At 44.6% G+C, this 230,686-nt stretch carries 194 protein-coding genes, 3 tRNA genes, 6 pseudogenes and 2 riboswitches (2 of these 205 only partly in view); of the genes and pseudogenes, 92 read left to right on the top strand and 111 right to left on the bottom strand.

Annotated elements, in window-relative coordinates:
- From LP107_RS05390 to LP107_RS05360, 7 genes are all read left to right on the top strand, one after another.
- A protein-coding gene (locus tag LP107_RS05390) for an AAA family ATPase (RefSeq protein WP_264682822.1) crosses the window boundary here: on the top strand, positions 1–3,521 show its 3' portion. 580 nt of this gene lie to the left of the window's left edge; the window shows 3,521 of its 4,101 coding nt (coding positions 581–4,101); its start codon lies beyond the left edge, outside the window; it ends in the stop codon at positions 3,519–3,521.
- 358 nt (positions 3,522–3,879) lie between these two features.
- Positions 3,880–4,155, top strand: coding sequence for a hypothetical protein (locus LP107_RS05385; RefSeq protein WP_162860405.1), 276 nt, complete (start codon positions 3,880–3,882; stop codon positions 4,153–4,155).
- A gap of 89 nt (positions 4,156–4,244) precedes the next feature.
- A complete protein-coding gene (gene ppk2, locus LP107_RS05380) occupies positions 4,245–5,279 on the top strand; it encodes a polyphosphate kinase 2 (RefSeq protein WP_112742401.1) in 1,035 nt (344 codons plus the stop codon).
- Between the two features lie 122 nt (positions 5,280–5,401).
- Entirely contained in the window at positions 5,402–5,713 is a 312-nt protein-coding gene (locus LP107_RS05375) for an ATP-binding cassette domain-containing protein (protein ID WP_078273024.1), read from the top strand.
- Between the two features lie 157 nt (positions 5,714–5,870).
- The gene (locus LP107_RS05370; protein ID WP_162860406.1) at positions 5,871–6,071 is read left to right on the top strand and encodes an ATP-binding cassette domain-containing protein; all 201 of its coding nucleotides are present in this window, start codon (positions 5,871–5,873) and stop codon (positions 6,069–6,071) included.
- 3 nt (positions 6,072–6,074) lie between these two features.
- On the top strand, positions 6,075–6,821 hold the full coding sequence (locus LP107_RS05365) for an ABC transporter permease (protein WP_264675890.1): 747 nt from the start codon (positions 6,075–6,077) through the stop codon (positions 6,819–6,821).
- Between the two features lie 146 nt (positions 6,822–6,967).
- On the top strand, positions 6,968–7,849 hold the full coding sequence (locus tag LP107_RS05360) for an ATP-binding protein (protein WP_410173939.1): 882 nt from the start codon (positions 6,968–6,970) through the stop codon (positions 7,847–7,849).
- A 152-nt stretch (positions 7,850–8,001) separates the two neighbouring features.
- Here the strand turns inward: LP107_RS05360 and LP107_RS05355 are convergent, their stop codons facing one another.
- Positions 8,002–8,754: an oxygen-binding di-iron domain-containing protein gene (locus tag LP107_RS05355; protein WP_078273028.1), complete on the bottom strand. Its 753-nt coding sequence runs from the start codon at positions 8,752–8,754 to the stop codon at positions 8,002–8,004.
- A 361-nt stretch (positions 8,755–9,115) separates the two neighbouring features.
- On the opposite strand from LP107_RS05355, the gene tsaB reads away from it, so the two are divergent.
- The 7 genes from tsaB to LP107_RS05320 all read left to right on the top strand — a co-directional run bounded on the left by tsaB (position 9,116) and on the right by LP107_RS05320 (position 14,874).
- Positions 9,116–9,838 (top strand): tRNA (adenosine(37)-N6)-threonylcarbamoyltransferase complex dimerization subunit type 1 TsaB, encoded by a 723-nt coding sequence (gene tsaB / locus LP107_RS05350; RefSeq protein ID WP_264675891.1) that lies wholly within the window; start codon positions 9,116–9,118, stop codon positions 9,836–9,838.
- A gap of 222 nt (positions 9,839–10,060) precedes the next feature.
- On the top strand, positions 10,061–10,903 hold the full coding sequence (locus LP107_RS05345; protein WP_046698234.1) for an undecaprenyl-diphosphate phosphatase: 843 nt from the start codon (positions 10,061–10,063) through the stop codon (positions 10,901–10,903).
- A gap of 133 nt (positions 10,904–11,036) precedes the next feature.
- Positions 11,037–11,840, top strand: a complete 804-nt coding sequence (locus tag LP107_RS05340) for a class I SAM-dependent methyltransferase (RefSeq protein WP_162860407.1) — start codon at positions 11,037–11,039, stop codon at positions 11,838–11,840.
- 7 nt (positions 11,841–11,847) lie between these two features.
- Positions 11,848–12,096, top strand: coding sequence for a hypothetical protein (locus LP107_RS05335; protein WP_112742406.1), 249 nt, complete (start codon positions 11,848–11,850; stop codon positions 12,094–12,096).
- 220 nt (positions 12,097–12,316) lie between these two features.
- The gene (gene purD / locus LP107_RS05330; RefSeq protein WP_264675892.1) at positions 12,317–13,588 is read left to right on the top strand and encodes a phosphoribosylamine--glycine ligase; all 1,272 of its coding nucleotides are present in this window, start codon (positions 12,317–12,319) and stop codon (positions 13,586–13,588) included.
- Between the two features lie 175 nt (positions 13,589–13,763).
- On the top strand, positions 13,764–14,189 hold the full coding sequence (locus LP107_RS05325; protein ID WP_112742408.1) for a CidA/LrgA family protein: 426 nt from the start codon (positions 13,764–13,766) through the stop codon (positions 14,187–14,189).
- Positions 14,176–14,874 (top strand): LrgB family protein, encoded by a 699-nt coding sequence (locus LP107_RS05320; protein WP_112742409.1) that lies wholly within the window; start codon positions 14,176–14,178, stop codon positions 14,872–14,874. The genes LP107_RS05325 and LP107_RS05320 overlap by 14 nt, the downstream gene beginning before the upstream one ends.
- A 39-nt stretch (positions 14,875–14,913) precedes the next feature.
- Here the strand turns inward: LP107_RS05320 and LP107_RS05315 are convergent, their stop codons facing one another.
- Both LP107_RS05315 and LP107_RS05310 read right to left on the bottom strand, forming a co-directional pair.
- On the bottom strand, positions 14,914–15,342 hold the full coding sequence (locus tag LP107_RS05315; RefSeq protein ID WP_158079578.1) for a WG repeat-containing protein: 429 nt from the start codon (positions 15,340–15,342) through the stop codon (positions 14,914–14,916).
- Positions 15,330–15,551: a WG repeat-containing protein gene (locus LP107_RS05310; RefSeq protein ID WP_112742410.1), complete on the bottom strand. Its 222-nt coding sequence runs from the start codon at positions 15,549–15,551 to the stop codon at positions 15,330–15,332. Before LP107_RS05310 ends, LP107_RS05315 begins: the two co-directional genes overlap by 13 nt.
- A gap of 109 nt (positions 15,552–15,660) precedes the next feature.
- Between LP107_RS05310 and LP107_RS05305 the strand changes: the two genes are divergently transcribed.
- The 3 genes from LP107_RS05305 to cydX are packed head-to-tail and all read left to right on the top strand — an operon-like array spanning position 15,661 to position 18,549.
- Positions 15,661–17,265 (top strand): cytochrome ubiquinol oxidase subunit I, encoded by a 1,605-nt coding sequence (locus LP107_RS05305; RefSeq protein ID WP_112742411.1) that lies wholly within the window; start codon positions 15,661–15,663, stop codon positions 17,263–17,265.
- Positions 17,266–17,267: 2 nt separating this feature from the next.
- Positions 17,268–18,407 carry a cytochrome d ubiquinol oxidase subunit II gene (gene cydB, locus LP107_RS05300; protein WP_112742412.1) on the top strand — a complete coding sequence of 380 codons (1,140 nt, stop codon included), beginning with the start codon at positions 17,268–17,270 and terminating at the stop codon, positions 18,405–18,407.
- 10 nt (positions 18,408–18,417) lie between these two features.
- Complete coding sequence (gene cydX / locus LP107_RS05295) at positions 18,418–18,549, top strand: cytochrome bd-I oxidase subunit CydX (protein ID WP_078273038.1); 132 nt, start codon at positions 18,418–18,420, stop codon at positions 18,547–18,549.
- 351 nt (positions 18,550–18,900) lie between these two features.
- On the opposite strand, the gene LP107_RS05290 is transcribed toward cydX, so the two are convergent.
- The 4 genes from LP107_RS05290 to LP107_RS05275 all read right to left on the bottom strand — a co-directional run bounded on the left by LP107_RS05290 (position 18,901) and on the right by LP107_RS05275 (position 26,127).
- Complete coding sequence (locus tag LP107_RS05290) at positions 18,901–20,577, bottom strand: fructose-specific PTS transporter subunit EIIC (protein WP_112742413.1); 1,677 nt, start codon at positions 20,575–20,577, stop codon at positions 18,901–18,903.
- 397 nt (positions 20,578–20,974) lie between these two features.
- Complete coding sequence (locus LP107_RS05285; protein ID WP_244893619.1) at positions 20,975–22,051, bottom strand: 1-phosphofructokinase family hexose kinase; 1,077 nt, start codon at positions 22,049–22,051, stop codon at positions 20,975–20,977.
- On the bottom strand, positions 21,957–24,839 hold the full coding sequence (ptsP, locus tag LP107_RS05280) for a phosphoenolpyruvate--protein phosphotransferase (protein WP_264675893.1): 2,883 nt from the start codon (positions 24,837–24,839) through the stop codon (positions 21,957–21,959). The genes LP107_RS05285 and ptsP overlap by 95 nt, the downstream gene beginning before the upstream one ends.
- Before the next feature lie 514 nt (positions 24,840–25,353).
- Positions 25,354–26,127 carry a Nif3-like dinuclear metal center hexameric protein gene (locus LP107_RS05275; protein WP_112742415.1) on the bottom strand — a complete coding sequence of 258 codons (774 nt, stop codon included), beginning with the start codon at positions 26,125–26,127 and terminating at the stop codon, positions 25,354–25,356.
- Between the two features lie 388 nt (positions 26,128–26,515).
- Here LP107_RS05275 and xseA point away from each other — a divergent pair, with 388 nt between their 5' ends.
- From xseA to accC, 5 genes are all read left to right on the top strand, one after another.
- Positions 26,516–28,021, top strand: a complete 1,506-nt coding sequence (gene xseA, locus LP107_RS05270; protein ID WP_158079579.1) for an exodeoxyribonuclease VII large subunit — start codon at positions 26,516–26,518, stop codon at positions 28,019–28,021.
- A gap of 55 nt (positions 28,022–28,076) precedes the next feature.
- Positions 28,077–29,021: a DMT family transporter gene (locus tag LP107_RS05265; RefSeq protein WP_078273043.1), complete on the top strand. Its 945-nt coding sequence runs from the start codon at positions 28,077–28,079 to the stop codon at positions 29,019–29,021.
- 157 nt (positions 29,022–29,178) lie between these two features.
- On the top strand, positions 29,179–29,790 hold the full coding sequence (locus LP107_RS05260; protein WP_078273044.1) for an LOG family protein: 612 nt from the start codon (positions 29,179–29,181) through the stop codon (positions 29,788–29,790).
- An 848-nt stretch (positions 29,791–30,638) separates the two neighbouring features.
- A complete protein-coding gene (gene accB / locus LP107_RS05255) occupies positions 30,639–31,067 on the top strand; it encodes an acetyl-CoA carboxylase biotin carboxyl carrier protein (RefSeq protein ID WP_078273154.1) in 429 nt (142 codons plus the stop codon).
- Positions 31,068–31,077: 10 nt separating this feature from the next.
- On the top strand, positions 31,078–32,421 hold the full coding sequence (gene accC / locus LP107_RS05250; protein WP_078273045.1) for an acetyl-CoA carboxylase biotin carboxylase subunit: 1,344 nt from the start codon (positions 31,078–31,080) through the stop codon (positions 32,419–32,421).
- A gap of 58 nt (positions 32,422–32,479) precedes the next feature.
- Here accC and LP107_RS05245 read toward each other — a convergent pair whose 3' ends face one another.
- Entirely contained in the window at positions 32,480–33,376 is an 897-nt protein-coding gene (locus LP107_RS05245; RefSeq protein WP_078273046.1) for a LysR family transcriptional regulator, read from the bottom strand.
- A 598-nt stretch (positions 33,377–33,974) separates the two neighbouring features.
- Between LP107_RS05245 and LP107_RS05240 the strand changes: the two genes are divergently transcribed.
- From LP107_RS05240 to LP107_RS05225, 4 genes are all read left to right on the top strand, one after another.
- Positions 33,975–35,135 carry an MFS transporter gene (locus LP107_RS05240; RefSeq protein ID WP_264676336.1) on the top strand — a complete coding sequence of 387 codons (1,161 nt, stop codon included), beginning with the start codon at positions 33,975–33,977 and terminating at the stop codon, positions 35,133–35,135.
- Positions 35,136–35,321: 186 nt separating this feature from the next.
- Positions 35,322–36,107: a hypothetical protein gene (locus LP107_RS05235; RefSeq protein WP_078273047.1), complete on the top strand. Its 786-nt coding sequence runs from the start codon at positions 35,322–35,324 to the stop codon at positions 36,105–36,107.
- Complete coding sequence (locus LP107_RS05230) at positions 36,107–36,559, top strand: ATP-binding protein (protein ID WP_078273048.1); 453 nt, start codon at positions 36,107–36,109, stop codon at positions 36,557–36,559. Before LP107_RS05235 ends, LP107_RS05230 begins: the two co-directional genes overlap by 1 nt.
- Positions 36,541–37,296: a tRNA(His) guanylyltransferase Thg1 family protein gene (locus LP107_RS05225; RefSeq protein WP_078273049.1), complete on the top strand. Its 756-nt coding sequence runs from the start codon at positions 36,541–36,543 to the stop codon at positions 37,294–37,296. Before LP107_RS05230 ends, LP107_RS05225 begins: the two co-directional genes overlap by 19 nt.
- Before the next feature lie 216 nt (positions 37,297–37,512).
- Here the strand turns inward: LP107_RS05225 and LP107_RS05220 are convergent, their stop codons facing one another.
- Both LP107_RS05220 and prfB read right to left on the bottom strand, forming a co-directional pair.
- Complete coding sequence (locus LP107_RS05220; RefSeq protein ID WP_078273050.1) at positions 37,513–39,039, bottom strand: acetyl-CoA hydrolase/transferase family protein; 1,527 nt, start codon at positions 39,037–39,039, stop codon at positions 37,513–37,515.
- 164 nt (positions 39,040–39,203) lie between these two features.
- Positions 39,204–40,299, bottom strand: a protein-coding gene (gene prfB / locus LP107_RS05215; RefSeq protein ID WP_112742417.1) for a peptide chain release factor 2 whose coding sequence is annotated in 2 segments (ribosomal slippage) — positions 39,204–40,226 and positions 40,228–40,299 — 1,095 coding nt in all. Because the reading frame shifts where the segments join, the coding sequence is not laid out codon by codon here.
- Positions 40,300–40,519: 220 nt separating this feature from the next.
- Here prfB and gltS point away from each other — a divergent pair.
- Complete coding sequence (gltS, locus tag LP107_RS05210) at positions 40,520–41,782, top strand: sodium/glutamate symporter (RefSeq protein WP_078273051.1); 1,263 nt, start codon at positions 40,520–40,522, stop codon at positions 41,780–41,782.
- Between the two features lie 709 nt (positions 41,783–42,491).
- Here gltS and LP107_RS05205 read toward each other — a convergent pair.
- The 4 genes from LP107_RS05205 to LP107_RS05190 form a co-directional block, all read right to left on the bottom strand.
- Positions 42,492–44,081 (bottom strand): inorganic phosphate transporter, encoded by a 1,590-nt coding sequence (locus LP107_RS05205; RefSeq protein WP_078273052.1) that lies wholly within the window; start codon positions 44,079–44,081, stop codon positions 42,492–42,494.
- Between the two features lie 488 nt (positions 44,082–44,569).
- Positions 44,570–44,800, bottom strand: a complete 231-nt coding sequence (locus LP107_RS05200) for a hypothetical protein (protein WP_078273053.1) — start codon at positions 44,798–44,800, stop codon at positions 44,570–44,572.
- Positions 44,801–44,978: 178 nt separating this feature from the next.
- Complete coding sequence (gene mrcB, locus LP107_RS05195) at positions 44,979–47,366, bottom strand: penicillin-binding protein 1B (RefSeq protein ID WP_228157692.1); 2,388 nt, start codon at positions 47,364–47,366, stop codon at positions 44,979–44,981.
- A 336-nt stretch (positions 47,367–47,702) separates the two neighbouring features.
- Positions 47,703–48,599 carry a LysR family transcriptional regulator gene (locus tag LP107_RS05190; protein WP_078273055.1) on the bottom strand — a complete coding sequence of 299 codons (897 nt, stop codon included), beginning with the start codon at positions 48,597–48,599 and terminating at the stop codon, positions 47,703–47,705.
- A 298-nt stretch (positions 48,600–48,897) separates the two neighbouring features.
- Here LP107_RS05190 and LP107_RS05185 point away from each other — a divergent pair, with 298 nt between their 5' ends.
- The 3 genes from LP107_RS05185 to htpX all read left to right on the top strand — a co-directional run bounded on the left by LP107_RS05185 (position 48,898) and on the right by htpX (position 51,556).
- Positions 48,898–49,500 carry a nitroreductase family protein gene (locus tag LP107_RS05185; protein WP_112742418.1) on the top strand — a complete coding sequence of 201 codons (603 nt, stop codon included), beginning with the start codon at positions 48,898–48,900 and terminating at the stop codon, positions 49,498–49,500.
- Between the two features lie 132 nt (positions 49,501–49,632).
- Positions 49,633–50,484 carry a lytic transglycosylase domain-containing protein gene (locus LP107_RS05180; RefSeq protein WP_112742419.1) on the top strand — a complete coding sequence of 284 codons (852 nt, stop codon included), beginning with the start codon at positions 49,633–49,635 and terminating at the stop codon, positions 50,482–50,484.
- A gap of 163 nt (positions 50,485–50,647) precedes the next feature.
- Positions 50,648–51,556, top strand: coding sequence for a protease HtpX (gene htpX / locus LP107_RS05175; RefSeq protein WP_112742420.1), 909 nt, complete (start codon positions 50,648–50,650; stop codon positions 51,554–51,556).
- Positions 51,557–51,582: 26 nt separating this feature from the next.
- Here htpX and LP107_RS05170 read toward each other — a convergent pair whose 3' ends face one another.
- The 17 genes from LP107_RS05170 to LP107_RS05090 form a co-directional block, all read right to left on the bottom strand.
- Positions 51,583–52,839 (bottom strand): PIN domain-containing protein, encoded by a 1,257-nt coding sequence (locus LP107_RS05170; RefSeq protein ID WP_112742421.1) that lies wholly within the window; start codon positions 52,837–52,839, stop codon positions 51,583–51,585.
- 12 nt (positions 52,840–52,851) lie between these two features.
- Complete coding sequence (locus tag LP107_RS05165) at positions 52,852–53,556, bottom strand: LrgB family protein (RefSeq protein WP_078273064.1); 705 nt, start codon at positions 53,554–53,556, stop codon at positions 52,852–52,854.
- Positions 53,553–53,936, bottom strand: coding sequence for a CidA/LrgA family protein (locus tag LP107_RS05160; protein ID WP_078273065.1), 384 nt, complete (start codon positions 53,934–53,936; stop codon positions 53,553–53,555). Before LP107_RS05160 ends, LP107_RS05165 begins: the two co-directional genes overlap by 4 nt.
- 394 nt (positions 53,937–54,330) lie before the next feature.
- On the bottom strand, positions 54,331–55,371 hold the full coding sequence (gene sppA / locus LP107_RS05155) for a signal peptide peptidase SppA (protein ID WP_078273066.1): 1,041 nt from the start codon (positions 55,369–55,371) through the stop codon (positions 54,331–54,333).
- Positions 55,372–55,720: 349 nt separating this feature from the next.
- A complete protein-coding gene (locus tag LP107_RS05150) occupies positions 55,721–58,303 on the bottom strand; it encodes a ComEC/Rec2 family competence protein (protein WP_112742422.1) in 2,583 nt (860 codons plus the stop codon).
- Between the two features lie 18 nt (positions 58,304–58,321).
- Positions 58,322–59,101, bottom strand: coding sequence for a 2-C-methyl-D-erythritol 4-phosphate cytidylyltransferase (gene ispD, locus LP107_RS05145; protein ID WP_112742423.1), 780 nt, complete (start codon positions 59,099–59,101; stop codon positions 58,322–58,324).
- A complete protein-coding gene (locus LP107_RS05140; protein WP_407662297.1) occupies positions 59,101–59,508 on the bottom strand; it encodes a septum formation initiator family protein in 408 nt (135 codons plus the stop codon). Before LP107_RS05140 ends, ispD begins: the two co-directional genes overlap by 1 nt.
- Positions 59,509–59,596: 88 nt before the next feature.
- Entirely contained in the window at positions 59,597–60,910 is a 1,314-nt protein-coding gene (gene eno / locus LP107_RS05135) for a phosphopyruvate hydratase (protein ID WP_078273070.1), read from the bottom strand.
- A 70-nt stretch (positions 60,911–60,980) separates the two neighbouring features.
- A complete protein-coding gene (locus tag LP107_RS05130; protein WP_078273071.1) occupies positions 60,981–61,346 on the bottom strand; it encodes a hypothetical protein in 366 nt (121 codons plus the stop codon).
- A 31-nt stretch (positions 61,347–61,377) separates the two neighbouring features.
- Complete coding sequence (locus LP107_RS05125) at positions 61,378–61,530, bottom strand: hypothetical protein (RefSeq protein ID WP_158079580.1); 153 nt, start codon at positions 61,528–61,530, stop codon at positions 61,378–61,380.
- Between the two features lie 382 nt (positions 61,531–61,912).
- Positions 61,913–62,779, bottom strand: a complete 867-nt coding sequence (gene kdsA, locus LP107_RS05120; protein ID WP_078273073.1) for a 3-deoxy-8-phosphooctulonate synthase — start codon at positions 62,777–62,779, stop codon at positions 61,913–61,915.
- Positions 62,776–63,195, bottom strand: coding sequence for a PIN domain-containing protein (locus tag LP107_RS05115; protein WP_158079581.1), 420 nt, complete (start codon positions 63,193–63,195; stop codon positions 62,776–62,778). Before LP107_RS05115 ends, kdsA begins: the two co-directional genes overlap by 4 nt.
- Positions 63,182–63,418, bottom strand: a complete 237-nt coding sequence (locus LP107_RS05110; protein WP_029102036.1) for a hypothetical protein — start codon at positions 63,416–63,418, stop codon at positions 63,182–63,184. Before LP107_RS05110 ends, LP107_RS05115 begins: the two co-directional genes overlap by 14 nt.
- Before the next feature lie 69 nt (positions 63,419–63,487).
- On the bottom strand, positions 63,488–65,122 hold the full coding sequence (locus LP107_RS05105; RefSeq protein WP_078273156.1) for a CTP synthase: 1,635 nt from the start codon (positions 65,120–65,122) through the stop codon (positions 63,488–63,490).
- Positions 65,123–65,264: 142 nt separating this feature from the next.
- Positions 65,265–66,665: a 30S ribosomal protein S12 methylthiotransferase RimO gene (rimO, locus tag LP107_RS05100; RefSeq protein ID WP_264676337.1), complete on the bottom strand. Its 1,401-nt coding sequence runs from the start codon at positions 66,663–66,665 to the stop codon at positions 65,265–65,267.
- 452 nt (positions 66,666–67,117) lie between these two features.
- Positions 67,118–67,202, bottom strand: a tRNA-Leu gene (locus tag LP107_RS05095).
- A gap of 95 nt (positions 67,203–67,297) precedes the next feature.
- Complete coding sequence (locus tag LP107_RS05090) at positions 67,298–67,912, bottom strand: nicotinamidase (RefSeq protein ID WP_078273076.1); 615 nt, start codon at positions 67,910–67,912, stop codon at positions 67,298–67,300.
- 206 nt (positions 67,913–68,118) lie between these two features.
- Here LP107_RS05090 and LP107_RS05085 point away from each other — a divergent pair, with 206 nt between their 5' ends.
- Entirely contained in the window at positions 68,119–69,603 is a 1,485-nt protein-coding gene (locus LP107_RS05085) for an alanine/glycine:cation symporter family protein (RefSeq protein ID WP_078273157.1), read from the top strand.
- Between the two features lie 70 nt (positions 69,604–69,673).
- Here LP107_RS05085 and LP107_RS05080 read toward each other — a convergent pair whose 3' ends face one another.
- From LP107_RS05080 to nuoE, 11 genes are all read right to left on the bottom strand, one after another.
- Positions 69,674–70,474 carry a ferredoxin--NADP reductase gene (locus LP107_RS05080; protein WP_078273077.1) on the bottom strand — a complete coding sequence of 267 codons (801 nt, stop codon included), beginning with the start codon at positions 70,472–70,474 and terminating at the stop codon, positions 69,674–69,676.
- Between the two features lie 228 nt (positions 70,475–70,702).
- Entirely contained in the window at positions 70,703–72,217 is a 1,515-nt protein-coding gene (locus LP107_RS05075; RefSeq protein WP_078273078.1) for an NADH-quinone oxidoreductase subunit N, read from the bottom strand.
- On the bottom strand, positions 72,217–73,893 hold the full coding sequence (gene nuoM / locus LP107_RS05070; RefSeq protein ID WP_078273079.1) for an NADH-quinone oxidoreductase subunit M: 1,677 nt from the start codon (positions 73,891–73,893) through the stop codon (positions 72,217–72,219). The genes LP107_RS05075 and nuoM overlap by 1 nt, the downstream gene beginning before the upstream one ends.
- Before the next feature lies 1 nt (position 73,894).
- Positions 73,895–75,751, bottom strand: a complete 1,857-nt coding sequence (nuoL, locus tag LP107_RS05065) for an NADH-quinone oxidoreductase subunit L (protein ID WP_078273080.1) — start codon at positions 75,749–75,751, stop codon at positions 73,895–73,897.
- 6 nt (positions 75,752–75,757) lie between these two features.
- Positions 75,758–76,108: an NADH-quinone oxidoreductase subunit NuoK gene (nuoK, locus tag LP107_RS05060; protein ID WP_078273081.1), complete on the bottom strand. Its 351-nt coding sequence runs from the start codon at positions 76,106–76,108 to the stop codon at positions 75,758–75,760.
- Positions 76,105–76,731 carry an NADH-quinone oxidoreductase subunit J gene (nuoJ, locus tag LP107_RS05055; RefSeq protein WP_078273082.1) on the bottom strand — a complete coding sequence of 209 codons (627 nt, stop codon included), beginning with the start codon at positions 76,729–76,731 and terminating at the stop codon, positions 76,105–76,107. The genes nuoK and nuoJ overlap by 4 nt, the downstream gene beginning before the upstream one ends.
- Positions 76,728–77,276, bottom strand: coding sequence for an NADH-quinone oxidoreductase subunit NuoI (gene nuoI, locus LP107_RS05050; RefSeq protein ID WP_078273083.1), 549 nt, complete (start codon positions 77,274–77,276; stop codon positions 76,728–76,730). The genes nuoJ and nuoI overlap by 4 nt, the downstream gene beginning before the upstream one ends.
- Positions 77,277–78,305, bottom strand: coding sequence for an NADH-quinone oxidoreductase subunit NuoH (nuoH, locus tag LP107_RS05045; RefSeq protein ID WP_078273084.1), 1,029 nt, complete (start codon positions 78,303–78,305; stop codon positions 77,277–77,279). It abuts the gene before it with no gap.
- A complete protein-coding gene (gene nuoG, locus LP107_RS05040) occupies positions 78,306–81,422 on the bottom strand; it encodes an NADH-quinone oxidoreductase subunit NuoG (protein ID WP_078273085.1) in 3,117 nt (1,038 codons plus the stop codon). It lies immediately after the preceding gene.
- Position 81,423: 1 nt separating this feature from the next.
- Entirely contained in the window at positions 81,424–82,842 is a 1,419-nt protein-coding gene (gene nuoF / locus LP107_RS05035) for an NADH-quinone oxidoreductase subunit NuoF (RefSeq protein ID WP_078273086.1), read from the bottom strand.
- The gene (nuoE, locus tag LP107_RS05030; RefSeq protein WP_078273087.1) at positions 82,839–83,348 is read right to left on the bottom strand and encodes an NADH-quinone oxidoreductase subunit NuoE; all 510 of its coding nucleotides are present in this window, start codon (positions 83,346–83,348) and stop codon (positions 82,839–82,841) included. The genes nuoF and nuoE overlap by 4 nt, the downstream gene beginning before the upstream one ends.
- Before the next feature lie 170 nt (positions 83,349–83,518).
- Here nuoE and LP107_RS05025 point away from each other — a divergent pair, with 170 nt between their 5' ends.
- Positions 83,519–84,121, top strand: coding sequence for a helix-turn-helix domain-containing protein (locus LP107_RS05025; RefSeq protein WP_264675895.1), 603 nt, complete (start codon positions 83,519–83,521; stop codon positions 84,119–84,121).
- A 45-nt stretch (positions 84,122–84,166) separates the two neighbouring features.
- On the opposite strand, the gene LP107_RS05020 is transcribed toward LP107_RS05025, so the two are convergent.
- The 12 genes and pseudogenes from LP107_RS05020 to purL all read right to left on the bottom strand — a co-directional run bounded on the left by LP107_RS05020 (position 84,167) and on the right by purL (position 96,443).
- Entirely contained in the window at positions 84,167–85,462 is a 1,296-nt protein-coding gene (locus LP107_RS05020) for a S41 family peptidase (RefSeq protein WP_264675896.1), read from the bottom strand.
- 29 nt (positions 85,463–85,491) lie between these two features.
- The gene (locus LP107_RS05015; protein ID WP_264675897.1) at positions 85,492–85,707 is read right to left on the bottom strand and encodes a hypothetical protein; all 216 of its coding nucleotides are present in this window, start codon (positions 85,705–85,707) and stop codon (positions 85,492–85,494) included.
- A gap of 108 nt (positions 85,708–85,815) precedes the next feature.
- Positions 85,816–86,142, bottom strand: a complete 327-nt coding sequence (locus LP107_RS05010; protein ID WP_264675898.1) for a hypothetical protein — start codon at positions 86,140–86,142, stop codon at positions 85,816–85,818.
- An 81-nt stretch (positions 86,143–86,223) separates the two neighbouring features.
- The gene (nuoC, locus tag LP107_RS05005; RefSeq protein WP_112742426.1) at positions 86,224–87,972 is read right to left on the bottom strand and encodes an NADH-quinone oxidoreductase subunit C/D; all 1,749 of its coding nucleotides are present in this window, start codon (positions 87,970–87,972) and stop codon (positions 86,224–86,226) included.
- A gap of 73 nt (positions 87,973–88,045) precedes the next feature.
- Positions 88,046–88,965, bottom strand: a pseudogene (locus LP107_RS05000) (DMT family transporter).
- A complete protein-coding gene (locus LP107_RS04995; protein ID WP_264675899.1) occupies positions 88,958–89,269 on the bottom strand; it encodes a fatty acid desaturase in 312 nt (103 codons plus the stop codon). Before LP107_RS04995 ends, LP107_RS05000 begins: the two are co-directional and overlap by 8 nt.
- Positions 89,250–89,900 carry a fatty acid desaturase gene (locus LP107_RS04990; protein ID WP_264675900.1) on the bottom strand — a complete coding sequence of 217 codons (651 nt, stop codon included), beginning with the start codon at positions 89,898–89,900 and terminating at the stop codon, positions 89,250–89,252. Before LP107_RS04990 ends, LP107_RS04995 begins: the two co-directional genes overlap by 20 nt.
- 53 nt (positions 89,901–89,953) lie before the next feature.
- Complete coding sequence (locus LP107_RS04985) at positions 89,954–90,622, bottom strand: NADH-quinone oxidoreductase subunit B (RefSeq protein ID WP_112742427.1); 669 nt, start codon at positions 90,620–90,622, stop codon at positions 89,954–89,956.
- 77 nt (positions 90,623–90,699) lie between these two features.
- On the bottom strand, positions 90,700–91,179 hold the full coding sequence (locus tag LP107_RS04980) for a DUF2004 domain-containing protein (RefSeq protein WP_112742428.1): 480 nt from the start codon (positions 91,177–91,179) through the stop codon (positions 90,700–90,702).
- Positions 91,180–91,241: 62 nt separating this feature from the next.
- Entirely contained in the window at positions 91,242–91,643 is a 402-nt protein-coding gene (locus LP107_RS04975; protein WP_264675901.1) for a hypothetical protein, read from the bottom strand.
- 74 nt (positions 91,644–91,717) lie between these two features.
- Complete coding sequence (gene ndhC, locus LP107_RS04970; RefSeq protein ID WP_112742430.1) at positions 91,718–92,323, bottom strand: NADH-quinone oxidoreductase subunit A; 606 nt, start codon at positions 92,321–92,323, stop codon at positions 91,718–91,720.
- Between the two features lie 193 nt (positions 92,324–92,516).
- Entirely contained in the window at positions 92,517–96,443 is a 3,927-nt protein-coding gene (gene purL, locus LP107_RS04965) for a phosphoribosylformylglycinamidine synthase (protein ID WP_078273159.1), read from the bottom strand.
- 267 nt (positions 96,444–96,710) lie between these two features.
- On the opposite strand from purL, the gene LP107_RS04960 reads away from it, so the two are divergent.
- The 4 genes from LP107_RS04960 (at position 96,711) to LP107_RS04945 (ending at position 99,090) form a co-directional block, all read left to right on the top strand.
- The gene (locus LP107_RS04960) at positions 96,711–97,379 is read left to right on the top strand and encodes a FixH family protein (RefSeq protein ID WP_078273096.1); all 669 of its coding nucleotides are present in this window, start codon (positions 96,711–96,713) and stop codon (positions 97,377–97,379) included.
- Positions 97,380–97,397: 18 nt separating this feature from the next.
- Complete coding sequence (locus LP107_RS04955; RefSeq protein WP_078273097.1) at positions 97,398–98,183, top strand: TraX family protein; 786 nt, start codon at positions 97,398–97,400, stop codon at positions 98,181–98,183.
- 338 nt (positions 98,184–98,521) lie between these two features.
- Complete coding sequence (locus LP107_RS04950; protein ID WP_264675902.1) at positions 98,522–98,668, top strand: hypothetical protein; 147 nt, start codon at positions 98,522–98,524, stop codon at positions 98,666–98,668.
- Between the two features lie 23 nt (positions 98,669–98,691).
- Complete coding sequence (locus LP107_RS04945; protein ID WP_264675903.1) at positions 98,692–99,090, top strand: hypothetical protein; 399 nt, start codon at positions 98,692–98,694, stop codon at positions 99,088–99,090.
- Positions 99,091–99,149: 59 nt separating this feature from the next.
- Here LP107_RS04945 and LP107_RS04940 read toward each other — a convergent pair whose 3' ends face one another.
- Positions 99,150–100,340 carry a CNNM domain-containing protein gene (locus LP107_RS04940; protein WP_264675904.1) on the bottom strand — a complete coding sequence of 397 codons (1,191 nt, stop codon included), beginning with the start codon at positions 100,338–100,340 and terminating at the stop codon, positions 99,150–99,152.
- Positions 100,341–100,578: 238 nt separating this feature from the next.
- On the opposite strand from LP107_RS04940, the gene yajC reads away from it, so the two are divergent.
- From yajC to secF, 3 genes are all read left to right on the top strand, one after another.
- Entirely contained in the window at positions 100,579–100,896 is a 318-nt protein-coding gene (yajC, locus tag LP107_RS04935; protein ID WP_029102065.1) for a preprotein translocase subunit YajC, read from the top strand.
- Positions 100,897–101,076: 180 nt separating this feature from the next.
- Positions 101,077–102,951, top strand: a complete 1,875-nt coding sequence (secD, locus tag LP107_RS04930; protein ID WP_112742433.1) for a protein translocase subunit SecD — start codon at positions 101,077–101,079, stop codon at positions 102,949–102,951.
- 9 nt (positions 102,952–102,960) lie between these two features.
- Positions 102,961–104,088 carry a protein translocase subunit SecF gene (gene secF / locus LP107_RS04925; protein WP_112742434.1) on the top strand — a complete coding sequence of 376 codons (1,128 nt, stop codon included), beginning with the start codon at positions 102,961–102,963 and terminating at the stop codon, positions 104,086–104,088.
- Between the two features lie 117 nt (positions 104,089–104,205).
- Here the strand turns inward: secF and cysG are convergent, their stop codons facing one another.
- The 5 genes from cysG to LP107_RS04900 form a co-directional block, all read right to left on the bottom strand.
- Positions 104,206–105,579: a siroheme synthase CysG gene (gene cysG / locus LP107_RS04920; protein WP_112742435.1), complete on the bottom strand. Its 1,374-nt coding sequence runs from the start codon at positions 105,577–105,579 to the stop codon at positions 104,206–104,208.
- 146 nt (positions 105,580–105,725) lie between these two features.
- Complete coding sequence (locus tag LP107_RS04915; protein WP_078275357.1) at positions 105,726–106,637, bottom strand: IS982 family transposase; 912 nt, start codon at positions 106,635–106,637, stop codon at positions 105,726–105,728.
- A 106-nt stretch (positions 106,638–106,743) separates the two neighbouring features.
- Positions 106,744–107,400, bottom strand: a complete 657-nt coding sequence (locus LP107_RS04910; RefSeq protein WP_228157696.1) for a phosphoadenosine phosphosulfate reductase domain-containing protein — start codon at positions 107,398–107,400, stop codon at positions 106,744–106,746.
- 237 nt (positions 107,401–107,637) lie between these two features.
- The gene (locus LP107_RS04905; protein WP_162860410.1) at positions 107,638–108,165 is read right to left on the bottom strand and encodes a DUF934 domain-containing protein; all 528 of its coding nucleotides are present in this window, start codon (positions 108,163–108,165) and stop codon (positions 107,638–107,640) included.
- A 13-nt stretch (positions 108,166–108,178) separates the two neighbouring features.
- Positions 108,179–109,858 carry a nitrite/sulfite reductase gene (locus tag LP107_RS04900; RefSeq protein WP_112742437.1) on the bottom strand — a complete coding sequence of 560 codons (1,680 nt, stop codon included), beginning with the start codon at positions 109,856–109,858 and terminating at the stop codon, positions 108,179–108,181.
- 155 nt (positions 109,859–110,013) lie between these two features.
- Between LP107_RS04900 and LP107_RS04895 the strand changes: the two genes are divergently transcribed.
- The 3 genes from LP107_RS04895 (at position 110,014) to LP107_RS04885 (ending at position 110,883) form a co-directional block, all read left to right on the top strand.
- Positions 110,014–110,199, top strand: a complete 186-nt coding sequence (locus LP107_RS04895) for a hypothetical protein (RefSeq protein ID WP_112742438.1) — start codon at positions 110,014–110,016, stop codon at positions 110,197–110,199.
- Between the two features lie 98 nt (positions 110,200–110,297).
- Positions 110,298–110,534: a hypothetical protein gene (locus LP107_RS04890; protein ID WP_112742439.1), complete on the top strand. Its 237-nt coding sequence runs from the start codon at positions 110,298–110,300 to the stop codon at positions 110,532–110,534.
- A gap of 136 nt (positions 110,535–110,670) precedes the next feature.
- Positions 110,671–110,883, top strand: a complete 213-nt coding sequence (locus LP107_RS04885) for a hypothetical protein (protein ID WP_112742440.1) — start codon at positions 110,671–110,673, stop codon at positions 110,881–110,883.
- Positions 110,884–110,926: 43 nt separating this feature from the next.
- On the opposite strand, the gene brnQ is transcribed toward LP107_RS04885, so the two are convergent.
- Positions 110,927–112,219, bottom strand: coding sequence for a branched-chain amino acid transport system II carrier protein (brnQ, locus tag LP107_RS04880; protein ID WP_112742441.1), 1,293 nt, complete (start codon positions 112,217–112,219; stop codon positions 110,927–110,929).
- A gap of 188 nt (positions 112,220–112,407) precedes the next feature.
- On the opposite strand from brnQ, the gene LP107_RS04875 reads away from it, so the two are divergent.
- Positions 112,408–113,112, top strand: coding sequence for a hypothetical protein (locus tag LP107_RS04875; RefSeq protein ID WP_264675905.1), 705 nt, complete (start codon positions 112,408–112,410; stop codon positions 113,110–113,112).
- Positions 113,113–113,160: 48 nt separating this feature from the next.
- Here LP107_RS04875 and LP107_RS04870 read toward each other — a convergent pair whose 3' ends face one another.
- Entirely contained in the window at positions 113,161–114,822 is a 1,662-nt protein-coding gene (locus LP107_RS04870; protein ID WP_112742442.1) for a mechanosensitive ion channel family protein, read from the bottom strand.
- Positions 114,823–115,189: 367 nt separating this feature from the next.
- Here LP107_RS04870 and ahcY point away from each other — a divergent pair, with 367 nt between their 5' ends.
- Entirely contained in the window at positions 115,190–116,569 is a 1,380-nt protein-coding gene (gene ahcY / locus LP107_RS04865; RefSeq protein WP_112742443.1) for an adenosylhomocysteinase, read from the top strand.
- A gap of 93 nt (positions 116,570–116,662) precedes the next feature.
- A complete protein-coding gene (msrAB, locus tag LP107_RS04860) occupies positions 116,663–118,348 on the top strand; it encodes a bifunctional peptide-methionine (S)-S-oxide reductase MsrA/peptide-methionine (R)-S-oxide reductase MsrB (protein WP_078273112.1) in 1,686 nt (561 codons plus the stop codon).
- A 383-nt stretch (positions 118,349–118,731) separates the two neighbouring features.
- Here msrAB and LP107_RS04855 read toward each other — a convergent pair whose 3' ends face one another.
- Together LP107_RS04855 and ftsY are read right to left on the bottom strand one after the other, a co-directional pair.
- Complete coding sequence (locus LP107_RS04855; protein ID WP_112742445.1) at positions 118,732–119,259, bottom strand: methylated-DNA--[protein]-cysteine S-methyltransferase; 528 nt, start codon at positions 119,257–119,259, stop codon at positions 118,732–118,734.
- Positions 119,260–119,580: 321 nt separating this feature from the next.
- Positions 119,581–120,519 (bottom strand): signal recognition particle-docking protein FtsY, encoded by a 939-nt coding sequence (gene ftsY, locus LP107_RS04850; protein WP_112742446.1) that lies wholly within the window; start codon positions 120,517–120,519, stop codon positions 119,581–119,583.
- Positions 120,520–120,688: 169 nt separating this feature from the next.
- Here ftsY and LP107_RS04845 point away from each other — a divergent pair, with 169 nt between their 5' ends.
- A complete protein-coding gene (locus tag LP107_RS04845) occupies positions 120,689–121,720 on the top strand; it encodes an ABC transporter substrate-binding protein (protein ID WP_112742447.1) in 1,032 nt (343 codons plus the stop codon).
- A 45-nt stretch (positions 121,721–121,765) separates the two neighbouring features.
- Here LP107_RS04845 and LP107_RS04840 read toward each other — a convergent pair whose 3' ends face one another.
- From LP107_RS04840 to LP107_RS04830, 3 genes are all read right to left on the bottom strand, one after another.
- Positions 121,766–124,042, bottom strand: coding sequence for a primosomal protein N' (locus tag LP107_RS04840; protein WP_112742448.1), 2,277 nt, complete (start codon positions 124,040–124,042; stop codon positions 121,766–121,768).
- Between the two features lie 204 nt (positions 124,043–124,246).
- Entirely contained in the window at positions 124,247–124,627 is a 381-nt protein-coding gene (locus tag LP107_RS04835) for a Rid family detoxifying hydrolase (RefSeq protein WP_078273117.1), read from the bottom strand.
- An 89-nt stretch (positions 124,628–124,716) separates the two neighbouring features.
- Entirely contained in the window at positions 124,717–124,902 is a 186-nt protein-coding gene (locus LP107_RS04830; protein ID WP_078273118.1) for a hypothetical protein, read from the bottom strand.
- Between the two features lie 151 nt (positions 124,903–125,053).
- On the opposite strand from LP107_RS04830, the gene LP107_RS04825 reads away from it, so the two are divergent.
- Positions 125,054–125,836, top strand: coding sequence for a M48 family metallopeptidase (locus LP107_RS04825; protein WP_078273119.1), 783 nt, complete (start codon positions 125,054–125,056; stop codon positions 125,834–125,836).
- 75 nt (positions 125,837–125,911) lie between these two features.
- Here LP107_RS04825 and LP107_RS04820 read toward each other — a convergent pair whose 3' ends face one another.
- From LP107_RS04820 to gmk, 3 genes are all read right to left on the bottom strand, one after another.
- Positions 125,912–128,110 carry a RelA/SpoT family protein gene (locus tag LP107_RS04820; RefSeq protein WP_112742449.1) on the bottom strand — a complete coding sequence of 733 codons (2,199 nt, stop codon included), beginning with the start codon at positions 128,108–128,110 and terminating at the stop codon, positions 125,912–125,914.
- A gap of 449 nt (positions 128,111–128,559) precedes the next feature.
- On the bottom strand, positions 128,560–128,820 hold the full coding sequence (rpoZ, locus tag LP107_RS04815) for a DNA-directed RNA polymerase subunit omega (protein ID WP_051225765.1): 261 nt from the start codon (positions 128,818–128,820) through the stop codon (positions 128,560–128,562).
- Positions 128,821–128,906: 86 nt separating this feature from the next.
- A complete protein-coding gene (gene gmk / locus LP107_RS04810) occupies positions 128,907–129,539 on the bottom strand; it encodes a guanylate kinase (RefSeq protein ID WP_112742450.1) in 633 nt (210 codons plus the stop codon).
- Between the two features lie 114 nt (positions 129,540–129,653).
- Between gmk and ispH the strand changes: the two genes are divergently transcribed.
- Positions 129,654–130,586 carry a 4-hydroxy-3-methylbut-2-enyl diphosphate reductase gene (gene ispH / locus LP107_RS04805; protein WP_029102094.1) on the top strand — a complete coding sequence of 311 codons (933 nt, stop codon included), beginning with the start codon at positions 129,654–129,656 and terminating at the stop codon, positions 130,584–130,586.
- A gap of 149 nt (positions 130,587–130,735) precedes the next feature.
- Positions 130,736–130,906, top strand: a complete 171-nt coding sequence (locus tag LP107_RS04800) for a hypothetical protein (RefSeq protein ID WP_158079585.1) — start codon at positions 130,736–130,738, stop codon at positions 130,904–130,906.
- Between the two features lie 13 nt (positions 130,907–130,919).
- Here the strand turns inward: LP107_RS04800 and LP107_RS04795 are convergent, their stop codons facing one another.
- Positions 130,920–132,296, bottom strand: a complete 1,377-nt coding sequence (locus LP107_RS04795) for a WS/DGAT/MGAT family O-acyltransferase (RefSeq protein ID WP_078273123.1) — start codon at positions 132,294–132,296, stop codon at positions 130,920–130,922.
- Between the two features lie 447 nt (positions 132,297–132,743).
- The gene (argG, locus tag LP107_RS04790) at positions 132,744–134,078 is read right to left on the bottom strand and encodes an argininosuccinate synthase (RefSeq protein ID WP_078273124.1); all 1,335 of its coding nucleotides are present in this window, start codon (positions 134,076–134,078) and stop codon (positions 132,744–132,746) included.
- A gap of 212 nt (positions 134,079–134,290) precedes the next feature.
- Between argG and LP107_RS04785 the strand changes: the two genes are divergently transcribed.
- The 3 genes from LP107_RS04785 to LP107_RS04775 are packed head-to-tail and all read left to right on the top strand — an operon-like array spanning position 134,291 to position 136,135.
- Entirely contained in the window at positions 134,291–134,782 is a 492-nt protein-coding gene (locus LP107_RS04785; RefSeq protein ID WP_078273125.1) for a L,D-transpeptidase, read from the top strand.
- Between the two features lie 42 nt (positions 134,783–134,824).
- On the top strand, positions 134,825–135,142 hold the full coding sequence (locus LP107_RS04780; protein ID WP_078273126.1) for a hypothetical protein: 318 nt from the start codon (positions 134,825–134,827) through the stop codon (positions 135,140–135,142).
- A gap of 24 nt (positions 135,143–135,166) precedes the next feature.
- The gene (locus tag LP107_RS04775; RefSeq protein ID WP_078273127.1) at positions 135,167–136,135 is read left to right on the top strand and encodes a LysR family transcriptional regulator; all 969 of its coding nucleotides are present in this window, start codon (positions 135,167–135,169) and stop codon (positions 136,133–136,135) included.
- A gap of 202 nt (positions 136,136–136,337) precedes the next feature.
- On the opposite strand, the gene LP107_RS04770 is transcribed toward LP107_RS04775, so the two are convergent.
- The 4 genes from LP107_RS04770 to LP107_RS04755 form a co-directional block, all read right to left on the bottom strand.
- Positions 136,338–136,414, bottom strand: a tRNA-Asp gene (locus LP107_RS04770).
- Between the two features lie 39 nt (positions 136,415–136,453).
- A tRNA-Val gene (locus LP107_RS04765) sits at positions 136,454–136,529 on the bottom strand.
- A 203-nt stretch (positions 136,530–136,732) separates the two neighbouring features.
- Positions 136,733–137,449: a nucleotidyltransferase family protein gene (locus tag LP107_RS04760; protein WP_078273128.1), complete on the bottom strand. Its 717-nt coding sequence runs from the start codon at positions 137,447–137,449 to the stop codon at positions 136,733–136,735.
- A gap of 140 nt (positions 137,450–137,589) precedes the next feature.
- Complete coding sequence (locus LP107_RS04755) at positions 137,590–138,615, bottom strand: aminoglycoside phosphotransferase family protein (protein WP_112742452.1); 1,026 nt, start codon at positions 138,613–138,615, stop codon at positions 137,590–137,592.
- 452 nt (positions 138,616–139,067) lie between these two features.
- Here LP107_RS04755 and LP107_RS04750 point away from each other — a divergent pair, with 452 nt between their 5' ends.
- The 3 genes from LP107_RS04750 (at position 139,068) to LP107_RS04740 (ending at position 146,979) form a co-directional block, all read left to right on the top strand.
- Positions 139,068–142,031, top strand: coding sequence for an LPS-assembly protein LptD (locus tag LP107_RS04750; RefSeq protein ID WP_228157697.1), 2,964 nt, complete (start codon positions 139,068–139,070; stop codon positions 142,029–142,031).
- 86 nt (positions 142,032–142,117) lie between these two features.
- On the top strand, positions 142,118–143,107 hold the full coding sequence (locus LP107_RS04745) for a peptidylprolyl isomerase (RefSeq protein WP_078273130.1): 990 nt from the start codon (positions 142,118–142,120) through the stop codon (positions 143,105–143,107).
- 245 nt (positions 143,108–143,352) lie between these two features.
- On the top strand, positions 143,353–146,979 hold the full coding sequence (locus LP107_RS04740) for an autotransporter domain-containing protein (RefSeq protein WP_264682818.1): 3,627 nt from the start codon (positions 143,353–143,355) through the stop codon (positions 146,977–146,979).
- A 510-nt stretch (positions 146,980–147,489) separates the two neighbouring features.
- On the opposite strand, the gene ccoP is transcribed toward LP107_RS04740, so the two are convergent.
- The 4 genes from ccoP to ccoN are packed head-to-tail and all read right to left on the bottom strand — an operon-like array spanning position 147,490 to position 150,888.
- Positions 147,490–148,572 carry a cytochrome-c oxidase, cbb3-type subunit III gene (ccoP, locus tag LP107_RS04735; RefSeq protein ID WP_078273131.1) on the bottom strand — a complete coding sequence of 361 codons (1,083 nt, stop codon included), beginning with the start codon at positions 148,570–148,572 and terminating at the stop codon, positions 147,490–147,492.
- On the bottom strand, positions 148,569–148,748 hold the full coding sequence (locus LP107_RS04730) for a cbb3-type cytochrome oxidase subunit 3 (protein WP_078273132.1): 180 nt from the start codon (positions 148,746–148,748) through the stop codon (positions 148,569–148,571). Before LP107_RS04730 ends, ccoP begins: the two co-directional genes overlap by 4 nt.
- Positions 148,748–149,386, bottom strand: coding sequence for a cytochrome-c oxidase, cbb3-type subunit II (ccoO, locus tag LP107_RS04725; protein WP_264675907.1), 639 nt, complete (start codon positions 149,384–149,386; stop codon positions 148,748–148,750). The genes LP107_RS04730 and ccoO overlap by 1 nt, the downstream gene beginning before the upstream one ends.
- An 11-nt stretch (positions 149,387–149,397) precedes the next feature.
- Positions 149,398–150,888 (bottom strand): cytochrome-c oxidase, cbb3-type subunit I, encoded by a 1,491-nt coding sequence (gene ccoN / locus LP107_RS04720; protein WP_078273134.1) that lies wholly within the window; start codon positions 150,886–150,888, stop codon positions 149,398–149,400.
- Positions 150,889–151,503: 615 nt separating this feature from the next.
- Here ccoN and LP107_RS04715 point away from each other — a divergent pair.
- Positions 151,504–151,887 (top strand): SCP2 sterol-binding domain-containing protein, encoded by a 384-nt coding sequence (locus tag LP107_RS04715; protein ID WP_078273135.1) that lies wholly within the window; start codon positions 151,504–151,506, stop codon positions 151,885–151,887.
- Positions 151,888–151,962: 75 nt separating this feature from the next.
- Here LP107_RS04715 and LP107_RS04710 read toward each other — a convergent pair whose 3' ends face one another.
- The gene (locus tag LP107_RS04710; protein ID WP_078273136.1) at positions 151,963–152,883 is read right to left on the bottom strand and encodes an OmpA family protein; all 921 of its coding nucleotides are present in this window, start codon (positions 152,881–152,883) and stop codon (positions 151,963–151,965) included.
- A gap of 76 nt (positions 152,884–152,959) precedes the next feature.
- Entirely contained in the window at positions 152,960–160,486 is a 7,527-nt protein-coding gene (locus LP107_RS04705; RefSeq protein ID WP_078273137.1) for a YadA-like family protein, read from the bottom strand.
- 824 nt (positions 160,487–161,310) lie between these two features.
- Between LP107_RS04705 and ccoG the strand changes: the two genes are divergently transcribed.
- Positions 161,311–162,660 (top strand): cytochrome c oxidase accessory protein CcoG, encoded by a 1,350-nt coding sequence (ccoG, locus tag LP107_RS04700; protein WP_078273162.1) that lies wholly within the window; start codon positions 161,311–161,313, stop codon positions 162,658–162,660.
- A 503-nt stretch (positions 162,661–163,163) separates the two neighbouring features.
- Here ccoG and LP107_RS04695 read toward each other — a convergent pair.
- From LP107_RS04695 to fumC, 7 genes are all read right to left on the bottom strand, one after another.
- Positions 163,164–164,867, bottom strand: a complete 1,704-nt coding sequence (locus LP107_RS04695; RefSeq protein WP_112742455.1) for an amino acid ABC transporter ATP-binding/permease protein — start codon at positions 164,865–164,867, stop codon at positions 163,164–163,166.
- Positions 164,860–166,680, bottom strand: a complete 1,821-nt coding sequence (cydD, locus tag LP107_RS04690; RefSeq protein WP_112742456.1) for a thiol reductant ABC exporter subunit CydD — start codon at positions 166,678–166,680, stop codon at positions 164,860–164,862. Before cydD ends, LP107_RS04695 begins: the two co-directional genes overlap by 8 nt.
- A 104-nt stretch (positions 166,681–166,784) precedes the next feature.
- Positions 166,785–167,273, bottom strand: coding sequence for a PP2C family protein-serine/threonine phosphatase (locus tag LP107_RS04685; RefSeq protein ID WP_078273139.1), 489 nt, complete (start codon positions 167,271–167,273; stop codon positions 166,785–166,787).
- Positions 167,254–167,535, bottom strand: a complete 282-nt coding sequence (locus tag LP107_RS04680) for a hypothetical protein (protein ID WP_078273140.1) — start codon at positions 167,533–167,535, stop codon at positions 167,254–167,256. Before LP107_RS04680 ends, LP107_RS04685 begins: the two co-directional genes overlap by 20 nt.
- A gap of 54 nt (positions 167,536–167,589) precedes the next feature.
- Complete coding sequence (locus tag LP107_RS04675) at positions 167,590–169,515, bottom strand: DUF262 domain-containing protein (protein ID WP_264676338.1); 1,926 nt, start codon at positions 169,513–169,515, stop codon at positions 167,590–167,592.
- A 157-nt stretch (positions 169,516–169,672) separates the two neighbouring features.
- A complete protein-coding gene (locus LP107_RS04670) occupies positions 169,673–171,007 on the bottom strand; it encodes a DUF262 domain-containing protein (RefSeq protein WP_078273142.1) in 1,335 nt (444 codons plus the stop codon).
- A gap of 450 nt (positions 171,008–171,457) precedes the next feature.
- Positions 171,458–172,849, bottom strand: coding sequence for a class II fumarate hydratase (gene fumC, locus LP107_RS04665; RefSeq protein ID WP_078273143.1), 1,392 nt, complete (start codon positions 172,847–172,849; stop codon positions 171,458–171,460).
- Positions 172,850–172,968: 119 nt separating this feature from the next.
- Between fumC and LP107_RS04660 the strand changes: the two genes are divergently transcribed.
- Complete coding sequence (locus tag LP107_RS04660; RefSeq protein ID WP_078273144.1) at positions 172,969–173,532, top strand: 5-formyltetrahydrofolate cyclo-ligase; 564 nt, start codon at positions 172,969–172,971, stop codon at positions 173,530–173,532.
- A gap of 112 nt (positions 173,533–173,644) precedes the next feature.
- Here the strand turns inward: LP107_RS04660 and LP107_RS04655 are convergent, their stop codons facing one another.
- The 7 genes and pseudogenes from LP107_RS04655 to ppk1 all read right to left on the bottom strand — a co-directional run bounded on the left by LP107_RS04655 (position 173,645) and on the right by ppk1 (position 179,862).
- Positions 173,645–174,991: a Na+/H+ antiporter family protein gene (locus LP107_RS04655; protein ID WP_078273145.1), complete on the bottom strand. Its 1,347-nt coding sequence runs from the start codon at positions 174,989–174,991 to the stop codon at positions 173,645–173,647.
- A gap of 258 nt (positions 174,992–175,249) precedes the next feature.
- Entirely contained in the window at positions 175,250–175,576 is a 327-nt protein-coding gene (thiI, locus tag LP107_RS04650) for a thiazole biosynthesis protein (RefSeq protein ID WP_228157850.1), read from the bottom strand.
- A 42-nt stretch (positions 175,577–175,618) separates the two neighbouring features.
- Positions 175,619–176,194, bottom strand: a pseudogene (locus LP107_RS04645) (tRNA sulfurtransferase); the annotation flags it as partial.
- A gap of 117 nt (positions 176,195–176,311) precedes the next feature.
- Positions 176,312–176,704: a THUMP domain-containing protein gene (locus LP107_RS04640; protein WP_420029517.1), complete on the bottom strand. Its 393-nt coding sequence runs from the start codon at positions 176,702–176,704 to the stop codon at positions 176,312–176,314.
- Positions 176,705–176,790: 86 nt separating this feature from the next.
- The gene (locus LP107_RS04635; RefSeq protein ID WP_158079587.1) at positions 176,791–176,976 is read right to left on the bottom strand and encodes a hypothetical protein; all 186 of its coding nucleotides are present in this window, start codon (positions 176,974–176,976) and stop codon (positions 176,791–176,793) included.
- A gap of 169 nt (positions 176,977–177,145) precedes the next feature.
- A complete protein-coding gene (locus LP107_RS04630) occupies positions 177,146–177,604 on the bottom strand; it encodes a YchJ family protein (protein ID WP_078273147.1) in 459 nt (152 codons plus the stop codon).
- The gene (gene ppk1, locus LP107_RS04625) at positions 177,604–179,862 is read right to left on the bottom strand and encodes a polyphosphate kinase 1 (RefSeq protein WP_410173922.1); all 2,259 of its coding nucleotides are present in this window, start codon (positions 179,860–179,862) and stop codon (positions 177,604–177,606) included. Before ppk1 ends, LP107_RS04630 begins: the two co-directional genes overlap by 1 nt.
- A gap of 338 nt (positions 179,863–180,200) precedes the next feature.
- Here ppk1 and rplM point away from each other — a divergent pair, with 338 nt between their 5' ends.
- From rplM to LP107_RS04595, 6 genes are all read left to right on the top strand, one after another.
- A complete protein-coding gene (rplM, locus tag LP107_RS04620) occupies positions 180,201–180,632 on the top strand; it encodes a 50S ribosomal protein L13 (RefSeq protein ID WP_078273148.1) in 432 nt (143 codons plus the stop codon).
- 10 nt (positions 180,633–180,642) lie between these two features.
- Positions 180,643–181,029, top strand: coding sequence for a 30S ribosomal protein S9 (gene rpsI, locus LP107_RS04615; protein WP_112742458.1), 387 nt, complete (start codon positions 180,643–180,645; stop codon positions 181,027–181,029).
- Between the two features lie 444 nt (positions 181,030–181,473).
- A complete protein-coding gene (petA, locus tag LP107_RS04610; protein ID WP_078273149.1) occupies positions 181,474–182,058 on the top strand; it encodes a ubiquinol-cytochrome c reductase iron-sulfur subunit in 585 nt (194 codons plus the stop codon).
- A 23-nt stretch (positions 182,059–182,081) separates the two neighbouring features.
- A complete protein-coding gene (locus tag LP107_RS04605) occupies positions 182,082–183,302 on the top strand; it encodes a cytochrome b (protein WP_029102508.1) in 1,221 nt (406 codons plus the stop codon).
- Complete coding sequence (locus tag LP107_RS04600; RefSeq protein WP_078273150.1) at positions 183,302–184,021, top strand: cytochrome c1; 720 nt, start codon at positions 183,302–183,304, stop codon at positions 184,019–184,021. Before LP107_RS04605 ends, LP107_RS04600 begins: the two co-directional genes overlap by 1 nt.
- A gap of 114 nt (positions 184,022–184,135) precedes the next feature.
- Complete coding sequence (locus LP107_RS04595; protein WP_078273151.1) at positions 184,136–184,780, top strand: glutathione S-transferase N-terminal domain-containing protein; 645 nt, start codon at positions 184,136–184,138, stop codon at positions 184,778–184,780.
- A gap of 17 nt (positions 184,781–184,797) precedes the next feature.
- Here the strand turns inward: LP107_RS04595 and LP107_RS04590 are convergent.
- Positions 184,798–185,497 (bottom strand): IS1 family transposase gene (locus LP107_RS04590; protein ID WP_228157684.1). Its coding sequence is split into 2 segments (ribosomal slippage): positions 184,798–185,152 and positions 185,151–185,497, totalling 702 coding nucleotides; the frame shifts between segments, so codons are not numbered across the junction.
- A 116-nt stretch (positions 185,498–185,613) separates the two neighbouring features.
- On the opposite strand from LP107_RS04590, the gene LP107_RS04585 reads away from it, so the two are divergent.
- Complete coding sequence (locus LP107_RS04585) at positions 185,614–186,033, top strand: ClpXP protease specificity-enhancing factor SspB (RefSeq protein ID WP_078273541.1); 420 nt, start codon at positions 185,614–185,616, stop codon at positions 186,031–186,033.
- Between the two features lie 103 nt (positions 186,034–186,136).
- On the opposite strand, the gene LP107_RS04580 is transcribed toward LP107_RS04585, so the two are convergent.
- Positions 186,137–187,330: a hypothetical protein gene (locus LP107_RS04580; RefSeq protein ID WP_078273542.1), complete on the bottom strand. Its 1,194-nt coding sequence runs from the start codon at positions 187,328–187,330 to the stop codon at positions 186,137–186,139.
- Positions 187,331–187,508: 178 nt separating this feature from the next.
- Between LP107_RS04580 and metG the strand changes: the two genes are divergently transcribed.
- From metG to LP107_RS04565, 3 genes are read left to right on the top strand one after another with little or no spacing between them, the layout of a single operon-like run.
- Positions 187,509–189,578, top strand: a complete 2,070-nt coding sequence (gene metG, locus LP107_RS04575) for a methionine--tRNA ligase (protein ID WP_078273543.1) — start codon at positions 187,509–187,511, stop codon at positions 189,576–189,578.
- A gap of 48 nt (positions 189,579–189,626) precedes the next feature.
- Entirely contained in the window at positions 189,627–190,250 is a 624-nt protein-coding gene (gene dinB, locus LP107_RS04570) for a DNA polymerase IV (protein ID WP_228157698.1), read from the top strand.
- Positions 190,168–190,707: a DinB/UmuC family translesion DNA polymerase gene (locus tag LP107_RS04565; RefSeq protein WP_228157699.1), complete on the top strand. Its 540-nt coding sequence runs from the start codon at positions 190,168–190,170 to the stop codon at positions 190,705–190,707. Before dinB ends, LP107_RS04565 begins: the two co-directional genes overlap by 83 nt.
- Before the next feature lie 66 nt (positions 190,708–190,773).
- Here LP107_RS04565 and rplI read toward each other — a convergent pair whose 3' ends face one another.
- The 5 genes from rplI to LP107_RS04540 form a co-directional block, all read right to left on the bottom strand.
- Complete coding sequence (gene rplI / locus LP107_RS04560) at positions 190,774–191,253, bottom strand: 50S ribosomal protein L9 (RefSeq protein WP_062498874.1); 480 nt, start codon at positions 191,251–191,253, stop codon at positions 190,774–190,776.
- Positions 191,254–191,266: 13 nt separating this feature from the next.
- Entirely contained in the window at positions 191,267–191,494 is a 228-nt protein-coding gene (gene rpsR / locus LP107_RS04555) for a 30S ribosomal protein S18 (RefSeq protein WP_003657491.1), read from the bottom strand.
- A 15-nt stretch (positions 191,495–191,509) separates the two neighbouring features.
- The gene (gene rpsF / locus LP107_RS04550; RefSeq protein ID WP_029102499.1) at positions 191,510–191,911 is read right to left on the bottom strand and encodes a 30S ribosomal protein S6; all 402 of its coding nucleotides are present in this window, start codon (positions 191,909–191,911) and stop codon (positions 191,510–191,512) included.
- 132 nt (positions 191,912–192,043) lie between these two features.
- Positions 192,044–192,550: a hypothetical protein gene (locus LP107_RS04545; protein ID WP_112742460.1), complete on the bottom strand. Its 507-nt coding sequence runs from the start codon at positions 192,548–192,550 to the stop codon at positions 192,044–192,046.
- A gap of 90 nt (positions 192,551–192,640) precedes the next feature.
- Positions 192,641–192,961 (bottom strand): YcgL domain-containing protein, encoded by a 321-nt coding sequence (locus LP107_RS04540; protein WP_029102497.1) that lies wholly within the window; start codon positions 192,959–192,961, stop codon positions 192,641–192,643.
- A 253-nt stretch (positions 192,962–193,214) separates the two neighbouring features.
- Positions 193,215–193,354, top strand: a riboswitch (glycine riboswitch).
- Positions 193,355–193,377: 23 nt separating this feature from the next.
- Positions 193,378–193,484: riboswitch (glycine riboswitch) on the top strand.
- 119 nt (positions 193,485–193,603) lie between these two features.
- Between LP107_RS04540 and gcvT the strand changes: the two genes are divergently transcribed.
- From gcvT to sat, 8 genes are all read left to right on the top strand, one after another.
- On the top strand, positions 193,604–194,701 hold the full coding sequence (gene gcvT, locus LP107_RS04535) for a glycine cleavage system aminomethyltransferase GcvT (RefSeq protein WP_078273545.1): 1,098 nt from the start codon (positions 193,604–193,606) through the stop codon (positions 194,699–194,701).
- Between the two features lie 186 nt (positions 194,702–194,887).
- Complete coding sequence (gene gcvH, locus LP107_RS04530; protein ID WP_078273546.1) at positions 194,888–195,268, top strand: glycine cleavage system protein GcvH; 381 nt, start codon at positions 194,888–194,890, stop codon at positions 195,266–195,268.
- A 111-nt stretch (positions 195,269–195,379) separates the two neighbouring features.
- The gene (locus LP107_RS04525) at positions 195,380–196,834 is read left to right on the top strand and encodes a DUF349 domain-containing protein (protein ID WP_264675908.1); all 1,455 of its coding nucleotides are present in this window, start codon (positions 195,380–195,382) and stop codon (positions 196,832–196,834) included.
- Between the two features lie 143 nt (positions 196,835–196,977).
- Positions 196,978–199,821 carry an aminomethyl-transferring glycine dehydrogenase gene (gene gcvP / locus LP107_RS04520; protein ID WP_264675909.1) on the top strand — a complete coding sequence of 948 codons (2,844 nt, stop codon included), beginning with the start codon at positions 196,978–196,980 and terminating at the stop codon, positions 199,819–199,821.
- A 115-nt stretch (positions 199,822–199,936) separates the two neighbouring features.
- Positions 199,937–200,635, top strand: a complete 699-nt coding sequence (locus tag LP107_RS04515) for a hypothetical protein (RefSeq protein WP_078273549.1) — start codon at positions 199,937–199,939, stop codon at positions 200,633–200,635.
- A 54-nt stretch (positions 200,636–200,689) separates the two neighbouring features.
- Positions 200,690–200,929, top strand: coding sequence for a hypothetical protein (locus LP107_RS04510; RefSeq protein WP_078273550.1), 240 nt, complete (start codon positions 200,690–200,692; stop codon positions 200,927–200,929).
- A 41-nt stretch (positions 200,930–200,970) separates the two neighbouring features.
- Complete coding sequence (locus tag LP107_RS04505; RefSeq protein WP_323533754.1) at positions 200,971–201,189, top strand: pilin; 219 nt, start codon at positions 200,971–200,973, stop codon at positions 201,187–201,189.
- 157 nt (positions 201,190–201,346) lie between these two features.
- On the top strand, positions 201,347–202,540 hold the full coding sequence (gene sat, locus LP107_RS04500) for a sulfate adenylyltransferase (RefSeq protein ID WP_078273614.1): 1,194 nt from the start codon (positions 201,347–201,349) through the stop codon (positions 202,538–202,540).
- Between the two features lie 47 nt (positions 202,541–202,587).
- Here sat and LP107_RS04495 read toward each other — a convergent pair whose 3' ends face one another.
- Positions 202,588–203,424, bottom strand: a complete 837-nt coding sequence (locus tag LP107_RS04495; RefSeq protein WP_078273551.1) for a transporter substrate-binding domain-containing protein — start codon at positions 203,422–203,424, stop codon at positions 202,588–202,590.
- 278 nt (positions 203,425–203,702) lie between these two features.
- Here LP107_RS04495 and LP107_RS04490 point away from each other — a divergent pair.
- From LP107_RS04490 to LP107_RS04425, 14 genes and pseudogenes are all read left to right on the top strand, one after another.
- A pseudogene (locus LP107_RS04490) lies at positions 203,703–204,493 on the top strand (transposase family protein).
- A gap of 110 nt (positions 204,494–204,603) precedes the next feature.
- Positions 204,604–205,482: a ChaN family lipoprotein gene (locus LP107_RS04485; protein WP_078273552.1), complete on the top strand. Its 879-nt coding sequence runs from the start codon at positions 204,604–204,606 to the stop codon at positions 205,480–205,482.
- 2 nt (positions 205,483–205,484) lie between these two features.
- The gene (locus LP107_RS04480; protein ID WP_264675910.1) at positions 205,485–207,752 is read left to right on the top strand and encodes a prolyl oligopeptidase family serine peptidase; all 2,268 of its coding nucleotides are present in this window, start codon (positions 205,485–205,487) and stop codon (positions 207,750–207,752) included.
- Positions 207,753–207,856: 104 nt separating this feature from the next.
- On the top strand, positions 207,857–210,109 hold the full coding sequence (locus LP107_RS04475; protein WP_078273554.1) for a TonB-dependent receptor domain-containing protein: 2,253 nt from the start codon (positions 207,857–207,859) through the stop codon (positions 210,107–210,109).
- Positions 210,109–211,068, top strand: coding sequence for an energy transducer TonB (locus tag LP107_RS04470; RefSeq protein ID WP_078273555.1), 960 nt, complete (start codon positions 210,109–210,111; stop codon positions 211,066–211,068). Before LP107_RS04475 ends, LP107_RS04470 begins: the two co-directional genes overlap by 1 nt.
- 121 nt (positions 211,069–211,189) lie before the next feature.
- The gene (locus LP107_RS04465; protein WP_112742464.1) at positions 211,190–212,317 is read left to right on the top strand and encodes a ChuX/HutX family heme-like substrate-binding protein; all 1,128 of its coding nucleotides are present in this window, start codon (positions 211,190–211,192) and stop codon (positions 212,315–212,317) included.
- Between the two features lie 125 nt (positions 212,318–212,442).
- Positions 212,443–213,237: a heme/hemin ABC transporter substrate-binding protein gene (locus tag LP107_RS04460; protein ID WP_079325380.1), complete on the top strand. Its 795-nt coding sequence runs from the start codon at positions 212,443–212,445 to the stop codon at positions 213,235–213,237.
- A 22-nt stretch (positions 213,238–213,259) separates the two neighbouring features.
- Positions 213,260–214,270: a FecCD family ABC transporter permease gene (locus LP107_RS04455; RefSeq protein WP_112742832.1), complete on the top strand. Its 1,011-nt coding sequence runs from the start codon at positions 213,260–213,262 to the stop codon at positions 214,268–214,270.
- On the top strand, positions 214,263–215,024 hold the full coding sequence (locus tag LP107_RS04450; RefSeq protein ID WP_112742465.1) for an ABC transporter ATP-binding protein: 762 nt from the start codon (positions 214,263–214,265) through the stop codon (positions 215,022–215,024). The genes LP107_RS04455 and LP107_RS04450 overlap by 8 nt, the downstream gene beginning before the upstream one ends.
- Positions 215,025–215,154: 130 nt before the next feature.
- A pseudogene (locus tag LP107_RS04445) lies at positions 215,155–215,855 on the top strand (transposase family protein).
- Between the two features lie 324 nt (positions 215,856–216,179).
- Positions 216,180–217,241, top strand: a complete 1,062-nt coding sequence (locus LP107_RS04440; protein WP_264675911.1) for a sulfate ABC transporter substrate-binding protein — start codon at positions 216,180–216,182, stop codon at positions 217,239–217,241.
- A gap of 158 nt (positions 217,242–217,399) precedes the next feature.
- Entirely contained in the window at positions 217,400–218,296 is an 897-nt protein-coding gene (gene cysT, locus LP107_RS04435) for a sulfate ABC transporter permease subunit CysT (RefSeq protein ID WP_112742467.1), read from the top strand.
- Between the two features lie 249 nt (positions 218,297–218,545).
- Positions 218,546–219,397 carry a sulfate ABC transporter permease subunit CysW gene (gene cysW / locus LP107_RS04430; RefSeq protein ID WP_112742468.1) on the top strand — a complete coding sequence of 284 codons (852 nt, stop codon included), beginning with the start codon at positions 218,546–218,548 and terminating at the stop codon, positions 219,395–219,397.
- Positions 219,398–219,509: 112 nt separating this feature from the next.
- A pseudogene (locus LP107_RS04425) lies at positions 219,510–220,223 on the top strand (sulfate/molybdate ABC transporter ATP-binding protein); the annotation flags it as partial.
- 458 nt (positions 220,224–220,681) lie between these two features.
- Here the strand turns inward: LP107_RS04425 and adk are convergent.
- The 6 genes and pseudogenes from adk to LP107_RS04395 all read right to left on the bottom strand — a co-directional run bounded on the left by adk (position 220,682) and on the right by LP107_RS04395 (position 227,838).
- A complete protein-coding gene (gene adk, locus LP107_RS04420; protein WP_112742470.1) occupies positions 220,682–221,335 on the bottom strand; it encodes an adenylate kinase in 654 nt (217 codons plus the stop codon).
- 76 nt (positions 221,336–221,411) lie between these two features.
- Complete coding sequence (ccmI, locus tag LP107_RS04415; RefSeq protein WP_112742471.1) at positions 221,412–222,674, bottom strand: c-type cytochrome biogenesis protein CcmI; 1,263 nt, start codon at positions 222,672–222,674, stop codon at positions 221,412–221,414.
- Positions 222,671–223,237 (bottom strand): cytochrome c-type biogenesis protein, encoded by a 567-nt coding sequence (locus LP107_RS04410; protein ID WP_112742833.1) that lies wholly within the window; start codon positions 223,235–223,237, stop codon positions 222,671–222,673. Before LP107_RS04410 ends, ccmI begins: the two co-directional genes overlap by 4 nt.
- Positions 223,237–223,818, bottom strand: coding sequence for a DsbE family thiol:disulfide interchange protein (locus tag LP107_RS04405; protein WP_115369326.1), 582 nt, complete (start codon positions 223,816–223,818; stop codon positions 223,237–223,239). Before LP107_RS04405 ends, LP107_RS04410 begins: the two co-directional genes overlap by 1 nt.
- 146 nt (positions 223,819–223,964) lie before the next feature.
- A pseudogene (locus LP107_RS04400) lies at positions 223,965–225,980 on the bottom strand (heme lyase CcmF/NrfE family subunit); the annotation flags it as partial.
- A gap of 547 nt (positions 225,981–226,527) precedes the next feature.
- Positions 226,528–227,838 carry a DUF445 domain-containing protein gene (locus LP107_RS04395; RefSeq protein WP_078273569.1) on the bottom strand — a complete coding sequence of 437 codons (1,311 nt, stop codon included), beginning with the start codon at positions 227,836–227,838 and terminating at the stop codon, positions 226,528–226,530.
- A gap of 695 nt (positions 227,839–228,533) precedes the next feature.
- Here LP107_RS04395 and LP107_RS04390 point away from each other — a divergent pair.
- Positions 228,534–229,103, top strand: a complete 570-nt coding sequence (locus tag LP107_RS04390; protein ID WP_112742473.1) for a lipocalin family protein — start codon at positions 228,534–228,536, stop codon at positions 229,101–229,103.
- Between the two features lie 231 nt (positions 229,104–229,334).
- Positions 229,335–230,309 (top strand): manganese-dependent inorganic pyrophosphatase, encoded by a 975-nt coding sequence (locus tag LP107_RS04385; RefSeq protein WP_264675912.1) that lies wholly within the window; start codon positions 229,335–229,337, stop codon positions 230,307–230,309.
- Positions 230,310–230,428: 119 nt separating this feature from the next.
- On the opposite strand, the gene LP107_RS04380 is transcribed toward LP107_RS04385, so the two are convergent.
- On the bottom strand, positions 230,429–230,686 hold the 3' portion of the coding sequence (locus tag LP107_RS04380; protein WP_112742834.1) for a hypothetical protein. Its footprint extends 267 nt past the window's final position; only the last 258 of its 525 coding nucleotides appear in the window; the start codon falls outside the window, past its right edge — the gene reads right to left on this strand; it ends in the stop codon at positions 230,429–230,431.

Below are 230,686 nucleotides of genomic sequence, written 5' to 3'. Positions count from 1 at the left end.
GCCAAAAAGCCTTTGATGTACATAAGCAAAAAAAGGAAGAGCTACACCAATTAGAGCAAAAAGTAGGCGACATCGATGTCATGGATGACGAGCATTTTTCTGCCTTGGAGCGACGTATCAGCGATGATGGCGCTCGTCTTCGTGACACCCAAACTAGCCTGCAACGCCTAGATACCATCATCGGCTGGCACCAAAACCAAATCCAAGCCCAAGCTCACATCGCCAAGCACCAAGCGGACATTGTAACCGCCCAGACAGACATCCAAGCCTTTGACAAGTCGGCGATTCGCTTACGCCTTGCTAATCTGGCTCATGAGCTATCGCCCATCTACCAAGAACTCACCCGTGAGTACCACACGCTAACCCACACCCACACCGCCCTTACCGAACTCCAAAACACCCTGCCCGAGCTAATACAAGAACAGCAGAGTCGACAAGCACAAAAGGACAGTCATCATGGCACACTGACCGCCCACAAAGCCCAGTATAAACAAGCCCTGCCCCTGTTCAAACAAGTGCGAACGCTAGATAACATCATCGCTCAGGACAAATCGGCAATCGACAAAATCAGCCACGCCATCACGAACGAGCAAACGATGATAGCTAATGCCAAGCAGGCGATATCAGAACTAAACAGTCAGCAGGATAAGCACCAAGCCACACTACACGCCATCAATGACCGCCATGAACACATGGCACATTATTCCGACATCAAGCAAGATGTGGGTGTGCTGTCGGGTCATGAACGTGAGCTTAGCACTGCTTTGGCACAGCTTCGTCAGCACACCCGAAAACTGCACGCCCAAACCGATGAGCTACACCAAAAAACCCAACAAATCAATGATAAACGAGATGAACTGCGAACCCAAAAAGAGCGGTTGGCTCAAATCGAACATGACCATCAAGCCCTTATCGGACAAATCAGCGAGCTGTTACAAACATCGCTCATGTTATCTGATATTGATAATGACAAATTGGCGTATTATGGCACGCATTTTCAAGATAAGATTCATCACATCAAAGAGCTGTCGCATTTGACTTATGCCCTTAGCCAGCATGCAGAGAGCCACAGACAGTTAAATGGACAACTTCATGAACTAAGCACTCGCCTGCATGACAATGCCGAGCAAGAGCAAACCGCCCTATCTGCCATTTCTGCCCTAAACGAGCAAATCACCCAAGAGCAAAACACCCTAACTGCCCTAAAACAGCATTATGACACCCAACAACAGCTCATCGCCCTAAAAGAACATCACGCCAAACTGACCGATAATGAACCCTGTCCGCTGTGTGGTTCATTAACGCACCCGTACGCCCTTAACAACCCCTTTATCCATGATATTGATGATGGCACCAAAACCGCCATCACCCACACCACCCAAAAAATAGAAACGCATAAAGAAAACCTGCAAGCTCATAAAGAAATACTTGCCAATATCACCAGTGCAAAAGTGTATTATGGCGAGCAACAACAAACATTAACAGCACAAAAAAATGAAATCATCACAAATATAAACCGTGATTATCAAACCATCATCGCACAGGAGATAATAAAAAACGTCCATCATGAATTACCCATGGCATTAGATGACAATTCGCCCAAGATAAAAGAAGTCATTAATACATTAAATGACATCATTCATCAAACATTAGCCCATTTAACTGGTAGTTATGATAACTATCATAAATTACAGCACGCTTTTACCCAAAAAAGCCAAGAGCTAAATAACTTACGCCAAAATCTTGACATCATCACCCAAGACGGTAAAGCCCTAAAAAATCACATCGAAATCATCACAGAACAAATACAAGACACCAAATCCGCCATCGCTGATTATGAACAAAGCATTCATGAGCTTATCCATGCCATCACTGCCAAATTAGGGCGATATCAAAAAGGCATGGATATAAACATGGATAATGTTATTAATGATATTAATGATATTAATGATATTAATGATATTAATGATATTAATGATATTAATGATATTAATGATATTAATGATATTAATGATATTAATGATATTAATGATATTAATGATATTAATGATATTAATGATATTAATGATATTAATGATATTAATGATATTAATGATATTAATGATATTAATGATATTAATAATGACAGCCACACATCATTATTAGCAAATATTCATCAGCATATTGGCGAGCTAATCCAAATCAGCCAAGACCATGACAATTACCACGCCCAAAAACAGCAATTAGAATCCGAGCTAAGCCACATTCAAATTCATCTGACCAATCAAAGCAAACAATTAAATGACCATCAAGAAAAACTGCATGAATTAGAGCAAGAAAAAATATCCCTAACCCAGCACCACGACAGCCATATATCAGAGCGTGAAGCACTGTTTGGCACGGATAATGTCGATGACAAAGAAGCCATGCTACGCCAAGCGATAGATGAGAGCGAGCGGGCATTTCATGACAGCCAAAAGAGTCATCAAAAGTCCCAGCAAGCCTTATTAAGTCTAAATGAAAAAATCAGCCATCATCAAAGCCACATTGCCACGCTTGATAAGCACATTGATGAATTACAACATAAGTTTAATGAATCACTAACAGACAAAGGCTTTAAAGACACCGATGAATTTTTATCGGCATGCATGGATAATGATGAACGCTTAGCATTAGGGCAAACCGAGCAAAACTTACATTATGCCTTAAAACAAGCCCGTGATAATCTTAACTATTGGGAGCATAAACTAGATGACATCATGACTGCCAAGCCTGATGATAAAGTTTTGGCGGATATTTTAAAAGACATGGAGAAACAACATGAATCCAATACAACAAATGACAAATCGAAAAATATGACATTGGATGAATTAAAACAATATAAAGAGCAATTACAAAGCCGTCATTATGAACAGCTGACCGCCTTTGGCGAGCAAAAACAGCTATTTATGAATGCCAAGGACAACAGAGAAAAGCACGGCTCTTTGATGAATTTAATCAGTCAAAAACAGCAGGATTTGGTCGTATGGGCAAAGCTTGATGAACTCATCGGCTCCAAAGAAGGCATTAAATACCGCAACTTCGTCCAAGGACTGACCTTGGAGCTTATGCTCCATCACGCCAATGATGTCCTTAGCAAAATGGACAGTCGCTATGTCCTAACTCATGGCGATGATAAGATCAACAAAAGCCTATTAGAGATAAATGTCATCGACACCGCCCAAGGCAGTGAGATTCGTAGCACCAAAAATCTCTCAGGGGGCGAGAGTTTTATTGTGTCATTAGCACTGGCAATGGGTTTATCACAAATGAGCAGTGAGAATGTCAGTATTAACTCATTGTTTTTGGATGAAGGCTTTGGCACATTAGATGATGAGATATTGGACATTGCATTGTCGGTATTATCATCATTAAAAGATACAGGCAAGATGATAGGCATTATCTCACACGTCCAATCATTAAAAGAACGCATTCCCACCCAAATCCATGTCAAAAAAATTGCTAATGGCGAAAGCAGGTTATTAGGTTCGGGCGTGAGTTAGGTTTGGTATGATTTGGTGAATGATTTTAGTTATTATATTACCAAATAATTTATAACATTGGTGTTACCATTATGAATTTCAAGAAATTTATCTTCGCTATTTTCATACTTACATATAGCGAAATCGCCCTTTCATCTGTTTGCAAACCACCAAATATATTTTATCATTTTTTTGAATTAGGTGCTCGTCTACCTGATGACACCAGCATCAATAAAGAAAGATATGATAATTCAATTGTGTTTAATGTTTTATATAAAATACCCCGATTAGGATTGAGTTAGGTGGTAGATAAAATGGGAATATTTATACTATTTTGGGTAAGAATTTTGACAGAGAGATTTTACACAATCTGCCACCTATGTCATCTTATTTTGGCAATGGAAATGAAATATACAAATGGAGTATTGGTGAACAAAGGTTATCCGTATCTATTTTTAGTACTGGTAATTCTAATGTAATGATTAACTACCAAGGAAGTGATGAACGGGAGAAACTCGGAGATGAGTTTATGTATTCTTTATTTTTAATTTGTAAGCAGGATGAAGTCCCAAATATTAATCACTGCGTAACAATTAATGGCATAATAGATAAAATCCCTGTTAAAATCCCCACATCACCCTCTAATAGACATTAAAAATCCAAAACAAATGGGCGTATTATATTGCCAAAATATTACCGCTATGTTAATATAAAACAAATCCACATTTTTATCAAGGAGTCCGCATGGCAACCGCCCCAAAAAAGCAGTCCGCTACCAAATTTCGTGACGAATTCTCTGACACTCTCTCTCGCCTAGAAGAGTTGGTTGAACACGCCAGTGCTGATGATTTGACCCAAATTGGGGTTCGCTTGGCAGAGTACTTGCCTACCACCAATGTCGCCCATCAGTTAAGTAGTGAGCTGGGTGCAAGCAAATCCAAAGACACCGAGCTTGCCCCCAACTGGCGTGAAGGCGGTTATCCTTATAAGCATCGCATGAGCCGTAAAAACTACGAAGCTCAAAAGTACAAATTACAAATTGAACTTCTAAAACTACAACGCCACGTCAAAGAAACAGGACAAAAAATTGTCATCCTTTTTGAAGGGCGTGACGCCGCTGGTAAAGGCGGTACCATCAAACGCTTTATGGAGCACCTAAACCCCCGTGGCGCTAGGGTTGTCGCCCTAGAAAAGCCGACCGAGACCGAACGTGGACAATGGTATTTTCAGCGTTATGTGCAGACTCTACCCACCGCAGGCGAGATAGTGCTGTATGACCGTTCGTGGTACAACCGTGCTGTGGTCGAGCGTGTTATGGGCTTTTGCAGTGATGATGAATATCACATCTTTATGGAGCAGGTGCCTGCCTTTGAAAAACACCTGACCCAGTCAGGCGTTACGCTCATCAAGTTTTGGTTCTCGGTAAGCCGTGAAGAGCAAAAAGTGCGTTTCTCTCGCCGTGAGCATGACCCGCTAAAACAGTGGAAACTCTCGCCTGTGGACAAAGCGTCCCTTGACAAATGGGACGACTACACCATCGCCAAAGAAGCGATGTTCTTTGAGACCGACACGAGCGAATCGCCATGGATTGTCATCAAATCCGACTGTAAAAAACGTGCCAGACTCAACGCCATGCGTTATGTCCTAAACAAGCTGGACTATGCCGACAAAGACAACTCACAGATTGGCAACATTGACCCGCTCATCGTGGGGCGTGCAGGGGCGTTGTACGAGACTGACGAGCATAAGGATGTAAGCAAGCGACCCACCAAAAAATAAGCTCCACACCAAGCCATCTGCCCCACTTATCAGACTTATCAATCCATCAGGGGCAGGCGGTTTTTGGGTAATGCCATCGGCAAATCTCATATCATAAAATCCTACCCCAAGCACACTACACCATGCCCCTACTCACCGCCACCGCCCTATCCTACCATACCCCAGACCGTACCTTGCTTGACAACGTGTCTTTTGCCTTACATCATGGGCAAAAAGTCGCTCTGGTCGGTGGCTCTGGCTCTAGTAAATCGGTGTTATTACAAGCCTTAGCCGATTTGTTGCCTTTGGATAGTGCTATTACTGATAGGATTATGTTAAATAAAAACGGGAAACTAACATCCCTTAGTCAAATCCCCGACCCGATTATCGCTCTGCTGTTGCCTTATTTCATCAAACGCCTAGCCTATCGGACGGCACGGTGCTTGACCATCTAACCGGCCCCTTTGGTTTTAAATACCACCAAAACAAAAAATTTGATAAAGATTGGCATTTACAACAGCTTACCACGCTTGGTAAACATGACAATTTTATCGACCAATCAATCCATGAGCTGTCAGGGGGCGAACGCCAAATCGTGAGTTTTTGCGGACGTTGCAATTTAACCCAGCAATTGCCCCATTTGACGAGACCACGTCCGCCCTTGGTGATGAGACGGCACATTTGCTCATGAGACTCGTGCTAGATTGGCATGATGATACCAAAGCCTTGATTTGGGTTACGCACACGCCAAGCGAACAACAAGCGTTGGGGGCGGATTTGTGGCGTATGGATAATGGTGTGTTGGCGGTGTAAATTATGGCAATCACACTTACCCTAACCGACATCACCCTAGCCAGCACCCTACTGCTTATCACGATAGGCGTGTCGGCATACCTGCGACTTCGCTTGACAGGCACACTCATCATGGCAGGGGTGCGGACGGTCGTGCAGTTGTCCATGATTGGGCTGATTTTGGCATGGGTGTTCGCTCGGGAGAGTGCGTGGCAGGTGCTTGCGATTTTAACCATCATGACACTCATCGCAAGCCACTCGGCAAAAGGTCGGGTCAAACACCCCTACAAGGGCTTACTGTCTGATAGTATCATCTCGCTATCGGTTGCCACGGGTGTGGTTACGCTGATTGCCATGACACTCATTTTAAAGGTGTCGCCTTGGTATCGCCCCCAGTATATCATACCGATTTTGAGGCTGATTTTGGGCAATTCTTTGACCGCCATATCCTTAACAACCAACGAACTTGTGAACGCCATGCACGACAAGCAAGCCCTTATCAAATCTCGCCTATCGCTGTCGGCTACCCCCTTTGAAGCGGTGCATGAGCTTGTCAAATCGGCGGTGCTAAATGGCCCAACCCCAACCGTCAATTCCATGCTCGTGGTCGGACTGGTAAGCCTACCAGGGATGATGACAGGGCGAATACTGGCAGGGGCTGACCCTACACAGGCGGTACGCTATCAGATTGTTACCATGTTTTTTGTCTGTGGGGGGCAGTACACTGGCGTGTACGCTGTCGGCGGGGCTGGTGGTTCGGCGGTTTTTTGATGAGCGTGGGCGGTTTGTAATCACAGAACAGCTTACACAAGATTATTATTACCAAAACCACCAAGCAAGGTGGTTTTATTTTTGGGCGTTTTATGTTAAATTAAGATTTTTATCACACATCTGACATGAATCTACATAACGAACTACTGACCCTTGGCACAAGTTTTTTGCAAAAAGCCAATCAATTTTTAAGCGAACGCACCACCCAATCCATTCATCTAGACCCTGATGTTCTCGCCTATCGCTGGGTTGGCGGTCAGCGTGGCATACTCGCTCCTATTGATGTCCACCTTGGCATCACTTTGGATGATTTGCACGGCATTGATACCCAAAAAGACAAAATCATTCAAAATACCCGCCAATTTTTGGCAAACTTGCCTGCCAACCACGTTCTCATGACTGGTACTCGTGGGGCAGGCAAATCAAGCCTTGTACGTGCCTTACTTCACGCCCATCATCAAGACGGTATGCGAGTGATAGAAGTCGCCCGAGATGATTTGCAAATGCTTGATAAAATCCGCCACGCCATCAAGGCAAGCGACAGCTACTGCCGTTATATCATCTACTGTGATGATTTGGCATTTAATGGGCATGATGAAAATTACCGCACCCTAAAAAGCGTGCTGGATGGGGCGTTAGACAGCGAACAAGACCGTCTGCTCATCTATGCCACCAGTAACCGCCGTCATCTGTTGCCACAGCTCATGAAGGATAACGTCAGCATTTATAACGGTCAAACCGATGAAGTCAATCCCTATGAGACCATCGATGAGACCGTCTCGCTCTCAGACCGCTTTGGGCTGTGGATATCGTTCTCACCCATGAATCAAGAGACGTATTTGGACATCGTGGCGTATTATTTGACACGGGCGGACATGGCATTTGATGAGATGGTGCGCAGCGAAGCCCTAAAATGGGCAAGCACTCGAGGCGGTCGCTCGGGACGGGTGGCATATCAGTTTAGTCGGCACTGGATAGGGTCAAGGCTGTTAGAGCGTGGCTCTGTGGATGGTGTTACCCATAAATGATATCTTGGGTGGATGTTAAAAATGGGGTAAATAATAATGTCTGCCAAAAAACCAAAATAAAAAGGCGTATCATCACGCCTTTTTAACCCATCATATCCGAACAACCTTAGCCAACGCCATTAACTCATTGATGTCATAAGTACTCTCATCAATCAAATCATACCGCAAGATAACCCACTAATCCAATCTAAGAACTCATCAAAGATGGCACGCCCTTCTAGTCGCTTGCCATGCTGTAGCACCATCATGTCCACGGGTAGCTGGCGTACGCTGTCCGCCCACAGACGGCAGGCTTTATTACTTGCCATATAGCGTTTATGAAAACCTGACATGCTGTTGATGTGAGCTTGAAAATTCTCCACCTTGATGCCAGAATGCCCTACCAATGACGCCCCCATGTCGCCCGAGAACAGAATCTGACTGACAGGGTCATAAAACTGAATGTTACCCACCGAATGCAAAAAGTGGGCAGGGATTGCCATGATTTTAGTATTGCCCAGTGCATACACGCCACCCACATCAGGAATGCCTTCGAGTCGCTCCGACAAACCGTGGTGCAATCGCCCTTTGGTAAAGGCAGAATTATAATGGGGCAAAAACCGCTCCCACAACGTCGGGATAAGCAGTTTGGTATTTTGCAAATGGATGAGCCAACGAGGCATGGACGCCAAAATGTCAGGGTCTTGGTGCGAGCCAATGACGTACTTAATACTCTCCATGCTGGTGTATTTGGTGATTTGCAAAGTCAGTGGCGTAAAGGTCAAATCCCCACCTGGGTCAATGATTGCCGCTTCTTCGCCATCAATGATTAAAAACTGGTTCGATGGCACGCTTTCATCTTCTTCGGGCATACTAAACGCGATACATTTGTGATGACCGTCATCATACAGAACATAAGATTCCATAAAAATTTCCTAAATATTAGGGCGTGCCTACCATTGATAACATTTTTATAAAATTAAGGTAAAAATTTAACATTTTAAATCAATTTTTGCATGAAAAATGGCTAAATCTTGTTTTTCATTGCAAATACCAACGGCAGGCACGCCCTACACAAGTCAAAACGAACACCATAAAATTTTTATGGGTTTTGAACATTATACGCTGATTTGATTAAAAATACCAAAAGTTTTTATTGAATTTATTTGTCATAAAACCACCCCGTCCAACAAAAATAAATTTTCTTAATTATTACTCCATTGTAAATAATGTTATCAATAACCCCGACCGCTTTTAAGACCCTAAAATTTACAAGTATTTTGTGGTATGATAAGCGTTTTTTATTTTGCCCGCACACATTCTATGACCGCCTTATCGCCCAGCCCATCTGACATTCTTGTTGCCTTTGACACCATTTTTGAGCAATGCTCGATTGCCATTTTGCAAAACGACACCATCATCTACACCGAGACCGTGGCAGGTGGGCGTGGGCAAACGGAGATTATCTTGCCCATGCTTGACAAGGCACTGCATACGGCAGGTGTGGACATAAAAGACGTACAGGCGTGGGCGTTCAACCGTGGGCCGGGGGCATTTAGTGGTATTCGAATCAATACCGCCCTAGTCCAAGCCCTATCTGTCGCCAATGACGCACCGTGTATCGGCATATCCAGCCTACACGCCTTGGCATTTATGGCGTGTGAACAGACAAGTATGGCGGACGGCACAAGGATAACTGGCGTGATAGACGCTCGCCAAAACCAAGTCTATGCAGGGGATTTTGTGGTACAAAAAGCCTTGCCCATTGCCCAAAGCGAATATTTGCTGGATTATGACAAGCATGTAGAGACCGACATCATCGTGGGGGATGGCGTGGATTTGGTGGCAACAGATGCCAAAAAATTACGCCTAAATCCAACCGCCTGCCACATCGCACGCCTTGCCTATCCGCTATTTTTAAGGGGCGAGACGGTAATGGCAGAGAATGCCTTGCCCGTTTATCTTAGAAATAACGCTTGGAAAACATTGGCAGAGCAAGGCAAGAAATAATTAACCAATTTTAAAATGAAATATGGGGCAGTTTATTCACCCAATCATTTATATGCCAACAATCTTATTTTTTAAAATAGCATTGTTCAATAAAGACATATTTTAAAATTTAGACATGTAGGGTCAAATTACATTCGCCCAATCATTTAATACCAAAAAATTATTTAACCCCCAATCCATACCGCCAATAAATATTGGTAAATTTAAATAAAGAGTAATATTTTGGACATTTTATTATTTATCAAAGCCGTTATCATGGGCATTGTCGAAGGCATTACCGAGTTTTTGCCGATTTCTAGCACAGGCTATATGATTTTGTCGGCAGACATCATGAATTTTTGGGACAAAGACAAGCGAGATTTGTTCATTGTTTTTGTTCAGCTTGGGGCGATTTTGGCGGTCATTTATGACTATTGGGGCAGATTGTGGACGGCATTTATGGGGCTACTGACAGGCAAGGCAGACGGCATGACCAACCCCCGTGGGTTGGGTATCTCGCTCATCATCGCCACTATTTCTGTCATGGTTGTCGGCTTTACCTTAAAAGACTTTATCACAGGCATGCTCTTTCATCCGCTTGTCGTGGCGACCATGCTTATCATTGGGGCGTTACTGATTATCTATGTTGAAAAACACCCACGCCCCATTAAGGCACAAGAAGCCGAGCATATTGACTTTAAAATGGCATTAAAAATCGGACTTTGCCAATGCCTTGCCCTAATCCCTGGTACCAGTCGCTCTGGGGCGACCATCATCGGAGCGTTGTGGTTTGGGGCGTCTCGCAAGGCGGCGACCGAATTTTCATTCTTTTTGGGCATCCCTGTCATTATCGGGGCAGGACTTTTGGAGCTGATTGAGAAAAAAGACGTGCTACAAACAGGACAAGATTGGGCGATTTTGGGCGTGGGAACGGCAGTGTCTTTTGTTGTTGCTCTATTGTGCATTCGTTTGCTTGTGGCGTGGGTATCAAAACGGGATTTTATGATTTTTGCCTATTTGCGGATTATCACAGGCGTGATTGTGTTATTGGCGTATTTTGTGTTTGGTTATCAAATTCAAGGGTAAATTTTTATTAAATTTAATGTATATAAATAATATTTACTTTTAATAAAAACCAATCTAGGGAGAATCATAATTCGCCCCTACAATCCTAAAAAACATTTTTTATTTATAAAATACCCATTTAAAAGGCAACATTTTGAATATTAACATCATCGGCACCGAACAAGACAAATTGTTATTTGATACATTAGACGCTATCAATAAAACTCACAATTTGTCTTTAAAGTTATCTTTTTATGCTTTATCAAAATTAAGTGATAAATTCATCTCATTGTTTGCCAATGATAATGTCAATATCCCTTTAATTGCTCTTATCAAAAATACGCCAACTTTAATTAAAATTGACAACAATGCTATTATAAAATCATCATTAAATTGGCAAGCCCTAACCAAACGTATCGTAACCGCAGGGCGAAAGTCCGAACTGATATTACAAGCAAGCAAATTAACGTCCGACATGAGCGTGATAGACGGTACGGCAGGCTTTGGGCAGGACGGATTGATATTGGCAAGCGCAGGGGCAAATGTAATCATGATAGAACAAAATCCTATCGTGGCAATGCTACTATTATTTGAACATCAAATGATGAATGCCAATCCAAATTGGCAAAAATTATTAAGCCGAATTGCAATTTATCATGGTAATTTTTTGAATACTGATTTTATGGCGACCTTACCAAAGGTGGACATGATTTATCTTGACCCCATGTTTCCTTCCGATAGCTATTCGGCAAAGGTGGGTAAAACCATGCAAGTATTACACGATTTGGCAAATCCGCCAAGCGATGATGATGAAAAACGATTTTTGGATAGTGCCCATGCTCAATTAAAAGATAATGGCAAAATCATCATCAAACGCCCCTTATCCGCCCCCCATTTGGCAAATAAAACGCCATTGCAAAGCGTGGCAAATGATGCAATACGGTTTGATAGATATTAGGTGATTTATGAAACAAGAATATGTAGTTGTGGCATTAATATTGATTTTGGTTATGCAAAACGTGTGGTTACGCCAAGATTTTAAACGGCTCTGGCAAGCGGTAGATAAAACCAAATACGTCAATCGCTATCGTGAAATCATCGCCCAAACCAAAGACCAAACCCAAGCGATAAAACAATTACGCCAAGAATTTAATGAATTGGGATTATTGCAAGCGGTGGAGATGAGCCAACTTACCCATCAAGACAAGAGTTAGATTTTAGATGAGATATTTTCCACTTGTGGCAATTTTGGAGTTTATAAAGTATACATCCCTATATTTATGTATGATAAATTTGTAGTAATTTGAAAGCTTATGGCATGCTTTTCTTGATCGCAAGTCAAAAGAAAATTCATAAAACAGCCAAAAACTCCCAAGATTTTTTGGGTAAAATTTGCTACAATAGGGGAATTTACCCCAACCCATAAGGACTGCTATGAAAATTTTAGTTACAGGTACAGGCGGACGTGAGCACGCCTTAGCGTGGGCGTGTGCCAAAGATGACAGAGTACAGACGGTCTATGTCGCTCGTGGCAATGCAGGCACGGCAAGCGAACCCAAGCTCCAAAACGTGGATTTGGACATCACCGACCATCCTGCCGTGATTGAGTTTTGTCAGACTCACGACATTGCTTTTGTGCTTGTGGGGGCGGAAGCTCCACTGGTGGCAGGCATTGTGGACGATTTGGAGCGGGCTGGCGTGCGTGCGTGGGGCTGTTCAAAATACTGCTCACAGCTAGAAGGCTCTAAGGCATTTGCCAAAGATTTTATGAAAAAAGTCGGCATTCCCACCGCCTTTTATGAAGTCTTTACCGAGGTAGAGCTGGCAAAAGATTTTGTCCGCACTAAGGGGGCACCCATTGTCATCAAGGCGGACGGACTGGCGGCAGGTAAGGGTGTGATTGTGGCGATGAATGAGAGCGAAGCCTTTGGTGCCATTGATGACATGCTATCAGGCAATAAATTTGGGCAAGCAGGGAGCCGTGTCGTCATCGAAGAGTTTTTGGCAGGCGAAGAAGCGTCCTTTATTTGCATGATTGACGGCGATAATATTTTGCCCATGGCAACCAGTCAAGACCACAAACGCATTTTTGAAGGCGATAAAGGGGCAAATACAGGCGGTATGGGAGCGTACTCGCCTGCCCCTGTGGTAACGGCTGATGTACATGAGAAAGTGATTGAGCGTGTTATCCGCCCTGTCGTGGACGAGATGAGGGCAAATGGCACGCCTTATAAGGGCTTTTTGTACGCAGGGCTTATGATAAATGACGCAGGCGACCCTTATGTGATTGAGTTTAACTGCCGATTTGGCGATCCTGAGACTCAGCCGATTATGATGCGCTTAAAGTCGTCTTTGGTTGAGCTGATTTTGGCAGGGCTAGACGGCAATTTGCCCGCCAGTGCAGAATGGACGGACGAAGTTGCCTTGGGCATTGTCCTTGCCAGTCGTGGCTATCCAGAGAGTTCATCATCAGGCGATGTCATTACAGGTTTGCCAGATGTGCAGGACGACCTAAAAGTATTCCACGCAGGTACAAAGGCAGAGAACGGGCAAATCCTAACCAATGGCGGACGTGTGCTGTGCGTTACCGCACTTGGGGCGAGCGTGGCAGATGCCCAAGCCCGTGCGTTGGCAAGCTGTGGTACGATTGCCTTTGACGGCATACAATATCGTAGGGATATTGGCTGGCGTGCGATTGGGCGTTAGTCTTTATCTGAATATAGAGTCAAATGCGGTCGTGTTTGGCTCTATTTTTTTATAGAATGATGAACATTTTTTATAAAACCTACCCCCACACCTTGACCTAATCGTATGATGATGATTAAATAACCATTCTAGCTAAGTATATCAAGCAACACCCCAATATAAGGACATGATAACAATGAAATCCCCCTATCTCACCAAATCCCCCACTTTTTGGCTTGGTATGCTCGCCACCGTCTGCATCGTCATCGGTGTGCGTGAGCTTGCCTTGATTGCTTGCACCGCTTTGGGAATGCCAACCGCCACCAACATTGTCGGCTTGATGTCGCTTTTTGCCATACTTATGGGTGTGCGTCTTATCAAGGGCGGTTTGCCAAATTGGCTGTCATCATCGGCAAGCGTGCTACTTGTAGATAGTGGATTTGCGTTTTTGCCTGTGTCGGCAGGGGCGGGAATTTTGTTGTTTGGGCTTGGGTCGGATTTGCTTGCCGTGTCGACGGTCATCGTGCTTAGTACTGTGATACCGCTTTGGGCGTTTGCCAAATTGTCCCAAAACTGGCTAAAAAGCACGGACGATAAAGGGGAAAATCATGCCAACTCTTGATAGCACCACGATTTTTATCGCCTTTGTCGTTACGCTCATCGCCCACATCGGGGCAAAGTATGTGCTACGCTATATCAATAAATACTTTCGTGGCATACCGATGATTATCATCGCCATTGTGCTAACGCTTATCATCATTGCCGTGATTCAACTGCCTTATAATACGTATTACGCCCATGCCAAACCTGTCTTTGACCGCTTGCTTGGGTATAGCACCGTCCTGCTTGCCGTCCCCCTGGCGGGTATGGATTTTAAGGGTTTGCCTGTCAAAAAGCTGTCTATCATTGTCGTCATGGCAAGCCTTGTTGGGGCGATTGTACCGATGAGTTTGGCGTATGTGTTTAGCCTAAATATACAGACGATTTTGGGCTTTGCCACACGGTCGGTTACCACGCCTGTGGGCTTGTCGGTTGCCCAAATCATTGACGCACCGCTTGTGCTTGCCAATCTCATCATCATCGTGTCGGGGATTTTGGGGGCGGGGGTATGCCGTATTTTGTTCAAAAACATCACAGACGACAGAGCAAAAGGCTTGGCACTGGGTCTGGTTGCTCACGCCATTGGTACGGTCGAAGCATGGACAATCAGCCCCACCGCAGGGCGATACGCCGCCTTTGGGCTTGCCATCAATGGCTTGGTAACGGCGGTGTGGTTGCCAATGGCGATATTGTGGTTATTAAAATGATGATTTTGGATAAAGCAAAGCACCTGTATGGGTGCTTTTTTAATCCATACGACTGCCCGTTTTGTCGATATAAAAAGTTTCGCCGTTTAATTCAACAATGGCTTTACCCATTGTAAAATCCCAAGCATGGTTGTATTGAATGGGAATAATAGCTTTGCCTGTTTTATCTATAAAACCATATTTGCCATTTTGCTCTACACTTGCCAAACCATCTGAAAATTTCCAAGCAGAATCATATTGAATGGGGATAATTATTTCACCGTTTTTATCAATATAACCATATTTTTCATTTTGTCTTATTACTGCCAAACCGTCTGAAAAATTAGAAACAAATCCCCATTTGCCATTTTTTTCTACTCCCGCCAATCCGTCTGCAAAGTCCAAAGCGTAATCATATTGAATGGGGATAATAATTTTACCTGTCTTGTCAATATATCCCCATTTACCATTTTGCTTTACATTTGCCAAGCCGTCTGAAAAAACCAGGCATTATCATATTGAATAGGAATGACTATTTCGCCTTTTTTATCAATAAAACCCAGAATTTTTGTTGTTTGATTTGCCGAGGTCGTAGGTTTGGCGTGGTATATTTTGCCCTTTTTATTTACCTTAAAACAGACAAGGTTGGCTTGTCTGTTTTTTTGTTTGGGTTTTTGTTTAGGGTTTGATTGATGCATTTAAAATGAATGCTATTTAACCATTTATCAACAGTTTTCGCCTTGACAAAAATGAGTTTTAATCACAAAATTACGCTTTTGCAACGCAACAAAATGGCAGGAGAGCGGTATGATTACCGAGTCTTTGATGGATGTCTCACGGCTACAATTTGCCGTTACAGCATTATTCCACTTCTTATTTATTCCCCTAACGCTTGGCATGACATGGCTACTTGTCATCATGGAGTCGGTGTATGTCATCACAGGCAAAGAGATTTGGAAGGACATGACCCGATTTTGGGGCAAGCTCTTTGGCATCAACTTTGCCTTAGGCGTTACCACAGGCATTACGATGGAGTTTCAGTTTGGGACGAACTGGGCGTATTATTCGCACTATGTCGGCGATGTGTTCGGAGCCCCCCTTGCCATCGAAGGCTTGATGGCGTTTTTCTTAGAATCCACGATGGTGGGGCTGTTTTTCTTTGGCTGGGAGCGAATGAGCCGTGTGCAACATCTCATCACCACCATACTCATGGCACTGGGAACCAACCTGTCGGCTCTGTGGATTTTGATTGCCAATGGCTGGATGCAAAACCCCGTGGGAGCAGAGTTCAACTACCAAACCATGCGAATGGAGATGACCAGTTTCGCCCAAATCCTGCTAAACCCTGATGCTCAAAATAAATTTGTCCATACCGTCTCGGCAGGTTATGTGGTCGGAGCGATGTTTGTGCTGTCAGTGTCGGCTTGGTATCTGTTAAAAGGGCGTGATGTCGCCTTTGCCAAACGCAGTTTTCATGTGGCGGCCGCCTTTGGTTTTGCATCCATTTGTAGTACCATTGTGCTGGGTGATGAGTCGGGTTATTCTATCGGACTGGCTCAGCAGACCAAACTTGCCACCATGGAAGCGATGTGGGAGACCGAGCCTGCCCCTGCCAGTTTTAATCTGGTGGCACTCATCAACGAAAAAGAAGAGAAAAACGACTGGGCGATACATATCCCCTATGCCATGGGCATCATTGGCACACGCTCGCTAAATAAGGAGATACTAGGCATTCATGACATTAAGGAGATCAACGAAGAGCGAATTGTCAGCGGCATCTTTGCGGTGAGTGCCTTAGATGAGATGCGTGCGAGCATGGCAGACAGTAAGGCGGTCAATCCACGCACACTGGCACAGTTTGAACATCACAAAAACGATTTGGGCTTTGGGCTACTACTCAAAAAATACACCCATGATGTTACCCAAGCCACCCCCGACATGGTAAAATCTGCCACCAATGACACCATTCCTAGGGTAACGCCCATGTTTTGGACGTTTCGTATCATGGTGGGCTTGGGCTTTTTGATGCTCGTATTATTTTCCTTATCGCTGTTTTTCACCATTAAGGGTAATTTTATGGAGAAAAAATGGCTGTTAAAATTTGCCGTCATCATGCTCCCTGCCCCGTGGATAGCCGCCGAAGCAGGTTGGTTTGTTGCCGAATATGGTCGTCAGCCGTGGACGGTATATGGCGTGTTGCCCACGCATTTGTCAGTGTCTAACATCGCCATTAGTAACGTGATATGGTCGCTGATTGGCTTTGTGGTGTTTTATACCATTTTGTTTATCATTGAGATTTATCTCATGCAAAAATACGTCCGTCTGGGCCCTGCCAGTCTCGGCACAGGGCGGTATTTTGGCGAAAAAAGCGACAAAAACATCATCAACCCCAATGAATTTAAAGGAGTATAACCATGTTATTTGATTATGAAACCCTAAAATTCATCTGGTGGCTCATCATCGGTGTCCTACTCATTGGCTTTGCCATCATGGACGGTCATGACATGGGCGTGTGTAGCCTGTTACCCTTTGTCGGCAAAACGGACAAAGAACGGCGTGTGATCATCAACACCATTGAGGCTCATTGGGAAGGCAATCAGGTGTGGTTTATTACCGCAGGCGGGGCGATTTTTGCTGCCCTGCCCCTGCTGTACGCCACGGCATTTAGTGGCTTTTATTGGGCGTTAATGGCGGCATTGTGGGCGTTGTTTTTCCGCCCTGTGGGGTTTAAATACCGTAGCATGGTCAAGGATGAACGCTGGCGGACAGCATGGGATTGGGGGCTGTTTATTGGCTCGTTCGTCCCTGCCTTGATTTTTGGGGTGGCGTTTGGCAACTTGTTTGTGGGTGTGCCATTTGGCTTTGACAATCAGCTTGTCTCTACTTATACTGGCTCGTTTTGGGGCTTATTGTCGCCCTTTGCCCTGCTCTGCGGTCTGGTGAGTGCCTTTATGATAATAACCCAAGGCGGGGTGTATCTGGCTCATCGCACGGTCGATGACATCCAAATTCGCACCAAAAAATTAACCACCATCTCCGCCATCATCATGTCGGTGTTATTTGTACTGGCAGGCTTTTGGGTGGCAAATCTTGACGGCTATGTCATCACCAGTTCGCTGGACAAAAACGCCTTGATTGACCCCACGAGTAAGACCGTCATCACCGAGCAGGGGGCGTGGCTTGCCAACTTTAAGGCTCATGGAGCGTTGTGGTTATTTCCTGCCTTAGGCGTCATCATGCCTATCGTGGCGGTGCTTGTCATGAAAGCAGGACGCACCTTGACTGCCTTTGTGTTGTCTAGCGTGGGCGTGCTTGGGGTAATTATGACCGCAGGGGTCGCTTTATTCCCCTTTTATATGCCGTCATCGTCCGACCCCCGTTCGAGCCTAACCGTATGGGACAGCACGTCCAGTCAGCTCACGCTCATGGTGATGGTCTATGTGGTCGTCTTTATCCTGCCTGTGGTGGTCGGCTACACAAGCTGGGCGTACGCCATCATGCGGGGCAAAGTTACCAAAGCCTATATCAAAGAAAACGAACATACACTATATTAGGAGATAACTCATGTGGTATTTTGCATGGATATTGGGCTTAGGCTTTGCCGTACTGTTGGCGATTATCAGTGCTGTGTGGGTGGAGTTTGAAGACAGCCGAGAAGAGGCGTTTTATGGCAAGGATAAGGAGCGTGATGATTAGATGCGTTTTTTACTTTAACTTCAACCTTAACTTAACATGATAGTATATTGATTATTGGGTGATTGGTTGTGGATTTATAGGGGCAAATCACATTTGCCCTGTGATAAAGTCTTGATTTTTAGGCGAACAAATTGCCCCTACACGCCCAAATTTTAACACATACACTCTACAAAATAAAAAAGTGCTACGGTTTTTCGTTCGTGGTGAGCTAAGTCGAACCATGACGGAAACCGACCCGCAGGCAAGCTTGTGGCAAACGGTTTTCGTAGTAAAATTCAATTTTGTTAGCTGTATCGTCCGATTTTTCACAATCCCAATAACAAACCCTGCCAACAGACAGGGTTTTTATCATTATGCCACCGCTTTTTGTGGTTCTTTTTGGCGAATAAAGGCATACAGTATACCAGTTACCAGACTACCGACCGTAATGGCCACCAGATACATGAGTGGTTGTGAGACGAACGGTATCACAAACAGTCCGCCATGCGGTGCTTGTAGCCCGATACCAAGCCCCATAGAAATCGCCCCTGCCAATGCCCCACCAACCACAGAGGCGATAATCACACGAGCAGGGTCAGCCGCCACAAAAGGCAATGCCCCTTCTGAGATAAAGCACAGACCTAACACAAAGGACGCTTTACCAGCGTTACGCTGATTGTCATTGAACTTATTTTTGGCAATCCACGTCGCTATCGCCATACCAATAGGCGGCACCATGCCCCCTGCCATTGCCGCCGCAATCGGTGTAAACACCCCTGAGGCAATCATACCCACTGAGAACGTATAAGCTGCCTTATTCACAGGGCCACCCATGTCGGTACACATCATCGCCCCCAAAATCAGCCCCAAGATAATGGCATTGGTGTCATTCATGGTTTTTAGCCACTCGGTTAGGGCGGTCATGAGTGCCGCCACAGGCGGATTAATCGCATAGACCATGAGCAGACCAACGATGAGCGAACCCAATAACGGCAATATCAAAATCGGCTTTAAGGACGTCAAACTGGCAGGTAGTTTGATGACATCATTTAAAAACTTGACCGTATAACCTGCCAAAAAACCAGCAATAATACCGCCTAAAATCCCTGCCCCTGCGGTATTGGCAAGCATACCACCAATCAGACCCACCGCCAAACCGGGGCGGTCAGCGATAGAGTAAGCCACATAGCCGGCAAACACCGCTATCATCAAGGCGAACGCACCACCGCCACCGATGTCCATAAGTGCTTTGGGTAAGCCAAAGGCAATGCTCTCATCTTTAAAGGCTTCCACGCCAAACATAAAGGACATGGCAATGAGCAAACCACCTGCCACCACGAGTGGCAACATATGCGACACGCCTGTCATTAGGTGCTTATACAGCCCCTTTTTCTCATCGCTCTCGCCTGCCGTGCTTGCACTTTGGGTGCCGCCATAGACACTTGCTTGATGAAAGGCTTTGGTAAATTCTTGCTCGGTTTTTTTGAGTGCCAACCCTGTGGACGTGCGGTACATTTTTTTGCCACTAAATTTAGACAAATCCACGTCAATGTCCGCCGCCACAAACACCAAATCCGCCTGTGCCACTTCGTCTGCCGTAATGGCATTACCCACGCCAACCTGCCCACGAGTCTCCACCTTGATGTTCCAGCCCTGTGCTTTGGCATAGTTCTCAATCGCTTCTGCCGACATAAAGGTATGAGCTACCCCTGTCGGACAAGCGGTTACCGCCACGATGTTACGCACCGATGAATTTGCCGACTTTAAAACCGCTTGGTCGGTTTGGGTAGGCGTGAGTAGCGTATTTAAATAATCCACATCGCCAAATTTGGCTGAGTCAAGCTCATGCTGATTTAGATAAATGACCTGCTCGGTGCTGGCTCGTTCATCATCAGTGATGACCACGCTCACACCATGAGCGATGTTTTGGTCTGTGGTAAATTGTGCATCAATGCCATTTTTTTGCAAACTGGCAACCAACTGCTTAGCAATGAGCAAGCCATAAGCAGAATTATCCGCCACACTAATGGCATAAGTTTTGTTTGTCATAGGGTTTGCCTATTTTTCAATTTTTAATTTTAATTTACTTCAATCTCAACTTAAATTTACAAATTATTGATTTTTCAATGATTATTTTTCTGGTTGTAGGGGCGAGTTGCAATTCGCCCTTGATAAATCAATCGCTTATACAAAGTTGAGAACAGGGTTTTAATTTTTAAATTCAATTCAGCCCAAACTTAGGGCATGCCCGCCTTTTGTATTTGCAATGAAAAATGTGAAAAATCGCCCGTTTTTCAAGGAAAAAGTGAAGTTTGTGAGTCTTCTATCAAACAAACTTTTGCCTTCGAGCCACAAGATTTAGCCATTTTTCATGCAAAAACATTATTTTATTTCCAAAATATTTCTATATTGTAAATAGTGTTATAAAAGGCAGGCACGCCCTAGATCAAGCCAATTTTTTCACAGCAACTTGCTCAATTAAGTCAGTTAGCACGTCCTGCTCTGGCACTTTAAAGCCAATGATGGAGACCGCATGAGCCGATAAAGCAGTCGCCCTTGCCAATGCCTTGGTTGGCTCATCTTCTCGGAGCAAGCCAAAAATCATACCCGCAGTAAAGGTATCACCCGCCCCCACGGTACTTTTGACAATCATGACAGGCGGTGTCGCCCCATACATCTCACGCCCATTAGGGGTTTGACGTAACCAATGCACGCCTTTTTCGCCCATCGAGATAAAAACATGCTCAATATGGCTATGAATCTCATCAAAGAGTGCCACCTGCTCATCTAGCCCATCGGCACGTATGCCAAAGGCTTCAAACAACTCGTCGTTGTTGGGCTTGATAAGCCACAAGGGATAACGCATGGCGATTTTTAGAGCCTCGCCACTGACATCAACCGCCACTTTGCCATGGATATTTGTCAGCAGAGCAAGCAAATGGTCAAAGTCAGGCAAACCAAAACCCGTCGCCAAACTGCCAGCAATCAGCACCGCATCACAAGCAGGGGCAAGCTCTGCCACCTGATCAAAAAAGTGCAGTTTGTCCGTCTCGGTCACCACAAAGCCCTGACCATTGACATCTGTGGTACGACCGATACCATCGACCACATCGGCAAGTTTAATGTTGGTGCGAGTAATGCCTGCCACTCGCACAAAGCTGTCAGTAACCCAACCTAGATTCTCACTGTGGTTTAGGGCATCACGCTCATCAAAGAGTCGGTTAAAAATACCGTCATTATCACCACCCAAAAACCCTGTGGCAACGGCATTCACGCCCAAATCCGCCAAAATCTGAGCAGCATTTAGACCTTTGCCCGCAGCATCCATCTGACTGGATAAGGCACGATTCACCGCCCCAAGCGTTAGCACATCAAGACTGACCGTCATGTCAATGGCAGGGTTTAGGGTAATACAAAGCACTTGCATATTACACTCCCATCGCCAAAGCACGCACTTCGCCAGCGGTGCGACAGGACAGGGCTTTTTTGGCAAGGTATTGGCAATCGGCAAAGTTAAGCTCACGCACCACTGCCTTGGCAAGGGCGATATTACCTGCCGACATGGACAGCTCGTCCACACCTAGCCCCACCAATATCGGTATGGCTCGCTCATCGCCTGCCAGCTCGCCACACACGCCCACCCACTTGCCGTGAGCATGGGCGTTGGCAACGGTGTTTTGGATAAGTCTAAGTACGCTCGGGTGCAGACTGTCAGCATCCTTTGAGAGCGTAGCATGACCACGGTCAATGGCAAGGGCATACTGAGTCAAGTCGTTGGTGCCAATGCTAAAAAAGTCCACTTCACTGGCAAAAATATCCGCCATGACCGCCGCACTTGGCACTTCTATCATCATACCCACTTGGAGCTTATCATAGGGATAATCGCTCAGCACTTTATCTAGTATCGCTTTGGCATCATGCCACTCTTCTAATCTACCCACCATGGGGAACATGATACGCAAATCACGCCCCTTGGACGCTTTAATCAAGGCGATGAGCTGATTTTCCAATAAAGCAGGCTGTCTTAGGGTCAAGCGAATGCCACGCACCCCCAAAAATGGGTTGTCTTCAAACGGCATGGGCAGATATGGCAACGGTTTATCACCACCGACATCTAAGGTACGCACCACGAGCGGACGACCGTCCAAGGCATCAAACACCTGCGTGTAATCCACCACCTGAGTATCAATGTCAGGCACGCTCTGATGACTCATGAACACAAGCTCGGTACGCAGTAGCCCCACTGCTTCTGCCCCACTCTCTACCGCCATCTTGGTATCGTAGACATTACCCAAATTAACAGCAATCTCCACTTGATGACCGTCTTGGGTGATGGCAGGGTTTAGGGCAGTCTCACTGGCTAGGCGTTTACGCTCCGCCCAACTTGCTTGCTCGGCTTTGGCGACCGCCACCATTTCATCGGTTGGTGCAACCATAAACCAGCCTTGACCGCCATCTATCAGCACCTGCTCGCCATCGTTAATGTCAAGCACGCCCTTACCTGCCCCCACAATCGCAGGAATACCCAACGCTCGGGCGACGATGGCACTGTGCGAACTGGCACCACCCACCGCCGTGAGAATGCCTGCCACTCGTGCAGGGTCTAGGCATGCCACATCAGACGGTAGCAGGTCTTCTTTGATAAGCACATAAGGCTCGGCAGGCTCGGTTGCAACCGCTTGACCTGTTAGCTTGGCAAGCACTTTTTGCCCCACATCTCGCAAATCCGCTGCTCGCTCGGCAAGCAGATGATTGGCAACGCTCGCCTGCACTTTTGCCAACTGCTCAATATGAGCATGCCATGCCGCCGCTGCCGATAGCCCATCATCAATACCGTCTTTTGCCCCGTGTGTGACTTCTTCATCATCAAGCAGAGCCACATGAGCAGTAAAAATCTGAGCAATCGACGCTTTTTTGGCAGTCTGAACAATGACTTTTAGCTCATCTTTGACCGACCCAATCGCCTGTTGCAAGCTCGCCCACTCGCTCGCCTTATCACCCCCTTGGACAGGATAATCAAACCGCACTTGACGTACCACGAATGCTTCGCCATGAGCCAGTCCCGCTGACGCTGACGTGGCGTGTGTGCGTTCGCCTTTGATGATGGCGGTGTTATCGGTCAAGTCAAGCACGGCAGGTTCATGATTTTCTTTACCACTTTCTTGGCTGTTTGCTTGACTATTACTTATCGGTGTTACTTCTTCGCCCAGTCCGTCTTGCACCGCTTGGATAAGCTTGGGTAGATACTCGACCGCATCGGTATTCGGCTCGGCGATGAATGTTAGGCTCTGCCCCCGTGTCGCCCCCAGTGAGAGTAGTTTGGTTAGGCTCTTGGCGGAGACGTATACTCCATTGTCCACCGCCACTTTTAGCTCGCCTATCACTCCTTTGGCAAGCTCGGATAAGGCAGTGGCAGGGCGTGCGTGCAACCCATGAGCATTGGGCAGTACCACACTTGCCGATTGCCAATGCTCCGCCTTGTCCGCCCCCAAAAATGTCACCAACTCGGGCAGGCTGGCATGTTGTAATTTGCCACCAAACTCTGCCGACAACAGCACATCATACAACGCCAACAGCTTATCTTGATTTACCGTTTGGTTACTGGCGATGACCGCCAATACCCTCATGTCATCATGACCCAGTTTAACCACCTCTTTGGCGACCGCTAAGGCAAAGGCAGGTTCGGCAACCAGTTCATCATGCTCTAAGGTCGCACAGTAGATGGCTTCTGAGAGCTTGGTAAAACTGGGGCGAATGCCTGTGGCAATGACTAATTTACCTTGCTGTTTTAGTAGCGACACCGCTACCCCATACAGCTCATCAGCATCTTTGGCGTTGATGTCAGTTTTGATGAGATTTTCATGAATGCTAAGCGAGCGATTGCCCGTGCCATCCAAGATAGCCAATAGCTCATCGGCACTGGTGGCATGCTTGATACGCTCTTCGATGTCATCGCCCAAGGCTTTGGTTAGCTGTCTTAAAATGGACAAATGCTCATCGGATTTGGCACAAATCCCTACCAACAAATACGCTCGCTCGCCGTCATCATTCCACACCACGCCATCGGCAAAATGCACAAGTCGCACCCCTGTTTGTTGCACAAAAGAGCGTGATTCTGGCGTGCCATGCGGAATGGCAATCCCCTGCCCCAGATAGGTACTGGTCTGTGCTTCACGGGCTTGCAGTCCTGCAAGATAATCGGCAGTCGCCAGTCCGTCTTCGCTCAATATCTTGGCAAGTAGGGATAAGGCTTCGTCTTTATTGGTAGCCTGTGCATTCATACGCACGTCAGTGGCGGTAAGATTTAACATAGATTTCCTTATAAGATAAAGGATAATTTAAAATATTGTTTAGGGCGTGTTGAACATTGATAACATTATTTATTAAAATGATGAAAATTTAACGCTTTTATCAATTTTTGCATGAAAAATGGCTAAATCTTGTGGCTCGAAGTCAAAAACTTGTCTGATAGAAAACTCACAGCCTCAAGTTTTTTCCCTTGAAAAACGGGCGATTTTTCCTATTTTTCATGGCAAATACCAATATTCAACACGCCCTAATAAATTTTAAAAATTTTTACAATACAAACAAAAATCGGCTAATTTTACCATTATTTTTTAAAAAATAATACCAAAAAAGACAAGCCAAATGAGATACTTTTGCAAATGTTGTTTTTACTTTAATTCCAACTTAAAATGGTAGATAATTGATAATTATGTCATTTTTGGGTTGTAGGGACAAATCCCATTTGCCCTTGATAAATCAATCCGTTATATGGCGTTGTAAATGGGGCATTTTTTAAAAACATCATTGGCAAATATCCATTTAAACAGGATTATCAATATCCACAAAAACCACATCAAGCCCAAGCACGTCCACCAAATGCTCGCCCAACGCCTTGACACCGCCCCGCTCGGTTGCGTGATGACCCGCCCCAAAGTAATCCACGCCCAGTTCTCGTGCCAAATGCGTGGTACGCTCGGACGCTTCCCCCGAGATAAACGCCTGACAACCCATGGCATAAGCTTGGGTTATCATGTCTTGGGCGCCGCCTGTGCATAGGGCGATTTTGGTTAGGGTGCGGTTAGGGTCATCGCTGATGTGCAGGGGCATGCGTCCCAACACTTGCTCAATTTTTTTGGCAAAATCGGCAGATGTCGTGGGCGGACACGTGGCAAAATTGCCCACAGGGTGTTTTTCATGGGGGTATAACGCCCCTGTGATGGTCAAGCCAAGCTCATCGGCAAGCACTGCATTATTGCCGATGACAGGGTGAGCATCAAGGGGCAGATGATAGGCGATGAGCGAAATGTTGTGTTGGAGCAGAGTGCGAATGCGTTTGCCTTTCATGCCGATCAGTGGGGCAGGCTCGCCTTTCCAAAAATAGCCATGATGTACCAATATCGCTTGGGCGTTTAGCTCTATCGCCTTATCTATCAAGGCTTGGCAAGCGGTAACGCCGGTGATGACTTTACTAATGGGCGTATCGGCATCGACTTGCAGACCGTTGGGGCAATAGTCGTTAAATTCGCTTGCTTGTAGGTATTCATCGCAAAATTTTGCTAAGTTGGTGGGGGTAATTGGGGTGTTTTTGCTCATGGTGTGCCTTTGTGCGTTACTCATTTAAAATCATTCAAAGTTTTTGCTATGTTACGTTATTTATGGCATTTTGGCAATTTTAAATTAAAACCTGCCCCTTTGCCATCATCAGCATTCATAAATCATCAAAAATCTGTTACAATCTTAGGGCGTGCCAAACATTAATAGCATTTTTATAAATACGATAAATTTACCGTTTTAATTAGGGCATGTTGAACATTTATAACACAATTTAATATTTAGAAATATTGCAGTAATAAAATGATGTTTTTGCATGAAAAACGGGCGATTTTTCTCATTTTTCATGGCAAATACCAACATTCAACACGCTCCAGTGTTATTTTGCCCTTTTAAATGCTTTTTACCTTTTTACTTTAAAACAGCCACCATGAACCACAAAGCCATTTTGACCACCCTAGACCAAAACCTAGACAGACTAGCACAAACCCAAAACAGTACCAACATCAATGCCCTACACCAAGCCATCGCCGATGAGATGAATGGCGTATCTGATGAGCCGACATTGGCAGGGGTGCAGTTATCGCTCAGTAGCTACCTAGAAGCGGTGAAACTGGTCATCAGCGATACCTTTGACCATGAAGTGTGGATACAAGCAGAACTGCGAGCGGTCAATACCAAGGGCGGGCATTATTATTTTGAGCTTGCCGAAAAGGACGACAACGGCAACATCATCGCCAGTGCTCGGGCGACGTTGTGGCGATATCGGGCAAATGCGGTTATCGGCAAATTCACCCATGAGACAGGCAAACCGCTCTCGGCAGGACTGGCGGTGCTGATAAAAGGTTCGGCAAGTTTTCATCCGCAGTATGGGTTTAGCATTAACATAAGCGACATCGACCCCACCTACACCCTCGGGGCGTTGGCTCAGGCTTATAGCGCCATGCTAAAACGCCTACATGACGAAGGACTGACCGCCCTAAATAAAGCCCTGCCCACCCCCTTTGACATCCGTCACGTCATCGTCATCGCCCCCGAGCAGGCGGCAGGGTTGGGCGATTTTCGCGCCGAAGCGGACAGATTGGCACAGACAGGGGCGTGCCAGTTTTATTATCATCACGCCACGTTTCAGGGCAATCACGCCCCAAGCGAGATAAGAACAGCCATCACACACGCCATCGGTGAGTTTTATGCCAGCCATGCCCATCATGCCGACCTGCTCGTCATCATCCGTGGGGGCGGAGCGGTGGGCGATTTGGCGTATCTTAATGACTATGAGTTGTCGGCATTGGTTGCCGAATCGCCCATGCCTGTGTGGGTCGGTATCGGGCATGAGCGTGATAAGGTACTGCTTGATGAAGTGGCACACACTCGCTTTGACACGCCATCTAAGGTCATCTTAGCCATCGAAAACCATTTGGTCGCCATGGTCGCCCTTGCCAAAGGCGCCATGATCACCATCAGTGACATCAGTCGCACTCGCCTGCACCATGCCAAAGAGCAAAGCCATCTTGCCATGAAAAGCGTCCATCATGGGGCAAGCCAAACTCTAAAACTTGCCAAAAAAGACAGCGACTTTTTGTTAAGCACGCTAAGCAGTCATGCCAAATACCGCACCCACACACTCTCATCAACCATCAGCGACCTGCTCGCCCGTCAGCACAAAACCGCTCACGAACACATCAAGCACGCTCGCCAAACCACCGCTCACACCCTATCTCAGCACAAGGCACTACTACCCCGCTTATCCGCCTTGCGTGATAAAACTCGCCACTTACAAAGCATGATTTTGGTGCAACACCCTGCCCGCACCCTAACCAAAGGCTACGCACTCATCCATCAAGACGGGCATGTCATTGGCTCATCGAACGCCATCAAACAAGGTAAGATTGACATCGAATTTCATGACGGGCGTGTCAAGGCTGTGGTAAAATAGGCAGTTTTTGTATCGCCCGTTTGTCCACCCATCTATCCATCACTTGGTAGTGTTCATGACCCATTTACGCCAGCTGTTTTGTCAGCTATCGCCCACCGCCCAAGGCTACGTTTGTATCGTACTGACCATGCTAGTGTGGGGCAGTTTTAGCTTGCTTGCTCGCCTAAACGCCAGTTGGGGCATTTTGGCATGGGACATCATCGCCGTGCGTTTTGGCGTGTCGGCGGGGCTACTTTTGCCCATACTCATCTATCGACAAAATACGGCGTTTTTGTGGCAACCCAAAGCCGTCATCTTAGCACTGTTTGGCGGGGTCGGTTATAGCTCGCTTGTGTACAGTGCTTTTTTGCTTGCCCCTGTGGTGCATGGGGCGGTGTTTTTAAATGGCATGATACCTGTCGCCACCGCCCTACTCATGCTCCTACTGCTCAAAAAACGCCCCGACCACGACACCAAAATCGCACTCATCCTTATCATCATCACACTCACACTCATGACCGCTCTCATGCTCATCAAGGGCTTGTCCTTTGGCGTGGGCGATGTACTGTTTGTCATCTGTGCCTGCTGTTGGGCAGGTTATGGTATCATGCTAAAAGAATGGGGATTTAGCGCATGGCAAGTCATGTGTAGCACCGCCATCTGGTCGGCGATACTCTACCTGCCCATCTATGGCGTGCTACTGTATCTGGGCGTGGGCGGTTTGGGCTTTGGTGGCGTATCTTTGTCGCATGCCATCATCCAAGGGGCGTTTCATAGCGTCATGGTGATGATATTTGCCACGATGACGTATTCGCTGGCGGTGGAGCGACTTGGGGCATTTTTCGCTGGCGGACTTGCCAGTCTTGCCCCATTTATCTCAGCCTTACTTGCCGTGCCACTCTTGGGCGAACCCCTAAACAGTGTCATGGTGCTAGGACTCATCGGCATGGGGCTTGGTACAGTACAGCCATGGCGTTATGTGGGCGTGCTAAAAAATCGTTTGTTCAAATCATCTAGATAAACCATACCACCCAAGCCATCATTGATTTTTTATCAAAGTTTTGTTAAATTAGGGTATTTATTGTTTTGACAAAATGTTTTATAAATGTCATTTGAATTTTTTTGTAACAACGCCCACAAATTACCTTGATAAATAAGTAAAAATATAGCGAGTTTTTATGTCTGCCATCAAGCTAAATAACATCACCGTCTATTGTGGTTCTAACTTTGGTGAGATTCCCGATTATTATCATCACGCCCAAATCCTAGGCGAACGCCTTGCCCATCATAATATCCGCCTTATCTATGGCGGGGGCAATGTCGGACTCATGGGAACGCTTGCCGACAGCACGTTGTCGCATGGCGGGGAAGTCATTGGCGTGATTCCTACCTTTTTAAAACAAAAAGAAGTCGCCCATCTGGGACTGACCGAACTCATCGAAACCCCCGACATGGTCACTCGCAAAACCAAGCTCATCGAACTGGCGGACGGCTTTATCGCCATGGCAGGCGGTTTGGGGACGTATGAAGAGCTGTTTGAAGTGCTGTCCATCACTCAGCTTAATCTCATCTGCAAACCCATCGGTTTATTAAATGTCGCTCATTTCTTTGATCCGCTACTTGACATGCTCGCCAAGACTGCTAAGAGCGGATTTATGCCCAAAGAGAATTTACAGCTTTTGTGCATCGCCGACAACAGCGAAGAGTTACTGCACAAAATGGCAAATTTTAAATTCATTGACGCTCCTAAATGGGTCAGACCAGCGTGGCTTGATGAGATTGTTTCTTGATGTTGTGTGATACTGGCTGAATGTGGGCTGTTGATTTAAAACTGTTATTTGCAATTAAAGACATATTCTAAATTTAAACGTGTAAGAACAAATCATATTTATCCAAAAATCAAGACGTTACATAGGGCAAATTGCAATTTGACCCTACAAAACCTGTCCAAAAGCATGTGCAATGATGTATGAACACAAAACCAGCATCCCCTACAAGCCCAATCCCAATCTATAAAGAAAAATTTTAAAGGGCATTCATCAACAATCGAATCATTAAAAACGGTTAAAAACGATTAAAAATTAGGGCGTGCCTGCCTTTTGTATTTGCAATGAAAAAGGAGGAAAATCGCACGTTTTTCAAGGAAAAACAAAGGCTATGAGTTTTCTATCAGACAAGTTTTTATTATGAAAAACATCCGACCACTTAATCTGATAAATCTTAAGATTTTAACTTAATTTTAAAAATTAAGTGGTCGGATAGCCATTTTTCATGCAAAAACGATTAGTTTTTTCTAAAATATTTCCAAATTGTAAATAGTGTTATAAAGGGTGGGCACGCCCTAACCAAATCTTATCTTTATTTTGCCCAATTTACCCCATTTTGTAAAAAATTTGCCCAAAATAGCAAAAAATACTTGCAAAATATTCGTACGTATGTACACTATGCACCTGATGATAACACAAATTTTTGCGTTAGCGATTTTAACAATAACGCCGATGATTGCCACTAGGCGATTTTGAAAAAATTTGTTACAATAAACTTTTACATTTTATAAGGTGACGGCATGGGCATTCTAAAAAACACCCAAAAACCAACTTCCCAATCCACAAAAACACAGACGGCAACGAATGCTACCATTGACATCGCTCAGATTCGTGAGTTGATTGAACTCATGGAAGAAAAAGATTTGGCAAACCTAGAACTGGGCAACGATGACAGCTATGTTCATCTGACCCGTAACGTGGCGGTGCAAACCGTTGCCGTCCCCCAAGCCGTCATTTCATCAAATAGCACCCCTGCTGTCGCCCCCACACCCAAAGCCCCAAGCGGTAAGGTTGAGACATCACCCATGGTTGGGGTATTTTACTCCGCCCCTAGTCCGAACGACCCACCTTTTGTCAAAGTCGGTCAAAAAGTAGAAGCAGGCGACCAGCTTGGTATCATCGAAGCCATGAAAATCATGAACCCCCTAGAAGCCACCCAAAGCGGTATCATTGAAGAGATTTTGGTGTCTAACGCTGACGTGGTGCAGTTTGGGCAACCTGTCATTCGCTACAAAGCCTAACGGGTGAGTTATGATTAAGAAGTTATTGATTGCCAACCGTGGCGAGATTGCCCTGCGTATCGTACGTGCGTGCAAACAGCTTGGCATACAGACGGTAGGCGTGTATTCATCGGCGGACAAGGATTTGATGCACCTGCGGTTTTGTGATGAAGCGGTCTGCATTGGCGATGCCCCATCCACCCAAAGCTATCTGTCCATCCCTGCCATCTTGACCGCTGCCGAGATAACGGGGGCGGATGCCATTCACCCTGGTTATGGCTTTTTGTCCGAGAATGCCGACTTTGCCGAGCAGGTCGAAGAAGCAGGGCTGACTTTTGTAGGCCCCCACCCTGACCACATCCGCCTGATGGGTAACAAGGTCTCTGCCATCAATGCCATGAAACAAGCAGGCGTACCCACTGTCCCTGGCTCAGTCGGTGCCATCACCCTACACAATGCCGAAGAGCAAGCTCGTGCCATCGGCTTTCCACTCATCGTCAAAGCGGCAGCTGGCGGGGGCGGTCGTGGCATGCGTGTGGTCGAGCGTTTTGAAGAGCTTATCAATCAAGTCCAAGCCGCCAAAACCGAAGCCAAAAACGCCTTTGGCGATGATACGGTCTATATGGAGCGGTTTTTGAAAAACCCACGCCACGTAGAAGTCCAAGTCCTAGGCGATGGCAATGGCAACGCCCTACATCTGTTTGACCGTGACTGCTCACTCCAACGTCGCCACCAAAAGGTGCTAGAAGAAGCCCCTGCCCCTGGCATTCCTGATGACATCAAACAGCCGATTTTAGATGCGTGCGTGCGTGCGTGCGAACAAATCGGCTATCGTGGGGCGGGGACGTTTGAGTTTTTGTATGAAAATGAGCAGTTTTTCTTTATCGAGATGAATACTCGTGTGCAAGTTGAGCACCCTGTGACCGAGATGATTACGGGTATTGATATCATTGTCGAACAACTTAAAATCGCCGCAGGTTATGGTCTGTCCTATCATCAAGATGAGATTACCATTCACGGTCATGCCATGGAATGCCGTATCAATGCCGAAGACCCCAAGACCTTTATGCCCTGCCCTGGTCGCATTGACAATCTATTCGCCCCAAGCGGTTCTGGCGTGCGTTTTGACAGTCATCTGTATCAAGGGTACAGCATTCCTAGCTACTATGACTCGATGATTGGTAAGCTCATCTGCCACGCCCAAACTCGCAAACAGGTCGTACAAAAAATGCTCCATGCCCTAGATGAACTCATCATCGAAGGCATTAAGACCAATACTGCCTTGCACCGTGATGTGATATTGCAAGATGAAACCTTTACCGAAGAAGCCCAAAACATTCATTATTTGGAAAATCATTTATTAAAGAGCAACTAACTCATCACTTTTTAACAAACCAATAAAGAACCTTGGCTCTCACCAAGGTTCTTTATTATTACGCCTGATTCTCTTCACTCTGCACATCTTTAATGCCTAACATATCAAGTAAGGCATCTGTGCCTGAGGAGCGAGTTAGGTTAGGATTAATAACCAACCCCAAATGCCGTTGTAATTCGATGTTTTCTTTCAAATCAATCTTTACCAAATCTTGATTAATGAGTGTCTCAGGTAGCACCGACCAGCCCAGTCCCACAGACACGAGCATACGGATGGATTCTAACGGATTGGTACTCATGGTGGCAAAGGGGCGTAGGTTGTGCTTATTAAACTCAGCCAAGGTAATCTGACTGGTAAAAGTATTCGCCGCAGGCAAAATCGAAGGATGACGTGCCAGTTGCAAGAGACTCACGGACGACTGCTGTGCCAATGGGCTTAGTACCCCCGTGACAAAATACAGTGGGTCAGACCACAGCGTATGATACGCCAGTCGTCTGTCAAAAGTCGGGGGTAAGGTCAAAAATGCCAATGCCACATCGCCTTCTAGCACCGCCTTGTGTGCCGTCTCGCTGTCCATGAACTGCACTTCTAACTGAACAGACGGATAGGTTTGGATAAACTGCTTTAAGACAGGGGGCAAGTGGTGCAGTCCGATATGATGACTGGTGCCGATGACCAGTCGCCCCGTCGCCACTTCCTTTGAGTAAAGCAGACTGGCTTTACAGCTTTCATAGTCTTCAAGCCATTTTTTAGCGTAGGGCAGTAGCTCATGAGCCGATGCCGTGGGGATAATGCCACGCCCGATGGTGTCAAACAGTGCCGTGCCAAACTCATCTTCTAAGCTCTTAATCCGCTTGGAAACGGCAGGCTGGGTAATAAACAGTTTCTCGGCAGCACCTGAGATACTGCCAGTTTGCATGACGGTGATGAACGTGGATAAATTGGTGGTATTCATGTCGCACTCCTGCGTAAATGATTATCGTATTATGACAAAGTTGTCAGTACAATATTATACCAAATTTTTGGGGATTGGTAATAACTTTATTTACTTTTGGTTATGTTTTTTAAAAAATAAATAAGACAAAATGATTAAAATATTAGTTTAAGCGGTTTTCTAATAAATGTCTCACATCTGTCTTACTCCCATTAAATTGTGATACAATATTAGGGCGTGCCTGCCTTTGGTATTTGCAATGAAAAATGAGAAAAATCGCACGTTTTTCAAGAAAAAGTCCGCAGTTAATATTAAATCTCTTTCCAAACTAAGAATAAACCCTTATAAACACTGGGTTTAAAGTTTTTAAAAATCTATAAAAATCGGGGTTTGAAAAGAAGTCTATTGAAATATCAACAAGAATTTTGATGATAAAAAACAATCCAACCACTTAATTTTAAAAAATTAAGTTAAAATCTTAAAAATTTATACGATTAAGTGGTCGGATAGCCATTTTCCATGCAAAAATTGATTTAAAACGTTAAGCTTTCACCTTATTTTATAAAAATGTTATCAATGGTAGACACGCCCTATGTTACCTACTATCTTTGATAATGTCATGACCGCCCACAATCCCACTTTTACCCAGAAATTCACCATTGCCATGATTGGCTTTTTTGCCTTTTTACAGGTCTATTCAGTGCAGGCGATTTTGCCGGTACTCATGCAGGACTTGCAGGCAAGCGAAGTGCAAGTGGGGCTAGCGGTCGGGGCAACAGTCATGGCAATTGCCCTGATGTCGCCCTTTATGGGCATGCTCTCGGACGCCTTTGGGCGACGGCGGTTCATCATCGGCTCGCTACTCATGCTCGCCATTCCTACTTTCATGGTCGGCATGGCAAGGTCGGTGGACGGGCTGACTTTTTGGCGGTTTTTGCAGGGGCTTGCCGTCCCTGGTATCACGGTGGTACTCATTGCCTACATTGGCGAAGAGTACAGTGATAACATCGCTGGCATGATGAGCCTGTATGTAGCAGGCACGGTATTGGGTGGATTTAGCGGACGGTTCTTTGCAGGACATTTGCACGAATGGATAGGCTGGCGGTGGGGCTATGGGGTCATGGCAGTACTGACCTTGGTGGGGGCGGTGTGGGTACTAAAAAGCCTGCCCAAATCACAACATTTTAAAAAAAGCCAAAACTTCCAAGACGCCCTACGCCTGCTCCTATCCCACACCAAAAACCGCCATTTCGTGAGTGCCTGCCTACTCGGTGGCTGTGTACTGTTTAGCCTGGTGGGCTGTTTTACCTTTATCAACTTACACCTAACCGATGCCCCTTATCGACTCTTGCCGTCTCATCTGGCGAACATCTTTGCTCTGTATCTCATCGGCATGGTCATCACCCCTTTGTCTGCCAAAATCATCGCTCGCTTTGGCATGACGGACACTATCATCTTTGCCGTTATCTGCTCCATCACAGGGCTATTTATCACGTTATCCACCCCCCTACCACTCATCATCATCGGCTTGACCATCATGTCATCAGGGGTGTTCATTACGCAGTCGGCGACCATCAGCTACATCACAAGCCATGTCAAAGAAGGACGTTCGCTGGCATCAGGACTATACTACATGGGCTACTATGGTGGGGGTAGTATCGGGGCGTGGATCTGTGCCATCGCCTACGCTCATGGTGGGTGGCTCTATGCTGTACTGACCATCTTTGGCGTGCAACTGCTGGCGTTAGGCGTGGTAATGGGTCTTATGAAAAAGGCGTGATGATAAAAGGTATTTTCAATGAACAGACCTTTTAAAATGACATATAAAAAATTACATTTAATCAAAAATTAACCTACAGCACCAGATGGATTGTTATTTACCCGATTTGCACATAAATCTACCCATTTTTACCGAATTTTTGCTACAATAGTACAACTTTTTATTTCCCTTTTATTTTTAGCATTTATGAATAACACTTACGACAGTCGCACGCAGGCGGATTTTTCTGGCGAACAAGCAGGATTTGAGCAAACAGGGTTCGCCTTTGAAAACGAAAATTTATTTGACAACATCGCCACCAGCATTCAAAATATCCTAACCAACATCAAACACAGCTACACTAACACCGCAAGCGATTTGGTTGATGAGATTTATGTAACAGGCAGTCAGGAGCAGATCAATGACGCCTTAAATCAATTTGTGGTGCAAAATGTCGGCATGGTGCTAGATTTACGCCTTGAACTTTTTGATGGCTTTTTAAGGCTCTACTGCACAGCAGATGTGCTAGACATGCACCTGTCGGTGGCTTGTAATTTTAAACTCACCGAAGCTCGTCTTGACCGTCATGTTCAGCGGTTCGCCTTTGAACAAATCTCTAACACCGACATCATCACCCTGCACAGCAAATCATGGTGGAAGACCCCTGCCATCAAGTTTGCCGTGCCTGCCTATCGCACCCTACTTAGAAAAGACCCCCTGCCCTTTTTGTTGTCGCTGTCGCCCAAACTCAAAGGCAAGCCCTTTATCGAGTATAAAGGTAACGTCATCTACTTAGAAATCGGACGTTGGCTCCCCGAGAACATCAAAAATTACCTAAAAAAAGCTCAGGTCAATCACGGCGTGGTCAAAAAAGAACAGCTTATCTTAAAAGTACAGCCCAACTTTGGTGATATATTGAGCTTTGGCGACCCAAATAATCCCATCATCACCGAAAAAGACAACCCTAATAAGGCGGGCGACAAAGAAGCCTAATGGAGCTTATCATTTTTATCGGCTTGCAAGGGGCGGGCAAATCCACGTTTTATAAAGAGCGGTTTATTGATACGCATATTCGGCTAAATGGCGATATGCTAAAAACTGCTCACCGTGAAAAACGGCTGTTTGGGGCGTGCCTAGACAGCAAAACCCCCACCGTGATAGACAAAACCAATCCGACCAGAGATGTCCGAGCGGATTATATCCGTTTGGCAAAGACTCATCATTTTAAAGTCATCGCCTATTATTTTGATGTGCCGTTTGATGTAGCACTTGCCAATAATAACAGACGACACGGCAAAGCCAAAATCCCTGAAGTAGGACTAAAATCAGTTGCCAAAGTGCTTAGCCGACCTGATTTTGATGAAGGTTTTGATAAGATTTTTGTGGTAAAAAATACTGGTGGCGACTTTGAAGTACAGGAGTATGTATGCGATTTAACGAATTAGACACAAGATTACGTCAATACGAAACCTTACATGACAGCTTTGTCTTGCCAGATGTTCATATGGTCGTGCGACTAGACGGACGGGGCTTTACCAAAAAGGCAGACGATGTTTGGCAGCTCAACCGTCCTTTTGATGACACCTTTCATCACGCCATGACCAAAACCACCGAACACCTGATGAATACTGGCTTTCGTGTAGTCTATGGCTACACCCAAAGCGATGAGATTTCTCTGCTGTTGCACATCGATGACGACAGTTTTAACCGCAAAACTCGCAAAATCATCTCACTATTGGCAGGCGAAGCAAGTGGGGTATTTAGTCTTATCATGAACGCCCCAGCAAGTTTTGACGCTCGCATTTGTGAATTGCCAACTCAAAAGCTCGTGCAGGATTATTTTAGCTGGCGACAAAAAGACGCTCAGAGAAACGGCTTAAACACGCATTGTTATTGGCTACTTAGAAAACAAGGACAATCACCAAAAGCAAGTGCCGATTTTTTATTATACAAATCAGTAGGCGAAAAGCATGAACTACTATTTCAAAACGGCATTAACTTTAATGACATACCAAATTGGCAAAAGCGTGGTGTGGGGATATATTGGCAAGACGTTCAAAAAGACGGCTTTAACCCCAAAACAGGCGAGCAGACAACCGCCTTACGCAGAACCTTGGCCATTGATGATAATCTGCCCATTTATGATGAGTATCGTGAAATGATTGGGGGTATGCTCGGTTAAATTTAACCTTTAAAATATGATGTTGTTCAATAAAAAATATCATCATCAAAATACACCAACTGGCGTAATACACACCAATTTATCATTTCACCTAAAAGGTGCGTGGTACGCACCTTACAAAAAACCACATCAAGGGCAAATGCAATTTGCCGTTATAAATCCGCCCAAAAAAACACCCAAGCGACAACTTGGGTGTTTGTTTTGTCAAAGCGATGATTACTTGATACGCATATCGCCCGTTTCAACAAAACGTTGGTGCCATGATAGGGCTTCTAGCAATAGGTGCGGGGTGTGTACACCACCTGATTTTTGGCTTGCCACGAATGCACGGTCATAATAATCACGGAGCATATCACGGTAATCAGGGTGCGAGCAGTTGTCAATGATAAGTTTGGCACGCTCTTTTGGCGACTTACCACGCAAATCCGCCATGCCTTGCTCAGTTACAATAAACATCACGTCATGCTCGGTGTGGTCGTGGTGGCTTACCATTGGCACGATTGCCGAGATTGCCCCGCCTTTTGCGGTAGACGGGCTGACATAAATGCTAAAAAAGCCGTTACGGGTAAAGTCACCAGAACCGCCAATACCGTTCATCATGCGAGTACCCATGACGTGCGTTGAGTTTACGTTGCCATAAATATCCGCTTCAATCATGGAGTTCATGCCAATCACACCCAAACGGCGAATGACTTCTGGGTTGTTGCTGATTTCCATAGGACGAAGGATAATTTTGTCTTTTAAAAACTCAATGTTTTCGTTAAAGCGAGCCAGAGCATCTGGGCTAAATGACAAGGCGGTGGCGGACGCTGTTTTCATCTTTTTGGCAAGAATCAAATCAAGCATACCGTCTTGCAATACCTCGGTATAACCTGTCAAATCGTCAAATGGAGCGTCTAATAGTCCTGCCATGACTGCGTTCGCTACGTTACCCACGCCTGATTGAAGTGGCAATAGGCTCTTAGGCAAGCGACCTGCTTTAACTTCATGGTCAAGAAAATCAATGACTTGGGCGGCGATACGCTTAGAGATGTCATCGGGTTCTGCAAACTTAGAGTTACGGTCACCTGCGTTGGTAAATACAATCGCTACGATTTTGTTGGGGTCAATCGCTAGCCCTGTGGTGCCGATACGGTCAAACGCCCCTACCACAGGAATCGGCTTGCGGTGCGGTGGCAAGCCTACATCGCCATAGATGTCATGCATACCTTCTAAGCCTGCACTTAGGGCAGCGTTAATCTCAACGATGACTTTGTTGGCATTTTTAACCGCTTCTACGCCATGACCGATACCCATCGCAAAAATCAGCTCGCCATTTTCGGTAATGGCGGTCGCCTCAACGATAGCCACATCAAATTTACCATAAAAGCCTTGACGCATTTGCTGTTCAACGTGCGATAGGTGCATGTCTTGATAAGCAATCTCGCCTGCGTTAATGCCGTTACGCAGGGTTGGGTCAGACTGAAATGGTGAGCGAAAATGCAAGGCTTTGGCTTCGGCAAGCACGCCATCACACTCAGGGGCGGTGGACGCACCTGTTACCATACCTACGCTAAATTTTTCGCCTTTGGCGTGAGCGTCTTTGGCTTTGTTGGCGATGGCGGTTGGCATTGCTTTAGGATAACCTGCCCCTGTAAAGCCTGTAACAGCAAGCATCATGCCATTTTGGATAAATTGGGCAGCTTCATCAGCACTCATTACCTTTTCACGCAAAGTAGCGTGGCGAACACGGTCAATTGACATAATCATTCCTTATTGAAGTCATGGAAATTAAAAATACCCTTTTAAACAGGTGCTAAGATTTTAACACCTGTTAGGGATAAAATAAATAGTTTGTTACAATATTTAGCAGGATTTTTTGATAGGCAAAATCAATCATTACCATTTATCATAATTGATTTTAAAAATCACAATCCCGCCTTTAAACTTGCCACAATAAACTTATCCAAATCACCATTTAACACCGCTTGTGTGTTGGACGTCTCAACGCCCGTACGTAAATCCTTAATGCGTGAATCATCAAGCACATAGGAGCGGATTTGCGACCCCCAACCGATGTCAGATTTGCTGTCTTCTAAGGCTTGCTGTTTTTCCATGCGTTTTTGCATTTCAAGCTCGTAGAGTTTGGCACGAAGCATTTTCATGGCGGTATCTTTGTTGGCGTGCTGTGAACGCTCGTTTTGACACGCCACGACCACGCCTGTGGGCCCGTGCGTGATACGCACGGCAGAGTCGGTGGTATTGACGTGCTGACCGCCTGCCCCACTTGAACGATAGGTATCGATACGTAGGTCGGCAGGATTGATGTCAATCTGCACGTTGTCGTCAATCTCGGGGGAGACGAACACTGCCGAAAATGACGTATGACGACCGTTGTTGCTGTCAAAGGGAGATTTACGCACCAAACGATGAACGCCAATCTCGGTGCGAAGCCAACCAAAAGCATAATCACCCTTGACCGCAATGGTTGCCGACTTAATGCCTGCCACACCGCCTTCGGAGACTTCTAAAACTTCCGCCTTAAAGCCATGCGACTCGCACCAACGCAGATACATACGCAAGAGCATCTCCGACCAGTCTTGGGCTTCTGTCCCGCCAGAGCCTGCCTGTATGTCTAGGTAGCAGTTGTTAGCGTCCATCTCGCCGCTAAACATACGTTTAAATTCTAGGTCTTCCACGCTTTTTAGGGCATCATCAAGCTCGGCTTGCACGTCTGCCAGTAGGCTCTCATCGTCTGCTTCTACGGCAAGCTCTAACATGGCGGCAGCGTCATCTAGCTTGACGGTCAAGCCGTCCACCACGCCCACGATACCATCTAGGACGGATTTTTCTTTGCTGATTTTGGTGGCAAGCTCAGGGTCGTTCCAGATGTCGGGGTTTTCTAGTTCTAGATTAACTTCTTCTAGGCGTTCTTTTTTGCTTTCGACGTCAAAGATACCCCCAAAGCTCTTTGCCACGAGCGTGTAGGTCTTTGATTTGTTCTTGGTATGGGGCGATTTCCATGATGATTACCTTAAAAAATAAAAAGCGTATTATAACAAATTTTCTCTACAAATGCGAAAAAACAAGCACAACTAAAACACATGATTTGCTTTATTGTAACTTTTTGTTTATAATACACTATTTTCAACTGATTTTTGTAAATCATTGAAAATTATATCTTTAAAAAATTAACAATCAATTAAGCTCTTTTAGGGCATATTATTTTAAATAAGGAGTTTACATGGAACTCACCGAAATCACGCTAAACGGCTACTATACGCTGATTTTGGCGACCATTGTCCTACTGGTGGGGCAATTTTTGGTTAAAAAGATTAAATTTTTAGAAGATTTTAACATCCCTGAGCCTGTGGCAGGTGGCTTACTTGCAGCTGCCATCATTTATTTTTTAAATTTCCAATATGGCTACGTTTTTAACATCCAAAAGGAACTCCAAACCGCCTGTATGCTCATGTTTTTCTCATCCATCGGCTTGTCGGCAGATTTTCGCCGTCTAAAAGCAGGTGGGTTACCACTGATTATCTTGACAGTACTGGTTGGCTTTTTCCTACTTATACAAAATGGGGTGGGTGTGGCACTGGCATCCATGCTCGGACTTGACCCTATCATGGGTCTGGTGGCAGGTTCTATCAGTTTGATTGGTGGTCATGGCACGGCGGGTGCGTGGGGGGCAACCCTTGAAAACGACTATGGCGTAACAGGGGCGATTACCATGGGTATTGCGGCAGCGACTTATGGCTTGGTGGCAGGCGGTCTTATCGGCGGCCCTGTGGCAAAACGTCTTATCAAAAATATGGGCATACAAACTGTTAATACCGCACCAAACAACGCCAATCTTGAAAAAACAGACGGTAGTAATGATGCCAACAACACCGTGTTTGAAAAGTCTGACAGTGTCCGCCTGATTACTGCTGTGTCTGCAGTGGAGACTTTGGCTTTGTTTGCTGTGTGTTTGGTGGCTGCCGACTATATGAGCGGTGTCGCCAAAGACATCGAGTGGTTAGCTCAGCTTAAAGTTCCGACCTTTGTATGGGCATTGGCTACAGGCGTGATTTTGCGTAACGTTTTGACCAGTCTTTTTAATTTTGATATGTTTGACCGTGCCATTGATGTGTTTGGTAATGCGTCTTTGAGCCTATTTTTGGCAATGGCACTCATGTCATTAAAGCTGTGGGAACTTGCCGACTTAGCAGGTCCTTTGGTTATCATCCTAGTTGTACAGACTATTGTGATGATTTTGTTTGCCTATTTTGTGACGTTTAGAGTCATGGGCAAAAACTACGATTCGGCAGTACTGGCGGCAGGTCATTGTGGTTTTGGTATGGGTGCAACCCCCACCGCCGTGGCAAACATGCAAGCCATTACCGACCGTTATGGTGTGTCCCACAAAGCATTTTTGATTATTCCGATGGTAGGGGCGTTCTTTGTGGACTTGATGAACCTAGTGGTGCTACAAGGCTTCTTGATGTTGCCATTTATGAAATAATCGGCATAAATAAAAAGGCGTATCGTTGGGTACGCCTTTTTTGTTGGTAAATCTCTCATCAAATCCGCCAATCCACCACCTCCCACCCCCACTCTGTTGCATGAGCGGTTAAAACTTCGTCAGGGCAAACACACACCGCCTTATCAGCAAAACTCAAAAGCGGTAAATCTTTTTTGAATCTAAATAAGCGATGATTTTGTCAAAATAAACACCGTTGTTATTGGCGTATTTTATCTAGGGCATGCCTGTCATTGATGACATTTTTATAAAATAAGATGGAAATTTAACGTTTTAAATCAATTTTTGCATGAAAAATGGCTGTCCAACCACTTAATCAGGCAAATTTTAAGATTTTAACTTAATTTTTTAAAATTAAGCGGTGGGATTGTGGCTCGAAGTCAAAAACTTGTCTGATAGTCTGATAGAATGACCATCAGACTTCACTTTTTCCTTGAAAAACGTGCGATTTTTCGTGATTTTCATTGCAAATACCAAAGGTAAGCACGCCCTAATAATTTTGAAGTTTTAGACCGTATTTACAATCATCTAAGACAATATACCCACAAAAAAGAGCGATAAACACGCCCTTCTTTATGTTTTTAATAGACCTCTTGCGAAATTACAATTTTATTGAGCTTGTCAAAATTCCAGATCCAATAAAATCAGGGTTTGCAAGCCAAAATTTTGAATTTCTCAAGAATTCTAATCATCAACCAAATATCGCCGACAATGCCAAAAACGCCATGGCACTAATCGTCCCTGCTGCAGGAAGTGTGATGACCCACGCAAGCCCGATGGGTTTCATGAGTTTCCAGTTGGTGCTTTTGTTCACAAGTCCAATACCCAGCACCGCCCCAACAAGGATATGCGTACTAGACACAGGAATGCCAAGGCTTGACGCTCCCATGACGACCGCCGCCGCCGCAAGCTCGGCAGAAAAGCCCGATGCTGGGTGCATTTCGGTCAAATTCGTACCGACGGTCTGAATAACTTCTTTACCAATAAACCAAAGCCCCACGATAAGCGACACACCAAAGGTAACAAGTACAGGGGCAGGCACGGTCGCTTTGGTAGCAATGGCGTTTTCACGGATAACGTCCATAATCGCCACAAAAGGCCCGACAGCGTTGGCGATGTCGTTCGAGCCATGGCTAAACGCAAACGCACAAGCGGTAAACACCTGCATCCAGCTAAACATGATAAAGGTCGCCTTACCCAAATCCTCTTTGTGCTTGCCACGAATGGTCTTGGTATAGATAAAGGCGGTGAGCCACACCATCGCCCCAATCATGCCCATGACAAGGGCAGAATGCAAGGTGGATAGGTTTAGCCCTGTGTTTTTTAAACCCTTAAACACCACCATCGCTGTCATCACGACCGCACCCAAAGCAGCGATAAGTGGTACCCATGTTTTTAGGGCTTTTAGGGTATCAAGATTGTCTCTTTTGTTTTCTAGGGCGTATAATTCTTTGTAATAGCCCGTTTCAAGCTCATCGAGACTGTCCGTCTCTTTATAGACTTCTTGGTCTCGCAACAGGGCGGTTGTATAAGGCAATTTCTCAGAATCGCTTAATTTTTCAAAATGCTCTTTTTGGCGGGCTTTTAGGGCTTTTTTCTCTGATTTTAGGGCTTTGACCTCAAGCTCCATTTTGTCATTATATGCCAAAATGTTCTTTTTGATAAGCCCATAAATCACATAAGACAACGCCCCACCAAGTACAGGCGACAGCACCCACGATAGGGCAATCTCACCAATCTTTGACCATTTGACAGTAGATAAGGCAAGCTCAGACCCACCCAAATTCACACCAAGTACAATGCTTGACCCCACGATACCACCAATGATGGCGTGCGTGGTTGAGACAGGCAAGCCTCTTTTGGTGGCAAACAGTAGCCAAAATGCTGCTGCGATGAGTGCCGAGAGCATGAGATAAATAAACTGGTTAGGCGACACCCCCAAATCCGAGATATCCACAATGCCACTACGGATTGTATCGGTAACGGCAGCTCCAGCAAGCACCGCCCCCGACACCTCAAAAATTGCCGCAACCGCCAAGGCTTGGGTAACGGTAAGCGTCCCTGCTCCGACTGACGTACCAAAGGAGTTAGCAACATCGTTACCACCGATGTTAAACGCCATAAAAATCCCAAAAAATGATGCCACCAAGAACAGCACGACTTGCTGATGATTGGTATAATCAAGTCCCCACATCACAAAATAAATGCTCATGCCCGCAAGAAGCAACGCAAAAAAAACATTAGCAGCAAAAGGAGTATTCTGCTTTGTTGAAGTTACCATAAAATCCGCCAAGGGTTGGTTAAATTAAAAGAATATCACAATAAAAAAGCCCCACCCATTTAACTCCTTAAATGGGCAACGCCACTACTATTTAATCCAAATCGTCATGGATAGGGCGTGCCTGCCTTTTGTATTTGCCATGAAAAATGAGAAGAATCGCCCGTTTTTCAAGGAAAAAAGTGAAGTTTGATGGTCGTTCTATCAAACAAGCTTTTATTATAAAAAAATCCGACCACTTGATTTTAAAAATTAAGTTAAAATCTTAAAAATTTACACAGTTATACACAGTTAAGTGGTTCGATAGCCATTTTCATGCAAAAACAAGTAGTTTATTTCTACAATATTTTTAAATTTTAAATTGTGTTATAAAGGACAGGCACGCCCTAACATGAGTTTATCCAAAAATTGTTGCATTATAAAAGTCAAATATGACAGTTATATGACAATTTTAACACATTTCATAAGTTTTGGAAAAATGTATCAAAATGTTATGATTGTTTGCTTCTTAACAGCATTAACGTGCCTGACAACAAAACATCTCGCCTGCCCCCATCAGAAGTTCTAGCACACTTTTCAATGCGTTTGACATAGCTAATATCATTCATCAAAGACGATGCTTGTTCTTCATTAAGTACATCATCTTGCAAGCGGTTAAACGCTTGTCCATACAGTTTGTCAAGGTTGTCGGCATGACAAGCAAGCTCATCGATATGAGCCATCCACTCATGCAAGATGGTGTAGGTAGTTTTCGCGTTTCATGATAGATGCGGCATGATTGATGTGTGGCATGAACAAAAACCACGACAATCCTATTTTACAGTTTTGTCACTATTTTGCCATAAATCAATGATGGTAGTATTGATTTGATTTTGCAAATGGTTTTTAGGCGTGCTGATGTCAAAAACTCTCTTCTACCTCGCCATAGACCACCTCTTCTTCCACGACATCATGAGCCACCTCGCCATAGACCACCTCGCCATCGTCAATGACTTCATCAGCTGTCCCGCTTGGTTCATTATGATAATACTCTTCACTCAGACAAGACGTGCTTTGTTTGGGGGCATGTTCTGCCAATACTGGCACATACATGGCATGCTCGCAGGCTTCATCGGAGAGCAGTCCTGTCTCGCCATCGAGCCACAGCCACGCCACTTTATCACTCTCATCAAGACGCACAGGGGCTAAGTTAAGCCGTCTCATATAATCCGTCCAAATCGGCAACGCTCCCGACCCCCCTGTCAGTCCAATGGGCTTATTATCATCACGTCCAACCCACACCACCGAGACGTAGTTGCCACTAAACCCTGCAAACCACGCATCACGAGCGTCATTGGTCGTGCCTGTTTTACCAGCGAGTTTATAAGTACTGCCAATGTTGCCCATGCCTTTGGCGGTGCCATCTTTGACCACTTGTTGCAGACCGAAGTTTGTCACCGTCATGACCTCAGGCGGTATGCGTGCCGTCAATTTGATATTGTCATCTGTTCGCTGAATCACTTTGCCTGTCTCGCTGATGACCTGACGAATGCTATGAATGGGGGTGTGATAGCCACCACTGGCAAAGACCTGATATACACCGAGCATGTCCATGGGCGACAAATCAACCGCCCCGAGCATGACCGATGGGTAGTGAGGGACTTCACTCGCCACTCCCAACTGACGTAGCTGTTTGGCAAACACATCTACCCCAAAATCCATGCCAATATTGACCGCTGACTGGTTATAAGAATTGGCAAGGGCGGTGAGCATAGGGACATCGCCATAGCTTCTACCAGCATAGTTTTTGGGTGTCCATGATTTGCCACCAGCAGGATAGGCGATGGGTTCATCTTTGACAGGGGTTGCCCAGTGGTATTTACCCGACTGGATGGCGGTCATGTAGATGACAGGCTTTAACAGCGAGCCGACCTGTCGTTTTGAATCAATGGCACGGTTAAACCCCGTAAAGTCACTGGCACTGCCCACGATGGCAACGAGCTCACCCGTGGCAGGGTCAGCACTGACCAATGCCCCTTGTAGCTTCTTGTTTTTATTGCCTTTTTTATTTAAATGTTCACTAATGGCTTTATCTGCCGACATTTGGGCAATCGGGTCTAGCGTGGAGATGATTTTTAGCCCTGCCCCACGCAAATCGCTGTCTTTATAATACTGTCTTAGCTCACGGCTGACCGCATCAAAAAAATCAGGGAATTTGGGCTTGGCGATGGCAGGGGTTTTAACCACGCCCAGTGGTCGCTCGGTTGCTTCGTTATACTCATCTTGGCTGATTTTACCCATGATTAGCATGTTATGTAGCACGGTATTACGGCGTTCGGTCGCCCGCTCGGGGTGCTTTCTGGGATTATAATAGCTTGACCCTTTGGCAACCCCAACCAGCAAGGCATACTGGTCAAGACTTAGCTCTGATATAGGCTTGTCAAAATAAAAATGCGATGCAATGCCAAAGCCATTGACCGAACGATTGCCATTTTGCCCCAGATTAATCTCATTTAAATACGCCAGCAAAATCGCATCTTTGCTATAATGACGCTCTAACAGCAGAGCCATCAAGGCTTCATTTGCCTTGCGTTTTAGGGTGCGTTCGGAGTTTAGGTAGAAGTTTTTGATGAGCTGTTGGGTAATGGTTGAACCGCCTTGACGTTCGCCCCCTGTGATGTTGGAGAGCAACGCTCGGCTCGTGCCACGCAGTGAAATGCCATAATGCTCATAAAAACCACGGTCTTCGGTCGCAATGAGTGCATCCACCAACTGCCTCGGCATGGTATCTTTGGTCAGCAAAATGCGGTCTTCGTTATTCTCAGGATAGATACCGCCAATGTTAATCGGCTCTAAACGCACCACCCCATCTGTATTAGGATTGGTGCTTTGGATTTTGGCAACCTTGCCAGCGTTAAAGGTGATTTTTAGCACCTGTGCTGGGTCTATCTCGCCATCGCCATAATCAAACCCCCGTGTATGCACCGTGTAGGTATTGCCCGATTTCTCATAACGCCCCGTCTGATTGACATCGCCTTGGCTATATCCTAACATGTCAAGCCACGCCTTAAAATTGGCATCAGAGACCACCACGCCCCGCTCCAAATCTAGGGGGCGAGAATAGACCGTGGCAGGAATGTCCCAACGGCGATTTTCAAATTTACTGACAATCTCGCTGTTTAATTTATAGGCATACATCGCCAAAAACACAAGTCCTGCGATGATGATAACCAACAGCAAAAACCCAACAAGCATCAGCCCCTGTTCTGATTTTGGTGAGCGGTTGGGGATTTTTTTATGATTTAGCATGATAATCATTGTTAAAATGTGAAAAGTGTCATATCATAACGTTAAAATCAGGCATTTGGCAAGTGAAAAAACCATGGAAAACCGCCCAAATGTTACAGATGGCTGACAGGATATGATTAGAGCCTACCAAGCATTGATAACATTTTTATAAAAAGAAAACAAAATTTTACCCCATTCTCAACCTTGTATGAGTGATTGATTTATCAAGGGCAAATTGCAATTCGCCCCTACAACCCGAAAATAATCATTGAAAAATCAATAAGTTAATATTTTAAGTTGAGATTGAAGTAAATTTTAAAAATTTTAATCTATTTTTGCATGAAAGATGGCTAAATTCTAACCATCCAATTTTTCCACCATAAAATCAATAAACGCCCGTACTCTGGCACTCAAAAACGCCCTATCCACATACACCGCATAGAGCGTGACCGACAACAGCTCATAATCAGCAAGCAGTCGCACCAGTCGCCCATCTGCCAAATCATGCTCAACAAGCCAGCTTGGGGCATAGCCAATACCTGCCCCTGCCCGTACCAGCTCACTAATCATGGGTGTGTCATTACTGTACATGGACGGCTTGAGGTTTAGTACAAATTCCGCTTGCGTGGCGTGATGATAAATGGACACGCTGTCCATTTTGACATACGTTGGCAATATCACCCGATGACAAGCAGGGTCGTTTAGTTCATCGGGCGTGGTCGGCGTGCCATGGCGTGACAGATAATCAGGGCTTGCCACCAGATAAAAATCCATGCGTGTCAAAGGGCGAGCTATCAAAGACAGCTTGGGGTCATGAGTGATTCGCAGTGCCAAATCAAAACCATCCGCCACCAAATCCACGAACTGATTAGACAGCGAGACATTTAAAGTCACGTCAGGATAACGTGCCTGAAATTCACTCAAATAGCCTGCCATCTTGGGATTGGCAAACCATCTGGGCATGGTGATTTTTAACATGCCACGCACGCCATCGGTTGCCCCTTGGGCGGTCTCTTTAGCACTGTCTAACAGTTCCAAGGCATACAGCGACTCACGATAATACTGCTCGCCTGCATCAGTCAGATGAATGTTGCGACTGTTTCTGTGTAACAGCTTGGTGCCAAGCGTGCGTTCTAAATGAGCGACGTGCTTACTGGTCATCGCCACCGACATATCTAAGCTGTCGGCAGATTTGGTAAAACTGCCTGTCAAAACCACTTGATGAAAAACTTTGATACTGGTAAGTGTGTCCATGTTGGGGTTCTTTGTTATTGATTGCTTGATATTTTGCCATAGGTTTTGTGGGGGGGGTATGTTGAGTACACCCTTTGATGACATTACCATGCAAGGCGTGCTCAGCACGCCCCTACATCCAAACATCATTGTGTTTGTAGTAATTTTAAAGTTTATTGTGTGTGCTTAACAAAACCATTTTACCATTATAAACCTTTTCTTAATAAGAAACAAACCTTTAACAAAATGGCTATTGTTTTCTTATTATTTTAATTTATAATAAATCCCATTCTATTCATTATTAACATAAGGAATACCCATGTCTGTTCAAACCCTACAAGCCACTGCCGAACTTCGTCGTTCTATCTATGCCCTAGACAAGAATAGCCCCCTAACCAGCATACAAATCGACCAAATCGTCGAACACGCCCTACTACATACACCATCATCCTTTAACTCACAGTCCACTCGCCTTGTGGTGCTACACGGGTCTGAACACGAAAAACTGTGGGACGCCACCACCGAAATTTTGCGTGCTATCGTACCTGCCGAGAATTTTGCCCCCACCCAAGACAAATTAAACGCCTTTAAAGCAGGGGCAGGCACGGTGCTGTTTTTTGAAGATACCGACGTGGTCAAAGGCTTGCAAGAGCAGTTCCCTGCTTATGCCGACAACTTCCCCATCTGGGCAGGTCACGCTAATGCCATGGTACAGTATGCCATCTGGACAACCCTAGCTTCCGCCAATGTCGGTGCCAACTTACAGCACTACAACCCACTCATTAATGACTTCGTGGCAAGCGAATGGGACGTGCCTAGCAACTGGCAACTGGTCGCCCAAATGGTCTTTGGCGGTATCACTGCCCCTGCTGGCGAGAAAACGTTTGCCCCTGTGGCAGAACGCCTAAAAGTCTTTGGTTAATCATCAGCCATAAAACAGACAGGTTGGCATAAAAACAGAGATAAAACCAAGATAAAAAATCTTGGTTTTATTTTTAAAAAATAAAATTTATGTTATAATTAAGGCATTTACCATTTTAACAACCAAAAGACCATGACCAACATTCTTTTAAGTCGCCTACTGCCCGTCACCCTATTCTCTGCTGTTGTCACACATGCCACAGCCAACACCATCTATGTCTACGAAGATGACGATAACGGACAAAAATTTTTGACCAATGTCCAACAAAACGCCAATGGCACCAAAAAATTCACCCAAATCAGTGTTACCTATTACCCTGACACCAAATTACACTCCAATGGCAACATCCCTAGCACCTACAACCCAACGACCGCCGCCACACCCAGTCGCAGTGCCAACCGTAACGCCTACGACCACTTAATCCGTGCCGCCGCTGCTCGTCATGGCGTAGACCCTGCCCTTGTCAAAGCCATCATTCACACCGAGTCCGCTTTTAACCCGAACGCTCGCTCACCTGTGGGGGCAATGGGACTTATGCAGCTCATGCCTGGTACTGCCCGAGACATGGGCGTAAGTAACGCTTGGGACCCCGTCCAAAATATCGAAGGTGGGGTAAAATATCTTGCATGGCTACAACGCCAATTTCGCAACCGTGACCACGTCGTCGCCGCCTACAATGCGGGATTGGGCAATGTCCGCAAACATGGTGGCATTCCCCCATTTCGGGAAACCCAAAATTACGTCCGCTCGGTGAACAGCCGTTATGCCAGTCTCTATCGCCATGATACGGGTATTATCGGGGGTGGCACGCACTTGGCAATGAACCAAAACTTTACCACGCCCGCCCCGACTACCTTGCAAGTACCCAGCTCGTCAGGGGTTCAAAATGTCAGCATTACTTACACCACCCCAAATAATAACTACGCCACTCCTCAAAACCCCAGTGTTGGTAGTGGCTCAGGGCGTATTTATATCCATAAATAATGTGCTTGTAACTGGTTGATTTTAAAAAATATCTAATTTTTTGTAAAAATAATCAATCAGTTACACAACTACCATTTAAATTTTTAACGTCATGCCCCATAATAGCAGTAATGCCAATGGGGGCATTTTTATTTTGCAACTTTTATTTTAAGGAAAATTTACCGTGTTACGCATTGGTTTATTTTTACTCACCAACGTCGCCGTCATGGTCGTGGCAGGTATCGCCTTTTTTATCCTAAGTAGAGTCTTTGGATTGGGCGGTGTGCATGGACTGGGCGGACTTCAATATGCTTCGCTTGCTGTCTTATGCCTGTGCTATGGCATGATTGGCTCAATGATTTCTTTATTTTTGTCAAAATGGATGGCAAAAAAATCCACAGGTACGGTCATCATTGAACGTCCCAGTAACGCCACCGAGCAGTGGCTTGTGGATACCGTCGCCAAACAAGCCAAAGCTGTCGGTATTGGCATGCCCGAAGTGGGTATTTTTGACAATGCCCAACCCAACGCCTTTGCCACAGGTTGGAACAAAAACTCTGCCCTAGTCGCTGTTTCATCAGGACTACTACACACCATGACCGCCGATGAAGTCGAAGCGGTATTGGCTCACGAAATCGGACACGTTGCCAATGGCGACATGGTAACGCTTGCCTTAATTCAAGGTGTGGTGAACGCCTTTGTCATGTTCTTTGCCCGTATCATCGGCTCATTTGTTGACCAAGTGGTCTTTAAAAACGAAAGCGACTCCCCTGGTATCGGCTACTTTGTAACCAGTATGGTTATGGACATCTTGCTTGGCTTTTTGGCAAGTGCCATCGTCATGTGGTTCTCTCGCTTGCGTGAATACCGTGCCGACGAGATGGGGGCAAAACTTGCCAGCCGTGACAAGATGATTAGTGCCCTAAACGCCCTACGTCCTGCCGAAGCTCGCCCCGATCAAATGCCAGAGAGCATGAAAGCCTTTGCCATTTCTAGCGGTCAATCCCAAGGATTTAGCATTGCCAATCTGTTCCGCACACACCCGACATTGGATGAGCGTATCTCGGCACTGCAAAAACTACCTGCCAATTAATATTGTCACAAACACCACCTAGACCGTCAAAGTATTGACGGTCTTTTTAAAGCTAAACCACTATAAACAACGCCATCATCTTTCATAATAACCCAGCCCTGACAAATGGCTAACTGCATTAAAATTTTATCATCCTCGTTAGGAAAAACTGATTTAGCAATATCTAAATATTCTGTGTCATCAACCTGTTCACCTATTTTTTGACCCAATGTAACGAACCTCGCCAATTTATCTTTTAGTCTCATGACGCCATCTTTAACCAAAAGCGTATTTCCCATTCTGATGAAATTGTCATTCACTCTATTAATATTAATTCTCGCCCAATTCTCAATCACTTCATCATCAAAAATAATCTGATGATTTCTTTTTTCGATAACACAATAAGATTGGATTGTATTGATGATATTTTGCATGCTAAAAACATGTTCAATCATCAACTCTTCTTTTAACCATTCTGAAAATTCATTTATGGTTGCTGGCTTTTTCTTTAACAAAAACAATAAATCACAGATGATTTTCAATCTTTTCAAGGACATATCACCCAAAATATATTCCACTTTGGGTGGCAGAGCCAACTCTTTTTTGCGTAATTTTAACGTCATTTTATCTGGCTGATAATCACCAGTATCAAGAGCCGACCAATTTTTGATGTGACCTTGATTGTAGCCTATCTTGGTATGATTCACATGGACAATTTTATATTCTTGTAGCAACTCAAATATTCTGTCTACACTCTCATCTGTCAATTTTAATTTTTGATAAATGTCTTTTTTTAATGTTTTTATTTTAGCAGGGCGATTGTTATTCTCCTTAGTCCAAATATCACATAAATGCTTAATGTCATGTAGATAGATATTCTTTTTAAATTCAGTCAATTTTGGCATAAGTCCATTGTCAATATTTTTATGCATAATATATTGCTCTTTGGTGACTTGCTTAACCTTAAATGACTTTTTTTGAAGCAGTCTAGCAATATGTTCAAAATCTCTGTCACTAGACAAAATATAGAATTTTGTTTTATTAGGCTTAAATTGACCACTTAACACCCTTGCATAAAATGCCAAGCCAAAATCAGCACCATTGCTCTTTTTATTCTCTGTCATTGTAATTAAAAACAGCTTATAATTTAGCAACTTACTCAATAACTCAATATCTTGCAATGCAAAAATAGCAGGGGTTTTTGCAAAACTCACATAAACCCTATCATATTTTTGGCAAAAAGCAAAAATCTCATCCGCTTTTACAGTCACATTTTCAATATCCAATAACAAAATTTTTTTCATAAGACCCAATCATTAAAGCAACCACGGCACAATCACAGGGGCTAAAAATGCCGTTAAAATACCATTTAAAATCAGCCCCACTGTCGCATACGCCACAAACCTTGACCCCATCTGCATGACACGCACCGTACCAAGGGCGTGCGACGCTGTCCCCATGGATAACCCCCACGCCATAGGATGAGTGGATTTGACAAATAACAGCACGCCTATGCCCATCATCTGTCCCACCACACCTGCGATGAGTACGGTACTGGCGGTAATGCCCATCACCCCATCTAATTTATCGGTGACCTCGATGGCAATCGGCATGGTGACAGATTTGGGGGCGATGGCGATGGCACTTTGCTCACTGCCCCCCATCAGACGCACAAGCCACACCCCTGAGATAATACCCGTGAGCGAGCCTAGCAGTTGTGAGATGATAATAGGAAACCACTGCGAGCGGATTTTTTGCCACTGAACATAAAGCGGAATGGCAAGTGCCACAACCGCAGGCTGTAACCAAAAGGTCAGCTGACGACTCGCCTGCTCAAAGCTCGCCCACTCTATATTTAGCACTTTTAGTAAGATGATAACCACGATGGTTGTGATGAGTGTGGAGTTGATGAGCTGATTTTTAAAACGGGCTTTGATGTGCATACAGCCATGAAAGACAGCGATGAGCATAAATAGCAGAAAAAAGGGACTGTTTAACAGCTCTGACAGGTCGGTATTCATGAGCTACCCCCTTGATTTGTTCGTCCTTGATGTCTGGCTTTTTGGGCGTGCCGTAGCCACTCGTAGGATTTGCCCGTCACAATCAGTACCATCAATGTACTGATGGCAGTCGCCCCGATAAGCACCCCCAAATCCACCCGAATGATGTCCAGATACTGCGTGATGGAGATACAGGCAGGCACAACCATTAACACCAAATAGTCCAGTAAGGTCTTGGCAAGGCTCTGCACCGTCTCTAACTTAATCACGCCTGCCTGCAACGCCCCAAATAGAATAATCAGCCCAATCACGCTCGGGGGCAAGGACAATCCTGTTAGGGCGATAAAAATCTCACCCAAAAACACACACCCAAAAATAATCAAAAATGCTTTTAAAATCATGACGGTTTGTCCGACCCAAAGATACCCAAAGATGACGTATTGTACAAAACTTTATGGCATTTTGCACCGCTTAATTGTGCTTGTTATTTTATTTTGTTAAATTTGATAACAAGGCTTGATTTAATGAAAATAGGTATCGTTACACCCAACCAACTTGATATTTACCACGGGTTTGTAGGGGTGTGCTGAGCACACCCTTTGATGATATTCAGCACGCCCCTACGTCCACACATCATTGTATTTGTAGTAATTTTAAAGTTTCTTGGGTGTAACAACTTATTTTTTTAACCACCTTGTCGTAGACGTTTGAGTACAATTGGCAAGACTAAATCTAAATCAAGACAATAAAAAAGGGCAATCATGCCCTTTTTGGTTTTTTATTTTGTCTTTATCATCATTGCAATTTGCTTTGGCTGTTTTCTGCAATGCTCATTTGCACGCCCTGACCTAAACCTTTGCCGATTTGCACGCCAAGACGGTCAAAGACCTTACGCATAGGGTCTACATAGGTGTAATTTACCGAATGCTCAACGCCCAGCTCTTTTTCTAGCTTGCTAATACCGCCTGCTTTGTCGGCAAGTCCCAGTTTAAGCGACTCTTTGCCCGTCCAAAACAGACCGCTAAACACGTTGTTTTGTTCGGCATTTTTGAGCTTATCGCCACGCCCTTCTTTGACTGCATCGATGAAGTTTTGGTGCGTGGTGTCAAGCAGTTGTTGGACGTGTATCCGCTCGTCTTCGGTCATGGGGCGAGACATGGATAGGATGTCTTTGTACTGCCCCGATGTCATGGTGCGGTCTTGGACACCAATTTTTTTCATCAGCTCTTCGGTGTTGTAGCTTGACATGATGACCCCGATAGAGCCGACCAGACTTGATGGATTCACCCAAATCTCATCGGCAGAGCTGGCGATATAATACGCCCCACTCGCCCCGATGTCGCCGATGACGGCATAGAGTTTTTTGTCAGGGTTTTCTTTACGTAGCTCCATGGCGGTCTGCCAAATCTCGTCCGACTGCACGGGCGAGCCCCCAGGAGAGTTGATGGCAAGAGCGACAGCTTTAGCATTGGGATTTTCAAAGGCTTCGGTCAGTGCTGAGCTGATGTCATAAGCATTAGCATCGCTGTCACTGGCAATCACGCCATTGACTTCCACCACCGCCAAATGGGGCGAGTTCGCTTCTAGTGGCATCGTGCTACTGGCAGTGCTACACCCACGCCCCATGACGGCGATGATAAAAACGATATAGCCGAACGTGAGCAATTTAAAGAATATCCCCCAACGGCGAGCTTTTCTTTGCTCATCAAGACTTGCCATGAGTGTTTTTTCTAGCAGTCGCCACTCTTGACCGCTGTATTGGTTGGGCGGTGTTTGTGGTGCTGGGTTTGAGCGTTCGTTTAAGTTGTCTTTATTGGGATTTGGTGGCCATGCCATGATGTATTTTCCTGACTTAACTTGGGCGTGTTGAACCTTTATAACACTATTTACAATATAGACATATTTTAGAAAAACTAATCGTTTTTGCATGAAAAATGGCTAAATCTTGTTTTTCATCGTCAAAAACTTGCCTGATAGAATGACTATCAGCCTACGTTTTTTCCTTGAAAAACGGGCGATTTTTCTCATTTTTCATTGCAAATACAAAAGTTCAACACACCCTTTTAAAAATCCAAGTTAAAACCGTGCGGTCGGTTTTAGATGATTTTAAATTTTACAAGGGTTATTTTAACACAAATATTGCCAAATGCTCGCCTTAAATTTTATCAATTTGTTAAGGGCGCGTCTACTGACCACCAAGCTCTATCATCATCAGCTCAGCTCGCTCACGGTTGTCCGCTGTATCTTTGTCAGTAAAAACAAACCGTGATGGCAAAGTTTGTGCCAACACCGTCCCACTTACAGCATGGCGACTGTGTCCGAACCACACATCGGCATGCACCTGTTCATCATGGCACATACTCTCATACATGTGCCACGCATACTCATGAATTGCCCCGTTAATGACAAGCCGTGAGCCTGCCCGCTCGCTTTTTTGGTCATCACGACCATCATCGCCATAATCATGATGGATACCACCCATGATGGCAGGCATCAGCTCGCTCTCAACAATGATGGTACAGCCCCACACCCGCTCATCATCTATCATCTGCCAGCCTGTCATTGCCGATATGCTAAGCCCCTGCCCCGACCATGATCGCCCTACCCCACACGTCTGCATGGGCAAGCCCTGCACGGTGTTTGTAGGTTGCCCCGCCTGCCAATAGCGATGGATAAACACATCCTGTGCCAGCGTTGCCACCACATCACTCATGCGATGGCTTGGGGTCTGCACGATAACCCCTGTCAGATGGCGAACACTGTGCTGACGCAGTTTGTCGTGCAGAACACTCGCCACTTTATCATGTCCTACCGCCTTATCATCTTGCAAATCCGACAACACAAGCCACACCGCATCATCGCCATTATCCGCCCCTTGCTGACGGATGAGTACTTGGCTGACCTTATCATCACCATCTAACACCATCACGCTAAATGGCATTTGTCTATCTGCAAATAACACCATCATCGCCACCGCCACGAGTGGCACCAATGCAAACTTCCGCCCAATCACAGGGACGACCCACACCGCCACCCCAAGGGCAAACAGTGCCATACCCATTACGCTTGTGGTCTGATACAGCCATACATCACTTAGGCTCTGTAACCACGTCAGGAGCTGATGAAGCCATGCTAATATCAGCGATGAGACACCCCAAAGCACATCAGCAAGGCTCGGCAACACCACAAAAATCACCCCTGCCACCAAATTTATCGGCACGATGACCGCCCCAAACAGTCCCACCGCAAACAGATTGACAAATAGCCCCCACAGCGAGACTTTGCCAAAAAACAACAGCGACACAGGAAGCATGGCAACAAAGAGATAGCTTTGTAACTTTAAAAAACCAACCAGACGGTCTTTTATGGACATGATTGGCATATCAAGCTCCCGCTCACCATAACTCATGAGCAGTGCCACCGCCACAAAGGACAGCCAAAACCCCGCTTGCCACGCCATGACAGGGTCAAGCCATATCATGCCCAGCCCTACCCACATCAGCACCGCCAACGACGACAAAGGCAATGCCAAATAGCCTGCCACTGCCACCGCCAACAGCATGTACACCGTCCGCACCGCAGGCACACCAAAGCCTGTAAACAACGCATAAATCATGCTCGCCCCCACCATGACAAACAGTCGCAAGCGATGGCGGGGCAGTCGCTGATAATATGGCAAAAACCTATCGGTCAAATAACACACCCCAAAGCTCAACATCGTCGCCAACAGCACCACATGCATGCCCGAGATGGCAAGCAGATGACTGATACCGCCAAACTGGTATAAATCTTTGGTCGCACGACTGATTAATGCCCTATCGCCCGTCAGCAGGGCAAGCGTGACCGCTCGGGCTTGCTGTTTATCATCACTAAGAGCATGCCAATCTTTATAAAAATGCGTGCGTAACGCATGGCGAAATCGCTCTAAATGCCCCACCAAGCCGACCTGTGGCAGGGGTGTCGGCTCATCACGCACCGCCAATACTCGGGCATTGGCATGGATGTGGCGTGTACGAAGCCACCGCTGACTGTCAAAGCCTGACGCACTGGGGTCGGCAGTGATGGGTGTAATACGTAGGGTCATGTAAGCGGTCGTGGCAGGATGTAGTTTGGCGAGCTGATGGCGATTTGAGCCGTCCTTATTATCCTTGACATCTACCACTTGGAGTAGCACCGTCATCTGACTGGGCAAGGGCGGATGGGATTCGGGTGTGTCTGCGGTAACAGCAAATGGGTTACGGGTCTCTGTCCTTGTGTGCTCGCCCTCATCTTTGCTATCTTTATTATTCTTACCAACATCATTAAAGCCATCCAACAAGCGGTCACCGCCAAATGTCAAATCAGACAGCACTGCTTTTTGGCGATAATAGTTCCCTGTGTCATACACGCTGTCACTAATCTCATGCACCGTCACTTTGGCGGTGATGGTATAGCCATGCTCAGGGATGGCATGAGCAGTATTTGTAAACGCCTGTTCGGTACTGATGGTGCGAAGCATGAATAATAGCACCACAAAGCCGACCAGTAGCACTTGCATGGCAGCCTGCCCCACTCGGGCAAAAGCGGATTTAGGATGAAATTGATTAAATTTAAAACATAAAAAAGCACACCCCAACAAGAGCATGCTCATCATCATAAAACCCATCCCATGAGTCGTATCCATGCCAAACAGCTGACTGCTCACGGCTGTCATGTCATGGCTGGGCAAGATATCCAGCGTGGCGAGCACCATCAACGCCACACCAATAAACACAAGCCAAATCAACATCGTACCCACATCTTGGGCTTAACCCATGCCATGTTGTAACATCAGCTCAATCATCGCCAAATCATCAGAATAAGTCAGCTTCATGTTTATGCGTGAACCCTGCACCAAAGCCACCGACTGACCGAACTGCTCAAACCCACTGGCTTCGTCGGTAATCATCAGCCCATCAGCGATGACCTTATCAAGCATGGCTTGTAAGGCGTACAGTCTAAATACTTGGGGAGTCTGGGCCTGCCAAAGCTGACGACGGTCTATGGTGCGATGTATCCGACCATTGATATATTGGCAACCTGTCAAGGCAGAGCTGTTGGTATCATGAGCAAGTTTTAAGGTATCAACCACAGGCGTGGCAAGTATCGCTCCTACTGGGTTATACTTACCATCCGTCTGTTCAAGCCGTTCAAGCTCACGCACCGCACCAATCAGACGCATCAAATCATCAGCAGGCAAGCACGGTCTGGCACCATCATGGATAAGCACCCACACATCACCAACCGCTCGCCGAGCAATGTCATCCACGCCTGCCTTGACCGACAAAAAACGCTCTGCCCCACCTTCGGTCAGATAAACAGGACGGTCAAACTCAAAATCCAAAGACGACACCAGCGTATCATCTTTGGCAACCACGAGTGTCAAATCGGTGACGGCAGGGACATTTAAACACGCCACGCCATGCTCTAACACCGTTCGCCCTGCCACCATCAAATACTGCTTTGGCACATCCGCCCCAAAACGACTGCCACGCCCTGCCGAGACGATGAGTGCGTGAATCGGTAGGTTGGGACTTGTCTGTTTCATCACTCGCCCGTATCACCGCTAACGCCCGTAAAGGCATTCTCGCCCATGTCATCATCAATAAGTCCATCAACAGGCTCGGTCGCACTCACCCCATCCACGCCATAGGGAATCTCTCTATCACTCACCATGGGGGCAACGGACAACTCTACAAATGTCTCGCCTGACTTAATCAAACCCAAATCAAGGCGAGCATGCTCTTCAATGGCACCCAGCCCTGATTTTAAATCACGGACATCCATTCGTAACGTGTCATTGACCGCTTGCTGGGTGGCATTGATTTTTTGTTGTTTGGCAAGTTCATTATTTAACTCATCAAACGCATGATGACCGAACTCGCCATACCAGTATTGATACTGTAGACCTGCCAACACCACCGCCCCAAAAACAATGAGTAGCAGATAGCCCAAAAAAGCAGGCGAAAAGCTAACGCCTACTTTTTGGTTGTGTGTTTGATGGTCTGATGACAAAGCATCATCAGTTTTTTGGGTTGCCATGTCAGCCACGCAGTCCAATGAATTCAGCACGCCCACGATAGCTTGCCGTTACCATCTGCTCAATGCGTAGCAGTTGGTTGTATTTGGCGACACGGTCAGAGCGACATAGCGAGCCTGTCTTGATCTGACCAGCCGCTGTACCTACTGCTAGGTCAGCAATGGTACTATCTTCGGTCTCACCCGAACGATGACTGATGACGGTCGCATAGCCGTTTTCTTTGGCAAGATAAATGGCGTCTAGCGTCTCGGACAATGTGCCGATTTGGTTAAATTTAATCAAAATGGCGTTGGCGATGTTTTTATCAATGCCTTCACGCAGGATTTTTGGATTGGTTACAAATAGGTCATCGCCCACCAGTTGCACTTTATCGCCAAGCTGACGGGTCAAATACGCCCAGCCGTCCCAGTCGCTCTCATCCAAACCGTCTTCAATGGAGATAATCGGATATTGACGCACAAGCCCTGCCAGATAATTCGAAAAGCCTTGGCTGTCGTAAGATTTGCCCTCACCTTCTAGCACATATTGACCGTTTTTATAAAACTCACTAGACGCACAGTCAAGAGCCAAATAAATATCCTGCCCTGCTTTGTAGCCCGCTTGTTCAATGGCTTTCATGATGACGGTAATCGCCTCTTCGTTAGAACGCAGGTTCGGGGCAAAACCACCTTCATCGCCCACGGCAGTATTTAACCCTTGGGCTTTTAGCACGGATTTTAGGCTATGGAAAATCTCTGTCCCTGCACGAAGCCCCTCTGAAAAAGACGTAAAGCCCACAGGCTCAATCATAAATTCTTGAATGTCCACGGTATTATCGGCGTGAGCCCCACCGTTTAGAATGTTCATCATCGGCACAGGCATGGTTAAGCTGGTTTGCCCACGCAAGTTGGCGATGTACTGATGAAGTGGCAAATTTTTGGCAATTGCCCCTGCTTTGGCAATGGCAAGCGATACCGCAAGCGTGGCATTTGCTCCTAGATTGGCTTTGTTTTCGGTGCCGTCAAGGTCAATCAAAATCTTATCAAGCTCACTTTGGGCGGTTACGTCCTTGTCAAGCAAAGCTGAGCGGATTTGGCTGTTCACATTTGCCACCGCTTTTTTGACACCCTTACCCAAATAGCGAGATTTGTCGCCATCTCTGAGCTCCAACGCCTCACGAGAACCTGTGGACGCACCAGACGGAGCGGCGGCACGACCACACACACCATTCGCCAAAATCACGTCTGCCTCAATGGTTGGGTTACCACGAGAATCCAAAATCTCACGAGCCACGATGTCTTTGATTTCAATGGCATTATCAGTGGTTTCAGCGTACATAACAAAATCCTTTAATGGTTGGGTAAAAGTTTAGCTAGATTATAACACAAATTTTGGCTGGCATAAACTGTTATTTAAACTCGTCCGCCCGCCCCGATACCGAAAATTCACAGCCATTATTTTCCACAAAAATCAGCTGATTTGATGTGCGAATATGATACCTTTCATAACGCACACCCTGCCGATAACCATTTTGCCCTGTTTGTAAACTTGGCGAACCCATCGCCTCTGTTGCCATTAACTTTTCGCCAAAGGCTGTTTGTAAGTCATCAACACTTGGGTAATGCTCTTTTTTAAAAGTAATATTCACATTTTTAGAGACGGTACTTAAATCATCATTGCCAAGCCCACCAAAAGACACATCGCAAGAAATAGATTCAATGACTTGATGTGTCTTGATTGGAAAATTGTAGATAATACTATTACGATTCGCCACAGGTTTATGCTCTGCCCTATAAATCTCATCTTTAAGCGTTACAATGTTCAGCCGTTTTGGTTAAATTAAAAATCTCTCCACTTTCTGCCAATGATACAATTTGTTTAATCGTATCAATATTATTATTGGCATAAGTATGGCTCGCCAATATTGCCATTAAAGGAAATAAGAGAAATTTTTTCATTTTAAAAAAACCTTTTTAAAATGAAAAAATTTGACGTAAGGTGCGTAATACACATCATTTAGATTTGGGATTTTAAATGGTGTGTATTACGCACCTTACAGATTACGCTTATCCTCAAAACCCTTCAATAATTGCATTTTGATAGTTTTTAAAAAATAAAAATATCATGAAAATATAACAAATCCATACAATAATTCCAACTATAAAAGCTGATACAATTTTTAAAGTCGGTTTTTCTTTAATTATACGATAAATATCTAACAATCCACGACAATCTTTGGGTGTTAAAATATGGTATAATAGCAAAACAATTATCCAAATGAACGAAAAAACACCATAGAATAACATTTTAATCCCCAAAGATTATCTTTGCAACTTTTATTTAATGCGTATCAAGCACTTCAAACCCTTTTACCAAATCATCAATTTCTTTTAATTGACGTAAAAACGGTTCTAATTGCGACAGTCGCAACGCACAAGGACCGTCGCACTTGGCTTTATCAGGGTCAGGGTGAGCTTCTAAGAACAGCCCTGCCAGTCCTGTTGCCATACCTGCTCTTGCCAAGGTGGTGATTTGATGACGGCGACCGCCTGCACTGTCTGCTCTCGCCCCTGGCTCTTGCAGGGCGTGCGTTACATCAAAAAACACCGGCACGTTCATCGCCTTCATCGTGTCAAAGCCGAGCATATCTACCACAAGGTTGTTATACCCAAAAGACGTGCCACGCTCACACAAGATGATGTTGTCATTGCCTGCTTCTAGGCATTTGTTAATGATGTGTCGCATCTCATGCGGAGTAAGGAATTGGGCTTTTTTGATGTTAATCACCGCCCCCGTGCGAGCAATGGCACTCACAAGGTCAGTTTGACGAGAGAGAAACGCAGGGATTTGTAGCACGTCCGCCACCTTTGCCACAGGGGAGGCTTGGTAGGGTTCGTGTACGTCTGTGATGATTGGCACGCCGTATTTTTCTTTAATGTCGTTTAGCCACGTTAGCCCCGTATCTAGGCTAGGCCCTCGAAATGAATGTAGGCTTGACCGATTGGCTTTATCAAAACTTGCCTTAAATACATAGCCAATATCTAGCTTTTTGCAAATCTCAATATAGCTCTCAGCAATCTCAAATGCCAATTCTCGGCTTTCTAATACATTCATACCACCGAATAACACAAATGGCAACTCATTGGCAATCTTTATATCGCCTGATTGTGATGATAATTCAATGGTAGATTTGGCGGTTAATGTCATGGGTTTTCCTTATAAAATGGATTGATAATGGTAAGTTTGTTTTCAATGATATGATTGTGGTGCATATCTTCGGAATATAAAATGGGTGTGTTTGCGTATAGAGCAGTTGCAATAAGCAAACTGTCCCAATAAGAATATTGATAACGCTTTTTGATGTGCAAAGCATCAACCACAAAATCGCTATTTAAGTCAATAATGGTAAAATACTTTTTAAAAAATCGTATTGATGATAATAATTCATCATCTGTCATGAGTTTTTTACGAAAAACCACATTACAAAATTCATTTAATACTTGGGTGCTAATCACGGCATTAGGATTGCGTGATAATTTTTCTGCAATGGGCTGTTTGTCATCATCACCAATAGAATATAATAAAATATTACTATCCATAAAATAGTGATTATGGGCGGTCATATAATTCATCTCTATTAAACTCATAATCGGCTGGCAATTTGCCTTTCATTTTGGCAAAAAATTCATCAAATGCCAATTGCCTTTCATCAGCTTGTGGCTTATTTGGTGTTAAACTAACTGCCACATTGTCATGCTTTAATATCACCTGCTCGCCTTGTACTGCCTTTTGTAGAATTTGCACCATGTCATATTTGGCGATGTCTGTAACCATAATTTCAATCATCTTATCCCCTTTTATCTTCCCAATGAATAAACAGGGCGAAAACCGCCCCTTTTATTTTATTGTAATGCTTTATTTGCCATTTTGCAATGCAACTGCCGAATGGATAAAGGCATTAAAGAGTGGGTGTCCGCCACGGGGCGAGCTTGTAAACTCTGGATGATATTGCACCGCCACAAAGAACGGGTGATTGTCAAGCTCCACTGTCTCTACAAGATTTTGTTTGGCAGAGTAGCCCGAGATTTTTAGCCCTTGTGCTTCAAGCGGTTCAATGTAGCGGTTGTTCATCTCATAGCGATGACGATGACGCTCAAAAATGGTGCCTGCCCCATAAATCTTGGCAAGGCGAGAGTCCGCCACCAGATGAGCTTCTTGTTTGCCCAGTCGCATCGTACCACCCAAATCGCTGTCATCTGAGCGAATTTGTAACTCGCCTTTTTCATCAAACCATTCGGTAATCAGACCAATAATCGGATTGGCGGTTTTGCGGTCAAACTCGGTAGAGTTGGCTTCAAGCCCAAGCACATTGCGAGCAAATTCAATGACGGCTAACTGCATACCCAAGCAAATGCCTAAAAATGGCACGTCATTTTCACGAGCATAGCGGATTGCTTTCATCTTGCCTTGGGTGCCACGCTCGCCAAATCCCCCCGGTACTAAGATAGCATGGCAGGCTTTTAGCTCGTCCATAAGGGCATCTTGGGTTTCTAGTTTTTCAGCATCAATGTAGTGGATTTTTACACGGATTTTGTTGTGAATGCCTGCGTGCAATAGGGCTTCATTGACCGATTTATAAGCATCGGGCAACTCTACATATTTACCAACCATTGCCACGACAATCTCGCCTTGGGCGTTAAACAGTCCGTCAATGACTTTATCCCAATCGGACAAATCGGCTTCGGGCTGATTAAAGCCAAAACGCTCACACACCAAATCGTCCAAATTTTGCTCATAAAAAGTGCGTGGAATCTCATAAATACTGCGAGCATCCTTGCACACCGCCACCGCACGCTCGGAGACGTTGGTGAACATCGCAATCTTACGCTTGGTGTCATCGTCCACGTCATGCTCGGTACGGCACACCAAAATATCAGGCTGAATACCAATGGACAGTAGCTCTTTGACAGAATGCTGAGTGGGCTTGGTTTTAAGTTCGCTGGCGGAAGAGATATAAGGCAGTAGAGTCAAGTGCATGAGCATGGTATTTTCACGCCCAAGTTTTACCATAAGTTGTCGCACCGCTTCCATAAAGGGCAAGCTCTCAATATCACCCACCGTGCCACCAATCTCAATCATGGCAACGTCATAACCCTCGCCTGACGCTAGAATACGGCTTTGAATCTCGTCTGTGATGTGCGGAACGACTTGCACGGTTTTGCCAAGATAGTCGCCACGGCGTTCTTTGGCAAGCACCGTTTGATAAATACGCCCCGATGTGAAGTTATTTGCACGAGACATTTTAGAATGTCTTAAAAAACGCTCATAATAGCCCAAATCAAGGTCAGTCTCTGCCCCGTCTTCGGTAACGAACACTTCACCATGCTCAAACGGACTCATCGTACCAGGGTCCACATTGATATAAGGGTCCATTTTGGTCATGGTAACTTTAAGACCACGGGCTTCTAACACGCTTGCCAAAGAGGCAGCCGCAATACCCTTACCGAGTGAGGAAACCACGCCACCTGTTACAAAAATAAATTTAGTCATGTCAATCATCGTTTATTGGTAAAAGCGAATTTTACTAAAAATTGACAAAAAAATATAGGGGGCAAAGGCAAAATCCCAAAATTTTTGTGAAAAATACCCAAAACAAAAAAAAGACTTGATAGGTTCAAGTCTTTTTAGAGCATTACTTAAAACTGGCAAACAAATCATATTCGCTGGCTTCATCAATGGTAACGGTTAAAAATTCGCCAACTTTTACCGTCTCATCAATATTATCCACATAGACATGACCGTCAATCTCGGGGGCATCGGCATAGCTACGGCAAATGGCGATATTTTCTTCTGTATCAATTTCATCGACCAAGACCACCAACGTTTGCCCGACTTTTTCTTGCAATTTTTCTTCGCTGATTTGTTGGGCGACCGCCATAAACCGCTCGTAACGCTCTTGCTTAACAGACTCTGGCACAGGGTTTGGCAAATCATTCGCCACCGCCCCGTCAATCTCTGAATAAGTAAAACAGCCCACACGGTCGAGGCGTGCTTGTTTTAACCAGTCAAGCAAGTACTCAAAATCTTCTTCGGTCTCCCCTGGAAAACCCACCACAAAGGTAGAACGAATGACAATCTCGGGGCAAATCTCCCGCCATTTGGCAAGCCGATCCAAGGTATTTTCGCTCATGGCAGGGCGTTTCATCGCCTTTAATACACTGGGGCTTGCGTGCTGAAAGGGAATGTCAAGATATGGCAAAAGCCCACCCTTACCACCACTGGCTTTCATGCTGTCCGCCATGATTTGTACCACATTATCCACGTGCGGATAAGGGTACACATAATGCAAACGCACCCAAATGCCAAGCCTTGCTAAGGCTTGGCACATATCAAAAAACTTGGTCTTTATCGGTTCGCCTTGCCAAAACGCCATTTTATATTTTAAATCCACGCCATAAGCGGACGTGTCTTGGCTGATGATAAGTAGCTCTTTGACCCCTGCTTTTTTTAGGGCAACAGCTTCATTCATCACGCTGTCAATGGTGCGAGACACCAAGTCGCCACGCAAGGACGGAATAATACAAAAAGTACAGCGATGATTACAGCCTTCACTGATTTTGACATACGCATAATGGGCAGGGGTCAGCTTCACGCCTGCGTCATTGATAAGGTCTATTTTGGGGTCATAAGTCTTGGATTTGGCAGGTTTTGGCACATGGTGCGTTACCGCTTTGACCACTTCATCATAGGCATGAGCCCCCGTTACTGCCAGTACGGCAGGGTGCATGGTGCGAATGCGTTCGGCATCTTTACCCAAACAGCCTGTTACGATGACTTTGCCGTTTTTGGTAATCGCCTCGCCAATGGCATCAAGGCTTTCTTGGACGGCAGATTCGATAAATCCGCAGGTGTTTACCACCACCAAATCCGCCCCGTCATAATCTTTAGCGACTTGGTAGCCCTCACGAGTCAGCTCGGTAATAATCCGCTCACTGTCCACCAGTGCCTTGGGGCAACCTAAGGAGACAAACCCCACTTTGGGCGTTTTGACAATCTCACTGGATAAACCGCCACTAGGCTTAGCAATCTGCATCAGACTTGCCGACTCTTCTAGGGTGCGGTTTTGATTGTGGTTGGCTTTATGATGATAGCCAACTTCGCTAGGATTGGGATTTTGATTTTTAGGATTAAAGGTTTGAACAGTCATGGTATTTTGGCTAAGGATAAACTTGGCTGATTGGGGTTGGGTTTAGGTAGGGATGAATTTTGGGCAAATGATTTTACCTTTATCATATACACCTAATGGACTTAATATTTACCACAGGGTTTGTAGGGGCGTGTTGAACACGCCCTTGATGATGTGATGTTCATTGGACGTGCAAAGCCAGTCCCTACACCCACACATCATAAATTTGTGGCAATTTTAAAATTCTTTATAAAATATAATATAAAATCAATCATATACAGACAAATTGCCATGTACCCTATTTTAAAATTTCAAAATTTACATAGCAAAAAACCCGCCTTAACAGCAGGTTTTTAATATGGTGGGGTCGGAGAGACTCGAACTCTCACAGGTCGCCCCGCTGGAACCTAAATCCAGTGCGTCTACCAATTTCGCCACGACCCCAGATTTCATCAACTTTCGTCTTGATGTGGCGTATTATATACGACTTTTAAAATTTGGCAAGTATTTTTTGCTAAAAATTTTAAAAAGTTTATAAGTCATTGATTTAAAATATCTTTTGAATTGATAAATTTCACCCCAACGTCCGTCATGTCCGCCATTGCCTTATCCAGCGAGCCGTTAATGTCTATCGGGGCAGTGGCGTCCGTGATGACCGTGCAATCAAACCCAAACGCTACGGCATCTATCGCTGTCCACGCCACACAAAAATCGGTCGCAATGCCCACCACATACACGCTGTCTATGCCCCGCTCATGAAGATAGCCCGCCAGCCCTGTTTTGGTCGCCCTGTCGGCTTCCATAAATGCCGAATAGCTGTCTATGTGGCGATGATAGCCTTTGCGAATGATGAGTTCGGCTTTATCAGCTTGCAAATCAGCATGAAAAAAAGCGTCCGATGTGCCTTGTACACAGTGAGCATTCCATAGAACCTGCGTACCATAGGGTAGCTCTATCGTGTCAAACGGGGCTTTGCCGTCATGATTTTGGTAAAATGAAATGTGGTCGGCAGGGTGATAATCTTGGGTCAAAATCACGGTATCAAAATGAGCAATCAAGCGGTTAATCATAGGGATAATCGTATGGCTGTTTGCCACCGCCAGATTGCCACCGACAAAACCGTTTTGTACGTCCACAACCAATAGGGTTTTCATAAATACTCCTTATTCTTTAATTTGTTTGATGGTTTGCATCACATTACATCATAAAGCAAGTCTAATTTTTAACATGAATGCTTTGATAAGAAGAAACTAAAATGCCATCATAAGAACTTGTAATAATGGACAAATTTTTTTATAATACCGCATTTACCAAAGCAAGGTCAAGCCTTGCTTTTTTTGTGAACTACAATGGAGCGGTTATGATTGAGTGGTTTAACAGTCTCATCAATTGGGGCGTAAGCCTGATTTGGGGCAATGGCGATTGGTTGATAGCGGGCAATCCTTGGTATGGTCTTATTGTGTTTTTGTTGGTGGGTGGGGGTATTTATTTTACCATAGCCACTCGCTTTGCTCAGTTTCGCTATTTTGGACATCTGTGGAAACTGCTTAGGGTGTCGGGGCAGGGCGGTCGCTCGGGCGGTATCAGCTCGTACGAAGCCTTGATGACATCGCTGGCGGCACGGGTCGGCACGGGCAACCTTGCTGGGGTTGCTATCGCCATTTATTTGGGCGGTGCTGGAGCGGTGTTTTGGATGTGGGTTACGGCAATTTTGGGTATGGCGACAAGCTTTATTGAGTCCGCTCTCGCCCAAGCCTACAAAGTCCCCCACACCGACAACGTCTTTCGTGGTGGTCCTGCGTATTATATCCAAGCAGGTCTTGGACAACGCTGGCTTGCCATTATCTTTTCGGTGTGTCTACTGATTGCCTTTGGCCTTGCCTTTAATGGCGTACAAGCCAATACCATTGCCCAAGCAAGCCTACAAGCCTTCAACATTCCGCCTTGGGCAACGGGGGTGTTTTTGGTGATTTTGGTTGCTCCTGTGGTTTTTGGTGGTATGCGTTCGGTTGCCAAAGTGGCAGGTAAGATTGTGCCGATTATGGCGATTTTGTACATTTTGCTTGCACTGTTTATTATCCTTACCAACATCACGCAGTTCCCTGCCGCCATTGCCACTATCTTTAAGTCCGCCTTTGGACTTGAACAAGCCGCAGGCGGGGTGCTTGGCTATACTGTCGCGACAGCGATGATTAACGGCATCAAGCGTGGTCTGTTCTCAAACGAAGCGGGCATGGGTTCTGCTCCCAACGCTGCCGCAACTGCCCAATCTTACCCCAATCACCCTGCTGTACAAGGCTTTATGCAAATGCTTGGGGTGTTTATAGACACCATTGTCATCTGTACGGCAACGGCCGCCATTGTGATTTTGTCGGGTGTGGTAGACCCAAACTCTGAGCAGACAGGCATTCAGCTTACCCAACTTGCCCTGTCGCAATATGTGGGGCAATTTGGTGTGGTGTTTGTGGCGGTGGCGATTTTCTTTTTTTCTTTTACGTCTATCATTGCCAATTATAGCTATGGCGAGAGCAACATTGAATTTTTGTCTGGTCAAAAAAACGCCAAGTCTGCCATGATGGGGCTACGCATCGCCCTGCTTGTCATGGTCTTTGTGGGGTCTATTGCTGACCTAAAAGCGGTTTGGAACTTTGCTGACTTGACGATGGGTATCATGGCGGTCATCAACCTTATCGCCATTGTGTGGCTATCGCCTGTGGCACTGCGTGTCCTAAAGGACTATGAGCGTCAAATCAAAGCAGGTGTTGCCCTAAAAGACATCAGTTTCGACCCCAACCTGTTCCCCAAACTAAAAAATGAAGCGGACAGAACAGCGTGGAAGGATTGATAATTTTCTAGACAAACCAAAAAACAGGGTATGGATACCACCTGCCCTGTTTTATTTTATCCGTCAAATATTACCAATAATTCTCCACCGCAATATTACCCACGCCCCTGCGGTTCATCGTTAAACCTTTGTTTTTTAAACTTTCTTTGGTGTCGTCCACCATCTGCGGATTGCCACAGAGCATGACATGGGAAGTGGCAGGATTTAAGTTTAGACCGACAAAGTTTTCAAGTTCGCCACTGTCTATCAAAGCAGGAATGCGAGCATTTAGGCAGTTTTCCACTTTTTCACGAGTGATAATCGGCACAAAATGGAGTTTAGCTGGGTTGTCGGTCAGTTCGCTAAACTGCTGATTTAATTCATGAATTTTATCAAGATAGGCAAGTTCTGCTTGCGTTCTGGCACTGTACACCAGTACAATGTCGCTGTAATTTTGCCAAGTGGTCAAATCGCCAAGCATGGATAAAAATGGAGCAAGTCCCGTGCCTGTTGCCAGTAGCCACAAATCCTTTGGGGCAGGCTCTTGGTAGCGAGCAAGGGTCAAAAAGCCAAACGGCTCGGGGTTAAGATAGAGCGTATCGCCCACCGTCAAATGCTGTAATTGACTGGTAAACGCCCCGTCAGGCACAACCACCGAGAAAAACTCCAACTGCTCATCATAGGGGCTTGACGCTACCGAATAAGCCCGAAAAATGCGTTCATCGGGGGCGTTTTGGGTGTGTTTTAATTCGCTGGGATTGACCCCGAGCCGTACAAACTGCCCTGCAAGAAAACGAAATCCATCTGGGCGGGTGGTGGTAAAGCTAAACAGCGTGGGAGTAATGGGGGTTTTGGAGAGTACGGTTAGGGGGGTGGCTTTTTGGTCGGACATGATTTTTCTCTATTTTATCGTAAATCAACCCCAATCTGCACCAATTCTACATTCTAAAAAAATTTTTGTAGGGGCGTGTTGCACACGCCCATTGGGGACTGGCAGGGCGTGCAGAGCCAGACCTTACGATGGTGCATTTTGAAGTTAAACAAGTATAAATTTATCCATGCTATTGTAAACCATCGCCACAAAAAAACAAGCGCCCAAATTGAGTGCTTGTTTTTTATCTCATAGACTTAAAATTGCCATACTTGCCCACTTAAACAGCGTATTTGGCAAAATCCCCATCACAAAAATAAACACCGTGATAAGAATCAGCACAAGCCCGCCTGCTTTGACCCGCCAATTACTTGGCACATCAAAAGGCACGATGGTCATTGGGCGTTTGAACATGATAAGCAGGACTTTAAGATAATAATAAAGTCCGATGGCACTGCCCACAATCACCATAAAGGCAAGCCCAAAGCGTCCGCCTTGAGTGGCAGCGAACAGCACCTGCATTTTGGTAATAAATCCTGCGGTAAACGGAATACCCGCCATGGACAAAATCATCACCGTCAAAACTGCCGTCAAGACAGGTCTTCGCCAAAACAGTCCTTGGTAGACTGCCATACTATCCGCTTCGTCTTCTACTTCTTGGGTTGCCGTGTTGCGGTTGGTCTCGCCATACGCCCCCGTCATCAGCACAATCACCCCAAATGCCCCAACAGACGACAAGGCATAGATGAGCATATACATACTAATCACGCTGTCAGCATCTGCCGTTGTCCCTGTGGCGATAAGCGGAATCAGCACATAGCCCATGTGTGCCACAGACGAAAACGCAAGCAGGCGTTTTAGGTTAGTTTGGGTTAGGGCAAGCAAGTTCCCTGCCACAATAGACACCAACACAAGGGCAACCAGTACCACATCAACAGACGAGATGGCAGGAGTGGCACTTGTCAGCAAAAAACGCACGACAAGGGCGACAACCGCCACCTTGCCCACGCTCGCCAAAAATGCCGTAACAGGAGCAGGAGAGCCTTGATAAATATCGCCCGCCCATGAATGAAACGGTGCCAAGGACAGCTTAAAAGCAACTGCTGCCACCATCATCACCGCCCCCACCATAAACAAAGGCGACAATCCAAACCCTGCCATGAGACTCTGCCCGAGACGGACAAAGCCAAGCTCGCCTGTCGCCCCAAAAATAAACGCCATACCCATCAGAAGCGTTGCCGAAGCGGTTGCCGATAGGATAAGGTATTTTAGCCCTGATTCTAAGGACTTTTGTTTTAGGTAAGCAAAACTTAGCATACCATACATAGGCACAGACAAAAGCTCCAATGACACAAAGAAAGAAGCAAAATGATGAGCCGATGTCATCAGTACCGCCCCAAGCGTACTTGTCAAAAGTAGCAGATACAGCTCTTCTTTGTTGTTATTAAAACTTTGAAAGTAGCGATAAGACAACGTAACGCACGCCAACGCCGACACGACAACAACAAGGCTATTGAACAAGGCAAAGCCGTCCACCAAAAACAGCCCCATGACATCGCCGCGATTGATATGAGTGGGCAATTTTTCAAAAAACTGCAACAGTAGCACCACCAACGCCCCATTTAGCCCAAGGGCAGTTAAGCCAACAATCAGACTGTGCGAGCGTTTGATGGTGATGGCAAGCATCACCACAAGCACCGCCACGCCCAATATCATGGCAGGGAGCAACGGGAGCAAAGACGAAAACTCAATAGACACGTTCATTAGTTGCCCCCTTGGTTAATTTCAATGACTTGTGGCACGATTTCTGGCGAGATGGGCTTTTGATTGCCTTTTAACCCTGTAATGGCGGTATCCACATCCGAATACCTATCAGGCATTTTGGTGCTGATATAGCTCATCGCTTGCTCGGATTTGTGTAGGACAGGTTGTGGATACAGCCCAAGCCAAACAAGCCCCACCGCCAACACACCAAGCAAAGACAGCTCTCGCCCACCCAAATCACGCAAAGGCTTGGCGGTGTCGTCTTTTCCCTTATATAAGGCGTGCAAATAGGGCGTGGTGTTGTCGCCAAACAACGCCTTATGAATCAAAATAAGTGCATAAAGCCCCGCCCACACAAAACTCACGGTCAATAGCACGCTGATGACAGGATGTGCCTTGAACGACCCCATCAAAATCAAAATCTCGCCAATGAAGTTGCCCGTACCAGGGATACCCAAAAGGGCGGCACAAAAGAACATCATAAACGGAGCAAGATAGCGAAACTGACCCCACATACCACCCATGACCGTCATATCACGAGTGTGCAAGCGTTCGTACACTTGCCCTGCCACAATAAAGAGTGCCGCACTCGATAAACCGTGAGCGAGCATTTGCACCATCAAGCCCTGCAACGACACCAGCGTGCCAGCATAGATGGCAAGCACGACAAAGCCCATGTGCGACACAGACGTATAGGCGAGCAGTCGTTTGATGTCGGTCTGGGCAAACGCCAAAAACGCCCCATAAAACACCCCAATCATGCCAAGCGTGATGGCAATGGGAGTAAACTCAGCAGACGCATTTGGAAAAAGCGGAATGACAAAGCGAAGCAAACCAAACGCCGCCGTCTTAATCAAAATCCCTGCCAAATCCACCGAACCTGCGGTTGGGGCTTGGGCGTGGACATCAGGTAGCCAGCCGTGCAATGGGAAAACAGGCAATTTGACCGCAAAGCCCACAAAAAAGCACAGCATAATCAGGTATTCATATTTGCCAAGATACGTGCCAAGCAGGTCTTCATAATGAAAACTTAGCACGCCTTTTTGGGCAAAATTGATAAGCACAAGCATACTGATACCAATGAACATGATAAGACCAGACGCTTGGGTATAAATAAAAAACTTCGTGGCGGCAGCCGATTTTGGCTTGATGATATTGCCATCTTTATCACGCACATCATGCCCCCATAGAGCAATCAAAAAGTAGATGGGCAGGAGCATCATTTCCCAAAAAAAGAAAAACAAAAACAAATCAATCGCCAAAAAGACACCGATGACACCGCCCAACGACCACAACAGGTTTAGATGAAAAAATCCCACACGGTGCTTAATCTCGCCCCACGAACAGCCCACCGCCATAATACCCAAAAATGCCGTCAAGACAATCATCAGCAAAGACAAGCCGTCCATTGCCAAGGAAAATTTGATACCAAAGGCAGGTATCCAAGGCACTTCAAAGGTTGCCACCCAAGGCAGACTGCCATCGGTGCTGGCATTTAGCACCCCAAAGTCGCCCTTGGCATACAGCACGAGCGACAGCACAAAGGTCAATGTCATGCCAATAAGTGCCACCCATCTGGGCAGTCTTGCGTCCTTTTTTTCAAATAACCAACACAAAAATCCTGCAATCAACGGGATTGCAATTAGACTTGGCAAAAGCCATGTTTGCTCTATCATCTTATACCACCATCATCATTGCCAAGATTAGTACCACAGCAAGCCCCACGCCAAAGCTCACCGCATGAGAGCCTAATCGCCCTGTTTGGGTTTTTACCAACAGCTTGTTGCCAAGTTTGACCCCAAAAGGCAAGATATTCCAAAGTTTGTCCACAGGGTCGCCCTTTAAGAATTTGCAAATTGCCAAAAACGGCTTGACAAACACAAGGGCATAAAGAGCGTCAAAACCCAGTCCGTGATAGCACCAATAAGTACACGCCCCACCAAAGGCAGAATTTGTCCATTTTGTCAAAATCTTACCCTTGTCAAGCACATACAAAAAGTACGCCAACGCCAAGCCAAGTGCGGTTACGCCCACAGCGATAATCTCGGCGGTGTGCTTGCCGTCTGTAAGGGTACTACCCACGCTCGCTGGCAAGACATTTGCCAAAGGCGGATGAATCCACGCCCCAATCCCTGTCGATAGCACCAGTAGCACCACCAAAGGCAAGGCATAGCTGACACCAGACAACTTCTCGCCATGCGTTTTTTCTTGTCCAAAGAACACAAGATAAATCAAACGAAAAGTATAAACAGCCGTCAAAAACGCCCCAAACACGCCTGCCCAAAACAGACTCATGTGTCCTGTGGCATAAGTTTCCCACAAAATCGCTTCTTTTGAATAAAAGCCAACCGTTACAAAAGGCAAGGCAACCAACGCCCCACCACCAACGACAAACGACCAAAACACAAGGGGGATTTTTTTACGCAGACCACCCATCTTAAAGATATTTTGCTCATGATGAGTTGAGATAATCACCGCTCCACTGGCTAGGAATAGCAAGGCTTTAAAAAATGCGTGCGTCATCAAGTGAAAAATCGCCACTTGCCACGCCCCAACGCCCAAAGCGATGAACATATATCCAAGCTGACTCATGGTAGAGTAAGCAAGCACACGCTTAATGTCGGTCTGTGCCAACGCACAAAATCCTGCCACGAGCATAGACAACGCACCAATACCCCCCACCCAATACAAAAGCATCTGAGGGGTCAGCACAAACAACGGGTGCATACGGGCAATCAGATATACCCCTGCCGTTACCATGGTAGCCGCGTGAATCAGAGCCGAAACAGGCGTAGGACCCGCCATCGCATCGGCAAGCCAAGTGTGCAGTGGAATTTGAGCCGATTTACCAAACGCCCCACCGATAAGCATTGCCACGATAAGCATAAGCATGGGATCATTGACAGCGAACATGGTGTCGGCTTTGGCATTGATGGCGGTCATGTCAAGCGTACCAAACACCACAAACAACAAAAACAGCCCAATCGCCAAAAACACATCGCCAACACGGGTTACGGTAAATGCCTTGATAGCGGCCCGTCCATTGGCTCGGTTGTGATAATAAAAACCGATAAGTAGGTATGAGCAGATACCCACGCCTTCCCAACCCAGATAGAGTAGGAGTAAGTTATCCGCTTGTACAAGCAATAACATACTTGCCACAAATAGATTTAGATAACTAAAAAAACGGGCATATCCTGTCTCGCCTTTCATATACCAACTGGCAAACAGATGAATCAAAAAGCCCACGCCTGTGATGATGGCGGTCATGGTCAAGGACAAACCGTCCAACGCCAAGCCAAATTTTGGGGCAAAACCGCCCACCGAAAACCACGTCCACAGTGTCGTAAATACCGTCTTATCACTGCTGTTTGCCAGATAATCTATGCCCACAACTGCCGTGGTCAAGGCGGACAAACCCATGACTCCCACGCCGATTATCGTGGCAAGTTTTTCTGAAATTCTATTTCGCCCTGTGGCTAATATCAAAAAGCCAATCAAGGGGAAAATAAAGGTCAATGCTAACAAATTCATACCGCCCTACCCCTTTAATTCACTGGCATGATTGACATCAAGGCTTCTAAACCGATGATAAAACTGCAACAGTATGGCAAGCCCTATCGCTGCTTCGGCTGCCGCCAGCGTCAAGACAAAAATAAACATAATCTGCCCGTCTGCCTTGCCCCACATATTACCCCCCACCACAAAGGCAAGGGCAGCGGAGTTCATCATAATCTCTAAACTCATAAGCATAAACAGCACATTTCGTCTTGCCATGACCCCAACCAAGCCAATGACAAAGAGTATCGCCGAGACAATCAAGGCATGATGAGCAGGCACGCCAAGACTGGCAAGCTCTGCCGTTTGGGTTGCCGTTTGTAAAGAACTCATGATTTACCCCCTTGTTGTTGGCTAAATACAGGTGCATCAGGCTGGCGGTTTGGTGCATCATTGTTTGGGTCATCTTGATAATGACTCACGTTTTCATCATCTAGGGCTTTTTTACCCAAATGATACGCCGCCACCAACGCCCCAAGCAATAGAAATCCTGCCACTTCCACAAGCAAGACATATTGGGTAAATAGGCTGATGCCCACGTCCTTTACACCAATGGTGTTATCTTGTAACATAGTGCTATCCCCTGCGGTCAAAAACCCAACAAGCACGCCACCGATGATGAGCGTCATACAAAACGGGGTTGCCCACGCATTGGCAGTCAGCCACGTCTTTTCTTCTGTCGTATCCGTGCCTAAGTTTAACATCATAATGACAAACACAAATAAGACCAAAATCGCCCCAGCATAGACAATCATTTCAAGCACGCCTGCAAATGGAGCTCCGATGATAAAGAAAATCCCCGCCACCGCCAGCAGGCTCACTATCATGGATAAAATGGCATGGACGGGATTGGCGTGCGTAACCACCCTTAGGCTTGCCCAAATCGCCACCAGCGACAAGGCATAAAAGCCTACCGCATCGCCATTTGCCAAAAACGCCTTTAACACATCAATCATGGCAACAAACTCCGTACATTGACAGGCTCTGCTTCACGCTCGTGCGACCCTTTGGGCTTATCGTCTGTTGCCACGCCTGTTACTCGATAATAGTTATATTCTGGGTATTTGCCCACGCCACTAATCAGCAAATGCTCTTTTTCATAGACAAGATTTTGGCGGTTGTATTCGCCCAATTCAAAATCAGGGGTTAGCTGAATGGCGGTGGTCGGACAGGCTTCTTCGCACATACCACAAAACACGCAACGGCTAAAATTGATACGAAAAAATTCAGGATACCATCGACCGTCTTCACGCTCCGCCTTTTGTAGGCTAATACAGCCCACAGGACACGCCACCGCACATAGGTTACAGGCCACACAGCGTTCATCGCCGTCAGGGTCTCTTGTTAGTACAATTCGCCCACGAAAACGGGGCGGTACAGGTACAGGCTGTTCGGGGTACAAAATCGTGTCTCGTGGACGCAAGGCATGAGAATTTACCATCCACATAGAGCGTACAATGGTAAAAATGCCTACCGCCGTATTTTTTAAAGTTGCAAACATTTAATTCACCATCAAAATCACAAAAGCAGTCATCAAAAGGTTTAGCAAGGTTACAGGCAAACACACTTTCCAACCAAAATTCATCACTTGGTCATAGCGTGGACGCATGAGCGAGCCACGAGCCAACACAAATAAGGTCATAAAAAACAAGGTCTTAATCAAAAACCAAAACACAGGCGGAACAAAGGGTAGATCTAGGTTAAAAGGAGCAAGCCAGCCCCCAAAAAACAAGCAGGTCATCAAGGCACTAATCACCACGACATTGACATATTCACCAATAAAAAACATACCAAATTTCATGCCTGAGTATTCCACATGATAACCCTCGGCAAGCTCTTGCTCGGCTTCTGGTTGGTCAAAGGGGTGTCTGTGCGTAACCGCCACGCCTGCCACCACAAAGGTCAAAAAGCCCAAAAACTGCGGAATGACGTTCCAGACGGTTGTTTGAGCTTCTACAATCTCACGCAAATTAAACGAGCCTGCCATCGCCACCACGCCCATTAGCGACAAGCCCAAAAAAACCTCATAGCTAATCGTCTGAGCCGCCGAACGTAAACCGCCAAGCAGCGAGAACTTATTGGCACTTGCCCAACCGCCAAACATAACGGCATACACAGCAAGCCCTGCCATGGCAAAAAAGAACAAAATGCCAATGTTCCAATCCGCCGCCCCAAGCGTGGGCGATAGCGGAATAATGGCAAAACTTGCCAAAGCGGTAAACATGGCAATGGCAGGGGCGAGCGTAAACAGGCGTTTGTCGGCAAAATTGGGTGTCCAGTCTTCTTTAAAAAAGATTTTTAGCATGTCCGCCACCAGTTGTAGCGAGCCTTGCCAACCGACCCTATTTGGACCATAGCGGTCTTGCCACAGGGCAAGCATGCGCCGCTCATAGACAATCATGAGTGCTGCCGTGATGACTAGCCCCAAAAAGATAATCAAGGTCTGGGCGGTCATAAAAATAAGCGACCACCACTCAAACGACAAACCGCCAAGCCACGACGGCACATCAGGAATCACACGAATACTCATTTATGCCCCCACTTGCATTGCTAACGGTGCGTTATTAAACCCAGCTTTTGGCGTAAAGATATTTTCACGCTTGATATTAGCGAGATTTGCCACGCTTTTTTGATATTCAGGCACATAGACAGGCGTGTCGGCTTCCGCCTTTTTGACGGTTGTCGGCACACCGACCATAAACGGCACAAGCCCGTCAGGATAGCCGATACAGCCGTCCGCCACATAGTCCGCCACGTCCACAGGCAGGGTAATCTCTATCCCATGCTGGGCAAGGGTTAGCTTATCGCCTGCCTTGATAATCCAGCGCTTGGCATCATCATCGCTGATTGTCCATGTGGCAGGCTTGATTTGACTTGCCACCACAGGGCTACGGCTTGCCATGCGTGAGCTTGCAAATAGATTATGCACAGGCACAACCACCGCACGACCGTCAAAAATGCTCGTGCTTATCATGCTGTCAAGCTCGGCTTTGTCAAATACCGTCTCAACTTTTGGCAAGTCATCAAACAGACGAATGCCGACATCTCCGCCTTTTAGCCGTCCGCCCACTTTGTCTTGGAGCTTGTTCCATGCTTGGGGTGAGTTCCATCCTGCACTCCACGCAAATGGGATAAGGCTTGGGTCAGTCTTATCGCCCACATAGCCTTCCATGGAGAACGTCAAACCACTGTCTAAGTCCTTAGGTTGCATGGGTTCGTGGATAGAAATGGGCGAGCGTAACACCGTCCGCCCCGAATAACGGCGTGGCTCACGGGCGACTTTTAGCCCTGTAATGCGATAATCCGACTCAGGGGCAACGTCTTTGATTTGGGCAAGGTATGGATAATCGGTGATAAGCTCATCAATGACATCATCAAGATGATACCATGTTGGCTCATTATTGCTATTTGTCAAACTGGTGCCAATCAAGGCATTAGCGACAGCGTGTAGCCAACGCCAACTGTCTTTTAGCTCGCTGTTTGGCTCATAGTATTTTTTGTCAAAACTGGCAAAAAACCGTCCTGCTCGCCCTTCGGCAGACACCAGCGTGCCGTCGCTTTCTGCAAATGACGCACTTGATAGCACCATATCGGCTTTAGTGTGCCAGTCATAAGACTGGTGATCTAGGACGATGAGCGTTTTTTCGGTCAATTTGTCAAATTGGCTTGGGGCAAGATTAGCTAAGTCATGTTCTAGCACCACTACCGCCTCAAATTCTTTTGCCAAAATCTCCTCTATCGCCTGTCCGCCAAGCAAGTTTACGCCCACGCTGTTCGCCTCTGGCATGGCAACGTACACGCCTGTTTTGTCGGCATATAGAGTATTTATTTTTAATAAACGGGATGACAGTTCTTTTTCAAACTCATTGGGGTCTCGCTCTGTGGTGTGTGTGCCGTCCGTTTTGGCATCTTTATCAGGGTCAATGAATTGACGAGCCACTTCATCACGGATTTTGGCGTTTTGCACTTCCACAAATTCACGCTCCACATGGGCGATTTTGGCACGTTTGGCGGTCAAGGTTTGGGCAATATAGCCTGTCGCTTGTACGATTGCTTTTGATGACAAGCTGGTGCCTGTGATAACAAGTGGACGGTTCGCCATAATCAAATCATAAGCGATATGATGAGCCAAGAACTCCATTGCCATGTTCTCATCTATCACAAGATTTGGCTCTTGTTCTTTGGCAAAAATGGCGTTCTCGCTTTTGCCAATCTCATCTAGCGTATCGGCATAGCCCTTGATGATGTCGCCCACCATAAAGCCCAGTTTGGCGATGTCGTTTGGCGTGGCAACGGCAGACACTTTGGCGATGTCGGACAGCTTGGTATCCACCACGCTCGCCACATAAATGGGACTGTACGCCTCTTGCCCGATACGCTTGACAGGCTCGGCAAGCCAATGCTCGGTTTTTAGGGCGGTTGCCATTTGGCGGGCCTTGTTTTTGGACGCTTGACGCACCGACAGGGCGACACGGCTTGCCGTTTGGGTCAAATCCTCACCCAGCACAAGCACGCTATCTGCCGTCTCAATCTCTGCCAAAGACACATTATGCACATCTTTGTGGCGTAACAGCGCCACGCCCAAACCCACCACGTCTTTGACAACCGCTCGCTCGCCTGTGCTGTAATAATCGCTTCCGACCAGTTTTTTTAGGGCAAAATTACTCTCCAAACTTGCCCGAGCCGAACCAATGCCGATGACGTTTTTGCCTTTTAATAACTCCGCCACGCTATCGACCGCAAGGCTTGCACTGGTTTTGACAAATTGTCCGTTTACATTTTGCACAGGCTGGGTTGGGCGATCGCTACGATTGACATAGCCATAGCCAAAACGCCCACGGTCGCACAAAAAATAGCCGTTTACGTCATGGTTATAGCGGTTTTCAATACGTCTAAGCTCGCCATAACGCTCGCCTGCCGAGATGTTACAACCGCTTGAACAACCGTGGCAAATGCTTGGGGCGTATTGCATATCCCATTTGCGGTTGTAGCGGTCTGAGTGCGTTTTGTCGGTAAATACGCCAGTCGGACAAACTTCGGTCAAGTTACCACTAAATTCACTCTGTAACTGTCCGCTCTCTTCACGCCCAAAATAGACACGGTTATTTGACGCATACACCCCAAAATCCGTGCCACCTGCGTAATCCTTATAAAACCGCACACAGCGATAGCAAGCGATACAGCGGTTCATTTCATGATTGATAAACGCTCCTAAGTCTTGGTTGTGGTGCGTGCGTTTGGTAAAGCGGTAACGGCGTTTTCTATGTCCGCTCATGTAGGTCATGTCTTGCAAATGGCAATGACCACCCTCCTCACAAGTTGGGCAATCGTGGGGGTGGTTGGTCATCAAGTATTCCACAATGCTTTTGCGAAATGCCTTTGCCTCGGCATCGTCCACCGAAATCCAAGTATCGCTTTTTGGCGTAGGGGCAATCATACAGCTCATGACCAACTTGCCACGTCCTGCCTGATAATCCTCCTCGCTCATGTACTGCTTGACCGCACATTGACGGCACGACCCCACCGAACCCAAGGCAGGATGATAACAGAAATACGGCACGTCAATGCCAAGCGACAGACACGCCTGCAATAGGTTGTCCGAGCCGTCCACGTCATAGGTTTTACCGTCTATATGAAGGATTGCCATGTTATGCCCCTACCTTGTTGTCTTGTGGCTCTGATTTGCCCACTTTTGCCTCAAATTCATGACGGAAATAGCGTAACGCACTCATGAGTGGCTCCATCGCCCCTGGGGCATGAGCACAAAAGGTCTTGCCAAGCCATAAATCTCGTGTCAGCTCGGACAATTTGTCAATGTCGTCCGCTTGCCCTTGTCCGTTTTCCATCGCATCAAGGATTTTTACGCCCCACGGCAAGCCATCACGGCAAGGGGTACACCAACCGCATGATTCTCTTTGAAAAAACTGTTGTAAGTTTCTAGATAGGCTTACCATGTCTTGCGTTTCATCCACGACCATCATAAGACACGTCCCAAGGCGTGAACCTGCCTTCATAATCGGGTCAAAATCCATGACAAGGTCAAGGTGCTCATCGCTTGCCGTCAAAAAGTCGGTACTCGCTCCGCCAGGTAGCCACGCCTTTAAGGTTAAGCCGTCCTGCATACCGCCAGCAAGATCAATCAGCTCACGAGCGGTATAGCCAAATGGCACTTCCCACAGCCCTGCGTCCTTGACACGACCGCTACACCCCATAATCTTAGTGCCAGGGGTAGTAGATTTGCCTTTGGTGTTTGGCAAGGATAAATACCACTCCACCCCATTTAACAAAATGGCAGGCATGTTGTTTAAGGTTTCAACGTTATTGACCACCGTTGGACGACCCCACGCCCCTGATACTTGGGGAAATGGCGGTTTGGTGCGTGGGTTGGCACGGCGACCCTCCAAACAGTTGATAAGAGCCGTCTCCTCGCCACAGATGTACCGCCCTGCCCCTGTGTGAACATGCAATTCAAAGTTAAACTCCGCCCCCAAAATACCCTCGCCTAGCAAGTTATTGGCGATACATTCGTTAATGGCGTTTTGTAATCGTTCGGCGGCTAGGACATATTCGCCACGAATAAAGATATAGCCCACGCTCGCCCCAATGGCATAAGCGGTAATGAGCATACCCTCAATAAGCTGAAACGGAATCCGCTCCATAAGCAGACGGTCTTTAAACGTACCAGGTTCCATTTCATCGGCATTGCAAATCAAATACCGCACGCCACCGTCAGGCGGAGTCATAAACGTCCATTTTAGCCCTGCGTTAAAACCAGCACCGCCCCGCCCACGCACATTGGCGGTTTTAATCATTTCGCCGACTTCTTTGGGCGTTTTGGCAAGGGCATTTTTTAGCCCTTTAAAGCCGTCCAAGGCTTCATAATCTGCCAATGTCAGCACTGCATCATGATGATACAGTCGCCATGTCAAAGGGTGCGTAAGCGACGTCGGTGCTTGACCGTCCGCCAGTCCTACGCCCCAGATTGGCGTTTTTTGGCGATTTAGTTGGCTTGGGGCAAGTCCGTTTTTACGAGCATTGATTTGCTCGGCGACATTTGGTTTATTCATGCGTATTGCTCCAACAATAGACTGACCTCAGACGGCAACACAGGTCCATAAGTATCCTCATCAATCAGCACGCTCGCCCCCTTATCGCAGTTGCCAAGACAGCAAATGGGAAGCAGGGTAAAACGACCGTCTTTTGTGGTTTGCCCATAATCAATGCCAAGCTCACACTTAAAAGCGTCCGCCAATGCCTCATAGCCGTTCAGATAGCAAGCGATAGAATCACAAATCAAAATCACATGGCGACCGACTGGCATCCGATAAATGCGGTTAAAAAATGTCGCCACGCCCTCCACGTCCGCCACAGGCATGGACAGCATATGGGCTATGGCGTGGACTTGGGCATCGTCCACCCAGCCGTTACGCTTTTGGACGAGTTTTAGGGCATCAAGCACCGCCGCCCTCGGTTGTGGGTAGTGATGAATGTGATGATGAATGCCGTCAATTTCTTGGGGCGTTAAAATGGCGTGAATGTCTACTTTGGGGGTTTTGTCGGTTACTATTTTCATAAAAGACCTTTTTTATGAACAGCTTGCGAAGCTGGCTACATCTGCTAGCTAAATTCATGTATTGTAACATAAACTTACACAGTGTTGCGTTCAAATTTTACACAAAGTTACCGTGCAAAATTTTGTGTAAGTATTTAGTAAGAATTGTTCTTATTTTTCTACCGTCCACCGTGCCATATCCTTTTGCCCAAAGGGGCGGTAAAACTTGCTGCAAAAACACAACTCACATTTTAAGGGCGGGGGATATTGCCTTGTTTTGTGGGATAGCCCACTGCATACAAAATGCCAATGCTGACACACATCGCTTGATTGATGCCACTTGTGCTATCCAAAGTATGTCAGGGGCATTTTTGGTCAATCAAGTTGGCAGCCAGACCGATTGCACAATGCTGTGCTTAAATTTTTATACCGACAAACACAGTAGCTTATTGGCAAATCTGCCAGATTTTTTTATTGTAACCTTAAATGAACAAACACTGCATCCGTTGGTAAAGTTAATTAGTAATGAAGCTCAAAACCCCAATCAAATTGGCAATGCGTTTTTGGTGGATAATTTAGCCCAATCAATACTAGTATATATGTTGCATGCTTTGCCTAATGAAAAATTAGGTGGTGTATCAAAGGCATATCAGCACCCTAGGCTGTCAGAATTGATTACCCAAATTGCCATTGAGACAGGGTTTGGCTCACAAACCAATTTTAATCGTGCATTTAAAGCACATTATGGCATATCTCCAAGCACTTATCGCCTAACGCCAATATCAATGCAATAACATCAAAATAACAAAAGCCATTTAAAACAGACAAATGATACGCCACTAATGCGATGATAATGCCAACTGCACCGCATGCTGTATCACAGGGTCGTTTTTGGCGACATTGACATCGGTGGGGAGCGTAAAGTTTGGTGGATTTGCCACCAGTATATCAGGCTGTGTGCCGACAATGGCATTTATCGTGCCGTCTGGGGCAAGCCCAAGCTGTTTGGCATAGCGGACAGCAAAATGGGTGTTGGGCAAAATCGTAATCATGGGGTCAGTGCCTACGCCATCGCCACGAGTGGGCGTCCCCACCAAAGTGGCAAACTGTGTGTATTTTGCAAAAATCGCCAAAGTTTCTGCCGAACTGTACACATCGTTGTCCACCAATAGATAAATTTTACCGCCAAACCCAATGCCGTTTGGGTCCATATCCACACGCAAAGGCTGAACTTCTTGATAGGCAAATGTATCCAAAATCCGTGCCAAATCTGCCGACACAGGCAACGCCTTTGCCACCTGCGTGCGGTCAATGTCGGTCATCGTGGGGCGAGTGGCTTTGTAAGCGTCCATTTGCGTGCCTTTTTTAAAAAAGCTATACAAATCAAGCGATAAGGGGCGAGCTGTAATGGCAGGCAACAAAAACTGCGTCCAATAGCGGGTGTCGCCCCCTGTGTTGGTGCGAATATCCACAATCAAAGCAGGGTAATGCTTGATTTTTTGCAAATAACGCATCACAGCGTGGCGTTCGTCCGTATCCAGTAGGCTTACATGGGTCAGCTCACGCACCGACAAATAGCCCACCTGATTGGGCACAACATCAAACATCTGCACATTGGCAGGCACAGCAATTTGGGCATCAATTTTGGCGATTTTTTCACGGCGTGCTTGTTCTTCTTGGGCGGGCGTCATACCAATTTCGGTGGCATAGGCTTGTTGCAAGCGTTTATCACGAGTCAAATGGGTATAAATCTGCCAGCGATAATCATCATGATTGCTTTGACTATAAATGCCAATGGCGTATTGCACATCGGCTTTGGTCATCATATGGGTGTGTTCGTTGTCCAATTTGGCAAGCACATCGTTTAACAAAAAGAAAAACTCGGTGGGATTTTTTGCCTGCATAATATGGGCTTTGTGCTTGGCATAATCAGCAACAAAATCATAGCCTGTGGCGTTTTTTTGGGCTTGCAATAAGGGGTATTCTTGCTTGATTAAATCAAACACATAGTCAAAATCTTCTGCTTTTTGTACATCAAAAGGCTTGGGATTGGGTTTGGGGGCTGGGTCATAAAATACCCAAGCGGTGAGTGCCAATAATGCAATGATTAGGGGTAAGACAATGGTTTTTTTCATTTTTTAACCGTTTAATATAAAATACTGGTTTATAATAAATCACGCAGTGAACTTATTACCCCAAAACAGGCAAACAATAATAACACCACCGCCGATAGTGTCATACTTATTTTGATAAAATTATCATTGGCAATTTTGGCAAACAAATAAGCGTATAATAACAATAAGCCATAATCCAATACCACCCAAGTCAAAGTTAATATCATTGCTGAGATAAGCTTATCATCAGCGACTGCAAAAAACAAAATGTCTTTGAATTTTTATTAATATTAATCAATATTGATATTAATAAATCATTGAATTGATTTTTAAAGAATTGATTTTTTAATTTTATTTTTGTAAATACATGATTTTTATTTTGATTTTTGATGTTTAGCAATCACAAAGATAATAGCAACGACACAAAATAAAACGATGATTAAATAATGCCACATACCGCTTACTTGATACAATAAGCCACTTACCATAATACAAGCGGCAAAAATACTGATTTTTAGAGCTGTTTGATTGCCTTGTAAATGGGTCTTGGTGTTATTTGAGATAGCTTTATTGGCAAGTACAGACATCAAACCAACAACACCAATAATAACAAATAAAATCAAGCCAAATACTGTTTTGCTAAGCCCTCCATTTTCATATAAATACACAATAGCAAAAAACCAAAAAGCCAATACCGCCAATCAAATTGATCAAAAATCTACCCATAAACTCCCTTAGGTTTTTAGTGGTGCATAATCATAAAAATCACACACCATTAACTATCACCTATCACAATCCGCCATCACAATATCAATACTTGCCAAATAAATAATCGCATCTGATACCAAAGAGCCGTTAATCACAGACGGCATTTGTTGCAAGTGGGCAAAGGTTGGGGTACGGATACGAGTGCGGTAGCTCATCGTTGAGTTGTCGGACGTTACATAATAGCTGTTTAGCCCTTTTACGCCTTCTACCATACAGGCACTCTCCCCTTGTGGCATGACAGGCCCCCACGACACCGACACAAAGTGGTTGATGAGCGTTTCAATGTCTTGTAAGGTACGGTCTTTTGGCGGCGGCACGGCAAGCGGGTGTTCGGCTTTATACGCTCCGCTTGGCATATTATTTAGGCATTGCTCAATGATACGCAGTGATTGGCGAATCTCTTCAATTTTTACCAAGCAGCGGTCATAGGCATCACCGTTATAAAACACAGGAATTTCAAAATCAAAATTCTCATAGCCTAGATACGGACGAGCCTTACGCAAATCAAAATCAATGCCCGTGGCACGAAGTCCCGCCCCTGTTATACCCCACGCTAGGGCTTGTTTGGCGTTGTATTGGGCGACATTTTGCGTACGTCCTTTTAGCACGGTGTTGGTCATCGTTGCCTTATAGTATTCATCAAGGCGTTTTGGCATCCAATCCAAAAACTCACGCACCAGTCGCTCCCAACCATTTGGCAAATCGAGAGCCGTACCGCCAATTCTAAACCACGCAGGATGCATACGATAGCCTGTTACCGCTTCAATGACATCATACGCCTTTTGGCGGTCGGCAAACATATAAAACACAGGGGTCATACCGCCAGCGTCTTGGATAAACGTCCCCCAATAGAGCAAGTTATTGGTAATCCTAAAAAACTCACTCATCATAATGCGAATGACGTTGGCACGGTCAGGGGTGGTAATGCCAGCCAATTTCTCAACCGCCATGATATACGGCAACTCATTCATCACACCGCCCAGATAGTCAATTCGGTCGGTATAAGGAATGAACGAATGCCACGTTTGGCGTTCTGCCATTTTCTCCGCACCTCTATGATGATAGCCGATGTCAGGAATACAATCCACAATCTCCTCACCGTCAAGCTGTAACACCAAGCGAAACGCCCCGTGTGCGGACGGGTGGTTTGGACCGATGTTCAAAAACATAAAATCTTCGTCCCGCCCTGAGCGTTTCATTCCCCATTCTTCGGGGACGAATCGTAGATTTTCTTGTTCAAATTGCTGTTTGGCGGTGTTCAAAAAATACGGCGTAAACTCGGTCGCACGGGCGTGATATTCTTTACGCAGTGGGTGTCCTTCCCAATATTTTGGCAATAAAATCCGTGTCAGGTGCGGATGGTCGTCAAACACCACGCCAAACATATCCCACACTTCACGCTCATACCAGTTGGCGTTGGGGTAAATTTGTGTGGCGGACGGAATACGCTCGCCCTCACGCAAAGCGACTTTAATGCGAATGTCCGAGTTTCGCTCCAAACTCATCAAATGGTAAAACACGGTAAAATCAGACGCAGGCTGTCCATAGCGGTGCTTACGCAAACGCTCGTCAATACAGGATAAATCCACCAGCATCACAAAAGGCTTGGGCAGTGTTCGCAAATACAGCAATAAATCAAGCACTTGGGCTTTATCCACCCACACAGTCGGAATGCCGTCAGCGGTCTCTTGGACGGTCAGTCCTGTAAACTTAGAGTTTAATTCGGTTAAAATCTCAAAATCGTGAATGTGGTGAATGCTCATAATACCAACTTTTGTTTGTGTTTGTTAATTTGTTTAACTTAATTTAATTTGGTGCTTGCGGTTTAAAGCGAATCTATTTAGTTATTTTTGCCAATAAACTTTGGTGCATTTGGTTGATTAGAACAATGCCCATTATAATAAAAATCGCTCCAACAAAAAATTGATAGGTTGGCAATTCACTTAAAAACACCCAAGCCATAACAACTGCAAAAATAGGTTCGGATAATTCTGTAACCTGCACTTTTGCTGCTGTCAAATAATTTAAAGCCTTAGTTGTGCAATAAAATCCCAGTATGGTGGGCAATACTGCTAATGCCAATACATTCATTACAATCAAAGCATTCCAATCAATGTGGTGTATGTTATTCAAATAAGGAAAAAATAAATACATACTACCAAACATCATAAATAATCTCGTTAAATAAACTCCACCATTTAAAGAGAATTTTTTTACCAAAACCGAAAAAACACCATAGCCACTACCTGCGATAATTGCATTTAATAGCATATTTAAATTACTACCACCAGACCACGACATTGAAAATATTCCAATAATCGCCAATAATGTCCCTAAAATAGCGGAAATTGTTAATTTCTCGTTTAATAAAATCTTCCCAAATAGCAATGCCGAAACAGAGGCGGAAGCCATTAAAACAACCACAACATTTGATGCAAAACCATATTGATAAGCGGTTGTTTCAAAGAAAAATAACACAAAAATACCCAAAAATGCACAGATAGCTATTTTAGTCAGTAGATTTAACCAATTTAAATCTGATGTTATTTCACTATTAACAATTTCTTTTTTTGTACTGATAATGGTTTATTAGCCAAAACCAAACTCAATATCACAAAAGCACAAACCGTCTTAAAAAAAGCAATATCTTGTGGACTTAACCCATTTTGTAGCAAAACCTTACTAAATACCCCAATGGACGCATTAAGAGCAGCAGCCGATAATGCCAACAAAACTCCCAACATTGCCTTAGACATACTCCCTTCTCCATAACTGTTGCCACATAGAAGGGTTTTTATTGCTAGAAATAAAAATTCCGCCAAATCTTTCATTTATGGAACGATACTCATCATCTTGCATTAAAATATGATGAGCTTTTTTTAATTTCCAAAATGGAATAGCAGGAAATAAATGATGAATCAGGTGGTAATTTTCTCCGTGCATTCCAGTAAAAAAATGCTCCATAAAATGACTAAAACGATTTCTTGAAATTTCTATATTACTTTTAGCATAAGCAATCATAGGATAATGTTCAGCCAATTCAATAAACCAAGTTATCATTTGAAATACAGTAAAGTAAGGCAAAAGCCAATATAAATAAATAAAATTTATATCCAACAAAATAAGTTCCTATTGCAAAAAATAAAATATGAACCAATAAAATTTTTAACAGTTCTTTTTTATTTGCACTAGACATCAGACGATTTACAAATAAATATTTTATATTTGAAAATAATTTTAAACATAAAATTGGAGCAATAAAAAATCTCCAAAAAAATTCTCTTTTATTATAAGTATCAAAAACACCTGATGACTTATAGTATTCATAATCAGGGTCTAAATCCGTACCTATTTTTGGGTGATGATTTTTGACGTGCGATTGCGCATAACTATCCCAGCTTTGAAAAATTAGATAACCTGAAAAATAAGTCCCAAGTATTTTTCCAAACTTTTTATTTTTCGTTAATGCAGAGTGAGATGCTTCGTGTAATATTGTAGCCAAAGCCCTTTGGCGACTACCAATAATTAGCAAAGTTAAAGGTAAAAACCAATAAGAGTATTCACTTAATGCAATAGCAAATACAATCAAAGCAAAATCCACACCCAATGCAATCGGGGCGTGCCAATTATCATACACATAAAGAGATTTAATCTGTTTTAAAATTTCTCTATCAAACTTCTTATGTTGCATTACATGACCCCTTGTCAATTCCTAGTTAATGAATTTTACTCACAAAACAAAATTCACTCCACATTATCAGGACTTCTTAAATTCTTAACCGCAATCCTTTCCGCATTTTTTCTATCCCGTTCTGGGGTCATAATCGGCTGATAAATGTTTTGGTCAAGATGAATGCCAAGCGGACGGCGTTCTTTTTGGATAGACTCTTGCAGGAGCATAATCGCCTGAATCAAGGCTTCTGGGCGGGGCGGACAGCCAGGGATATAGACATCCACAGGGATAATCTTGTCCACGCCCTGCACCACCGAATAAATGTCGTACATACCGCCCGAGTTGGCACACGCCCCCATTGAGATGACCCATTTGGGTTCAAGCATTTGCTCATACAGACGCATAATCACAGGTGCCATTTTGACAAAACAAGTCCCCGCCACAATCATCACATCGGCTTGGCGTGGCGACGCCCGAATCACTTCCGCCCCAAAGCGAGACAAATCGTGTACGCCTGTCAAAGTCGTGGCGTATTCCACATAACAACAGCTTGTACCAAAGTTAAACGGCCATAAGGAATGCTTGCGTCCCCAGTTGGCAGCGGCGTGAGCAAGGTTTTCAAGGTTGCCCAAAAAGATGTTTTTTTCAACTTCGTCAGTGGTAATGTCGTCCACCACTTGACGAGTGGTGTAGGGATATTGGTTGACGTTTTCATTGGGGCGGGTTAGAGTGTATTTCATAATCATCTTTTAAATTGCTGGTTATTAAACTGGCGGATTGGGCTTGAATTGATTTGATAAATTTAAATTTAAAAAAATTAACTTTCCCAGCTTACTTTATTAAAATTACCGTCCAAATCAAATTTAACCGCTAAAATTCGGTCGGATTGTTCTGGGTCAATCATATAATCCATTACAATTTGACAATTTTCGCCATACCAACCGCTAACAGATTGCAATTTTAATAATTTAACAAAATTTTCATTGGTTAAATCATCGCTTTCAATCAATGCTGTTAATGCTGGTAAATCGCATTGTTCAATATGTTCATCAATAAAATAATCATCATCATTTAAATAATTGATAAGTTCAATGACGGCTTTTTGATGAAGGCTTTCAATATTTTGAAAATGCTTGGCGGATTTGTCTAAAAAATCCGTTGTAGGCTCAATCTTTCCACTATTTACCTCCAGTAAAAGCACAATTGGATTTTCTTGTATTTGGGGAATGCTGATATTGCTTCTCCAAATAAACCAATCGCCAAGATTTAATTCGCCAAAATAGGAATGGGTTGTCATTTTAAATTTCCTTAAAAGAAGGAAGTTTAATGGTTAATCAAACTTCTCATATTTATTTTCGGTCATTGATTTTCTACCAAAGCAATGATTTTGTTTTGGTAAGCCCCTTTGGTTTTTGAGCCGTCTTGAATTTTAAAACACGCTCGCTCACCTACTTGAATTTGTGGAATGCCTTTGGGGAAATCATATATCTTTTTCTCACCTGCAATATCAAGCGCAATATTTGTCCCCTCGCCCCCACCACCAACTCTTGTTGGAGTTACATTTTTGGGATTATAATTGCGATAATGCAATACTTGTCCACATACCACACTGATTTTAAGGTTGTCCATTTGTTCATCTTTTAATTGTTGATGCCCAACCGTACAAGTTGCCATACCAAAAACCACAAGCAAAATTGGACTGCGATACAATAATTTTTTAGACCAATGAACATTGTTGGATTGTTGTGCCAAAATGGACATTATGACAACCAAAACAATGCCAAAAACCACCAATAAAATACCAATCAGTTTTATCATAGTTTATGGATGATACATCAATCAAACTTCTGCGTGGTAACTCGCCCTGTGTCATTGATGTGGTCAATATTTGCCATGTCAGCTTTGTCTTTTTCAAGCACCGCTTGCAAGTCTTTTCGTCCTGCAAAAATCCGTCCTGATGATTGGGCAGGCACCTTGCCTGTGGGGTCTGAATGCAACTCATCAATGCCATTAAAGGCGGTAATGCTCGCCAAATCAAAGTCGGCAGGACGCTTATAAATACGCTTTTTCTTGACACGTTTATCGGCAGGAGCCCAGTTCATCGCCCCAAGTTTCATCTCATAGACAAGCCCAACAAACAAAATGGCGATAAAGACAAAGGCAGTGGCAAACCCCACCCAGCCCACTTCACGCACGCTGACCGAATAGGCGTACAAATACAAGGCTTCTAAGTCAAAAATCACAAAGAAAATCGCCACTAAATAAAATTTGGCAGACAAACGAATACGGGCTGACCCTGCTGAGACCACCCCTGCTTCAAAATTTTCTTGTTTTTGAGAACCTGATGAGCGACCGCCAAGCAAGCGCGGCACGACAAGCATAAAGACGACAAGCCCTAGACTGGCAAGTAAATAGACAATGGCTGACCATTCGGCTGGCATAAATCACCCCATGTGATTTTATGAAAGTAGATTATAATAAAGTATCCGCTAATCCTGACAGATTAACCCTACAATTATAGCATATTTTGTAAAATTATTTAAATAAAAAATAACCACGTCAGTCATTGGATAAATTTGGCATTTTCACAAAAAAAACACCGCCAACATGACGATGTTTTTTTGGCTTGGGTTGTTATCGTAAAAACGCACGGGCATTACGGAACAGTCGCATCCATGCCCCGTCTTTGTCCCACTCGTTCGGTTTCCATGAGTGATTGACCGCACGTAGTGTCCGCTCTGGATGTGGCATCATGAGTGTTACTCGCCCATCATTACTACAAATGCCTGTAATGCCTTGGGGTGAGCCGTTGGGGTTTAGAGGATAATGCTCAGTGGGTCGCCCCTGACTGTCCACATAGCGTAGGGCAATCTGACCGCTATTTTCTAACTCAAAAATCGCCTTGTCATCAAGGTTGGCAAAGCCTTCGCCATGTGCCACTGCAATCGGCAAAATACTGTCTTGCATACCCTTTAACAGCACTGATTTGGTGCGTTCCACACGCACATTGACCGTACGAGCCTCAAAACGTGCTGATACGTTGGTGCTAAATCGTGGGAAATACTCCGCTCCGACCATCAAGCCTTTGAGCTGGCTCATCATCTGACAGCCGTTACACACGCCCAGAGCAAAGGTCTCGGGACGATGGAAAAATCTGGCGAACATCATAGACAACTCTTCGTGGTGTAACACGCTATTTGCCCAACCCGAGCCTGCCCCTAACACGTCGCCATAACTAAATCCGCCACAGGCTACTAGCCCATCAACATCACGCAGATTGACACGTCCACTCATGAGGTCGCTCATGTGCACATCAAGTGCGTCAAAGCCTGCCAGTTTAAAGCCTGCCGCCATCTCCAAATGACCATTCACGCCCTGTTCACGCAAGATAGCAACTTTAGGTTGGCTGGTGCGAGCATTGACATACGGAGCTTCTACGGCTTGATTTAGGTCGTAATTTGCCTGTGCAATCAGTCCGTGATGGTCGATGTCGTTGATGAGTGCAAACTCTTGGTCGGCACAGACAGGATTATCACGCAAGCTAGCGATGGCGTGGCTGACTTTTGTCCACTCATTTTGTAAATCGCTACGCATGAATTCTAAGTCCACAGTGGCTGTCTGTATGCTTAGAATGTCTTGATCGGCACCGCCAGCAGGGGTTTCAAAAACTTGTCCGATTTCACTCATCAGCTCTGACACGCCCATACTGTGTGCCAACTCTTCAAAATCAAAAGCGTATTCAGGTAGCACCTGCACCACCGCCCCCAACTCTTCGGCAAACAGCTGTCCTAAGACGTTATCATCATCAAGAGATAGGTTAATGGCGACACGGGCAGTGAACTGCATCTCCGCCACGGTGGCAATCAGTCCACCATCAGAAATGTCATGATAGGCACTGATAAAGCCTTGCTTATTGGCACTTTGGATAAACTCAAAAAAACGTCGCAAATCATCGGCACTGTCCACATCAGGACAGTCATCGCCAAGCTGACCCAATGTTTGGGCAAGGATAGAGCCACCTAGACGGAATTTACCTTTTGATAAGTCAATACGATACAGACGACTGTCCGCATTGATAAGCTCAGGTGTTAAAGTTTTGTTGATGTCTTGAACAGGAGCAAAGCCTGTGATGATAAGACTCATGGGCGATACCACCGCCTTGTCCACGCCATCATCTTGCCAGCTAGCACGCATGGACAAGCTGTCTTTGCCCACAGGAATGGCAATACCTAAGGCAGGGCATAGCTCCTCACCTACGGCATGCACCGCATCATATAACGCCACATCTTCGCCATCATCACCGCACGCCGCCATCCAGTTGGCAGATAAGGTAATGTCGGATATCTTGGCGATATTGGCACTGGCTAAGTTGGTAACCGTTTCGCCCACTGCTAGGCGTGCTGACGCTTTGGGACTGATGAGCGCCACAGGCGTACGCTCGCCCATCGCCATCGCTTCGCCCGTATCGGCAAGCAGTCCTGTCATCGTCACCGCACAGTCCGCCACAGGCACTTGATAACGCCCCACATACTGCTCACGCACCACCATGCCCGTGATAGAACGGTCGCCAATACTAATCAAAAATGATTTGCTTGCCACGGTCGGATGTCTTAGCACATCTCGAACAGCACTGGCAATGTCTGGCTCATCGACATTTAGGGTTGTTAGCTGAACATTTTGGCGACCTACCGAACGCTTCATCTTGGGCGTACCACCCAGTAGCACTTGCATGGGCATGTCCACGGGTTGCTCTGGTAGTAGCTCGTCATTGACTTTAAGCTGACGTACATCGGTTGCCACGCCCAGTATGGCAAAAGGACAGCGCTCACGCTCACAAATTTGAGTAAATAACTCCTCGTCCTTAGGGTCAATGGCTAGCACATAACGTTCTTGGGCTTCATTTGACCAAATTGCCATAGGCGACATGCCACGCTCTAACGATGGCACTTTTCTAAGCTCTAACACCGCCCCAAGCTCATGGTCATCCACCAGCTCTGGCATGGCGTTAGACAACCCGCCTGCCCCCACATCATGAATGGAGACAATGGGGTTATGCTCCGCCTCCATCGCCCAGCAAGTATCAATTACCTCTTGGCAACGGCGTTCCATCTCGGCATTATCACGCTGTACACTGGCAAAGTCTAGCCCCTCATCTAGGCTACCACTGTTCACTGAGCTTGCCGCCCCACCACCTAGACCGATTTGCATGGCAGGACCCCCAAGCACGATGAGCAAATCACCTTGCTTGATGGCATTTTTTTCCACCAAATCACGCTTGATATTACCATAACCGCCGGCAATCATGATCGGCTTATGATAACCACGCATTTGACTGCCGTCATGCATGACACTGGTATCAAGCTGAAAACTTCTAAAATATCCCGTCAAATTAGGGCGACCAAATTCGTTACTAAACGCCGCACTGCCTAGTGGAGCGTGAGTCATGATTTCTAGGGCAGATGCCATACGTTCTGGCTTGCCGTATGCTTTGGTCTGAACCTCCCATTTTTCGGGCATTTCTGGCAAGTGCAAATGCGACACGCTAAATCCCACCAAACCTGCTTTTGGCTTACCGCCACGCCCTGTCGCTCCTTCGTCTCGTATCTCACCGCCCGAGCCTGTCGCCGCCCCTGCATAGGGAGCGATGGCTGTTGGGTGATTGTGCGTTTCTACTTTCATCAAGATATCAATAGGCTCTTCATGAAAGTCATACTCATGCACGCCATCACTATTTTTATTGACATAAAAACGCTTGGCAGTAAAGCCTTCCATAACCGCCGCATTGTCTTTATATGCCGACAAAATATCCTCAGGCGAGGTTTCATGGGTATTTTTAATCATTTTAAATAATGATTTGTCTTGTTTTTTGCCGTCAATCGTCCATTCAGAGTTAAAAATCTTATGACGGCAATGCTCGCTGTTGGCTTGGGCGAACATCATGAGCTCCACATCAGTGGGGTTACGAGCTAAGATGTTAAAATGCTTGACCAAATAATCCATGTCTTCATCCGACAGGGCAAAACCAAACTCACGATTTGCCTGCACCAATGCCGAACGCCCCTGCCCCATGATGTCAATGTGTGTGAGGCTGGCAGGTTTGTCATCGCCAAACAGAGCCTTGACCGCTGATAACTCATGGCTTAGACTTTGGGTCATGCGGTCGTGCAGGATATTTTGGGCGACCTGTGGCAGTTTGCGTGGTAGCTCGCCCTCGCCTGTTAGTGTGAACAATACCACACGCTCGACACGCTCAATGTCCACCCCACAGTTTCTAAAAATATCGGTCGCTTTGGACGCCCACGGACTAATCGTGCCAAAACGTGGCGACACCACCACTTGACGTTCGCCCTCGCTTGCCTTATCCTCATCAAACTCCAAGCCGTCATTTAAGAGACTCAACGCTTTTTGGCGTGCATCAGCCGTCAGATAGCTAGGAAAAACATAAATCTGCTGTGACTTGATGGCACGGATGGGTAAATTGGCTTTGGTATTTAGCTCTTTAATGAGAGCGTCTGTCTGAAACTGGGTTAAAAACGGCTTTCCAGCGATGGTCATCATGATGGTTATTCCCCACAATTTGATGGATAAGAAAAATGACAAACAATATAAAAGCAACGAGCAATTATCAGCACGCTATTTTAACAGATTCTACCCCGATTATGCCAATGCTTTACTGATATTTTTTAAATTATTGGGAGGCATTGAACGCTTGTGGTACAATTTGCATTATAGAAATATGTTAGAAACAAAATGCTGTTTTTGGATGGAAATTTTGGCTTTTTTAGACAAAAAATGCTACAATAAGCCAAATTTTATCCCCATGTCATCATGTCAGCGACCACCCCAACCCCCAATACCCCCCAAACCACTGCCAACATCAATGCCAATGTTTGGTATAAAAACTACATGGTCATCGTGTTTGTCATCGGACTGCCACTCATTGTGGTAATTTCTTGTGTTTTCTTTATCGTGCACGCCTTTAAAATCAAAGACTCGCCCGTGCGTGATGATTGGTACATGGACGGCAAAAGCCTCTATCAAGATGCCTCCAAAGATAAGCTCGCCCATGATTTGGGCTTATCAGGAATCATGCGATTGGACGGCACGCCTGATGATTATGCCGTGCGATTTGAACTAAAATCCGCCCAAGCCATGAGCTATCCTGCCACGCTCAATGTCAAAGTTTCACACGCCACCGACAAAGCCAAAGACCGTGATTTTGTGCTGACCTACCAAAGCGACAATCTATATACCGGCAAGTTCACCCTTGACCCCCTGCCTGCCAAATACTATCTTGACATCAGCAATGATGACCACAGTACTGCCAAGATAGAAGCTGGTTCATGGCGACTGACCCACAGCCAAAAACTGCCTGCCCAAAACGTGGCGTTTTTGCCTTTGACCGCCTTTGATGATGAGCGTCAAGCCCTGCCCGACCAACGAGACAAACGCCACCAACAGCACACCCCCGACACCATACCACCATTGGCACAATAACTCATCAACAAGCCCAAGATGACCAATATAAGCCGTCAAACCCATCAACCATTGACCGCTTTTCATGTCAAATGGCTTGCCATGCTACTCATGACCGCCGACCATGTGGCATGGCGGTTTTTGGATTATGATGTGCATTCATCAGAGATGTTACACTTTGTGGGGCGGGCGGTGGCTCCACTCATGTGTTATTTGCTCGTGGTCGGCTTTTATCATACGCATGACATCAAGGGCTATGCCAAACGGTTGGGGCTGTTTGCCCTTATCTCACAACTGCCCTTTTGGTTTTTTAATATTGGCATTGCTCATACTGCCCTGCTTTGGCAAGGGGTTTCTTTTGATGATTGGGCGGTACTGACCCCTTTTATAGGCGGTAACGTGCTGTTCTCGCTCTTATTATCGCTCATTGCTTTGATGATTCGTCACCATAAATCTTTTCACCTTTGGGAAAAGGCAATCCTTATCGTCCTGCTCTATCCCATCATCAGTCTGTGTGATTATGGTTTTGCCATGATTTATATGACGTTATTGTTTGATTATTTTTATAAAAATAAACCCAACTACCTTATCATCGCTTATCTCTTATCCTTGCCTATCATCTATGTGCTCATCTATGGCTTTAACACCACCGTAGGGCTTGGCTATATGCACTTTGGCATGATATTGACCGCCCTTATCATCCATGGTTTTAATGGACAAAAAGGCTCTGACTTTGGCGGTCGCTATCTGTTTTATTGGTTTTATCCTGTGCATTTATTAGTCATTGCTGTGGCGGAATATTTGCTTTTAGATTATGTTAAATAAATTATCAATGTCAAAAAACAACTCAAAGATTATGCTTTTAATTTATAACATTTAAAAGAATAAAAATTACTCTACTCTTTTAGGGCGTGCCTACCATTGATAACATTTTTATACAATAAGTTAAAAACCTAACATTTTAAATTAATTTTTGCATGAAAAATGGCTAAATCTTGTTTTTCATTGCAAATACCAAAGGCAGGCACGCCCTATACAAGCCATTGATTCACCAAGGACGATTGTAATTTGCCCCCACAATCAAGCCATCCAATAACCAATAAACCACCATTTTAACTTAAAATTAGAGTAATATATGCACATCATCACCCCAAGGAGCTTTTATGAAAAATCTCATCCGCTGTGTATTATCTGCTGTTTTGCTTAGCTCTCTGCCTGCATTTGCACTAACCATTGCCCCGCCCGTATCAGAAACAGAAAAAGTTAGAAACACACATCGCTTATTTATCGGCTCCAAAAAGTCGCCTTAGAGAGACTGGAAAAATATGGCTTTATGGACATTAAAGACAGTGGTAAGCGTGAATGTTTTATGGATGATGAGGTGTTTCGTTGTAGAGTTATACACCCTTACGCTTTTGTTATGAAAGATGATGTTTTTGCCAAAATCGATTATAACTTCAATCCAAGGTTTTCATCTATCCAATCAACATCTACCACCCTATCCAAAGATGAGAAAGATGAACTCATTAATGTCCTAAACATGGCAACTGATAACCCACAAATGTCAGAGATCATCATTGACAAGTTGGTTCAAGATTATCACGCAAAAGTCGCCAAGGAAGAAATCATAGAAAAAGGATGGCATGTTTATTCTGTTTATTTTAACTATTATGGTGTAATTATTGAATTGACAGGCAGTGATGAAGAATTTATATATCTTTATGTTAATTAATCCAAAAAAAGAAAAAGGCGTCAGCCATCAGCCACGCCTAGTCTTTGATTTGCAAATTATCATCCATTTGACACATTATCCACATTTTTATCATCAGCAACGGTCGTGCCTAGCCTGCTCATGCGTCTGTCCATGAGCTGACGGGCAAGGGCTTGCATGTCATCAACACGGTCAATCTCATCAACAATTTCAAGCCCAAGCAAGGTTTCAAGGACATCTTCTAAGCTCACAATACCTTTGACTTCGCCAAACTCACCCACGACAAGGGCGATGTGCAGTCGCTCTTTTAACATCAAATCAAGCACATCAAACAGCTTCATCTTGGCAAAGACAAAGGTAATGTCTCGTTTAAAGGCTTTGATGGGTGTGTGAATCTCTTGGTTGGCTTTGGCAATGAGCAGGTCACTTTTTAGCACAAAACCTGTGGCATTATCTAGGTCTTCATCAAAAATGGGAAAACGTGAAAATGGCAATTTGGCATGAACAGCAAATACATCGCCTACCGTCATATTCTCATCAAAGGCGATCATCACCGAGCGTGGCGTAACAATACTCTCGACATGAATCATGCTCAGAGCCAACGAGTTTTTGATGATGCGTGTCTCAAGCTCGCTCATCTGTCCTGATACCTCACCTTGATTGGCAAGGGCGATGAATTCATGACGGTTAAACCCGCTCTCGTTGTTGCCCCGAGTGAGTAGGCGAGAGACTTTTTCGGCAACCCACACGATGGGAAACAGCAAAATACTAATACCTTTGACATAGTACGCCACTGGCACAGCAAAACGTCGCCAATAAGTCGCCCCCAGCGTCTTTGGGATAATCTCGCTACCCATAAGTACCGCCAATGTCATCACGCCACTAAACACCCCAAACCACGCACTACCAAACACGATGGTCGCCTGCGAACCTGCCCCAAGCGAGCCTAAGGTATTGGCGATGGTGTTGAGCGTGAGAATTGATGAGATGGATTTTTCGATGTTTTTAACTTTGACTTCGTTGAGCAAGTCGGCAGTTTTAGGGCTGTCATCTCTTAGCGTGTCGATATAGCTTGAGGTCATTGTCAGAAGAGTTGCTTCTGAAATAGAACAAATAAAGGAAACAATCAGCGACAACGCCACATAAAAGATAAGCAAAATAACATTGGTGCTACCCGCCTGTCCCACACTCTCGCCTGTGGCAGCAAGGACAGTGATGGGTGTGATGGCTAATAAAAAGATAACAATAAGGAAAAATCGCGGTCGGGGCATATAAAGAATGAGTGGCTTAAATTAACCGCTAATATTAAGCCAAAATGATGGCAACTGCAAGTATTTTAGGATAAAGTGGACAATTTTGTGATGATGAACGTGGTTGGGATTGGGAGTAGGACGATATTTTTGGGGAAATTTATAAAATTTTTCAAAGACTTATGTAAAATTTTATAAATTGTGTTTGTTTTATGGTATGATATGCGTTATTTTTCGTTTTGGAAATTTAGGAACACTCATGCTACTTTCTATTTTGGCAACCACTGCCCCTGCTCAGCCCAATGCCTTTTTGCAATTATTACCGATGGTTGCCATTTTTGCCATTTTTTATTTTCTCATCATTCGCCCCCAGTCCAAGCGTGCCAAAGAACACCGTGCTATGGTCAATGCGTTGGCGGTGGATAATGAGGTGGTATTTGCTGGCGGTCTGGTCGGTCGTGTCAAAAAAGTTGATGGCGACTATGCGGTCATCGCCCTAAACAACAACACCGATGTCAAAATCCAACGTGCGTCCGTGATTAGCGTATTGCCCAAAGGCACGATTGAAAATATCTAAATTCGGTACTGTTAAAGACGCATTTTAAATAAATGCATCGGGCAAAAGGATAAGCCCTATTTTAACAAGACCAAACAATGATTTAACACTTAAATTATTGTCAATTATTAAAGGGTTTAATGATAATTATTTTTTAAAATAAATTAAACCCACATCATCAACCTTTGTAAAGAAGTCCTTATGCATTACCCTGCTTGGAAATACATACTCATCGCTGTGGTGCTGGTCGTTGCTGGCTTGTACGCCCTACCCAATCTCTACCCTGACGAACCTGCGGTACAAATCACAGGTGCCAGTGCTGGTACTGAACTGACATCCGACGTGTTGGTACAGTCACAGGCTCTGCTTGATAAGGCAGGTTTGGCACATCATGATGGTAGCTTTGCCAATAACAGTGCCTTGATTCGCCTAAATACCGCCGAAGACCAGCTCAAAGCCCAAGAGACCCTCCGCCAAAACCTAGGTGAAAACTACGTTGTGGCACTAAACCTTGCCCAGACCACGCCCCAATGGCTAAAAAATATCGGAGCAAAGCCGATGAAGCTGGGTCTGGACTTACGTGGGGGCGTGCGGTTCGTCCTAGAAGTGGACATGGATAAAGCGTTAGAGCAACGCCTAACGGTTGCCACCCAAGATGTGCGTCGCAATCTACGCACCGCCAAAATCGCTGTCAAAAGCCTAAGAACCACCAAAGATGGCATGGTACTGACCTTTAACAGCGACAATCAACGCAACCAAGCCCAAAGCGCCCTGCAAGGGAGCATGATGGACTTCACGCTAAGACCCCTTGCCAGTAATGACGGGGCGGTGCTAGAACTCACTTATACCGAACAAGCCCTAAACCAAATCAACGAGTACGCTGTCGGTCAGAACTTGACCACCCTGCGTAACCGTATCAATGAGCTTGGTGTGGCAGAAGCACTGGTGCAGTCGCAAGGCACCAACCGTATCGTTGTGGAACTACCTGGTGTGCAGGACACCGCCGAAGCCAAGCGTGTACTGGGTCGTACGGCAAACTTAGAGTTTCGCATGGTCAGTGAAAACGCTCATAACTTCACAGGTGGTATCGCCCCTGCTGGTACCGAAGCCTTCCCTTTTGGCACGCTTGATGGTCCACCCGTCTTACTTGACCGCCAAGCCATCGTGACAGGCGACAAAGTCCAAAACGCCCAAGCTGGTGTTGATGAAAATGGTCGCCCACAGGTATCCATCACCCTAGACACAGCAGGTGGTCGCCTCATGCAAAACGCCACTCGCACCAGTGTGGGCAAACAGATGGCGGTGCTATTTATTGAAAATAAACAACGTGTCGGCTATGAGACTGACCCCACCACAGGCGAGACCAAAGAAGTGCGTCAGCCATATAGTGAGACTCGGGTCATCAACCAAGCCACCATTCAGGCAGTATTAGGCTCATCCTTTGTCATCACAGGACTAGATAGCCCTGCCGAAGCTGGCGAGCTTGCCCTACTGCTTCGCTCTGGGGCGTTAGCGGCACCGATGTACTTTGTTGAAGAGCGTACCATTGGTCCATCACTGGGTCAAGATAACATTGATAAAGGTCTTAATGCATCTAAAATCGGCTATCTGCTTGTGTTCTTATGGATGATTGTGTTCTATCGTGCTTGTGGCGTGATTGCCAACATTGCCCTTGCCTTTAATATCATCATGCTAGTGGCGGTAATGTCCATCATCGGCTCATCACTGACCCTGCCTGGTATCGCTGGGGTCGTGCTAACCATGGGTATGGCGGTCGATGCCAACGTGCTGATTTTTGAGCGGATTCGTGAAGAACTTGCCAATGGAGCCAGACCCAAATCCGCCATTGTTGCAGGCTTTGACCGTGCATTTAGCTCCATCTTTGATGGTAACATCACAACGTTGCTTGTTGCCTTTATCTTGTTTGCCATCGGTACAGGTCCTGTCAAGGGCTTTGCCATCACGCTTGCGATTGGTATCATTACCTCGCTATTTACCGCCATCATCGTCACTCGTGCCCTGATGCAGTTATGGTATGGCAATCGCAAAAATCTCACCAAAATCAGTATCGGCTAGGAGTAAAAGATGACAGACAATAACGACAATCTTAACACCGCCAGTGAGACTCGCCGTCGTCGTGCCCCACGCCGTGATGGTAAGGGCAGTAATGCCTCTGCTAATGCCAGTCTTGACAATCAAGCCATCATCGCCCAAACCGATGAGTTTGCCGAAAAAGAAGGCGGGGTCAAACTGCTGGGCAATAAACGCATTATCCCGTTTATGAAATTAGAAATCCCCATGGTGGTACTCTCTGCCATCTTGGTAATTGCCAGTCTGGTTGCCATCACCACCAAAGGGCTAAATCTAGGACTAGACTTCACAGGCGGTATCTCTGCCGATGTGGCATACAGTCAGCCTGTCGAGCAAGCACAGGTTGCTTCTGCCCTAGCTGACAAAGGCTTTAATGATGCGGTCGTACAATATCTCGGCACCCGTCAAGAGCTACTCATTCGCCTGCCACCCCAAGAGAATAAAGACCCCGAAGGTCTAAGCAACGCCCTTAGTGACGCTCTAAACCTGCCTGCCAACCCTGCCAAAGTGGACAACGTCAACATCATCGGCAGTCAAGTAGGCAAAGAGGTCTATACACAGTCGCTCATGGCGTTAGGACTGGCACTTATCCTAATGATGGTTTACATCTCCATGCGCTTTCAGTTTAAATTGGCAGTGGGGGCAACGCTCGCTCTGTTTCATGACGTGGTTGTGGTGTGTGGACTGTTTGCCATCTTTGGTTGGCCGTTTGACTTGACCGTGCTTGCCTCTGTATTGGCATTGATTGGTTATTCGGTAAATGATACCATCGTGGTCTATGACCGTATCCGTGAGAATTTTCGCCGTGTGCGTGGACTACTACCCCGTCAAGTCATTGACTTATCTTTAACCGAGACCTTACGCCGTACTTGCATGACTTCTGGTACAGTCTTTGTAGTCGTGCTTGCCTTGCTGTTTTTGGGTGGCGAAGGGTTGTTTTGGTTTGCTTTGGCTCAGTTTATCGGCACCATTGCAGGAACGTATTCATCTATCTATGTTGCCAGCTCCATTCCTTTACGTATGGGACTATCTCGTGAAGATTTTGTGGTACGTGTCAAACCTGAGTTTGAAGAAGAAGTGGTGGTCTTTGCTGATCCCAAACTCCGAAACGCCCAAGATTGATTGCTCAAAAAACCGCTCAACTGATTTTGGGCGGTTTTGTTTTACGGGAAAAATAAAATGAAATGGAATGATTAGATGAATTAGCGTGGTGCTATTTTACAGAATTAAAATTTATGACTACAATCTATCCCCATGCTCATAAACCCCCACCACATTCCCCACCACGATAATCGCAGGGGCGGGCAGATTGGCAACCGCTTGTTTTTGAACGATATTTGAAAGAACGCCTGTCAGCACTTTTTGATTTGGCAAACTGGCATTTGAGATAATCGCAATGGGCATATCCGTGCTAAGTCCGCTTTTGGCAAGGTTTGCCACGACTTTATCAAGGGCATGCAAACCCATATAAAACACCAGTGTCTCGTCCTGATGATACACGCTTTTTAGACCATCAAACTCGCTGTCCTGATAGCACGCCGTCAAAAACCGCACACTGGTCGCAAGCCCCCTATGCGTAAGCGGTATGCCCGCCCCACTCGCCCCTGCAAGGCTTGCTGTAATCCCTGCCACAACCTGATACGGCACGCCAGCAGTATGGCATGCCAGCATCTCCTCACCCCCACGCCCAAACACGAACGGGTCGCCCCCTTTTAGGCGTAGCACACGCTTACCCTGCTTTGCGTACTGCACGATAAGCTCGTTAATCTCATCTTGGGTTTTGATGTGATGACTGCGTTTTTTGCCAACAAAAATCTTGTCGCTATCACGCCGACACAACTCCACAATGGCAGGCGAAACAAGGGCATCATACAGCACCACGTCCGCCTGTTGCATGAGTCGCAACGCCTTAAAGGTCAATAAATCAGGGTCGCCTGCCCCTGCTCCCACGATATACACTTCGCCTGTGGTTTTATTGTCATTTTTGATAAAATCATTTAATTCATCGGACAAATTTTTTATGGGTTTGTCATTTAAAGCATTCGTAAAAATCTTTTCCCAAAAATGCCGTCTTTGATTAATTGTGCTTAATGATGATTTTACTGTATTCCTAAATTCGCCTGCTTTTTTGGCAATGTCGCCGATATTACTTGGTAAACTGCTTTCTATTTTGGCACGGATAAGGCGAGCTAATACAGGGGCTTTGCCATTTGATGAAATGCCAATGGTAATCGGATCTCTATCCACAATCGCAGGAAAGATAAAATCGCATAATTCTGGCGTATCCACGACATTAATAAACAGCCCAATGTCTTTGGCGTTTTCATAAACATTTTTATTTAAGTCATTATCATCAGTCGCACAAATCACCAATGCAATATCATGATGATTTTTTATATCAATTAAATCCTGTTTTTCATAGGATTTTTGAATGATGATATGATTATGATGAATTAAAAATTCTTTAAATTCTTTATCAAAATGTTTGGCAAGCACAACCAATCTTGCCCCTGCATTGGTTAATAACGTAGCTTTTCTTTGGGCGACATCTCCGCCCCCAATGATGAGTACGCTTTTTTGATTTAGATTAAAAAATAAAGGCAAGGTGTTCATAGTGGCTTTTTGGCTGATTTAGCTAATTATTTAAAAAGAAAACCGTTCGTGGTGAGCTTGTCGAACCACAACGGTTTTCCGCTACCCGAAGGCATAGCTCAGGGCGAACGGAAAACCTTTTAAATATGGCATTTTTTACCCCACTCTCAACTTAAAATCATCTCAAACCTTAAGGGTGGATTGCCAAGTTGTTTGTTGATTTGTACACAAAGACTGTGAGCTAAGAGTTTTCTAATAAAACGGTTGGACAGATGCCACAAGTCTCTTGCCTTGGTGGTTTGAACATTAAATCTTTGTGATAATTGAGAGATGACGGTTTCAATGGTTTTTCTTGTTCGTTTAAGATAAGACACAAAACCTTGACCTCTATCCTCTTTCATATTATCCCTAAGAGGTGTTTGTAGATCAACCCCCAACTTAGCAAGTTCCTCTTGTAATGCTTTGGATAAATAACCCTTATCCCCAAAGACCAAACTGGCTTGCCCTCCTTGCAAGGACTGTGTCAACTCAAACACTACCTGTCTGTCATCTGTATTGGCAGGTGTTAATGTGTAAGCAATCACTTGACCGTCTTGGTTTGTGAGTAAATGGGCTTTAAACCCAAAGTAGTGTTCGCTCTTACTGGCACAATAACCAAAGCTCCCAACCCCCTTAAAAGATTTGTGTCTTTTTGCTCTTTGATAGACACAGACAGGCAAAGGAAAGCTGTCAATCAAATAAGGCTTAGTGGGACGGCTGTCTTGATTGTCAAGAATACACAAAGAGCCAAGTACCTTCATCATTTTGTCTTTAACCCAAACCAAGTTGGCACAGTGTTTGGCAAAGTTTGGGTATGAGCCTAATTTGGGGAAATAGTGTTGATAGCAGTTTTTAAAGTAAGCCCAAATCTCCTTGTCAGTGTCAAAACCTAAACTTTCACCCACAAGCTCCATGGTGATGATTTCTGTGTCAGACAAGGCAGGCAAAAAGCCTTTGCTTCTTAGAGGTTTGGTTACAATATTTTGATACAAAGCCTCTACCAAAAGATAGACAACAATGATAAAATCATCATACGACATAGCTTACTCCTAGACTGTTTTGTGGTGAAACATTGGATTGGGCTATGTTGTTTTTATTTCAAGCACCCTGCTTGTTGTGGTGTGTTAGTTGAGAGTGGGGTATTTTTTATAATTGCGTATGTAATCCGCATTCTCTATGTGCCAATGCTTTTGTTGGGTCAAAATAATGATCTTCGCCATATTCATCAATGGTCGGCAGTCCATTATCTGCTTGATATTGATTTAATTCATCAGCCGATTTATAAAATAGTGGGGCAACTTTTAATACACCGTCTTTGGATAGGCTTAATACGTCCAGTGCTGTACGAAATTCGGTTTGGTCTTTACGAATGGCATTAAACCATACATCAGGATTTAACTCCGCTAATGCACGGCGAAAGGGTTCTAATTTGACTTGCTCGGTAAATTTTCCATGATATTCGCTATCCACATCAGGAATGCCGTTTATGGTTGCGTCCACCAATGCCACATCACGAAAGGCACGAGTTTGGGCAGGGATATAAGTAACGACATTTAGATTTAATTCCTTGATAAGTTTTTGGGCGTGTTTATAAGTTTGCACCGTATTATAGCCACTATCCACAAATAGCACGGTAATATCAGGGCAAATGCTTGATACCAAATGCAAAATAGATGCTTCATAAGGACGAAAATTGGTGGTAATAATGGGATTTTTAGCCATGGATAACGCCCATTTGACAATCTCTTGGGGTGTTTTGCCAGTGAGTGATGAATTATAGTCATCAAGGTTTTGTTCATTCACAAGGGTTTTTTGACATGATAGGCTCCGATTAACTAAGGTAGGTATATCATAAAACGAAATTTTTTATTTGTAATCTTATAAAAATTACTATCGTTAATCGGTTTTGGCATATTAAATTTTTGTATTTATTTTTAAAATAATTTTTAAATAAAAAACCATAGGATATCAATAGTTTATCCTATGGCGAAATCTATTTGGGCGAATTGCAATTCTCCCCTACACATCTACATTTAACATCTACCGAAACATCGGTAACGCATTGACTGATTGTCGGCTTTGGGCGGTTTTTAAATCATTTAAGGTTAATATCAGCGTATCAACTTTATCATCATTCACAATAAAGCCATTTGCCCCTGATTTGACAAAATAACTGGACTGGTCAAGCCCAAACGCACCGCCCACGATTATCATGGCGTGGTCATTGATTTTTCGGAGTTGACGGATTAGGCTAAATACTCGCCCGTCTTTAAAATCTTTGACATAAATTAGGATATTTTTTAAGGTTTTTATATCCAAACTTTGTGCCAATTCATTGTCATTATCATCAGCTGTTAAAAACAAATGATAATCCAAATGGCTGTCTTGATAATCCTTTGACAATACGGCATTTATAACATTTTCTGTATTTGCCAATGTATCGCTTATTGTCAAATCAATACTTTGTGATAATGCCATTTTTTCATCATCGGACATATTGGGGTTATATAAAACTACATCTGATAAATCTTGGCTTGTTACGTCATTTTTTAATACAATCAATTTCATCTTTTTATCCTTTTTAGCCATAAACCGCTTCTTTAAATGGGGCAATACCTGCTCGTTGCACATAATCGGCAAAGGTTTCTATATCGTCCGCCGTCTCTTGGCGATTGTTTTTATAGACATTGGCAATGGTCAAAATCGTATTCGCCACATCATCAGCCAATACCGCTCGCCCCAATATCTGCCCAAGACGAGCGTCCGCCCCAGAACTTCCACCCAAGCTAATCTGATACCAATGCTCGCCTTTTTTGTCCACACCCAAAATGCCAATATCGCCCACATGATGATGAGCACAGGCATTCATACAGCCTGACATATTTAGGCGAATTTGCCCCAAATCATATAAATAATCCAAATCATGAAAGGCATTTTCTATATGATGGGCGATATTGTGCGTGGTGGCATTGGCAAGCGAACAATAATCAAAACCCGGGCAAACAATCATATCAGTAAGCGTGCCAATATTGGCTCGTGCCAAATTAAGCTCTTTTAGGGCGTGATATAAGTCATATAGGTCGGTGATTTTAACATCGCCCAATACCAAATTTTGCTGATGCGTGGCACGAATCTCGCCTAAGGAATACTTATCCGCCAAATCAGCAAGTTTATTCATCTGCAAACTTGTCAAATCGCCAGCAGGAATATATTTGTCATTTATCACGCCTGCTTTTAATGATATAACAACCGCTTTATAACCGTTTATTTTGTGAATGACGGTATTATGCTCATACCAATTTTTAAAATCTTTATCGGAATTTAAATTTTTTCGTAAAATTTCATTTGCCGTTAATGGGTTAATATTTTCATAATCAGGCTCGCTAAAATAACTTTCTGCCTTTTTAAAATGCTCATCGGTCAATGTCAAATCTCCGTCTTTGGAATATTGCCATTCTGTATCCACTTTTTTGGCAAATTCATCTTTGCCCATACTCTCAACCAATATTTTAATACGGGCTTTGTATTTATTATCACGCCGTCCTTCTAAATTATACACCCTTAAAATAGCGTCCAAATAACTTAATAAATGACGGCGTGGCAAAAATTCATTAATGACTTTACCAATCATCGGTGTCCGCCCAAGTCCGCCCCCAACGATAACCTCAAAACCAATCTCGCCATTTTTTTGTACCACATGAAGTCCAATGTCATGCACCTGCGTGGCGGCACGGTCGGCGGTCGTGCCAATGACGGCAATTTTGAATTTGCGTGGCAAATAGGCGAACTCAGGGTGAAAGGTACTCCATTGGCGGATAATCTCGCAGTAGGGGCGTGGATCGGCAATCTCATCGCCATGAATGCCCGCATAGGGGTCGGTCGTGGTGTTGCGAATGCAGTTGCCCGATGTCTGAATGGCGTGCATTTGGTTGTCCGCCAGTAGCTGTAAGATGTCAGGGACTTCGGGCAATTTGACCCAGTTAAATTGAATGTTGGTGCGGGTGGTAAAATGCCCATAGCCCTTATCATAAGTGTCAGCAATACAGGCAAGCGTTCGCATCTGATAGCTTGCCAAAAGCCCATAGGGAATGGCGATACGAAGCATGGGGGCGTGGCGTTGGATATAAAGTCCGTTTTGTAGGCGAATGGGCAAAAACTCATCTTCAGGTAGCTCGCCTGCCAAATACCGCTCGGTTTGACGGCGGTACTGGGCGACACGTTCATTGACAAGGGCTTGGTCGGCATAGGAATATTGATACATGGCTGGTTCCGTTTGGCTGTTAATGGCGATATGGTAAGAAAAAGTCGTCAAAAAGGGTAATGCAAAAATGGCATATAGATAGGGGGAATTTGCATAGGGTGCATTAGCCCCAACAAAATGTTATAATTTGGCATATTTATTTAAAAGGACAGCCTATGATTACCCTAGACCTACCCCCACAAATACAGCATAGCATTCAAGCCTACGCCAATGAACAAGGCGTAAGCGTGCATGATTATATTGTACAAGCCATTCAAAATAGATTGGCAAGCGAACCGACAATGCTGTTTGATATTGATGTGATGAAAGAGCGATTAAAGGGACTTGAAAATAAAGAATAAGCGTTAAAAAATAGTGTGTCTGTGCCAACATGGGCGTTGGCAGATTTTGATAGTTTTGAAAAATGGGTAGCCGAAAGAGATGCGTTAAGGACTTCGGTATGAAAGTGCAATTATCTGATTGGCTAGAAGCAAATTTATCCAGTTTTGACAAATCCATTCAGCAAGCAATTTTTGCTTTTATGTTCCATATTAATACGCACGGCATACAAGGATTAAAAGGACGCAATAAATCATCAATACCACAAAATCCCCATACCAAAAAAAACGAGAATATGCCAAAATCGCCCAAAAATATTGTCTTTGGCATTATCATTTGGGCATACCGTATTATATAGAGCAAACCAATGGCGATTTGACCAGTGAATATATTTTGCATTATTGTTATTATGATGATGTCATTATTCTTGTGAATATTGGCACACACCCGCCATTTTATTTGCCAAGTTTAGATAAATTAAACGTTTAACTTTTATGAAAAAATTACTTCAATACAAAATTGTCCGCTTTTTCTTATTTGTCTTAATATGGATGGCATTAAGTCAGATTATCTCGCTTTTTAACAAACCTGCATTTAGACAGCCAAGCGACTATTTTAATATTTGTGCCACAACAACCATAAAAGACGACAAACTTTTACCACTTGTTATCCTAAAAGAGTATGAAGAAACGTGTTTGAGCGTCTAACTTTTAGGGTACGGTTCACATGGCAGGTTTGGGATTTTTTGACTTATTTTTTTATCACCTTATCAAAAATAAGTCCTGCAATCAGCCCGATAATGGCAAAAGGTAGCCACTCCATCGAATATTCTTTTAAAGGCAAATTCACGCCCGCCACCGATAGCACCGACACAACCGTTACCAAACCAAGGCTGACTCGCTTGGCAAAGACAGGTAAGGGTCTTATGATATTTAGCCCAAGTAAAATCATCGCCATCATGGTAATCGGATATAGCACAAGCAGGACAGGAATCGATTTACTAATCACCGCACTAAGACCCTGATTGGCAAGTACAAAGCCAATGAGCGTAAAGATGATGACGTAGGCTTTATAGGATAAATTTACTCCGCCAATTTTGGGAAACGTCTCATGAAAATATTCAGATGCCGACACGGTCAGCCCCACGGTGGTGGTCAGGCACGCCAAAGACGCAATCAGCCCAAGCACCACCCCGCCTGCCGAGCCAAAGCCAAGCACCGCCGATTTATTCAAAATAAACGTGCCAATGTTTTGCCCTTTGTCTGCCACTTGTGTTAGCTCATCTGCCGATAGGGACAAATGGTTGCCAATCCAGCCAAGCGACAGATAAATAAGTGCCAATGCAGACGTGGCAATGAGTCCTGCCTTGGTGGTCTCGGCAAACAGATTTGCCTCCTTACCCACTTTTTGGCTGATGGCGTTCATTACAATCACCGAAAACGCCACGGACGCAATCATGTCCATGGTGTTATACCCCTCCAAAAACCCCACAAAAAACGCCTCGCCCTGATAGCCGTCTGTGGCAGCACTGGCAGGATTACCGCCCAGTTTGGCAAAAGACATGACAATCAGAGATAGCACCGTAACAAGCAAAACAGGCGTTAGCACCGAGCCGATACGGTCGACAAGCTTACTTGGATTGATAGACAGCCACAGCGATATGGCATAATAAATCACGGTAAAAATGAGCAAGCTTACCCAATTTGGCGTATCCAAAAACGGCACAACCGCCATCTCATAAGCCACCGCCCCTGTGCGTGGAATGACAAAAAACGGAGCAATGGTCAAATAAATCGCCGACAGCAACGCTATCGAAAACCAAGGATGAATCTTGGCAAGGGCGGACTGATAACCGCCATCATATTTTGAGCCAATCATCAAGCCCACCAACGGCAAGCCCACGCCCGTCAAAATAAAACCCAAAATGGCAGAGATAAAAAATTGCCCGCTTTCAAAGCCCAATTTGGGCGGAAAAATCAAATTGCCCGAGCCAAAGAAAAAGGCAAAGAGCATAAAGCCGACTACAAGCGTATTCTTATTCATGATTTACTGATACATTTTATAAAAATGTGCATTGTAACAATATTTTTAAAAACCAAACGTTTTTTGCTCTATTGATAATAAATTTTCATGGGTTAATAAGAAATCATCACTCATAAATAATTTTTCTTTTTATTTTATAGTAATATTGTGGTATGATATGGTTGTATTTTGAAACATCAGGACAATATATGATAAACCTTTATCAAGTTTTAGGATTATCGGCACACGCCACGGATGTGCAAATCCGCCAAGCTCTAAATACCCATGCCCAAACCTTGGACCCCAAAGTCATCAAGGCAGTCAATGAATGGCTGCTAAACCCCACCGTCCGTCCAAACTACGATGCCAAACTACAAGCCCAAGAACCCCTCTTTTTTACCCCGCCACAGCCCATTCATCAAAACCAACCATCGCCCGAACCAAGCTTCAACCCTTATCAAAGCCCAAATTATCATTCTGCTGCAGATGAGTATTATACACCCTATTTATGGAACCCCAATAAAGCCACCTTTATTGCCCTAATTTTTGTACCTATTGCCATTTATATGCACGCTCTAAACTGGCAGGAATTGGGCGAATATGAATTGGCACAGCAAAGCAAGACTTTGGCATTTATTGTGCTTGCCATCATGTTTGGCTTAGTTATTTTTGAAATGACGACAGGCATTAGCCTGCCTAACGCCACGGGGCTTATCATCTTATTTGCTTGGTATTTTGGTCTTGGCAAAAAGCAGGTTGCCTATGTCAAAGATGAGCTAGGTGATGAGTATGAGCAAAAAACATGGCTAAAACCCATCTTAATCAGCATTGGTGCTTTTATTGGTTTTGTCGTAACGTCTATGACACTAGGATATATATTTGGCTTGTTGGGATTTTTACACCCTGATTTTTAGTATTATGGACCTCCAAATCAAAAAAAAGGGGGGGCTATACTCCCCTTTTTATGTTGCCAACTTATCAAACTCATCCTCTTTTTTAATCTTAATCTCTTGACTGGGCAAGGCGTGTTCTACGTCATATCGTGCCACCTCATTTAACACATCAATCAAAAGCTCGCTTTGTTTTTTCCAAAACACCGTAACATCGGACGCATCAAGATAGCACCGCATCTCAATGACAAAGGCATCTTGGCGTAGCTCGCTCAACCTTACCAGCGTCCACTCATTATTGACATAAACATGATTTTCCAAAAATAACTGCAAGTCATTGATAAGCCTGCCAATTTCATCGGGATTTGCCGTGCGTTTTAGGTACAAAAAATGATAAAAATAAAACATATCCCGAGCGTCATAATTCTCAATCTGCATGGCACTAAACTCGCCATTTGGCACGGTTACAATCGTCCGAGACAACGTGCGGATACGGCTTGAACGAATGCCAATGTCAATCACCGTCCCTTCCATCGTCCCAAATCGGCAATAATCGCCCACACGCACAGGTCTGTCCGCCACCACCATGACCGAGCCGATGAGATTTTCAATGGTTTTTTGAGCCCCGAACGCAAGGGCAAGACCTCCCACCCCCAAAGCGGCAATCCCTGTCGTCAAATCAAAGCCCAAATTGCCAAAAATGATGATAACCGCCAAAATGAGCATAAAGGCTTTGGCAACTTTACGAAACAGATTTAGGATGGAGACTTGTTCTAGGCGTTTGTGCTTACGACTGTTGTTCTCGGCGCGCACGAACACGGCATCAATCACCCGAAGCACCAGCCAAGCAGTTGCAAGCCACGCCACTACCTCAACACCCCGGGTCACTGCCGTGCGAAGCGTGACAGGCACCGCCATTTGTACCATCATCTCAGGGAGCATGGACGCCAAAATCACCACCGCCAAAGGCAACAAGGCTTTGGACGGTATGCCAAACGGCTTGCCACGCACCTTAGGGTATAAAAAGGCAAACACGCCCCACCCTGCCCACAGACCACCCCACAAAAGCGATAAGCCAATGGCAATCAAGATGATGAGCGACACCACGTCCGAGATTTTATGCCCCAACAGCTGTCTGTCACCAAAAAAATCCAGCCCAAAGGCATCGGCAAGCGTGGTGCGATTTTCAGTCAAATCTTTGGGCAGATTATCCAGCGTTTCTTTGTAAATTTGCCAATAAACCACGTTGTCTTTGTCGGTTTTTCTGATAAGTAGCAGGTCTATTTTGTCATCATCAATATCAATCGTACCGACTTTTTCTAGGTTGCTTGGCAATCTGTCCGCCAAATCGCCTTCGCTTTTGTCGCTGATTGACAAATCAGGTAGTAGCCGTCCGCCTTTATCAAGGGCGAGTTTTAGGTCGTGGATAACTGCATCATTCGTTTTTTGCTTTTTTAAAAAGTCAGAATCCAAATACTTTGCTGTCAGCTCCATGTCCTTATCCGACAAGGCTTTGACAAAGTTTTGCATGGTGCTTCGTGGCGTGTCTCGCCCAAAGCTGTCTTGGGGCACGGGCATCTCGCTCTTTGGGGCGGTGTCGGTCAAGGCGGTATTGGCAAAGCCTGCCACAGGCATGGCAAGGGACAACACCGCTAGGACGATGACAAGGCAGGACTTGATAAAGGGTTTGATAAAAATTATCGGACGAAATACAGATGTTGGCACGGTAGGCATGATGAATGTGGTTTTTTTGAAAATTGGTTATTTTATCATGTAATATTATCCGCTTGGTCTAAATTTTGTTATTTTGAAATTTATTCTTGTTTTGGTATAATAAGCACACCAAGAGATGTTGCAACTTTTTTAAGTCAGGCTTGGTTTAATTATACTTGTTTAACTTCAAAATACACCACCGTAGGGGCGTGCTGTGCACGCCCTGATGATACATTGATGCTTATAGGCGTGTGCAACACACCCCTACTAAAGGCATTTTTTAATGTAAAATTGGTGCAGATTGGAGTTAATTTGCCATATTTGTATAATTATAAAACAACGACATCTGCGTTATTTTCTCATTTTTCATCATATAGGAGTGGACGCAGTGTCTACAGTTACCGCCCAAGAATTTAAAGACTACAAAGTCGCCGATATTAGCCTTGCTGAGTTTGGTCGCAAAGAGATTAAACTTGCCGAAACCGAAATGCCTGCTCTTATGGGCATTCGCAAACGCTACGCTAGCCAAAAGCCCCTAGCAGGGGCGAAGATTGTGGGCTGTATCCACATGACCATTCAAACGGCTGTCTTGATTGAAACGCTTGTGGCATTAGGGGCGGAGGTTCGCTGGACTTCGTGCAACATTTTTAGCACCCAAGACCACGCCGCCGCCGCCATTGCCGCTGCTGGCATTCCTGTCTTTGCATGGAAAGGCGAGACCGAAGAAGAGTACGAATGGTGCCTGGAACAGCAAATCCACAAAGAAGGCAAACTGTGGGATGCTAACCTTATCCTAGATGACGGTGGCGACTTGACCGCACTCATTCACAACAAATACCCCCAAATGCTAGATAGTATTCACGGCATTTCCGAAGAAACCACAACAGGCGTACACCGTTTGATTGAAATGCTTGGCAAAGGAGAGCTTAAAGTCCCTGCAATTAACGTCAATGATGCTGTCACCAAATCCAAAAACGACAACAAATACGGCTGTCGCCATTCACTCAATGACGCCATCAAGCGTGGTACGGATATGTTGTTGTCTGGTCGCCGTGCGTTGGTGATTGGTTATGGCGACGTGGGCAAAGGCTCTGCCCAAAGCCTACGCCAAGAAGGCATGATTGTGCGTGTCAGCGAGATTGACCCTATTTGTGCCATGCAAGCGTGTATGGACGGCTATGAGCTTGTTTCTCCATTTGTGGGTGGTGAGCAAAATCAAGGAGTTAATACTACACTACTCCAAGATACCGACCTTGTCGTTACCACCACAGGCAACTATCACGTGTGTAACGCCGAGATGTTAAAGGCTCTAAAATCCACCGCTGTGGTGTGTAACATTGGGCATTTTGATACCGAGATTGACACCGACTTTATGCGTAAAAACTGGAAATGGGTGGAAGTCAAGCCACAAGTTCATCAAGTCTATCGCTCAAATGATGAGTCGGATTATCTTATCGTGCTATCCGAAGGTCGCCTTGTCAACCTAGGCAACGCCACAGGACACCCGTCTCGTATCATGGACGGCTCATTTGCCAACCAAGTGCTTGCCCAAATTCATCTATATCAAGAAAAATTTGCCGACTTGCCAAGTGCTGACAAGCAAGGCAAGGTCTATGTCAAAGTATTGCCCAAAAAGCTGGACGAAGAAGTCGCCGCCGCCATGGTCGCAGGCTTTAATGGGGTCATCACCAAGCTCACCCAAGAGCAAGCGGATTATCTGGGCGTCAATGTGGAAGGTCCTTTTAAGGCGGATGAGTATAAATACTAAACGTAACATAGGCATGGTGTCGCACGTGCATCATTGATAAAAACAGCTGGCGACACCATTTAGATAATAGATTACAACAGGGGTAAATTAAGCATGTTTTCCAAACGATTCATCAAAAATATTGGCATTTTTGGACTTAGTGCCACCACAAGCATCTTTACGCTCATCGCTTGTGGCAAAGGCATCGGTGACCATCATGGCAACCAAACCGAACTACACCAAAGCAGCGATGTATTACCCAATGAACTGTTATTGCAACTGCACAACTTACCTCAGATAACCTCAGGATTGGGCGATACAGGCAAAGATGTCATCAACCCAAATAAACCCACATTGGTAAAATTCTGGGCAAGTTGGTGCCCTCTGTGCCTAGGCACACTACAAGAAACACAAGACTGGCACAACGACCCCAAATTTTCAGACTTTAATATTGTTACTGTTGTCAGCCCAAATCACCTTGGAGAGAAACCCACTCAGGCCTTTAAAGATTGGTATCAAGTATTGCAAGCAGACTATCCCACCTTACCTGTACTAATTGACACAGAAGCAAAAATCATCACTCAGCTGGGCGTACAAGCCTATCCAAGTTGGGCAATATTAGACAAACACGGTAAACTTGTGTATCTTAACAGGGGAAATCTAAGCCAAGAACAAATGAACTATTTGGCAGATAATCCTAATACTCTAGAAGCCTTAAAAACACAAAACAGCACCATGACCCGACCCAGCCAAAACACTAACTATTACAACAGTAATGGCAATACGGCTAACGTGAGCACCATCTATTTGGCAGGGGGCTGTTTTTGGGGTGTTGAGGCTTATATGGAACGCATTGACGGCGTTTTGGATGCGGTAAGTGGCTATGCCAATGGCAGTCCAAATCTACCAAATCCAAGCTATGAGGAGGTCATCAGAGGTTCAGGTCATGCCGAGACCGTCAAGGTAACATATGATGCTGACAAAGTGGATTTAGATACATTATTACAGTACTATTTTCGCATTATTGACCCCACCAGCATCAACAAGCAAGGCAATGACCGTGGCATACAGTACCGCACGGGCATTTATTACGTCAATACACAAGATAAAGCGGTCATTGATAAAGCACTAAACGCCTTACAAGATAAGTACCAACAAAAAATTGCCGTTGAAAACCTGCCGTTATCCAATTTTAGCATGGCAGAAAACTACCATCAAGATTATCTTACCAAAAACCCTGACGGTTATTGTCATGTTGATTTAAGTCTTGCCAATAAAAAAATCACCAAAAACAGCCCCAATACTTTGGCTGAGGCAAAGACCGTTGATGAAGCATTAGACCCAACACGCTATCAAAATTTTGATAAAGACAATTTAAAACAAACCCTAACCGATGCCCAATATCGCATCACGCAACAAGCAAAAACAGAATGGGCATTTAGTCATGACTATGACCAATTATTTGATGACGGCTTGTATGTAGATGTTGTTAGTGGTGAACCTTTATTTTCATCTACCGACAAATACAATTCTCGCTGTGGTTGGCCAAGCTTTACAAAACCCATCACCCCAGAGGTCATCACCGAACACAAAGACGACAGTTATAATATGATTCGCACAGAAGTGCGTTCAAGAGTGGCGGATTCACATTTGGGACATGTATTTACTGATGGGCCGCAAGACAGAGGGGGTTTGCGTTATTGTATCAATGGCAATGCACTAAAATTCATACCAAAAGCACAGATGCAAAAAGAGGGTTATGGAGCTTTATTGCCACTTATTTTACCTGCCAGACCGTAAATTTTGTATAAAGATTGTAGAGCTAGGTTATATTTTGCCTATGACATTGTTGGTATTTAAAATGGATATAACCCACCCTACATTTTCCGATTCAAATATTAGGGCGTGCCTGCCTTTTGTATTTGCAATGAAAATCACGAAAAATCGCACGTTTTTCAAGAAAAAAACGTAGGCTGATAGTCGTTCTATCAAACGAGCTTTTGACTTCGAGCCACAATCCGACCACTTAACTGGGTAAATTTTAAGAGTTTTAACTTGATTTTTTAAATTAAGTGGTCGGATAGCCATTTTTCATGCAAAAATGATTAGTCTATTTCTAAAATATTTCTATATTGTAAATAGTGTTATAAAAGGCAGACACGCCCTATAAAGTTTTTGGGTTTTTATATCAAATTCTTACTCTCCAAATCAAGCAATATTCGCTTAATTGACACTCCACCCGTATACCCACCCAGCGTACCGTCCGACGCTATCACACGATGACATGGCACGATGAGCGAGATTAAGTTTTTGCCATTGGCGTTGGCACACGCTCGATGTGCGGTAGGTTTATTTATCATACTTGCCAGCTCTTTATAACTTATCGTGTGTCCATAAGGGATTTTACAAAGCGTTTGCCAAACTTTTATTTGAAAATCGGTGCCATGCGATAAATCAAGCGGTAATTCAAATACCGTGCGTTCGCCTTTAAAATATTCATCTAATTGAGCAGTGGTTTGCAAGGCAATCGATTGGTTTTTATCAATATCTTTTAACTCCGCCTGTTTTATAAAAACCGCATGCTGATTTAATTTATCAAAGATTTGGGCGGTTTTGTCGTTATACCAATCTAACGCCAATAACCTGCCGTCTTTGACCGTCAAAGTTATCATCGGTAAATCTATGGGCGGATAATAATGCGTGGTTATCATAAGTTTCTTTTAATTTATCCTATATAGGGCGTGCCTGTCATTGATAACATTTTATTAGAATTTGATAGAAACTTGATGATTTAATCAATTTTTGCATGAAAAATGGCTATCCGACCACTTAATTTAAAAAATCAAGTTAAAACTCTTAAAATTTACCCAGTTAAGTGGTCGGATTGTGGCTCGAAGTCAAAAGCTCGTTTGATAGAACGACTATCAGCCTACGTTTTTTTCCTTGAAAAACGTGCGATTTTTCGTGATTTTCATTGCAAATACCAATATTCAACACGCCCCAATAAAAGGTGAAATGCATTCGCCTTTTTGTCATTTTTCTTCGCTGATGAGTGCATCTACAAACTCTTTGGGGTGAAAGGGCTGTAAATCATCAATCTGCTCGCCCACGCCGATAAAGCGAATGGGGACATCGGTCGTCTGGGCGACATTAAAGACCACACCGCCTTTTGCCGTGCCGTCCAGTTTGGTAATGGTAACGCCTGATAATGGGGCGACTTCTCTAAATAGATTGACCTGACTAATGGCATTTTGACCCGTACCAGCATCTAGTACAATCATGCACTCATGTGGGGCGGTCTCATCTGCTTTTTTCATGACACGAATGACTTTTTCAAGCTCGTTCATGAGATACGTTTTGTTTTGTAGTCGCCCTGCGGTATCGGCAATGAGCACGTCAATGCCCTTTGCTTTCGCTGACTGCATGGCATCAAAAATCACCGACGCACTGTCCGAACCCTGCCCTTGTGCCACCACAGGAATGTCGTTACGCTCGCCCCACACTTGAAGCTGTTCAGTCGCTGCCGCCCGAAACGTGTCGCCTGCTGCGAGCATGACCGATTTGCCTTCACTCTGTAAGCGTTTGGCAAGTTTGCCAATGGTCGTGGTCTTACCCACGCCATTAACGCCAACCATGAGAATCACAAACGGTTTTTTGGTCGAGTCGATGATAAGCGGGGCAACTTTGGGTTCTAAAATGTCCACCAACTCCTTTTTTAGGGCTTTATATAACGAATGCGAATAAATCAAATCGCCCCGTGCCGTCTGCTCGGTTAGGCTCGTGATAATCCGATTGGTCGCATCCACGCCAATGTCCGCCACCAGAAGCTGATCTTCGACTTCTTCTAACAACTCATCATCAATCTCTTTGCCACCGACTAGGACATTCATCAGACCTTCTGATAAATTCTTACTGGATTTGGATAATCCTGCTTTCATGCGGGCAAAAAATCCGCTTTTATTCTCGCTCATGTCTGTTTGCTCATCTTATTAAATTTGCGATTAATAATAGCATATTTTTGGGTATAATTAAATTTAGCGATGACAAAATGACAATATTTTTACAAAAAACCGCTGTTTTTTTGGGGCAAATGTGTTAAATTATCCAAATTTTTAGTATACTTATCTATTAAGGATTTTTATGAAAACGTACGCCTTATCCGCCTTAACGCTTGCCATCGCCCTACTGACTGGCTGTGGTAATGACAAACCTACTGCCACGCCTGCCGAAGAGACCACCCAAGACACCACCACCCAAAAAGCCCCCAAAACCATTGCCATTGGTGCCATTGTGGAACACCCATCGCTTGACGACATCAGAAAAGGGGTGATTTATGGCTTGGGACAACATGGCTACCAAGAAGGACAAAATCTGACGGTAAATTTCCAATCAGCACAGGGTAACATGGCGACCATGGGGCAAATCTCCAAGCAGTTCGCCGCCGACACTCCTGATGCCATCATTGCCATCACCACTCCCACCGCCCAGAGTCTGGCGGCAGCAACCCAGAGTATTCCCCTGATTTACACCGCTGTCTCCGACCCTGTGGCGGCTAAACTTATCGATAATAACAACCAAGCCCTACAAGCGAACATCACCGGACTGTCTAGCCAGCTACCGCTTGAACCACAGCTTGATTTATTTACCCAAATCAAGCCTGGTGCCAAGCGTATCGGCTTTGTATATAGCCCCGGTGAGGCAAACTCTGTAGCCATCAAAGAACAGCTTGCCATCGAACTTCCCAAGCGTGGGATGACCCTTGTGGACGTGCCTGCCAACCGCTCGGCCGATGTCGCTGCCGCCACTCGTGCTTTGGATGGACGCGCCGATTTGATTTATACATCACTTGACAATGGCGTGGCATCGGCAATGGAGGCGATGGTTGGGGTTGCCAATGAGTTAAAAATCCCTGTCATTGCATCCGATGAGTTTAGCGTTAGACGTGGGGCGAGTGCAGGACTTGGGGTCAATGATTTTGATTTTGGGGTAACCACCGCCAAACTGGTCGCCCAGACCCTAGACGGCACTAAGCCTACCGACATCGCCCCTGAGGTCATGAACAAACTCACGCTCTACGTCAGCCCCAAACACGCCCAAAATCAAGGCGTAACCATCAGCAATGAACTCATAAAAGACGCCATTGATGTGGATAGCGTGCCACGTAAAGAATAAAGTTCATGCCACAAAAGGATATTGCAAACATCTTTTTTTGACCATCTACCATCCCACAGGGTCAATGTCTATCGCCATCTTGACCCCCCGAGAGCTGGGCAGGGCAAGCACGTCCTGCCACCACCATGCCAACACGTCATGTAACACTTTGCGTTCTTTGGCAAGGATGAGCATCTGCACATGAAAGCGGTTGTTTTTCTTGACCATCGGGGCATCAATGGGGGCAAGCACGGCAAAGGGATGAGCTTGGGGCAGATGGTTTTTTGCTCCGATGATGGCATTTTTGGCGACATCAAGCCGATGAGCATCCGCCCGCACCAGCACCGCATGACTATACGGAGGCAGTCCCAATCCATACCGTTCTGCCAATAAGTCATGGGCGAATTTATCATAACCGTAGCGTATCAAATCAAGCAGTAATGGATTATCAGGGTTTAGGGTCTGTATCAGCACCTCCCCTGCTCGTCCTGCACGCCCTGCTCGTCCTGCCACCTGCATAATCATCTGGGCGGTGTGCTCAGGCGAACGAAAATCAGGCGACAAAAATCCGCTGTCAGCATTGACAATCACCACTAGCGTGACATTAGGAAAATGATGACCTTTTGCCAGCATTTGTGTGCCTAACAATATCATTGGCTCGCCCGTACTAACACGTTCATACAGTCTATCCCATCCCCCCTTGCCACGCACCGTATCACGGTCTATCTGCACGATGGGATAAGGGGTCTGGACGGTTTGGGGATTGGCAAAAATGCTGTGCAACCTTTCGTACAACTGCCCTGTCCCCTGCCCCAAATGTACAAGATTTGGGCTATGACAGCTCGGACAAACCTTGGGCGTCACCACCTGATAGCCACAATGATGGCATTTTAGATAATCATACAGATACTGCTCATTGGCATAGCGTGCTTTTTTGAAGGGGTTTTTGTGCAAGGTCAGATGACTGCTACACCGCATGCAGTCCGCTTGCCAGCCACACGCCCCACATAAGAGAATCAGGGCATAGCCACGGCGATTTAGAAACATCAACACCTGCTCGCCCCGCCCTAAGGTCTCACGCACCGCCTGCACTGTCTGATGAGCCAGTTCGGTATCACGGCTCTCGCCTGTCATGTCCGTCTGCCATTGTGTTCCCACTCTCATGTCCACAAGGCGAAACGTGGGCGGTATCGCACCCCCTGCCCGTTTGGTGAGTTTGCATTCATGCAGTTTGCCATCACGGACAAGTTTAATTTGTTCAAGGCTGGGCGTTGCCGTGCCTAGCACCACAGGGATTTGTTTTAACACCCCCACATACAACGCCACATCACAGGCGTGATATCGCAAATGGTCTTGCTGTTTAAAGCTCGTATCGTGAGCTTCATCAATAATAATCAGTCCCAAATTGGCAAAGGGGTAAAACAGTGCCGAACGTGTGGCGATGATGATTTGGGCTTGCCCCTGCCGACACGCCTGCCATCCCGACAGCCGTTCTTTGTCGTTTAATGATGAATGTAACACCACGACATTCGCCCCAAAGCGTGCCGAGAAACGCTCCCGACTCTGTGGGGTCAGTCCTATCTCAGGCACCATAATCAGCACCTGCCGACCCTGTGCCAGCACCTGCTCCATCGCTTGTAGGTACACTTCGGTCTTACCCGAGCCTGTTACGCCATTGAGCAATACACCTTGATAACGCCCGTCATGTATGATTTGGCTTATCTGCGTCAGTGCCAAGCGTTGTTCGTCATTTAGGGTCAGTGGCTCTTGCACCACTTGGGCAGGCAGGGGCGGTGTGTTTGGGGCAGTGTGACATTCTATCAGCTCTTTTTGGACAAATAGTGTCAAATTTCGCTCTGTTACCCCAAGCATCCGCAAGGTGTGTTTGGTGGCGTTCGGGTTATCACGGATAACGACAAAATCAGCGTGCTGTTTTTTGGCAGTTTTACTCAGCACGCCTTTAACAAACCCATCATCAGCGTGAGCGACCGCCCGATATCGCCATACCTCATCACTGACATCCGCCCCTGCCTTGATGAGCGTGGGTAACATTACCGCCATCGTGTCGCCCAGCGGATAATGATAATAAGACGACAGCCATCGGGCAAGTTTAAAAAAATATTCATCAAAAATCGGCTCATCATCTATCACATAAATGAGTGATTTTAATTTATCCTGTGGCACATCACTGTCATCGGGGTGGACATGCCCTGCCACGATGCCGATAAACTCTTGGCGACCGAACGGCACTTTGACACGCACGCCTATCGGTGGCAACACGTCCGCCACACGATAATCAAACAGGCGATAAAGCGGTACAGGCAAGGCGACTTGGATTAGCATGGTGTGGTCTTTAACATAAAAATAAGGGCGGTATTCGCCCTTACATTGACATTTATTAAAAATTTAGGCTCTGGTTCAAAAAGTATGCTACAAGGAAAACCGTTCGTGGTGAGCTTGGGAAACCTAACGGTTTTCCTACCCGCAGGCAGGCTCAGGGTGAACGGAAAATCTAGTTCAGCATACTTTTTAGACCAATACCAAAATTTATTCGATATATAAAATCGCTTCAATCTCCACCAACGCCCCTTTTGGTAAGGCAGAGACTTCTAGGGCGGCACGGGCAGGATAAGGAGCGGTGAGACGAGATTCAAAGATTTGATTTAATTCATTAAAATCATTCAAATCATCTAATGATACGTTAAACTTTACCACATCCGCCAAACTACCGCCTGCTACTTTGGCAATGGCTTCAATATTATCAAACACTTGCTCAGCTTGGGCGGTAAACCCATCACGCAAGGTCATGCTTACAGGGTCAAGCCCGATTTGACCTGAGACATAGACGGTATTACCCACCTTGACAGCTTGTGAGTACGTTCCCACTGCTTTTGGGGCGTTGTCAGCATGAATGATTTGTTTTGGCATGGTTATTCCTAAGATATTTCTATGTTTAAATGCTGTTTAAATACCATTTATCTTAAATGGTGTTCATTTGTCTGTAATTTACCCGCTTATTACTTGCTCGTCTTGTTAGCTTGCCAACGAGCCATAATTTTATCCCACAGACTCATGGCAGGCTCGCCCGTATAGACGATGTTACCTGCGACATTATCGGATGTCTTTGGCAAAAGATTGGGTTCGGTTTTGCCCAAAAAATGCACCACGTCAGATTTAGAATTTAGGTCAATTTGACAACACATGGCTTACTCCTTAAGAAATGGTAAGATTATATTAAACAAATTACCATGAATATTCAAGTATTTTTTATTGTTAAAGCACCCGTTCACCATGTTGTTTTTAAACTTTGAAAATGCTATGATGGTTTTATGTTTTACCCAATCAGGACTTTTTATGAAAAAATTAAGCATCGCCCTACTTAGTACCACCTTGACTTTATCGGGTTGCACCACCGTTGCTGACATGGCAGGCATGGACACCAAAACCCTAAACGCCCAAGCAGGCTCCCACTATCAACAAATGCTCAGCAAAGCCAAGATTGATACCACATCAAACACCGCCAAGACCGTTCAACGTGCCTTTAACCGTCTAAGACCACATGCCGACTCCCTAAATAACACAGGCATACGTTTTGACTGGCAAATGACCGTGGTTAGGGATAAAACCGAGAATGCTTGGGCGATGCCAGGGGGCAAGATGGCATTTTACACAGGACTGGCTGAGAATTATAACTTGACCGAGAGCGAGATTGCCGCCATTGTCGGACACGAGATGGCTCATGCTTTGCTAGAACACAGTAAAAAACAAATGGGAGCAAACGTCCTGTCTAGCCTAGCGGTACAGCTTGGTGCCGCCGCTGTCCAAGCCAATACAGGTTATAATGCCGACATGGTCAATCTCGGGGCAAGTGTGTTACACGAATACGGACTTGATAAACCCCACTCTCGCCATCACGAATACGAAGCGGACGCACTCGGCATGCGACTGATGGCGATGGCAGGTTACAACCCTGCTGATGCCATCAACGTTTGGAAAAAGATGAACGCCAAAAAAGGCGGTGGTAGCAAGGCAGGTAGCATTTTCTCTACCCACCCCAATAACGACAGTCGTATTCAAGCGATGGAAAAGCTCCTTCCTGAGAACCGTGCCATCTATGAGCGTGCCATCAAACGTTAATCTAAATTATCATGGCATGGTTGAAAACAAACCCTGCATATTGGCAGGGTTTGTTTTGTGCAAAAGCACAGAGCATTAAGTCGGCATCTGATACAGTCGCATGATACTAGGATAGCCCAGCACTTGGCGTAGCTTCATGATACCTTCTTCTAAATGAGCTCGGGAACGCACCACCACCTGTATAAAGGTCGCCCCGACCCCACCGCCTGATTTCTCATCTGCCTTGACAGACGTCTGCTCAATACCAATGTTCAAATCACGCAGCTCATAAATCGCCTGACTCATCTGCTCTTCATTTAGCATGGCGTGGATTTTGAGTGTGGCAGGAAAATGCAGCTGTCCAATCGAGTTGGCATGGTCAAGCTTGATATCCGACTTCCAGTTGAGCTGTATGACCTGATAAGGATTCTCAGCACGGATGTTTTCTAGTGAATAGCATTTATGACGATGGACGGTCAGCCCTTGACGTGCCGACAAATGTCCGACAATGTTATCGCCATACATGGGATTACAACATTTGGCAAAGGTAATCTCCAAACCCTTAATGCCTGCTAATAAATGCTTGGTTTGGGTAATCTCCGCCCCGTCTGCCACATCCACTTCTTCGCTAAACAGACGAGAGACGACCAACTGTGGCAGTAGTGTGCCTGTGGCGATTTGTAGGAAAATCTCGGTTTGGCTTGACACGCCACGCCATGCCAAAATATCCGCCCAATCCTGCTCGGATAAGTCATCTAGTGTTTTATCATAAGGCTTTAAGGCACGCATCAAGGCTTCTTTGCCATAATGCTCTTTTTGGTCATGGGGCAGATGTTTTAGGAATTTTAAAATCTCATTGCGGGCTTTGTTGGTCGCCACAAAGCCAAGCCAATCTGCCTTGGGCGTGGCATTTTTATCAATATCAATGCTCACGGTGTCACCATCTGCTAGCATCAACCCAAGCTTACCATGCTCGCCATTGATGTCCGCCCCTGTGGCGATGTTACCCACGGCAGGCCCGACCGCATAGGCAAAATCGAGTGCCGTCGCCCCACGGGGTAGCTCATAGGCACGCCCTTGGGGGCTATAACAGACGATTTTACGCTCATGCAGATAGCTCATAAGCTCATTGATGACTTTAAGCGACGTCTCCGCATCTTCGCCTTCGACCGCCGCCAAATCCTTCATATTACGCAAACTTGCCTGTATCACCGACTGACTGATGTCATTTTTGCTATTGCCAAGCACGCCCAAGCGAGACGCTTCTTTCATGCGTGCGGTCATGAGCGTGACTTTGATGAAGTTATAATCTTTTTGATAAATCAGCGACAGCGACTGATTGCCCCCTGCTAGGGGTTTACGGATATTGTCCTGAATGTTACGGTCAGCGATTTCAAACTTTTGAATGAGATGATACGCCAGTTTGTCGCACGCCCCGATGTCTTCTAGCACCACCTCAAAATCATATTGGCGAATCAAGCGATTGGCTTGCCCACGGTTTTTAAAGAACTGCCGATACATGCTTGTGCGGTTGTCCAGCACCTGCACATGTCCTTTTAGATTTAGATGTCCCAGCAGGTTTTGTAGGTAAGTGCTAATCTCAATCTTTTGAAAATTACGCCCCAAACCATGTTGTAACAGCTTGTCATTAAATTTGTTGTACATGGCAGGGTTAAGGTTGCGATAACACAAAAGCTCGATGTAGTCAGCGATGTCGTTTAGCCCCATAATGCGCGCGAACGGCACATAAAAATCCAACGTCTCACGAGCGGTTGATTTTTGTTTTTCTTCTCGTACCGCATCCATGGTACTCATGTTATGCAAGCGGTCAGACAGCTTGATGATGAGTACACGGGGGTCTATGAGCGTGGCATTTAAAATCTTATGAAAAGTCGCTGCCTGCGATTGCTGTTTGCTCATGTTGCCCGATTTTAGCTTAGTTACGCCATCCACCAGCCGTGCCACCGTCTCGCCAAACTCACTTGCCACCAGCTCATCGGTGACTTCGGTGTCTTCTACCGTGTCATGCAAAATCGCAGCAATGATAGAATCTTTATCAAGTGAGAACCCCGCCAAAATCTCCGCCACCGCAATGGGGTGCGTGATGTACGGCTCGCCCGATTTGCGTTTGTCCTTGATGTGTGCCATGTCGCCAAAATGGCACGCCCGTAGCACATCCGCCCGCTCTTTGGCATCTAAGTAGCTGACCGCATTCATCAGGCTGTCTTTGGCTTCATCCACCAAAGGATGACTAAAACGTGTAGGGATATTATCGGCGTGGTAGTTGGCTAACATGATTGGTTTGGCTCGGTAGTGTGTTGGTTGGTTGTTTAATTAGGGCGTGCCCACTCTTTATAACACTATTTACAATTTTAAAATTTTTAGCAATAAATCAATCGTTTTTGCATGAAAAATGGCTAAATCTTGTGGCTCGAAGTCAAAAACTTGTCTGATAGAAGACTCACAGCCTTAAGTTTTTTCTTTGAAAAACGTGTGATTTTTCGTGATTTTCATTGCAAATACAAAAGGCAGGCACGCCCTAACAAAAAGCTCTTGAAGTGGGGCATGATTTTATCTAAAAAAATCCCCAATCCGAACTTTATAATTAATCAGTTTTTCGTTAAATTGTCAAGGGAAAATTATCCGTTTTTATGGAGTTATTTTTATGATAAAATCAGAAAGTTTAATGAATGACAAAACAAAAAACCACGCCAAAAGCATGGTTTTTAGGACTGTATATGATTTTAAAAACCATTAGCCGTTGGATCAAACGGTGGCGGTTCTTTTTTCACATACACTTCTTCAGGCTTATCTAAAATCGCACGGGTCACATGACCATCGGCAATCTCACGCAGGGCAAGCACGGTTGGCTTGTCGCCTTCGGGAGTCACCAACGGGTCGGCACGCCCTGTGGCAAGCTGACGTGCTCGTCTTGATGCCACCAAAATCAAATCAAAACGGTTATCCACCGTATCCAAACAATCTTCAATCGTCACTCGTGCCATAAATCACACTCTTTACATTGATAACAATCTATTATTATAACAGATTTTTACTATTTTAAAAGTGGAAAATTAAGGTTTGACACACCCTAACTTGCCAATAACTGACTGATTAATTTTTCATGGCGTGCCGTTTGCTTGTCGATGGCAAGGCGATAAGCAGTGATGATGGATTTTATCTCAGATAATGCCACATCAAAATCATCATTAATTACCACATAGTCAAAGTTCACATACTCTTGCATCTCACGCACCGCCCCTGCCAGTCTGGTCTCGATGACCTTTGTGGCATCTTGGTTGCGATTCATCAGACGGCTACGCAGGGCTTCACGGCTTGGCGGTAGGATAAAAATCATCACCGCTTGAGGAATGAGTTTTTTGACTTGTAGTGCTCCTTGCCAATCAATCTCCAAAATCACGTCCATGCCCGCACTGAGCAAATCATTGACCGCCGTCTTACTGGTGCCATAATAATTGCCAAACACTTCGGCATGCTCCAAAAACTCACTCTCCCCCACCAAGCGGATGAACTCATCTCTATTAGTAAAATAATAATGCTCGCCATCAATCTCACCACGTCTGGGTTCACGGGTGGTGTGCGAGACACTAACCACGAGATTTTTGGTGGTGGCAAGTAGCTCCTTGACCAGTGAAGTCTTGCCTGTGCCTGAGGCGGCGGTGATGATAAAAAGCGTGCCTTGGGTGGGGTTTGTGTTCGTCATGATGATTTCGCCAAATGATGATGATTGACAGATTATAGCACAAATTGTCATATCCTAAAACGACAAATTATGATAAAGTAAGCCGTTTGATGTTGAGTTATTTGGAAATCTTTCATGCAAATTCTACTTGCCAATCCCCGTGGCTTTTGTGCTGGCGTTGACCGTGCTATTGCCATTGTTAATGAAGCCTTATGCCGTTTTAATCCGCCCATTTATGTCCGCCATGAAGTCGTCCACAACAAATTTGTGGTTGAAGATTTGGCTCGTCGTGGGGCGGTGTTTGTCGAAGAGCTGGACGAAGTGCCTGATGGGGCGATTGTGATTTTCTCGGCTCATGGCGTATCCAAAGCAGTCGAAGACGAAGCGACACGCCGTGATTTGACCGTGTTTGATGCCACCTGCCCTTTGGTTACCAAGGTGCATATTGAAGTGGGTAAATTTGCCAAAGGCGGTATGGATGCCATTCTTATCGGACACGCAGGACACCCTGAGGTGGAGGGTACGATGGGGCGGTTTGACACCAGTTTTGGCGGTCGCATTCATCTGGTCGAAGATGTGGATGACGTGGCAAACTTAGACTTTGGGGCGGACAAAGAACTTGCGTTTGTTACTCAGACCACTCTATCTATGGACGACACCGCCCAAGTGATAGACGCCCTAAAAGATAAATTCCCCCAAATCAACGCCCCAAGAAAAGACGACATTTGCTACGCCACCCAAAACCGTCAAGATGCGGTAAAATCTTTGGCAAAAGAATGTCAAATCGTCCTCGTGGTCGGTTCGCCCAACTCGTCCAACTCCAATCGCTTGCGTGAGCTTGCCGAACGACTGGGGGCAAAGGCGTACCTCATTGATAACGCTTCTCAGATGGATAAGGCATGGTTTGATGGCGTGGACAAAGTCGGAGTTACCGCAGGTGCGTCCGCCCCCGAAGTGCTGATAAAAGAAGTGCTAGACACCTTGCAAGACTGGGGAGCAGATGCCCCCACTGAGCTGTCGGGCATTGAAGAGAATGTTACTTTTTCTCTACCCAAGAGTTTGCGATAATTATTAGGGCTTGTCATTAGCCAGTCATAAACAAAACATCTGTTTACAATTTATCAAGAAAAATGGCGAAAAATGGTTGTCCCCACTTCTTAATTGGGCTACACTAAACCTGTAACCCACCACTAATTTTAATTAAGACAGGTACAGCCATGACCCGCCAAACCGCTCATCATCAAGCCACTCATTGCACTTGCCATGCCATCATGACCGTCATTCATGGCGACAAGACACGCACCATCAGTAACGACATGATTGTCCAAACCCTAGCCAAATTAACCACGCCCATCAAGCAAACAACACCCAGACGATGTGTGGCATAAGGGTTTTGTCATCTTATTCTTTTGGCAACAGTCTTTCAAACACCAACAATTCCTGCTCCAAAAACTCAATCAGCTGTTCAATGTGTGGCAAAGCACTTTGGCAAGCGGTAATGCCAAAATCTATCTTGTCTTGATAATTGGTTAGCGTGATGTTTAAAGCCTGCCCATCTAATAGCACCGACGCAGGGAAAATCCCCGTCAGTCTCGCCCCATTAAGATACAATGGCGTATTATCTCCTGGTACATTTGAGATGATGAGATTAAAGGCTTGGCGGGTCGGCATCACGCCCGTGCTTAGGTTGGCAAATGCCATGCCATAAGTAAGCAGACTATAATTAATGACTTGTGCCTGATTCATGCGGGAAAATCGCTGTTTGCCATCATCCACGCTTGCCTTGATGGTCAATAGACGCTCGGCAGGGTCAGATTTGTGCGTGGCAAGGTTGGTAAGGATGAACGAGAGCTGATTGCCCATGGCACTTTTATCACGGCGAAGCGATATCGGCACAAAGGCGATGAGTGGCTTGGCAGGCAGGGCATCTTGGACGAGCAAATATTCACGCAACGCCCCTGCACAGATGGCAAGCAGGACATCATTGGTCGTCGCCCCAAAATGCTCGGCAATCTTTGCAAATCGCCCTTTTTTAAACGAGACAAACGACAGCTGACGTGAACTGCTGATTTTTTGATTTAAGATAGACTTGGGGGCATCAAAGGTACTGGTAAAATGCAGATTCTTTTCCCCAAAGTGATTTTTGACACTATTAACCAGCTCTCGCCCCACAGGATAGATGGTGGTAAGTTGTTCTTTGATGATTTTTAGGGGCGGTTTGTGAATGGGTAAGATGGCGTTGATTTGACTGCGGTATTTGGTGGATAACGACCAAAACGGGGCGGTCATCTTCTCTGTTTTGGACGCTGAGAGCGACATTTGAAGCAGTCGCATGGCGGCGATACCGTCTGCCATGGCGTGATGAATCTTTAAAAACAGGGCAAAGCGAGCGTTACCACCATCGTAAGCAGGGGCAAGCCCATCAATGAGATGAAATTCCCACAACGGCTTGGCTCTATCCAACATCAGCCCATGCTCACGTGAGATATAGTTCGTCAGCTCTTGTGTGCCACCGGGTTTGGGCAGGGCGACATGGCGGAAATGATGATTAACATCAAAATCCCCATCTGGCTCCCAAAACAGCCTCTTGCTTAGCACTTGATTAAAAGGAAAGCTTGGCTTGGTGCGTGTCACTTCAATGTCTGATACCAACTTTGTCAAAAAATCATCACCCGCCCCGTCAGGCACCTCAAAAATACACAAACCTGAAACGTGCATCGGCTCCTTGCGAGTTTCAAGCATTAAAAATACATGGTCAATGGCATTTAAAGCACGCACGTGTTATCCTTAATTGATAAAATTATTTATAAATGGGTTAAAATGACTGTTTAATGACATGAGTAAAAATATGATTAGTATAACAAATTTTTTGTAAAAAATTTTATCAATCCATGACTATTTTTAAAAATTTTTTAGGGCGTGCCTGCCTTTGGTATTTGCAATGAAAATCACGAAAAATCACACGTTTTTCAAGGAAAAAACTTGAGGCTGTGAGTCTTCTATCAGACAAGTTTTTGACGCAGAAAAACATCCGACCACTTAACTGGGTAAATTTTAAGAGTTTTAACTTAATTTTTTAAATTAAGTGGTCGGATAACCATTTTTCATGCAAAAATTAATTTAAAGTATTAAGTTTTTAACTTATTTTATAAGAATGTTATCAAGGTAGGCACGCTCTAATAAAAAAGAGCGAAACATTCAGCTCGCTCTTTTGATTGATATGACTTATTTGCTGTCAAGCTGTGGCACGGCATTACCACCCGACAGTCCCAAAAGCCCTGCATTACTATAAATACCCAATTTAGCACGGGTATCAGCGATGTCAAGATTACGCATGGTCAGCTGTCCGATACGGTCAGTGGCGGTAAAGCTTGCGTCTTCTACTTTTTCCATAGACAGGCGTTCAGACTCGTAGGTAAGATTGGGTGATTTGGTGTCTAGGATAGAGTAGTCGTTGCCACGGCGAAGTTCTAGCACCACTTCGCCTGTAATGGCTTTGGCGACCCAACGCTGGGCGGTCTCACGAAGCATTAATGCTTGGCTATCAAACCAGCGACCTTGATAGAGCAAGCGACCCAAACGCAGTCCGTTAATGCGATATTGCTCAATGGTGTCTTCGTTGTGAATGCCTGTAACCAAGCGTTCGTAAGCGATGTGCAAGAGAGCCATGCCAGGGGCTTCATAGATGCCACGGGATTTGGCTTCGATGATGCGGTTCTCAATTTGGTCGGTCATGCCTAAGCCATGTCGTCCGCCGATTTCATTGGCTTTTAGCATGAGTGCCACAGGGTCATCAAATGTCTCGCCATTTAGTGCCACAGGATTACCTTCAAAAAACTCCACTGTAACGGTCTCGGGGACAATCTCCACGCTCTCGTCCCAGTAGCGTACACCCATGATAGGTTCTACGATTTTGTGGCTTGCGTTCAAAAATTCCAAATCTTTGGCTTCATGTGTCGCCCCAAGCATATTTGAGTCGGTAGAATACGCCTTTTCTTTGCTCATTTTGTAGTCAAAACCGTTATCAATCAAGAATTGGCTCATTTCCGCTCGTCCACCAAGCTCATCAATAAAGGTCTCATCTAACCAAGGCTTATAAATTCTAAGCTTAGGATTGGTGAGTAGCCCATAACGATAAAAACGCTCAATGTCATTGCCCTTATAGGTGCTACCATCGCCCCAAATGTCCACGCCGTCATCGCTCATGGCGGTTACAAGCATCGTGCCTGTTACCGCACGTCCCAGTGGCGTGGTGTTAAAATACGGCATACCGCCTGTCGTGATATGAAACGCCCCACACTGAATGGCACAAATGCCTTCACGAACTAATTGTAAACGACAGTCAATCAAGCGGGCTTTTTCTGCCCCATATTGCATGGCTTTGGCAGGGATTGAGTCGTAGTCGGACTCATCGGGTTGCCCCAGATTGGCAGTATAAGCATAAGGCATTGCCCCTTTTTGTTTAATCCACAAAATGGCGGCGGACGTATCCAAACCGCCCGAAAATGCGATACCTACCTTTTCGCCCAAGGGCAAAGATTCTAAAATGGTGCTACTCATACCAACTCCAATTTTCATAAAATAAAAGCATGCAATCCAAAAATTATAACACTTTTGGCAAATCTTAGGGTAAAAATTTTAAAAATTTGGCAAATTTTCACAAAAATAAGCGAAAAATTTTTAAAAATTTGCTAAACTAGTAAAATTTAAAATAGTCATCATTTTTAAAATTGATGACCCAGTCATCATAAAGCCATGATTGCCCTAACCCTATGATAACCTTAAAAATAGACACCACCGCTCAAAGTTTGACCGTATTTGATGGTGATAAGCTCATCAAAACTCTGCCCGTCTCTACCGCCAAAAATGGCACAGGACAACTTGAAAATACAGGGTGTACGCCACTTGGTAAGCATATTATTAACAATAAAATTGGGGGCGAATACCCCAAAAATGCCGTCTTTGTCGGGCGAGTGTTTACAGGCGAGATTTATGATGACAAGTTGGGGCAAACCAATCCTGACAGGGACTGGATTTTGAGTCGGATTTTGTGGTTAAAAGGTGTGGAAAACGGTTATAATCTTGGCAAAACCGCAGACGGTGCGGTGTGCGATACCCACGCCCGATATATCTACATTCACGGCACGCCCGATACCGAGCCTGTGGGCGTGCCGATGTCGCATGGCTGTATTCGTATGAGAAATAATGACGTGGTGTGGCTATATGATGTGGTAGATGCAGGGACACAAGTTTTAATCATTTAGCCTATTTATCAAAAATATTTTCATTTTTTAAAAAGGCAATTTATGAAATATTTATTACTAATTCCTATTATCGTATTAACCGCTTGTGTCAACATTCACCACAAATCTGGTAATAAAAAATCACAAATGACACAAACCGCCCAGTCGGATATTTTTATTATTTATTTTGACAAAGACAAAAAAGACAATTTATTAACACACATCAATCATTATCACGATGAGATTGTTTATTTATATGACAACATAAATGCCGTGGCGGTAAAAATTACGGCAACTGATTTAAATAAAAAAGTGCAATCTTATCAAGCGATTGATGGTGTTTTACAAATCACCAAAAATGAAATGGTGCAATTACATTAAATACAAAACATAAAAAGGGCAATTATGAATTTACAAAAAGTTGATTTAAACCTAATTGTTTATTTAGACGTGCTACTGCGTGAGAAAAACGTCACCCGTGCCGCCGAACAGCTTGGCATTACTCAGCCTGCGATGAGTAATATTTTACGTAGATTGCGTTCGCTGTTTAATGACCCCTTGCTCGTGCGGTCGTCCGAAGGCATGACCCCGACCGAGCGAGCCTGTGAGTTACAGCCACGTATTCGTGAGATACTCTCGGACGTGGGGATGCTGTTGGAGCCACGCACCGAGTTTCGTCCGTATAGTACGTCTCGGGTATTTCGGATTATGACATCGGACTATGCCGAAGCCACGCTTGTGCCACGCCTTGTCAAAGCCCTTAGAAGCGAAGCCCCGAACGTGATTTTGGACTTTTTGACCCCGTCCGATGTGTCGTATCGGGACATGGAACAGGGGCGAGTGGATTTGGCGATTAACCGCTTTAATGAGATACCGCAGAGTTTTCATCAGGTGTTGGTGTGGCGTGATACGTTTAGTTGTCTGCTGTCGGCAGAGTCGCCCCATTTGCACCGTTTTAACCTAAAAAATTACCTAAAAGCTCAGCACGTCTGGGTATCCAAAACGGGCATGGGCGTGGGTTTTGGGGTCAATCCTGAAAAATCAGGCGGTCTGGGTTCCATCGACCAAGCCTTACAGCGACTGGGACAAAAACGCCAAATCAGCGTGTTTACCCGTCATTATCAAATGCCTGCCATGCTCACCGCCAACAAAGACCTGATTGCCACGCTACCCACTCGTGTGGCAAACCTACAAGCCCAAAATAATCCACAAATCGTGGTCAAAGAACCGCCATTTTTCATTCCAGAATTTGAGCTTAAAATGGCGTGGTCGCCCCTACTACAACACCACCCTGCTCATAAATGGCTAAGACAGCTTATCATTCATGTGGCACGGCAAATCATGACAGAAGAAGACACCAAACTGCGTCAATAAAACAACCTTTGAAGCTGTTGTATTATTTTAGAATTTTAGAAATTAGGGTACACCACCTTTGATATCTCCTTGAAAACGGGCAGTTTTTCTCATTTTATGGTAAATATGAAAGCAGGTATACCCTAGTGTATAAAATAAAGACATAAAAAAATCCCTAAGTCAGGGGAGACTTAGGGGATAAACTGGAAAAACCAGTTAAAAATGGCGCAGCGGACGGGACTCGAACCCGCGACCCCCGGCGTGACAGGCCGGTATTCTAACCAACTGAACTACCGCTGCTAAGGTCGCTAATCTTTTTTAACCATAAAAGATTTAAAATGGTGGGCGGTAACGGATTCGAACCGCTGACCCTCTGCTTGTAAGGCAGACGCTCTACCAACTGAGCTAACCGCCCGAACTTGACTTACTTAACTGTTTTAATAAACAATTTAAACCATGTTTATTTGTTATGTATGTCGTTCGTTGTGGTGCGTATTATATAGATTTTTTGGTGGGTGTCAAATGGTTTTTTGAGAAATTTTACATAAAATTTATAAACCATTGAAATTTATGAAATTATTTTTTAAAAACTATTTTATAAAATTCTCCCACCCGTTTTTACCAAACGCCTCGAACATACTGCTCCACTTCATGCAGTCGCTCCATCGTGCCGACATCGACCCATTTATCACTCAGTATCTCGCCACTGACACGCCCCCCTGCCATCGCCGAACGTAGCAGTGGTGCCAGTGGTGCTATCTCGCCCACGCCCACGCCTGCCACCATCTGTGGAGACATCACGCTAATGCCAGCAAAGGTGTAGTTGTTGCCGTCATCGCTTTTTAGTCCGACCACACCCGACCCCCCTGCCGACATCTGTGCCAAAGCAAAATCGCCCGTGGGGTTATGCTCAGGATTGGCGGTCAGCATCAGATGAGCCAGATGATTACCAAGACTGTGATGAGCCAGTCCGTCAAACGCAAACTCGCTCCACACATCGCCATTAATGAGCAAAAACGGCTCATCTTTTAGTTTCCCATGAGCCAGTGCATAGCGTATACCCCCTGCTGTCTCCAAAGGCTCAGGCAGGACGCTCTCATCGGATATGTGGATATTCACGCCAAAATCACGACCTTTAAAAAAGTCAATAATCACCCCGCCCAAATAGCCGACATTTAGAGTAATGTCGGTAATGCCTGCCTGTTTTAGACGTTCGATATGCCACACCATCAGGGGCTTTTGTGCCACCATCACAAGAGGCTTGGGCGTGGTCAGGGTCAAAGGACGCATTCTGGTGCCTTTACCTGCTGATAAAATCATGGCTTGGGTTATCATGGTTTGCCTTTTATAAATAAGTTTTTATAAATGATTGGGTTTTTAAAATAAATAAATCATATCAATTGTAAAATTAAACACATCAAACATCAAAATAAAAATAGGACAATTTATCATATCATCATCCTATTTTCATTTATTTATGCCGATATAAATACCTGATTATAAGTAGGTAGGATTTTTTGACAAATGAATTCCTTAAAATCAGTATAAATATCATCACCGCCCTGCTCACTTAGCCAGTTAAGCTCATGGCACAAATCATTCATCACTTTGGGGATGTTTTGCAAATAACGCGCTTTGCTATCTCGCTGATACAGACGAATAAAAATCCCCAAGACTTTTAAATGTCGCTGTATGCCCATGATATTGACATTTTTGGTAAAGTCATTCAATGTCATGTTCGGGTTTTTTAATTCATAAAAAATTCCAATCTGTTCATTCACCCACGTCTCATCCACATCAATGTACGCATCTCGCACCAAACTCACCAAGTCATAAGTATCTGCCCCAATCACCGCATCTTGAAAGTCAATCACGCCCAGCTCATCAGACGCTTTATCTTGCATGAGATTGCGACTGTGATAATCCCGATGAACAATGACTTTGGGCTGACTTTGGACATCAGTGATGACTTGTTTTTTTAGTCGCTCCCATAATAACTCATCATCGGCGGTAAATGATACGTTAATATACGGCGAGAACCACTGGCTAAATAAATCCATCTCATCATTTAATTTCTCATCGCTATATGCTGGCAAATCAACATCAATGTCCAAATCCTGTAATTTGATTAATGTCTCATAGGCTTTTTGGTAATAGCGAGACATATTTGCTTTATCGTCTTTGATTAAATGGGCAAATTCGGTCGTGCCAAAGTCTTGTAATAATAAAAAGCCCTTGGCAATGTCTTGGGCAATGATGTCAGGCACATTCACCGCTTCACTCATGATACCTGCCACCGATACAAATTCAGTCACGCTCTCTTTGTCAGGCGGAGCATCCATCAAAAGATACGTCATTTTATCTTTATCGTGTTCGCTTGTCACCTTAAAATGAATGCGATGATAACGGCGAAAACTGGCATCTCCTGCCAAGCTCTCTACCGTAAAACCAGCAGTTAGGTGATTGTTTAAAAAATTCATCATCTCATCATGGCGAGTCATGGTATGCCCTTATGGTTAAAATCGTTAAGTTAAATGATTTGGTTAAATGGTTAAATAGATGCCATAGTTTAGCGGATTTTTGGGCGTTACACCAGTCATTTTCGGTGTATTGTTTTTTGACGGCAAATTTTTAAGACATGACAAAAACTAGGGCGTGCCTGCCTTTGGTATTTGCCATGAAAAACACCTATTTAAAAAAACAGGGGAATCGCCCGTTTTTCAAGGAAAAAGTCCGCAGTTGATATTGAAATATCAACAAGGATTTTGACTTCAAGCCACAAGATTTAGCCATTTTTCATATGAAAATGGCTTGAAATCCCTAAATTTTCATCATATTTTTAAAAAATGTTATCAAGGGTAGGTACGCCCTATTAATTTTAAATCAAAAATAGGGTAAAATAACCAACTTTAACCACATTTAAAAATCACCCTAAGTCAATTCAGGTAACATCATGACACGTGGACAGGCAACGCAGAACAAACAGGACAGACAAAAACAGGATTTTTTTGGCAAAAAACACGAATTGACCATCTGTGTCGGCATGGCGTTGTTTGGCGTATTGCCTACCCTAAGTCACGCCCAAAGTTTTGTGACATCCGATGACATCACACGCCCAAGCTCCAACAGCACGATGAGCCATACGCCCACGCCTGCCGCCGTTCAAACGGTTGCAGGGGCAAAGGTAGAGGCTAAGACCGATGATGGTTTGGGATTTATTACCAACAATGACACCCAAACCGCCAATTCTGTCCCCACCATCACTCAGCCCAGACTTGCTCATCTGTCCCATCATGCCATCACTTCGCAAAGCCCCCAATACCGTACGCAGGACAACCCACAGCTTGATGATAATCCATATCTTAATGATAAACTGGCAGGCAGTGACAAACAGGGTAACACATCAAATCATAACCCAAACCCCACATCATTTGTCACATCGGACATTCATGATAGCCAAGGCGGTCAGGGCAAGCAAAACACCACGTTTATCAGCAGTGAGAACATCAGCCAAGACCATCATGCCAACACACAAAAAAGCCAAAGTCTTGCCAAACTTGCCCAATATTATCACGCCAAGCCAAGCACCGGCGGACACGTGGCACGCTGTGAAGGGGTGTGGGTACAGCCCAAGCGAGAGAGTCTAAGCCAAACTCTGGGCTATCGAGGTCATGGCGATGATAACGAGACTTTCTACGCCCAAGCTGACTACGGCTACTATGACAATAAAGACTACGCCGAGCTTGCTGGTAATGTCATCATCGAACAAAACAATCAGCAAATCGTCGCTGACAAGCTCATCTATCAGCCTAGCACAGGGCAAATGCGTGCCACAGGGCAAGTGCTGTTTAGTGATGACCGACCGCCCAGCACTGGCGGTAGCAAGGTAAGCGGTGCAGGGATTATCGGGGTTGCCGATAACTTATACTACGCTGATGACGGCAGGACCGCCACCGCTCATGACGTCGCCTTTGCCAGTACCACCATGAACGCCCATGGACACGCCCACACCCTAAACAAAGTCGGCGATAACCAATACCACATGCAGGACGTCATGTTCTCCACTTGCCCGCCAACCGAACGCAAATGGCATTTGGACGCCAGTAGCATTGACATTGATAACGACACAGGGCGTGGCGTGGCAAAAAACAGCACACTAAGAATCGGTAACGTGCCTGTCTTTTATTTGCCGTATTTTAACTTTCCCATTGATGACAGACGTGCCAGTGGCTTTTTGTTGCCGACAGCAGGGTTTGGCTCGGACAGTTTTGAGATTAGCACGCCTTACTATTTAAACCTTGCCCCTAACCATGACGCCACCATCACGCCCACGGTGTTTAGCAACAAAAACCCCATGCTCACGGGCGAATTTCGCTATCTGACACAGCATGTCGGGGCAGGCGTATTGCGTGGCTCTTATTTGCCCAATGACCGCAAATACAATAACGAAGACCGCAAAAGCCTGTTTTATGACCACTACTGGCAGTCCAAACGCCACCCTCATCTGTCCGCCTACGCTCATTATCGCTATGTCTCGGACAGCAGTTATCTTAATGATTTTGACACGCTCGGCATCGAAGGCAACCCACTTAACTTGCCACGCAACATCGGGGCAAGCTACTATAATGACTACATCAGTGCCGACTTGCGAGCGGAGACCTTTCAGACATTGCACGGCACAAACAGCGACGGCACGACCATCTTAGATAAAGACAAGCCTTACTCACGCCTGCCCCAGTTGTCGGTGCATTATCGCTTGCCAAAACTTGTCAATGAATTTGACGTGCTAAACCGCCTAACAGTAGAAGGGGTTCACAACTCTGCCTATTTTAAAAAATCCATCAAAGACAACTCCGAGACGGAAAAATCAGGCTTTCGCATGTACAACCAGCTCTCGGCAAGCTATCCGATGACTCGCTCATGGGGCTATGCCACGCCATCGCTTGCTTTGACACATCTGTATGCGTCTTATGATGAGGACAGCCTTATCGGACAGAATCTTACCGAAGATGAAGGCACTTATTCGGTGTTCGCCCCTAGGATTGGACTAGATACAGGGCTATTTTTTGAAAAGGCAGGTTCACCCTTTGGGCTGTATGACGACAGCTTGGGCGGTCATCAAGTCATCATGCCACGCCTAAAATACACCTACACCCCCTACAAAGACCAAAGCAACATCCCTAACTTTGAAACTGCCATCGGACAAATTAGCTACGACCGCCTGCTGTCTGATTCTTGGTTCTTGGGCTATGACCGCATTGGCGACTTGCACGCCATCACCCCTGCCCTGCATTATCGCTATGTGGATGGGTCGGGTCTGACACGCTTTGACGGGGGCATTGCCGAGCAGATTTATTTAGATGACATTCGTGTGGGCGCAGATGACAGCCAAACCTTTACAGGCAGCACATCAGGGATGGCGTGGCGAGCATCCACTCAGCCGACGGATAACTTTTGGGTAGAAGCTGGCGGAGCATTCACCCCCAACTATGACCTAAGTGCCATCGTCGCCCAACTACGTTATCAGCCCAGTGATAATCAGCTGTACAACTTTGGTGTCATCGAACGCAAAGACAACCCCGCCACAGGTCAGCTTACCCTATCGGCTTATACCGCATCTGCCGTCTTTCCCATCAACAACCGCTGGCGTGTCATGACCCAAGCCCAATACGACTACAAAAACGACCGCCTGCTCGATGCCTTGGTTGGGGTTAATTATGAAGATTGCTGTTATGGGTTGTCGGTCTATGCTCGCCGTTATCGCAACGACCTAAACCCCGAAGCAGGGGCGGATAACGCCATCATGGCAGAGATTCGCCTAAATGGCATCACCAGTGGCGGTAAGCTAAACCGTCTGATGTCGGATAAAGTCTTGGGTTATGACACTGTCAATCGAGCATGGCAGCAGGATTATTGATTTATTTAAATCATAGCATTTGACGAGATGATGATGAAATGCTAAACTGATTTAGTTTATTTATTAACAATTTTATAGGAACAACAATGAAACATCCCCTTATCCAATCCCTGCTTACCATCAGTCTAAGCCTAGGCATGGCAACAGTCGCCACCGCCAACACCCCTAGCGTAACAAGCAGTGCCGATGGTATTTTGGCACAGGTTAATGACGAGATTATCCTAAAAAGCGAGTTCATCACCGCCAGTCAAGCCATGGCTCGTGAATATCGTGACAGAGGTATTGCCTTATCTAACGCCGAAATCCAAAATCTTACCATGGATGCCCTCATCACACGCAAATTACAGCTTGGACTGGTGAATCGTGCAGGGTTTAGCCCCAATGAAAATGCGGTCAATCGTGAACTGCTCGCCATTGCCAACAAAGAAGGCTTTGACAACCTAGCAGATTTTCAACGTTCGCTTGATGGTAAACAGGCAGGCAGTTATGCCGAACTTCGTCGTCAAGTCATCGAAGATGCCAGCCTAGTGGCACTATGGCAAGCCCAAGTCCGCCCACGCATTAACATCGGTGAGCAGGAAGTCAATGCTTTTTTAAACTCGCCTGAAGGACAAAAAATCCCTGCCAAACAAGTGCTTATCCCTGAATGGCAGACCAGTCATATTTTGGTCAAAGTTGACGATGCTCAAAGTGATGCCATGGCACAACAAAAAATCAACGCCCTATACAGCGAACTACAAAAAGGAGCGGACTTTGGGGCGATGGCAGCCACGTATTCTGATGACACAGGCTCTGCCACCCAAAACGGTCGCTTGGGCTGGGTTACTGACGGGCAGATGGTGGCAGAGTTCGAAGCCATGATGAAAAATACTGTCGCTGGTGATTTTTCCACCCCGTTTCGCACGCAGTTTGGCTGGCACATCCTAAAAGTGGAAAACACCCGCCAACGAGACATGAGTAATGAAGCACGCAAAGACAAAGCTCGTGAGATACTATTTAGCCGTCAAGCTCCCCAAGCCGAAGAAGACTGGGTGGATGAACTAAAAGCTGGGGCTTATATTAAGATTTTTGAATGATTTGACAAATATCAAAAGACGGCTGATGGTCGTCTTTTTTATCATCCGCTTTTAGCATTCCACCTTCCAAACAACTCAATTCCTACAAAAAAACCAACCAACAATCATAAAAAAACTACCGTTTATCAATAATTTTTCATGAAACCGATCCTATTGCAGGATTTTTAGTATAATTGAATTTTTTATTAATTACAAACATTGATTTTATCAATAAACAACCTATCTTTTGAACCTAAGGGTATTTTATGAATCACATTTATCGTGTTGTTTTTAACCACGCTACAGGCACTTACCAATGCGTATCAGAGTTTGCCAAAGCAAAAGGCAAAACCAAGTCGATTAAGGCATTGGCGGTAGCAAGTTCGCTTGTTGTGAGTGGGATTAGCTTTGGGGCAAATATTGAATTCACAGATGGGCAAACGCACACCATTAAGGGCAACAGAGCTTTTGATGGCGAGGTGCTTATCAGCAACCCCAATACCAAAGTAACCATTAAAGGGCAGTTGGTGTTTGGTAATGGTGATGACACCGATGCCACCATATCAAATCAAGCCGTTGTTGAAAGTAATAATGACATTGCGATTTCTGCTGGACAAAACGCAACGGTTGTTGTTGATAATGCTAGCCTAGCAAATAAAAGTGGTATTTTAGCCTTAGGATTGACACCATCTAATACTGCCAAACTGATTGGTAGAAATGGTGCAAAAATTACCGCTTCTGGCATTGTGAGTATTGCTAATATAGATAATAGTACTGCTACGGTTGAACTTACAGGGCAAGATACAGTGCTGTCAGGTACAGTCATCAATGTTGGCGAGCAATCAAGTGCAACAGGCACACTAACGCTTAGTGGTAAAGCAAATATTAAGGCTGATCAGTTGTTGATTGGTCGTGGTAATGGTGCAACAGGTACGCTCAATATTGACAATGCCACCATCGATGCCCAAAGTGTGATAGTGGGCGTGTATGGCAAAGGTGTTGCCAATTTGACAGATGGCAGGCTAAACCTAAGTGAAAGCTACACATTGGCAGACGGTGTGGGTTCAACCGCCCAAGTGACCAGTAACAACACCACCATTGACACAAAATTTGTGATGATAGGCACATCGGGCAATGCCACACTTGATAGTGCCAATGATGTGTATAGAATCCAAACCAGTTTGGGCATTGGACAAGTGGCAGGCTCAAAAGGGGTTGCCAGTTTTGACAACAGCTCCATTCGTGCAGAGACGATTGTGTTGGGTGTGTTGGAGGGTTCACAGGCAGACGTACTCATCAAAGGGGCGAATTCTCAGTTGAATGTCGACAACAATTTGGTGGTGGGGTCAGGCGGTGTTGGTAAACTCACCTTAGAAAGTGCCTCCGCATATAGTGTCGGTCATCTTAGAGTGGGTGATACCGTTTATGTTGGTGGCGGTGGCGAAAACGGCACGGCTGGCACAACAGGTGGCACAGGTACATTAACCATCAAAGACAGCACGTTGGTTGCCAAAGAGATGGTGGTAGGCAATACAGGTAAAGGTACGCTTCATTTGGAGGCTCAAGATGTTGATAATTACCTAACAGGGCTTTATGTTGAACAGATTGGTCGTGATGCCAACTCTGCCCAATCTGACATTTACATCAATGGGGCAAAGATTGGTATTACTGCTGACCAACCCAACTTATTTGCCAATTTTACCAAAGACAATAAAATTGAGCTTGGCAATAAGGGTGTTTATTTTGAAACAGCAAATGTACAGTCGGGTACAAATGTCACTATTAATCCCAATGCGGTTTTGACAGGTCATGTTGGTGCCATTAATATAAATACTCCCGATGATTCAGCTGGTTTTTGGAAGTCGGGTGCAGGCACGCTTGAAATCAATGAAAATTCTAAAAAGTTCACAGGGGACATTGGTGTCACACAAGGTGTACTAAAAATCAATGGCAATTACACCATGAATGGCGAAAATCTTGTTATTGGCATTTTAGATTGGAATGAAGATGGCGTACTAGATACCATAAACGAACATGGCAAACTTGTCGTAACAGGCACTGCCGACATCAGCAAGGGCAGCCTAAAAGTATATGCCGAAGAACTTATCGCAGACACCCCCAAAGACAGCGTTTGGCGTGATGTGGTGTCAGCAGGTACACTAAATGGTCAATTTGCCAGCTTAGATGACAACAGTCCACTTGTGGATTTTGAAGCAGATTATAGTGATGCTAATAAAGTACATCTAAAATTGGCACAGCAAGGCTCAACGCCAACGCCAACGCCAACGCCAACGCCAACGCCAACGCCAACGCCAACGCCAACGCCAACGCCAACGCCAACGCCAACGCCAACGCCAACGCCAACGCCAACGCCAACGCCAACGCCAACGCCAACGCCAACGCCAACGCCAACGCCAACGCCAACGCCAACGCCAACGCCAACGCCAACGCCAACGCCAACGCCAACGCCAACGCCAACGCCAACGCCAACGCCAACGCCAACGCCAACGCCAACGCCAACGCCAACGCCAACGCCAACGCCAACGCCAACGCCAACGCCAACGCCAACGCCAACGCCAACGCCAACGCCAACGCCAACGCCAACGCCAACGCCAACGCCAACGCCAACGCCAACGCCAACGCCAACGCCAACGCCAACGCCAACGCCAACGCCAACGCCAACGCCAACGCCAACGCCAACGCCAACGCCAACGCCAACGCCAACGCCAACGCCAACGCCAACGCCAACGCCAACGCCAACGCCAACGCCAACGCCAACGCCAACGATTGTCGGCACTTTTGAAACTGCTGTCAAGGCTCATGGCTACCATTCGTCGGAAAATTTGGCAAAAATTTTGGATAAATCAGTGGCTGATAGAGTGGCGAGTAATGACAATGATTTGGCAAATAGCTTGATTGCTGACACCATCAATTACAACCAAGCAAACCTTGCCAGCCTTGCCAACAATTTACAGCCCCTGCTCTCAGGTTCGGTTAATCGTATTGTTGCCGATAGCAGTCATGGTTTTGGCAATGCCATTTTTGAGCGTGCCTTTGACCCCAATAGAACCATTTGGGCAAAAGCCATTGGCAATAATACCAGCCTTGACCAGCATAGTAGTGGCTTGACTGGATTTAATAGCAATGAAACAGGTATTATTGTTGGTGCTGACACCGCCATGGCTAACAACAGTCTTGGTGTTGCTGTTGCATACAGTCAAAATGACATTGACAGCAAAGGTTTTGTCAATCACAATGCCAAAGCTGATACCGTCATGGGTTTTGTTTATGGCAATCACCATATGGATAAAACAACCGCTCACGTTCACATTGGTGCAGGGGTGGCAAATATCGATGGCGAGCGTCGCATTGCTCAAACAGGTTTAGGAAATGGTCGTATTGCCAAATCTGATTACAACATCAACATCATCCAAGCAGGACTTGGTATCTCTCATCAGATTGGCACCCCTGACCGTCATATCACTCCCTTTGCCAAGATGGAATTCACCCAATCAAAATCAGACGGCTATACTGAGGCAGGGGCAGATGGTTATAATCTTGCCGTACAAAAAGCAACCTACCAAAGCTTAAAAAGCACCATTGGTGTGCGTGGGCATAATGCCATTACACCGCGTCTAGCCCTAAAAAGCATGCTCTCGGCAGGGGTAGACAATGGAGACGTCCGCAGTGATATTCATGCTGAATTTACAGATTTTGCCAATCATGGCTTTACAGTAACTGGTCATGACATCGGTAAAACCTTTGGTGCAGTGGGTCTTGGCATGACCTACAAGCCCAAAGCCAACACTACTTTATCGCTTGGCTATCAAGGTCAATGGCGTAAGAACCATGACAATCAAGGAGTCGTACTAGGCTTTGAGATAAAGTTTTGATTGGTAATAAAAACAAAGAGCTGTCGCAATGACAGCTTTTTTTATGATCTATTCTCAATCATACAAGTCCCTGATTTATCAAGGGTAAATTACAGCCCACGCCTACAACCAGAAAACAACCAACCAGTAATCAATAAGCCACCATGTTAAGTTGAGATTAAAAATTTTGGCTCTGGTTCAAAAAGTATGCTACAAAGAAAACTGTTCGTGATAAGCTTGGGAAGCCTAACGGTTTTCCTACCCGCAGGCAGGCTCAGGGCGAACAGAAAACCTAGTTTGGCATACTTTTTAGACTACTACCAAAATTTTTTATACATTTGATGCTTATCACAGGCTCTATCAGGGCTGACTGTGCACACCCTTTATTGGCGTTATTCAAGATAAGACCTTACCACACATCATTAAGTTTGTGGTAACTTTAAAGTTTCTTAGGTGTAAATTACTTTTACTTTATTAACTTGCATAAAAAAGACCTTGCATGAAGGTCCTTTTTATGCGATTGACAATCTATCATTCAACAGGGTTTTGTGATAGTGAACGAACATAGGCAGCAAGTAGCATTATGCGCTCGTTCCCTAGCTTGGTTTGCCACTCAGGCATCACACCAGCACGACCATGACGGATGGTGGTTTGTACAGTTTCACGGTCACCGCCAAACAGCCAAATATCATCTGTTAAGTTAGGTGCACCAAATGCAGTTAGACCTTTAGCGTCAGCACCATGGCATAGCACACAGTTTGCCTCAAAGATGGCTTTACCTTGTGCTACTAGCGACTGATTAAGCTCGCCATTGTCCACGCCCGCACCATGCCCACTAGAAATAGATAAAACATATTCAGCAGCAGCACGAACACCAGACTCACCCAGTTGTTTTTGCCATGCCGCCATCGCACCAACACGACCGTTATGAATGGTAAGCAAAATCTCACCTGCATTACCACCATGCAGCCAATCATTATCAGTCAAATCAGGATAGCCTGTTGCACCTTTGGCGTTAGAGCCGTGGCACAAAGCACAGTTTTGTAAAAATAGGCGGTTACCTACTTTTTGTGCTTCTGGGTCACCTGCCAGCTTATCCACATAAGGGGCAAGCAATTTAACCTGCTCATCGATTTTGGCTTGCAAGTCTGAATCAGGCTCAGCATTTTTGCGTTGCTCAGCTTGTAGCTCAGAGAGTTTTGCCAATACAGGTACAGCATCGGTTGCACCAGCTACCGCCAAGATGTTTTGCTCAAAGTTTTCGGTAAAAACTTTATTGTTGGCTTGTAGTTGGCTATTTAGCTCGTTCTCTGATGTCCAAGGCACCTGCTGACCATCAACTTCTACGGTTGTGAAGCCTTTCCAACTATTTGGCTGGATTGAAGGGTATAATAAAAAATATCCTAGACCCCAAGCCAAAGTCCCAAAGAACACCGCAAGCCACCATTTTGGCAAGGGTTTGTCATATTCACGAATGCCGTCGTATGAATGTCCTGTTGTCTCATCTTCTTCTAGCACAGGCTTGGTTTTTAGAGTCCAAACAAGTACCCCAAAAATAAAAACCCAACAAGCCAGCGAAAAGATGGTAATCCAAGAACTCCAAAAAAAGCTCATTGTATATCCTTAGTGCGTTGTGATGACAATTTTTCTAATTGATTGTCATCTAACGCAAGTTGTGCATCTTCTTCAAAGCGTTTTTTGTTTTTTGGTGAGTATGCCCACCACGCCACGCCGATGAAAGCAATAAATGCCATCACCGTTGCGATACTATGTAAAACGCCCCAATTCATTAGCGTTGACCTTGCATGGCAATACCAAGCTGTTGCAAGTAAGCGACCAATGCATCAAGCTCGGTTGCCCCCTGTACTTGGTCAGGCGCCGCTTCAATGTCAGATTCGGTATAAGGCAAGCCAAAACGGTCTTTAAAGATACGCATTTTTGATTGAACCTTACTGCCATCGACCTCATTCTTGGCAAGCCAAGGATAGGCGGGCATGACAGATTCTGGCACCACCGAACGTGGGTCAATCAAATGGTCAATATGCCACTGGTCAGAATAACGACCACCGACACGGGCAAGGTCAGGACCGGTACGCTTAGAACCCCACAGGAATGGATGATCCCATGTGGATTCAGCGGCACGACTATAAGGTCCATAACGCTCAACTTCGGCACGAAGTGGACGAATCATCTGAGTGTGGCAGACGTGACAACCTTCACGGATATAAATATCACGACCTTCCAACTCTAACGCTGTCCAAGGACGCATGTTAGGAAGTGGTTTATTCACACCGCCTTGCTCTGGTGAATTTTCGTCAAAAATCAATGGATAAATCTCAACCAATGTCGCAAAGCTAATCGCAATCACAATAAAGACAACGAGTAAGCCGGTGTTTTTCTCAACAATTTCATGTGTAATGTTAGACATGGCTACTCCCCTTATGCTTTGACAGCGTCATTATCAAAGACTTCTTCACGACCTGTATTAACCTCTTCAGGCTCAGCAAGATGCTCAGGAATACTAGGCATCTTAATGGTCTTATAACAGTTATAGGCCATCACAAGCATACCACCAACATAAAGCAGACCACCCAATGCACGCACCACATAAGGCCAATGTGATACCACGACAGTTTGGATAAAGTCATAAGACAATGTACCATCATCGTTGGTCGCACGCCACATCAAGCCTTGGGTAATGCCCGAAATCCATAGAGCGACAATGTACAGAACCGTACCTGTCGTTGCAAGCCAAAAATGCACTGTGATAAGGTTGGTTGAGTACATTTTTGCTTTGTTATAGATACGTGGCAGTAGTACATAGATAGAACCGATGGTAATCATACCTACCCAACCCAACGCACCAGAGTGTACGTGTCCGACCGTCCAGTCGGTGTTATGACTGATGGCGTTTACTTCTTTGATAGATAGCATTGGACCTTCAAAAGTACTCATCGCATAGAATGACAATGCTACAATAAGGAAGCGAATGATTGGGTCGGTACGCAGTTTATCCCAGCTACCAGATAAGGTAAGTACACCGTTAATCATACCACCCCAAGAAGGAGCGAATAGAATCAGCGAGAATACCATACCCAAAGACTGAGTCCAGTCAGGCAGTGCCGAGTAATGCAAGTGGTGTCCGCCCGCCCACATATATGACGCAATCAAAGCCCAAAAGTGAACAATGGATAAACGATATGAATACACAGGGCGACCAACTTGCACAGGAATGAAGTAATACATCATGCCCAAGAATGCTGCTGTTAAGTAGAAACCTACCGCATTATGTCCATACCACCACTGCACCATGGCATCTGTTGCACCGCCATAAAGTGAATATGACTTCCAAAGACCCGCAGGAATGGCAAGGTTGTTAACGATATGCAAAAGTGCAATGGTAATGATAAATGCCGCAAAGAACCAGTTGGCAACATAAATATGCGATGTTTGACGCTTGATGAGCGTGCCAAAGAATACAATGGCATAAGCCACCCATACCAAAGCAATGGCAATATCAATCGGCCATTCAAGCTCTGCATACTCTTTGGCGGATGTCAAACCTAATGGTAGGGTAATCACCGCTGCCACAATAACCGCTTGCCAACCCCAAAAGGTAAACCAAGCAAGATAAGGGGCGAACAGTCTGGTCTTACAGGTTCGCTGAACAATATAATAAGATGTTGCAAAAAGTGCCGAACCCCCAAACGCAAAAATCACCGCATTAGTATGTAGCGGTCTTAAACGCCCAAAGGACAGCCAAGATGTATCAAAATTAAGTGCTGGCCATGCAAGTTGCGATGCGATGAACACACCAACCGTCATACCAACGATACCCCAAAATACTGCCATGATGGTAAAAAGACGAACAATCGTAATTTCGTATTCATGGTCAACGGATGGGGCTACTGCTGTTTTAGATAGACTCATGGGATAGGTTTCCTGTGCAGCCCGATTTGTGTCGTTGTTTGATGAGATTAATCATCAAATTTACGTTTTTTAACTATATTTGTCTATTGTAACGCAAAATTTGCCAAATATCATCATCCAAATCCGCTTTTAGGAAAAAACCTTAAAAAAATTAAGGAAAAAATAACAATCAAACAATGACCACAATCTTTCCTATGACTGGCTTACTCATGATGAGCTTGGCTTGCGTTAAATCCACACTCACAATAGGGTATTGTGGCGGGTTTTTCACCGTGTATTATACAACACAATTGTAAGTTTTCGGGCATGTTTTGTAAAAAATAAATGAAAATTTTCACATTTTTTAAAATTTTTTTGTAACTCTTGCCAATTTTTGACGATTTTAATCAATTTTTTTAATCAAAAAAGACAGCTTTTTATTAAGTTTAAAAACTTTCACCAAACCTATTTGGTTTTTATAAAATAAAAATTTAATCATTTTTTACTTATTAATTTAATTTTTAAGAGTAAAATTGATGAAAATTTGATGAATTTTGTGGTATTTTTATAAAAAGCCTGCTTTTCAAATCATTTTTGTTTTATAATGAGCCATCTTATTTATCATCGAGTTATTTTATGGCGAAATTTTTAAGCCAAGCATGGTTTGAAGAAGTTCAAACTCTCAATGCTAAAGCAGGCGATTTATATCTACCGCCCAGCCTTGCCAACCTTATTGTCAATGTCAGCATCACAGGTGACGACCCTAAAGAGCTACACTTAAAAGCAGGTAAATTGGGTCAGCATCACACCAATGATGCCGTTAGTACCATCAATATCGACAGCGACACGCTCGCCCAAGTCATCTCGGGTAAAGATGTTAATGTTGCCCTAGAAGCCTTTATGATGGGTAAAATCCGCATTGATGGCGACATGTCAGCGGTCATGGCACTACAATCTGCCAAGCCCAGTAGCGAGCAAAAAGCACTTTATAAAGAAATTTTGGGTGTGACAGAGTTTTAAGCTTTTAACCATCAGTTTTTTATAAACTCCAAAACAAAACCCTGCCATCAGACAGGGTTTTGTTTTTAGGGATGATTACTGACCATCATTAAAATTTTGATACGTCTCACCTTGGCGGATCTCATGACGTGAACCATCATTAGCAAATGCATAAACAGTAACGTCAGCTTCCACACGGCGGTTTGGTTGCAAGCATTTAATTTGCTCAGCTCTTGGGGCATTGACATCACAGATGACATGCGGTAATGGCTGAGTTCTGCCCGCCCCTGAGGCAGTCAGCGTGCTTGATGTCACGCCTTTGCTAATCAAGTATTGGCGAACCGTTTGGGCACGAAGCATGGATAAGTTCATGTTATACATGTCATCGCCATAGCGGTCGGTATGACCTGTTAGGTTTACACGGCTGTCGCCACCTGCTTCCCATGCGATGAGCTTGGTGGCAAGTTTATCTAGCTTAGCACGCCCTTCTGGGAGCATGTCTTCTAATTTCCACTTATCAAACTTAAATAGCGCGTCAGCCTCAAGGGTGATTTTTTCTTTGATAATCGGTGCTTGGGTGATGACAGGCGTTGCCACAGCAGTCGTATTTGGGGCAGGTTTGGCATAATTGGCACAATCAGCAGGCATCCAGTAAAATTCTTGACCTTTAAACTTATCATCAAAAATCACTTTATACTGACAAATCTTAACCGAGTTGTCCGCTTGGTAAAACTTCATGATATAGTCCCACTCGCGAGCACGATTTGCTTCGTTAAAATGTGGACGACCGATAAGCTGATATAACTCATCTTTGGCAACCCCTGGATGAATTTTGGAGAGATTTTCGCTGTTGGGGAATTGACCGTTTTTTTGCCATGCCTTATCAAGCTGTGGGAATACGATGTCGTCTTTGTTATCGATGGTGCCATGCTCTGTGATGTTTGAGCTTAACTGCCTGGTACCCATGCAACCTGTCAGTGCCAACACAGACAAGGATAAAAGTGCTAATTTGTTCATAATAATGTTCCTAGCTATTGTAAAAGTAAACAGGTTAAAAATTGCACACCGATTGATGTGCAATTTTTTTGTAAAATCAGAAGTGGAAGCCTGCACCCACCGCACCGCCGACGTTGCCTTGGGTGTCTGCCGAACCGCTCATCTTCAATACCCAACGACCGTTATCGGACAGCTTGGAGAAACCAACAGCTACCGCACCTTCACCATTGTAGCTGGCAATACCACCAGTTAGCATGGATTTACCTGGTAGGTAGGCTTGTGGCAAGGTGGCCATCGCCATCGCTGATGAGACACCTGCATTGGCATCGTCTTCTACATCATCAATGCGAGCGTTTAGCTGGTTGCCCATGTTGATGGTGTTGTTTGCCAAATTGGTAATGGCTTCATTGGTGTAATAAAGCTGTGAACCGTTGATGGCATCGGTTGAGGTGGGTGAAACCACACCTGCTGACACATTTTGGATTTGGCGTGTTTGACCGTTCTCTGTACCCACACTTACCACGCCAACAGGCTGAGTACCTGGAGCAGTTTGGCTGTTTTGTACGCCTGCAACATTGGCATCATTAGCACCTGCATAAGTGTAATTACCGCCATTGGCTGTGGTATGCACCCCTGTTGATGAGGATTTATCACCCAAATAAACAGAGTTACCAACCGTTACATTGACATTGTTACCCAAGATAAAACTGTTATTAGCACCAGTTGCAACAGTATTGTCATTACCCACACTGTAAGAACCATCAGCATTGATGATACTTGGGTCGCCGATGGCACCTGAGTGGTTGCCTGTCACAACATTGCCTGTGCCGATGGCGATAGATTGGGTACCAAGAGCTTGTGAGCCATTACCAATAGCAACCGACTCGTCACCTGATGAGTAGGTATTTTGAGCAGTATAAGAGTTTGTGCCGTCAGTATAAGTTGTCAAAATTGCACCCGTATTCGCATCTCTGCTGATCGTATAGGTAACATCTCCATTTTTGGCAAACCTTGTACCATCGGTTACAATGCCACTACCAATCGCTACCGAGTCATCGCCTTCCGCTACAGTCTGATAGCCGATGGCTGTTGACTTAGCACCGTTAGCTTGAGACTGTTCCGCATTCGCACCACGCCGACCACCAACACTACTTTCGCCACCATTAACATGGATATACTTAGTACCTTGCTCGTTCATGTTTTTGACTGCAGTCAATACCGAGTTGGTTTCAACCGTACCCGTACCCGCTGCATCATAAGTTTTTAATGCCTCATTTGCCGTTAAAGTTATGGGTTGTTGATTGCTTGAATCATTTGGATCTTTCTTTGGGTCAATCACAGTCGTTACTGCACTGCCATTGCCGTCCACCACATTGCCATTGATGTCCGTACCACCCACGATGTGATTGATGTTCGTGGTCGGAATGATGGCAGAGATCTGGCTTGTAACCATACTTGGTGCCACAGCCGTGCCAGAGCCGTCTTGTGCTGTGTTATAGCTGACATTACCCTGTGCATCAGTGATGGCATAGACTGGGTTGCCGCTGGCATCCACATAGGTGATTTTTGTGGTCTTGTTGTCCGCATTCACATTATAAGTCACCGTGCTGGACTTACCATCAGCAGCAGTTGTTACCACAGCGGTGGTACCTGTGCCATTAATAAAGTCTACTTTATCACTTGGGCTAACCAGATCACGCTGCTCACCATTGTTTTGCAAGTTCCAACCAGAATTATTAATGGCATTCGCCACATCGCCTGCCGTTGCAATCGCATTCGGGTTGGCTGGCGTGTTCACCGTGCCATTTGCATTACTGGTTAATGGTGTGGTATTCACTTTAAGCTCGCCTGTCGGCGTAGTATTTATCGTAATGCCATCGGTTTTAACGTCAATCGCACCTGTATTGCTATTTACCGTCAAGCCATTACCAACATTTACCGCCAAGTCAAAGGTTGTTGAGCCATCTTGAGCAACAGTCGGTGTTACAGATACTGTCTTATTTGTAGAAACCACGTTCTCTTTTGACCCTGCGACTGCTTGTGTTAGCTGACTGACGTTTACCGCGTCGGTCGGTGCTGTACCCACAGCGACATTGGTGATTTTATTGCCACCCATGTCTACGGTAGAATTCGCACCCACAGTGAGAGTACCATTTGGATTAATGGCAACATTGTTTGACGTTATCTGATTCACAGCAATGTCATCTGCCAAGGCATAAGTTACCTTACCATTGACATCTTGTTTGACAGTCAGGTTTTTGCCTGCGGCCATATCAATAACATCACCTGGGTTGATGACTTCATCATTACCCAAATCTTTTGTACCGCCATTGGCAGAAGTTTTTAGGGTAAAGCCTGAGTTATTGATGGCATTGACGATATCGCCTGCTTTAACAAACTTATCCGCATCAGCTGTTATTGGAGCATCAATCTTGCCATCATTATTGGCATCTGTTAATGTTGTGGTTTGTGGGGCTTGAGCGGTTGCTTTTAGCACACCATTTTCAATAACAATACTTGCATTATCTACATTAACATCGTATTTAACTTCACTAGACTTGCCATCAGCCGCAGTTGTTACCACAGCTGTCGTGCCTTTACCGTTGATAAAGTTCACCGTATCATAAGGTTTCACAAAGTCTTTGGCTTTGCCATTGCCTTGCAAATTAAAGCCTGCATTTAGCACATCGCCAACAGTTGCTGCGTTGTTGACATTTAAGCCTGTTGGTAAGATTTGTGAAGTCGTAACAGCGTTGCCCGCGGTGTTGTACGCATCGGTGTTGTACGTTGTTGGTAAGTTTGATGCGACATTTGCTAATGTAGTCGGTGTGGTAGTATCACCTGCACCGTTTTGCATTGATGCGATGACATCAGCAGGTTGTACGGTAGTACCTGAGCCATCTGCTACAGTGTTAAATGTGCCATCTTCTTGTTTGTATAGCTTATCGCCAGCTGCATTGGTATATACCACTGGTATTTGGGCGGTTTCGGCGATATTTTGAGCATTTACAGCGACCGTATAAGCCGTATTACCTTTATCATCTTCTGTACCCACTACAACTGTTACGCCCGTACCTGCTTTCACAGAAGATGTCTTTTCAGAGTTGGTGATGGCATTAGCAACATCGCCTGCGGTCATGACTTTGTTTTCATCGCCGGCTGCAATAGTGACGTTGCCACGAGTAACAGTCGGTGCATTTGCTTTAGCAACATCGACATTGTAAATCGTTTGACCATTACTACCTGTAGAGCTTGTTACATTGGCTAAACCTGAACCCGTAACTTCTGTCTTCGATGCCGCTGCAGCTTTTTGTACATCACCGATATTTGCTGCATTGGTCGTGACATTACCACCGCTTGCAACATTAGTGATTTGTGTATTGCCAGCGTTGATGCCTGCATTGTTAATGATGACAGGGCCTGCTGTTAGACTTGTGGTTGTTACATTGTTAAATGTCACATCGTCAGCTGTTGCAACAGTGATATCTGTACCGTTACGCGTTACTTTGATGTTTTTACCTTCAACAAAGTTCACTGAATCACCAGGGTTGACTACTTCGCCTGCATCACCATTTGCTTTAACGGTAAAGCCTGAGTTGTTAATCGCATTGGCAATATCACCTGCTGTCGCTAAGGCATTAGGATTTGCAGGCGTATTCACCGAACCATTAGTATTATTAGTTAATGCTGTGGTATTGGCTTTGATTGCACCTGTCGCTGGGTCTTTAGTGATAGTTGTGTTGTCAGCATTCACTACAACATCAAATGTTGTTGCACCTGTGGTTGCATCAGTTGTTGGATTAACAGTCACAGATTTGTCTGATGATGTAACCACTTCTTTTGAGCCTGCAACGACGTTGTTTAACTGGCTTACGTTCACCGCATCAGTCGCATCTGTACCTGCTGCAACGTTAGTGATTTTGTTACCACCGTTGTTTAGACCGCCATTAGTTAAGCTAACCGTTTGGTTTGGACCGTTAGAAATAGTGATACCGCCATTATTCATTACGGTATTACCAGCTGTTACGCTGTCCACAGTGATGTTTTTAGACAAGTTATAAATAACGTCATTGTTGTCAGTCGATTTTGAAATTGCGATGTTACCATCGGTGTTTTTCATATCCACTGTTTCACCAGGATTGACAAGGCTACCATTTGCACCTTGAGCAGTTAAAGTGAAACCTGAGTTATTAATCGCATTAGCAACTTGACCACCTGTGACAAGTGAAGTCGGTGCTGCTGCAGCTGATTTACCTGCTGTATCAGTTGTGATGTCGCCTGTAACTGCTGTGATGCTACCGTCTGCATTGACTGTTGTCGTTGTGCCATCAGTTTTAGCAGAAACTGTGTATTCAATATTGCCATTATTATCTTCAGCAGCTGCTTCAACTGTTACGCCCGTACCTGCTTTCACAGAAGATGTTTTTTCAGAGTTGGTGATGGCATTAGCAACATCGCCTGCGGTCATGACTTTACCTTCATCACCTGCTGCAACGGTTACGTTACCACGAGTAACAGTCGGTGCATTTGCTTTCGCTACATCAACGATGTAAACATCTTGACCATTATCACCTTTAGTTGGTGCTGCAACAGTTGCTAAGCCCGTACCTTTCACTTCAGTTTTAGCCTTGTTATACACTTGAGTTAATTGCTCTTGTGTTGCAGCTTGACCACCTGTATAAGTAGACGCAGGGTCAAAAGTGGTATTAGTTAAACCTGTGATTGTACCTGTTGTACCATCAATCACAACTGGTTTATCTTGACCAATCGTAACTTTATTCGCTAGACCAAAGTCAATTTGATTATCGGTAACAGTGGCAACAATGTTTTTGTCGGTGCTAGTATATTTAACTGTATCACCAAGTTGGACGTTGTCTTTGTCTGTAATGCCTGCACCAAGATTGTCAGCTGTAATATTAAAACCTTTAGCAATGTTATCCGCATTGGTTTTGATATTCGTTGCGTTAGTCTCTACATTTTGGTTGGTAGTATATAGCTGTGAGCCATTAACTGCATCTTTACTGTCAGCCGATAATGTCGCAGGGCTAACATTGGTGATTTTTTTATCACCTGCATTGATGCCTGTCGTTGTTACGCTTGGGCCATTTGTAATGGTTAAACCGCTGTTATTAACCTTTGTATCGCCAATAGTTAAGCTACCATCTTTACCAAGGTCGACATCTTTAGCCAACTTGATATTCAACGTATCAGTACCATCAGCTTCTACACCAATATTGCCATCAGTTAAATCACCTGTAGCATTACCTTTAACATTTAGTGTTTCGCCTAAATTACGCTCAACATTTGTACCTGTATCGCCTGCAAAAGTAATTGGCTTTTGAATTTCGGTATTTAGTGCTGTTAATGCGTCGCCTACATTATTGATAATAGTCGTATTTGCACCATCTGCAGTAGTTATACTATATCTAGGTGCAGTTAGACTACCATTTGGATTTACAATAACACCACCGCCAAAATTATTCGCCGTTGTATTTGCTAAATTACCTAAAGCTTCTTGGGTTAAATAAAGCTGACTGCCGTTAATCGCATCGGTAGAAGTGGCTGAGATTTTGCCTGTAGCAACATTGATAATTTGACGCTCTTTGTCAGTCGCACCAACAGAAACCACACCGCTGTCTACTTTGCCAACACCTTTAAAATCACCATAAGTAATACCATTAACAACAGCTTGGGTTTCTGCAGTTGCTTCACGGTCGGTAGAGCCAGCACCAAGCACTACGCTATTGCCTTGACTGGTTGTAACATCACTACCCAGTACGAATGTATTTGCTTGTTGAACGTTATTACCCCTACCGATAGCGACAGATTTTTCACCATTCACATAATTAAGCGTACCCATTGCAATCGCATCGTCTGCGGTAGCGCGAGTGCCGTTGGCATTATGCACGCCATTTGTTGATGAGTTGTCTGTCGCCACGGCACCAATCGCAATCGTGCGTTTTCCTGTGGCTTGTGCCGAATGCCCCACTGCAAATGAACCATCTCCGGTGGCAGATGCCACATTGCCGATAGCGGTCGCATAACTACCAGACGCCACCGATTCACGCCCCATAGAAAGCGTGCTATTGCCTGTTGCTTGTGCCCCCTGACCAACAGCGATACTATTATAACCTTTGGCGGATACTGCTGAACCCACGCCTACTGCATAAGTACCTTTAGCTTGGGCATATCCACCAATAGCAGTTGCCCCTTTTCCTGCAGTGGCTTTATCGCCCAATGCCACGCCATTTACCGATTGAAACACTTTGATGTTTTGGGAAGCCTGCGTGGGTGCTACGGTGTTATGGTCGGTTGAAAAATTAGGATTTTGTCTAAAACCAATACCTGGGTTAGAACCATTTGTAACAGTTGCTCCTTTACCAATCGCCACAGAATTGCCTTCAGCACTAGTATCTTTATCACCAATCTTAATCCCCTGAGCATCATCAAACTGTAGGCTTGACAAGCCCTTGATGTGCGAGCTTAGCTCCACCGAGACGGTGTTATTGGCGGTGTCAATGGTGGTAACGATGTTTTTGGTGTCGGTACGAGTTTTGGCTTCGGTATCTTTTTTCTCTGTTTTGTTGTCTATTTGAGCGGTGGTATCTTTGCCTTTGATGCCTAGCACGCCATCGGTCATTGTTTTGGCTTTGTCTTTTTCGGTGGCTTGGGTGGCTGTATCGGCAGCCGTATCTTTATCGGCAAAGTATTTGGCAGGGCTGGCAAGCTTTGCCACCGCTTTTAATTGTGCCACATTGACCGCATCGGTATCAAGGCTACCTGCCGCCACATTGATGATTTGGCGAGTGGTTGTGTCATTACCTACCGACACCGCACCGTTGTCTGTGCCTTTGACGGTGGCAAGTACTCCGGCATCGTCTTCAATCGGTGAATATACGCTAGTAGCATCAGGAGTGGTTTTTGCAGTTGTGCCTTTTGCCAACCCTGAACGGTCAGCAACCGAGCCACTGCCTATTGCCACCGCCCCCACTTGATTGGCTTGGGTGTTTGCACCCAGTCCTATGGCATTTTCTTTCTCAACCTTACTTACTGCACCGATAGCGATAGCGTTTACAGCAGGTTTGGCTTCATCTGCAACTGGATTACCCTTGAATATCTTCGTGCCACCTGTTTGTGCGTTACTACCAATTGCGATAGAATTTTCGCCATTAGCGACAGCATTACTGGCGATGGCGGTGCTGTTATCGCCATAGGTTTTTACCTCAACGCCCAAGGCGGTCGCTTGATTACCATTGGAGCGAATGTTTGAGCCGATGGTGGTACTTCCTTTGCCATTGGTGGTAATACTATCGCCGACCGCTGTAACTTTTGACTCTCCATTAACGCTTTTACCGATAAGCACCCTGTCTGCCATGCTTTGGGTGTACCAATCAATACCCTTGCCATCTATGATTAGTGTATTATTATCTAACCTAGTTGTGCTTTCAATCTGTGCCTGTGCCACGCCTGCCAATCCTAGGGCGATCACCAGTAGCGACAGACGCCATACAGGGCGAAATATCTTGGTACGCAGACTGCCCTTGCCTTGGGCGCGGGCGTATTCGCAGACGGCTTGGAAGGTTTTAGTGGATTTGTTATAAATCACACGATAGATGTTGTTCATATTTACCCTCTTAAAATGATGAGTAGGTGATGGATGATGATTTGTCTTAATTTAGCAAAAGATATTAACACGTTAACAAAACCAATACAAAGATTTCGGGAGCATTGCCAAAAAATGTCAGTCCTAATTAATATTTTGTCAATGTCTATCAATATCTTGTCAAACTGATGTCAAGATTTTTAAAAAATCATAAAAATAAATCACAATCAAAAATACATGAAACTTTATAACAAATATCATGTTCTAACAATGCTCGACAAAGCCCACACCCTTATTAGAGCGTGGTGGTTATTGATAATATCTTTATAAAACATGATAAAAATTAGGGCATGTTTGCCCTTTTAAAATGACTATTTGACAATCGATAAATCATCACTTGGGTTAACAAAAGCGTGCAATTATCATGCCAAAATCATGACTGTATTTTCACAATCCAACCCTTTTATTATCATGGTTTTTGCAGTCATCATCACGCCATGCTTTTGCATCAATGCCAACACCGCCATTTAATCCTTTAAAAAATTATGGAAAAGGTGTAGAATATATTTATTCCAAATTGATAAAATCAGTATCAATGAGCCCAGCCAAGAGCGAATATTCGCCACAACAGCTAAGGTTATATCATGTCAGAGTCATCCGATAATTCTGCAAAAAACACAGAAACTGCCGAAACCGAAGTGTTTGACCCCAAATCAGGCGATACAGCAAAGAACTCACCCGCCGAGTCACCCTCTGCTCACAAGCCTGATACCAGCACCCCACCACCCAAAAAAACCAAAAAGCCCAAGCCACCGCCCGAGAAAATGATACCACATTCTAAGGACATGGACGCTACCAAAAAACGGGTGCATCCACGCTTTGTCTCAGGCAAATATCAAAACATTCGCCTAGTAAGCATGTATACCATTTTGGTGGGATTTTTGATACTGCCATGGATAAAATGGGGTGGTCGTCAGGCGATACAGTTTGATGTCGCTGAACCAAAGTTTTATATCTTTGGGGCAACTTTTATGCCGCAGGATTTTTATTTCTTTGCCTTTATATTTATGATTGCTGCCTTTACACTGTTTATGGTAACGGTCTATGCAGGGCGTGTGTTCTGTGGCTATGCCTGCCCACAGACCATCTATGTACACTTGTATCAGCACGTAGAGAAATGGGTACTGGGCGAGCGTAATAAACGCATCAAGTTCGACAAAGAGCCTAATAGTGCTTCTAAGATTGGCAAAAAACTACTCATTCATCTGATATGGGGTGTGATGAGTATGATTACCGCTGTGACATTCATGTCGCTTGTGGTCGGGACGGAGTACCTATTCTTTAATGGGGCAACACCGTTCTTTATGGGTTGGAGCAAGATGACATGGATATTCTTTGGTATCATCACTTTTGTCACACACATAAATGCAGGCTACATGCGTGAACATATGTGTGTGCATTTTTGTCCTTATGGTCGTTTCCAATCAGTGATGTTTGACAAGGACACCTTACTCGTCTCCTATGACTATGACCGTGGCGAACCTCGTGGGGCTCGCAAAAAAGGCGACCACCCCGAAGGTTATGGCGACTGTGTGGACTGCACCATGTGTGTACAGGTATGTCCTACGGGTATCGACATTCGTGACGGTTTACAAGTAGAATGCATCCAGTGTGCAGCGTGTATCGATGCGTGTAATGAAATCATGGACAAGGTGGGCTATCCCCGTGGTCTGATTCGCTACACCACCGAACGTCAGCTTGTCCACAAAGAAAAAACCAAAATCGTAAGCTTCCGTATCTTTGCCTACATCCTTATCCTTAGTGTACTGGTGGTGGTGGCAACAATGGTAGCAACAGGGCGTGACCCCTTGGAGCTTGAGATTCGCCACAACCGTAAGCAAATCAGCAGTGTCGGACGTGATGGCATGGTTGAGAACAGCTATGTCCTAAAAATCGTCAATAAGACCGATGAGCGACAAGTCTATAAAGTCAAACTAGAACCCGTTGATGGCTTGACCTTAAAATCTCGCTTTAAAGAGTTACCGCTCAAAGCCAACGAGCCGTATGATTTGCCTGTGAGCATCTTTGGCGACCCTGCCAAAATCAGTGGCACCATGCCTGTCACCATCACTGTCTATACCGAAGATGGTAAGTACAGTGCCAGCAGACAAGACGTGTTTGTCTATAAACCCTAAACCAAGAAGTAACCAAAAAAAAATAAAACCCTGTCAATGGCAGGGTTTTATTTTTGTTGCTAAAATAGGGGCAATGTTTGTATCGTGAATTAACCGCAATCACATCAATTTTTCATTTTTTAATGATTATTTTTTAGGTTGCAGGGACGAAATTGCAATTTTCCCTCGGTAAATCAATCATTTATAAAAAGTCAAGAATGGAGTAGAGTTTTTTATTATGGCGGAGTACGTAATACGCACTTTACTGCCAATTGGTATATTTTGAAATTGAAGATTACACCCAAAAAACTTTAAAATTACCACAAACACAATAATGTTTAGGTGTAGGGGCGTGCTGTGCACGCTTATAAAAATTGGTATGTTATCAAAGGGCGTGCGGAGCTAGTCCCTACAAAGTCTGTGGTAAATATCAAGTTGGTTAGGTGTATATCAGACAATCAAAAAGGGCAAGATGACTTACCCTTTTTTGATGGTTAAATCCCATTTAAAACCACCCTGCTTAATCACCCCACACGCACCACATTCACATCGCCCATCTCGTCCCATATTTGGTGCGTAGCAATGGCAAGTACGCTAATCTCGCCTGCTTGTTGCATGTCCGTCAAGCTCTGCCATACCTGATGACGAGTGGTGCTATCTAGCCCTGCAAATGGCTCATCTAATAACAGCACTTTTTTGGGTGATAGAAGCAGACGAGCCAGTGCCACACGCCGACCTTGACCGCCTGATATCGCCATGCCGTACTCGCCAAGTGGCGTATCTAATCCTTTGGGCTGGTGCTTTGTCCAGTCGGACAGACCCACTTTATCAAGCACCGCCCACAGCTCATCATCAGTCGCTGACGGCTTACCCAGTCGTAGGTTGTCGGCAAGACTTTGGTCAAAGATGTCCACGTTTTGCCCCAAAAAGCCAAACGAGCGACCAAAATCCACGTTATCCATGTCTACATCACAAAGAGCTGATGTCCGCACCACCATCTCGCCACTCATGCGTGGCACTTCCCCTGCCAGCGTGGCAAGCAGTGTCGATTTGCCCGCCCCTGATGCCCCCATGATGAGCGTGGGCGTGGTTGGGGTGAGCGTGGCACAGATGCCGTCCACACTCATGATGGCAGACGGCATTTTTATGGATAAGTCTTTTAGGATAAGGGTTGGATTGTCATCTATCGGCTGTTTTTGGGGCGTGCTGTCTACACTCATCAGCTCATTGATACGTACTTTGGCATTGACACTTCTACCATATGCAAGCGGCTCACCCACCAGTGCCGAGATTATCTCCATCAGCCCAAACACCCCAAGCGTCAAGGCAAGCACCATGGCAGGATTTAGGGCGGTATGACTGTTTAGCGTTGCCACTACAAAGGGGGTAATGCCCTGCTCAAAAATCCGCCCTGCCGTCAGTAGCAGTAGCACCACCGCCAACGCAATGATAAGCTGAATGAGTGCTTGGGCGTTACGTCTGGCTCGCAGGGTCGCCATCGTCAGCTGATGATGTCGCTCATCATACTCACTAAGCTCACGCACGCTGTCCTGCCATCTGCCCCATGTGATGAGAGCGGTTAGGGCGGGCAAGGTGTTGATGAGTTTGCTTTTGCGTAGCACCACAAGCTCACTCTCACGCCGTGCCAGTTGCACACCTTTATATAAGGTCATGACCGCAATGATGAGTGCCAGCCCCATATGTAGCACAGCAATCCACGCTGTCGGCATCATCACAGACACTATAAGCGACAACACCGCCACCGCCACGACCGCCACCACAAAGGGCGACACCACTCGCAGTGGAAATTCGTCCAGCGTGTCAATGTCTTTGACCAGCCTTTGCATGGTCTCGCTACTACCGCCCTTTTGCAGTCGCACCGATAACGGCAGTCTCGCCCAATTCGAAAAGAACTTCACTCGCAAATCACGAAGTAGCCCAAACACCGCATGGTGCGACACCATCAAATCGCCATAACGGGCAAAGGTTCGCACGATGGCAAAGCCACGAATGATGGCAGACGGCATAAGATAATTAAAGGCGTGCGATCCCACCGCCAGCACCCCTGCCACGCCTGCCATCGTGATAAACCACCCTGAGAGCATGACCAGTCCCAGTACCGACAATACCGTCGCTATGCCTAACAGCCATGCGATGAGCCACAGAAGCTTTTGGCTAAGTAATAACTCTCTTAGGCGAAATGGGCGTCTGCTTGGTTGATTAGCCATGTTGCACCGCCTTTTGTTGTTTTTGCTCATACAATGCCGTCAAGTCATGAACGACATCAAAGTCCACCCCTGCCCCATCGTGCGTTACCCAAATCACGGTCTTGCCGACACTCACACGAGATAATAACGCCTTAATTTTCTCTGCCGTCTCGCTGTCTAAATGCTCGGTCGGCTCATCAAGTAGCCATACTTTGGCATTTTGCAATAATAACTGAGCAATTGCAAGCCGCCTGCCTTGACCGCCTGATAGTCCACCGCCACGCTCAGCAAGCACGGTATTGATGCCATCTGGTAACTGACTGATGATGTCCCACAGGGCGACATCGTTTAGCACCTGCACCAATTCATCATCGGTGGCGGACGGTTTGGCAAGGCGTAAATTATCCACGATAGAGATTGGCAATAATGGCGTGGTCTGCGACAGATAGCCAAGCTGTGTTCTTAGCATATTCATATCAAGCTCGTCATACCGCACCGCCCTGCCATCAGTGTGAATGACCACATCACCAGCAAAGTCGCCAAAGCCAAGTAGGATTTGTAATATCGTGGATTTACCCACGCCACTTGCCCCCATCAAGGCGGTGCATTTGCCTGCATCAAAGGTTAGACTGATGGGCGATAATCGCACTCGTCCATCATCGCCAAATGCCGTAATGTTATTAAGATGAAAAGCGGGCGGACTATCAAGACTTATCGCCACATCGCCCCCTGTTTTGGCTTTAAAATTTAGCATGGGAGCGATTGCCTTGGCACACGCCACCGCTTGCCCTTTGACATGATACTCTGCCCCCAATCGGCGTAGCGGAGCATAAAACTCTGGCACAAGCAGTAGGATAAATAACGCCGTGCCATAGCCTGTCAGTACCTGCCCCTTACCCCACGGTAAAATTCCCATCAAGCCAAAGCCTAAGTACACCGCCACCAATGCAATGGATAAGGCGGATAAGAATTCCAACACCGCACTGTTTAAAAAGGCGATTTTTAACACGTCCATCGTGCGTTTGCGGTAATCTTCTGAGCTGTTAGCGATGTCTGATACGGCAATGTCCACCGCCCCGAGTCGTGACAAGGTATTCACCCCACGAATCCAGTCTAAGAATCGCCCCCCAAGCTGTGCCAAGGCATCCATCTGCTCACGGCTTTTACGAGTGGTGGCGATACCGATAAATGCCATAAAAATCGGCACAAGCGGTGCGGTAAGCAGTAATACCAATGCTGAGGTTACACTATAAAACGCCACGCACCCCGCCAAAATCAAAGGCGTGGTAACGGCGGTCATCTTTTGGACGTGAAAGCGAGCATAACCAACCAAATGGTCAGGCTCATCGATGATTTTACTTGCCAATGCCCCGTCCGCCCCAAAATCACGCCTTGCCTGCCCAAGCTCACCCAATTTGACAAATAGGCGTTGTCTCACCGATTTGGCAACGGTTAGCCCTGCATGGCTTAGCAAAACATCACGCCCATAGCCGATGGCAATGCGTACCGCCAAACACCCAAACAGCAGTCCCAAATTAAAAAGCAAGCCACTACCTGTTACCCTATCAGGGAGCGGTACGCCCTGCACAAAGCTCGTCAGCCACCCATCAAAGAGCCACACAAGTACACACGCCTGCCCCACCAGCACAATGACACTGGTAATATCAAGCAAGTAAGCCATCATCATGGCTTTTTTTACTGGAAGGAAAACCGCCTTTAAAAAAGCATTTGCCATGATGTCTTCTTGGGAACGTCTGGGTTTTTTGCGTTTTGTAGTTGACGATGCTGATTGCTCTGCATGGTTCGATACGGTTGGGGTGATTGGCTCGGTCATGGTATTATTATTGTTAAGATTTAGCGTTACATTATCGCTAAATTCAATGATAATTTCAAGGTAAAAACAACACTCTGCAAGTCACACCATCAAGACCATCACACTCATGCCATGCATCGCACCACAATCACGCTGACGTTATCAAGTTGTGTCTTTGAACCAGCTTGTTTTAGCTGTTTGATGCTGTCATTTAACCATTCTTTTAGTGGCAGATCTTTTGTTATTGGCAAAAAATTACCTTTCAGCACATCAGAAAAGCCATCACTGCATAAGAGCAAACATTCGCCCGCCTGTAGATTGATGTTTTGATGGCTTACCATTGCCACAGCTGAGTCATCACCCAAGCCATCAACACAAAAATATCCTGTCAGCGCCCCATAACAGCTGGCATGATCGCTATCATCTGCCAAATCCTGTGCTTTTAGTTCATCAATAAAGCTATGATCCTTGGTCAGGCAATGCCAACCATTACGATATGAATACGCCCGACTGTCGCCCAAATGCTTAATCATCACGCTGTCATTATCAGTGTAGGCACACACCAGCGTACTACTACCACCATCAAAGCCCGCCTTATCCGCCAAATGTGTCATTTAGCCGATGTTGCAAACCGTCAAAATCCACCGCCCCTTGCTCATCATACATAGTCTGCACAAGTTGAAGCAGCGTGCGTGATGTGATGTCTGACTTGGGGCTGACTGCCACGCCATCCGCCACCGCCACACAAAAATCATCGCATTCGCCAAGCGCTGAGATAACACCCTTATGCTGATAAATCTTGGTATTGACAAGGACAGCGTCCTGTTGATATGGCATACCGCCACGCCAAGTTAGAGCTTGGATCTGGTAAGTCATGTTCTCCCCCAATAGCCTAAAAATGGGCTATTTTATAAGATGATAAATTATTATCTATGTAGAAATTTTCTCATTTAAAAGCTGAATCATTTTTTCACCGTGTTCTTGAATGGTGTTTTTATCCCACACCTTATAGGTAAACATCAGCAATTGCTTGATGCTGACAGACTGATGACGAGCAACATTGTCTTTATAGCCTGACTTTTTTTCATCGGGCATTCTGTTGCTTAATGATGAATTTTGGCTATGATTGATTAAGCACAGATTGCCAAAATTATTAAGAATTTTTCCATTCTCATCATCATTGTCTGATAATTTTTCACCATTGATTGGATTTTGCGGATAATAATGCTCCACCGAATTTCTGGAAGTGAATTTAAATTCTTTTAAGAATTTTGATAAATCTACGCCTGTTTTAAAATTTTCATCATTTCGCCAACACCATCTGCCTTGCTTACGCCACAAAATATAATCCAAACGATTAAATATAAAGTTCTCCACAGCCGTGCCTGTATTTAGGAAAGCACATCTTTTATCATCATGACTTAAATTTAAAACCAAAACTTCTTGATTGTAAATAATATCAAAATATTCTTTTGAAAAATCATTCTGATAAAAGCGATTAAAATAAAATTTATCACACAACTGTTCCAAAAACTTAATATGCTCATTGGCAGGCAGCTTAAACGCACAGCCATCCGCCTCGTGTTTTTCCAGTTTTTTTCGACTTTCATCATTTAGCCATTTTAAATAGGCAAATAGCCAATATTTATAGTTTCTGGCTGGAAATGAGTAATGAAACATGGTTTGTAGCATAATAATTTTAGAGTTTTCTTTATCAAAAGTATTTCTAAAATCATTTTTTTTATCTTTTTTGAGCCATTGATAAGTATAGATACACCAATCATCCTTGCTTTCATGCCCATCGTGTTTAATCACATAACGGTCAAATAATAAGCGGGTGTTTAATAAATGCACGCCAAATTTTTTGATTCTATCTTCATTGCCGTATAAGCCCGCTTCATCAAATTGTTTATTTAAATTACCTGCGTCTAAGCGATGTATATCAGCGTTAATGCAATGTTTATCTTTTAAGAATAAATACAACACCTGTGCTAAAAAGTTTGGAAAATCAATGATGGAAGTAAAACGCTCCCCATCACCTTTTTGATTGTCATCACTATTAAAAATTATTTTCTTTTTTTGTAAAATATTCTCTAAAGTAGGCATATTTTCAGTTGAAACCGTACCACTTGATTCTATACTCTCTTGATTCTCTTGCGATTTATCATCGGTTTTTTTAGAATAAACCGTTTTATATTTATCTCGCAACTTGTCAAACTCATCCAATTGATAAAAAGCAAAATATTCTCCTTCATCTATTTTTTTACCACTCTCATCTATTTTATCATTGGGGAAAAATAAAGCGTCTCGCAATTTAGGCTCAAAAGACGACACCGCATAACGACTCATGTCCGAACAAGCATTCCAAATGGCAGAAAAAACCGCTCTGTCATCAATATCTAACTTGCTCATCAATTTTGCCTTGATGACTTCATGCTGTTCTAACTGCTCGCCACGGTTATTCATGCGTTCAAAATATTGATTTAGGTCAGCATTGTCGGGCAGTTCTACTTGCATGATTTGAACATTTTTCCAAATGGCTTGCCAGTAATCATCTGCGTTTCCATCTTTTATATCAAATAGACTGTCTTTATTCTTAATCAGATAACTATAAACTTTGGCAATTTGACTATCGCTATTTAATTCGCTTTGTTGTTTGATGATATTAAGCTCATCGCTTGAATTTTGGCGATGTTCAAAAGACAGATTTGATTCAAAAGAATGATTAAGAACCGATAAAATCAAAAACAGCGTGGTTAATCTTTGTTGCCCATCAATGACTTCAAAATCATTATCTGCACGCTTTTTAACCGTCAAAGCCCCAAGATAATAATTGTTGCCATCATGATTTTTGATGTCGCTAATCAGCTGAACTACTTCTTCTATATCCCATGCAAATTACGCTGATAAATGGGAATGATATAGTGATTATCGCCATCAAAAAGTTTTTTGACGGATAAATATTCAATTGCATTGCTATCATTGTTAGATTGGTTGGTCATTGTATTCTCCATTAGTTGCTAGTAAACTCTTTTAAAAAGGGCATTAAATACCCATCAGCACTTTTAAAATCGTGATCAATGTTTGCTATTCTAAAATTTAATATCTCATCGGCTCTTTGGGTAAGGCAAATGGTATGATATAGGCTATTTAGCTCGGTTTGCTCATCATCTTTATAACCAAAATCTTTCATTGCATAATTTTCAATGGTGGCAAATGAAATCCTAGTTTGGCTCAATCTTAGACAGTATACCCATTGGGCAATTTTTCTAACCGCTTGCTCAAGCCCATAATCGCCAAATTTGTCATAATATGCCATGACCATAATGCGAAACAGCGTAAATAGATAAAAATCGCCTACTCGTCCAGTATTGGTTTGCAAGGTTTTAAATAAAGGTTTAGGTTCTTTCCTTTCATCATCTTTGGCTTGAATGGTCATGCAGATTTTTTCATTATTTACCTTGCCATTGTCGCCAAACAGCTCATCATACAGACAGCGATAATAAAAGATGTATTCAAAAAACCCATCGCCATCAATAAAGGTCATCGCCATATCATTGTACTGTGCTTGACCAAATGCACGATTTGGATAGTTTTTTTGTTCGTCTTTATTCAAGCCTTGAAAGGTATTGATGTTGTCTTTAATAAACTTTTCAGCGTGTTGAAATTTGCTCCAACGGCGATGACGATACAAAATATCATTCATAATCAATTTTAGCGATATTGGGTGCGTTACCGCATGCTCCCATTCTGCAACGGTTGTATTTATTTTTAGATTAGATTCGCCTTGCATATGCCTTAAATGATACGCCTTTAACAAATCATAAGCTTCCAAACTTTTGCCACGAGAGTTTTGCGAATCAAAATACTGAAAGGCTTCATCGATGTCGGTTAAAATAACAGTTGCAAAGGTACATTTGGCAAGGATAAAGTTCTTAAAACCATCACCAAGCCCCAAATCTGCCACATAGCTTTCTAGGTATTCATAATTTTGCTTGATATGCTCAACACTTTGGCTATGGTTAAATTTATTGTCAATAAAATTAGGTTCGCCAAATGGATTTTTATTGCCATTTAATACATACAACAATAAAAATAAACTGGTCAGTCGCTGTTGCCCGTCTACGATGTTATATTCATCTTTACCTTCATCTTTATGCAAAACAATCACGCCCAAACGGCATTCTTGGGTTTTATCCTTTATAAAATAGGAGTAAATATCATCAACAAGCTGTTTGATGTGCTTGGTTTGCCATTTATAGGGGCGTTGGTAATCGGGAATGGTCAGCTTACGGTCAAACATCTTATTGACGGTTTCGATTCCAACTTCTACATTTCTTTCGGTCATAATAACTCCTGGGATTGTATGGTTTTGGGGTTTGGCTATGCGGTACTCACTCGATAATAGGTATTATTGCACGTTACTACGATAACCCTATAAGGCTCTCCAGCCCCAAGTTTTTGCTGTTTTTTACTTATACATGCAGGACTTGACTACATCATCTCGCTCTAAAATTACACAAAAAACCGTTCGCCCTAAGCTATGTCTGTGGGTGAAGCGGTTTTTTGTTATGGGTAGGTATAGCTCACCACGGATGAAAAACCTTTGTTGTATTTTGAGCGGATTGACTATAAATATCTAGTAAATGTATTTCTCAGACACGCTCCGTCTTGCACAAAGTATCTTATTGAACAATGCCAATTATATTAAAGTTCAAATTTATTCTTGTCAAACAACAACTTTGCATAAAAAATAAGGGCAATCACTCGCCCTTATTTACATACCTTTGATTTTTGGTTACTTCGGTGCAACCATGTCTTCTGGTCGTACCCATTCATCAAATTCTTGCTCGGTTAGTAATCCAAGCTCCACCGCCACTTGTTTTAGGGTTTTATTTTCTTTATAAGCAGTTTTGGCAATTTTGGCAGCATTTTCATAGCCTACATGACGGTTTAGGGCAGTTACCAGCATGAGTGAATTGTGTAAAAAGTAATCAATCTTTTCGAGATTTGGTTCAATGCCTACCGCACAGTTATCGTTAAAGCTGTTGCAAGCGTCCGCAAGCAGGCGAATCGATTGGAGTAGATTATAACCGATGACAGGCATGAAGACATTAAGCTCAAAATTACCGCTCGCCCCTGCCATGTTTATCGTTACATCGTTACCCATGACCTGAGCGACTACCATGGTCATTGCCTCTGACTGGGTAGGATTTACTTTGCCTGGCATGATGGATGATCCTGGCTCATTCTCAGGAATGGTAATCTCACCCAGACCACATCGAGGACCACTAGATAACCAGCGGATGTCATTGGCGATTTTGTTTAAGCTACCTGCCAAGGTTTTTAATGCCCCAGACGCAAACACTTCGGCATCACGGCTTGCCAAGGCTTCAAATTTATTGGGAGCGGTGACAAAGGGTAAGTCCGTCAGCTCAGCGATTTTTTCGGCAGATTTGACGGCATAGTCAGGGTGGCTATTTAGTCCTGTACCCACAGCAGTACCACCAAGGGGCAACTGATACAAGCCTTGCAAAGCGTTGTCAATTCTTACCAGTGCCAAATCAAGCTGTGCCACATAACCGCTAAATTCTTGTCCTAGGGTAAGAGGTGTGGCATCTTGCAAATGGGTGCGTCCGATTTTGACGATACCTGCAAAATCGGCAGATTTTTTGGCAAGCGTATCACGCAACGCCTTAACGGCAGGGATAAGCGAGCGGTTAATCTCAACCGCTACTGCCACCCGAATGGCGGTGGGGAAGCTGTCGTTGGTGGATTGGGCGTGGTTGACATGGTCATTAGGGTGGATGGGCTTATAAGTGCCTTTTGGATTGCCTGCGATTTCATTGGCTCGGTTGGCGATGACTTCGTTCATGTTCATATTAGACTGAGTGCCAGAGCCTGTCTGCCACACGACAAGCGGAAATTGGTCGACAAGCCCGCCTGCAATCACTTCATCACATGCCTGCACAATCAAATCACGCTGACTACTCTCAATCCGTCCAAGCCCTGCATTGGTCAAAGCAGCAGCTTTTTTGACGGTTGCCATAGCGACAATGAGTGGTCGTGGCAAGGTCTCACCACCGATTTTAAAATTTTCACGGCTACGCTGAGTTTGAGCTCCAAAATAGGCATTGGCAGGAACTTGCACTTCGCCCATGGTGTCTTTTTCAATACGAAAGTCGGTCATAAATTTTCCTTGTTTGGTGGATAAAAACTGCTAAAATGATTAGATTACTATATCATTATTAACATAAATTTTCAATCATAAATCATTATCATTTTTAATAATACTTATTGGAAAAACTCATGCCAAACACCCTACTTCGTACTCGTATCCGTAAAGAGCGTAAAGCCTTGACCGCCAAACAGCGTGCCAATTTTGCATTTATGGCAAGTCTGCATCTACCCAAACTCTTGCCCCATTTACCCAAAAATGCCAAAATTGGGCCATATCTGGACGATTTTGGCGAATTGCCCACCGCACCGATTTTGGCATTTTGTCAAAAGCATGGTTTTACCCCGTTTTTACCGATTACCATTAAGAATAAGCCTTTACGCTTTGCCCCTGTTGTTTTGCCATTAGCCAAAACACCTCTAAAACGCCACCGACTTGGCATGCAAGAACCCTTTGTCAAATATGGCATAAGTGCTGATAAATTAGACATGATTATTTGCCCGCTTGTGGCGGTGGATAGACAGGGCAATCGGCTTGGCATGGGGGGCGGATTTTATGACCGTACCTTTGCTCACTTTCGTGGGGTTAAGGTAGGTTGGTGTTATCATTTTCAAGTGGTTGAAAATTTAACAGTAAATAAATGGGATAAGGAGGTGGATATGGTGATAACGGATAGGGGTGTGATAAGATGTTAAAAACCACCCCGTGACGGAGCGGTTTATACATAAATTTGTAAAGGTAAATTGCAATTTACCCAATGACAAAGCATTGATTTTTGGGTGTTGTATTCGCCCCCACAAGCCTAGATTATAAAACAAGCGAAGCCACCCACCCAAACACAATAAGCGGAATATTATAATGGATAAAGGTCGGTATCACGCTGTCCTTAATATGGTCGTGCTGTCCGTCCACATTTAGTCCCATGGTAGGGCCAAGCGTTGAATCAGAAGCAGGCGAACCTGCGTCCCCAAGCACGCCTGCGGTGGCAACGAGTGCCAAAGTCGCCATCGGACTAAACCCCATCGCCATACAAAGCGGCACATACATGGTTGCAATAATCGGCACGGTCGAAAATGACGAGCCAATCCCCATCGTAACCACAAGTCCCACCATGAGCATGGCAAGACTTGCCAGAGCCTTATTCGCCCCAAACAAATCCACCGCCGACTGCACCAGTGGCTCGATATGCCCTGTGGCGGTCATCACCTCAGCAAAGCCTTGGGCGGTAATCATGATAAAGCCAATCATCGCCATCATCTTAATGCCGTTATTAAAAACATCGTCTGCCTTACTCCAGCCGACCACGCCTGTCGCCATAAAAATGGCAAAACCTGACAACGAGCCAAGCACGAGCGAATCGGTTTTTAGTTGAATGACAAACGCCACAATGATAGCGATGAGCGTTACGATGATTTTAAAGCCCATTTTGGTATCATTGACCACAGGCACATCATCGCCTTTTACCGTTAGGGTTTTGGCATTGTCATATACTCTGGGTTTACGATAACTTACAAAAATCGCCACAAGCAACCCTGTCAGCATACCGAGTGCAGGAATTGCCATCGCTTTCATTACCGAAATGCCAGACGTATCAAGCCCTGATTTGGCAAGGTTTGCCATGATAATTTCGTTTAAAAATATGTCGCCAAACCCATAGGGGATAAACATATAAGTATTGACAAGCCCAAAGGTAATCAAGCAAGTAATAAGCCGTCTGTCTAATTTTAATTCATTAAACACCGTCAAAAGTGGCGGAATAAGTAGCAAAATAAAGGCAATGTGAATGGGGATAAGATTCTGGCTTAGGCAAGCAAACAGCACAATCACGCCAAACACCGCCCATTTGATACCGCCATTTTTGGCATTTTTGACCGCCAAGATGACTTTATCCGCCAACGCCTTTGGTACACCCGAATGAGCAATCGCCATGGCAAACGCCCCAAGCATGGCATACGACAAAGCAATGCCCGCCCCGCCTTTGATGCCGTTTTGAAAATGCGTCAGCACGCCTGTCGCCCCATTTTCTACGTCCGTCAAGGGCAGTCCTGCCAGCAAACCACCCACAACCGCCCCCACAATCAAACTTAGCACCACATGGACACGAGCAAGCGACAGCCCTACCATGATGATGACCGCTAACAGTACAGCGTTCATTTGCCACCTTCTATCATTAATCAAAAATCCGATTATACCCCATTTTTACAAAAATACACAAGATAAAAACGTTTTGGTATGATTTAAAAGGCGTTGTAGACCAATTGTACGACAGTCATCGACAAATCTACAACAAACCATTAAATGCAATTAATCAGGACAACCGTTATGCTCACAAACCCATTAATCAGCCATCTTAGTGCATGAACTTAATCATAGACCCAAAAAGCGTTTAAACTGGCAAACGCCTCATGAGGTTTATTTTGATAAAGTATTGAGGTTGGTTTGACAATTTAACACCTTAACATTTTGATGCCCCTTATCCTTTAAATACACCGCTTGCAAACCGCTCATCACGCCTTTTTTGCAGTACAAAAAATAATTTTTGGTTTTATCCAATTTGTCAAGTTCTGTGGCAAGTTTATAAAATGGAATACAAATATGCGGTATGCCAAGCGGGTCATCGTCCGTCTCATCTGTCGCCCGAATGTCAATTACCACGTCATCTTTGCCAATGGCGTGTGCCGTATCAATGGCATGGATGTCGCTCGCTTGGTCTTTGATGGTGCGAATGTCAATGGTCATGGCGGTGTCAATGGCATTTTGCAACACATTGAAATCAAACTCACTTTCGGTGGCGATGAGTTTATGCTCCACCGCCTTGACCGTGGGGCTTTTTGAGATAACTCCACAAAACTCAGGTATGGATTTGGCGATGTCTGCTGCGCCGATTTTTTCAGCCGTGGCGATGATGTTCGCCTTGTCTTTGGTGATGAGCGGGCGTAACACCAGCACATCGCCTGCCTTGTCTATCATGGCAAGGTTGGTGAGCGTTTGGCTTGCCACTTACCCCAAGGCTTCGCCCGTTACCACCGCTTCGATGCGGTTTTTTTGGGCAATCACGCTTGCCACACGCATCATCATTCGCTTTAAGACCACGCCCATTTGACCATCATCAATCTTAGTCAAAATCTCGCCCACCACAGGTTCAAAATCCACCGTAGTAAAGCGTACCTTATGCGATGAACTGTACCGCTCCCACAGCTCGTACGCCATTTGTTTGGTGCCAATCTCATGCGTGCGACCGCCCATGTTAAAGAACAAATAATGCACCCGACTGCCACGTCTGATAAACTCATAGCTTGCCACGCCCGAATCAAACTCACCCGAGATAAGCGACAACACGTCTTCTTGGGTGCTCATGGGAAATTCGTCCATGCCGTCATGGCGTACCTTGATAAAGAGCATTTTGTCGTGTTCAATCTCAATTTTGACGGTAATATCAGGGTTTTTAAGTTGCACCTTAGCACTGGCTATCGCCTAATTTAGCCCACCGCCCACATATTTGGCGATGTCCATGGACGTAAATGGGTGCGTGCCACGTCTTTTGACTCGCACGCAAAAGCTCTTGTTTTCAAGGCTTTCTCTTACCTTAGGCAAGGTCTGCTCAAAAATGTCATGCAAATCGGCAAAAGGCGATTCTTCGACTTCTAGAATATGATGAATGCCTGAGGTGCATTGCAATTTGTCAAGCAATATGGGGCGTGCCGACTCATTGCGATGACGCACTTTAATATAGTCCCAATGCTGAACCACAACTGCCGTCTCATCAAGGGGTTTTAGGACATTACGCAAATTTCCTGCCAAAATCTTGACAAAGCGTTTACGCACGGTGTCGCTTTTCATCATGATTTCAGGGTCGAGTTTAACAATATATTTTATAAAAATTCGGCAAAAGAAAAAGGCGTATTATACACCTTTTTGTTGGTTTAAAAAAACTTTCCATAACGCACCAAAAATCATGCAAACAATAAACGTATTACGGCATTTAGACGTTCTCGGTCTTTTTGATTGTGGGCGTGCTGTTTGATAAGCTCCAACACATCATTATCAAGTAAAGCGGTAATGTCGCTGTCATGATCCTGTTTTGCCTGTAAAAATCGGCTCATTTTGGGATTGGCGTGATTGCGTTTTGCGTGGCTCATGTCCCAATCTTTATAGGTTTCATAAATTTCATTTTTCATAATTTTTGATGCAATGTAATAAGTTCAATACTCTTGGCAAAATTTGTAGGGGCAAATGGCAATTTGCCCCATGATAAAGCTTTGATTTTTGGGCGAATATAATTCGCCCCTACACACTCCATTTTGGTAGTTAAAGCAAAAACCTCCCACAACACACCTTAAACTTCTCGCCACTACCACAAAGGCACAGCTGTTTGTTGGTCAGCATAACAGGCACGGTTGGGTCAAGAAAATACCACCGCTCGCCTATTTTGACAAAAGCGGACAATTCATCATGCACCTGCTCGCCATCGCCATTGTCAAAATAGGCCTTAAAATGCACTTGGACGTGGCGTTTGCCGACTTTGTTATGACTTATCACGTCAAGGCGTGTCCAGTTCATGCCGTCTGCCCATGCTTGCAAGGCGGATTTGTCAAGCCTATCTTGCTGGCTTGGAACGGTTGTGGCGATGATATAGTCCACGTTTTTTAGATAAAAAGAGCCAAACCTTGATTGCATAAGATGCTCGGCAGTAGGGGCAGGCGTGCCGTCATGATAAGGCTGACAGCACACTGCATAAGGGTTGCCCGAGCCACAATAACAACCCATCAGGCACGCTCGCAGATTTTTTCTAATAGGCACTGCTGAGCGTCGTGAATGTCCGTGCCGTCTTTATCATGATGGACTTGATTCCACTCGCCACGCCCATCAAGCTCCCACGCCTGCACGTTATCGCCAAGGTAGTTTATCAGCCCATCTTCATAAATGCGTTTAAAGAGCCTCTCATCCAAAATCGGAAACGCCACTTCCACACGGTGCAGCAGGTTTCTGTCCATCAAGTCAGCACTCGAACAGTAGAGCTTTTCATCGCCATCATTATAAAAATAATAGACACGGGTATGCTCCAAGAACCGTCCCACGATAGAGCGTACACGGATATGCTCGGACAAGTCCTTGACCTGTGGACGCAGACAGCAAATGGAACGGATAATCAGGTCAATCTCTACCCCTGCACGGCTTGCTTCATAGAGCTTGTTGATGATACCACGCTCGGTGATGGCGTTACATTTTAGGATGATACGCCCTTTTTTGCCGTTTTTGACATGATTAATCTCATCATCGATGAGGCGTATCAGTCCATCATGCAGGGTAAAAGGTGCGTGCATGATGTGATGGGATGGCAATGGCCTGCCCATGCCTGTGAGCTGTCCGAACACGCCTGCTACATCGGCACAAATCTCTTCGTGAGCGGTAAACAGCCCATAGTCGGTATAGGCTTTGGCGTTGCCAGCGTGATAGTTGCCCGTGCCTAGATGAGTATAACGGCGGATTTTGCCGTCTTCTCGACGCACGATGAGCATGAGCTTGGCGTGTGTCTTGTAACCAACCACGCCATATACCACAATGGCTCCGGCGTCGGTTAGCATATTGGCGACAGCGATGTTACTGGCTTCATCAAATCTGGCACGCAGTTCGATGACGGCGGTCACTTCTTTGCCATTACGAGCGGCAGCGGCTAGGGCTTGGACAATCTCTGAGTTGGTGCCAGAGCGATAAATGGTCTGTTTGATGGCAAGTACATCAGGGTCGTTCGCCGCCTGCCACAAGAGATTGACCACAGGTGTGAACGCATCAAAAGGATGGTGTACCAGCACGTCTTTGTTTTTCATGACATTAAACATAGACGTGTTGTCTTTGGCGACTTTGACCGTCTCCATACCCTTAAATGGCTTGGGGATGGCGTGCGTGAACGGGGTAAATTTTAACTCAGGCTTATCAAAACTTGTCAGCATGCGAGTCAGGTTCACAGGACCATTGACCCGATAAAGCTGCGACTCATCAAGCTCAAACTCTTTTAATAGTAGCTCATACAGCTCTTTGGGACAGTTGGTACTTACTTCTAGACGCACCTTATGCCCAAAACGGCGGTTATCCAGCTCACCTTCTAACGCCTTGGCTAGGTCTTCGACATCATCGGACACATCAAGGTCGGCATTACGAGTGAGTCTAAATTGATGACAACCGGTGACTTTCATGCCCAAAAACAGCTCGCCCACATGCTCATGAATCACCGCTGAGAGCATGATGTGGTGGTCTTTGCCCCCTGTCAGCTCATCGGGCAGGCGTATCACACGAGGTAGTGAGCGTGGGGCAGGCACGATGGCAAGCGACAAATCCCGCCCAAAGGCATCTTTACCTTCTAGACTGACGATAAAATTCAAGGACTTATTGACCACTCGGGGGAATGGATGTGCAGGGTCAATGCTAATAGGGGTCAAGACAGGCAACACTTGATTAAAAAAGTACTCCCGCATCCACGCCTTTTGGGCATCGGTCAGCTCATGGCGTTTAAGATAGCGGATGTCCGATTTGGCAAGCTCAGGCAAGATGTCTTCATTTAAGATGCGGTACTGCTCTTCGACCGCACGGTGTGCCACCTGACTAACCTCCGCCAGTAGCTCGGATGGTTTTCGCCCGTCCAGACTGCTTGACCTATCGCCATTTTTCATTTTTTGGATAAGCCCTGCCACCCGAATTTCAAAAAACTCATCCATATTTGATGAAAAAATGGTCAAAAAGAACATACGCTCCAACAGCGGATGGCGTGGATTGGTCGCCTGAGCCAACACTCGAAGCTGAAACCGTAGTGTGGACAAATCACGATTGATAAAGCAGTCAGGGGTAAAATTGCCCGATTCATCAACAATCTGTTCAATATAGTGCAAATCGGTCGGTGCAGGGGTCTGTCCGAGCACACTCTGCATGGCTTGGTTTTCAATACTAGGAGCGGTGTCGGCATTTTGGTGTGTGATGGCGTTGGGCTTGCTGATTTGCTTGGCGGTCTTTGGGGCGTGTGGTGCGGTCATGGTGTCTCCTTTGAACTTTTTAAAAATAAACTTTTTAAAATAATAAAACAACATCATCTATCTTATCATCATTTTATGAAAATTTGATAAAATTTTAAAGTCCCATTCTGCCATTTTTCCCCAATTTAAATGGCTTTTATCGTGGCGTATTTATCATTGTTTATTTTGGTTTGTTTTGTAAATTCATCTCAAATTTTCATTGCTTTTTTGTGTTTGATTGGTTATAATAACCGCTGTTTTTTGAGAGCCCTTCGTTTCCCAACTCACAAAGCAAGTAAAATCAAGCCTTTGGGCTTTTTTATTTGTTCAACTCTCAAACGTAACTAAATAGGTTTTATATGACTACTACTATTAGCGCCAAACCCGCTGAGGTTGTACATGACTGGTATGTCGTGGACGCAGAAGGCAAAACACTAGGTCGCCTAGCCTCTGAGATTGCTTCTCGTCTACGTGGCAAACATAAGCCATCGTACACCCCCCACGTTGATACTGGTGATTACATCATCGTCATCAATGCTGACAAAATCGCTGTTACTGGCAAAAAAGCTCAGGACAAAAAATACTATCGCCACACAGGCTATCCTGGCGGTATCAAAAAGACCAACTTTACCAAACTTCTTGCTCACAAGCCAGAAGACGTGCTACACAAAGCCGTTAAAGGCATGCTACCAAAAGGTCCTTTGGGCTATGCAATGATTAAAAAGCTAAAACTGTATGCAGGGAGTGAACACCCACATACCGCCCAAGCCCCAAAAGTACTAGACATCTAAGGAGATACACATGGAAAAGAATTACGGAACAGGTCGTCGTAAGACTTCTACCGCTCGTGTCTTCTTATCAAAAGGCACTGGTAACATCGTCATCAATGGCAAGAGCCTAGACGAATACTTTGGTCGTGAGACTTCTCGCATGGTTGTACGTCAGCCCCTAGAACTTCTAGAATGTGCTGACAAATATGACCTATACATCACCGTTACTGGTGGTGGTGCAAGCGGTCAAGCAGGTGCTATCCGTCACGGCATTACTCGTGCTTTGATTGAGTCAGACGAAACGCTAAAACCTGCCCTAAAAGCAGCTGGCTTTGTGACTCGTGACGCTCGTGAAGTTGAACGTAAGAAATTGGGTCTACGCAAAGCTCGTAAACGCCCACAATTCTCAAAACGTTAATTTTTGCATTTTCAAAAAACTCTCGAACTTCGAGAGTTTTTTTATATGCGTTATTCTTGATTAAAATAACTTAACTTGACATAGATTTTTCATTGTTAGATAAATTCACAATTGATAAAAAATCTTGTTATTAATGTATGACATAGATTCTTTGTTTTAATTAATAGTAACAAAAATTTACATAAAGTTGCAAATAAAGCTGAGTATTTTAGTGGGCATTGTATAATTTTTATACAATTTTAAACTTTTTTGTAAATTCATGACAATTTTTATGGATTTTTTTCACAACTTTGTAAAAGAACGATTTATTTTATTACAAAAATAGCTTAAAATAGTCATGTTTAGAAAAATAGGCACAGCAAATGTGGTTATGATAAAATTGTTTTATCATAACCACACACCCAGTATGGGATAACCCCCATTCATTTTCTGGAGGAAGTTTTAATGAGCCATGCCGAAGGCGTGAATGTTAAACGCCGTAGAGTCCTGATTGCGTCCACTGCTGCCGTTGGTGCGGTTGGTGTTGGTGCAATAGCCACCCCATTTGTGCGTTCTTGGTATCCAAGTGCCAAAGCGGAAGCTGCTGGTGCCGCCGTTGTTACCGATACCGCCAGCATCGAAAATGGGCAGATGATTACGTTAAAATACCGTGGCAAACCTATCTTTGTCGTCAAACGTACCGAAGAGATGCTTGCCAACCTAAGCAAGGTAGCTCCCAAGCTTGCCGACCCTGAGTCCAACGGGTCTGTACAACCTGACAACTGCAAAAACGAAACACGCTCCATTCAGCCTGAGATATTGGTTGTTGAGGGCGTGTGTACGCATTTAGGTTGTGCTCCCATGTTCCGACCCGAAGTTGGTGTGGCGGACTTAGGTGGTGCTGACTGGATGGGTGGTTTCTTCTGCCCCTGTCATGGTTCTATGTACGACTTAGCTGGTCGTGTTTATAGTAGCATGCCTGCACCTTTGAACCTACCTGTACCTATCTACAAGATTGAAGACACCATCTTGACCGTTGGGGAGGCATAATCATGAGTATTGCTAAGAAATTTATGGGTTGGGTCGATGCTCGCTTTCCCGCGACAGAGACCTATGAATACCATATGTCAAAATACTACGCACCAAAGAACTTTAACTTTTGGTATTTCTTTGGCGTGCTGTCCATGGTCGTACTTGTCAATCAGTTGGTGACAGGTATTTGGCTAACCATGATGTTTAACCCCAGTGCCGAAGGAGCATTTGCTTCACTTGAATACATCATGCGTGATGTCAAAGGCGGTTGGCTCATTCGCTACATGCACTCCACAGGGGCATCCGCTTTCTTCGTGGTTGTCTATCTACACATGTTTCGTGGTCTGATGTATGGTTCATACAAGAAGCCCCGTGAGCTTGTTTGGATCATCGGCATGGCAATTTATCTGTGTCTCATGGCAGAAGGTTTCTTTGGTTATCTACTGCCTTGGGGCAACATGTCGTTCTGGGGTGCTCAGGTTATTCTAAACCTACCTGCCGCCATTCCTTTTATCGGTGATGGTCTGGCTGAATGGGTCAAAGGCGACTACATCATCTCAGGCATTACCCTAAACCGTTTCTTTGCCCTGCATGTTGTGGCAATTCCTTTGGTATTGGTTGGTCTAGTTTTCATGCACTTGGTTGCTCTGCATCATGTTGGCTCTAATAACCCAGACGGTATCGAAATTAAGAAACTTAAAGATAAAAATGGCGTACCACTAGATGGCGTACCTTTCCATCCTTACTATACCGTGCATGACATGGTGGGTATCGTGGTGTTCTTTATGTGCTTCTTTGCCGTGGTATTCTTCGCCCCAGAAGGTGGTGGTTATTTCCTAGAAAAACCCAACTTTGAAGTTGCCAACGCCCTAAAAACACCTGCTCACATCGCTCCTGTTTGGTACTACATGCCATTTTATGCCATGCTTCGTGCCACGCCATCCATGTTCGGCTCTGCTCTACCAGGTGTGATTGTGATGTTTGGTGCGATTGCCATCTTGTTTGTCATGCCATGGCTTGACAAATCGCCTGTGAAATCTATCCGCTATAAAGGCATTTTATCTAAGATTGCCCTAGCTGTCTTTGTGGTTAGCTTCCTAATCTTAGGTTATCTTGGCGGGGTTTCTTCCACACCAACAGGTACGCTAGTTGCTCGTATTTGTACTATTTTATACTTCTTGTACTTCATTCTCATGCCGTTCTACACGTCTATGGAAACATGCAAGCAACCGCCAGAACGTGTTACAGGAGGAGGTCACTAATGAAAGCATTTACTCTAAAATCGCTTGGTGCTGGTCTCCTGCTTGCAGGTGGCATGATGGCAACATCTTCTGCCCTAGCGGCAGGCGGTCACGGCTGTGGTGAGTTCACCGAAGCCGATGGCACCAAAGTTACCCTAGAATGTAGCAAAGCCCCCATTGACCTAACCAATAAAGGCTCGCTACAACGCGGTGCTCAGACGTTTATGAACCACTGTGTGGGCTGTCACTCAGCCCAGTATGTGCGTCATTCACGCATTGCCAAGGACTTGGAAATCCCACCAGAGCTTATGGAAAAATACCTCATGGTAACCACCGACCAAATCGGTGACCATATTACTGCTAAGATTGACCTTGATACTCAGGCTCTATGGTTTGGTGCTGCACCGCCAGATTTATCGCTAGAAACTCGTCTGCGTGGCGATGACTGGGTGTATACTTACCTACTGTCATTCTACGAAGACCCGAGCCGTCCTTGGGGTTCTAACAACCTAGTGCTTGCCAATGCTGCCATGCCCCATGTGCTACACAACATGCAAAAAGAGCTTGGTAAAGAAGAGTATGAAGCTCGTGTGGGCGACCTAGTGAACTTCATGGCATGGATGGCAGAGCCTGTCCGTCATGAACGTAAAGTCTATGGTGCATTCGTACTATTGTTCTTACTTGTGCTACTTATTCCAGTATATCTACTTAACAAAGAATTCTGGAAAGACGTCAAATAAGCCAGCACCGACCAAAAAGACCGATACACATCGGTCTTTTTTATTGACAAAATTTACACACTTTTACCAAAATTTTTGTTACACTTAACACCCAAAAACAGACTCATTCATATCATGGCAGATTTTTCTCATCTTTTACCCACCCAGTTCCTACTCTATGGTGACGATGGCTATGACAGTCATGTGGTGCGGTTTTTGCTAGAAGAAAAAGGCGTGAATCATCAATTCGCCTACCTCCCTGATGAGCGACCCGAATATCTTGCCGAGCTAAACCCTTACAACACCCTACCTGTACTTGTGGGGCGGGATTTGGCATTATATGAGCTGATGGTGATCTTTGAATATCTAGAAGAACGGCACGGTGCCAATAAACTCCTACCACCCACCCCCAAAGAGCGGGCAAAAGTGCGTCAGTTGGCTTGGCGACTGCGTCAAGACTGGCTCTCGCTTGGGCGGATTTTGATGACTCATCCTGACAGCTTTAATCCAGCAGAAGCGACCCACGCCAAAAAAACCTTGACCGATTCACTCATCACGCTATCACCCCTATTTGCTCGTCATGACTATTTTATGCAAGATGAGTTTGGGCTGTGTGATGTGTTATTATTACCACTTTTGCACCGTTTACCAATGCTAGGCATTCATTTACCTACCAAACTGTGTAAACCACTACTGGCATATCAAGCACGCCTATCGGCAAGGGTAAGTTTTCAAAAGACACTCATCACTCCTGCTGTTTATAGCGATGATGATTTTTAATAATTGGCATTGTTAAACTAAAATACATAATTCAAAGTTCCATTCCACTTAGCAAACAGTAAGTTCAAAGTGTTTTCTATCATTTTCTCGGATTTAGAATAACATTTTGATTTTCTTCTAAATCTTGCTGTGAAATGCCTAATGGGACTATTATAGCCCTCTATGGTAAAAGTTTGAGCTTTGCTTGTCATATGTTTTGATTTTGGAATGACTTCAAGGTAAGATTTCCAGTAGTCACTACAAAACAGTTGAATGTTATGGATGTTCAATTGATTGTAAAGCTGTTTAAAGGTGTTGGTGTCTCGTCTGCCACAAACAAAACCTAAGATTTGTTTTGTTGTTCTGTCAATGGCAAGCGGGGTCCAGCAAGCGTTTTTTATGCTTGGTGTAGCTATGAATCTCATCAAGCTCAACGATATCTATCGCTTGATTGCTATCTTGTTTGATTTGATGTTGTTCGCCAAGTTTTTTAACCCATTGATAGACTGTGCCATAACTAATACCTAATATGCGACCAATTGAACGAAAGCCCAAACCTTCTAGATACATATTGATTGCCATTTGCTTGGTTGCTTCGCTTTTATGATGCGTTGGTTTATGTACTGAAAAGTAATGATTGCAACCTTTGCACTTATAGCGTTGTCTGCCATTGTTAAAACCTGCTTTGACAAAGTGTTTGTGCTTACATTTAGGACAACTATCAAATGTTTCGTTCATTGGTTTTTACTCTATGGTAAAGTATTGAGTTATTTTAACTTATGGTATTTGTTTTTAACAATACCTAATAATTTAACACTCATCAGTTCACTTTAACCAACAACAAGGACATAACCATGCTTACCCCAAAACGCCCCTACTTCGTTCGTGCCATGCATGAATGGCTAACAGACAACGGCTTTACCCCATATCTCATGACGGACGCCACCCACCCCCAGCTACTCGCTCCCACCGAATACGCCCAAGACGGCAAATTGGTGCTTGCCATATCTTACCAAGCCACGAATAATCTCTTGATTGACAATGACGGCTTATCATTTCAAGGGCGATTTGGCGGTGTCTCAAAAGACATCTGGATACCCATGCAGGCAGTGGTTGGTATTTATGCCAAAGAAGACCCCAGTGAAGGCTTTTTCTTTGATCCTAGCGAATATGACGGCTACACCCCACCCGATGACCCTGATGATATAGACGACACTGACGATGACGGCGATGACGAACCACCCAAAAAAGGCGGACATTTAAAATTTGTATAAATTCATTTAACAAATTAAAGATGACTTAAAAATAAAGGCGATTTGAAAAACAAGGGCGATATAATCACCGCCCTTGTTTTATTCTAAATTAATTTATTTTAATTTATTCGAGCACCCAATCTCTCATATTTTTTGCCCTTTTGATAATCGCATAAAGTATACCCACCAATAATAACACAAAAATTCCCACAATTATCGCCACATTAATATCACCGCTCTTGATATATTCAAAAACAAAAACCAATAAAAATAACGCAATCGGAGAAAATACATACAGCCCAAACCAGCCAATCACACTAATATAATGATAAATACCTGTTAAATCATATTCTTCCAAATCTGCCAATTCTTCATATTCACTCATTTCATAATAATCGTCCACTTCTGCTTTGGCGTGCCTGCTGGGTAATTTTGTTAAATAAGCAAAACCCACCACCAATAATAGATAGATAACCACGCCCACATAAGAATCCATAACAAGCATCACAAAAGCCAATAAAAATGTTACCACCGCCAATAAAATACATAACATCGACCAAGCAATACCACCCCCACCAATGCGTGCCTTGATTTGCTGTTGTTTTAATCTTTGAGCGGATAATTTGTCATGTAATCGCTGTTTATAATCGGCATTCTTTTTATTAAATCTATTATAACCCAAATCGTGTTGCCTTGTGTCATCTGCTGATTTTTCGGTATTATTGGCATTTTTAAATTTAATATTTAAAGGTTTTTTGGTTTTTTCTTTTTTATCATCTTCGATGATTTCAATATCTCGAATAACCCGTTTATTTAAAAAGAAAAACACCAAAGACGGAATACCGAATAATACCAATGACGTGATAAATTCATAGATTTTCTTTTGTCTGTCATGTTGGAATTTGGCAAGTTGTTCATTAAATTCATATATCTTTTTTCCGTCCACTTCCATATCATATAATAGCCCATCAGCATATAATACCGTTGCTGTTTGGTCTTTGTAGGCATACGCTTTTTCACATTCATCATAATTATCATCAGAGCAGTGTAATTTAACATCGCCAATGACAAAATAATGATGCGTGCGAGAGTATTTACCACCACCTATTCGCACATATTCATATTCGGCAGGTACGGTGGCAGTAACGCTGGATAATTGTGATTTGTCTGTAATAAAGTCATCTTGGAATAATATGCCTGAATTAATGACAAAGCCATATGTCAAAGCAAAAATGGGCGTGGTAAAGATAAATTGATTATTTCTAATAGCAAATACCCACAAATCAGCAGTAACGACCACACCACTGCATTTAACCAAAAGAACATGATTGGCGTGATACTATCGATAATATCCAGTAATTCTTGTTTTAGTGAAATAATCTTTTGCATAGGACTGCTCCCAAAATTTGCCCTATTATACCCTATTTTGTCATGGTTTTATCACGGCTTTTACGCTATAATAATCGCCATTTTATCATTTTCAAAACAGGTACATCATGACAGCCAAACGCCAAATTCTTGTTACCAACGCCCTGCCCTACGCCAACGGCTCTATTCACATGGGACACCTTTTGGGCTATATCCAAGCCGATATTTGGGTGCGTGCCATGCGGTCTATGGGGCATGACGTGATTTATGTCTGTGCCGATGACGCTCACGGAACGGCGATTATGCTCCGTGCCGAAGCGAACGGTATCACGCCCGAAGAGCAAATCAAAGGCGTGCAAGTAGAGCATGAACGAGATTTCGCTGGCTTTGGCGTGTCCTTTGAGCATTATGACAGCACGCATAGCGAGACCAACCGCAAGCACAGCGAAGCCATTTACCTTGCCAATCATAAGGCAGGCAACATCGCCGTCAAGCCCGTAACTCAGCTGTTTGACCCCGAAAAAGAGATGTTCCTATCCGACCGCTTTATCAAAGGCACCTGCCCCAAATGCAAAGCGGACGACCAATATGGCGACTCGTGCGAAGTGTGTGGCACAACCTACAACGCCACCGAACTCATCAACCCACGCTCCACCCTAAGCGGTGCAACCCCTGTGGAAAAAACGTCCGACCATTACTTTTTTAAACTGCCAAACTTCACCGAATTTTTGCAAAAATGGACACGGGATGAAGGGCGACTGCCTGTCTCTATCGCCAACAAATTGGACGAATGGTTTGAGGCTGGGCTTGCCGACTGGGACATCAGCCGAGACGCTCCGTATTTTGGCTTTAAAATCCCTGACACGGACGACAAATATTTTTATGTGTGGGTGGACGCACCGATTGGCTATATGGCAAGTTTTGAAAACTACTTGACCGCCCACCGCCCTGATGTGTCATTTGATGATTATTGGAGTCCCGACAGCACCGCCGAAGTGTATCATTTTATTGGCAAAGACATTGTTTATTTCCACGCCTTATTTTGGCCTGCCATGCTCACAGGGGCGAATTATCGCACGCCCACGAGCCTATTTGTCAATGGCTTTTTGACTGTCAATGGCGAAAAAATGAGCAAATCTCGTGGCACATTCATCAAAGCCGAAACGTATTTGAACCACCTAAATCCTGAATATTTGCGTTATTATTTTGCCTCCAAATTGTCTGATAAAGTAGAAGACAGTGATTTAAATCTTGATGATTTTATCGCCAAAGTCAACTCAGACCTTGTCGGTAAAGTCGTAAACATCGCCAGTCGTTGTGCTAAATTTATCAATACCCAATTTGATAATAAACTCTCCGCTACCTGTGCCGAGCCTGAATTGGCAAACAAATTTATCCAAGCTGGCGACAGTATCATCAAGCACTACGAAAGCCGTGAATTTAGCACCGCCATTCGTGAGATTATGGCACTTGCCGACCTTGCCAATCAGTACATTGACGACAAAAAACCGTGGGCGGTTGCCAAAGAAAACCCGAACAGTAAGGACGTCCAAGACATCTGCTCTGTGGGGCTAAACCTATTTCACAAAATCATGGTTTATCTGTCGCCTGTGCTACCGAAACTTGCCGAACAGTCCAAAGAATTTTTGAATGTGGATAGCATGAATTTTGATGAACGCTTTCACGTCCTAACGCATTCTATCAATGAGTTTAAGCCTCTTTTGCAACGCATTGACCCCAAAAAGGTGCAAGCCATGGTTGATGACTCAAAAGAAAACCTGCAACCCACCAACACCAAAAAAGCCCAAAAATCCAAAAAAGAGAGTAAGCCTGTGGAAGCCACCGACCAAACCGCCTTTATCGGCATTGATGATTTTGCCAAAGTTGAAATGAAAGTCGCCAAAGTGCTTAAATGCAATGCCGTTGAAGGGGCGGATAAACTATTGCAATTTACCCTTGATGTAGGCGATACTGATGAACAAGGCGAAAAGCAAACTCGCAAAGTATTTAGCGGTATTGCTAAGTTTTACAAACCAGAAAAGTTACAAGGTAAAACGGTGATTTGCGTTACCAACCTTGCTCCACGCAAGATGAAATTTGGCGTAAGTGAGGGCATGATTTTATCGGCAGAAAAAGACGGACAATTAACCGTTGTGCTATTGCCTGATAGCATGGTGGCAGGGGCGGTTTTGGCGTAATGTCTTGACTTTCACATCCTTGGCTAAGTTTCACTTAGCCTTTTTATCATGAGCTCTATTCGTAAAATCATCCACCTAGACATGGACGCTTTTTTTGCCAGCGTTGAGCAGAGGGATAACCCTGCCTATCGTGGCAAGCCTCTTGTGGTGGGCGGTGACCCCAATGGACGTGGTGTGGTCGCGGCGACAAGTTATGAGATTCGCTCCTTTGGCGTACATTCGGCGATGAGCTGTTATGAAGCCAAAAAACGCTGTCCCCACGCCATTTTTGTCCGTCCCCGTTTTGATGTCTATCGTGGCATCAGTACCCAGATTCGAGACATCATGGGACGACTAACCGACCTTGTCGAGCCATTATCGCTCGATGAAGCCTATCTGGACGTTACAGGTCAGCCCCATTGTGGTGGGTCAGCCACACTCATGGCAAACTGGCTCCGCCAAGCGATTTTTGATGAAACGGGGCTGACAGCCTCGGCAGGGGTGTCTTTTAACAAAATGCTTGCCAAAATCGCAAGCGACGTCAACAAACCCAATGGCATTGCCGTCATCACGCCTGACATGGCGGATGAGTTTTTGTCAGAGTTACCCATTGAGCGGTTTTTTGGTATCGGCAAAGCAAGTACCAAACGCCTGCACGAGATGGGAGTCAGTACAGGGGGGCAAGCTTCGTAAACTCCCCCTTGATGAGCTGGTTCAACTGTTTGGCAACAAGCGGGGGCAGTTTTATCACGACATCGCCCACGGCAAAGATGAGCGAGCGGTCAAACCCGAACGTGTGCGTAAATCCATCGGCACAGAGATTACCTTTTTGCACAATTCTAATGATGATGATTTTATCCTAGCTCAGATTTTCGGAGAAAATGAGAGTGCCTTTGCCGACCTCGGTAAGCGAGAATTGACCGCCCATACTGTTACCTTAAAAATCAAATACAGCGATTTTAGCCAAATTACACGCTCGGTTTCTGTCAAGTCCCCTTTTAAGCACAGCAGCGACAGCGTCAAGCCTTATCTGATTGATTTATTTCACCACATCCCCAGAGAGCTTCCCATTAGCTTGGTCGGGGTTACGTTCTCAAATCTAACTCATCTTGATGACATGGTAGAACAGCTTGATTTGTTTGACGGGTAATTTATCAAGTCAAAATAAAACCCCCAAACTAGGCAGCTCGGAGGTTATCTTATAAATGATGATTAATTATTCATCATCTTCATCAGTTTTGTTTTCACCGTCTTCTGACAAAATGGTAACCAAAATGTCAGCAGTGATGTCATGGTGTAGCTGAATGGTAACTTTGTATTCGCCCACTTGACGTAGCGTACCTTCTGGCAACTTCACCTCTGCACGGTCAACTGGCAAGCCAGAAGCGGTCAGTGCGTCAGCGATGTCACGAGTACCGATAGAACCAAATAGCTTGCCTTCATCGCCTGCTTTGGCACGCATGATGACATTCACGTCTGATAGAGCATCAGCACGTTTTTGGGCTTCTTGTAGTTCTTTGGCTTCTTGTGCTTCTAGCTCGGCACGGCGTGCTTCAAACTTAGCAATATTTGCTTCGTTGGCAGGCAGTGCTTTACCTTGCGGGATTAGGAAGTTACGACCGTAACCTGCTTTTACATCAACAGTCTCGCCAAGTTTACCAAGATTAACGACACGCTGTAATAGAATAACTTGCATGATGGTCTCCTAATTACTTGTGGTTGTCGGTATATGGCAATAAAGCCAAATAACGAGCTTGTTTGATGGCAACAGCAAGCTGACGTTGATACTTGGTAGAAGTACCAGTGATACGGCTTGGGGTGATTTTACCATTTTCGCTGATGTATTGTTTTAGAAGTTCTACATCTTTATAATCGATGTGGGTAATGCCTTCTGCAGTGAAACGGCAGAATTTACGACGACGATAGAAACGTGCCATGAGTTATCTCCTTAATTATTCGCTTGCATTGTCTTCGCTCTCAGTCTCCTGAGTGCGGACATCATTACGGCGGTTGGCTTTGCGAGTACGCTTGTCTTCGGCTTCTTTTGCCAAAGGCGATTGCTCGGTAATCGCTTCATCACGGCGAATAACTAGGCTACGCAAAATAGCGTCATTGTAACGGAACAATTCTTCTAGTTGAGCCAAAGTCTCATCGTTACATTCAATGTTTAAAAGAACATAATGAGCTTTGTGGATTTTGTTGATTGGGTATGCCAATTGACGACGACCCCAGTCTTCTAGACGGTGGTTGTTACCGCCATTTTCTTCGACGATAGAACGATATTTAGTTACCATGTCGGCAACTTGGTTGCTTTGGTCTGGGTGTACCAGTAGCACCACTTCATAATGTCTCATAAGGACTCCCTACGGATTAAAACAGCCATTATCACAGATAACAGCAAGGAGATTGAAAATTGATTGATATAAACCAATCATTTAACAAAGTCCGCTATTATACACGAACTTTTTTATAAATAAAAGGGGAATTTAAGACTTTTGGGCGTTTTTCTCAGCTTCTTCAAGCAGTCGCTTTTGTTCTTGAATGCGTGCTTTTTCTTTGGCTTTGGCAATGTTCACTTCAATCACACCACGCAAAACCTGCCAAATCGCCCCGACAAAGAGCAGAACAATAAACACCGCCAAAATCGGCAAAAAGGCACTGACCGCCCCCGACATGTCGCCCATCAAGGCACTGTGAGCCACGCCCGCCACCGCAGGAGCAATTTGCCCTGTACCTGTCAGTGTATCACCAGGGGTCAAAAGTACCGCCACCGCCAATGCCCACAACATACCACCAATGGGGCGTGGAATAACACGCGCCACAAAGATAAGCAAAAGTAGCACTAAAATAGACGCACCGACATACGCCAAAAACGGCAAATCATTATCTGGCACGTCCTTGACGAGATGTGACCACCAAATTACAAGCTCGGCAATGTACTCGCTAATGGTATCCAGTGGCAGACTTTTGACAAGATTTTTTAGCCAATCCATAATTTATCAATCACAAAAATAATCGCCCTATTTTAGCATATTTTTTGCCAAACTTCACAAATTTTCACTCAAATGCCGTCATTATCGTCATCAGTCATATTTTTTATCTTGCAAGGCTTTGGCACGGGCTAAGGCTTGCTGTGCTAGCACATCGCTTGGCGGAGCTTGCACATAATAGCCCTGTTCGGCAAGGCGGGCTTTGACTGTCTCAATATCCGCTTGGGCAAGTTTGGTGCGTTCTGCCAAATCCAAGTGCATGACAAATTGCCCCAAACCCAATTTAGCTCGTATGTCGGACGGCAACACCCCAAGCCAATCACGAATCTCATCGGTGTCGTCAGGATAATTCGGGCGGGCGATATAGACATACCAATCAGGGCTTTTTGGGAATTTATAAACATCACAGTGCATTTTTGTGCCTTAACATTACTATTTGATTGAAAAACTCAATTAGACTTCTTGCGATACTAGGTTTTCCGTTCGCCCTGAGCTATGCCTGCGGGTGGCGGAAAACCGTTATGGTTCGACTTAGCTCACCACGAACGGTTTTCTTTAATTCGGGGTTTCGCAAGAAGTCTATTGGGAAAACTCAATTTTACAAATTATTTTATAAAATTTGCAAATTTTGCTTGTAAATTGTAGCATTTTTTTTCATAATAAGAGACGTAAATTTTCAGGAGAGATTTTTTTGCAAGGTTGGTTTTTATTAAAACCGAGCGATGATAATTTAAAATATTAAGCGAAAAAACACCGAAGGCGTAAATTACCCTACAATCGCTCAGGTAAAAGGACTGAAAAATTTAGATAATTCAAAAGGTTGTAGAGTTATCACAAAATCTGGAGAAGGCAGGTCATGCCTACCGAAGGGAAGAAAATGCTTAATTTTCAATAATTTAGCATTGAAAATCTCAGGTAACAGGACAGATGGGGTGCTTAAAAATTGTTAAGTTTTGGTTTAATAGGCGAATTGCAATTCGCCCCTACACTATCGCCAAATTTTAACAAAACGATTTTAATTTATTGTTTTATAAGCACTTTTTAAAGGAAATCCAGATGTCTCTACAACGCACCCCCCTATTTGATGCCCACACAGCCACAGGTGGCAAACTTGTGGATTTTGGTGGCTGGGAATTGCCTGTCAATTACGGCTCACAAATCGCCGAACACGAAGCCGTCCGCACGGACGCAGGTATGTTTGATGTCTCACATATGCTCGTTACCGATGTGGCGGGCGACAACGCCAAAGCCTTTTTACAAAAACTGCTCGCCAACGATGTTGCTAAATTGTCCTTTGTCGGCAAGGCTTTATATTCTGGAATGCTCAATGACAAAGGCGGCGTCATCGATGACCTAATCGTCTATCGCATGAACGAAGACGAGACCGCTTATCGCATCGTCTCAAACGGGGCAACCCGTGAAAAAGACTCTGCTCACTTTGCCAAAATTGGTAATGACTTTGGCGTAACGCTCGCCCCTCGCTATGATGTCGCCATGCTTGCCGTACAAGGGCGAAACGCCATTGCCAAGCTCCTTACCGTCAAGCCTGAATGGGCGGAGAAAGTAAACGCTCTAAAATCCTTTGTCGGTGTGGACTTGGGCGGTGACTGGTTTGTCGCTCGCACAGGCTACACAGGCGAAGACGGTGTGGAAGTAGTCATGCCAGCAGATGAAGCGGTTGGATTTTTTGATGAGCTTGTCAAAGCAGGTGTCGCCCCATGTGGACTTGGGGCAAGAGACACCCTAAGAATGGAAGCGGGTATGAACCTATACGGCAACGATATGACGGACGATGTCAGCCCACTAGAAGCAGGTATGGGCTGGACGGTGGATTTAAAAGACGAAAACCGTGATTTTATCGGCAAATCGGCTCTGGTGGCATTAAAAACCGCAGGGGTCAAAGCCAAACAAGTCGGACTGCTTTTAGAAGAAAAAGGCGTGATGCGTGCAGGAATGGAAGTCGTTACCGAAAGTGGCAATGGCATTACCACAAGTGGTGTATTTAGCCCAAGTCTAAACCAGTCAATCGCCATTGCCCGTGTGCCAGCTGGCTTTAATGGCGATGCCGCCAAAGTGATTATGCGTGGCAAAGAAGTGGAAGTGCGAGTGCTTAAATTGCCATTTGTCAGAAATGGTAAGAAGCAGTTTGAGTAACAAAAGGGTGTAGATACACCTTATTACGTGAGAGAAAAAATGCGTTATTTATCATTTGTCATCGTATGTGTATTTGCCCTAAGTGGCTGTGATGCCAAAGACCACTGTTTGGACTATGGCGGTTCTTATAACGAGACCACCAAACAATGCGAAAAGTAATTTTAACCCACTCACTAGGAGAGACCCATGAGTAATATCCCAAGCGATTTAAAATACGTTGCCAGCCACGAATGGCTAAAACTAGAAGATGACGGTATCATCACCGTTGGCATTACCGACCACGCCCAAGATTTGCTTGGCGATGTGGTATTTGTGGAATTGCCAGAAGTGGGTGCAGTCGTTGAAGCCGACCAAGAAATCGCCGTGGTTGAATCGGTCAAAGCGGCAAGCGATGTCTATGCTCCAATCGCAGGCGAAATCGTGGAGATTAACGAAGAGCTTGTAGATGCACCAGAGCTTGCCAACGAAGACCCATACGGCAAAGCGTGGTTCTTTAAAGTCAAACCCGCCAATCCTGCCGACTATGACAGCCTAATGAGTGCAGACGAATACGAAGAAAGTCTGTAATTAAATAAAAACAAGCGTAAGTTTTAATAAATTTACGCTTGTTTTGGTTATTCTGACCACATATTCAATTAAACTTGACAAACTTGAACTGTTATTATGTTTGGAGGTAAAATGAACTTTCACGACATTGGAGATAAACTAGAAAGTATTTGCAGACAGGTTTTGTTAAACCGCTGGCAAAATAGTCAAATTATTGAGACAAAGAGAAATTCAATTCACGGAATTGATTTTGCTGTAGAAATAATAGGTAATGGCATAATGATTGTTGAAGTCAAAAGTGCCACTGGCTCGGTCAGAAACGGTCAAATGGATATAGAGTGGATTAGAAAAAATTTAACCCCATCTTTCAAAAAGGCTCTACAAGAAGCATACCAAAAAAGATATTATTTGGGTTGTGCCACTTATAGAGTTGTTCAGGTTTATGGCGATAGAGAATACCACTTTCAAGACAATCAAGGTCAAAAATATCTTGTTAAAAACGCACCTCCAACTAGAAAAATTGACTGGAATGATTTACTAAATGATATTTTTCCCATAAAATCCAACTACGATAAATTGGATAGCGAATTATCTAAAATTGAAAGCGAATATTCTACGAGTTTGGTGGAGGCATTCGTTGGCAAAGAGATTGACTTTAATAAAGTTAGAGAGAGTTTAAAATTACTTCAAGGTGATATTCACAAAACAATTCTAACCAAAGAATTCAAAAAGAAATTGATTGATAGAGTACAAAAATCATTTGAAAAGGTAGGGGATTTACAAAATAAAGAGAAAGAAAAGAAACAACAAGATTGGCAAAAGCAACAAGAGGAAAGAAAGTATAATTATAAATTAAAGCACGATATTTGCTTATCTATTGAAAGTATTTCCACTTCTGATTGGAAAATTGCTGGTAATCGTATTAAAGAATTGCAACAAAAGTGGAAATCTATTGGTTCTGTACCAAAGGATAGAGCTGATGAAATCAATGATCGTTATCGTTCAGCTTGCGATAATTTCTTTCAAAAGCGACAAAGATATTTTGATGAACTAAATAAAGAAAGAGAAAATCAACAAAAAGAGCGAGAAAGAAATTACAGTCTAAAAAGAGATATTTGCTTATCTATTGAAAGTATTTCCACTTCTGATTGGAAAATTGCTGGTAATCGTATTAAAGAATTGCAACAAAAGTGGAAATCTATTGGTTCTGTACCAAAGGATAGAGCTGATGAAATCAATGATCGTTATCGTTCAGCTTGCGATAATTTCTTTCAAAAGCGACAAAGATATTTTGATGAATTAAGTAAAGAAAGAGAGAGAAAGCAAAAAGAGTGGGAGGAAAGACAACGAGAAAGACAAAAAGAAAAAGAAAGAAAGCAGAGAGAATATGAGGAAAGACAACGAGAAAGAGAAAGAAAACAGAGAGAATATGAGGAGAGACGAAGGGAAAGAGAGAGAAAGCAGAGAGAATATGAGGAAAGACAAAGAGAAAGAGAGAGAAGGCAAAAAGAATATGAGGAGAGACGAAGGGAAAGAGAGAGAAAGCAGAGAGAATATGAGGAAAGACAACGCAATAAAAGGCGTTAAAATCTTTTGTGATATAATGTAGGTTGGGTTTTTGTTTTTCAACCCAACCTACAAAACTTACAAACAATTAAGATTTAATTCAAAATCATATTGTTAAAATATCATTTTCAATTAAATTTAACCTAACCCTAAAAGGATAAATTATGTCATTTAACACCTTTTCCGACCTATTTTATGAAAACGCCTTTGTGCATCGTCATTTGGGCAATAGCACCGATGAAGAACAAGCCCTACTGACTGCGGTAGGGGCAAAAACTTTGGACGAATTTGTGGATTCTGTTGTGCCACAATCGGTGCGTTTAAATAAAGCCCTTGATTTGCCCCCTGCAATGAGCGAGCATAACGCCCTAGCCAAACTTCGCACAATGGCAGACAAAATCACCGTTGCCAAAAGCTATATCGGTCAAGGCTATTCGCCTGCCCGTTTGCCTGCGGTCATTCAAAGAAATGTCCTAGAAAACCCCGGTTGGTACACCGCTTACACCCCTTATCAAGCCGAGATTGCCCAAGGGCGTTTGGAAGCCTTGTTAAACTTCCAACAAGTGTGCATTGACTTGACAGGAATGGACTTAGCAGGTGCGTCATTACTTGACGAAGCCACCGCCGCCGCTGAAAGTATGGCAATGGCACAAAGATGTAGCAAATCCAAATCCAACGCCTTTTTTGTGGACAGTCGTACCTACCCACAGACCCTAGATGTGATTCGTACCCGTGCCAAATATTTTGGCTTTGATGTGGTGGTGGGCGATTTTGAAACCGCCAAAAATGGCGACTTCTTTGGGGCGTTTTTCCAATATGTTGGCAAGGACGGCGATGTGGCGGACTTAACCGACATCATCAAAACCGTCAAGGACAACGGAGCGTATGCCATTGTCGCAAGCGACATTATGAGCCTTGTCCTACTTAAATCCCCTGCCCAAATGGGGGCGGACATTGCCCTAGGTAGCACCCAACGCTTTGGTATCCCAATGGGCTTTGGGGGTCCGCACGCAGCTTATTTTTCCTTTAAAGACAAAGACAAACGAAGTGCCCCCGGTCGTATCATCGGCGTATCCAAAGACGCACAAGGTGGCACGGCTCTAAGAATGGCACTGCAGACCCGTGAACAGCACATTCGCCGTGAAAAAGCAAACTCCAACATTTGCACAAGCCAAGTCCTGCTTGCCAACCTTGCAGGTATGTATGCCGTCTATCACGGGGCGACAGGGCTAAAACGTATTGCCAGCCGTATTCACGCTTTGGCGGTGGCGTTTTATAATGCCGTTAAAGGGGAATTTACGCCTGTTAGCGATGTGTTCTTTGACACGGTAACCGTCAAAACCGACAAGGCAAGCGAACTTGTTAAATCCGCCAAAGCCAAAGGGTATAACCTGTTCCACAAAGGCGATTTGGTGGGTGTATCCTTTCACGAATTGACCGATGAGAAAGAATTTAATGAGCTGTGCGAAATTTTTGGCGTCAGTGGCAATTTGGATAAGGTAGAAAATATCTTGGGCGACTTAAATCGCACCGATGAGATTTTGACCCACCCCACTTTTAACAGCTATCATACCGAACATCAAATGCTCCGTTATCTAAAATCGCTAGAAGACAAAGATTTGGCGATGAACCGCTCAATGATTTCGCTCGGTTCTTGCACAATGAAACTAAACGCCACAAGCGAGATGTTGCCGATTACTTGGGAAGAGTTTGCGGGTGTACATCCCTTTGCCCCTGCCGATGATACGGTGGGCTATATTGAGATGATTGAAAGTTTGCAAACGCAGTTAAAAGCAATCACAGGCTTTGATGAAATTTCAATGCAACCAAACTCAGGGGCGAGCGGTGAGTACGCAGGGCTTTTGGCGATTCGCCGTTATCACGAAAGCCGTGGCGATGACAACCGCACGGTCTGCCTAACCCCCCGCTCGGCTCACGGCACCAACCCTGCGACCGCCCAAATGATGGGAATGCAAGTTGTGGTGGTTGCCACAGATGAAAACGGCAATGTGGACTTTAATGATTTGACCGCCAAATGTGAAGAGCATTCTGCCAATCTTGGGGCGTTGATGATTACTTATCCGTCCACGCACGGGGTGTTTGAAGAAGGTATCCGTGACATTTGCGACCTTATCCACAAACACGGTGGACAAGTGTATATGGACGGGGCGAATATGAACGCCCAAGTCGCCATTATGCAACCTGCCGAAGTCGGTGCCGATGTCCTGCATATGAACCTGCACAAGACATTTTGTATCCCACACGGTGGTGGTGGACCGGGTATGGGTCCGATTGGTCTAAAATCGCACCTTGCTCCCTTTATCCCAAGCCATAGCGTAAACCCTGTATTTAACGCCCAAAACGGTCAAACGGCTGTTTCGGCTGCCCCGTATGGCTCGGCAAGCATTTTGCCAATTTCGTGGATGTACATCACAATGATGGGACGAGATGGCTTGTTGTCAGCGACCAAACAGGCACTTTTGAACGCCAACTATGTCGCCACAATGCTAAAAGACGACTACCCTGTACTCTATACAGGCAAAAACGGACGGGTGGCTCACGAGTGCATCATTGACATTCGCCCCTTAAAGGCGGAAACAGGCATTACTGAAACCGACATCGCCAAACGCTTGATGGACTATGGATTCCACGCTCCAACAATGAGTTTCCCTGTGGCGGGTACGCTGATGATTGAACCAACTGAGTCTGAGAGCAAAGACGAGCTTGACCGCTTTATTTCGGCACTCAAACAAATCAAGCAAGAAGCCCTAAAAGTACAAGCTGGGGCGGACGGCTGGACAGCGGACAACAACCCACTTGTGAACGCACCACACACCCAAGCGGTCATCGTGGGCGAGTGGGACAGACCGTATAGCCGTGAAGTGGGGGCATTCCCATTGCCCTATATCAAGGCACATAAATTCTGGCCGACTGTGGGTCGTGTGGACGATGTCTATGGCGATAAGAATTTGATTTGTAGCTGTCCGAGTATTGAGAATTATGAATAATCTTTTGGGTTGTTTGTAGTTTGAGATAATTGCAAAAGAAAAAAATGCCGTCAACTTGGGAAAGTTGGCGGTGTTTTTTAAATATAAGTGCGTTAATAAATAAGGATAATTTTTAATGGCAACCAAAAAAGAAATCAATCAAACCGCCAAACTTTGGCTGGAATATTACCCTACTTTAATACAATGGGGACAATTTTTAATAAAACGATATGATTGTTTGATTGTAGGTATTTGCATAGATAAAACAACGGATAAAACAGAATATTACCCAACATTTTTTATTTTTAATCTTTTCACAAATATGCCTTGTTTGGCATTTGCCTATTGCTCTTACTTCATTAAAAAATTTGTACCAGATAGCTTCAAATACGGAGTGGATATTAGCAGTGCCAATCAATATTTGGTAGAAAACACGCCTATTTTACAACACATCAATGAACGATTTACTTTTGGTGATTATATGGAGCATATCATTCATACTTTTAATAGTGAAAATTTGTATTATCATAAAAATGGCATTGCAGAAACTTACTTTGACATTTTAACCGTCAGCAATTATTTGGGTTGTGGCGACTATTATTTTTCCCATATTGAAAAAATGAAAGCCAATATGCGTTTGGATAAGTTTTCAATAGATATTGACAATTGGGAAAAAGAGATTTTTAATACAATCAATGGAAATATGGAAGAAATTATTCAAAAAAGAATGATTAAAATTGGCTTGCCACCTGAATTAGAAAATCATAAACTTATCTATCAAAATGATAAAATTGAGTTTATTGATAAAATCAAAAGTTTGACGGCTTTGTATTGAGTTTTGGGGTAATTGAGTTTATAATTTTTAAGGTTTTTTAATTAAGGAGCATTTATGAAAACCAACACCCTACTTGCCATTATCATTGCGCTTTTAACGATTTTAATTGGTTTATTATTTTATATGTTTAGCGGTCAAGCCGAAAAACGAGCCATTAACCACATCGAACAAGAGCTGAGTATTAAAAACGATGAAAAAATGGCACAGCTTAAACAAATCGCCTTTGACCACGAAAGCATACAGCTTGCCCAGTCCGTCATCAGCCATCTAAAAATGGAAATGCAAGTTATCTAATAGACAGGGGGCAACTACCCACATCGCTTGCCGAGCTTAATTTGCCATCCAACTGGACACCCAGCAGTAAAATCAAGTCGGTTACATTGGATAATCACTCAGTCGTTACCATTAAAATTGACAATGCCACCAGTAAAGGCACGCTGATTTATACGCCCACCATTCATCAAGACAGCTACATTGATTGGCAATGCACCACGCCTGATATTAAAGACATTGAGCGACATTTGCCAACATGTTCTTATACAGGCACGCCCTAAACTTGCCACATGAAAAATACGCCTATCTTTATCATCATTTGGCATAGTTAAATTGTGGCAAAATTCTATAAGATATGGCTACTTTTATCAACGTAGCCAACAGGAACTTAGCCATGACCGACCTATCCAAAACGAGCAAGCGTTTGGCACAGACGACATTTATAGCGACCTTGTGCCACCGCACGGCAGTCCCACCCTTAAACCCCTTGTATTAACAGGCGATGAGCTTGCCAACGCCCTACAAACTGCCGAAAATTTACCCAAAATCACGCTATCTAGCCGTGAGCGTGGCGACCTTATCATGCCGGGTATTGGCGGATTTACGCCCCTTGACGGCTTTATGGGGCAAGCCGATTATGAAGGCGTGATAGCGAGCATGACGCTCGCCCAAGGCGGTGTGGACGGCACTTATCGGGACGTATTTTTTCCCATTCCCATTACCTTATCAACCGACACCACCACCGCAAACACCCTAAGCCTAGGCGACAGCGTGGCTCTCGTGGACAACACAGACGCACTCATGGGCGTGCTGATCATTAGCGACATTTACACCCCCAACAAACCTGCCGAATGCCAAGCCACCTTTGGCACGACCGACCCCAACCATGTGGGCGTGGCACAGGTGCTGGGCAGTGGCGATGTGTATTTGGGCGGAAAAGTACAAGTGTTTAGTCAAAGCGAATTTCCCACCGACTACCCCGAGATTTACAAAACCCCTGCCCAGACTCGGGCAATGTTTAAGCAAAAAGGCTGGAAAATTGTCTCTGCCTTTCAAACTCGTAACCCCATGCACCGCTCGCATGAATACCTTGCCAAAATCGCCATAGAAATCTGCGACGGCGTACTCGTGCATTCGCTCTTAGGCAAGCTAAAAGCAGGCGACATTCCTGCCGATGTCCGCCAAGAAGCCATTGGCGTGCTGATTGACAACTATTTTAAAAAAGACACCGTCATTCAGGCAGGCTACCCCCTAGATATGCGATATGCAGGCCCCAAAGAAGCCCTGCTTCATGCCCTATTCCGCCAAAATTATGGGTGCAGTCATCTCATCATAGGGCGAGACCATGCAGGCGTGGGCGATTATTATGGAGCGTTTGATGCTCAAAAGATTTTTGATACCATTGACAAGGACGCACTTATTACCAAGCCCTTAAAAATTGACTGGACGTTTTATTGTCATGGCTGTGGCGGTATGGCAAGCACCAAAACCTGTCCGCACGACCCGTCCCACCACGTCAAAATCTCAGGTACAGCGTTAAGAGCTGCCTTATCAAATGGCGATGATGTCCCCGAAACATTTAGCCGACCTAAGGTGCTAGCGGTGTTAAAACGGTATTATCAGGGGGTGTGATTGGTTCAAATAAAAACGCAAGTCTAGACTTGCGTTTTTAGATATTATCAATATCTATTCTTGTTTTTTATCATAGGTGTTGGTGCTTCCACGCCGAACCACTGCGAATGTAGTTTTTGATATGTACCATTTTGATGCACATCTTGAATGCCTGCATTTATTTTTGCTATTAGCTCATCATTACCTTTTTTGGCAACTACCACCATATTATAATAATCAAAACCCTCGCCCGTACCATTGAAATTAAATTTCAAATTTGGTTGTCCCTTGGCATAATGACGTAAGATATTTTCATGAGCATAAACCGCCTCAACTTTATCATTCACCAAATCACTAAATGCCAAAAAACTGGTTGAAGAAAGTTTTAATGTTGGATTACCCTCCCCCTTTTTAGCTATTAATTCATCAGCAAAGATCGTATTAGATTGAACACCAATATTGTGAACAACCATATCTTCAAATGTATTAATATTGGTAACACCCTCTTTGGTTAAAATCGAATCCCTGCCATGTAAATAGGCATTAGATAAAGCAAAATCAGCATCCCCACCTGCCTGCTGACGAGAAATACCTGAAATCACCAAATCAGCCTCTCCGGTGTTTAATCTACCAAGCATGTCTTCCCAAGGCGAATTAATAATCTCCACTTTAAAGTTCTGAGACTGTGCAATCGCCTGAATCATATCCACATCAAAGCCGATGATACCGCCTTTTTCATCCAAGTACTCATAAGGTGCGTAATGCGGATAGGTTAAAACCTTATACACCTTTTGATCCAAATCATCTTTTAACTCTTCCTGGATTGATTCTGATGCATTGTTTTTGTCGCCACAACCCATCAACGTAAAAACACAGAGAAGCATTACCGTAAATAAAGATTTCATCAATAACTCCTTAACCAATAATATTGATCAATGAAACAGCAATACATTTGTTGCTTAATTACAATACAGTCTAATATATTAATTCTAACATATTCATACAATAAAACAATATAAATTTTTAGCTCCAGTTCAAACGCACGCTATCAAGACAGTCATTCGTGGTGAGCTATGCCTGCCCACAACGGTTTTCCTGCTCGCAAGCAGGCTCAGGGCGAACAGAAAATCTAGTTTGGCATATTAGACCTCCTACAAAACCCCTCCCATGCTAAAATACCCCAATGAACTACGAAGCATCCACACACTTATCTGATGAAAAGTTTAAACGCTTAATTGGTGTTAAGCGAGAAGTCTTTAACAACATGCTTGCTTGTTTAGAGCAAGCACAAGCTAGCATACATCAAAGAGGTGGTAGAAAACTCAAAATTGGTATGCCCAATTTGTTAACGGCAACCTTGCAGTATTTTAAAGAATATCGCACCTATGAGCAGATAGCCGCTGACTTTGGCATCCATGAAAGCACACTTATCCGTAAAAGCCATTGGATTGAAGACACACTAAGCAAGCAAGGCTTTGCCATTGCCACCCAAACACCCACCAAAGATGACATTGCGATTGTGGATGTGAGCGAAGTGCGTGTTAATCGTTCTAAAAAAACCAAGCATTGATGTATTCTGGCAAGAAAAAGCGTCATACCGCAAAGGTGCAATGTATCATCAATCACCACAAGGTCATCTTACAAGTAGACACCAGCATCATTTAAATGCATGACTTTAAGCTCTTTAAGCGAACAAACCCAAATTTAACAAAGGCTAAGTTTATCCTAGCAGACAGTGGTTATCAAGGCATAAAACACATACATGCTAATGCCTTTACGCCACTAAAAGCAACCAAGAAATACCCATTAGTACAAGAAGCCAAAGATTATAACGCATTATTGTCTAAAACACGGGTGAGAGTAGAACATATCTTTGCCAAGTTTTAAGCCTTTAAAATGTTCTTAACCACCTATCGTAAATCATTGGCAAGATTTGAACTTAGGGTAAAGCTCGTGTTTGGGTGGATTGGGTAGTTTTGCAGGGGGTCTATTATATAAAACGATAATAAAAATAATTATTATTATTGACATTTTTTTTATTATTTAGTAATATTCCCTATCTTAATTATAGCTAAGGCAGTTTTATGTTTGTTAGGGCGTGTTTTTTGATATTTTGTGCGTTGTATGAGGCAGGCTTTGGCTTGACAAACGCTCATGCCATGCATGATTTGATAAATCTCTCATCAAAAACATCAACGGTTTTGACAACAGGTCAAATCTTTGATAAAGCCAACCGCCCCATCCCTTATGCTACTTTTGTCCAGCGACTGGCAGGAGCTGACTATGTTATCTTGGGTGAATACCATGACAGTGTGCCTCAGCACCACTTGGCAGACCAACTACTTCAAGATTTGCATAGACAAAGACCACAAGGCAGTTTGCTCTTGGAGATGCTGACCGTCGATCAGCAAGCTGCCATTGATAAAGCCCGTCAAAATCCACCTTCCTTTAAAAAATTGCCCAAAGCACTTGGTTGGCAAAAATCATGGGATTGGGCGTTGTACGGACAAATTGTGGCACAGCCGTTTGAGTTTGGCTATCCTTTGATTGCCACTAATTTGACAAAATCTGAAGTTAAAACTCTAATGCAAGGGGCAGAACCGTTAAAAGGCTATCTTTCCACCAATGATGATATTAAAGCAATATTAAAAACCCGTATTTTAAAAGCACATGGCTTTGACAAAGCAGGGCTTGATAAAGCAGACGAAAAAATCGTGGACAATATGGTTGCCATTCAGCAATTTAGAGATCGCCGAATGGCAGAAAAAATCTTATCATCGCCAAAACCCACTTTGCTTTTGACAGGGAATTATCATGCCGAGCAAGGCGTGGGTATACCAATGCACTTGATTGATTTGCAACATGGCAAAACACCCTTGACAGGCATCGTGGTATTGATGAGTAAATCTATGGGTGAATTTGATGGTCAAGACGCTGATTATATTTGGGTGATTCAAGAGTAAAAATGACATTACAAAGTAATAAAAACAAGTGGTATTTTGCAATTTGGATGATGCTTGGCTTGGCAATTAACTCATTTGCTTTAGCAGGCGGACTGTCTGATGAGATGAAAAACTCCACAAACCAACATAGCATGTCTGACCATCGTGATAGCCCTATTTCTCCCCCTGATGTTGCCAAATATCCCACGCTTTATCAAGTACACGGTGAGCTTGTGGTTGATGATTATGCGTGGCTTTATGCTGATAGCGGTGAAAGAAACCGACTTATTGAACAAGAAAACGCCCACACCGCCCATCATCTTGACCGCTCACTCATAAACACCCTAAGTCAAGAAATCAAGAAGAGAAGTAAAGTAGGTGTATCAGATGAAATTTGGTTAGATGGTGGCATATTTTTTAAAAAAGATAATACATCTTTCCCCAAAGTGTTTATCAAAAGTCAAAATAAAAACAACCAAAATGTTTGGACGCTGCTTTTGGATACCAATGCCGAAAAACAAATGCTTGGTGTGGACACTTATCAGCTTGGCATGATAAAACCTGCACCCAATGCCGCTCACATTGCCATCAGCTATGATACCATCGGTAATGAAGTGTACGCTATTGATATTGCGGATAAGACAGGTCGTGTCATTGATCGCTTGACAAAAACAGCTGGACAGGTGGTGTGGCTTAACCATGAGTATTTGGTGTATGTGAATGATTACCACAATCAGGTGTTACGCCACAAGCTCGGCACTTCCCAAAGCCAAGATGTGCCGATTTACCATAAACAAAATCAGCGGCTTGGTCTGTCTTTGGATAGTGCCAGCTCTGATGAGTTTGTTCTTTTGACGCTTGGTAACATGACTACTGCCCAAACTTTGTTTGCCAAACCAGAAGATTTGATACAGCAAGGTGAATTTACACCCTTTGGAGTGATAGAACAAGATCGTGAGTATTACTTAGAGCATTATCAAGGTAGATTTTATCTCAAACTCAGTGATCAAAATGGGGCGGCGCTATACGTTTTGACCCAAGATGATATGACAAAATGGCGACAAAATCAGCATCTGCCAAATCCGATTTTTATGCCAAATAAGAGAGCAACGTTGGAGAGTTTTGCTTTTGTCGGAGATTATCTGATTGTTAAGGTGCGGCAAGGGGGTGTGCACCAGATTTTTTATGCCAATGTCAATGATTTACGTTTTGACAAGCTCTATCATGTCATTGATAAAAAAGATAAAAATGAGCAACAGTTTGACAGCTCAATCTATGCTGGTGATCAGGTATGGCGATCGGTAAAATTTGACGACGAAGCTTATATGGTTTGGATAAAATCCAGTGGCTTTGATATCCAAGCAAACACCAATCCCCATCTGTTAAGATTGGGCTACACTTCACCGAGTACACCAAAAACTGTGCGATATTACGATCTGCTACATCACCAATTTGTGAATGTCGCTCAAACTCAAAAGGACTATCAAACCAAACGCTTATGGATTGCCAGCAAAGATGGTACAAAACTCCCCATTACTTTGGTGTACAAAACAGGTTTAACGCCTACAAAAGATACTCCTTTGTTGATTTATGGCTATGGAGCGTATGGATTTAGTCTTGATCCTGTTTATGGCAGTAGCTATATTTCTTTGTTGGACAGAGGATTTGTTTATGTGTTTGCTCACATTCGGGGTGGAGGCGAGCTTGGACAGGCGTGGCACAACGACGGTAAGCTTACTAAAAAACAAAACAGTTTTGATGATTTTGTTACCGTTACTAAAAGCTTACATCAACAAGGCTACGGTTCGCCTGCCAATACCTTTGCAATGGGAGAAAGTGCAGGAGGTCTTGTTGTTGCTAACGTCTGTACTACCCACCCTGAGCTTTATAAGGCATGTGTTATGCAAGTGCCGTTTTTGGATGTTTTGTCCAACTACCATCAAGGCAAAACAGACGATGAAGACCAGTATTCAGAGTGGGGCGACCCAAGTATGGTAAGTGATTATCGCACCATTGCCCATTATAATCCTTATACCAATTTGACAGTGAAGCATTATCCTAACATGCTAATCATCGCTCATCGCCAAGATGCAAGAGTAAATTTCGTGGACAGTTTGAAGTTTATTGCCAAGATTAGGGCGTATCAAATTGATAACAACCATAGCTTACACTTAATTGCCATCAAAGACGGCGGACATAGTGGTACAGGACAAAATAGTCGTGTCGCTAATAATGCCATGGCATATGCATTTATCTTGCAGCAATGCAGTTCTTGCCAGACCTTAGAATAAAAAATCACTTACCTTAAACCTGTCAAGCCAATTTTTTGCTATCCAAAGCACGGTTTAAGGTAAATCAAAAATCAATAAACCTAACCTAAATTTAGGAGTTTAAAATGTCAACATCTCCCATTGTTTTTCAAAAAACGAAGCTTGCTTTATGTCTATCAGTAGTTTTTTGTGTAACTGCGTACGCTGACAATGAATTGGTATTAGAAGAAGTTACCATCAGTGCCAAGCAAACCATCAATAAAAAACCCTTTACTACCTCCCAAGCGATTACGAGTATTGACAAAGAGACGATTGACCGTTCGGTAACAGGGCTTGACAGCGTAGTGCGATCTACTGCAGGGGCGTTTACCAGCATGGATACCCCACAAGGCACGCTCAATGTCAATGTGCGGGGCATGACAGGCTTTGGACGAGTAAATACGATGATAGACGGCGTACCACAAACCTTGTTTGGAGTAACAGCGACGAGTGAAGGTGAAGGTGGATTTCACACTTCACCGCCATCCAGTAGCACTTTTGGAGCGGTCATTGACAGCAATTTTTTGGTAGGAGCAGACATCAGTCGTGGCGGACAGGGTGGCTCGCACGGCACCAATGCTTTGATGGGTAGTGTCAATTTTAGAACAATAGGTGTTGATGATATTATCCAAGATGATAAAAACTGGGGAGTATTGAACAAATATACCTACGGCACAAACAAACTTGGACACAATGCAATGTTGGCAGGAGCGGTAAAAGGCGAATTATCTGCAGGAGGATCGCTTGGCATAATGCTGGCGACCAGTGGTGCAAACAAATCCACAGATTATAAACGAGGCGATGGTAAACTTGCTAGCCATAACGATTATGTCATTTCAAAAGTGCAAAAACCACGATCTTATCTGGCAAAATTGGAATATCAACCAAGCGACATGCACAGTTTTATCTTGTCAGGACGAGATTATCGCACCAACATCGGTGGGCGACAGCTGAATAATAACGCTTATGGCGTAGACTACTACTTTACACCCGACAATCGTCTTGTGGATTTAGCGTTTAAGGCTAATACCACAGCAACAACTCAATCTATGAACCGTACTGCCAAGTATCAAACACTTGAAAATGCTGTCGCTAAAAACCGCTCTAACTATTTTGATCTAAGTAACATCAGTCGCTTTGACGGAAATTTTGGTAAGTTGACGAGTCGTTATGGTGTGTCCTTTTTGACCAATGATTATAGTCGCACAGCAGTTGCTGACAATGAAGATAGTTACAATTACACCCCTTTCTCACCGACAGGCAAACAAACCATCAAAAGCGTATACATGGACAACACCTTTGAAAAAGGCAGGTTTGGAATGGACTTATCATTGACCTATGCTGATTCCGAATTTGAAGGCTTTAAGCCTGCTTGTGGCACGGAGGGAGGTGTGCAGGTGCCTTGTTTTCCAATCGGTGAAGCAGTCGTTTCCAATCGCTCCAAAGACGTCAATGGTAAAATCGCCCTGTCCTATCAGGTTACTGATTGGTTTATGCCTTTTGTGAGCTATGCTCGCACCAGTCGCATGCCTAACATTCAAGAAGTGTTTTTTAACAATCAGGGTGGCGGATCCATGAATCCATTCTTAAAGCCTGAAAAAGCCGATATCAAAGAAGTAGGTTTTAACATTTTTAAGCACGGAATACTCGCGGACAGCGATACTTTTGGGTTAAAGGCAACCTATTTCCATAGCAAAATTAAAGATTATATTCATGCCCAAACATTCTACCTTAGAACCGATGGCAAGCTAACAAATGACATTAATGATGATATCGTCGGATTTAATGCGCCCATTTCTGTTAACTCTCTAGAACCTGTTACATCAAAAGGCGTGGAATTGATGGCAAATTATGATACAGGCAGGTATTTTGCAAACTTATCCTACACTCACGCTAAGTCTGACCAACCTGTCAATATAAATTCAGGACATCATGACTTTGGTTTTACAGGGGGCGGTACAGATCGTTTGCCAACCGATTATTGGACGGCAGAAGTCGGAACTCGTGCGTTCAATAACAAGTTATCATTGTCAGCACAGGTTAATTACTATGGTAAAAATGCTCGCTTAAACCCTGACTATATAAGCTTAACAGGCGAAGAGCAGCTACAAAAAATGCCCAAAAATCCAATCATTACCAATTTGTTTGCTCATTATCAAGTTAATCAAGATTTAACTTTGAGAGCAGGAATAGAAAACGTCTTTGATAAACTTTATATTCACCCTTTAAATAGTCAAAACAGCAATTACAGCCAACTTGACGACAATGGCGAACCAACCTTATTTACCAACTACGCAAGGGGTAGAACAGCGACAATTGGCTTAGAGTATCGGTTTTGATGATAGAGAAAGGATTGACCAACTCCCAAAAAGGGGTAGTGTGGTGCTTAGTCGTTGCAGGGCATAGTTTAGCGGTGTGGGGTCTTTTATGGACAAAAGTGCCACAGTTGCCAAGTGCTGTGGTTACTCCTTTACAGGTAGAATGGATTGAACTTGCCAATCTAGCCACGCCTGCAACACCGACAAATCAAACCAGATTGGATAATGCCAATCCACCCAAATCTGACCCAAAACCTGAACAGACATCAGTTTTGATAAAGAAACCGATAAAAAAATCGGTTGAACAACCAATCAAACAATCGGTTCAAAAAACCAAGCCAGCACCCAAAACAAAAATAGAGACAACCCCAATCACAGGCAATCAAACACCAGACCAGGCAAAAAATACGTGGACGATACAAGCTCATGATTCTTTTTCAGAAGAACAGCCAACCAACCAACCAGAACAAAAAACGACAAACGCCGAACAGGACAATGCCAAAGATGACAATAAACAGAGTGATAATGCCAAGCAAGGTGTTGGTAATCAAAGCAGTGAAAAGGATAATAAAGCAGATAGCTCCAAAATATCAAGTAGTCATGTTGGAAGTGGCAAAAACAATCACAGTAACACAGGATCATCAAGTGATAATACCAATCAGGCCAAGTCAAATGCTCTAGAACAAAGTTGGGCTGCCAAAGTGCGAGTCAAAATTGAAAAAAATCTTGATTATCCAGAAGAGGCACTTTCTAAAAAATGGAGTGGAAAACCCACGCTCAAAATTACCATTGACAAGACAGGGCGTGTGTTATCGGCAAGTGTTGCCAAAAGCAGTGGAAAAAGCATTCTGGATAAGGAGGCAATAGCCACTGCACAAAGAGCTTCCCCTTTGCCTGCACCGCCTGATGAAATTATGAGAGGAGAGTCTAGCAGGAGTTTTATAATTCCTGTGCGATTTGATTTAAAAAGCCATCGCTAAGTAAAGAGAGGATCAATGTCAAGATATTAATAGAGATTTACCTTTAAGCAAGTCATGAGAGTGAGTTATCATTCATTCTTAAAAGTTAAACCTTGGATTTATCCAACGCTAGGAGAACCTGATGAAAACCGACAAATTTTTATTAAACAGCACCGCCCCAAAAGTGGCAAGCATCACTTTGGAGCCTTTTCAAAAAAATACCACGCTTTGGCAAACTTATCAAGCCAAAAAAGCTGACATGCCCATGCTTTTCCCTACTGAAGGGGCAAAACTGCTAGGTGTGAGTGAGTTTGAATTGCTGTTGTCATCACCAAACAGCGTTTATCTTGGGAGCGATTGCCGTCCCATGCTGTTGCGATTACATGAATTGGGTCAAGTGGAAAATATTGTCCGCAATGAATTTGCTGTTCATGAAAAAACAGGACAGTTTTTAGGTTTGGAACTTGGACAAACGATGGGAATGGCGTTGAATCAAGGCGGTTTAGATTTGCGAGTGTTTTTAAATCATTTTAAGTTTATGCTTGCTATTGTGGCTACGGACGATAAACCCAGCTATCAAATTGCGTTTTTTGATGAATTTGGGCAAGCGGTAGATAAGGTGTTTTTAAATCCCATTACTGATGAAAAAATCACCCTTTGGCAAACCCTGACCGCCGATTTTGCTAAAACGGTTCAAAAGACATCAATAGAGGTTTTATACCCTGAAATACAAGGTAATTGGCAGGTCAAACATCTTGATGAGAATCAAAAAGCAGACTTTCACCATGATTGGTTGGCGATGACTGACATTCATCAATTTTATAAAATTTTATCCACGTATCAATTAGATCGCCAAAGTAGCTATGTAAACGCTCCTTCAAACTACACCAAACGCCTAAATCCAAAAGTTTTAGAGTCTTTGTTGAGTCGTGCGAGCGAACAGGCGTTACCGTTGATGATTTTTGTGGGCAATACTGGTATGGTGCAAATTTATGCAGGTACGATCAAGAATATCAAAAAAATAGGGCATTGGCTGAATATCATGGATAAAAAATACAGTCAATTTACATTGCATCTCAATGATAAGATGATTGAAAGTGTATGGTGGATCAGACGCCCACATTCGGACGGTTATACGATTGCCTTAGAGGGTTTTGATAAGCATGGTAATAGCATCATTACCATTTTTGGCGAACGTACCGAAGGACAAAAACAAGATCCTAATTGGCAAGTTTTTGCCGAAGCACTGGCAGCAGAATTTGCATATTAATACTTAACTTATCATTTAAGCTAAATGACCAGTTTATTATGATGGATTGTTCTTTGCTTTAATCAAGGGTTGTACAAAAACTAAGCTTGGTACAAACAGAATATTCTATTGTGAGGAGAAATGCTATGAAATTATTTGTAAAGAGTTTGTTGGTTGGGGTAGTTTTTACTACTACCCTTGCCAATGCTTATGAGCGTATCGTGGTATTAAGTGGTGATGTGGGCGATATTGTTACTGCATTGGGTGATGCCAAAAAAGTGGTGGGACGAGACAATACGAACAGAAATCCTGCCTTAGCTCATGCCAAATCTATCGGAACACATAGAAATCTGACACCTGAACCGATTGTTGCCTTAAAACCTGATCTGGTTCTTGGTAGTTATATGGTGCAACCACCTACTTTATATAAACGCTTAAACAGTTTAAAGATCAAGGCGGTTAATGTTGCCCCTACCGAGAGTGCGACGGATTATATCAAAGCGATCACCACAATCGGTCAATATTTAGGTAAAGAGCAACAAGCAAAAAAATTATCAAGCAGATGGCAACAGGGTATGGCTACCAAAAAACCAACAAAGGTTCGCTATTTGTTGAGTTACGACGGACGTATTGTAGCAGGTAAAGGCACGGTGGGCGATGAACTGATTAAACGAGCAGGTGGTGTGAATGCAGTAAACATTCAAGGATTAAAGCCACTTTCTCGTGAAGGTTGGCTCGCCGCCAAAGCCGATGTCATCATTATCGCTAAGCACAACCAAGCCACGCTTGGAACGATCAGTGAATTTATCAAACGCCCAGAGATTTCGGCAAACCCTGCCGCCAAAAAAGGTAAAGTATATTATTGGCCTGCTAATGACTTTTTAAGATATGGACTTGATAGTCCAGAAATCGTGAGCAAACTGCATGCTTTGGCAAAATGATCGCCTTGATAAGCTAATAACGATGGCAAAGTTTTTTAACAAATCACCCCTAATCTCTTGGGTAGATGTCAGTATTGGTGTTTTACTGATTGGACTGGTGATATTTTTGGCATTAGGGGTGGGGTTTGGCACTTGGGAGAATCCCTTGCGAATGGATGAGATTGCTTGGCAGATTCGCTACCCACGTATTTTGACCGCCTTATTGGTGGGCTTGTGCTTATCGGTGGGTGGTTCGGCATTACAAGCTTTATTCCAAAATCCCTTAGCCGACCCTAGCTTGATTGGCACTTCTGGTGGTGCAGCGTTGGGTGTGGTATTTGCCTTGTCGTTGGGTCTTGGTGAGATGTCTTTTCTGGGTCTTGATTTGGCAGGTATTGGTGTATCGCTTTTTGCCTTTTTGGGAGCGATGAGTGTTTGTGGGCTGATTTTATTATTTTATCGTCTGTTTGGTGGTGGTCAGGTAGGGTTGCTCATTTTGGGATTTGTGATGAGTGCATTTTGTGGAGCATTGGTCAGTTTGGTTTTGTTCATGTCGGATGATTTGACTTTGCGGTCGGCGACTAATTGGCTGTCTGGATCTATGGCGGAGGCGGGCTTTGTGCCATTTTCCTATGTGCTTGTTGCAATCGGTTTTGGACTTGTGATTTTATTGCCAATGGGACGCAAGCTAGATATTCTAATGCTCGGTGAAAAAACCGCCATTTCTATGGGGCAAGATGTTGGTAAGATTCGCCTTTTGACGGTCATTGGTGCAGCACTTTTAACTGCTTCGGCGGTGGCATTAGCGGGTGTGATTGGATTTATTGGCATGATGATTCCAAATTTGCTGGCCTATGCATGGGGCGGATCTCGCACACGACTCATGATAGGCTCTGGAGTACTAGGGGCAGTAGCAATGCTTATTATTGATACGGTTGCACGTTTCTTGACTTATCCTGTTGATGTACCTGTCGGTATTGTGTTAGCACTCATTGGCTCACCGTTTTTTATATGGATTTTCATCAAAACCAATCAAAGAGGCAATCGTGGCTGAACTTTTTACCCTGCAAAATTTGACAATCAAAACCGCTCAAAAAACTTTACTTAACATTCCAAATCTTGTGGTTCCACAAGGTAAATTGGTCAGTCTAATTGGAGCAAATGGGGCGGGAAAATCTACGCTGTTAAGTGCTTTATTGGGACAGACGGACAATGCTACATTAAGTGGAAAAATTTTGTGTCAAAACCGCCCGATTGACAGCGTGATTAAAGAAGGTCAAATTGCTTTGGTAGGGCAGCATGAATATTTTGAGTTACCTTTGACGACATTGGAATATGCCTTGCTTGGTGTTGCACCCCAACTAGCATGGTATCAGCAACCAAACCAAAATGATACTAAAAAAGCATTGGCACTCCTAAGTAGTTTTGAACTTGACACTTTTGCCCATAAACGCATCACGAGCTTGTCTGGGGGAGAACGTCAACGTCTTGCGATTGTACGAGCGTTGATGCAAGACACACAAATTTTACTTCTTGACGAACCTACTAATCATTTAGATATCAAGCATGAGCGGGCATTGTTTGTATATTTAAGAAACCTAGTAAAACAAAAACAAAAAAGTCTCGTGGTGGTTTTACATAATTTAACCTATGCTTACCGATACAGTGATGAGATTATTGCCTTAAAAGCAGGCGAGCTTGTCGCTCAGGGCGTGCCAGACATGGTAATGAATGAGACAGTACTCGCCACACTTTATGACACGCCCATCAGACGTTATCATACCGACGATGGGGTGATGATTGGATAGTTGGGTTGGTTTTAAAATAAGTGCACTCATAACTGTACGATAACGAAATAATGTATTTATAAAAAAGCGTCATTATTTTCATGTTTTAAGTAGACCTCCTGCAAAACCCTTCCTATGCTAAAATACCCCAATGAACTACGAAGCATTCACACACTTATCTGATGAAAAGTTTAAACGCTTAATTGGTGTTGAGCGAGAAGTCTTTAACGGCAACCTTGCAGTATTTTAAAGAATATCGCACCTATGAGCAGATAGCCGCTGACTTTGGCATCCATGAAAGCACACTTATCCGTAAAAGCCATTGGATTGAAGACACACTAAGCAAGCAAGGCTTTGCCATTGCCACCCAAACACCCACCAAAGATGACATTGCGATTGTGGATGTGAGCGAAGTGCGTGTTAATCGTTCTAAAAAACCAAGCATTGATGTATTCTGGCAAGAAAAAGCGTCATACCGCAAAGGTGCAATGTATCATCAATCACCACAAGGTCATCTTACAAGTAGACACCAGCATCATTTAAATGCATGACTTTAAGCTCTTTAAGCGAACAAACCCAAATTTAACAAAGGCTAAGTTTATCCTAGCAGACAGTGGTTATCAAGGCATAAAACACATACATGCTAATGCCTTTACGCCACTAAAAGCAACCAAGAAATACCCATTAGTACAAGAAGCCAAAGATTATAACGCATTATTGTCTAAAACACGGGTGAGAGTAGAACATATCTTTGCCAAGTTTTAAGCCTTTAAAATGTTCTTAACCACCTATCGTAAATCATTGGCAAGATTTGAACTTAGGGTAAAGCTCGTGTTTGGGTGGATTGGGTAGTTTTGCAGGGGGTCTATTAATTCTAACATATTCATACAATAAAACAATATAAATTTTTAGCTCCAGTTCAAAAGCACGCTATCAAGAAAGTCATTCGTGGTGAGCTATGCCTGCCCACGATGGTTTTCCTGCTCGCAAGCAGTCTCAGAGCGAACAGAAAATCTAGTTTGGCATATTTTTTAGACTGCTACCATATTTTCAATCCCATTTCCCCGCCATAAATTCCCAAACTGAATAACGATTTCCCATTTTTATGTTAATCATTTTAAGCATTATATTTTACAATAACTCATCTTTTTAACTTGTTTTGATTTGGAGTATCTCATGAAAACCGCCCTTTTACCCCTAAGCCTTACCTTATCTGCCCTTGTCCTAACCGCCTGTGGGGGCGATAACCAAACTGCCGACAACAAAGCCACAACAGGCAACACAAGCGGTCAAGTGGAGCTGTTAAACGTGTCCTATGACGTGGCACGGGATTTTTATAAGGATTATAATCCCATTTTTATCAAGCATTATCAAAGCGTAAATCCTGACATCAAGGTCAATATCAAACAGTCGCATGGCGGGTCAAGCAAGCAAGCCCTATCGGTCAAAAATGGACTAGAAGCGGACGTGGTTACAATGAATCAAGGCTCGGACGTGGAACTACTTGCCGAGGGTCAGCTTGTGGACGGCAAATGGCGACAAAACCTGCCTAATAACGCCATTCCCTTTACCAGTACAATTGTCTTTATCGTGCGAGACGGCAATCCTAAGGGCGTAAAGGATTGGGCGGATTTGGCGACAGACGGCAAAGAGATTATCATCGCCAACCCAAAAACGTCAGGCAACGGTCGCTATGCATTTTTGGGGGCGTATGGCTACGGGCTACACGCCTTTAATAAGGACGAAGCCAAAACGCATGAGTTTGTCAAGGGCTTACTTGGTAACGTTAAAGTCTTTGAAAATGGCGGACGAGCGGCAACCACGACATTTGCCCAACGTCAGATAGGAGACGTGCTAATCACCTTTGAAAATGAAGCCAACGTCATCAAAGAAAAATTTGGCAATATCCAAATCATCTACCCAAGCTATACCATCAATGCCGAAAACCCTGTGGCGGTGGTAGACGCAGTTAGTGCCAAAAAAGGCACGACAGACGTGGCAAAAGCCTACCTAGAATACCTATACAGCGATGAAGGGCAGGAGCTTGCGGTCAAGTATTTCTTACGCCCAAGCAATCCCGACATTCTTGCCAAGCATGCCGACAAATTCCCCCAAATGCAGACCTTTTTCCCCAATGACGTCTTTGGCGATTGGCAGTCTATCATGACGACTTATTTTAAAGAAGGTGGCGTGTACGACACATTGGCGGTGGGGGCGACAGGGCAAGTGGCACAATAACCCAAACAGCATTTATGACTTAAGCCCGTCCATGTACGGGCTTTTTTATGCCAATTTTACATAAATCCCAAAACCGAAAATTCATATTCCTTTTTGTCAGTATCATAATTTTGCCAATCTTTTTAAAATAAGCCTACCATTTTTACACACAAGATACCATGACAATCCACACCACACCGATCACACAAGTCACCCCCGTCCGCAACAAGCAAAGACGCATCATGCCGTTTTTTGGGCTAAGTCTGGGCGTGAGCGTGTTTGCGTTGTCGCTACTGGTTGTTTTGCCGTTTGTCATGATGATTTTGACCACGCTTGGCATGGGGTTTGGCGAGATTGTCAGCACCATAAAAGAGCCACAGGTTTTTTATGCCATTAAATTATCCCTATCCATGGCGATTTTGGCGACCTTGACCAACCTAATCTTTGGCACGCTCATCGCTTGGGTGCTGGTGCGGTATGACTTTTGGGGCAAGTCGTTCATCAATGCCCTTGTGGATTTGCCCTTTGCCCTGCCGACTGCGGTTACAGGCATTTCACTTGCCACGCTCTACGCCCCTACAGGGTTGTTCGGACAAGTGTTTGCCAAACTTGGTATGGCTACCACAGGCGAGCCAATTCGCATTGCCTTTACGCCCATTGGTATTTGGCTGGCTTTGGTGGTGGTGTCGTTTCCTTTTATCGTGCGAGCGGTGCAACCTGTACTTGCCGAGCTGTCGGTAGAGTTTGAAGAAGCGTCTGCCGTCATGGGGGTGAGCCGTTTGACGACTTTTGTCAAGGTCATTCTGCCCGAGATTGCTCCTGCCATGCTCATCGGTTCGGGTATGATGTTTGCCCGTGCCACAGGCGAGTATGGGTCGGTGATTTTTATCGCAGGCAACATTCCCATGCAGTCAGAAATCCTACCGCTTATCATCGTCTCAAAATTGGAGCAATTTGACGTGGCGGGTGCGTCCTGCGTGGCGTTGTTTATGCTCCTTGTGTCGCTGGTTGTTTTGTTTGCCATTAACTTTTTCCAATGGAAACTCTCGGCACGGCTTGGGGCAAAAACGAATTAAAATGAATTTATTGTTAAAGATAAATTTAATATAAAACACATGGTAATTTAATTATTTTTTTAAAAATGGTTAATTAAATTTTGGAGAAATTTATTATCTTGGGCGAATAAATTGCCCCTACACGTCCAATTTAAAATATGTATTTATTTAGTCATAATTGAAAATTGCAAATTGCAAAAAGTAAATTATTATTTTGCATTTACCCAATTTTTAAAACCCATTTAAACCCAAACCCAACACGGAAACAACATGGCAACCCAATCCACCTACGACTACCAAAACCACCCCGCCACCAAAGACCCTGCATGGGTCAAATACACGCTCATCACTTTGGCGGTGTCGTTTATGGCGGTCATGCTCGTTGTGCCACTTATTGCCGTGTTTTATGAAGCCCTAAAAGACGGCGTGAGTGCCTATCTGTCCGCCCTTACCGACCCTGACGCATTGCACGCCATTAAGCTCACCTTAATCACCACCGCCATTGTCCTGCCTATCAATACCGTGATTGGCGTAGCGTTAGCATACCTGATTACTCGGCACAAATTTCGGGGCAAATTTATCATCACCACCTTGCTAGACTTGCCCTTTGCGGTGTCGCCTGTCGTGGCAGGTTTGATGTTTGTCTTGCTATTTGGGGCAAATACGCTCATCGGCTCGTTTTTTGAAAGCCTAGGCATAAAAATTATCTTTGCCACCACAGGCATTGTGCTTGCCACGCTGTTTGTAACCTTTCCCTTTATCGCCCGAGAAATTATTCCGCTCATGCAGTCCATTGGCGACAGCGAGGAGGAAGCAAGTCTCACGCTTGGGGCGAACGGCTGGCAGATGTTTTGGCACGTTACCCTACCTAATATCAAATGGGCGTTGCTCTACGGCATTATCCTAACCAACGCTCGGGCAATGGGCGAGTTTGGGGCGGTGTCGGTGGTGTCGGGGCATATTCGAGGCGAGACTAACACCATGCCACTACTCATTGAGATTGCCTATAACGAATATGCCTTTACCGCCGCTTTTGCCCTGTCAAGCCTGCTTGCCTTGCTTGCTCTTGTTACCCTTGGGGTGCAAAATGTAATGAGTCGTAAAAAGATTGGGCGAAGTTAAGTTTTTAAATTTGGTTAAATTGGATTTTTAATTAAAATTTAGGTAAACCAATTACCATTTATCAAATATTTTTAACTTGTAAAATCAATTCATCATCAACACGGATACCACCATGAGCATTGATATTAAAAACATTCATAAACGCTTTGGCGAATTTACCGCCTTAAATGACGTAAGTTTTTCGGTCAATTCTGGCGAACTTGCCACGCTACTTGGACCATCAGGCTGTGGTAAAACCACCTTACTGCGGATTATTGCAGGGTTAGAGACGTCCGACACAGGGCGGATTTATTTTGACGGCACGGACGTAACCGACACGCCCGTGCAACAGCGTGGGATAGGCTTTGTTTTTCAAAACTATGCCCTATTTCGCCACAAAACAGTCGCCCAAAACATCGCTTTTGGCTTAGAGCTACTGCCCAAACACCAACGTCCCACAGGGGGCGAGATTGATAAGCGAGTGACACAGCTTCTTGATTTGATTCAACTTCCCCGCACCAAAGACCGCTATCCGCATGAGCTGTCGGGCGGTCAGCGTCAGCGTGTGGCATTGGCTCGGGCGATTGCCACAAACCCCAAGCTACTTCTTCTTGATGAGCCGTTTGGGGCGCTGGACGCCAAAGTGCGTAAAGAGCTACGCACGTCTCTACGCCAAATCCAAAAGGACATTGGCATCACGTCCATCATGGTAACGCACGACCAAGAAGAAGCGGTTGCCGTGTCGGACACCATTGTCATTATGAATCATGGTATGGTGGAGCAACTGGGCAAGCCTGATGAGCTATTTGCCCGTCCTAATAGCGAATTTGTGGTGGATTTTTTGGGGCTTTAAAATATCATTCTATTTAGCTGATTAAATGGTGCGTATTACGCCCTACCGCTAATGGGTGTGTTTTGACTTTAAATGATAATATAAAAACCACCTTGTAAATATTTTAGGATTATGTTAAATAAATTAAGCATAAAAAATACGCCCCATTGGACGTGCTTTTAGGGCGTGCCTGCCTTTGGTATTTGCAATGAAAAATGCCTGTTAAAAAAGCAGGGAAATCGCCCGTTTTTCAAAGAAAAACTGGAGACTGATAGTTATTCCATCAAGCAAGTTTTCGCCTTCGAGCCACAATCCGACCACTTAATTTTAAAAATTAAGTAAAAAATCTTAAAATTTACACAGTTAAGTGGTCGGATAGCCATTTTTCATGCAAAAATCGATAAAAACGTTAAATTTTCATCTTATTTTATAAAATGTTATCAATGGCAGGCACGCCCTACTAATTAATGAAATTAACCTTTTAACACCGCAAAAATCTGCTCTTTGACCGTATCAATGGCTTGGATGCCGTCAAACTGATGATAAGACGGAGCATGCTCGCCCGACTGAGCCACCGCTTGATAATGACCCACGAGCGTGGCAGTTTGGGTGTGATAGACTGACAGGCGGTCTCTGACGACTTCTTCTTTGTCGTCATCACGCTGTACCAACTCTTCGCCCGTTACGTCATCTTTTCCGTCCACTTTTGGCGGATTGTGAATGATGTGATAAGTACGACCTGATGGCAAATGGGCTCTGCGACCTGACATACGGCTGACAATCTCATCATCAGGCACGCTAATCTCAATAACATAATCAATGTCCACGCCTGCATTTGCCAGTGCTTCGGCTTGGGCAATGGTGCGTGGAAAACCGTCAAAAATACAGCCATTAGCACAATCAGGCTCGGCTAGGCGGTCTTTGACCAGATTAATGATAAGCTCATCAGAGACCAACTGACCTCTATCCATCACGCTTTTGGCAAGCTTGCCAAGTTTCGTGCCGTTTTTAATGGCAGAGCGAAGCATGTCGCCTGTGGAAATTTGGGGAATGTTAAATTCCTTTGAAATGAACTGAGCTTGTGTGCCTTTGCCTGCCCCTGGGGGACCTAATAAAATAATACGCATGAGTACGCTCCAATGAATCTGAGATAAAATAACACTATAAACCACATTGCCCTATTGTTCAAGTGGTATTTGCATTTTACGGCACGATTTGTGAGATTTCCAAATTGACCGTATTTTGCCCTTTTTGTAATATCACAGGGTTCGCCATCAAGTCGCCCGATTCGCTGACCGCCCCACCACTGTGGCTGATACGGGCATTGACTGCAAGGCTAACCCCTGCTTCACGCCCTGCCGTCAAGGTACGCTCGGGCATCATCGCATCCAAATCACTAAGCGACACCGTTACTCCCTGCACTAACTCACGCACCGATAAGCGTTTGACCGCATAAGGAGCACCGCCTGCCACGTCCGAGATAGAGACGAACAGCACGGCATTCTCATCGATTTGGGGGAGCAGACTGCTTGCCACACTCACATGGACATTGACCCCTGCCATCGCTTTGGCTTCTTGGGCGTGAATGGTCGCCATCAGCTCATCTAGGCTTGCCAACGCCAACTGCCTGTCCGCACCACCCTTACTGGTGATACTCTCACGCAGTTTGGCAACCCATGCCTTTGCCATCGCAAAGTTATTGGCACGTGTCTCGCCCATCGCCATCATCATCATCGCCCCTTCATGGTCTGGGGTGTTTGAGAGTATGCCATGCAGGACATCACGAGCGGTCGCATCTAGCACGCCATTATTGGCAAAAAAGCTGGTCTGAGCATAAGTAATGGCAATCTCATCATTGCTCTGGTCAAGACGATAAGCACGAGCTAAGGCTTCTAAGGCTTGGGGCGTGGCTTCTAGTGCCATGAACAGCTCGGACAGTCGCATCCAGCGGTTGGGGTCATGGGCGTGATGATGAACGTTGGTCTGCATGGCACTAATGAGTGCGGTGCTATCGGCGGTCGCCCACTCGGGGGGCGTGTCCATCTTGCCTGTTAGCAAATCGTCTGCCACTTGTCCCACGCTGTCTTGGGCTTGCCATAGCTTAAACACAGACGTGCGGTCAGCAGTTGTCAGATAAGCAAGCCCTGCCAGCACAGGTATCCACACCATGACAATGGCACGGCTTTTGATACCCACAGGAGCATAGGTCTCGGCATGGGTTTGGGCGTCTAGCAGTTGGCGTTTGAGTTCAATCTCGCCTGCCTGAAAAGTCGCATCATCAATCCGCCCTGCTTCTTTGTCCGCTTGTAGCTCGGCAATCCGCTCGCCAAACACCGCCACATTGACCGCCATGAGCTGATTATCCACCGCCTTTTGTCCTTTAAGCCACGGATAAATCACCACCAATGCCAATACCACGCACAGCAGTACGGCTAAACTAAAAAACAAGAACAGCGTGGGGGTCATGGCGTATCCTTATCGGTTTGGGTGTGGGAATTTTGGGAATTTTGAGCATTAGAATGTTGGGCTTGCTCTGATTTGGGGCTTTGATGTTTGGCTAAAATCTGAGCAACTCGCTCTTCTTCGGCTTTGGATAAGGCATTGACTTCATCGACCGCCACCGTCCGCCCTTTTTTGGCTTTATAAACCCAGCCTAAGATAAACACCACCAACAAAATGGGCGGAAAAAACCACAAAATCCACGTGGACGGACGTACAGGCGGTTTATAACTGATAAAATCGCCATAGCTATCAAACATAAACTGACGAATCTCGGCATCACTCCTGCCATCCTGTATCATCTGATAGGTTTGGTTTTTTAAATCCACCGCAATCGGAGCGTCCGACCCTGCTAAGTTTTGGTTTTGGCATTTGGGGCAACGTAACTCTTCGATGAGTGCCTTATAACGGGCTTCGTCTTCGGCACTTTTAAATTCATAAATCTCAATCGCCCCAAAACTTGCCGTACTTATCATCAAAGTCCCGACCACTGCCAGTATGGATAAGGTGTGTTTTAAATAAAATTTCATCATTGGCACGCCTGTGTTCTTTGGGTTTGGTTCGCTTGGGGATTGGCTAGGGCGTCCATGCATGGTTTGATACTTGCCGTCCAGTTGCCTTCGTGTATCTCGCCTGTGATGTGCTTATAGACCACGCCGTTGCCGTCCACCACGAACGTCTCGGGTGCTCCTGTCAGTCCTAGACTTAGCCCATATCTACCGTCCAAATCCTGCACCGAGTACAAAAACGGGTCTTTGTATTGGTTCAAATACCCCAACGCATCGGCAAGCTCATCTTTGTAATTCATGCCCACCATTGGCACGCCTTGGGCGTGTAGCTCCATTAAAAAGGGGTGTTCCACCTTACAAGTCGGACACCATGACCCCCACACGTTCATTAAAAATGGCGTTTTTGGCAAATTGTCATTGGTCATTATCCGATTGGGGTCGGATAATAAGGGCAGGCTAAACGCTGGCAAGGGCTTATTCATGCTTGTAGTAACCACGATGTCTGCTGGCTTACCCAAACGGTTAAAAAACATCACCATGAGCAAGGCAAAGATGATAAAGGGAATCAAAAAAATCATCATGCGTTTTTGAGTGCGGTTCATGGTGTCATCTCCCCTGCATTGTCATTAGCTTTTGTGGTTTGGCTGTCTTTGTTGTTATCTTTGCTAATGCTTTCATCATCTTTGACAACTTTTTCACCATCTTTGATAACCTTGCCATTATCTTTGCTGTTATTTTTGCCATTGTCTTGATTAACCGTTGTTGGGCTTGGCTTGCTCTTTGCCAAATCCGCCTTGACTTTTTTCATGCGATAGCGTTTATCAAGCATGGCAATAAACCCACCCAACGCCATGATGATAGAGCCAAGCCATAGCCAACGCACCATGGGCTTGACGTGTACACGTACCGCCCAAGTGTTATTATCCACCTTACCGTCTTTGACAATCGGCTCGCCTAGGGCGACATACAGCTCATTAAACAGGCTCGCTCGCAGTCCCACTTCGGTCATCGGCATCATCGAGACGACATAGTTTCGCTTTTCAGGATAGAGCGTGGTAATGAGCCTGCCATCTGCTTTGACTTGTATGGTCGCCCGTGTGGCATCGTAGTTGGAGCCTTGCACTAGGTCAAAATCTTGTAGATAAAAATCATAACCCTGCACATGCATGCTATCACCCACCGTCATCGCCACGTCTTTTTCCATGCTTAACGCACTCACGCCTGCCACGCCCAGTGCGGTGACCAGCACACCGATATGGGCGATTTGCATGCCATAATAGCTTGGGCTAAGTTTACGCAGTCCATTGGTAAACCCCTTGGCATGGCGAGTCTTATCCTTAATATCAAGCCCGATAAACAGTAGCACCCACGCCGACAGACTTGCCGTGATATAAATGGTATGGTCAAAGGGCGTATTCTCACCCAGTAGGTTTATCATATACCAACCCACCACACCCAGTAGCAAGCTACACACTACCGTCATCATAAGTACTTTTAGCATGGGACGGCTGTCGTATTTATACCGCATGGTCGCCCCCACCCCCATAAAGGCAAGTAACACCCATGATAATGGCACAAACAACGCATTAAAATACGGCGAGCCCACCGAGACTTGACCGAGTTTAAAGGCATCAGCGATAATCGGATACAGCGTGCCTAACAGCACCACCAGTGTCGCCACTAGCAGAATGATGTTATTAATAACCAGTATGGTCTCACGGGATTTTAACTGATAAAAACTCTCCACGGTCAAACGCCAACCACGCAGAGCAAACATCAATAAGCCCCCGCCAATGACCACCCCTAAAATCGCTAAAATCGCCATCCCACGAGTCGGGTCAGCGGCGAACGAATGCACAGAGGTGATCACACCCGAACGCACCAAAAACGTCCCCAAGAGCGACAGAGCAAAGCCAAAAATGGCAAGCATAATCGTCCACGCCTTGAATACGCCACGTTTTTCGGTAACGGCAAGCGAGTGCATGAGAGCAGTACTGGCAAGCCACGGCATCAAGGACGCATTCTCCACAGGGTCCCAAAACCACCAACCACCCCAACCGAGCTCATAATACGCCCACCACGACCCAATGGCAATCCCTAAGGTCAAAAACACCCACGCCGCCACCGTCCACGGACGAGACCACCGTGTCCACACCGCATCAAGCCGACCCGCCCACAGGCTTGCCATACAAAAGGCAAATGGCACGGCAAGCCCCACATAACCCATGTACAGCATGGGCGGATGAAAAATAAGTCCGGGGTCTTGGAGCAGTGGGTTCAAATCCGCCCCGTCCACAGGCAGATTTGGCAGTGTCCGCACAAAGGGATTTGAAGTAAAGGTCAGCATGGCAAGCATCATCACTTGCACCCCACCAAGCACCGACAGCACTCTGGCTCGCATGTCCAGCGGTAGCCCACGGCTACACACCGCCACAAGCATACACCACGTCGCCAGTATCGTCAGCCACAGCAGTAGCGAGCCTTCATGTCCGCCCCATGTCGCTGATAGCTTATAGTACCACGGGAGCAGGCTGTTAGAATGCCCTGCCACATACACCAAACTAAAATCGTTGTACAAAAACCCTGCCATGAGTGCCACAAAGGACACCAGCATCGCCAAAAACCCTGCCACGGCAAGGCTTGGGGCAAGGCGTTGCCAAGCGGTCTGATGTTTTATCACGCCCAGTGCAGGCAGGACGGTTTGTAGTATCGCAAGCACCAACGCAAGCAGTAAGGCGAAATACCCCAGTTCGGTGATTAGCATAAAGACATTCTCATCAAGTTAGCGACGGCTATTTGGGTTTTGTTTTTATTAATTTTTAAAAATAAAATTGATAAAAATTTGTTTAAAAATGAATTTTAAAATAAATCATCATATTAATGATATTTAAAATTTATAAGATAATTTTTTAAAAAATAAATTTAGCCATTTGAATTTTATAAATAGATACAGCCAACAAAATTGAATTTTACTACGGAAACCGTTCGCCCTGAGCTTGTCGAAGGGTTGGTTTCCGTCATGGTTCGACAGGCTCACCACGAACGGAAACCGTGGTACTTTTTCATTTTGTAGAATGTAAATGGCAGAGTGCATGCCATGCACCATTTAATGCCATAACAATCAAGCTTGGCAGTAATTTATTTTGGTAGTAGTCTAAAAAGTATGCTGAACTAGTTTTCCGTTCGCCCTGAGCCTGCCTGCGGGTAGGAAAACCGTTAGGTTTCCCAAGCTCGCCACGAACGGTTTTCTTTGTAACATACTTTTTGAACCAGAGCCTTTATTTTAAATTTAAAATAAATATTCAAGCCACTCAAAAAAACACCGCAATCAAATGTAACCACCCTGCCAACAGCCCCGTTATCGCCCCCAAAATCACCAATGTCATCTCATCTTCTTTAAAGGCAGGTCTTAGCAGGTTTTGAAATTCATGAGGCGAGAGTTCTCGAATACGAGATTCAAACAGCCCAAAGATTTTGCTTGCCCGAGATGTGTTAAGTTTGGGGTCTCTAATGGGTATCATCGTCGCATCAATGGATTTGTCAATAATGGTGTCTTTAAAGGCACTTAGCTCTTTGTTATCCATACCCACTTTTAAAATGGATTTAACCACAGGCGACTCTAACAGCTCATATAAGTGCGATTTCATGAGTTCACGGGTTTTTGCCGAGCGAGTGCCATACATCATCTCGCTCATGATGTTCTCTAAAGTAACCAGCTCATTTACGACAATCTCAGCAAACACGCTGGACACTTCATCTTGGCGTTTCATAAAACCGCCCTGCCAGTCATAAACATGAAAATGGGGCAACATGGGCTTGACCCGACCATTGTCATAGCGGAACAGGCGGATAAAGGGGACTTTTTTGGGCTCGACAGGGTTAAACACCATCCAAATGGCAATCCAGTTGGTTAATGCCCCCCAAATCGCCGCAAAAAACGGCACCGTCCAATGCTGTGGCACAAAATAAAAAATCCCCATCTGAATAATCCCAAAACCAAAGCCAATCACGGCACTGATTTTCCAGATGAAGTTAATCTCTTTTTTACCCACTCGCAAAAACATGTCTACCATGAGTTTGCGGTCGCTCTCCATGCGTTTGACAATCATCGCCCGCATGTCCACCAGCTCCTCGACATTGGCAGTCAGGTCAATGACTAAGGACTTCATCACCGCTGGCATCTCACTGTGTGCATGAGCATAAATCCGCCGTCTGATGGCGTACGGGGTATGCGTCCACAGAGCGTAGTAGCGTTCGAGCATAATCTCATCAATGAGACTCTCTAAATTCTTATCCACTGTCTCGGTGATGAACTGTGCCATCTCCTCAGGCTCCATCGCCTGCAAAAACTCATCGATGTTACCAAGTTTGGATAAGGTCTGATCAACGATGACCCCAGAGATTTTGCCTGCTTTGGCAGGGACAATGCCTTGCCAGCCTAAGCCCTGCAAGCCCCACGGCATACCACGCACACGAATACCCCAAAACTTAATGGGGTGAAATAACATCTCTAACGCCATCCACACATGAGCCCACGTTACAAAAGCCGTAACGGGCGGAATGGTGAGCATGGCGATAAATTCGGGGTGTTCAGCTAGGGCTTGCCAGATGGAATTAAACATAAATCATCACTTGTTGGGGTTTGGCAATGGGCTAGGCGATTGGCTAATTGACAAAATTAAAATTTAACAAAATAAATGGTAAACAATAGGGTAAAAATAAAACGGCTAATTCTACCACAGTTTTGTCTATTTTGCCAAAATCAATCCTTTAAATATTCGCCCAACGCCTGCCTTGGATAAATATTTAAAAACGGTAAATATCATGTTTGCCGTTTTTATTTTATCCACAGGGCGGTCATCATGTCATGAGCGTGAAACATGATTGTCATATTGGAACATTTGCCAAAAATTTATGACATAACTTATTGATTTTAAATAGAAAAAATTTGACAAAAAACTGTATAAATTTTATACAATCAACTGCCATTGCCGATTAATCATGGCATAACGCCCCAAATTTTAAAGTTATCCACAGGCTTATCCACAGATTTTGGGGAAAAGATGGAGAGATGGTAGAGAATTTTTAAAAATATAATAAAAATCAGAAGGTTGTGATGATGTTTTTGGATGTAAAACATTGTTTTGATTTTAAATGAGATTTGTTCTTGGCGATGTTTCACGGCTTTACGATGGGTTAAAATGATGATGGGTGAAAAGTGGCGAACAAATCACAACAAAACAACAGCGACCAAACAACAGGAGTGTGCTACAATAATTTAATAAACATTATTTATTAAAGTGTTAAAGGAAAAATTATGTCTTACGTCAAACCTGCCAAATCCTTACTTTTTAGTGTCATCGCCTTGTCCGCCCTGAGTGCCTGTACTGCCACGCCCACAAACGGCACAGCACCGACAACCGTCAGCCAAATTCGCCTTGATGACTATCTGGGTAGATGGTATGAAATCGGACGCTTGCCCATGTCATTTCAAGACAAATGCACCCATAACGTCACCGCCACATACAGCCTAAAAGACAACGGCAAAATCAACGTCCTAAACGCCTGTGCCACCAAAGATGGCATGACATCGGTCAATGGCGAAGCGTACGCCACCGATGAGACCAATACCAAACTGCGAGTGAGCTTTTTGCCCAGTTTTCTAAAAAAATTACCCATCGGCAAAGCCAATTATTGGGTGCTGGCAAGCGACCAAGACACAAGCGGACGCTACACATCCGCCCTAGTCGGCACGCCCAACCATAAATATCTGTGGGTGCTGTCTCGCACGCCCACGCTGGACGATGCCACTTATGAGCGGTATCTGGGTATTGCCAAGCAAAACGGCTATGAGCTGAACAGGTTTACCAAAACGCCACAGAAATAAGATGATTACAAAGAAGGTTTTGTTGGTTTTTAATATACCCAAGAAACTTAAAATTGCTACAAATGCAATGATGTTTGGGTGTAGGGGCGTGCTGTACACGCCTATAAAACTGATAGCATTAAAGGACGTGCAGAGCCAGTCTCTACAAACCTGTGGTAAGTATCAAGTTTGTTAGATGTATTCTTTGAGCGTCTTTTTAAACATCTTTATCAAGCACCATTAAGGAACCCCATGCACCACGTTTTTGGACATACATCCCCCGACACGGACGCTTTTGTCTCGGCATTTGCGTTTGCCCATTGGCTAAATGCCCAAGGCATATCAGCACAGGCATACCGTCTGGGCGAGCCGAACCTTGAAACGGCATTTGTGCTTGCCCGTTGGTTTGAGCGTTACCCCAATGATGAGTTGCCCACCAAGCTCCTGCCGTATCTAGACGCCAGTCGCCCGACCGACATTGTGGGGCGGGGTAATAAAGTGGCATTGACCGACCATAACGAACCTACCCAGTCCATCAAGGGTTTGGCGGAGTTTGATATCCGCTACGTCATCGACCATCATAAGCTCGGACTGACCACGCTCACCCCTGCCTATGTGCGTATCCATCCTGTGGGCTGTACTTGCACCATTTTGTATGAGATGTTTACCCAAAAGGGCGTGGACATCACCGCAAGCATGGCGTGGCTCATGCTCTGTGCCATCATCTCGGATACGCTAAATCTTAGCAGTCCCACGACGACCGATGATGACCGTATCGTGGTGCAAAAGCTTTGTGAGCTGTGTCAGATGAACGTGGCGGATAAGGATAAACTGGCAGATGAGATGTTTTCTGCCAAAAGTGATGTCAGTCATCTGTCCGCCCGTGATATTTTGCTGATGGATTATAAAAGCTATGAGCTTGGAGCGACGAGGTGGGGCATTGCAGGGATTGAGACGATCGCCCCCAGTCAGATATTTGCCAGAATCGATGAGCTAACAGCCACTGCCAAACTCATTCAGGCAGAAAAAGGCGTGGATTATCTTATGATTGCGGTGGTGGACATCAAGGAGCAAATGGGCTATGCACTCGCCCATGACCCTGCCCAAAATGCGATTATCTCCAAGGCATTCGGGGCGAACTGTGATGATAAGGTCTTTGCCTTGGCAGGCGTGGTCAGCCGTAAAAAGCAAATCGTCCCTGCCTTGGAGCGGTATTATCAGTTTTAGGTTTAAGCGTGTTTGTTCTTGTCTGTCATGGATTGATGTCTGATTTATATGCCTGATAAATAGCCATAAAAAAGACCTGATGGTGATTCAGGTCTTTTGTTTTAAACACCTTAACGGTTTTAGCTTGCTTTGGTGCATTCAACAATGACGGTATCATCTAGCGTGGTGATTTTGGCTTTATCGCCATCAATGGTTAATGCCATGCCCTTGTCGTCGCCAGCAATGCTATCATCAGAAGTAAAGCGTCCTTTGGTTTGCACGTCTTGGGCTAGGTCATAAGTGATGTCATCGGTGGTTAGGTGAGCTTCGATTTCACCTTCGTGGTTGTGGACGGCGATGTGGACGGTTTTGTCGCCACATTGGTATTCGTCGCCATC

Source organism: Moraxella bovis, assembly GCF_025985205.1.
GTDB lineage: Bacteria > Pseudomonadota > Gammaproteobacteria > Pseudomonadales > Moraxellaceae > Moraxella > Moraxella bovis.
Note: the sequence above shows the minus strand (reverse complement) of the source record. Positions and strands in the feature narration are given on the sequence as shown.

Coding starts and splice junctions, on each gene's coding strand:
- brnQ (WP_112742441.1), bottom strand. CDS start 112,219: ATGAATAAGAATACGCTTGTAGTCGGCTTTATGCTCTTTGCCTTTTTC.
- yajC (WP_029102065.1), top strand. CDS start 100,579: ATGCTACTTTCTATTTTGGCAACCACTGCCCCTGCTCAGCCCAATGCC.
- LP107_RS04495 (WP_078273551.1), bottom strand. CDS start 203,424: ATGAAATCTTTATTTACGGTAATGCTTCTCTGTGTTTTTACGTTGATG.
- ccoO (WP_264675907.1), bottom strand. CDS start 149,386: ATGTCTAACATTACACATGAAATTGTTGAGAAAAACACCGGCTTACTC.
- LP107_RS05115 (WP_158079581.1), bottom strand. CDS start 63,195: ATGACCGCCCATAATCACTATTTTATGGATAGTAATATTTTATTATAT.
- LP107_RS04870 (WP_112742442.1), bottom strand. CDS start 114,822: ATGCCTACCGTGCCAACATCTGTATTTCGTCCGATAATTTTTATCAAA.
- LP107_RS04945 (WP_264675903.1), top strand. CDS start 98,692: ATGGACATTAAAGACAGTGGTAAGCGTGAATGTTTTATGGATGATGAG.
- LP107_RS05090 (WP_078273076.1), bottom strand. CDS start 67,912: ATGAAAACCCTATTGGTTGTGGACGTACAAAACGGTTTTGTCGGTGGC.
- rpsI (WP_112742458.1), top strand. CDS start 180,643: ATGGAAAAGAATTACGGAACAGGTCGTCGTAAGACTTCTACCGCTCGT.
- LP107_RS04895 (WP_112742438.1), top strand. CDS start 110,014: ATGATTACCCTAGACCTACCCCCACAAATACAGCATAGCATTCAAGCC.
- eno (WP_078273070.1), bottom strand. CDS start 60,910: ATGTACGCTGAAACCACTGATAATGCCATTGAAATCAAAGACATCGTG.
- LP107_RS04875 (WP_264675905.1), top strand. CDS start 112,408: ATGATAAACCTTTATCAAGTTTTAGGATTATCGGCACACGCCACGGAT.
- LP107_RS05085 (WP_078273157.1), top strand. CDS start 68,119: ATGATTGAGTGGTTTAACAGTCTCATCAATTGGGGCGTAAGCCTGATT.
- LP107_RS04985 (WP_112742427.1), bottom strand. CDS start 90,622: ATGAAATACACTCTAACCCGCCCCAATGAAAACGTCAACCAATATCCC.
- cysT (WP_112742467.1), top strand. CDS start 217,400: ATGACAATCCACACCACACCGATCACACAAGTCACCCCCGTCCGCAAC.
- LP107_RS04460 (WP_079325380.1), top strand. CDS start 212,443: ATGAAATTATTTGTAAAGAGTTTGTTGGTTGGGGTAGTTTTTACTACT.
- ccmI (WP_112742471.1), bottom strand. CDS start 222,674: ATGACCCCCACGCTGTTCTTGTTTTTTAGTTTAGCCGTACTGCTGTGC.
- LP107_RS04605 (WP_029102508.1), top strand. CDS start 182,082: ATGGGTTGGGTCGATGCTCGCTTTCCCGCGACAGAGACCTATGAATAC.
- LP107_RS04660 (WP_078273144.1), top strand. CDS start 172,969: ATGCCAAACACCCTACTTCGTACTCGTATCCGTAAAGAGCGTAAAGCC.
- LP107_RS05220 (WP_078273050.1), bottom strand. CDS start 39,039: ATGTCAATTGACCGTGTTCGCCACGCTACTTTGCGTGAAAAGGTAATG.
- LP107_RS05365 (WP_264675890.1), top strand. CDS start 6,075: ATGGCAATCACACTTACCCTAACCGACATCACCCTAGCCAGCACCCTA.
- ndhC (WP_112742430.1), bottom strand. CDS start 92,323: ATGCCAGCCGAATGGTCAGCCATTGTCTATTTACTTGCCAGTCTAGGG.
- rpsR (WP_003657491.1), bottom strand. CDS start 191,494: ATGGCACGTTTCTATCGTCGTCGTAAATTCTGCCGTTTCACTGCAGAA.
- LP107_RS05020 (WP_264675896.1), bottom strand. CDS start 85,462: ATGAAAAAAACCATTGTCTTACCCCTAATCATTGCATTATTGGCACTC.
- LP107_RS04905 (WP_162860410.1), bottom strand. CDS start 108,165: ATGAAATTGATTGTATTAAAAAATGACGTAACAAGCCAAGATTTATCA.
- nuoJ (WP_078273082.1), bottom strand. CDS start 76,731: ATGATTGATGTGTTAAAGGCGTTTTTGGCAAATGGCGATGCGGTAGGC.
- LP107_RS04830 (WP_078273118.1), bottom strand. CDS start 124,902: ATGTGTTGTCAAATTGACCTAAATTCTAAATCTGACGTGGTGCATTTT.
- nuoL (WP_078273080.1), bottom strand. CDS start 75,751: ATGAATTTGTTAGCATTGACCTTTATTTTCCCCTTGATTGGCTTTTTG.
- LP107_RS05170 (WP_112742421.1), bottom strand. CDS start 52,839: ATGAAAAAAATTTTGTTATTGGATATTGAAAATGTGACTGTAAAAGCG.
- ftsY (WP_112742446.1), bottom strand. CDS start 120,519: ATGAGCGAGAATAAAAGCGGATTTTTTGCCCGCATGAAAGCAGGATTA.
- ccoN (WP_078273134.1), bottom strand. CDS start 150,888: ATGAGTCTATCTAAAACAGCAGTAGCCCCATCCGTTGACCATGAATAC.
- rplM (WP_078273148.1), top strand. CDS start 180,201: ATGACTACTACTATTAGCGCCAAACCCGCTGAGGTTGTACATGACTGG.
- nuoK (WP_078273081.1), bottom strand. CDS start 76,108: ATGAGTTCTTTACAAACGGCAACCCAAACGGCAGAGCTTGCCAGTCTT.
- LP107_RS05260 (WP_078273044.1), top strand. CDS start 29,179: ATGTCTGCCATCAAGCTAAATAACATCACCGTCTATTGTGGTTCTAAC.
- nuoI (WP_078273083.1), bottom strand. CDS start 77,276: ATGTTTGCAACTTTAAAAAATACGGCGGTAGGCATTTTTACCATTGTA.
- LP107_RS05265 (WP_078273043.1), top strand. CDS start 28,077: ATGACCCATTTACGCCAGCTGTTTTGTCAGCTATCGCCCACCGCCCAA.
- LP107_RS04780 (WP_078273126.1), top strand. CDS start 134,825: ATGAAATATTTATTACTAATTCCTATTATCGTATTAACCGCTTGTGTC.
- mrcB (WP_228157692.1), bottom strand. CDS start 47,366: ATGCTAAATCATAAAAAAATCCCCAACCGCTCACCAAAATCAGAACAG.
- LP107_RS05190 (WP_078273055.1), bottom strand. CDS start 48,599: ATGGACACACTTACCAGTATCAAAGTTTTTCATCAAGTGGTTTTGACA.
- secF (WP_112742434.1), top strand. CDS start 102,961: ATGACAGACAATAACGACAATCTTAACACCGCCAGTGAGACTCGCCGT.
- fumC (WP_078273143.1), bottom strand. CDS start 172,849: ATGACCGACTTTCGTATTGAAAAAGACACCATGGGCGAAGTGCAAGTT.
- LP107_RS04475 (WP_078273554.1), top strand. CDS start 207,857: ATGTCAACATCTCCCATTGTTTTTCAAAAAACGAAGCTTGCTTTATGT.
- LP107_RS04730 (WP_078273132.1), bottom strand. CDS start 148,748: ATGAATTGGGGCGTTTTACATAGTATCGCAACGGTGATGGCATTTATT.
- LP107_RS05125 (WP_158079580.1), bottom strand. CDS start 61,530: ATGAAAAAATTTCTCTTATTTCCTTTAATGGCAATATTGGCGAGCCAT.
- LP107_RS04855 (WP_112742445.1), bottom strand. CDS start 119,259: ATGATAACCACGCATTATTATCCGCCCATAGATTTACCGATGATAACT.
- LP107_RS04740 (WP_264682818.1), top strand. CDS start 143,353: ATGAATCACATTTATCGTGTTGTTTTTAACCACGCTACAGGCACTTAC.
- LP107_RS05225 (WP_078273049.1), top strand. CDS start 36,541: ATGCGATTTAACGAATTAGACACAAGATTACGTCAATACGAAACCTTA.
- LP107_RS05160 (WP_078273065.1), bottom strand. CDS start 53,936: ATGATTTTAAAAGCATTTTTGATTATTTTTGGGTGTGTGTTTTTGGGT.
- LP107_RS05075 (WP_078273078.1), bottom strand. CDS start 72,217: ATGAACGTGTCTATTGAGTTTTCGTCTTTGCTCCCGTTGCTCCCTGCC.
- ccoG (WP_078273162.1), top strand. CDS start 161,311: ATGGACGCTACCAAAAAACGGGTGCATCCACGCTTTGTCTCAGGCAAA.
- ppk1 (WP_410173922.1), bottom strand. CDS start 179,862: ATGACCGCACCACACGCCCCAAAGACCGCCAAGCAAATCAGCAAGCCC.
- LP107_RS04470 (WP_078273555.1), top strand. CDS start 210,109: ATGATAGAGAAAGGATTGACCAACTCCCAAAAAGGGGTAGTGTGGTGC.
- LP107_RS04600 (WP_078273150.1), top strand. CDS start 183,302: ATGAAAGCATTTACTCTAAAATCGCTTGGTGCTGGTCTCCTGCTTGCA.
- LP107_RS05080 (WP_078273077.1), bottom strand. CDS start 70,474: ATGTCCGACCAAAAAGCCACCCCCCTAACCGTACTCTCCAAAACCCCC.
- LP107_RS04915 (WP_078275357.1), bottom strand. CDS start 106,637: ATGTCGTATGATGATTTTATCATTGTTGTCTATCTTTTGGTAGAGGCT.
- gcvH (WP_078273546.1), top strand. CDS start 194,888: ATGAGTAATATCCCAAGCGATTTAAAATACGTTGCCAGCCACGAATGG.
- LP107_RS04540 (WP_029102497.1), bottom strand. CDS start 192,961: ATGCACTGTGATGTTTATAAATTCCCAAAAAGCCCTGATTGGTATGTC.
- LP107_RS04835 (WP_078273117.1), bottom strand. CDS start 124,627: ATGCCAAAACAAATCATTCATGCTGACAACGCCCCAAAAGCAGTGGGA.
- LP107_RS04635 (WP_158079587.1), bottom strand. CDS start 176,976: ATGAGCCACGCAAAACGCAATCACGCCAATCCCAAAATGAGCCGATTT.
- cydB (WP_112742412.1), top strand. CDS start 17,268: ATGTTATTTGATTATGAAACCCTAAAATTCATCTGGTGGCTCATCATC.
- accC (WP_078273045.1), top strand. CDS start 31,078: ATGATTAAGAAGTTATTGATTGCCAACCGTGGCGAGATTGCCCTGCGT.
- LP107_RS04995 (WP_264675899.1), bottom strand. CDS start 89,269: ATGATAACTTGGTTTATTGAATTGGCTGAACATTATCCTATGATTGCT.
- LP107_RS04960 (WP_078273096.1), top strand. CDS start 96,711: ATGTCAGCGACCACCCCAACCCCCAATACCCCCCAAACCACTGCCAAC.
- LP107_RS05185 (WP_112742418.1), top strand. CDS start 48,898: ATGTCTGTTCAAACCCTACAAGCCACTGCCGAACTTCGTCGTTCTATC.
- LP107_RS04990 (WP_264675900.1), bottom strand. CDS start 89,900: ATGCAACATAAGAAGTTTGATAGAGAAATTTTAAAACAGATTAAATCT.
- LP107_RS04455 (WP_112742832.1), top strand. CDS start 213,260: ATGGCAAAGTTTTTTAACAAATCACCCCTAATCTCTTGGGTAGATGTC.
- LP107_RS04705 (WP_078273137.1), bottom strand. CDS start 160,486: ATGAACAACATCTATCGTGTGATTTATAACAAATCCACTAAAACCTTC.
- LP107_RS04820 (WP_112742449.1), bottom strand. CDS start 128,110: ATGTTAGCCAACTACCACGCCGATAATATCCCTACACGTTTTAGTCAT.
- LP107_RS04595 (WP_078273151.1), top strand. CDS start 184,136: ATGGCAGATTTTTCTCATCTTTTACCCACCCAGTTCCTACTCTATGGT.
- nuoM (WP_078273079.1), bottom strand. CDS start 73,893: ATGATAGAGCAAACATGGCTTTTGCCAAGTCTAATTGCAATCCCGTTG.
- LP107_RS04840 (WP_112742448.1), bottom strand. CDS start 124,042: ATGCTAATCCAAGTCGCCTTGCCTGTACCGCTTTATCGCCTGTTTGAT.
- cydD (WP_112742456.1), bottom strand. CDS start 166,680: ATGACCGAGCCAATCACCCCAACCGTATCGAACCATGCAGAGCAATCA.
- rplI (WP_062498874.1), bottom strand. CDS start 191,253: ATGCAAGTTATTCTATTACAGCGTGTCGTTAATCTTGGTAAACTTGGC.
- LP107_RS05275 (WP_112742415.1), bottom strand. CDS start 26,127: ATGAGCAAAAACACCCCAATTACCCCCACCAACTTAGCAAAATTTTGC.
- rpsF (WP_029102499.1), bottom strand. CDS start 191,911: ATGAGACATTATGAAGTGGTGCTACTGGTACACCCAGACCAAAGCAAC.
- gltS (WP_078273051.1), top strand. CDS start 40,520: ATGGAACTCACCGAAATCACGCTAAACGGCTACTATACGCTGATTTTG.
- LP107_RS04410 (WP_112742833.1), bottom strand. CDS start 223,237: ATGAAATTTTATTTAAAACACACCTTATCCATACTGGCAGTGGTCGGG.
- nuoC (WP_112742426.1), bottom strand. CDS start 87,972: ATGAGCATTCACCACATTCACGATTTTGAGATTTTAACCGAATTAAAC.
- LP107_RS04465 (WP_112742464.1), top strand. CDS start 211,190: ATGAAAACCGACAAATTTTTATTAAACAGCACCGCCCCAAAAGTGGCA.
- LP107_RS04670 (WP_078273142.1), bottom strand. CDS start 171,007: ATGACCGAAAGAAATGTAGAAGTTGGAATCGAAACCGTCAATAAGATG.
- LP107_RS05320 (WP_112742409.1), top strand. CDS start 14,176: ATGCCAACTCTTGATAGCACCACGATTTTTATCGCCTTTGTCGTTACG.
- LP107_RS05230 (WP_078273048.1), top strand. CDS start 36,107: ATGGAGCTTATCATTTTTATCGGCTTGCAAGGGGCGGGCAAATCCACG.
- msrAB (WP_078273112.1), top strand. CDS start 116,663: ATGTTTTCCAAACGATTCATCAAAAATATTGGCATTTTTGGACTTAGT.
- nuoE (WP_078273087.1), bottom strand. CDS start 83,348: ATGAAAATAGTAACCGACAAAACCCCCAAAGTAGACATTCACGCCATT.
- LP107_RS04515 (WP_078273549.1), top strand. CDS start 199,937: ATGGCAACCAAAAAAGAAATCAATCAAACCGCCAAACTTTGGCTGGAA.
- LP107_RS05335 (WP_112742406.1), top strand. CDS start 11,848: ATGAAACAAGAATATGTAGTTGTGGCATTAATATTGATTTTGGTTATG.
- LP107_RS05245 (WP_078273046.1), bottom strand. CDS start 33,376: ATGAATACCACCAATTTATCCACGTTCATCACCGTCATGCAAACTGGC.
- argG (WP_078273124.1), bottom strand. CDS start 134,078: ATGAGTAGCACCATTTTAGAATCTTTGCCCTTGGGCGAAAAGGTAGGT.
- LP107_RS04940 (WP_264675904.1), bottom strand. CDS start 100,340: ATGCCCCGACCGCGATTTTTCCTTATTGTTATCTTTTTATTAGCCATC.
- LP107_RS04395 (WP_078273569.1), bottom strand. CDS start 227,838: ATGTTTAATTCCATCTGGCAAGCCCTAGCTGAACACCCCGAATTTATC.
- LP107_RS05200 (WP_078273053.1), bottom strand. CDS start 44,800: ATGGCTCATATCGATGAGCTTGCTTGTCATGCCGACAACCTTGACAAA.
- LP107_RS05150 (WP_112742422.1), bottom strand. CDS start 58,303: ATGTTGATTTGGCTTGTGTTTATTGGTGTGGCGTTGATGGTGCTCGCC.
- cysW (WP_112742468.1), top strand. CDS start 218,546: ATGGCAACCCAATCCACCTACGACTACCAAAACCACCCCGCCACCAAA.
- ispD (WP_112742423.1), bottom strand. CDS start 59,101: ATGAAACAGACAAGTCCCAACCTACCGATTCACGCACTCATCGTCTCG.
- ispH (WP_029102094.1), top strand. CDS start 129,654: ATGCAAATTCTACTTGCCAATCCCCGTGGCTTTTGTGCTGGCGTTGAC.
- kdsA (WP_078273073.1), bottom strand. CDS start 62,779: ATGACATTAACCGCCAAATCTACCATTGAATTATCATCACAATCAGGC.
- secD (WP_112742433.1), top strand. CDS start 101,077: ATGCATTACCCTGCTTGGAAATACATACTCATCGCTGTGGTGCTGGTC.
- LP107_RS04485 (WP_078273552.1), top strand. CDS start 204,604: ATGTTTGTTAGGGCGTGTTTTTTGATATTTTGTGCGTTGTATGAGGCA.
- LP107_RS04510 (WP_078273550.1), top strand. CDS start 200,690: ATGAAAACCAACACCCTACTTGCCATTATCATTGCGCTTTTAACGATT.
- LP107_RS04785 (WP_078273125.1), top strand. CDS start 134,291: ATGATAACCTTAAAAATAGACACCACCGCTCAAAGTTTGACCGTATTT.
- LP107_RS04680 (WP_078273140.1), bottom strand. CDS start 167,535: ATGACTTACCAGATCCAAGCTCTAACTTGGCGTGGCGGTATGCCATAT.
- LP107_RS04405 (WP_115369326.1), bottom strand. CDS start 223,818: ATGAACCGCACTCAAAAACGCATGATGATTTTTTTGATTCCCTTTATC.
- LP107_RS05355 (WP_078273028.1), bottom strand. CDS start 8,754: ATGGAATCTTATGTTCTGTATGATGACGGTCATCACAAATGTATCGCG.
- cydX (WP_078273038.1), top strand. CDS start 18,418: ATGTGGTATTTTGCATGGATATTGGGCTTAGGCTTTGCCGTACTGTTG.
- ppk2 (WP_112742401.1), top strand. CDS start 4,245: ATGGCAACCGCCCCAAAAAAGCAGTCCGCTACCAAATTTCGTGACGAA.
- LP107_RS04655 (WP_078273145.1), bottom strand. CDS start 174,991: ATGAACGCTGTACTGTTAGCGGTCATCATCATGGTAGGGCTGTCGCTT.
- LP107_RS04385 (WP_264675912.1), top strand. CDS start 229,335: ATGCACCACGTTTTTGGACATACATCCCCCGACACGGACGCTTTTGTC.
- LP107_RS04885 (WP_112742440.1), top strand. CDS start 110,671: ATGAAAAAATTACTTCAATACAAAATTGTCCGCTTTTTCTTATTTGTC.
- LP107_RS04585 (WP_078273541.1), top strand. CDS start 185,614: ATGCTTACCCCAAAACGCCCCTACTTCGTTCGTGCCATGCATGAATGG.
- gmk (WP_112742450.1), bottom strand. CDS start 129,539: ATGACGAACACAAACCCCACCCAAGGCACGCTTTTTATCATCACCGCC.
- ccoP (WP_078273131.1), bottom strand. CDS start 148,572: ATGAGCTTTTTTTGGAGTTCTTGGATTACCATCTTTTCGCTGGCTTGT.
- LP107_RS05375 (WP_078273024.1), top strand. CDS start 5,402: ATGCCCCTACTCACCGCCACCGCCCTATCCTACCATACCCCAGACCGT.
- LP107_RS04845 (WP_112742447.1), top strand. CDS start 120,689: ATGAAAACGTACGCCTTATCCGCCTTAACGCTTGCCATCGCCCTACTG.
- thiI (WP_228157850.1), bottom strand. CDS start 175,576: ATGACCATTGACATTCGCACCATCAAAGACCAAGCGAGCGACATCCAT.
- LP107_RS04390 (WP_112742473.1), top strand. CDS start 228,534: ATGTCTTACGTCAAACCTGCCAAATCCTTACTTTTTAGTGTCATCGCC.
- LP107_RS04630 (WP_078273147.1), bottom strand. CDS start 177,604: ATGGGTTGTTATTGTGGCTCGGGCAACCCTTATGCAGTGTGCTGTCAG.
- LP107_RS04755 (WP_112742452.1), bottom strand. CDS start 138,615: ATGACTCGCCATGATGAGATGATGAATTTTTTAAACAATCACCTAACT.
- adk (WP_112742470.1), bottom strand. CDS start 221,335: ATGCGTATTATTTTATTAGGTCCCCCAGGGGCAGGCAAAGGCACACAA.
- LP107_RS05325 (WP_112742408.1), top strand. CDS start 13,764: ATGAAATCCCCCTATCTCACCAAATCCCCCACTTTTTGGCTTGGTATG.
- LP107_RS05240 (WP_264676336.1), top strand. CDS start 33,975: ATGACCGCCCACAATCCCACTTTTACCCAGAAATTCACCATTGCCATG.
- LP107_RS05305 (WP_112742411.1), top strand. CDS start 15,661: ATGATTACCGAGTCTTTGATGGATGTCTCACGGCTACAATTTGCCGTT.
- xseA (WP_158079579.1), top strand. CDS start 26,516: ATGAACCACAAAGCCATTTTGACCACCCTAGACCAAAACCTAGACAGA.
- LP107_RS04890 (WP_112742439.1), top strand. CDS start 110,298: ATGAAAGTGCAATTATCTGATTGGCTAGAAGCAAATTTATCCAGTTTT.
- LP107_RS04980 (WP_112742428.1), bottom strand. CDS start 91,179: ATGACAACCCATTCCTATTTTGGCGAATTAAATCTTGGCGATTGGTTT.
- tsaB (WP_264675891.1), top strand. CDS start 9,116: ATGATAAGCGTTTTTTATTTTGCCCGCACACATTCTATGACCGCCTTA.
- LP107_RS05235 (WP_078273047.1), top strand. CDS start 35,322: ATGAATAACACTTACGACAGTCGCACGCAGGCGGATTTTTCTGGCGAA.
- LP107_RS05105 (WP_078273156.1), bottom strand. CDS start 65,122: ATGACTAAATTTATTTTTGTAACAGGTGGCGTGGTTTCCTCACTCGGT.
- nuoH (WP_078273084.1), bottom strand. CDS start 78,305: ATGAGTATTCGTGTGATTCCTGATGTGCCGTCGTGGCTTGGCGGTTTG.
- LP107_RS04715 (WP_078273135.1), top strand. CDS start 151,504: ATGGCGAAATTTTTAAGCCAAGCATGGTTTGAAGAAGTTCAAACTCTC.
- sppA (WP_078273066.1), bottom strand. CDS start 55,371: ATGGCATGGCCACCAAATCCCAATAAAGACAACTTAAACGAACGCTCA.
- rpoZ (WP_051225765.1), bottom strand. CDS start 128,820: ATGGCACGAGTGACGATTGAAGATTGTTTGGATACGGTGGATAACCGT.
- gcvT (WP_078273545.1), top strand. CDS start 193,604: ATGTCTCTACAACGCACCCCCCTATTTGATGCCCACACAGCCACAGGT.
- LP107_RS04695 (WP_112742455.1), bottom strand. CDS start 164,867: ATGGCTAATCAACCAAGCAGACGCCCATTTCGCCTAAGAGAGTTATTA.
- LP107_RS05180 (WP_112742419.1), top strand. CDS start 49,633: ATGACCAACATTCTTTTAAGTCGCCTACTGCCCGTCACCCTATTCTCT.
- LP107_RS04975 (WP_264675901.1), bottom strand. CDS start 91,643: ATGTCCATTTTGGCACAACAATCCAACAATGTTCATTGGTCTAAAAAA.
- dinB (WP_228157698.1), top strand. CDS start 189,627: ATGAGCTCTATTCGTAAAATCATCCACCTAGACATGGACGCTTTTTTT.
- ptsP (WP_264675893.1), bottom strand. CDS start 24,839: ATGTTAAATCTTACCGCCACTGACGTGCGTATGAATGCACAGGCTACC.
- LP107_RS05110 (WP_029102036.1), bottom strand. CDS start 63,418: ATGATTGAAATTATGGTTACAGACATCGCCAAATATGACATGGTGCAA.
- gcvP (WP_264675909.1), top strand. CDS start 196,978: ATGTCATTTAACACCTTTTCCGACCTATTTTATGAAAACGCCTTTGTG.
- LP107_RS05165 (WP_078273064.1), bottom strand. CDS start 53,556: ATGAATACCGACCTGTCAGAGCTGTTAAACAGTCCCTTTTTTCTGCTA.
- LP107_RS04440 (WP_264675911.1), top strand. CDS start 216,180: ATGAAAACCGCCCTTTTACCCCTAAGCCTTACCTTATCTGCCCTTGTC.
- metG (WP_078273543.1), top strand. CDS start 187,509: ATGACAGCCAAACGCCAAATTCTTGTTACCAACGCCCTGCCCTACGCC.
- LP107_RS04685 (WP_078273139.1), bottom strand. CDS start 167,273: ATGACACATTTGGCGGATAAGGCGGGCTTTGATGGTGGTAGTAGTACG.
- LP107_RS04950 (WP_264675902.1), top strand. CDS start 98,522: ATGAAAAATCTCATCCGCTGTGTATTATCTGCTGTTTTGCTTAGCTCT.
- LP107_RS04900 (WP_112742437.1), bottom strand. CDS start 109,858: ATGTATCAATATTCCTATGCCGACCAAGCCCTTGTCAATGAACGTGTC.
- LP107_RS05310 (WP_112742410.1), bottom strand. CDS start 15,551: ATGCATCAATCAAACCCTAAACAAAAACCCAAACAAAAAAACAGACAA.
- LP107_RS04545 (WP_112742460.1), bottom strand. CDS start 192,550: ATGGATTGGCTAAAAAATCTTGTCAAAAGTCTGCCACTGGATACCATT.
- LP107_RS04760 (WP_078273128.1), bottom strand. CDS start 137,449: ATGATAACCCAAGCCATGATTTTATCAGCAGGTAAAGGCACCAGAATG.
- LP107_RS04480 (WP_264675910.1), top strand. CDS start 205,485: ATGACATTACAAAGTAATAAAAACAAGTGGTATTTTGCAATTTGGATG.
- LP107_RS04800 (WP_158079585.1), top strand. CDS start 130,736: ATGACCCGCCAAACCGCTCATCATCAAGCCACTCATTGCACTTGCCAT.
- LP107_RS05205 (WP_078273052.1), bottom strand. CDS start 44,081: ATGGTAACTTCAACAAAGCAGAATACTCCTTTTGCTGCTAATGTTTTT.
- cysG (WP_112742435.1), bottom strand. CDS start 105,579: ATGAACACCTTGCCTTTATTTTTTAATCTAAATCAAAAAAGCGTACTC.
- LP107_RS04775 (WP_078273127.1), top strand. CDS start 135,167: ATGAATTTACAAAAAGTTGATTTAAACCTAATTGTTTATTTAGACGTG.
- nuoG (WP_078273085.1), bottom strand. CDS start 81,422: ATGGCAATCCTTCATATAGACGGTAAAACCTATGACGTGGACGGCTCG.
- LP107_RS04955 (WP_078273097.1), top strand. CDS start 97,398: ATGACCAATATAAGCCGTCAAACCCATCAACCATTGACCGCTTTTCAT.
- petA (WP_078273149.1), top strand. CDS start 181,474: ATGAGCCATGCCGAAGGCGTGAATGTTAAACGCCGTAGAGTCCTGATT.
- nuoF (WP_078273086.1), bottom strand. CDS start 82,842: ATGAATAAACCAAATGTCGCCGAGCAAATCAATGCTCGTAAAAACGGA.
- LP107_RS04525 (WP_264675908.1), top strand. CDS start 195,380: ATGAACTTTCACGACATTGGAGATAAACTAGAAAGTATTTGCAGACAG.
- LP107_RS05290 (WP_112742413.1), bottom strand. CDS start 20,577: ATGACAAACAAAACTTATGCCATTAGTGTGGCGGATAATTCTGCTTAT.
- LP107_RS04745 (WP_078273130.1), top strand. CDS start 142,118: ATGAAACATCCCCTTATCCAATCCCTGCTTACCATCAGTCTAAGCCTA.
- purD (WP_264675892.1), top strand. CDS start 12,317: ATGAAAATTTTAGTTACAGGTACAGGCGGACGTGAGCACGCCTTAGCG.
- LP107_RS04750 (WP_228157697.1), top strand. CDS start 139,068: ATGACACGTGGACAGGCAACGCAGAACAAACAGGACAGACAAAAACAG.
- LP107_RS05385 (WP_162860405.1), top strand. CDS start 3,880: ATGTCATCTTATTTTGGCAATGGAAATGAAATATACAAATGGAGTATT.
- LP107_RS04710 (WP_078273136.1), bottom strand. CDS start 152,883: ATGAACAAATTAGCACTTTTATCCTTGTCTGTGTTGGCACTGACAGGT.
- LP107_RS04825 (WP_078273119.1), top strand. CDS start 125,054: ATGAAAAAATTAAGCATCGCCCTACTTAGTACCACCTTGACTTTATCG.
- rimO (WP_264676337.1), bottom strand. CDS start 66,665: ATGCAGATTGCTAAGCCTAGTGGCGGTTTATCCAGTGAGATTGTCAAA.